The organism is Francisella halioticida (assembly GCF_002211785.1).
Taxonomy (GTDB): domain Bacteria; phylum Pseudomonadota; class Gammaproteobacteria; order Francisellales; family Francisellaceae; genus Francisella; species Francisella halioticida.
This window is the reverse complement of record NZ_CP022132.1, coordinates 689,348-920,033: the sequence shown is the minus strand read 5'-3', so window position 1 is coordinate 920,033 and position 230,686 is coordinate 689,348. Positions and strand designations below refer to the sequence as shown.

Below are 230,686 nucleotides of genomic sequence, written 5' to 3'. Positions count from 1 at the left end.
GAAAAGCATTTAAGCTATAACCACTAGTATTTTTTATAGCAAATTTTTTTGTTATAGACTCAATTAATTCTAAATTACCTTTTATTTGTTGTTGAATATTTAAAATTAAATTTACAAAATACTTTCTATTTTCTTTAAAGTTTATAATACTCGTTTTATCGGCTGTATCAAGAACGACTCCATCTGCAAAAACTACTCGCATAGAACTTAATGTGGCATACGAATTTTTTGCAGTGCCGCAGCACATACCACTTGAATTATTTGCTATAATACCACCAATTTTAGCAGTATTAATTGATCCTGGATCTGGGCCTATTTTTCGATCATATATTTTAAGATACTTATTTGCCTCTGCTCCAATTATACTCGGCTGTAATTTTATTTTTTCACCATTATTTAAAATCTGATAATCTAGCCATGAATCAGGTGCCAAAACCACCAAAACCTCATCAGTTACAGCTTGACCTGAAAGACTAGTACCTGCTGTTCTAAAGGTAAGTTTGATATCGTATTGACTAGCTAAGTTTATAATCTGAATAACTTCATGTTCCTTCTTAACAATTAAAACAAGTTTAGGAACCATTCTATAAAGACTAGCATCTGTTGAATATGCATATCTTAAAAGTTTATTCTCAACTATTTGATTATCACCTAAAAAATCACTAACTTTAGATTTAAATTCTTGCAGCATTAAAAACATATTTAGAAAATATCCTAATTGAGAGTATATACATAAAATACTTGAAAATATAGGATTTACCTTTATGTCTTTATTGATAATTCTAACGGGCTAAATTTTGATAATAGCTAGCTACTATCTATAATTTTTTACAGTAAACTAATTCAAAAATACTTTAAACAAACACTTAATTTTAAAGTATTTTATATATGTACAATACCATAACAAAGATTAATTATTTTGACTAAATAAAAGATATCTCGCTAAATCTCTGATATTATTTTGATTATTAAAGTTAGACCTATGTAACCATACCTTTAACTTTTTATTTGAACCTTGCTGAATAGCATATAAATATATCCAACTGTTTATAACCATATGCTTTTTAACCAACCAAAAATCACTTAACTGACCGTTAATAATAAATTTCAAAGAATTATCATTATATTCTGGTAAAACCATAATATCTATAAATGATTTATTATCCTTAAACTCAAAGAATATTGATACAAAAATTAATAAAAATCCTAAATATTTAATATTACTATCATTAAAATATACTATAACAATACAACTGGTTGAAAATATTAAACAACCATAAAATATAGTACGATATTTACGCGATTTATTGATAACAAGTTCTCGCATATTAATTACATAAGATCATAGCCAAGTGATCTTAAAGCCCTATCATCATCAGACCAACCACTTTTAACTTTCACGTGAGTTTTTAGATTTACTTTCATATCTACTAAGCGTTCAATATCTATACGCGAATCCATACCAATTTTTTTAAGTTTAGATCCTTTTGCTCCAATAACAATACCTTTTTGGCTATCACGTTCAACTAGTATACTTGCATATATATCAACTATGCTTTTCTCATGATCAACTTTATAGCTATCTATCTCAACAGCTATTTGATACGGTACTTCATTACCTATTGTACGCATAATTTTTTCACGAATAACTTCTGAAACTAGAAATTTGATACTTCTATCTGTTACTTGATCATCTTCATAAAAGAAATATTCTGACTCAGGCAATAGTTTTTCTATTCTTGATTCTAATTCATTGACATTGTGACCTTGCTTAGCTGACACATAAATAACATCATAAAAACTTAACTTTTCTTTAATAGACTCAATAAACATTGATGCTTCCAAAGACTTTTTCTTATCAACTTTATTAACTACCAAAAATATAGGTATCTCTGAGTATTTTAACTTTTCAACAATATTATCTTCAAGCTCAGTCCACTTCCCCATTTCCACTACAAATAAAATAACATCAACGTCTTTTACCATAGTTGTTGCGGCTTTATTCATAAATTTATTTATAGCTTTTGGCTCTTTAGTATGAATACCTGGAGTATCTACATATATAAATTGAGTATCTCCAATAGTTCTTACACCTGTAATTTTATGTCTTGTGGTTTGAGGCTTACGAGAAGTAATACTAACCTTATACTTAAGGATATTATTTAATAAAGTAGACTTACCTACATTGGGCCTACCAATTATTGAAATATAACCACATTTTTTCATATAAAAATTTTAGAAAACAAATAATATACGATTTTAACAGCAAATATCTAGCGTGTCGAAAATATTTATATAAAAAATGAATATATTTTAGAAGTATAGTTCAAATATAAAATATCAATTTATAAAATAAATAAAGATAATATTCTACTTAGAAACATATCTATTAATAAACTTAGCTAATCTATACATAGCCTTTTCAAGCTCAGACATCTCATTTGCACAACTAATCCTAGCAAAACCTGCTAAACCAAATGCAGTACCTGGCATCATGGCAACATATTCTTCTTTTAACAAGGCATTACAAAGATCAACATCATCTTTAAAATCTGTATGCTTAATTAACTTACGTAAATCCGGAAACAAATAAAAAGTACCGTTAGCACTTTTAACATCTACATGAGGCATATTTTTTAAACATTTTGTGACAAACTGCTCTTTCTTATTATATGACTGAGCAAAGTAAAGTAGGTCTTCTGCTGGCATATTTAAGGCTGTAATTGCTGCATATTGAGAAATAGAACAAGCACAAGTAGCAGATTGTGACTGAAATTTTTTCATAGCATCGTTTAAAAGCTTTGGGGCAATTGTAAAACCAACTCTCCATCCTGTCATAGCAAAGTTTTTTGACACGCCACTAGCAATCACATATCTATTTGCTAAATCTGGAGCTACCTCTGTAATTAATGTAACTCTCTCTTTAAAAAACAATTGATCATATATATCATCTCCAATAATCCAAATGTTTGGATATTTTCTTAGTAAGTTTGCTAAATCTTCAATACATTTTTTTGAATAAATTAAACCAGTTGGATTATTTGGCGAATTAATGATTACAGCTTTAGTTTTATCTGTAATATGCTTTTCTAAATCCTTAACATTTATTTCAAAGTCATTTTTAAATTCAGTTTCAATAACTATAGATTTAGCTCCTGTTAAGGCAATCATATCAGGATAGGAAACCCAATATGGAGCAAAAAAGATAGCTTCATCATCTTTTTCTAGAATACAGTTAAAAATATTATGCAAACTATGCTTAGCACCAGATGTTACACATACTTGATCTGCAGCAAAATTGACACCATACTCTCTTTTGTAGCGTGCAACTATTGCTTCTCTTAACTCTTTTAAACCATCGACATTAGTATATTTTGTAATATTCTTATTTATAGCTTCAATACCTGCTTGTTTAACAATATCAGGAGTGTTAAAGCCAGGTTCCCCAATAGCGAGTGATACCACATCATTACCATCATCCTTAATCTGTTTTGCTAATGCTGCCATTGCATTAGTTGGTGAAGTTGAAACATTCTGAATTTTATTATTTAGCGATGCCATCTTTGTTCCCTATAATTTTTCTACTTTAAATTTATTTTCTTTAATTTCAATACAAGTGTAATTATCTACATAGGTATATAAATCAGAGTTCACTAAAGGCTCTGATAATACCACAAAACCATTCCTTTTCTTAAGCTTTGTCTTCACAGCAAGAGTTTCTATGATATCATTATAATTTATGTAGTATAGCGATGGTTTATCACCAATGGTAGAGATCTTCAGCGAATAAGAAGTTTCACCATTTGAGTATGCAATGCTCGCTTTAACTTTTTCTTTTAAACCATTTTTAGCTTGTATTTTTAGAACCTGATCAATAGATTTAGATATTGCTGTCTTTGGATTATTCTCTAAACCATTTGATAATGCCAATAAAAATAAGGCTTCTGAATCTGTAGATCCAAATCTAGATTTAAAATATGAAGGTTTGATTAACTGTTCGATTTCTTGGCGAATATCATCAAAATCACCTATTGCCCCATTATGTACAAACATATTTCTTTCAAACCTAAATGAGTGGCAATTTAGGCTAGATGTTGGTGCAATAGTACTAGCTCTAACATGAGCCATAAAATTTTTACTTTTTATATGTTTTGCTAGGGATATTAAATTTTGATTATTCCATGCTGGTAATGGATCTCTATATATACCTGGCTCTTTATATAGGCTTGTATACCAACTAATTCCAAAGCCATCACCATTAACAGGAACAGCGCCTTCAGATGAGTGTATACTCTGATGCATTAAGGAATTTTCTGGATCTACTAAAAGATCACTCATTTTTATTTTATCACCATGATACATAATCCATCTACACATAACTACTCCTTAGTTTTCCAATGTGATGTTCCTCTTAGATATACCGGAAATACTTCTTGTGTCAATTTTACTTGAGATCTTTGTTCAACATATAATCTAAACACGTAATCAACAACATTACCAACATCTAATTTAAAATCATAATTTTCTACATTTAATTCATAAATACAGTCTCCAACAAGGCTGTATCCTAAGTAAAGGCTCTTCGAATAATCTTCTAGTTTATAAACATCTTCAGAAACTATTTCATCTTTATTTACATTATATAATCCTAAATAGAAATCTCCCATTCTAGCATCAAGAATGACTGCTATGTTTTCTGAATTAATCTCTGTACTTTTTGCAATAGCAAACATACTTGAAAAACCAATAATAGGAATATCTAAACCAACTGCAAAACCTTGACAAACAGCTGCTGCAAGCCTAACTCCAACAAAGCTGCCCGGCCCAATACCATAAGCAATAAAATCCAAAGCTTTTTTATCAACATCTGCCTTTTCAAAGACACTTCTTACCATTTTTAAAAGATACTTATTATGTTGGCGAGGTATTTCTCTCGTATCATTATAAACTTTGCCTGCTACTGATAATACAACAGAACAATATCTACTTGATGTATCTAGTACTAAAAAATTCATTTTTTAACCAATAACTTGTTTAACTTGATAGTTCTTATCTAAAACAACGAACTCCGCATCAAAACCAGCTTTAATCTGACCTTTCTTTAGCTCTAAAGATTTTGCTTGATTTGTGCTACTCATCTTAACTGCATCATGCAAACTACATCTTGTAAATTTCATAACATTTTCTAATGCCTTATTTATCGTCAAAACACTGCCTGCAAGCACACCATTTTCTAATCTTGCTTGACCATTTTTAACTATCACTTTTTGTCCACCAAGATCAAAGATACCCTCTCCAGCACTTTGAGCTGACATTGCATCTGTGATTAAAGCGATATTATCACTACCTTTGATCTGATAAGTAAATTTAACCATATCAGGGTGTAGATGTATACCATCAACAATCAGCTCTGCTAAAACCTTCTTTGACATTAATAAAGCTGTAGCTGCTCCCGGGTTACGATGCTCAATTGGACTCATTGCATTAAATAAATGTGTTGCATGACTACATCCATGATCTATTGCATCAAGAGCCTGTGCCATTGTACAGCTAGTATGTCCTATAGAGCTTACTATATTCTTATTATTACAAAACTCTATTACTTTATTAGCATTTTTGATCTCTGGAGCTATGGTTATTTTCTTTATCAAATTATCACAAGCCATATGCCAATTAGCTAACTTATCAACATCAGCTTCTTGAAGATAATCTGGGTTTTGAGCACCTATCTTACCAGACGATATAAAAGGCCCCTCCAGATGAACTCCCACAACTTTTGCTCTTTCCTTATAAGGTTTCGTATTATATAGCTTGATTGCATTCATAGATTTTAAAATTTGCTCATTTGAAGCTGTCATTGTTGTTGCAAGATAGCTTGTGACTCCTTGCTTATATATTGATTTTGAAATCACTTCTAACGCATCTATATCGCCATCCATCACATCTGCACCTTTTGATCCATGAATATGAACATCAATAAATCCAGGTATAACAAAATCATCAGAATTTAAGCTAATAACTGGTAACCTTAACTCTGTGGCTTTTGCTTGGTCAACTATATCACTAATAATATTATTTTTTACTACGATATCCTTATTTTCAAAACCTGTTTCAACATAAATTTTAGCATCTTTTAGAATATAGCTTTGCATATAAAAGTTCTAATAGGTAGAATCTTGTTTTATATTAACTAAATTTATTATTTTTATCTACAATGTTACACTGGTTTCCTGGGCACATGCATAATGCTACTAAAGAGTTTCGCAAAAAGATGCCTACTATTGATATTGCTATTGAAATTATTGATGCTCGTATCCCAGATTCTAGTAGCAATCATGTTTTAGAACAAATTGTTGGTAATAAACCTATTATAAAAATACTTTCAAAGAATGATTTAGCAGATCCAAAAACTACCAAAGAATGGCTTAATTACTATCATAGTAGTGCTATTGCAATAAATACCTTACAAGATAAGAATATAGTCAAAAGAATTATAGACCTTGCTCAAAAAAAATGTCCTAATAGAGGTACAGTATTAAAACCAATTAGAACAATTATTTTTGGTTTACCTAATGTTGGTAAATCTACAATGATAAATAAACTAGCTGGTAGAAAAGTAGCAAAAACTGGTAACGAACCTGCTGTAACTAAATTACAGCAACGCATAGATATCAGTAAAAGCTTCATGATATTTGATACTCCTGGCATTATGTTTCCAAGTCCAAAAAGTGAAACTAGTGCTTTTAGAATTGCAAGTATTGGCTCTATTCGCGATACTGCTATGGATTATGAAGCTACAGCGTGCTACTTATTAGATTTTCTTAAAGAAATAAATACGAAAAACTTCTTAGCTCGTTATACCTCTATAAATGAGAAAGACTTCTTCAAAAAATATCCTCAAGAGATAATTGAAGATATTTCTAGGATAAAAACTAACTTTAATGTCAAACAAGCTGCAAAAAATATAGTTCATGACTTTCGAGCTGGGCATTTTGGTAAAATATCCCTAGAAGATCCACAAACTATAAAAAAAGAAAAAGAACAAATAACTGTAAATGAGGAAAATCAAAATACAGCATCCACTTAATAAATAGCTTGTGCTTATCATAAAAAGCTAAATAAATTATTATTTTTTTAAGTATCACCACTAATAACACATTTATACTAAACTTTAATTTAATTATTACCAAAGTTAAACTTTTATTGTACAGAAAAGATCTAATTGTCTTAAATATAATATAAAGCTGTTATATAATCTAAGATAATATTTTATTAGAAATTATGATTAATGTCTGAACAAGATAATACGCCTGAAACACCTAAGGAAGAAGCTAAACCATTAGCATCAAAAAATAAAAAAATTATTAAAATTCTAATTGGAGTAGCTGTAATAGCTGTTTGTACTATAGGAATTAATAGTTATCTGGACTATAGTCATCAAGCATTTTTACAAGAGCACTCTAATGCTATAACTACCATAAAAAATAAAAATATAAAAGGCTATAAGGCTGCTTTTGAAATATTAAAAGACCTGGCTGATGACGATGAAGCTACAGCTTCAGATTATTATTATCTTGGACACTTATACCAGTACGGTTTTGGAATACAAAAAAACTATTCTAATGCTTATAAATATTATAAGAAAGCTAATACTGCACAATCATTTTATCAAATAGCTATCTTATATAAATATGGCCAAGGTGTAAATAAAGATGATAAAAAAGCCATAGAGTATTTCAAAAAATCATATAAGGCGGGTAATAAAAAAGCTATTGTAGGCTTAGCAAAGCTTCTTGAGTCTAACCCTAATCTAATATCAACAACTGATCCGGAGCTTATATATCAAATCTATTTAGCATATCAGTCTAATAAGTTAACTAAAAAAAAATCAAAAGAAAAAAACAAATATCTTTCAATAGCAGCATCTAGAGGTTATGAGCCTGCAATTATTGAACAAGCGATAATTTTTGAAGAAAATAAAAACTATCATAGAGCTTTAATGCTTTGGCAAACTCTATCGTATAGCTCTAACCCTAACGTGGTAGATCTTGCTGAAAAAGAAATTGCTAAATCTGAAGCTTTTAGTCAAGCAACAACGTGAGAAGGCTTTAGAAAAGCAAACTGCTAAAAAAGAGCCTGTGCAAGCAAAAACTCAAGATAAAGAATCAAAGCAAAAACAAATTAACCTCAATAGAAAAATTGGCCTCACTGTCCCTAAACAAAAACTTTAAAATTTAGATGGGATGATATATATAAACTGTCCCTGTTATTCAATACCACTTTATAAAATATTTTTATTCCTTGCTTTTATGCAGCATCTAAAATACCAGAATATACTTCATCAGGAGTCATATATCCAATACTAGAATGTAGTCTTTCATTGTTGTAAATATCAATATATTCTTTGATACCTACTTTAGCCTCTTTCATAGTTATATATGATGCCGGATAAACATTTTCATATTTCAGTGTTCTCCAAAATCTCTCAATTGCAATATTATCTATAGATCTTCCTTTAGCATCCATAGATTTATTTATTTTATTATCAGATAATATTTTAATATGCTCTTTTGCTGTATATTGAGTTCCTTGATCAGAGTTAAAGATATCAGGTTTACCATATTTAAATAACGCTTCTTTTAACACACTAGTTGTTAGATGTGTATCCATAGTATTAGAAATCTTCCAAGCTAGTATTTTCTTGCTATGCCAATCTATTATGGCTGCTAAATATGCATACCCACATTCTAGTCTAATATACGTGATATCAGCACTCCATACCTTATTAGCTTTATCTATAACAACCTGATTCGTCTCATTTTTAAATACATTAAGTAAGTATGGATATTTCTTGTGTTGCTTATTAATGACAGTTGTCTTTTTTTTAGGATACAATGCCTTAATACCCATGAATTCCATAGCACTTTTGATTAGCTTCCTTCCAGCTAGAAATCCTAATCTATTTAGCAACTTTACTAGCCTTCTCGTACCATAATATGGATGTTTAGTATGTATCAAATCTATTGCATTTAATAGTCTAATATCATCATTACTACTAAATTTTGATATTGGTGTATAATAGTACACACTCTTAGATACAGATAATAGTTTAAGCTGATTATTTAAAGATAATTCTAGCTTAGTATCTACAGAGTTTACTCTATCATTTGATGATACCAAGCTTTTTAGCTTTCCCATTTAAAAATCCCTCTCTACTATTACCTCGCCTAGTTCTTTACTTGTTGCATCTTTATCTTTTCTAAGCTCATCTATTTCCTGCTTATACTCCTTAACAACAGAGCTTTTATCAAATGCTAAGCAAGCATTAGATAAAAATTGCTGCTTCCAATTGTGCACGTTTTTAGGAAGTAAATCATACTTACTTGCTATCTCATTAACTGTCATATCGCCTTCTAGCAATTCTATAATTACTTTAGCTTTAAAATCAGCTGTATACGTTACTCTTTTTTTACTCATTTATCTATTTCCTAATTTATCTAGTTAAGTTTAACATCTAGGAATAAAAATCTTTCTAAAATCAGTAGCTTTTTCTGGGGACATTATAGCTAGGTATAGAATTTTGAAGAAGAACTGTAAAGTAACCTATTCGCCAAAAAAAAGCTGCTACAAAAGTAAGAGAAATACCTAACGTTTTTTTTTGAACGTTCCATTATCTAATATAGATTATTTTAGTACAATTATTGTAGTCTATTAAACTTGTAATTAGAAATTAATATTTAATCTAATATTTATTATGAAATACTTATGTTGTATTACAACTCCTGAGTCTATTTTTTAATCTACAAGTGTTGAATATATTTTTTGATTTCTTATTTCTAGACATCTTCTTACCCTTAAATCTTGCTCTTAAAGCTTTTACTTTAACTCATTTAAATAATTATTTGTTTTCCTTAAATCTTCTTCAGCTTCTTGAGATATTTCTGGATGCATATTTTGTTTAAATAATACTTAGTGAAAAAACTATATATTACTTTATCTAAGATTTATTTTTGTGGTACCTTATTGGTCGCACTTTTACTAAAAATAACACCAAAAATTATCCTATATGTTTCGATAAAAAAACTATAATAAATAAATTTTAAATATCTCTATATTATCTTATATGATGTTTATAAAACTATTGATTTTAAAAACTAATGTAATGTATAATAATCACCAGATTACTCGCATAGCTCAGTTGGTTAGAGTACTACCTTGACATGGTAGAGGTCACTGGTTCGAATCCAGTTGCGAGTACCACTATTTCCCATTCACTCTAACAATATTCGCAGAATACTGCAAAAAAAGCTTTTAGAGAAAGAACATTATAACTTCTTCCAGTCCCGTACAGCGCAATTCTGGAGTAAATGGTATCCCAAATTGTAATTAATAAACTATGGGGTCATGCTGACAGAAACTAAAATAAAAAAGAAGAATTGATAGTTTAGAACTGTACTTAAGAATTGATAAATACGGTAATAAAACATGGCAATTAAGATAAACTATCGATGAAAAACAAAAATGGTTTGACTTAGGTTTAATATCCACTTATTAACTTGAATGAAGCTAAACAGTTATTATCTAGATATCCATAGATTAACAAAGCTAGAAATAGTAATTAATACAAACCATTTTGTCAAAAACTAATAAGAATAAGATCTTCTTGCCTCTTTTCTAGCTCTACCAATAGCTGCTTTTTTAGCAATTCTTCTTTTTTCTGTTGGTTTTACAAAAGTCTTTCTTTCTCTAAGTTCTTGTCTAATACCAGCTTTCTCACAAGCCCTTTTAAAGTTTCTTAGACTAATATCAAAAGGTTTTCTAGGGTCAACTATTATTCTTGGCATATTATCCTCTCTTAGTTTTAGAATATTAAGAACTATTAAGTTCTTTTAGGTTAAAAATTATTATTAGTAAAATAATGAATGAAGTATCTAAAGAAGATTTTAGAGGCTCTATTTTATTTATACTTGGTTAATAGTAATACAAAGTAGTCACTAAAGATATATATTATAATATATATATGAATATAACTAAGATTATACTCTTATTTAGGGGTATAATGTCCTTCTGTTAGTTAATAATATTCATTTAGATGATTGACCCAAAGAATAAATTTATTAATTTTGAAAATAATAAAATGTTAGAAATTATTTTTCGTGATATAACCACTTTAGTTAAAGAAATAAAAAAATCAAAAAAAATAAGTATTGCTCAAGCGGCGGAGATGAGCATATTAAATACCGAAATCATGGAACAGTTTATTAATTTAATTAGTCATATGACAGACAATAATTTTAATGATAATAAAGAATCTTCAATGATAGAAAGTTGCCTAGACTTTCAAGATTTATGCTTATACATAAAAGATATAGATAAATATGAAAAAGATTTTGATTTAACTAAAATTCCTAATTTTCACTAAAAAAGCTTCCAAATAGTGTTTTCTTACTATATCATTTAACAATAGTTATTTATATTGTAACTTGTTTAACTACTACGAAACTAAATATATCAGAAGTTTATTTCCAATATTCTATCCTTTATAAGTGATCGTTAAAGTTTAAAACTAAGACCAATGTGATTTAACTTATATAAAACAACAAACAAAAGGAAATAAAACAATGAGACAAGGTACTGTTAAATTTTTTAATACAACTAAAGGATTTGGATTCATAGAACCTCAAGATGGCGGTAAGGACGTATTTGTTCATATTAGTGCAGTAGAAAATTCTGGTTTAAGCTCTCTACGTGAAGGTGAAAAAGTAGGCTTTGAAACTGAAGAAAATAGAGGCAAACTAGCTGCTGTTAATATTAAATCTATCTAATTTATACTTATAAAGATTTATAATTATAAGGATATTTTTTTTCTCTCTTTTGGAATAAAATTATCTTTTTATTTCTTATTAACCCCTCTTTTATATCTGTAGCATCTGATAATGTTTTGTCTTTAGCTTTATTTTTTTTAGTCAAAGTAATATTAGGTAGATAATTATTTATTACCTGAGATATAGACCGAGTAGCACTGTCCCAAAGATAGTTTGATGCGTGATTAACTCCATAATAATCCATAGTTCCTACTTTAAACATAGGATCATTAAACATTGTTGGTTTTGCAAAAAAGAATCCCATTGCCTTATTACAACCAAGATCTATAATTAGACATTTAGGATTCATTTCAATAATATCGTTTTCTTTTATAAACATTGTTGGTTTTGTTAAATCTTGTGAAATTCCATTTACTACAATCTCTGCTTTAGTAAGTAATTCAATAAATTTCTTACTATCAGATATATTTTCTGGCACTGTAACATATTTACATCCTTTAATTACGTTTGATAAGGTTGCAATACTATGACGTGTACATACAGTTATATCGTTATATCCTCTAGCTTGTAAAGCATTTATAGCTCCATGACTTACAGACCCAAAGCCTATTACTAATATTTTCTTTTGATCTCCATATCTACCGTCTATACCTTTTAACTCAAGGGCATGTAAAACAGCACAATACCCTGCTAATTCGTTGGTTTGATGAAATATATTTTGCTTTACTTTCTCTTCTTTATTACTTAAAAACATTGCTTCAAAAGAAATAAGAGTTAATTTTTTATCAATTGCCAGCTGTGTTATTTCTTTATCTTTAACACAATTTGTCCAGCCCAAGATTGTACTATTTTCTTTAATTTCCTTCAAATCTTTTGGTGTCGGAGTTATTAATATTACATTTCCTATAGTTTTTAATATTTCCTCACGTGAAGATATTCCTGCTGTTAAACTAGCAATTTTCTCATCAGAAATTCCAAAAGATTCTCCATAACCAGCTTCAAATATAAGATTATTCCTAATATCTCTAGGTATTTTTAATAAAAGTTCGGGATTAATTGGTAATCTTTTTTCATAATTATTTTTTGAAGTTGATATAACCCCATATAATTGTTTATTCATAACTTGTTCCTTGTATATTCATCAACACTATAAAGACCTAAAGAAATATTTCGAGCTACATATTCGCTTATATCAGTGTTAAAAGTTTGACAGATCAAAAAAAGCTGATAATTAAAGGTCTAGCTAAGAATGAATTCTATAGAATATATATAACCATTAATTCTACATTTATATAAGTATATACTATAAAACAGCTATATAGTTAAAAATAGAATTTCTCAGAGTTTTACAGTAATGTTTTAAAGAGTCATTTTAGTATGTATAATATCCGCTGAAAATAGTCAAAATTGAAGCAACTTGTAAGTGTTATGATTCTAATTATGTTAATAAAGCAACTCGCTAGAAAAGACATTTTGCTTCTGTTAATAGTGAGAATTTAATTTTAAGGTTAAAATTATGCAAGAAAAAATTTTAAGGTTTGAAAACTTTCTAACACAACTTCAAGTAAATATTGCTGCTGTATTAGAAAAATATGAAACTAGCAATACCAAGTTTATAAGTGATAAGTGGGAAAAACCAAACACTCCTGAGCAAAAACTTAAAGGTTATGGTAACTCAATGATAATTGAAAATGGTGAAGTTTTTGAAAAAGGTGTAGTGGCTTTTTCTAGAGTACATGGTGATGCTTTACCACCATCTGCCACTGCTAAAAGACAAGAGCTCACTGGCAAATCTTTTATTGCAACAGGTGTCTCTCTTGTTATACATCCACGTAGCCCTTTTGTACCAACTTCTCATGCTAACTTTAGACTTCTTATTGTAGGTGCTGATACTGATAACCCTATTTGGTGGTTTGGAGGTGGTTTTGATTTGACTCCTTACTATCCATTTGAAGAAGATGCTATACATTGGCACCAAACAGCTAAAGACATTTGTGATAAACATGATAAAAGCTATTACCTTAGATTTAAAGAATGGTGTGATGACTATTTTTATTTAAAGCATAGAAATGAATGCAGAGGTATTGGAGGATTATTTTTTGATGATTTAAATGATAAATCTTTTGAAGAATGTTTTAACTTTGTAACTGATTGTGCAAACTCATATCTAGATGCTTATTTACCAATAATAGAAAAAAGAAGAAATATTAAGTATTCTCAAAAACATAAAGATTTTCAGCTTTATCGCAGAGGTAGATATGTTGAGTTTAATCTAGTATTTGATAGAGGTACTATATTTGGTTTACAAAGTGGAGGTCGTACTGAATCTATACTCTCATCTATGCCGCCAATGGCAACATGGAAGTATAATTGGCAACCAGATGAGGGTTCTGAAGAAGCAAAAGTTTACGAGTATATTAAACCTAAAAATTGGTTAGATTAATTTTTAAATTAAAACTATTTTTTCAAATTAGCTTCTAGCTGAATATTAAGTTTAATAATTTTCCCCAATTCATTAGAATATTTACTAATACCAAATTCTTCTCTGTCTATAATGTCCCCAGAAAAAGCTACTGATTTTAGAAAGATTTTTATTCCTAGATGTTAAACTTAACTAGATAAATTAGGAAATAGATAAATGAGTAAAAAAAGAGTAACGTATACAGCTGATTTTAAAGCTAAAGTAATTATAGAATTGCTAGAAGGCGATATGACAGTTAATGAGATAGCAAGTAAGTATGATTTACTTCCTAAAAACGTGCATAATTGGAAGCAGCAATTTTTATCTAATGCTTGCTTAGCATTTGATAAAAGCTCTGTTGTTAAGGAGTATAAGCAGGAAATAGATGAGCTTAGAAAAGATAAAGATGCAACAAGTAAAGAACTAGGCGAGGTAATAGTAGAGAGGGATTTTTTAATGGGAAAGCTAAAAAGCTTGGTATCATCAAATGATAGAGTAAACTCTGTAGATACTAAGCTAGAATTATCTTTAAATAATCAGCTTAAACTATTATCTGTATCTAAGAGTGTGTACTATTATACACCAATATAAAAATTTAGTAGTAATGATGATATTAGACTATTAAATACAATATATTTGATACATACTAAACATCCATATTATGGTACGAGAAGGCTAGTAAAGTTGCTAAATAGATTAGGATTTCTAGTTGGAAGGAAGCTAATCAAAAGTGCTATGGAATTCATGGGTATTAAGGCATTGTATCCTAAAAAAAAGACAACTGTCATTAATAAGCAACACAAGAAATATCCATACTTACTTAATGTATTTAAAAATGAGACGAATCAGGTTGTTATAGATAAAGCTAATAAGGTATGGAGTGCTGATATCACGTATATTAGACTAGAATGTGGGTATGCATATTTAGCAGCCATAATAGATTGGCATAGCAAGAAAATACTAGCTTGGAAGATTTCTAATACTATGGATACACATCTAACAACTAGTGTGTTAAAAGAAGCGTTATTTAAATATGGTAAACCTGATATCTTTAACTCTGATCAAGGAACTCAATATACAGCAAAAGAGCATATTAAAATATTATCTGATAATAAAATAAATAAATCTATGGATGCTAAAGGAAGATCTATAGATAATATTGCAATTGAGAGATTTTGGAGAACACTGAAATATGAAAATGTTTATCCGGCATCATATATAACTATGAAAGAGGCTAAAGTAGGTATCAAAGAATATATTGATATTTACAACAATGAAAGACTACATTCTAGTATTGGATATATGACTCCTGATGAAGTATATTCTGGTATTTTAGATGCTGCATAAAAGCAAGGAATAAAAATATTTTATAAAGTGGTATTGAATAACATGGACAGTTTAGTCCAACACAGCAGTAGCACTAAAACCAATTGTTTGTTTTTTCTCATAATTTAATCCTGAACCATTAAATTTAACATGCAAAACAACTGGTTTTTTAATTCCATGTAAGGTTAGATTACCTTTTAAATCAAAAACTTTTTTATTTTTATTAATATTTATAATATCAGTACTAACAAATGTTGCCATAGGATATTTTTTAACATCAAAAAAATTCTTAGATAATAAATTCTGATCTAATTCTGATATTTCTGTACTTAGATGCTTAATAGGTATAGTTAATTTAACTGAATTATTTTTAATATCGTTAGGATCAAATTCAACCTGTCCTGTTATATACGAAAATTTTCCAGATACTGTTGAAAATACAAAGTGTACAATTTGCCATTGAGCTTATGTATGTAGTGGATCGATATTATATATTTTTAACTGAGCATATGCTGGAATTGATATTACTATTATAAGTAAGGTTAGTAATAGTCTCATAAACCCTCCCTCTATAATGTGAACGTTCCCTACTTGATTATAACAATAAAATGAATAATATATTACATTGAAAACAATTATTTTATTTCTAAATAGCTAATAAATAGCTAATTATGTTAAAATTGCAGAAAATAAAAGAAAATACTGTATATGAAAGTAAACTTTTGTGCTGGTCCTGCTGTAGTACCTAGCTCTATTATACAAACTCTTCAGCAAATGATGACTAACTATAAAGATACCGGAGTTTCTTTATTATCAATATCTCATAGAGATAAGGTTTTTGATGAAGTTCATGAAACTATACAAAAAGATTTAAGAACTCTATTAAATATTCCTGATAATTATTCAATTTTATTAATGCAAGCCGGAGCTACTGCTCAATTTGCTGCTATCCCTATGAATTTATCAAATAATTATAATAAAGCTCTATACATATGCAGTGGCCAATGGTCTGAAAAAGCTGCAAAGGAAGCAGAAAAATTTATAAATGTAACTACTGTTACATATGACAATAATATAGCTCAAAATTTTATTTCTAACAAATATGACTATATATATTATACTGATAATGAAACAGTAGATGGTTTCCAAATCAAAAAGCTAGCTAAATCATGCAATACCAAATTAGTATGTGATATGTCATCAAGCTTTTTATCAAAACCTATAAATGTTTCAGATTATGGATTAATTTATGCCGGAGCTCAAAAAAATGCAGGTATACCAGGACTAACTGTAGTCATAGTTAAGGATTCCTTAATTAAACAAAAAACAACAACTCCTATAGTTTTTGACTATTTTATTACTAAAAAATCAAACTCAGTTTATAATACGCCTTCAGTTATCTCATGGGTGGCATTTGAGCTTACACTTAAGTATTTAATTAAAAACTATGGTAATTTAAATAAAGTTGAAGAGTTTAATAATGAAAAAGCTAACCTTCTTTATTCAACTATAGACAACTCAAAAATATATAAAAATGATATCAAGATAGAGTACCGCTCAAATATGAACGTTATCTTTCATCTGCCAACTACAGAATTAACTGAGAAGTTTTTAACCACCGCTGATAAAAAAGAATTTTATGGTCTCAAAGGTCATCGTAATGTTGGTGGCTGTAGAGCAAGTCTTTATAATGCAGTATCTCTTGAAGATGTTAGAAAACTAGTTAAATTCATGCAGGATTTTGAAAATGAACAACTCTAAAATTATAACAATTGATGGACCAAGTGGTGTTGGGAAAGGAACTCTAGCAAAAGCTTTAGCAAAACATTTAAACTATAAATTACTTGATAGTGGAGCTATTTATAGATTAGCAGCTCTTCACTGTTACAATAATAATACTAACCTTGAAAATGAATCAGAAGTATATCAAACTCTAAAAAACTTAGATATCAGCTTTAAGATTGAAGGAAACATGGTCAAAGCATTTCTTAATAATGATGATGTAACTAAAGAAATACGTACAGAGCAAACAGGCATGTTTGCTTCAAAAATAGCTGCTTACCCTTCTGTTAGAGAAATATTATTAGATAAGCAAAGAGATTTTGCTACTGATCAAGGATTAATCGCAGATGGTCGAGACATGGGTACAGTGGTGTTTATTGATGCTAAACACAAATTTTTCCTTGATGCTGATACAAAAGTGACTGCTAAAAGAAGATATGATGAATTAGAATCTAAAGGATTAAATCCAGATTTTAATAGAATCTTAGCAGATATTGAAAAAAGAGATTTTCAAGACCGTAATCGCAAGACTGCTCCATTAAAACCAGCTGATGATGCAACGATAATAAATACTTCAAACTTATCAATAAAAGAAGTATTTGAAATAGTAATATCAAAGATATAACTTATAAATATAAGCAAGCAACTAGAACCCTACTTTTATAACTTGACCATTTGCTATACCAGCAACTGATTTTAAATATGCTTGAGCAACTTCTTCGGCTTTCACAGGCTTATAACCAACAAAGAATGGTCCATATTTATCTAATGCTTCTTCAAGAACTGTAGGACTTACAGTATTAATACGGAAGTTTCTATATTCTAAGATAGCAGCTTTGATAAAACCTTCTAAACCAGCATTAACTGTTGCTGCTATACTTCCCATATCTATTGGTTCAATATTTAAAATTCCAGTAGTTAATGTAAATGAACCACCTTTATTAATATAGTTTGCACCAATTTGAACAAGATTTATCTGACCTAAGAGTTTATTACTCAAGCTTAAGTCCTAGTCTTGTTGCTCAATATCATCAATGTTCTTGAAGGCAACTTTTCCAGTAGTAGCAACTAAAGCATCAAAGTTACCTATTTTCTCAAATAACTTTTTAATAGATTTAGGATCTTGAATATCTACAGAAAACTCAGTTTTCTTACCTTAAAAACTAACTGTAATAACATCATACCCAGCTGATTTAAGACTCTCATGTGTTGCAGAGCCAATAATCCCCGTAGCTCCAATTAAAATATTTTTTTTCACAACTACTTAGACTCTAAATATTTTAGTAAGTTTTCTGGAGAAGATTCACCATAAGGATCATCGTCAGCATTATCACGTTTACCTGGTTCTACAAACATTTTTTCTATTTCACCATTACTTACGATCATAGCATATCTCCATGATCTTTTACCAAAACCAAGGTTAGACTTATCCACAAGCATATCTAATCCTCTAGTAAATTCACCATTTCCGTCTGGAATTGGCTTGATATTTTTAACATCTTGAGCTTGAATCCATTTATTCATAACGAAACTATCATTTACAGATAAAACATAAATCTCTTGGATACCAAGCTCTCTAAATCTAGCAGCATTATTCTCAAATCCTGGTAATTGGTATGTTGAGCAAGTCGGAGTAAATGCTCCTGGTAATGAAAATACTATCACCTTTTTATTAGCAAAAATATCTGCTGAAGTTACATCTTGCCATCTAAATGGATTAGAACCACCAATACTTTCATCTCTTACTCTAGTTTTAAAAGTTATGTTAGGTACTCTTTTAGTCATGTTTAACTCCTTAATTTGTTAAAATTCACTATATATTAATTCACTATATATTGTATAAGTATAAAACATAATTTAAAATATATAATACTTATTATTACCATAAGATTTATTTATATGAACACTCGCACATTAGAATATATTATCTCTGTGTATGAAACTAAAAGCTTTATTACTGCATCTGAAAGATGTTTTGTAAGCCAACCGGCACTAAGTATGCAAATAAAAAAATTTGAGGAATATATTGGTATACAAATATTCGAGCGAAGATCAAAACAAATCTTAATAACCAACGCTGGTATAAGAATAATTAATCAAGCATATAAAATCCTTGATGAAGTAAATAACTTAGAGAGGATTTCAAACCTATTGCTAGATAATGATAAAATAAGAATTTGTGTAGGTGCATTTCCTACATTATGCCCATATTTAATGCCAAAAATATTACCTCTGATAAAGCAAGAAATACCAAACATAAGTATTTCTATAATTGAAGAAAAAACCAGTATACTTGTAGATATGCTTGATCAAGGAAAAATTGACTTTGCTCTTTTAGCAACGCCAACGGATAACTATCAGTTTAAAAGAAAAACTGTCTTAAAAGATAAATTTTATGCTGCAATAGCTAAAAATAATCCAATATCAAAAAACAAAAGTATCTGTGTAAAAGATCTTATCAAAGAGAACTTAATGATACTTGATGAAGGACACTGCCTTCGAGACCAAACATTAAAACTTTGTGAACTAGATGATTTTAATAATAGAGATTTTAAAGGTAGTAGCCTAGAAACTTTAAGACAAATGGTTTCAATTGATGAAGGAGTAACTTTAATACCTAAAATAGCTTGTACTAAAGCAGAAAACATTAAGTATATAACTATTGATAATGCAGATTTTTATAGAGAAATTGATTTAGTAATGAGAAAAAGTTCTATTTATGATGATATTTTTGATAAATTAGTAAAAATAATTTCAAGGAGCTAAAATTATAATTTGGCTCCATTAACAAAAATTTAGCTTATGAACAGCTCTGTTATTACCATAGTTTTGTGAAAATCCTTCTACTGAATACCTCTCTTTAAAAGATAAATACTATTTCTATAAATTTTTAAGCTTAGCTTTTGTATAAGCTTTTTTGCTTGTAAGAAAAATTAGAATAATTGATCAATTTGATTCTAATATATAACCATCCCATATAACTTTATTCAATTTTCTTGTTCATGGAACTTAAATAGCTTGTTTTATTTATAGTTCTAGCATAATTATTAATCTATAACTTACTTTGACTAGTAAGAAAAATACAGTACTAAAATTGATGTTATATTTACTTCTGATTTAATTAACGTTGTATCTTATCTTTGTATATTCTTTCATAATAAAGTTATTTCAGCAATCATTCTTTCAGTTGATTCCCAAAGAAATGTGCATGCTACATCATTTTCTTGTATAAACTTAGAAGGGTTTGGGAATCTTAATATTCCTTTAACCATAGAAGCATATATTTGACCCTCTGGCAGAGTGATACTCCCCAATATAAGTCAGCTAATGTTCGCCCTGCTACTCTAAGATGAGTAGGACAAAAAGCAGGGTTAAATAAACCAACACTCTTAAGAATAATAAAGCCAAAAATTTCCATTAAAAATCTTTGAAACCTAGGCCTATTACGACCTAATTGTGTACCTAAAGTTGCACCCGGGTTATAAGCAATTACTTGGATATGATTTGATCGACAAAGATCATATTTTACAAGATAACGTGCCATAAGCAAATTACAAGCTTTAGTAGTAGCATATACTCTCATTGCATTTTCAGAAGGACCTCCATTAGCTAAAGTATTTAACTCTGTTGAGCTAAGAGATGTTGGACCTTTTGCCATTGGTATAACTTCTGGATCATGAGTGTCACTGGTTGTAATAATAATTCCACCTCCCTCAGACATATATGGTAGAAGCAGTTGAACTATACTACCCCAATAAATTAAACAATATTTTCAATTATTTAGTTCCCATCTAAGCCGCCCGTTTTTCCAATAAGTTATCGTAATAAAATTCCATAGGTTTTTTATAATTGATAGACTCATGAAATCTTCTATTATTATAAAAATCTATATAATCATCCACATCGTTTCTTAGTTCAACAATGCCAGGATATTGATTTAAATAAAATCTCTCACATTTAGCACTTCTCCAAAATCTTTCGATGCAAATGTTATCAGTTGCTCTACCTTTACCATCCATAGATATAGTAATTTTTTTATCCAATAATGTTTGGATATGAATGTTAGATGTGTACTGGCTACCTTGATCAGTGTTAAATATTTCTGGTACTCCATATTTATACAGAGCTTCATTTAAAACTTTCATAACTAAACTACTATCCATAGTGTTGGATATCTCCCAACTTAGTACAGCCTTAGAGTACCAATCAATAATAGCTGCCATATAAACTGTGCCAGCATCAGTCTTAATATATGTAATATCTGTAGACCAAACTTGATTAGGTCTCAATATGCTTAAACCTTTTAGTTTGTAACTATAAATAGCATGCTCTTTGTTAGGTTCAGATAAGTTTAAGTTTGGTTTTTTCACCGCCAATATAGCTTTGATGCCTAACTCTTTACGATACTTTTGTACTGTGTTCTCACAGATGCTAAACTCATCTTCTATTAATTGCTTATGAGCTTTTATATAGCCGTAGCAGGGAATCTCCTCATGTATCTGTATAAGCTTTGCTTTTACTTCTTCTTTATGTTCGTTAACCACAGGCTTGTAATATAAACCAGCTCTAGAAACTTCTAATAAGCAACTTTGTTTTACAACAGATAATTTATGCTTAGGATCAATCATCGCTTTTCTATCAGATAATCCCAAGCTTACGAGCTTTCCCTCAAGAAATTCCTTCTCAATTGTTAGTTGTCCAACCTTCTTAGAATACTGATCTATCTTGGTTTGAAGCTTTGCATTGTCTTTTTTATATTGTGATACTGATTTGGATGGATCCATTGCCAACTCAGCATTTTCTAAAAAGGCTGTTTTTCAATTATTTATGTTTTTGGGCGTAATATTATATTTTACTGATAACTGTGTGATTGTTTGATCTTTCCCCAATACTTCCAAGACAACTTTAGTCTTAAATTTAACGGTATATATTTTTCTCTTATTACTCATTTACATTTATCCTAAATTGCTCATTTATAGTTTAGCTACTTTAGGAACTAAATTCTCAAAATTGTTGTTAAAATTTCATGGGGTATTATATATTTATATGGATCAAATAAGCCTTAAATATAGAAAATTTATTGCTATACTTGTATTATGTAAAATGTAATTAAATAGTAATAAACAATAAACTACAGCTTAAACTTCCACCACAAAAAAAGTTACCCAAAATCAAACTTTCCCATTTATTACTACTACAAGCAACTAAAATTCGTAGAAAATTAAACTTATCTTTAACAGAAAAATGTAATTTAACTCTTTCTGAAAAAGAAGTATTAGCTCAAGTATATAAGCATGAAGGCAAAATACGTATGAGCGATATTTCAAATAAATTATTGTTTACTGATGGTGGTACTACAAAAATAATAAAACGGTTAGCTTCACGTGGACTTATTAAACAAGAACGTTCTAATAAAGACAAACGTGTAATATTTATTGATATAACAAGTATTGGAGTGAATAAATTATCAGATGCTTTAGATACAATGGTTTCTGTTGCTTGTCCTTTAATAGAAGAAACATTCACGTTATATGAGTGTAAAACATTAACCAAACTACTTGAAAAATTTGAAAATACTATACAGTATCTACAAACAAATTAATAGTATGTTAAGCTATTTTAAAGGTGTTAATAATTCTTTTAACATAGAAAATTTAAGTCTAAATATGTAAAACTTTATTATAATTTCTAATTTAGTAAAATAGTGAATCCGCTAGTGTGACAATCGAATAAAGTTATTTTATGTTAGTACTTTCAAATATTTTATCAGCAGATTTAGCAACAAAGCCTTGGTATAGTTTTCCATCACTATCTTTATAACGCTTTGCAAACTCATAATAACAAGATGGAATATCTTTCTTGCCATCATAAAAATCAACTTTTGCTAGTCCTGACATTGTACTTGATTGCTCTAACAAGTTGGCTTGTGAGCCTTTAATTTCGCCACCTGAAGAATTCAGTTTAAAACCATTTTTCTTGAGAAAATAGTTAACTTCAGAAACTTCATTAAAGTTTTTAAGCTGATTGATAAAAACTGTAAAATGATTTGCCCTAAAACCAAAAGCATAAAACCAAGCCGCATATTCAGATTCATCAAGTAGCTTCTTATATACTTCATAGCTAGTTTGCCAACTTACACCTGATAACAAAAGTTTCTCTGGATTGTTAATTAAATCTTCTGGAATTGAATTAATACATTTGTTATGCGTCTGTTGCAATTCATCAGAAAATTCTTTTATAAGAAGCTGACTAATAAAAACTTTAGGCTGATTTTCATCACTATGTTCAAGGTGTATAGCTTTTAACTTTTTCACCTCAAAGTCATAGTCATTACAGACCTTATATCCTTTAGAAATAAATGCTTGCGCTAATTTATAGATATTTATTCTATCATCCGATAAAGTTCTTAAAGCAATATGATCATTTTCAGGATTTTCACCATTATTTACAAAAAGATCATAGATATCTTTTGCATGAGGATTATCTGTCATATATTGACTCCACAATTTTTCTAAAATATCAATGCTCATAAGCAACTACTCCTCTAAGTTAAACTTGATACCTTGGGCTAATGGTAAATCTTTACCATAATTAATAGTATTAGTTTGCCTACGCATATATGCTTTCCAAGCATCAGATCCGGCTTCACGTCCTCCTCCAGTATGCTTCTCACCACCAAAAGCGCCGCCAATTTCAGCCCCAGAAGTACCAATATTTACGTTTGCAATACCACAGTCACTACCTAAACTAGATAAGAATTTTTCTGCATTTTGTAAATTATCTGTAAAAATTGAACTTGATAATCCATAATCTACAGAGTTATTTAACTTTATAGCCTCTTCAAGAGTATCAAATGGCATAATATATAAAATAGGGCAAAAATTTTCTTCTGCTACTACTTGCATATTTTTGTTTGCTTCAATAATAGTTGGCTCAACAAAAAATCCAGCCTTATCGATTTTTTTACCACCCGACAAAAGCTTACCGCCTTGCTCCTGTGCTTTAGATACTGTATTTAAAAAATTATCTACAGAAGCTTGATCAATAACAGGTCCCATAAGATTTGCTTGATCTAAAGGATCACCAACTTTAATTTGTTTATATGCATTGACCATTTTATCTTTAACTAGATCATAAATAGAACTATGTATCATCAAACGACGTAAAGTTGTACACCTTTGTCCAGCAGTTCCTACTGCGCCAAAAACTGCTCCTGGTATTGCAACTTTAAGGTTAGCTGATTCATCAATGATTGTAGCATTATTACCACCAAGCTCTAAAATACACTTCCCAAAACGCTTTGCTACTTGCTGTCCTACTTCTCTACCAACTCTAGTAGATCCTGTAAATGATACTAAATTTACTCTTTCATCATCAACCATAGCTTTTGAGACATCAATATCTCTGGATATTACAGTTTGAAATATTTCAGGATAATTATTTTCTTTAATTACTTTTTGACAAATATTATGTACGGCAATAGCACACAGTGGAGTTTTCTCCGAGGGCTTCCAGATTACAGTATTACCACATATGACAGCAATAAAAGCATTCCATGACCATACAGCTACAGGAAAATTAAATGCTGAAACAACACCAACTACACCTAAAGGATGCCATTGTTCATACATTCTGTGTTCAGGTCGTTCAGAATGCATAGTCAAGCCATATAACATACGTGCTTGACCAATAGCAAAATCTGCCATATCTATCATTTCCTGAACTTCCCCATCACCTTCTTGTTTAGATTTACCCATTTCCAAAGAAACTAAACTACCTAGAGAATCTTTATTTTTACGCAACTCTTCTGCTATTAGCCTAACCAGTTCGCCACGAGCTGGGGCTGTAAATTTACGCCAATCTAATGATACTGCTTTAGCCCTTTTAATAGCATCTTGCATATCGTTAACACCTTGGTTTTTAATTCTAGCTAGAAGCTCTCCATTTGCTGGGCTGAATGTTTCTATAGTATTATTTGTATCATTAGTAATATATTTTTCTAAATTTAAATCTTTTAAAATACTCATCTATTTTTCCTATGTTTAAATTAATCAGCTTGTACCAAAAGTCCTGAGTTTTTATAATACTTTCCAAATAGATTATTATAAAAATTTTCTAAAGAAATTGACTCCTGATTAATAAAACCACTAGATTTATTTTTATCATTAAGTAATAAGTCAATACTCACACATAGACTAGTTGCTGTCGTTAATTGTAAAGCAGAAAAATGTTTAGCAAACATTACCTTTGATGGATATTTCTGTGCAAAATGTCGTTCTGCTTTTACTCCTTTACGAATGCCATCTACAGATACATAAATTAACACTATATCTTGATTGATTCTAGGTATTGCATTTTCCATTATTCTAACCATAGTATCTAAGTCATCACCAAGCTTCATATCCTGCATCAAAAACTTTATTTTCTCACAATGTCCTGGATGGCGCATACTTTTGTAGTTTATATTTCTGACCTTTCCTGCATAAGTCTCTATCATTGATCCAACTCCTCCTGAGGTGTTGAAAGCCTCATAGGTAAGACCATCTATTTTTATCTCTTCAACGTCTGACATGGGAGATAATACTCTTTTTTCACCATCCACAATCCCTTCACAAGGTTTAGCATACTCATTTACTAAGCCCTCTGTTGACCAAGTAAGTCCATATTGAAGAGTATTTGATACATTCAATGGCAATGCTCCAACTCTCATGCGCACTGTGTCAATTAATTCAAACTCTTGCATAAGATCATTTGCAATAATACTAATAAATCCTGGTGCTAAACCACATTGTGGAGCAAAAAAATTATCTTTAGCATTACTTGCTATATCTTTAATATAATTAGTAGCTTCAACATCTTCAGTTAAGTCAAAATAATTTATTTTGAGTTCCCCTGCTAGCTTAGCTATATTTTTATTAAGGAAAAACGGTAAGCAAGATATAACCGTTTTTATATTACTTGTTTTTATATATTTTTCTAAGTCTATTGAATTTGCAGCATCTAACTCAACATATATTAAGTTCTCAACGTTTTTTTCTAAAACTGGTTTATTATTAGGGATAACTCTATCAGCTAAATGAACAATATAATCTCCACTTTCTACTAGTAAACAACTAGTTAGAGAACCAACTCTACCTGCACCTAAAATTACAACTTCTTTCATAAGTATCTCCTTTAAATTTAAACGTTTATAGCCTTAGTTATATCATCTCAAATCCTTCGAGTAAACAACAATTAAATAAGTTTATACACTAGCTAGCTTTAAAATGTATTTTATTGTAAAAAGATGATTAAATAATTTTAATAAACTAATATTTAATAGCTGTGACAAAATGAAAAATATAATTATATACAAAGTATTAAAATTTAATCTAAGTCTGGCTATAATAGCCCTAACCTTAGGCGCCATATATAGAATTATTCAAGACCCTAATTTGTCACTCAAACTAATAAATATTGGTATTTTGCTTATTATTATCTCACCAATATTAAGAATTCTTTTAGAGTTAATATTTTTCGTAAAAGAAAAAAATACATATATGTACTTATTTGTTTAATATTATTATTAATAATATTGATAAGTGTTATTTGTTAGATAGTATATTGCAGTTAAAAATGTTAATATCTCGCTTATTGTAGTAATTTACTCATAAAGAGTTTAGAAAGCTTATAAGCATATGTTTACTAGTTTATCAGATAAGTTACAGTCCTCTTTTAAAAAAATAAAAGGACAAACATCTCTCACAGAAGAAAATATCCAGTCAGCTCTACGTGATATTAGAGTGGCACTATTAGAAGCGGATGTTGCATTAGCCGTTGTTAAAAAATTTATAGCTAATATCAAAGAAAAAGCTATAGGAGAAGAAGTTAGAAAAAGTTTAACTCCAGATCAAACATTTATATCTTTTGTAAAAAAAGAATTAGAAAATGCTCTTGGTGAAGAAGCAGTACCTATAAATTTAAAAACACAGCCTCCTGCCATTATTTTGATGGCTGGTTTACAAGGTGCTGGTAAAACAACATCTACAGCGAAACTCGCTAAATATTTAAAAGAACAATATAAGAAAAAAGTTATGGTTGTCAGTGCCGATGTTTATCGCCCTGCTGCTATTGACCAATTAAGAATATTAGCAAATAGTTTAGATATTGATTTTTTTGAATCAAATATAAGTCAAAAGCCTGATTATATAGTTACAGAAGCAATCAAATCAGCAAAAACAAAGCTCGCTGATGTACTTATTATTGATACTGCTGGTAGGCTACATATTGATGAAAATATGATGGATGAGATTAAGCAAATTCATAAAATTGCTAATCCAATCGAAACTTTCTTTACAGTTGATAGTATGACTGGTCAAGATGCAGCTGTTACGGCTAAAGCATTCAATGATGCTCTAGAGCTAACTGGTGTAATTCTAACTAAAACTGATGGTGATGCTAGAGGTGGTGCTGCTCTATCAATTAGAGAAATTACAGGTAAACCAATTAAATTTTTAGGTGTTGGTGAAAAAACAGATGCTTTAGAACCCTTCTATCCAGATAGAGTCGCTTCTAAAATCTTAGGAATGGGAGATGTTCTTAGTTTAATTGAAAATATTGAACAAAAGACCGAAAAAAAATCTGCTGCAAAACTTACAAAAAAATTAAAGAGTGGTAAAAACTTTGATTTAGAAGATTTTAAAGTACAGATTATTCAAATGAAAAAAATGGGGGGTGTAGGCTCTATCATGTCTAAACTACCCAATATGCCGGCAGCTCTTCCTGGAAATGCTGGTGATGATATGTTTAAGAAAATTGAAGTAATCATTGATTCAATGACTCCTCTTGAGCGTAAGAAGCCTGACCTCATCAAGCATAGTAGAAAGCAGAGAATTATAAAAGGTTCTGGAACAACTATTCAAGATCTTAATAAACTACTACAACAACATACTCAAATGAAAAAGATGATGAAGAGTGTTGTTGGTAAAAAAGGTGGCATGGCAAATATGATGAAACGTATGTCAGCTATGCAAGGCATGGGGAATATTCCTGGTCTTTTGGGTAAAAGAAAATAAAAAATACAATAAAATATTATAAGGATATCTAAGTCAATGATAGGTGATAAAAACTTTGATAAAGTTTCTAACGTAAACATAAAAAAAGAAAAAGTATTAATTCCAGCAGAAGTTCTAATTCAAGATATTCCTCTTCTAAAAACTTCTTTTGAAACAGTTAAAAACTCTCGTAAAGAAATAGCTGATATTATTCATGGAAAAGATGATAGAGTCGCTGTGATTGTGGGTCCTTGCTCTATCCACGATATTGACGCTGCTATTGAATATACAAAGAAATTAAAAGATCAGGTTAAAAAATTTCAAAAGGATATACTAATTATAATGAGAGTATATTTTGAAAAACCTCGTACTACTATTGGTTGGAAAGGTTTCGTGAATGATCCTGATCTTGATAACTCATATAACATAAATAAAGGGCTAAGACTTGCTCGTACATTATTATCAGATATTACAAATATGGGACTACCATGTGCCACTGAATTTCTAGATGTTATAACTCCTCAATATTTTGCAGAATTAATAACTTGGGGAGCTATTGGAGCAAGAACTGTCGAAAGCCAAGTACATAGAGAATTAGCATCTGGTCTTTCAGCGTCTATAGGTTTTAAAAATGCTACAAATGGCGATGTACAAGTAGCTGTAGATGCTATAAAATCTGCTACGTATCCTCATCATTTTTTAAGTACTACAAAATCAGGTTCAACAGCAATATTTGCTACTAAAGGTAACCAAAATGGTCACGTGATTTTACGTGGTGGTGCTTCTGGGCCAAACTTTAGTAAAAAGGATGTTGAGAGTTGTATTGCTAAGCTTAAAAAAGCTGATTTAGATACAAAAATAATGATTGATTGTAGTCATGGAAATAGCCAAAAAGATCATACCAAGCAAATTTCTGTGTTAGCTGATATTTGTGAACAGATTAAAACAGGGGATGACGTCTTTGGTGTAATGATAGAAAGCAACCTTATTGCCGGAAATCAAGATATAAACAAAAAACTATTAACATATGGTCAAAGTGTTACAGATAAATGTGTTGATTTTGATGATACTATCAAAATGCTTGAAATGTTATCACAAGCAGTTCAACAAAAACGTAATGCTCGATGCAAAGACAAACGTAAAGAAGAATCTCAGTTTTCACTTTTATAGGAATATTTTATACTCCTATCTTAAAATAAAATGATCTCCAAGAAGAAAGTTTTATCTTCCTGGTTGGTCCTGACTTCTATAGTCTCTTGCAAAGTTTTCTAGTGACCCTTCCAGATTTTTCTTCATCTCTGGAAGAAGACCTTTGATTCTTCCAGACAATTTCATTATTTCCTTGTTTATAACCATCTACAGACGGAGTATTAGATAGTTGATTATATGAATTAACTATCTCAGGCTTTTGAATATTTACCTGCCTAGCTCCTTTTGTATTGACGTTTGAGAAAGTTGGCACCCCATTATTATTTGACTCATATATATTTGCAAAAGAAGTTGAGTAAAACAATATTGCGATAATTGAAAAATATTTTTTGGTCATTTCATAGAATAAGTTAATCTAATAACGCCTATATTCTATCAATAAAAGAAACATTTAGTAAGGTTTATGAAAACTAGATCAAATAAAGGTCAAACAATCTTTTATTAGTGGATAGCTAAGTTTAAAAGCTGTGTTCCTTGACAAACAGCTCCTTTTATATGAATACTAATTATTGTCCCTCCAAAAGGAAACTTAAGAGATTTAACCTCCATTGTTGAAGTTTGTATATATTGACCAACAATATCACCTGCTTTAAAACAATCACCAGCCTTTACAAACCACTCATATAATCCACCTTCAATTGCTCGAATAGGCTTGTAATTAGAAATGTCATGATGAATTATATCACTATGCAATCTATCTATATTAAAAGGTGAATCAATAATATTTTTAGATTTTAAGTAGTTTAATACTCCTTGAGTCTGCGTAATGGCATCATCAAAGCTAATATATTCTTCAGAACCTAACTCTAATGTAAAGCATTCTTTAATTACATCTTCTTGTCTGCCTTGTATTCTAAACTCTTCTTGAAGCCTCCACCATGGTACAAAAATTGCTTCATCTAATGCTCCACTAAATTCATTAGGAATCACAAGTGTATGCTTATAACCAAAAAGTTCTGCTGTTTTTTTAGCAAATTCAGGAGTATAAATATATGTTGTAGCATCTGTATCAGTATGTAAATCTAAAACATAATCTGCTTTTTGAGCTTCTTTCTGAACAGTATAATTGAGTCGCTTTGCTCTTGATAAAAACCATTCCTGTTTAAGCTCTTTATCAATAGCTTCAGCTAAAAGCCTCTCAAACGCTTTTTTATATTTAGCTACTGAAGAATTTATATGCTCTGTCACGAATGCCTTATAATTTATTTCAGGATTGAAATAATATCTATTCCAGTTATCCCCTGTTGCAGAGTCAAATCTGCCTTGATGTCCTGCCCCTATAAAATTATCAGCACCAATAGGATTACATTGTGGAATTAAAAAAACATCACCTTCGGGTTGATGCTTTTTAAAATATTCTAATAGCTCAATCATTACTATATTTCCTTGTAACTCTGAAGCATGCATACTTGCTTGTACATATACACTTGGAGCTTTAGGATTAGTACCTTTTATTATGATCTTTTCTATAAATATATTCTGTCCATTTGATGCTTGACTAACTTTGATCTTTTCCTTTGAAATATACTGCATTTTTTGACTCTTAAACTTTAAATATTAACTAATTTAACATATTTTTCTAAAATTATCTGATATATAATCGGTGATTAGATTTAAAAAATAAAAACCATATATAGACTCTACTTTTATTAAGGTACAATGACATTTAATTATCTTTATTAAAAATATATAGCATTATAACTAATAGTATTATCCCAATTGTAATTGAATATGTGGCTATTTCTCCAAATAAAATTATAGCTGATATATATCCCACTAATGGCATTAGATTAAGCGTCATTGTGGATTTTTCAACAGTAATATATTTAAACGAATATAATTGGATTAAATAGCTGATCCCAGATATGCCTACACCCAAAAATATTAGCAAGAATAATAACAATGGATTAAATAATATTATTTTAAAATCACTAAGACTATGTTTCAATACTATGATAATTATCATAAACATAAAGGCTTCTCCTATATATTGATAAAACATAGAAATTCCAGAACCAAACTTTTTTGCCAAGTGATTTCTCAAATGAGCTGTAAATGCCAATGAACACATTGATAATATTACAAAAAGATATCCTAAAATATAGTTGTCCTGCTGTTCACTAGTCCCCGCATTTGTACTAATGGTAATCCAAATAACAAGAAGTAAGCTTATAAATAATGTTATCCATTGTCTAAACTTCATTCTAAAATGAAAAAAAATTACTCCAAATAAGACTGTCGCAAAAGGCTGCATTCCTTGAACAACCATATTTTCTGTAGCACCTATATGTTTAAGTGATAAGAAATTAAAATAAGTAAATAATCCTTGACCAACTACTCCACAAAAAAATAATAAAAATAAACTTTTAAAGCTATCTATTTTTAATGAACTACCAAGCTCTTTAGATAGAGATTCTTTTTTAGATGCCAACCAAACAATAACTCCTAACCCTATAATAGATGTAATCGATCTATACAATGTTAAGTTAATAGGATCTATACCTTGAGATAAAGGCTTAGAAACTACTCCAGTTAATCCCCAAATAATAACAACAGTAAGAGCTGCTACCCATCCCCATACTACTTTATGTTTCATAAATAAAAAGCTATAAATATTATGACTTATAGAATTCAGTATATTTTTAAAATATATTTTTTTCAATCAATACTATTCTAGCTATTCATTAAATTTATGAAGAGTATAATATCAATTTTTATTAGATATATTTAGGACACGAAATATCAAATAGTTCGTTTCATTATAATGTCCCCAGAAAAAGCTACTGATTTTAGAAAGATTTTTATTCCTAGATGTTTATCTTAACTAGATAAATTAGGAAATAGATAAATGAGTAAAAAAAGAGTAACGTATACAGCTGATTTTAAAGCTAAAGTAATTATAGAATTGCTAGAAGGCGATATGACAGTTAATGAGATAGCAAGTAAGTATGATTTACTTCCTAAAAACGTGCATAATTGGAAGCAGCAATTTTTATCTAATGCTTGCTTAGCATTTGATAAAAGCTCTGTTGTTAAGGAGTATAAGCAGGAAATAGATGAGCTTAGAAAAGATAAAGATGCAACAAGTAAAGAACTAATCGAGGTAATAGTAGAGAGGGATTTTTTAATGGGAAAGCTAAAAAGCTTGGTATCATCAAATGATAGAGTAAACTCTGTAGATACTAAGCTAGAATTATCTTTAAATAATCAGCTTAAACTATTATCTGTATCTAAGAGTGTGTACTATTATACACCAATATCAAAATTTAGTAGTAATGATGATATTAAACTATTAAATGCAATAGATTTGATACATACTAAACATCCATATTATGGTACGAGAAGTCTAGTAAAGTTGCTAAATAGATTAGGATTTCTAGTTGGAAGGAAGCTAATCAAAAGTGCTATGGAATTCATGGGTATTAAGGCATTGTATCCTAAAAAAAAGACAACTGTCATTAATAAGCAACACAAGAAATATCCATACTTACTTAATGTATTTAAAAATGAGACGAATCAGGTTGTTATAGATAAAGCTAATAAGGTATGGAGTGCTGATATCACGTATATTAGACTAGAATGTGGGTATGCATATTTAGCAGCCATAATAGATTGGCATAGCAAGAAAATACTAGCTTGGAAGATTTCTAATACTATGGATACACATCTAACAACTAGTGTGTTAAAAGAAGCGTTATTTAAATATGGTAAACCTGATATCTTTAACTCTGATCAAGGAACTCAATATACAGCAAAAGAGCATATTAAAATATTATCTGATAATAAAATAAATATATCTATGGATGCTAAAGGAAGATCTATAGATAATATTGCAATTGAGAGATTTTGGAGAACACTGAAATATGAAAATGTTTATCCGGCATCATATATAACTATGAAAGAGGCTAAAGTAGGTATCAAAGAATATATTGATATTTACAACAATGAAAGACTACATTCTAGTATTGGATATATGACTCCTGATGAAGTATATTCTGGTATTTTAGATGCTGCATAAAAGCAAGGAATAAAAATATTTTATAAAGTGGTATTGAATAACAGGGACAGTTTACATTTATAAAATTAGACTCTGAGTTGTTTTTTAGTACGAATATCTAACTAACATTTTAAATATTCTCATTTGCCCATATCCTAAGATAGTGATCTATCCTGCTAATTTGTGACAGTTGTTAACTTCATTCTTCATTATATATTCAAAGTGACTGGGAGTCATGTAATTTATAGTTGAATGCTTCCTTTTAGTATTATAATAAGCCTCAATATATTCAAAGATTGAAGATTTAGCCTCATCTCTAGTTTTATATTTTTCATCATGCACTAACTCTACCTTTAGAGTTCCAAAGAAGCTTTCACAAGCAGCATTATCATAACAGCATCCTTTAGAGCTCATACTAGATAATAACCAATTATCACTTATGAGATTTTGAAATTTCTCTGAGCAATACTGTGTACCTCTATCAGAATGAATAATAACACCGGTAGGAAAATCTCTTCTAAATAAGGCCATATTTAAAGTATTACATACTATCTCTGCTTTCATTCTTTTATCCATTGACCAACCTATAACTACTCTTGAAAATAAATCTATAATTACACACAAATATAGCCATCCTTCTTGGGTAGGGATATAAGTAATATCAGTAACCCATTTCTGATTAATATCTTGAGCATCAAAATCCTGATCAAGTAAATTACCCGCTACTTTCTTGTCATGATCAGAATTTGTTGTAACTTTGTATTTCTTACTTGCTTTAGCCTGTAAACCTAATAATTTAATACGTTTTGATACCCTCGGTTGTATTACTTTCCAGCCTTTATCTTTTAAATTCCCTATAAATCCTAACAGAACCATATCTAGATTTGTGATCATTAAATATTTGCATAATAGCCAGATCCAAATCATAGTCATTTAGTTGCCTTTTACCTATAGGATTATCTATCCACCTATAGTAAGCAGAAGTACTTACTCCCAAAGTCTTGCATAATGTTGTTATAGCCATAACATCTCTATGACTTTGTATAAAGGCATACCTTACGTATTTGGGTTTGCAAAGTATGCCGCTGCCTTTTTTAGAATCTCTCGCTCTGTTTCTGCTTTCTTAAGTTTCTTTTTTTACTCATTTATCTATTTCCTAATTTATCTAGTTAAGTTTAACATCTAGGAATAAAAATCTTTCTAAAATCAGTAGCTTTTTCTGGGGACATTATAGGTTGAGTAACTTTCCAACCCATATCTTTAAGCTCTTTGTATATCCTAACACTTCCATATCTAGATTTATGTTCATTAAAATAGCATCATCTAGTTCAGCATTGCCTTTTACCTATAGGTTTATGAATCCATCTGTAATATGAAGATGTGCTCACATTCAAAGATTTACATAGTGTTGTTACTGGCATAACTTTATAATGCTCCTTAATAAAGGCGTACCTTACAGATTTTGCTTTGCAAAGTACGCTGCTGACTTTTTTAGTATTTCACGCTCTGTTTCTGCCTGTTTGAGTTTTTTCTTCAAATCAGTATTTTCAAAAGATAGTTGCTGGTACTGCGTTTTATAATCTATCTTTATTTCTTTCTGAGGGTTTGACATGGCTTTGGATATCCAACTGCAAATGGTTTTATATTTAACCCCTAAATTATCTGCTATTTATCGTCTATTTGCATCTGGTTGTAAACATAATTTAACAGCTTCATCTTTAAACTCTTTTGTATATCTCATCTTGTCTCCTTTTCTTAACACCTAAGTGTCCCAAATAGGAGGGTATGATCATCTTGCTGCCCTGCAAAGGAGTTCTCTGGAAGATCTTCTGCTGTAGCACTAGATCTAATAGCATAAGTACAATCAACTCCAAATTTTTTAATAGAGGATATAATAGAATCTTCTATAAATTCTGGAATTTCTAAACTCATTAAACTATCACGTATTTTTTTACCTATAACTCTAGTTGCCTCAATATCTTCACCAATGCTACTTAATTTCTTATAGTATTCTTGTATCAAGCCAAAAGATTCTACAAAAATGTCATATGCTTCTGTCGTTATACAAAATCCCTCAGGAACTGAAAATCCAGCTTGTGTCATCTCACCAAGATTTGCCCCTTTTCCTCCTACGATGTCAATATCTTTAGAACATACCTCTGAAAAGTTAATTGTCAAATTTTTGTTATTCATGCTAAATTCCTCTTAAAATGCTTTAAATATAAAATATAATCCAAATAAAACTGTAAAAAATATAACTATTTGAACTGAGTTTTTATCAATCCATATTTTTATTTTGACTAAAATATTTGTTGCTAAATTTCTTAAAATAATTCTTATACAAATCAATATAATCATAGCCAAGCAAAATATACATATATCTATTATTACAATAGATATTTTTAGAAAAACTCTAGCTTCAATATTATTGACCACTGAAACTATCGATATAAATATAGCTAAATTTTTGATATTAATTACAGTTATTAGTGACCCAAATATAAATGCTTTTTTAGCAGTTAACCTTCTTATCAATTTAAATATTTTTGCTTCTTTTTGCTTGTCTTGTTTTTTCTTAAAAAAGTTTTTTATACCGATATAGACTAAAAGCACTCCAATAATTACAAAAAATCTCGATGGTATCAAATTACCGTCTTTAACAAATTTTGAACCTATATAAACATAAATAATTCCAATAAAACTATATCCAAAAATATACCCTAATACAAATGTTAATGCTTGTCTTATACTTTGGTTTGAAATCAACAGTAACAGCACCAAAACTATTGATCCTATTGATAAAAAGCCAGAGAAAGAAAGAATTATTGATTCTAATAAACTATCCATAGCTATATTATATATTGAGGATCTAATATGTTAACTATATATATAAATATAAATTAAATCAAACGATTGATTAAAAAAGTATAAAGTTTTTTATATAGGCGTTGATATTATAGAATCTATGCATATTGAAAGCTGATTAATGATTTGTTTTTTTACATTCAAAATATCTTTTTGAACTGATGCGCGCAAAAAACTCTCTTTAGCAACTACAAAACTAAGCACTTGACCAAACATTATTTGCAGTCTAATAATAAGTATTGGCTCCACTATTGAGCAATTATAAAAAATAGAACTCAGTTTGATCGATATTTCTTGTATTTGTTTCATATACTTATCATACATAATATCAAATGCCTCAGTTGGATTAGCCTGTTCTCTCATAATGATCCTCGCCCAATCTTGAGATTTGCTATTACCTATTAAAATCTCAGCCATACTTAATAAAAGAGTCTTATATAATTTTTTGGAATCTTTTATAGAAATATTTCCATCTTGAAATTTCTGTCTTATAGATTTTATAACTTCAGAATTATTAGCTCTAATATTATCAATAATTTGCTCAACAACAGCAAAATACAAACCTTTTTTACTTTCAAAATAATATTTAATTGCTGATATATTTACATTAGCATGTTCAACAATCATCCTTGTAGATGTTGCATCAAGCCCATACTCTCCAAAAAACTTAAGTCCTGAATTTATTAGAAGTTGTTTAGTTTTAATTTTTATACTCTTATTATCATCTTTTAAATTATTCATAAAAAATACACAAAATATATTAAGTTGACCTAAATAAGCATAATATCAAAAACATTTTAATATTTACAACATAATGTATAATATCAAACTCTACTTATATAAATTTGATTTCTGAGGAATAAATGTCACAGATAGTTGTATGTGCAATGTACAAATTTGTCACTTTAAATGATTTTGAAGCTATGCGCCAACCTCTTCTAAATGTAATGATAAAAAATAATGTTAAAGGAACAATACTTCTAGCTAATGAAGGAATTAATGGTACAGTTGCAGGAGCTCGTCAAAATATAGATAGTTTATTAGAGTACTTAAAGTCTGACCCACGTTTAGAAGATATTGATTATAAAGAATCATATCACCAAGATATGCCATTTTATCGTTCAAAAGTTAAGCTTAAGAAAGAAATTGTTACTTTAGGTATCAATGAAATAGATCCAAATAAAGTATGCGGTAAATACGTAAAGCCAAAGGATTGGAATACTTTAATTTCAGATCCAGAAACACTTCTTATAGATACTCGTAATGATTATGAAATAGAAATAGGAACTTTTGAAAATGCTGTAAATCCTCATACAGAAAACTTCCGCGAATTTCCTAAGTATGTTGATAATAATTTAGATCCTAAAAAACATAAAAAAGTAGCCATGTTTTGTACAGGTGGTATCAGATGTGAAAAATCCACAGCATTAATGAAAGCTAAAGGTTTTGATGAAGTATACCATCTACAAGGTGGAATATTAAAATATCTAGAAGAGGTTCCAAAAGAAGAATCAATGTGGCAAGGTGAATGTTTTGTATTTGATTCAAGAGTAGCTGTAAATCACGACCTAGAGAAAGGAGATTATGATCAATGTTTTGCTTGTCGTATGCCAATTACAGAAAATGATAAAAAACGTCCTGAATATATTAAAGGAATAAGCTGTCATTATTGCTATGATAAAGCCACAGAAAAGCAAAAATCTCGTTTTACAGAACGTGAGAAACAATCGCAACTAGCAGCAGAAAGAGGATTTTCTCATGTTGGCGATGAAGCTAAAAAACTTGCTAAAATAAATAAATTAAAAAAGCAACATGCAAAAGATAAAGCTCGTAAAAAAGTTAACAAATAATTATAACTAAAATCACTTAATAGCAAAACATAACTTTAATACTTGTTAATTTCTAACAACCCTTATTAATCTTTAATAAAACATATCTTAGATAGTTTATATAGACTTAATTAGATAACTAATTTTATAACGTAGATAAATAAGGATAAAAATATGCAAAAATCAATTTTAGCAACATTAATAGCTTTAGGTGGAGTTTCCATGCTAAATGCAGCAGAAATATCTCCATGGTCAACTAGTGACTTATCATCTTATGTTGCAGGAACTACTGTAACTGATAATGGTAAAACCTATGAATGTAAAGGTTGGCCTGCTTCAGGATGGTGTCAAATAGCAGCCTATAAGCAAAGTTGGGACAGTGATGCTTGGAAAGTAACTGGTAGCGACCCTACTCCTACTCCAGGAGACTCTGTCCAAGAGTGGAATTCTAATACTGTCTATAACCCAAGTGATAGTAGTAAACCTTCCCAAGCAATATATGATGGTAATCTTTATACTGCTAAATGGTGGACTCAAGGTGAAAACCCTAGTCAATCTGGTCAATGGGGAGTTTGGAAAAATGAAAGCCCTGTAGTTGAGCAAGGAAAAGGTACAGTATCTATCGTCCTTCCAGCTAAACCTAGTTTTATAGCAGATGGTAAATTAGCTGATGTTCAAATCCTTAAAAATAGCGCCAAAGTAGCTGAAGTTAAAGATGCTCAATGGGGGATCTACTACAAACTTAGAAGTGGTAGTAGGAGATTCCTCTGATCTTACTGTTAGCACTCCTGCTATCGATGGTGCTACTGGCGCTGCTAGTCCTGCTTCATTTACTCTTGCTAAAAATAGCTCACAAACTGTTTCTGTAGAATATACAGCTCCTAAACCTGCTGAAGAAGGTTCTATTAAGATCAATACTAGTGCTGATGTCAGTGGGAATCATACTACCTCATATACATTAACAGATTCAAACGGAAATATTGTTAATAGTGGTAACATCGAAGTAAATAAATCTCTTACTCTAGATCATATCCCATCTTCTGAAAATGATGTTACTTACACTCTAACTCTAGATAGCTTTACTACTAATGGATATAATTATACTCCTAGTAAAACTTATTCTGTAGCTGTTTATAATTTTAATACTTCAAGCATTGATGTTAACTTTGATAAAAAAGCTATTCCTACTGAAAATGTAACTATCTCTGTGGATGGCTTACCCGATGGTAAATCAACTACTTTAACTCTAGCTAATAATAATGGCGATACCAAAACTATTGACCTGAACAATAACTCTTCTGTGTCTACTCAAATACCTAAAGATAATAATATTTGGACTATCACTGTTGCTGCTGTTTCTGGATATAAAATAACTACATCACCTAGCTCTTTCACAGCTGATCAGAATAATCAAAATATTTCAGTATTATTTGAGCAACGTGCTCCTATTGAAGTAAACAGAAAAGTTATAGGTTACTGGGAAAACTGGAAACCAGGTGTGAAAAGTAATAATTATAAAGGTAGCGCAGAAGAAATAGCTCCATATACTCATATTTTATATTCATTCTTAACTCTTGATCCTAGCCCAAACCCAGACAACCCTCGTGATATAAAGTGGAATGGTAAATATATAAATGAAAGTATGGCTGGAGCAGACTGATCTACCCCGTCAATTTGGGACAGTTTACTACTTCATTTTCCATTATATATTCAAATTGATATGGAGTCATATAATTTATTGTAGAATGTCTCCTTTTTGTATTATAGTAAGCTTCAATATATTCAAATATTGATAGTTTAGCTTCTTCTCTAGTTTTATAGCTTTCATCATGTACTAACTCTACTTTTAAAGTTCCAAAGAAACTTTCACAAGCAGCATTATCGTAACAGCATCCTTTAGAGCTCATACTTGATAGTAGCCAGTGTTATTTAATAATGTCTTGATATTGTTTGCTACAGTACTGTGACCCTTTATCAGAGTGTATAATCACACCACTAGGAAAATTTCTTCTAAATAATGCCATATTTAAAGCATTACAAACTAAATCCGCTTTCATCCTAGAATCCATTGCCCAACCAATAACTGATCTTGAAAATAAATCTATAATCACACAAAGATACAGCCACCCCTCTTGTGTAGGTACATAAGTTATATCTGTAACCCACCTATGATTTACAGATAAAGCAGTGAAGTTTTGTTCTAATAAATTATCAGAAACATGTTTGTTGTGGTTAGAATCTGTAGTTTTCTTATGCTTACGAGCCGCTTTAGCATGTAAACCAAGTAATTTCATACGTTTAGATACTCTAGGTTGAGTAACTTTCCAACCCATATCTTTAAGCTCTTTGTATATCCTAACACTTCCATATCTAGATTTATGTTCATTAAAATAGCATCATCTAGTTCAGCATCATTATATTGCCTTTTACCTATAGGTTTATGAATCCATCTGTAATATGAAGATGTGCTCACATTCAAAGATTTACATAGTGTTGTTACTGGCATAACTTTATAATGCTCCTTAATAAAGGCGTACCTTACAGATTTTGCTTTGCAAAGTACGCTGCTGACTTTTTTAGTATTTCACGCTCTGTTTCTGCCTGTTTGTGTTTTTTCTTCAAATCAGTATTTTCAAAAGATAGTTGCTGGTACTGCGTTTTATAATCTATCTTTATTTCTTTCTGAGGGTTTGACATGGCTTTGGATATCCAACTGCAAATGGTTTTATATTTAACCCCTAAATTATCTGCTATTTATCGTCTATTTGCATCTGGTTGTAAACATAATTTAACAGCTTCATCTTTAAACTCTTTTGTATATCTCATCTTGTCTCCTTTTCTTAACACCTAAGTGTCCCAAATAGGAGGGTATGATCAGATACTTTAAAAGTTATGGGGAATTATAAGAATTCTTGGGACAATAGTTATAACTGGCAAAGAGTCCGTATTGATTATTTAATCAAACTAACACATGAGAATAATGGAAAATTTATCTGGGCAATAGGTGGCTGGTCTGACTTACAGCAGACTATCACTGATGATCAAATAGACAGTTTTGTTAATCAGGTTATTGAATTATTAAAACTTGGTGGTGATGGTGTCGATTTTGACTGGGAACATCTAAGTCAACTAGCAAATGGAAACCCTAATCCAAATAAAGATTATAATGTCCCCAGAAAAAGCTACTGATTTTAGAAAGATTTTTATTCCTAGATGTTAAACTTAACTAGATAAATTAGGAAATAGATAAATGAGTAAAAAAAGAGTAACGTATACAGCTGATTTTAAAGCTAAAGTAATTATAGAATTGCTAGAAGGCGATATGACAGTTAATGAGATAGCAAGTAAGTATGATTTACTTCCTAAAAACGTGCATAATTGGAAGCAGCAATTTTTATCTAATGCTTGCTTAGCATTTGATAAAAGCTCTGTTGTTAAGGAGTATAAGCAGGAAATAGATGAGCTTAGAAAAGATAAAGATGCAACAAGTAAAGAACTAATCGAGGTAATAGTAGAGAGGCATTTTTTAATGGGAAAGCTAAAAAGCTTGGTATCATCAAATGATAGAGTAAACTCTGTAGATACTAAGCTAGAATTATCTTTAAATAATCAGCTTAAACTATTATCTGTATCTAAGAGTGTGTACTATTATACACCAATATAAAAATTTAGTAGTAATGATGATATTAGACTATTAAATACAATAGATTTGATACATACTAAACATCCATATTATGGTACGAGAAGGCTAGTAAAGTTGCTAAATAGATTAGGATTTCTAGTTGGAAGGAAGCTAATCAAAAGTGCTATGGAATTCATGGGTATTAAGGCATTGTATCCTAAAAAAAAGACAACTGTCATTAATAAGCAACACAAGAAATATCCATACTTACTTAATGTATTTAAAAATGAGACGAATCAGGTTGTTATAGATAAAGCTAATAAGGTATGGAGTGCTGATATCACGTATATTAGACTAGAATGTGGGTATGCATATTTAGTAGCCATAATAGATTGGCATAGCAAGAAAACACTAGCTTGGAAGATTTCTAATACTATGGATACACATCTAACAACTAGTGTGTTAAAAGAAGCGTTATTTAAATATGGAGTACCAGAAATATTTAACACTAATCAAGGTAGCCAGTACACATCTAACATTCATATCCAAACATTATTGGATAAAAAAATTACTATATCTATGGATGGTAAAGGTAGAGCAACTGATAACATTTGCATCGAAAGATTTTGGAGAAGTGCTAAATGTGAGAGATTTTATTTAAATCAATATCCTGGCATTGTTGAACTAAGAAACGATGTGGATGATTATATCGATTTTTATAATAATAGAAGATTTCATGAGTCTATCAATTATAAAAAACCTATGGAATTTTATTACGATAACTTATTGGAAAAACGGGCGGCTTAGATGGGAACTAAATAATTGAAAATATTGTTTAATTTATTGGGGTAGTATATTTAAATATATACCATTATCTTTTATTAAAATTTTCTTCTGTTTTAAGAGAGTTCCAATAGCTCTTTTGAATGCCGCTTTGCTAATACTAAATTCTCTTTTTATATCATCTGGATTTGACTTATCATTAAATGCTGCTGAACCTTCATGATCAATAAGGTATTTTTCTATAAGTGCCGCATTTTTATCTAAATCTTTATGTATTAATTGTAATGATAAATCTATACGCCCATCATCACGAATATTTTTAATATAGCCTTTTATAGACTGTCCAAAACTTAATCGTTTAAATACTTCGGAACCATAGATTATTCCCCAGTAAAGATTATTTATAATTGCTTTATAGCCAATATGTGTAGAATTCGCAATTATAAGATCTACTTCTTGGTTAAGTTTTAAATCATCACCTGCATAATCTTTTATAAATTTATTAATTTTTGATGATGCAGTTACTCGACCATTAATTTTATTTAAATATAAATAGACAAGGTATGATTTATCTATTTCAAAAGGTCGATGTTGCTCAGCCAGTGGTACAAATAAATCTTTATCTAATCCCCAATCTAAGAAAGCACCAATTTTTGTAAGATTTTTAACTTGTAAGTAAGCAACTTGCCCTATTGTTGGTACATATTTAGTTGTTGCTAAAAGTTCTAATTTTGAATTATGATATAAAAATACTTCTAGATTATCTCCAACCTCAGGGATATCGTTAAGCTCTAATATTGGTAATGTTGCCTTACCCAACTCTAGAGCATCTAAAATTAAAGCGTGTGTATTCTTATCTAAAACTTTTAAATTGTTATATTTTCCTATTGAAATCAAAATAATTTCCTTTTTGACTTAGTACTAAGAAATGTTATCACAGTTATAACTAATCCCGCCAAATTTTATTGATATCTGGTAAAGGTAAAGTTAGCCAGAACACTTTACATATTTTTTTGTATATGATTAAATAATTTAAATTTTAAATTTTAAATTTTATAATTAATGATAAGTTTAAAAATGAAAAAAATCATAACACTAATCTTTGCATTTATCTCATTGGTCTCTACAAACCTTTATGCAAAACCATTAACTCTACCAAGTAATGTAATAGCTTTCTCTAGTGTAGAGGGTCAGAAATTGCTAAAATCTGCTCCAGCGAAATATTCTCAACAATATTGGCAACTTGCAAAATATTTTACTACAGAAAATGGCGTATCTTTTTGTGGACCAGCTTCCGATGTCATGGTACTTAATGCTTTAGGGATACAACCGGCTTTAGCTCCTGCGCATATGCAATATTCAATATTTGACCAAAATAATATTTTTTATAATATAAACCTTATTAAAGAACAAATTGTGCCTGCACTTGTTTATTTTCATGGCCTTACTATGGAGCAAACAGCAGAAATAATTAATCAACAAAATACAATAGGTGCAAAAGCTCATGCTATAGTATTTCATGCAGATAAGTTTAAGAATGAAAAAGCATTTAAAAATAAACTTCTAAGTAGCATGAATGAAGGCAAATATATTATAGTTAATTATAATCGTGCAGATATGGGAGCTAAAGGTGGAGGTCATTTTTCTCCATTAGCAGCATATAATCCGACTAAAGATATGTGGCTACTTATGGATGTTGCTAGATATAAATATCCTCCAGCATGGATCAAAACATCTGACTTATATAAAGCTATACAAGCTAAAGACTATTCATCACATAAGCCTCGTGGAATTATTATTGTGTCAAAATAGATTTAAATACTATATTTAAACTAACCTATAATTTTAAGTATCTCCTGTATTTTTATACTATTAGAAAAAGGTTTTTTAGAGATTAAATATATATCATATTCTTCAGTTGTATATTTACTTAGGATCTCGACTACTAAATCTTCTTTAATATACTTATCAACTGTAAATGATGGCAAGTAAGTAACTCCTAGTGAATTGATTGCCATTTGTGCTAACAAACTTGAAGACGAACACTTTTGTAGTAAATTTATACTATATTCTTTATCTAATATCCAACTTTCTTTAAAATTCTCAGAATGATCTAAACATGGAAAATCTTTCAAATCTTCAGGAGTGTTAGGCTCTCCATATATCTCCAAAAACTCAGGGGATACACATACTCTTTTTTTCCATGTAGAAATTTTTTTAGCATAGAAATCCCAATATGGAAGAGATCCACAAAAAATAATTGCATCAAAAAAAATGATTATTGAGACGTTACTACTTGTTATACCATTTGCAGGTTTTCCAAGAGTAGCAAATACTTTACTAAGTATTGCTTCTGATAATTTTAATTTCCATAATTAACCAAACATATTTTTTAAAGCAGAAAGACTTTGTTTTGAATTTTCTTTACGAGTATCTGCACATTCTTTTTCTGTACCAACCCAATACAAATCTGTTTCTGGCAGCTCATCAATAAATCTACTTGGAGTTGAAATCTGCTTCTCACCAAATTTTTTACGGTATTTTGTCATCGTTATAGTTAGATTTTCTTTAGCTCTTGTAATAGCCACATAAGCAAGGCGCCTTTCATCTTCTATAGCTTCGCTTTCTATACTTTGCTGATGTGGCAATATTCCCTCTTCCATACCCATTATATAAACTTTTTTAAACTCTAGGCCTTTTGATGCATGCATTGTTATAATCTGAACTTGATTATCATTTTCATCTTCATTATCCCTGTCTAAAATATCTATTAAAAGCATCTTATTTAAAACTGCTGATAAGGACTCAAGCCCATTATAAGACTCATCTAATTGATTAACTATCCAGTTTAAAACTTCTACTACATTAGCATATTTAAATTCAGCCTGTTTTTCAGAAGAGCTCGAGTCCACAAGCCATTGTCTATAAGAAATATTATCAATAAATGCGTGTAGTATCTTTTTTAATTCTACTACAGAAATACTTGAAACTATTTCTTGTTGAACATTTAATATTAAATCTTTAAAGTTTAGTAGTTTCTTCTTTGTGAATTCACGTATTTCGAAAGGCTCCAAATTATGTAAAGTACAAAAAAAGCTATAATGGTGCTCACTAGCATATTCTCCTAATTTATGAATGGTTGCGCTACCAACTTCTCTTTTAGGAGTATTAACTACGCGCAAAAATGCTCTATCATCATCCGGATTAACAATTAGTCTTAAATAAGAGATAATATCTTTAATCTCAGTTTTTGAAAAAAATGAGCTTCCTCCACTTATAGTATATGGAATCTTATGCATCTGCATATACCTTTCTAAGAGATATGCTTGGTAGTTACTTCTAATCAAGATTGCATAATCAGAGTTTCTAGAATTAGTTTTTACTCTATCAAAAAAAATATCACTAGCTATAAACTGTGCCTCATCCTCATCATTTACCAAACTTATTACTTTTATCTGTTCACCATATGTTTTTGCAGACCATAGATTTTTCTCAAAAATATGACTATTATTTTCTATTAGTTTATTAGCAATATTCAAAATCCTACCTGTAGAACGATAGTTCTGCTCTAACTTAATAACTTTAAGATTAGGAAAATCTTCTTGTAAATGACGTAAATTTTCTGGGCGAGAACCTCTCCAAGCATATATAGATTGGTCATCATCACCAACTACTGTAAATTTATTTTTATTCTGTGTTAAATATTTTAAAAGTTGGTATTGAGATTCATTAGTATCCTGATATTCATCAATTAATATATATCTAAACTTATCTGCCCATAATTTTTGGATATTTTGATTATTTTTAAATAGCTGAATTGGCTGAAATATCAAATCATCAAAATCAAATGCATTATAAGATCTTAAATACTTTTGATATTCCTTATAAACAATAACTGCTTGTTTCTCTAAGTCATCTATTGGTTGAACCTCATCTGGAGTTAATAATGCAGACTTCCAAAAAGAAATTTTTGATTGGATAAATCCTGTATTTTGCTTCGGTAGCTGATATTGATCATAAGCAATATCATATATTAAAGTTGCTGAATCATGGCTATCAAAGAGAGTGAAGTTTTTCTTATATCTAATATCTAAAAAATGCTTTTTTAAAATAGATAAACCTAGAGAATGAAATGTTGATATAGTAAGACCTTTTGTTTTTTCTTTATCTAAACGAGACTTAACTCGCTCTTGCATCTCTTTAGCAGCTTTATTAGTAAACGTAACAGCCAAAATACTTTTTGCAGGATATAACAGCTTTTCTATTAAGTATGAAATTTTTTCAATAATAACACTTGTTTTACCACTACCAGCACCGGCTAACACCAATAACGGCGCGCTAATATACCTAACAGCTTCCTGTTGCTGTGGATTTAGATAATTTAGCATTTAACTATGATTTGATCATTATTTAGCTGATACTCTTGTTCTTTAGCTTCTTTATGAAAGACTACAAGCATATAGCACTCGTCATCTATAAATACTTTATTTACAATATTTGCTAAAGGTTTATTATTAATAGCTTTCAGATTAAATTCACTAATATTTGTCTGTGATTTTATTACTGCTAATTCTTTTTTAAGTTTAGCTTTGTAGTGCATTCTTGCTATTACCTCTTGCCCCATATAGCAGCCTTTAGTATAGCAAATGACATGCTCAATATTATCTAACTCTAATTCAGCAGGTAAAAACTGTTCAAAATTTTGAGCATTTATAGTAGCTAATTTATTAATAATGTTTTCTTTTTGTATTTGTTCGAAACTACTATTAGATACTAAGCTATCTTTTTCTAAAACATCATGATTTAAAAAACCATCTCTTTTAAAAAATAATGAGTAACCTTCATTTATTGAAAAACTCACTTTTGAAAACATTCCATATTTCTTTAACCACGTAATAAGATCTTCTACAACTCCTTCTTCAACTGAAAGTAATAATTTATCATCAGCAATATACTTAGCAAAACATAGCGAAATAATGCGTCCTTTTAAATTTGTAAAAGTTGTTAATAGGATATTATTATCCTGAGTTAATATATTTAGATCCGCTGTAACTAATCCTTGTAGAAACTTTTTAGTATCTACACCATTAACTTCTAATATTTGAAAATTATCATATTGGAAAATCATAATAAAACCTAACTATAGTAGAGTATTTTAACTAGTAGATTTTAGTATATTTAGAGAAACTATGCAAAAAATGTTTTTAGCTGATACAACTAATAATTAGCGCTAGTTCCACCAATTCCAGGAGGTTGATTATTTTGTATGCCACCTTGTGGACCATTTAACATCATCTGTCTATTTAATGTAGCATCTTGATCACTCATGGCTAAATTATTTCTAACATTTACTTCTGGTGTTGTAAGGTTAGCTAAATTTGGATTATCGTCTTCAGAATTATTTTTTTTAACTTTTGCATGACCAATTTGATGATGAGTAGGTTTTTCAGACCTCAAATAAGAAATATCTTGTGACTGTATATTAGCATTTTGATGCTTTCTATGCATTCCCATTACATTAGTTTGGAGATCTTTATCTTCGTTATCTACTTCTTGAATAACCGCTGTTTTACTATGATGCTCTCCATTTAACTTATTATTGTACATAATTCTTTGTTTTGATGTTTGAGCTAGCTCCTCACCATCATTGTTAGAATCATTTATAGCAAATGCACAAAAGGCTGGTGTAATAAAAGCCAAAGTTAATACTAATGGTAATAAAAATTTTTTCATGCTAAATTCCTTATTATAAGTTTTCTTTGATAATTTTTTCTAACTTAATTGTATCTTTTGCAAACTGTCTAATTCCTTCAGCTAACTTATGAGTTGCCATAGCATTTTCATTAATCAACCAACGAAATTTTGATTCTGTAAGCTCTGGATCTTGAGTTGAAACATCTAAACAATCAGATAATTTAGTTTTAAGGTTTTCTTTTCTTTGTTCTAAATCTTCAAGCAAAGATGGAGAGATTGTCAAAGCATCACAACCAGCCAAAGCTATAACTTGATCAACATTTCTAAAGCTTGCTCCCATAACAATTGTTTTAAAACCATGTGTTTTATAGAAATGATAGATAGATTTAACTGAATTAACACCATTATCATTTTCGATATTAGGGAAAACTTCTATATTATTTTCTTTTATTTGCCAGTCTGTAATTCTGCCAACAAACGGAGATATCAAATAAACACCAGCCTCAGCACATGCTTGAGCTTGAGCTTTATCAAAGATTAATGTCAAATTACAGTTTATACCCTCTTTTTGTAAAATTTTAGATGCTTTTATACCTTCCCATGTAGCAGCTATTTTTATCAACACTCGTTCTTTACCAATATTTCTATCTTGATATCTAGCTATAATTTTCCTAGCATAATCAATAGTTTCTGCTGCATTAAAAGATACTCTAGCATCAACTTCACTTGATACTTTACCATCAATGACATCAAGAATTTTAATACCAAAAGTAACTAGAATTTCTATTAATATTTCTTTAATTAGTTCATTGGTATTTAATTTCGGATTTTTTAATTTTATACTCTGAATAGTTTGTTTAACTAAATCAGAATATTTTTTATCTTTTACGGCTTTTAAAATCAAGCTAGGATTTGTGGTTGCATCAACAGGTTTATATTTTTTTATTAATTCAAAATCACCTGTATCAGCTACTACCATAGTAACTTTTTTTAATTGCTCTAATACTGACTGTTGCATATTTTAATAAAATTTAATTTAGATTATAATTACTAAAGTATACCGTTTGAAATACATTCAAGTAAATAAATAATCGGTATTTTTTTTAAAGATAAACACTAAGAAGTATATAAATTTAAATATTTTAATTAAGTAATCTCATATCTATTTTTAAGTAATTCAAACATAGCCCTAACAGCCATCATTTCACCACCTTTAGGTTTGCCCGGCATACTAGAATGATTCCAAGCCATCATATCAAAATGAATCCAAGTTGGGGCATCTTTTTCACCAATAAAATGCTCCAAAAATAAAGCCGCTTTTATAGCACCTGCAAAGGGAGTTAAATCACAATGAGAGATATCTGCAAATTCCGTTTTCAAGCTCTGTCTGTAACGATCAGCTAATGGAAGTCTCCACACATCATCTTGCATAGATTCACCAGACTTATAAATATCATTAGCGACTTTATCATCATTACAGAAAAATGCTGAAATTTCAGTACCTACAGCAACTCTAGCTGCGCCAGTCAAAGTTGTAAAATCTATCAAATAATCTGGTTTTTTTTGTGCTTCTTCATATAATGGTTCGGCTAATATAAGCCTACCTTCAGCATCTGTATTAGTTACCTGAACTGTAGTGCCATTTTTCATTTTAATTATATCACTAGGTCGATATGACTTAGCATCTATAGCATTCTCAACTGTTGGGATTACTAAACTCAAACTCACAGAAAGCTTATATTTCATAATCATATATGCAAGACCTATTGCATTTGCAGCACCTCCCATATCTTTGTGCATAAGCAACATTCCAGCAGCTGGCTTAACATTTACTCCACCAGTATCAAAAGCTACACCTTTACCAACAATTGAAATTTTAGGATGATTCTCATTACCCCAGTTTAATCTAACTAAACGCGGAGGTCGATGGCTACCTTTACCTACAGTATATACTCCCATATAACCTTGGATAGCAAGATCTTCATCAACCATCTCTTCAAATTTTGCATCAAATTTCCAGGCTATTTGTTTTATAATTTCTGAGATATCTGCGGGCCCCATATCTTCAGCTGGAGTCGTGATCATATCTCTAACTAAATAGTTTGCTTCTGTACTTATTAAAATATGTTGATATTTATTAGGTAAAAATAGTTTTATATCACTAGCATTATCTTTTGATTTATATTTTTCAAATTTATAGCATGCTAATGCAAATGCAATATAGTAAAGATTTAAGTCCTTTATCTCTGAATATTCAATATGATAATTGCCAGATGGTAATACTCCAGGTAAATCAGCAATACTAAACATAGACGTTGATACTAAACAGATAACCTTATCAATCTTTCCATCTAAATTAGGAATTATTAAAACTGTTTTATTATTGTTAAATTGCTTTACAAAATTCTGCAAGAAACCATCCTGATCATTCAACCAACTATTAAAGTTTTCTTTTTCAATCAGATATATAGGTAAAGAATCTATATCTTTTTCTTGTGTAAAACACGTTAACTCTGTCGATATATACATCTTTATAACTCCTCATTTTGATTTAAAATTAACCAGCTATTAAAATTTTGGACTGTACTAGCTGTTAATATACCAGCTGTCTTATAAAGACTTAAAAAGCCCATAACATAGTCAAATTCAGCATTATTTAATTCAATTAATCTTCTATAATAATCATTTAATAGTATAAAGTACTGGGTAATTGTTGTTGTACCTTGCTCATATCTTTGCTTGTATTTCTCGTATGCTATTTTTGCAGCTGCTACAACTTTACGTAAATTCATAACTTCTTTTTTCTTAAGCTGTACAAATCTAAATGCATACATAGCATCATTTTCGGCAACCCTACCCGTTTGAATCATATCAAACTCTGATGACTGATAATCATATGCTGCCTTTTTAAGCTGTGCGTAATTAGTTCCACCAGCGAATATATTCCAAGTTAAATTAATTCCAAAATAAAATGCATTTACAGTACCATTCATAGGTAAATTCTGATCAAAAACGGAGTTCCCTAGTGAACTTACTGCATTAAACCCAGGTGAGTATTTAACTTCAAAATTAACCTTTGGCATAAAAGTTCCTGTTACAGACTGATAATTATAATATTTACTTTCTTTTGTATGCGCAGAACCTAGGTATGATGGATTACTTCTCATTGTTAGCTCTTCCCAGCCTTCTTCAGTATCTGGAGATGGGTCTTTTATTTTAAATTTATTACTATATAAAATTATATCATCATCATTATCTGTAAATTTACGCAACTCTGCACGAGCAACTCTTTGCTGCCTTTTTGCCGCTGCATAGTCAGCTTGAGCTATATAATAGTTAGCTTTAGCTGTTTCATAATCTGCTATATCTGCAACACCTGAATCATAGTTATTTTGTAACTCATTATAACTTTGTTTATTAGCTTTTAAATTATATGAGTTATACTGAACATTTTTTATAGCTTTTGCTAAATTAAAATATGCATAACTAACATCATATAAAAACTGCTGATAATTAGTTCTATAGTCTTGTTGAGCAAACTGAGCAGTTTCTTGTGCTGACTGTAAATCTTTATATGCGCCGTAATCATATAAAGGCTGTGTTAATGTAATTAACCCTTGTATTGAATCAAATCTTCCCGTACGCTTATCACCATCAGCTCTTGGCTGACCTTGTAAAATATCATTTGCATTTATTTGCCCTCCAATATCTATCTTTGGTAGTAATTTACCTAATTGGATAGCAGGATCCATTTGTTGCGAGTCCAGTTGAAAACCTATATATTTATATTGTGGCGAATTTTTTATAGATTGCTTAATAGTAGTAGCATAGTCAGACACAATGCCATTGGCAAAGCCAAGACTGCAAAAAGATATACCTAATAATATTGATAAATATCTATTTATTATTCTCAAAGTATTACTCTTTTATATTTCTGCAAATAAACTTCTCAACTTTAGCTAAAGCACCATCAAGATTTGCAGAATTATTACCACCGCCCTGAGCCATATCAGGACGTCCGCCACCTTTACCATCTATATGAGAACTCAATTCTCTAGCAATATCACCTGCTTTTATTAATGATGTTAGAGATTTACTTACTCCAATTACAAACTGTACTTTACTAGAATTAATAGTACTTAAAACTGCAACTACTTTGTCATTTTTAGATTTATAATCATCGATTTTCTCACGTAACATCTTAACATCTGCACCCTCAATATTAGCAACAACTACAATTGTATCACCATACCTTTGTTCTTTGATATCACTACTTGATCCAGATAACAAATCCTTCTTTAATTTAGCTATCTGCTTTTCTTGGTTTTTGACTTGCTCTAGTAAAGACTCTAATTTATCAAAAATATTACTATCATTTGCTTTTAAAAACTTTTTAATAGTTACAACTTTATTTTCTATCTCAAAGGTATAATCTATAGCCTGTTGAGTAGTTATTGCCTCTATTCTTCTAATTCCAGAAGCAATACCGCCTTCTGAAACTATTTTAAATAAGCCAATATCTCCGGTATAACTCACATGTGTCCCACCACATAGTTCTATCGAAAAATTACCCATTGATATAACTCGAACAATATCTCCATACTTTTCACCAAATAAAGCTTCTGCTCCCATATTTTCAGCTTTTTCTTGTGATGTTTCTATAGTATTCACAGGGTGGTTTATTCTAATTTGCTGATTCACTAGAGTCTCAATTTGTTCAATTTGTTTTCTAGATAGAGCCTTATCATGAATAAAATCAAATCTTAGTTTTCTTTGATCAACCAATGATCCTTTTTGCTCTGCATGATCTCCTAATACAATATTTAAAGCTTTATGCAATAGATGTGTTGCACTATGGTTTGCAGCTATAGCTAATCTTTGCTGGTCATTTACTCTTGCAGTTACTTCATCACTTTTCCGTAAAACTCCTTTAGAAATTTTACCTAAATGTAAAATAGCACTACCTGACTTTTGCACATCTTCAACTATAAACTCTATTCCTGCTCCCTCAAGAAAGCCTTTATCACCAACTTGTCCACCAGACTCTGCATAAAAAGGAGTTTTATCCAATACTACAATAGCTAACGTTTGCTCTACCACTTCATCTACAAGAATACCATCTTGGTATATTTCAAGAACTTTAGCATCTTCTATTAAGGTTGAGTATCCCTTAAACTCAGATTTAACTTGAGAGTTAATCATATTATTATAATCGATATTAAATTTGCCAGCATCTTTTGATCTTTGTTTTTGTTCTTGCATCAACTTTTGGAAGGTAGGTTCATCAACCATTAAGCCCTTTTCTCTTGCCATATCTGCTGTAAGATCTAAAGGAAAACCATAAGTATCATAAAGCTTAAAAGCAACATCTCCGGAAATTCTATTATCTTTTAAATTTCCTATTTCTGCTTCAAATATTTTTATACCTTTTTCAATAGTCTTTAAGAAAAGTTCTTCTTCTTTTATTAAAGCTTTTTCTATAAGTTCTCTTTTTTCAACTAACTGAGGATATGCATCACCCATTTGATTAACCAACTCATCAACGAGTTTATAAAAAAATACTTCATTAGCACCTAACTTATTACCATGACGGATTGCTCGACGAATAATTCTACGTAAAACATAGCCACGGCCTTCATTAGAAGGCAAAACCCCATCAGCAATTAAAAATGTGCATGAACGAATATGATCTGCGATAACTTTCAATGATGCTGAATCAGCATCCTCAGTATTTGTTATTTGTTGGGCTTTTTTAATTAGTGCTTGGAAAAGATCTATATCATAATTATTATGTACATTTTGAAGGATAGCTGCAATTCTCTCTAGCCCCATACCAGTATCCACTGAAGGCTTTGGTAAATCTGAAGTACTACCATCAGCATGACGATTATATTGCATAAACACAATATTCCAAATCTCAATATACCTATCCCCATCTTCTTCAGGTGTCCCTGGTAATCCTCCAGATACATCTTCACCATGATCATAAAAAATCTCGGTACACGGTCCACATGGGCCAGTATCTCCCATTGACCAAAAATTATCAGACGAATCTATGCGAATAATTCTTTCTTTAGGCAAGCATATATGGTTATGCCAGACATCAAAAGCCTCTTCATCTGTAGCATATATAGTAACCCATAGCTTTTCTACAGATAACTTAATTTCTTTAGTTAAAAACTCCCAAGCAAACTCAATTGCTTCTTTCTTAAAATAGTCCCCAAAACTAAAGTTACCTAGCATTTCAAAAAACGTGTGATGTCTAGCTGTATAACCAACATTGTCTAAATCATTATGTTTACCACCAGCTCTTAAACATTTTTGTACAGTTACTGCACGTGAAAAATCTCTTTGTTCAAAACCAAGGAAAACATCTTTAAATTGAACCATTCCTGCATTTGTAAAAAGTAATGTTTCATCCCCAAAAGGTATTAGTGATGAACTTGGCTGGTACGAATGGTTTTTTGACTTAAAATAATTTATAAACTTATTACGTAACTCTTTAGTAGTAGTCATGATTTACCTTTAAGTAGATGTTCCTACAGATTTCTTAATTAAAATAAATAAAACAGACAATATTATAAACTATTTTGCTAAATAAAATAAACTCTACTGATCGCATTTACCTATAATTACATATATAATTTTTGATTATATAATTATTTTAAGATCTTAAAATGAAGAAAAACAAGATTATAGTTATCTCTATGTCATCAATTTTAATAATATTAATAGCTACAATCGGCTATTATTTTTATCATCAATCAGTTATCAAAAAACAAGAAGAAGCTAAAAAAGCAGCTGAGCTAGCAGCAATGCCTAAACCGTCAAGCTATTGTTTTATGACATATAAAATATCTACAGATAATGGTAAGACATGGGATAAAAAAATTATAAATGATGGGCAAAAAGTTACATATCAGGCAGAATGCTGGAAAAAATATCTTGAAATTATGAAAGATTTTAAATCTGAAACAGCTAAAGATGGTAACTGGATAGGTAAAACAAAAGATGGCAAAATGATTTCTAGCCCTTCTTTGCAAATATCAGAGGAACCTTTTGATCCTAACCATAAAAAACCTAAACTTAAACCTAAAGAAGATCCAACTAATGATTATTCAATTAACCTTCAACCATCTCAATAATTACAACTTAGAAATTTTCTGGTGATATTTCTTAATAATTTTATTTTTCATATCAAAGCTTTCTAAAGAACCAAAATTTTCTAAGTAATTTTCACTTTCAACTAAATTACTCTCATAAAGAAATCTTAGACTATTTTTACATTTTAAATCTTTTGGATAAGAATTCTTTTTAATCTGATACCATGCTGATAATCTACTAATATCGTCAGCCGAGACTATAAATAAATGTTTTCTAACTCTTGTAATCGCAACATAGAATAGTCTTCTTTCTTCCTCTATAGTCTCATCCGAGGCTTTGGTGTTCTTATCACCAAAAAAACCACCTTCTGTAACATCATAAACAACTACATAATCCCACTCTAATCCCTTTGCTCTATGCATTGACATTATCTGTATTTGATTTGGGTCATTACTATCTTGTTGATTAGATTTAAGATATATATTGTGTAATAACTCAATAAAATCGACTAAAGAGCTTTTTTTACTTTTAGCAAAACTTACTATGCCATTTATAATCTTAAGCTTTGATTTGCTTGAATGGGTTTCTCCTGAGATCTTAGAGATTTGCTTTTCTAAATCTAAATTTTCTAAAATAAAACTTATTGCTCTATCAGATTTTTTTATCCGAGTATTATTGAAAATAGCTCGCCAACTACTAACAACTGCTAAGATATTTCTTTTTTTAAAAGGCTTATCTGCTGTTTTAGTAAGATCTGCTATTAAAGTCATCGCTTGTGAGATATCTTTAGCTATTTCTTGTGCTAATTTCTGCTTAGTGTCTCTTTTTAAATATAATGAAGGATAATCTAACATTGATTTTATAAATTCAACTCGATGTTCTATAGAATGTTTCTCAAAGCCATAACCTTTATTAAACAACATCAAATATCCATATATAGCCTTAAAAAGGTTTTCACTAAAAATATTTTTATCTGCTACAACTCTATATGCTAAATCGTTATACAGACAACTTAGTTCAAAAACCGTTGTTGAATTATACTTTCTAACTAATATAGCAACCTGCTCTGCTTTTACACCACTATCAATCAATGCTTTTAACTTTAAAACAACCTTATCACTATTATCTAAGATACTAATATCTGTAGTTTTATCTTTTAATTTAGGATATGTTATACATAGGTTATTATGGCGTTTCTTATTATTAGTAATAATATTATTGGCCATAAGAGATACTAAATCACCATAACGAAAAGTATAAGATAGTTGATACTGTCTTACATTTTTAAAATCTTTTTTAAAGCCTTCTAACATATAATATGGTGTTGAACCACGCCACTGATAAATAGTTTGATCAACATCTCCAACAGCCATTACATAAGTATTATCTCCAACGAGACATTTTAAAAAAAACTGCTGTGCTTGATTTATATCTTGATACTCATCGATAATTATATAGGAATATAAACTATTTGCTCGAGCTATACTTGAACTATCTTTTTCAAATAACTTTGCTGGCAAATATATCATATCATCGTATGTAATTACTTTTTGCTTTTCACACTCTCTATTAAATTCAGCAAAAATCTTATCTAAAAGCCTTTTTTCTTTTACATTTAGATCTTTTATCCTTTGGTTATTTAAAGCAAGATCTGATTTAAGTAATGAAATATACTCTTTAAAACTCTCGATTCTTTCATTGTCAATATCTTTAATTATTTTAAATTCTTTTTGATATAACTTTAATAACTTTTGAATAATAATATCAACTTCGTACTCTTTAAGAATTTTTTCAACACTAATATAGCCTGCCTTGGCAAACGCTTGTAAGAAACTGTTGCCTAAAGAATGCATTGTGCGGACATTAATTAATCTAGATATTTCAGGTTTTAAAACTTTATTAAGCCTATTTGCAAAATCAAGCTGAGCAGATTTATTATACATTAAAACTAATATTCTATTAGGAATAATTCCTTTAGCTATTAAATACTCTATTCTAGCAATAAGAGTTTGTGTCTTACCGCTACCAGCAACTGCTGAAACTAAAGCATGTTTTTTAATATCATGATTGATAATTTTCTGTTGTTCAGATGTATACTGCATTTATTCTTGTGATAATTCTTGATCTAATTGCTTAGAAGATTCTTTTTTAGGTTGAGGAAAATTTTTATTAGTAAAAGTTCTGGTTACTATATAACTAAATGTTAAAACAATCTGCTTTAAAATATTTACAACAAATTTAACTAAGACAAATACTGTAACGCCAAGATATTTAATGTAATTAAATATACTTATATTTACTCTTTTATCCTTAATAAACTTAAATGGTGCAAATATGAATAGAGCTAAACTAATCATAACAATATAAGATAAAATAGATCCTAGCAGCTGTCCATACCATTGTGCAAATCTATAAAATAAAACCATACCAATAACTGTTAAAATCACTAATAATATAAATAAAAATAAGCTTTTCTTTTTCATCCTTGCCGCCCTTAAAATTCTAAGTTATACAATGATAGCATTATTTTATTATAACTGAAGTTACGTACTAAATATATTTTGAGTGTTATAAGTTGCGTTGAAGAGCAAGGAAACAAGACGTAGGAGCTACTAGTAGCTTCAAACCTTGGTAACGACGCTATTTAATGCAAATTAAATCATCCAAAAGACAAAAAGCTAAAGTTTCATCTGACTGCGTTAGAACTTTATTACCATAGCTACCGCTATGGTAATAAAAACCTGCCTTGTATATAACACTTTGTCTTTATGCTCAAATTTATGTTTAGTACGTAACTTCAGTTATAACTTGTGTTATAATCTTAGATCAAAATTATAGGAACTTTAAATTAACTTAAATTTATGACTACAGATCAAAGATTACATATTGTAACAGAAGCTCTAGATGATCTAAAAGGGCTAGATATCCAAGCTATAGATGTAGAGCATCTAACAGACATAATGGACAAAATTGTGATTTGCACAGCTTCATCAACCACTCATGCTAAAGCTCTTTCTAAACATTTAGAACAGGAGCTTAAAAGTAACAAAGTGTCTATATTAGGAATTGAGGGCGACAATAAATCTGACTGGATTTTGGTAGATATTGGAGATGTTGTAGCCCATATAATGCTTGAAGAAACTAGAAACCTATATGCATTAGAAAAGCTTTGGGATATCCAACGCACAAATAGCTAATTATAGCTACACTAATAAACTACCTTAATAGATCTATCTCAATAAAATTCGAAGTTAAAAAATTAAAAACCATTAATAATATGGCCAATATTTTAATATATGCACATGGGCGAGACTATATAAAGTAATGAAAAAAGCTATAAAAACTAGGCCAGCATGTTGATAAGCGAACAGATAGTGCATTAGTTTTAGAAAAAACTTTAGCAGAAAAATCTGGTTTATGATGGCAAGGTTAGAAACTCTATGTTAATAAATAAAACTTAAGAGACATTCTTTTTTATTGGGGTTATATGTAATATTTAGATTTATCTAAACTCCTCAATTTAGAAAAACATATTAATCCTTGTGGTAAATGCCAAGCATCTATAAAGCTTTGCCCTACTGGCGTAATAAAACAAGAAAAATTATCGATTTTCAAAAACGTATTTCATATTTAACTATTGAAAAATGAAATGCTATACCTTTAGAGCTTAGAGATAAAATAGGAACAATATATGGCTGTGATGATTGCCAACTAGATTGTCCTTTTAATAATCAAGCAGCTCTAATAATAGAAAAAGCTTTACAACAAAGAGATTCTATAATAAATAAGTCTTTATTAGAGCTTTTTGTATGGACAATAAATGATTTTGATAAGTATCTGCTATTCGAAGAATAGGCTATAATACATGGATAAAAAATATAACTATAGCTATAGGAAAATCACAATATAGTAAAAGCAATACCCAAGCTTTGATAATTAAAAAAAATAAATTCAGTAATGATCTATTACTAGAGCATATTAACTGAGCCATTGATAAACAACAAAGTTTAGCTCAAAAAAGATATAAATGATTGTGATTTATATATTGTTTGTTAGAATTGCTAAGGAATACTTTTATAAAACAAAGGAGAAAATAAATAATGAAATTAACTAAAACTCTACTTATAGCTCCATTAGTTGCTGGGGCTTTGATTAGTACTAGTTTTGCAGCAACAGATACTAAATCTGATATAAGCTACTCTGTTGGATACACTATGGGGGAAACTCTAAAAGCTCAAATGCAACAAAATAATGTTTCTGCAGATAACGGACAAGTTATTGATGGTCTAAAAGATGGAATTGATTCAAAAAAACCTAAATTGACTCCAGAACAAATGCAAACTGCTATGATGGATTTCCAAAAGCAAGCTATAGCTGCACAAAAGAAGGCTCAGTAAGAAATTTAAGGTGTAAAGAATGACTAAGAAAAAACTTTTAAAAGCACTAGCTGTAGCAGCTATCACAACTAGTTTAGTTGCTTGTTCTAATGGTAGTAGTGATGATTCTTCTTCAACTGCTAGTACAAGTTCAGGATCTACAGTAGCAACTACTACAAAAACAATAGATACAAGCAGTGACAACGTTAAAGCCAATGCCAGCTACACTATTGGCTATGGCATGGGATCAAGTATATCTCAAGATCCTAATCTTAAGAGCTATGATTTATTAAAAGATCAAGTAATAGCAGGTTTTAAAGATGCAATGGGTTCTAAGAAACCAGAAATCTCTGAGCAAGATATCAAAAACAATATGGGCTCTCTTCGTCAAACTATGATGAAAAAAATGAGTGAGCAAAGAGTAACAAGCTTCCTTAAAGTTAAAAATAGTATGTATAACTCTGACCTAACTCTTAAATCAGATGTTAAGAACCCTGACGTTGTAATATATGAATTTTTTGACTATCAGTGCATGTACTGTTCAAAATTGGCTCCAGGAATTGAAGAGATTATGAAACATAATAGTAATGTTCAAATTATCTTTGGTGAGTTTCCAATTTTTGGTCAAAGAGCTCCAGCATCAGAATATGCAGCTGAAGTTGGTACTGCAATCTATAAACTATATGGTGCTGATACATATGTTAAATATCATAATGGTGTATTTGCTACAGGTGAGGATGAAGGTAAACTAACTGACGCAACTGTAAATAAAGTAGCGACTCAAGCTGGTGCTAAGATTGATGCTGTTAAGAAAGCTATCACGAATGATAAAATAGCAGCTCATGTAAAATCCACCTTAGAAATGGGCTTTAAGGATCTTGATATCCAAGGAACTCCTTTCTTAGTTGTTGCTCCTCTTAAAGGTGCTAATGCTGATAATACTACTATAATAGATGGTTATACGAGTACAGCGAATATTCAAAAAGCTATAAATAAAGCTAAACCTAGTAACAAAACATCTTCAACTACTACTTCAGACAAATCTAAATAATTTAAAATTTATTTAAATTATCTAATCTTTAATTTTTAAAACATAAATAAAACTTATATAGCAATTTTATTTGTTATACTATGCTTCCTAAGAAACTAATAATAGAAATTCTAAAATGTTTCAAATAAGAAAAGGAAGTAAATATCTTGTTTTCTTTGTGGTAATATTTGTTGCTTTACCCCCTTTTGCTATTGATACTTATATCCCAGCTTTTGGTAAAATTAGTGATTTTTTTCAAGTAGATGTAAGTATTTTATCTATTACTGTCTCAACTTATCTTATTGGTTTTGGAGTCGGTATGTTTTTCTGGGGAGCATTATCAGATCGATTTGGCCGTAAAAATATACTTATAATCGGTATGCTCATATATGTATTAAGTACTATTTTATGTTCATTTGCACATGATTTTAGTACATTAGTATTTATGAGGTTCTTACAAGGCTTAGGTGATTCTCCTGCAGCTGTAGCTGCAGCTGCTATCCTCAAAGATTGCTATAGAGGGCAGAAACTAATAAAAATGATGGCTACCATGGTTATGATATTTATGATAGCTCCTATAGTAGCTCCAATCATTGGCAGTATTATTATTTATACAACTGGAAGCTGGCAAAATATTTTCCATTTTTTAACTATTTATGGAATTATATTGCTCATAATAACGTTAATAATTCCTGAAACACTCCTTTCACACAATAAGTCAAAGAGCTTATCATCTAGCTTTAAAGTCTACTTCAAACATTTAACAAATATACCTTTTATAGCAACATCTTTAGTCGCTGGTCTTTGTTTTGGGGCATTATTTAGTTTTATTAGCTCATCATCTAACTTAATTATAGAATACTATAAGCTTGGATATATCCAATACTGTATACTTTTTGCTTTGAATATTTGTGGCATCTTATTTTCTAGCTACTATATAAAGAAAAAAATAACCTCTTCTAATCAAAGGTATTTTATATTCGTTGGTTATATATCTGCTATTATAATTATAGTAGCGAATATTATAACTTCTATATTTTTTAATAATATTTATTTTTTTATAATTTTAAATGTACTTGCAACAGCTAGTTTTTCTTTAATAAATCTTATCACAACAACAAAAGCAATTGATTTATTAAAAGAAGGCTTTGCTGCTGGAAATGCTATTGTAAGACTTACAAGATTCGTAGCAGCTGGTTTTGCTGGTTTTTTCTTGAGCTTTTTATCTATATCAAATTTAATGGTAGATATTCCAATACAACAATTAGGATTTATAATTTTATCTATACTTATTTTTGTGATGATAAAAAATAGGCTATTTCCAGAAAAAGCATAACTAGAATATTTTTTTATGCGTATGGCAGTATGGTAAAGATCCTTGCCTCATATAATAATCTAGATGATAATCTTCTGCCACATAAAAAGGTTTCACTTCTCTAATTTCAGTAGCTACTTTGTATCCCTTATTGATTAAAGAATCTTTTAAGCTTTCTACGATTTGCTTTTGTTCATCGTCATAATAGAATATAGCAGACTTATATTGCTCACCAATATCAGGACCCTGACCATCAACTTGTTGAAAATCATGAATCTCAAAAAAGTATTTTAATAAATTTTCCAATGAGAGTTTTGTCTTATCAAAGATTATTCTAACAACCTCCAAATAACCTGTATTACCACTACATACTTCTTTATAATTTGGATATGGATGATCTCCACCACAATATCCTGATTCAGCAAATAACACTCCACCAAGTTTTTTCATGTAGTATTCAACACCCCAAAAACACCCTGCTGCAACAATAATCTCTTCAGTTTCACCAAAAATTTCTGATGCAATAAAATCAACTGATGCAGAATTTACACAATAACGAGTATTTAACTTAGTATAACTCTCTCCATGAAATATATGGCCTAAATGACCATCACAATTATTACATAATATTTCTGTTCTTCGTCCATCAGCATCTGGAAGCTCTTTAACATTATTATCTATATGAATATCATAACTAGGCCAACCACAAGTTGAAATAAATTTACTATCTGCTTTAAATAGTGGTGTACCACAATTTCTACAGATATATATACCCTTTTGATCTAAATCATTATATTTTCCTGTAAATGGTTGTTCCGTATCTTTATTGATTATAATTTCATATTCTTTTGGAGTTAAACTTTTTGTTTTAAGCACTCTAACACCCATACCTATCTTAATTAAATATAGTTAATAATTATTATACAAACTTTTGAAAAAGTATATTCTAATCTACAATATTTATATGATATTAAAATAGATTTCGTAGCAAATGTATAACAGTAAAAAATAGGCTACAATATAAAACATAGATATTATGTATTATTAGTCATATTTATTATTTAAAGATCTCTATAAAAAACATAAAATATAGGCAATAACTATATCTAACTAATATTGATGAAAGCCCTTACACAAAAATTACATAAAGAAATAAAAAGACTTCATTCATCTCAGGGAAGAAAAAAATCACCATATTATATTATAGAAGGTGTTAGATGCTGCCAAGAAGCTATTGAAAGACTTTCCAAATTAGAGATATATGCAATAATAACAACCGAAAAACTAGATAATAAGTTATATCATTCAGATAAAAAGCATATCCATATAGTTTCTGAAAAAGATTTTAATGAACTTTCACAAACTCAAAATCCACAAGGAATTTTAATACTAGCTTATAAAAAAGATTTTAAAGAACTCAAATTTAACGATAATTTCATACTAGTATTAGATAGAATCCAAGATCCAGGTAATATTGGTACAATACTTCGTACAGCAATAGCTGTTGGATTAAAAGAAATAATTCTAACAAATGGTACTGTAGACCCATTTAATCCTAAAGCAATCCGGGCAGGCATGGGAGCACAGTTTAGTTTAGATTTTTATTATCTTGATAATCTCAAACAATTAAAAACTATATCTAAGCTTAAAAATTATAAAGTATGGCTAACAACTCCTCATGAAGGAGTGTCTTGTTATGATAGAAAGTTCCAGCTTAAAGACAGTATATTAGTTTTTGGTGAAGAGGCAAATGGAATACAGGATTTCTCTGTAGGTGAAAAAACAATGATTCCAACTCTTAGTAATATTGAATCATTAAATGTGGCTCAAGCAGCAACTATCTATTTATTTGAAGGTTTGAGACAAAAACTGTTAAAATAGTACTAGAAATATAATTTAGTAGAAAAGGAGAAATACTATGAGTAAATGTAAAACACACAAAAATCATGACCATGAACATAAAGATGGATGTGGTCATACTAAAATAAAACATAACGATCATTATGACTACTTACATGATGGACCTCTACATCATAAGCATGAAGATCACTACGATGAACATACTTTATAAATTTCAGAAAAAAACCCCAATAATTGTAAACCTATCAAAGAAGAGTGCTGTGATCATGTCCACGGACTAGACTGTGGGCATGAAGCCATACCTCATGGAGATCATATTGACTATATAGTAGATGGTAGATTGCACCATCCTCATAGAGATCATTGTGATGATCATGGCCCTATTGAAGTAATAAAAAATAACAAAAAATAAAATCTAGAACTTAGCTATTATTTTTAAATTAATCTTGATGAAGATACCTTTGCTATAAGTTTATGTCTAAATGTAACTATATTTAATTATTAAAAATTTCTATTATTATCTTGCTGATAACTAATTATTAACTTAGTTACATCTTCACTAGACACATCATTTTATACTACCCCAATAAATTAAACAATATTTTCAATTATTTAGTTCCCATCTAAGCCGCCCGTTTTTCCAATAAGTTATCGTAATAAAATTCCATAGGTTTTTTATAATTGATAGACTCATGAAATCTTCTATTATTATAAAAATCTATATAATCATCCACATCGTTTCTTAGTTCAACAATGATCTACCCCGTCAATTTGGGACAGTTTACTACTTCATTTTCCATTATATATTCAAATTGATATGGAGTCATATAATTTATTGTAGAATGTCTCCTTTTTGTATTATAGTAAGCTTCAATATATTCAAATATTGATAGTTTAGCTTCTTCTCTAGTTTTATAGCTTTCATCATGTACTAACTCTACTTTTAAAGTTCCAAAGAAACTTTCACAAGCAGCATTATCGTAACAGCATCCTTTAGAGCTCATACTTGATAGTAGCCAGTGTTCTTTAATAATGTCTTGATATTGTTTGCTACAGTACTGTGACCCTTTATCAGAGTGTATAATCACACCACTAGGAAAATTTCTTCTAAATAATGCCATATTTAAAGCATTACAAACTAAATCCGCTTTCATCCTAGAATCCATTGCCCAACCAATAACTGATCTTGAAAATAAATCTATAATCACACAAAGATACAGCCACCCCTCTTGTGTAGGTACATAAGTTATATCTGTAACCCACCTATGATTTACAGATAAAGCAGTGAAGTTTTGTTCTAATAAATTATCATAAACATGTTTGTTGTGGTTAGAATCTGTAGTTTTCTTATGCTTACGAGCCGCTTTAGCATGTAAACCAAGTAATTTCATACGTTTAGATACTCTAGGTTGAGTAACTTTCCAACCCATATCTTTAAGCTCTTTGTATATCCTAACACTTCCATATCTAGATTTATGTTCATTAAAATAGCATCATCTAGTTCAGCATCATTATATTGCCTTTTACCTATAGGTTTATGAATCCATCTGTAATATGAAGATGTGCTCACATTCAAAGATTTACATAGTGTTGTTACTGGCATAACTTTATAATGCTCCTTAATAAAGGCGTACCTTACAGATTTTGCTTTGCAAAGTAAGCTGTGCCTTTTTTAGTATTTCACGCTCTGTTTCTGCCTGTTTGAGTTTTTTCTTCAAATCAGTATTTTCAAAAGATAGTTGCTGGTACTGCGTTTTATAATCTATCTTTATTTCTTTCTGAGGGTTTGACATGGCTTTGGATATCCAACTGCAAATGGTTTTATATTTAACCCCTAAATTATCTGCTATTTATCGTCTATTTGCATCTGGTTGTAAACATAATTTAACAGCTTCATCTTTAAACTCTTTTGTATATCTCATCTTGTCTCCTTTTCTTAACACCTAAGTGTCCCAAATAGGAGGGTATGATCACATTTATATAATTGCGCTTTTAGGTATCTTAATAAGATTAATTATTAGGTTAATTTAAACTAGCATTATTTAATTGTCTATCACTATAGTTTTTTTATTCAATTTATTTAAAACCTCACAAACTTCTTCAATCACCCTACTAGGAAGTATCCCAACATATCCACCTAGTTTTTTAGCTAAATTATCCCCAGCCAAGCCATGTACATATGTAGCTAATCTACTTGCTGATAAAGTATCTAAACCTTGTGATAAAAAAGCACCAATAATTCCAGATAGCACATCACCTTGCCCTGCTACTGCCATACCTTGATTACCTGTAGCATTTATATAGATTTCATTATCTTTACAAATTAGGCTTCCAGCTCCTTTTAGTACGACTGTGGTATTATATTTTTTAGCTAAAGCTCTAACTGCAGTAAATCTATCTTCTTGAATTTCTTGGGTTGTACAGCCAAGTAATCTTGCGGCTTCTGCTGGATGTGGCGTTATAACCTTATTTTCTAAATTAATAAATTTTTCTCTGATTTGCTGATTTATTGCTATTATATTTAGAGCATCTGCATCGAAAATTGCTGGCTGTGTTAAATTATCAATTATCAATTTTAAGATTTGTTGAGAGTCATCAGTTGTATCAAAGCCAACCCCTACTACCAAAGCTGAGAAAGTATCTAGATCTTTAGGGATATTCTGCAAAGATTTTGTCATTAGCTCAGGCATAGACATATCTACACGAAAGTCCATATCTAGAGATATCATTGAAACTTTACCACAACCACTATACAGAGCACTTTTACCAGCTAATTGTAAAGCGCCATTCATGCCAACATTACCACCAACTATTGCTAAATTTCCATAAGTTCCTTTATTAGTATTTTTCTTTTTTCTAAGGATATTTTCTAGATTTATAGCTTGGATATTGTTTTTATAAACTTGATATTCAGACTGGCTAAGTTTAATATTTTTACTATCAATTAGCTCTTTAACTGTTACTTTACCTGCATAATCTAAACCATCTCCAGTATGCAAACCTTGCTTATTTGCTAAAAATGTAATTGTTTCATTAGCCTGTATAGCATCTTCATATACTCTAGCGTTAAAAGCCCCCAAGCCACTAGGTACATCTATAGCTAATATATACTTTGAATTTTGATTTATAGTTTTTACAAGCTCTAAAGCATCTCCCTGTAAAGTTCTATCTAAACCTATGCCAAATACCCCATCTATAACTACGTCATAATCATCAATACTTACTAACTCTTTCAGAGGGTTCTTTAACTTAGAAAACCCATCATAATATCTTTGATTATCTTGATTACCTTTAGGAAAAATTCTACATATATCAACATCATATTGATTCTTATAGAGTTTAATAGCAGCAGCAATACCATCACTACCATTATTACCAGACCCAACAACTACTAGGATTTTATTTTGTTTATTGAATTTGTTACTAATAAATTCAACTATCTCATCAGATGCATTTTCCATAAGGTTTAACTCTTGAGAAATAGCATATTCTTCAATTTCACGACTTTGTTTTTCAGTAATAAAAGCCATATCTAAAGACCTAAAGAACTACTCTATATATAAGTATAATAAGCTAAAGATACAAACTTTTATATGATAAATTACTAGAACCTGTGCTTAGGCTGTTTTTTCATAAATGATCTATTAGGAGTACCTTTAAAACATTTAATAATATAAGGGTATCCTTTAGTAACATAATAGCCATAATAATTATTATGTACCATACCATTACATTCATCTAAATCACCACTACCAACTACATATTGATAATCATCAACAAACTCTCCTGTATACTTACCTCTAGGGCTATCTTGAGTATCTGGACGATTACCTTTTCTTAACTGATAACTTGATTTGACTGCAACTATTTTACCATCTTTATTAATATAACTTCCATAAATAGGAAAGCCATCTGCTGCAAAACCTATCACAGGAGATTCTACTGATGAGTTATTTTTAAATAGTGCATTTGGTGAAGCATGATAGTGATAAGTACCATCAGGTTGAGAATGAGCATGATGACTATCCATTATGAAAGTTGATTTTTCATACACTGGATTATAGCGCCATTTAGCATTTGAATTAAAACAACCAATTCTACCATCACCTACACCATAACAACCTGCTGCAAGCAAATCAACTTTAACTCCATTAAGCATAATTGCATTATCCATTCTCAGAGATAGAGGAGTTGGTCTAGCTGCTTGTTTAGGGCTCTTGGATATTATATATATTTGATATTGTGGTACCACCTTATTTGGAAAAGATCCTACTTCAGCATCATCATAAGCATGATTAGGGATACCATTACTGATAATGACACAATCCTCATCATTAGTTTCTACCGTCATATATGACGAGTTTTCTTGACCTAAATTGAAATCATTTGCTGATGCAAAATAATTACCTACATAATAGCTACAGTAAGGCGATCTTTCTGACAAAATTTTATTATTGGTATATTTACACCATCTTTATCCTTTATGATATAACCATGCCTATTTAATTGATGTAATCTAAAATATTCATATTCATGAGCAATACAATCAAATGGCGTAATTAGTATCATCATGCTAAAAAAATTTAAATCAAAGATAATTTAATATTTTTATAAAATGTAAGAAAGAAATTTCTTTATAATTTATTCCAAGATACTTAGAATAGAAATTACTACTAGCATATATAACTCTGGCTTACTTTGCCAACTAAACAGATGCAACTATAGCCCACTTCCTATTCAAAGATTTTATTAGCTGCGTAATATTATTGTTTTATATTTATTTTGATACAAACAATAATACTTATTTTACTAAAATTTTCCTGTTTTTAAAAAATAATCCACTTTCTTAAGAGTTTCAATATCATGATGAATTTCACCATGATTTTTATTTAAGATAATTCTATCATCACTATTTATAGCAAAAGCAGATTGCACCTCAACTAAACCATCATGATCATTATTAAGACAAAATCTGGCTAAAAGATTAATTTTTGAATGCCTTTTACCAGCAATTAATCCTACTGAAAACTTAGCAGATACAGCATTACAAACATCAAGATATTTATCCGTTACTTTCAGTTCTTTATTTGGTTTTAATATTTTAGAATAAAAAGGAATTTTATCACCAAAATTAGCAATCTTTGAGCCTCTAAACGGTGTAGCTATAAATACACATTTTTCAACGTTCTCAAGCTGTAGTTCATTTATAGATTTACAAACTATTATACCTCCCATACTATGGGCTAAGAAAGTAATAGATTTTGTATTTGGAATATTTTCTATAACTTGACACAATTTTGCAACTGCCACATCTATTCCTACAAATGTAGTAGGTAAATTTATAGATATAATTTCATCATGATGTTGTCTAAAGAAACTTTCTAAACTTCGCATATCCTTACTATTTTCAATAAAGCCATGAACTAGAATCAATATTCTATCTATTTTCATTTATTAATAAACACTTATACGTTTTAGGGATTATATCCAAATCCTATCAAATTATCCTTTAAAATAATATTTGGTTCATTAAAAGTTATATAATCACTGTAAATATCTTTTGTAACCCAGTCTAAAGGATCAAGATCTGATAAAGTAATATTTTCAGCTAATGCAAAGCTTGCTGTAGCCAAGATACCAGCTGGCGACTCCATCATACAACCAACCATACATAGCATACCTGCATTGTCGGCTATTTTTTTAATTTTTTTTGCCTCTAATATACCACCTGTTTTAGCAAGTTTTATATTTATCATATTACAAGCTTGTTCATCTATAACACGTTGAGCATCTTTTGCATCAAATACTGACTCATCTGCAACTATAGGAATATTACTAAATTGAGTTATCTCGTGCATTGCTGATATATCATAATATTTAACTGGCTGTTCAATTATCTCAACACTCAAACTATACTTATTTAGCTCTTCGATAAACTGCTTTGTTTGAGTTACACCCCACCCTTGATTAGCATCAAACCTAAACCTGACATTTTTATCAAATTCTTTGTCCAAAGCTTTAAGCAACTCAATATCTCTTTTAAAATCAGCACCAGTTTTAACTTTTATAGCCGTAAAATTAGCTTCAACACCATTTTGTATATTCTGTATAGTTTCAGCAACTGTACCTCAACTTATAGATACATCTGTTTCAACAGTATTGTTTTTTGCACCAAGGTAATCTGCTACAGAGATATTTTTTTGTTTAGCTAATAAATCATAAAAAGCTAAATCAATAGCCATCTTTGCAGCTGAGTTAAACATAACTCTCTTAAATGCCTGCTCTACAACTTCTTCATAATCACATAAGTTTGATCCTTTAATAATGGGAGCAAAAATCTCACTAACAATATATTGCATACCTTGTAAAGTATCTCCAGTAATTGCAGTTGTTGCAGGAGCTACTCCATAACCTTTAACTCCACTATCGAGATTAGTTCAACAACTAAAGCATCAATATGGTTTGTACTTCGTATAGCTGTTACAAATGTTCTTTTAAGAGCTATTTTTACTATAGATGTTTTTATATCTATTATTTTATTCATACTGCAAATCCCAAAAGTATTTTAGCAACTATTAAACCACCTCGAGTTCCTACTAGAAAACCAAGTAATGCCATAACTACAGCTATAGAACACATAGCTAAATTTAGTTTGAATATCTTAGCTATGATTATCATTATTATAGCATGTATAACTAATATCATTATTCCACAAGCTATATATATGGGAGCTTCAGAAAAACCTTTAAATGAAGATCCTGATACTATTAAAGCTACTAAAAAATATAAAAATATACTAGCAATAATACTATCACTTTTTATTTTGCTATTGGAGTCATAGCTGCTATAAACCCTAAGAAGGTTACTATTAATATAGTCCAAGTTTTTGTTGTTATTAGCGTTGTTTCAGGTAAGTAAGTTGCTACTATACTTGCAATATCTGTAGCTGTAAATGCTATAGCTATTAATAAAAAGATACCTACAAAATTAATATCTCCTTTAAGGTTATATGAATCTTCAATATCATTTTTTTTAATATGCTCTTCTAACGACTCTGCTTTTGTCCACTTATCAAAGACTTTTGCACGAAAAATAAGAGCAAATAAAAGTGCAAACCAAATGGTATAGCTTATTGAATCTGTCAAAAGTATATAGCCCATCTGATTATCTGGAGTATTAAGAGCTTGCTGAACAGCAACCATATTACCAGTACCCACCATCCAACTAGCAGATAAAGCAGAAAACCCTTTCCAAGCATCTGGTGATATATATCTACCAATAGTTAGATACATGATTATGAAACATATCATTATGCTAATACTTGCTCCAAAAAAAGCTATTAACAACTTCCTTCCGAGTTTAATTACAAGCCTAATATCACATCGAACTAGCATTAAAAATAACATTATAGGTAGTATTAAGCCTTCAAGCTGAGATTTAGTTTGCTTAATTTCGATAGAATGAGTATTCCATAAACCAACTATTGATAATACTACTATTAAAAAACATATTATTACGATAGCTGAAAAATATTCAAATAATTTTGACTTTGATCTACTTGAGATAAATACCACCAAACTACATATTAATAGCAATGACGATATATAAGAAAGAGATGTAGATATACTACCCCAATAAATTAAACAATATTTTCAATTATTTAGTTCCCATCTAAGCCGCCCGTTTTTCCAATAAGTTATCGTAATAAAATTCCATAGGTTTTTTATAATTGATAGACTCATGAAATCTTCTATTATTATAAAAATCGATATAATCATCCACATCGTTTCTTAGTTCAACAATGCCAGGATATTGATTTAAATAAAATCTCTCACATTTAGCACTTCTCCAAAATCTTTCGATGCAAATGTTATCAGTTGCTCTACCTTTACCATCCATAGATATAGTAATTTTTTTATCCAATAATGTTTGGATATGAATGTTAGATGTGTACTGGCTACCTTGATCAGTGTTAAATATTTCTGGTACTCCATATTTATACAGAGCTTCATTTAAAACTTTCATAACTAAACTACTATCCATAGTGTTGGATATCTCCCAACTTAGTACAGCCTTAGAGTACCAATCAATAATAGCTGCCATATAAACTGTGCCAGCATCAGTCTTAATATATGTAATATCTGTAGACCAAACTTGATTAGGTCTCAATATGCTTAAACCTTTTAGTTTGTAACTATAAATAGCATGCTCTTTGTTAGGTTCAGATAAATTTAAGTTTGGTTTTTTCACCGCCAATATAGCTTTGATGCCTAACTCTTTACGATACTTTTGTACTGTGTTCTCACAGATGCTAAACCCATCTTCTATTAATTGCTTATGAGCTTTTATATAGCCGTAGCAGGGAATCTCCTCATGTATCTGTATAAGCTTTGCTTTTACTTCTTCTTTATGTTCGTTAACCACAGGCTTGTAATATAAACCAGCTCTAGAAACTTCTAATAAGCAACTTTGTTTTACAACAGATAATTTATGCTTAGGATCAATCATCGCTTTTCTATCAGATAATCCCAAGCTTACGAGCTTTCCCTCAAGAAATTCCTTCTCAATTGTTAGTTGTCCAACCTTCTTAGAATACTGATCTATCTTGGTTTGAAGCTTTGCATTGTCTTTTTTATATTGTGATACTGATTTGGATGGATCCATTGCCAACTCAGCATTTTCTAAAAAGGCTGTTTTTCAATTATTTATGTTTTTGGGCGTAATATTATATTTTACTGATAACTGTGTGATTGTTTGATCTTTCCCCAATACTTCCAAGACAACTTTAGTCTTAAATTCAACGGTATATATTTTTCTCTTATTACTCATTTACATTTATCCTAAATTGCTCATTTATAGTTTAGCTACTTTAGGAACTAAATTCTCAAAATTGTTGTTACAATTTCATGGGGTATTATAAGATATCACTTTTAGCTCCTAAATTTTATTAGATTAATAAATATTATAAGCATACATACTAACTTTAAAAAAGTATTTAAAGTCAGATTTTATATGTATCCAAAAATTTTTAAATAGGCTATTCTAGATTTCTAATGCTTAAAACTAAACTTTAGGTTAGGTGTTAAGAAACTAGTCCTTTAGGAAGTTTTCAATATCAGGAATTAAATCTTCTGGTATTGTTTTAGGCGCATATCTTTGAACAGTTTGACCACTTTTTGCTACTAAAAATTTAGTAAAATTCCATTTTATTCTTTCAGTTCCTAATATTCCTTTTGCATGTTCTTTTAGATAATCAAATAAAAGCTCTGAATCTTTACCATTAACTTTAGTTTTTTTCATAATAGAAAACGTAACATCAAAGTTAGTTTCACAAAACTCTTTAATTTCATCATCACTACCAGGTTCCTGCCCACCAAAAGAATTACAAGGAAATGCTATAATTTCCAAATCAGGATATATCTGGTGTAAATGTTTTAAACCTTTATATTGTTTTGTGAAACCACATTTACTAGCTACATTAACAATTAGCAAAACTTTATTTTTTGGTAAATAAAATTCAGACCCATCGCCAGCGGTAAGCTTAAAATCATAAATAGACATTTTTTATATCACCTCACATATATTTTATTAAAAACTTTGATCAGCAGTTTGTAAACCCTGCGTATTTAACATACTAAAAACCTCATCTACTAATCTAGGAGAAACATCATATTGTATTGCAAAAGATGTACGAGTTCTTTCTAATGATTTATCCTTAAATGAATCATAATTTGGTAAATTTTGCTTTTTCTCAAGTTTTAACATTTTTTTTCGCCATCCTTTACGTTCTGCTATTAGTTGAATAATTTGCTGATCAGCATTTATGATTTTAGCTTTATAGCTTTCTATAGATGGTTTACTAACGTTATTATGAGCCATAGCAAATGATGAACAATAGCAAACAAAGCTTAGAATAATTACCATATACTTCTTCATGTACTATTTTATAAATTAAATATGATCTTAATACTATAATATTTTACGAAAAATTTTTAAAGCCTATAACAAGTAAAAACATAAAGAAATATAATTAATAAGTCATTATTCTAGTAATTATTTATTTTCTTATAAAGTGACTACCTACACTATCCTGCCTAGATATTGCGCTTCTTACGGTTAGTTTAGCTAATTTAAGCATTTTTTTGTATGCTTCTAATTTATAGTCATATTTTTCTGATAATCTGTCCTGATCTATTAATTTTTCTAACTGCTCAATCTGCCTACAAACATCTCTTAATTCAGATTGTTTCCTAACTAAACTAACATTATCCCACATTAGCTGTCTTATTGCGGCCATTTGTTGAGAGTAATCTTTTTTTGAATCAAATAAGTCTAATACTTCTTTATCTTGATAAAACCCTTGCACAAGGTTATTTAATATATGCTTACTAGCTTCCAAAGCATACACTATACACTCTAATAAGGAATTACTTGCTAATCTATTTGCTCCATGTAAACCTGTACAAGAAACCTCACCAACTGCATATAAGTTTTGTACATTTGTTTGTGAGTATCTATTAACACTTATTCCTCCACAGCTATAATGAGTTGCTGGTAATATAGGAATCCTATCTATAGCAGGATCTATATTATTCTCTAGCAATTTTTGATATATGTACGGAAATTTATCCTGCCATTGGCTAGTACTAAGATGTGTAGCATTTAAGTAAACATCTCGACCTGCTTGCATATTTATATAAATCTGTCTAGCAACAATATCTCTAGGAGCAAGATCTTTTTTTTCATGAATTGACTTCATTACTCTTATGCCTTTCTCTGTTTCTAGGATTGCACCACTACCACGAATAGCTTCAGAAATTAAAATAGGCTCACCTGCCTTACCAAAAAAACAAGTAGGATGAAACTGCGTAAATTCTAAGTTTTCTAACTGACAACCAATATCATAAGCCATAATCATTGCGCTACCTGTACCAGCTGTAGCACTAGTCACATATTTATATAGTCCTGATGCTCCTCCTGATGCCAATACTACTTTCTTTGCAACAAATTTAATTACTTGATGACTACTACTATAAGTATATAGACCAGTACATTTGTCATCTTTTCTAATTAATTTAAATGCTTTATGATCTAAATATATTGATATATTTACAAATTCATTAAGCTTCTCATATAATTTTGATATAACTGCTCTTCCAGTATAATCCTTGATGTGGAGAATTCTGGCTAGAGAATGCCCTCCCTCTAAATGTAAACTATAGCTTCCATCACCTTTTTTATCAAACTCAACACCATGCTGTTCAAGCCATTTTATTGAAGAGTTTGAGTTGCTTACAACTTGATCTACACTTTCAAGGTTTGCCATATTACCACTAGCAATATATGTATCTGTCACATGTAAATTTATGCTATCTTCATCTGATATTATCGCAGCAATACCACCTTGAGCATATGAGCTAGCACATTTGTTATAAACTTGATCACAAATAATAGCTATATCTAAGCCATGTTCTGCTAGCTCTATAGCTGCAACTACTCCAGCTAGCCCACCACCTACTATAGCTATATCATGCTTCTTAACAATCATTTTTATATTTGAACTTGCATAGATAGATCTATTGCATGAACATGTTTAGTAATTGCTCCAACAGATATAAAATTAACCCCTGTTTTTGCCACTTCTACTATAGTATCATCGTTTATATTACCCGAAACTTCTAATGCTACTTTATTTTTAGCTAAATCAACTGCTGTGTAAATATCTTCTATTGAAAAATTATCGAGCATAATGATATCTGCTCCAACACTTATTGCTTGGTTTAACTCATCTAAATTTGTAACTTCAACTTCCACAGTTTTATTACTATCTAATTCTTTAGCTTTTGTTACAGCTTGGTATATGCTACCTGTAGATCTAATATGATTTTCTTTAATCAAATAACTATCGAATAAGCCTATACGATGATTAAATCCTCCACCACATCTAACCGCATACTTTTGTGCTAAACGAAATCCTGGAATAGTCTTACGAGTATCAAGTAGCTTGGTTTTATAGTTAGAAATAAGTTTGACTAAATTATTTGTACTTGTAGCTGTAGCTGAAAGCATTTGAATAAAATTTAACATTGCCCTTTCTGCTGTTAAAATACTTCTAGCATTTCCTTTTAGTTCAAAAATTTTTTGACCAGCTAATACTTCTTCAGCATCATTATATAACCATGCTATCTGAATATTTTTATCAACTTGATATACAACTTCATTAGCAAATTTTTGACCACATAAGATCATATTTTCACGTGTAATACAAAAAGCAGTCGTATCAATATTTTGAACTAACCGAGCTGTAATATCACCATTAGCAACATCTTCACTTAAAGACTCGGTTACTAATTTTTGAATAATACTACTTGGAACTTCAACTATCTGATTACTATTTAACATTACTTCAGACATAATATTTCCCTAAAAATTAATCATCCTATTTAAAGGAATAAGAGCTTTTTGTCGCACTTGTTCGTCTACAAAAATTTGATTATTTTGTATTGCTAAGCAATCTCTTAAATTTTTTAACTGATTTAGCTTCATCCATGGGCATTTAGCACAAGATTGACAGGTTGCTCCACGACCAGCAGTTGGAGCTGGGATAAATTCTTTATACGGAGATAGTTGCTTCATCTTATAGAAAACTCCTATATCAGTAGCAACTATAAATTTATCATTTTCCATATTTTGACTAGCAGCTATCAACTGAGAAGTAGAGCCAACAGCATCTGCTCTTTCTATAATATCCGAGGGAGATTCTGGATGCACTAAAACTGCAGCTTCTGGGTACTCTAACATCAAATCATCCAATGCCTGGGCCTTAAATTCTTCGTGGACAATACAACTACCGTCATATAGTAACATATCAGCACCTGTCTGTTTTGCAATCCAGTCGCCTAAGAATCTATCTGGCCCCCAAAGAATTTTTTTACCTTGTTTGTATAGATAAGAGCAAATTTCTAGAGCATTTGAAGAAGTAACTGTCCAATCAGCTAGAGCTTTTATTTTAGCTGAAGTATTTACATAAACAACAACTTCTCTATCTTTATGAGCTTCTATAAACTTTTCAAATCCACCATTATTACAGCTTAAATCTAATGAACACTCTGCCTCCAAAGTTGGCATAAGGATTTTTTTCTCAGGACTAAGGATTTTAGCAGAGTCTCCCATAAACCTCACACCAGCAACAACTAATGTATTACACTCACTTTCTAAACCAAATTTAGCCATTGCAAGTGAATCTCCTACAAATCCCCCAGTTTGCTCTGTTAACTCTTGAATCTGAGCATCAACATAATAATGAGCTACTAGGCAAGCATTATTTTTTTTTAATAGCTCTTTTATTTCGTTGATATATTTTAGTTTTTCAACATCTTTAATTTTTAAGCTTGGTAATTCAGCTCTAGCTTGTAATATCTTATCTTTTATAAGTTTTTGATTTAACATCCAAATGCTCCTTTAATTTTAACCTTGGATATTTTCTTCGAAATATTTACATAATTGCTCTAATGACTGACTAAAATCATCATTCACTAGTTGATAGTCAAATTCATTAGCATGAGAAATCTCAGACTCTGCTTGATTCATACGATAATCAATAGTATCTTTAGAATCTGTATTTCTTGCCTCTAAACGCTTTCTTAACTCTTCCATTGATGGAGGTAATATAAATATACTTTTAGCCTTTTGACCATATATCTCTCGAGTTTGCTGAGCTCCTTGCCAGTCAATCTCAAGTATTATATTTTTACCCTCTGAAAGTAGTTTATTTATTTCAGCCTTTGATGTGCCATAATAATTTTTAAAAACCTTAGCATATTCAATAAAACTTGCTTCTTTTAGCATCTGCTCAAACTTAGCAATAGAAACAAAATGATACTCTTTACCATTAGTTTCACCTGCCCTAGGGTCTCTAGTCGTATGTGAAGTAGCTATTGCAAACTTATCTTTACCTATTTGTGTTTCTAAAAAAGCTTTTAATATAGAACTTTTACCAGCACCTGATGGTGCAGAAACTATAAAAATATAGTTGCTCATTTGTAAAAATCATAATTGAATAGATAGTTTGATTAATTATATAGATTGAATCTAAAAACTTCTATTAAATTTTTTGATACTTAACTATAAATATAATTTACTAATACTTTTTAGTACATTTAAAGCAATATTTAAATCTGATTCACTAAAATTTTTAGAATACTCCTTTGCCCACTATATTTGTTTTTTATCTAAAAAAATATATATCATCAGCTTTCTTAGTTAGCTTTATATATTTTAACTGCATATGATTTGGATTATTTCCAGGACTATTTATTCTTATTACATTTATTATTATAACTAGGATAGCTGGATCTCTAATAACAAAATCAAAAAAAGATATTATACTTAAGAAGAAGAAAAGAATAATCTTTGTTACATTAAATAGAATATTTACATTTGTTTCTTGTACTATAATTTTAAGCTATTTAGCATCAAATATATTTTTTAATAAAACCTTTTACACGATACAAAGATTTTAATTATTAATAGTCATGGCAAAAATAATACTAATGGGCTTAAATATCAAAGATGGAATTAAAATCCATAAATTAAAGAACAATAGAGAAAGATAATTAAGTTTTTTATTGAGCTGTAATATTTAATTTTTTACCAGCAACCCATACTCTTTTAAGATGACTTACAACTTTTGGAGATAAGTCTGATGGTAAATCTACTAAAGTATGATCTTTCTGAATAGAAATATTGCAAATATGTTTACTATCAATATTTCCTTCATTTGCTATTGCTCCTACAATATTTCTAGGCTGAACATCATTATCACGCCCAATCTCTAGCTTATATGTAGTCAAATCAATATTTACACTTCTACGAGGTTTTCTATCAGATCTATCAAAGCGACTATTTCTATCACCACGATCATCTCTACGATCAAATCTATCATTCCTACGACCATCTCTAGAATTTTTATCCCTACGAGGCTTATCATCTCTAGCTTGTATTTCTCTAGGAAAGAAAGTCTTTTTGCCTTGAGCAAGTAATGTCAAAACAGCTAGAAGTTCATCAGAATCAAGCTCTAACTCATCACGAATATCTATAATTATCTCTTTATATTTATCTAAAGATTTATTCTTATCTAATACAGAAGTTACTCTAGATTTAAGGTTTTCTATCCTACTATTTGCTAAATCCTTTGCATTTGGCATAAAAACTTCTTGCATTGGTGAACCTGTAAATCTCTCTAAAATACGTAAAAATCTCATTTCCTTTAGAGGAACTAAAGAAATAGATGTACCCTCACGACCTGCTCTACCTGTACGACCAATTCTGTGTACATAAGTATCTGTATCACCAGGCATATCGTAGTTAATTACATGGCTAATTCTTTCAAGATCAATACCTCTAGCAACTACATCAGTAGCGACTAATACATCAGATTTAGAGCTTTTAAACTGATCAACGATATATTCTCTCTGTGACTGTTGCATATCACCATTTATTGCTGCGACTTTGTAACCGAGAGCTTTTAAATTATCTGCAACTTCTATAGTACTAGTTTTAGTTTTTACAAAGATAATAACACCATCAGTTTCTTCAACTTCAAGTAATCTATCTAAAGCATCTATTTTTCTAAAGCCTTTGACAACTATAAATTTCTGAGTAACAGTATTAGCTGTTTTCGTTTTTGCTTTTACTTGTATCTTACAAGGATTTCTAAGATATTCTTGTATAATATCCGCAATATCAGTAGGGATTGTTGCTGAGAAAAGTAATCTCTGACACTCATCAGAAACATGACTTAAGACAAACTTTACATCATCAATAAAACCCATTCTAAGCATCTCATCAGCTTCATCTAACACTAATGCTCTTAGATTATCAAGTTGTAATGTACCTTTTTCAATATGATCCATTACACGACCTGTAGTACCTACTACAACTTTGACACCTCTTTTAAGTGCTCGAATCTGTGAACCATATTCTTGACCACCATAGATACAAGTAACATCTAGATTTGATATATTCTTTGCAAAAGCCTCAAACTGCTCAGCAACTTGTATAGCTAGCTCTCTAGTTGGAGCTAATACCAAAACTTGTGGTGCTCTATCTCTAGAGTCAAAGTCCATATTATTTATTAAAGGTAATGCAAAAGCTGCTGTTTTACCTGTACCCGTTTGTGCCTGACCAAGCACATCTCTACCCGATAAGATATATGGAATAGCATACTGTTGAATTGGTGTAGGATTTTCATACCCTAATTTATTAACAGTATCTAAGATATCTTGACTTAGTCCAAGCTGACTAAAATCTTTTTTAGTTTCAGAATTCATTTTTATCCGTAAATTTTTATTATGAAAAATCTTAATTAATAATTTGAAAATTATGAGAAATTTAAATTATCCGCGTGATGTAACTTCTAATAGATGATAACCAAATTGAGTTTGTACTGAACCATGAACTTTATTTAGCTCATCATTAAATACTACTTTATCAAATTCAGGAACCATTTGTCCTTGTGAGAAAGTACCTAAATCGCCACCTCTAGCACCAGATGGGCATAAAGAATGCTTTTTAGCAGCTTCTTCAAATGTGATTTTACCTTCAGTTATGTCTTTTTTAATTTGTTGACACTCAGATTCTGACTGCACTAGCAAATGTCTAGCTGAAGCTTTCATAATTATAGTTCCTTATTTTTTGATTTTAACTATTAGTAATTACAACCAAAAGAATACATTATTTAAGAAAAATATACAACTTTATTAAAAGCTTGGCTATTGACCCAAGTTACGAAGTTTTTTACCTGAGATTAAATTATCTTCTATTTTTTCTAAGCTAACACCTTTTATAATGTCCCCAGAAAAAGCTACTGATTTTAGAAAGATTTTTATTCCTAGATGTTAAAGTTAACTAGATAAATTAGGAAATGGATAAATGAGTAAAAAAAGAGTAACGTATACAGCTGATTTTAAAGCTAAAGTAATTATAGAATTGCTAGAAGGCGATATGACAGTTAATGAGATAGCAAGTAAGTATGATTTACTTCCTAAAAACGTGCATAATTGGAAGCAGCAATTTTTATCCAATGCTTGCTTAGCATTTGATAAAAGCTCTGTTGTTAAGGAGTATAAGCAGGAAATAGATGAGCTTAGAAAAGATAAAGATGCAACAAGTAAAGAACTAATCGAGGTAATAGTAGAGAGGGATTTTTTAATGGGAAAGCTAAAAAGCTTGGTATCATCAAATGATAGAGTAAACTCTGTAGATACTAAGCTAGAATTATCTTTAAATAATCAGCTTAAACTATTATCTGTATCTAAGAGTGTGTACTATTATACACCAATATCAAAATTTAGTAGTAATGATGATATTAAACTATTAAATGCAATAGATTTGATACATACTAAACATCCATATTATGGTACGAGAAGGCTAGTAAAGTTGCTAAATAGATTAGGATTTCTAGTTGGAAGGAAGCTAATCAAAAGTGCTATGGAATTCATGGGTATTAAGGCATTGTATCCTAAAAAAAAGACAACTGTCATTAATAAGCAACACAAGAAATATCCATACTTACTTAATGTATTTAAAAATGAGACGAATCAGGTTGTTATAGATAAAGCTAATAAGGTATGGAGTGCTGATATCACGTATATTAGACTAGAATGTGGGTATGCATATTTAGCAGCCATAATAGATTGGCATAGCAAGAAAACACTAGCTTGGAAGATTTCTAATACTATGGATACACATCTAACAACTAGTGTGTTAAAAGAAGCGTTATTTAAATATGGTAAACCTGATATCTTTAACTCTGATCAAGGAACTCAATATACAGCAAAAGAGCATATTAAAATAATATCTGATAATAAAATAAATATATCTATGGATGCTAAAGGAAGATCTATAGATAATATTGCAATTGAGAGATTTTGGAGAACACTGAAATATGAAAATGTTTATCCGGCATCATATATAACTATGAAAGAGGCTAAAGTAGGTATCAAAGAATATATTGATATTTACAACAATGAAAGACTACATTCTAGTATTGGATATATGACTCCTGATGAAGTATATTCTGGTATTTTAGATGCTGCATAAAAGCAAGGAATAAAAATATTTTATAAAGTGGTATTGAATAACAGGGACAGTTTACATTTATAAAATTAGACTCTGAGTTGTTTTTTAGTACGAATATCTAACTAACATTTTAAATATTCTCATTTGCCCATATCCTAAGATAGTGATCTATCTTTAGTATCTGAGATATGCTGCTATATTGTCGAGTAAAAAATGGGGATAAAGATAGCTCAACAGCAGTTTTAGCATTTGATGATGATAAAGCATCTATTAATTCAAATGTGGTATCAGCATAAGTTTCAAAGCTATCATATAACTCTTCTCTAAATGAATTTGTATAGGCAAGATTACCAAAAGGAAAGGACATATAATGATCTATTTCAAAATTATTTACATGGAGATTATTATAATTTATTCAATGCCCAGACATCAAAAGTCCCAATTATAGCAATTAAAAATACAATTCTTTTATATTCTTTTTGTGTTTCCATATATCTCCACCATTACTTTTTTTTAAAATTACTAACATCCAATTTTTGCTAAAGACTTACCTGCTCTTAGATTATTTTCAATTTCTTCTAAAGACACATCCTTAGTTTCTGGCACAAAAAATTTAACAAATAATATACAAACCACACAAGATATAGCAAAACCAAAGAAAGTGTTATCAGGATGGAATGTCAACCAAGTAAGAGCAAAATTACCAATAATAGCATTACATATCCAATTACTCATAGTCGATGCTGTAACACCAAAATCTCTACCTTCTATAGGCTGGATTTCTGAACATAAAATCCAAATCACTGGACCCATTGATATAGCAAAACCAAAGATAAATAATAGACAAAATATTAAAGCAGTCCACTGTAAAGCTTGTGATAAAACCATAGTCTGGCCATAGATAAAATGTGTTTTGAATATAAAACCTACAACGACGCAAGAAGTCATAAGTAAACTTAAACCAAAGTATAAAATTGGTTTACGTCCAAACTTATCAACATATTTGATAGCTAAAAATGTTGTTAACATATTTAGTAAACCAATTACAATAGTAGATGTTGATGGGTTAGTAAAACCAGCTAATTTAAAAATGTCAGTTGAATAATACATAAAAGCATTCATACCCGTAAACTGTTGAAATGCTTGAAGAGCTATACCTAATAGCACTACTTTTATAAAAAACTTCTTTTTAAGTAAAGAAAAAACACTTACACCTTTATGAGTAGTTTGTTTAATTTCTTTATGTTCTTCTAAAGCCTCAATTTCACAGGATCTTATTTTCTTAAGGACTACCGCTGCCTCATCATCATTACCTTTTAAAACAAGCCATCTTGGACTTCTTGGAAGAGTTAGGCAACCAAAAAACATTATTATTGAAGGAACTGCAAGTACTGATAGCATAATTCTCCAAGAACCTGTACTTTCAAGAGCAGAATTTGTTAAAAATACCAAAAATAAGCCTATCGTTATCATTAGTTGGTATAAAGCTATCAAAGCCCCTCTAAATTCTTTTGGAGCTATCTCAGATAGGTATAATGGTGCAATAAACGATGCAATACCTACAGCCATGCCCAAAATAAACCTTGATCCAATAAAGATTTGATAATTAGGAGAAAAAATACCTACAACTGTAAAAATAGAAAATATAGCAGCTGCAATCAATAACACCTTTCTACGGCCATATTGTTTTGATAAAAAACCACTAATCAAAGCTCCACAGGCTGCTCCAAGTAATAAAACGCTAGAAACATGACCACATTCAGCAACACTTAAATTAAATGTTTTTGATATAAAACCCAAAGAGCCATTTACATAACCAATATCCATACCGAATAACAGCCCAGCCAAAGCTGCTATTATAGCCACGCGAATAACTACAAAATTCATTTTACCTGCATCTTGCATACTTATATTTTCCTATACTGTTAGAATATCAAATTTAATTAACACTTGTAATAATGATGATATACTATACACAAAATACAAAACAATATTTTTTATTACAAATGCCTATCAATATTTCACAAGAAGTTTCTCAAATGAAACTCTCTCATCGTCGAAAAAATATATTAACTGATGAATGGGTTTTAGTATCTCCACATAGATTAAATAGGCCATGGCAAGGTCAATCTGAAGAAACTCAGAAAAACTCGCTACCAGAATACGATAAAAAATGTTATTTGTGTCCAACAAATACTAGAGCTAATGGCGAGACAAACCCGAGTTTTGAAGAAACTTTTGTATTTGAAAATGACTTCTCTGCTCTTTCAAAAGAAAAAATATCAACAAATTTAGAGATAAATGATGATTTGTTCCAAATAAGTGGTGCAACTGGTGTTGCAAAAGTATTCTGCTTCTCTGCAAAACATAACCTTACAATGGCATCTATGCAAGAAAAAGATATAGCAAAAGTTGTTAATCTTTGGTCAGATGAAGTATCAGCGTTAAGTAAGAAATATAAATGGGTACAGGTCTTTGAAAATAAAGGCTCTATTATGGGATGTTCAAATCCTCATCCTCATGGGCAAATATGGGCTTGTGATTTCTTACCAACAGAGGCTCAAAAAGAACAACTATCTCAAAAAAAATATTTTGAGAAGAATAAATCAAATATGCTTTTAGATTATGTAAACCGTGAAATTAGCGAGAAAGAAAGAATAGTTTGTCAAAATGATGATTGGATAGTTGTTGTACCATTTTGGGCAACATGGCCTTATGAAACATTACTTTTACCAAAATTCAAATGCTCACACTTAAACTATTTAAATTTAGAGCAAAAGAAATCACTTGCAAATACACTTAAAACATTACTAGTGAAGTACGATAAACTTTTTGATACATCATTTCCATACTCAATGGGTTGGCATGGTTCTATAAATGCTAAAGTATGTGACTATTGGCAGCTTCATGCACATTTTTATCCTCCTTTGTTACGTTCTGCTACTATCAAGAAATTTATGGTAGGTTTTGAGCTTCTTGGTGAATCTCAAAGAGATATAACACCTGAATTAGCTGCCAAAGTTTTAAGAGAGTTATAATTATGAGTTGTATAAAGGATAATCTAGTCAGTCGCTTTAAGACTTTATATAGTACTACCCCTGAGATGTTTTTTTCACCTGGCAGAGTTAATTTGATTGGTGAACATACTGACTATAATAATGGCTTTGTAATGCCATTTGCTATAAATGAAGGAACATTTATTACAATTGCAAAAAGAGATGACAATGTAGTCAATATCTATAGTGAGAACTTAGATGATTCTGCTTCATTTAATATAGATAAAATAAAACAAGAATTATCTAATGTGTGGCAAAACTATGTAAAAGGTACAATAAATATTATCAAAAAAGAATTCTCCTCTAATATTAAAGGAGCTGATATTTATATATTTAGTAATCTACCATTTGGTGCTGGACTTTCATCATCAGCCTCTTTAAATACAGTAATTGCCTTTGCTTATAATAAGATTTATAAATTAAACATTTCTAAGCTTGACCTTGCAAAAATTGCTCAAAAGGTTGAACACAATTATATTGGTACTAAATGTGGCTTAATGGATCAAATGGCATGTATATTTTCACAAGAAAATTCGGCAATTATGATTGATTGTAATAATGATGCTTATAAAAACATTCTATTTGAGCTTGATGAAGTATCTATATTGATTGCCGATACAAATATCAAACATAATTTAGCAGAATCTGCTTATAATAAACGTAGACAAGTTTGTGAAAGTATTGCAAAATTTAACAATATAAAGTCTTTAAGAGAATTAAATACTCAAAAACTTGAGCATACCAAGAATATTTTTTATAAAGAAGATTATAAGCTAGCTTTACATGTTTTTACAGAAAATCAAAGAGTTGTTGATGCCACTAAATCAATGCAATCTAAAGACTGGAAAAGCCTAGGAAAGTTAATGTATCAATCACATAACTCTCTAAAAAATGACTACAAAGTTAGCTGTGATGAACTAGATTATCTAGTCGACTTATCAAAAGAATTTGATAGTGTTTATGGTGCTAGGATGACTGGTGGTGGTTTTGGTGGCTCTACAATACATCTCTTACCAACTAAAATACTAAAAAAATATAGTAATTATTTAGAGAGAAAATATTTTGATAAATTTAACATAAAGCCAACTTTTTACATCTCAAAGGCTTGTCAAGGAACACACCAAATCTAAAATATTCTCCTAATCTTCTCTACTAAACTATTTTTTTCTTTTTCTGTATATGGTTTAGGTTCAATATTCCCCCACACTGGTGTTGGCCAAGCTGGATCATTTTCAAAACGTCCTACTACATGAATGTGCATCTGTTTAACAACATTTCCAATAGTAGCAACATTTAGCTTATCTACTTTATATTCTTTAATAAGAAGTTCTGAAAGTTTATTTATTATCCTATTTACATTATTCTGAACCGAATAATCAAGTTGATACCACTCTGTTCTATCAGTAAAAGGTACTACTATAAACCATGGTACCGTAGAATTATTCATCACTAAAATTTTACAGTCTAAATATTCACAAATTTTAAAAGTATCAGTTTCTAAACGAGAATCTAATTTAAACATTAAAAAGTCCCCTTATTTTTTCTAAATCTTGCTGAGTATCGACGCCGGCAGGAGTTGGTTTGATTGCTTGATCAACAGCTATTTTATAACCATTATACAGAACTCTAAGCTGTTCAAGAGCCTCATATTTTTCAATAGGAGATACAGTCAGTTCTGCATAATGTTTTAAAAAACCTACCCTATATGTATAAATACCAATATGTCTAAAAAATTCTGAGATGTTAACTTGCTGATTTTCAGAGAATCCTCTTTCAAAAGGAATCGAAGCACGGCTAAAATATAAAGCATAATTATTTTTATCAAAAACTACTTTTACATTATTAGGATTATAAATATCTTCAGCATCTAAGATGCTTTCACAAAGAGTCGAAACTACAGCATCTGGCTTATCAATCAATAGCTGCGCTGCTTGCTCAATATTTTCAACAGGTATTAAAGGTTCATCTCCCTGCACATTAACAACTATATCATCATCACTAAATCCCAAATTAGTAACGGCTTCAGCAATTCTATCTGTACCAGACTCATGATTATCTTTTGTTAAAACAACTTTTGCTCCAAAATTCTCTGCAACCACTTTAATTTCGTGGGAGTCTGTAGCAATAACTATACTTTTAAATTTAGATTTTAATACTTGCTCATAAACTCTTTGAACCATAGGTCTACCTGCAATATCAGCAAGCATTTTACCAGGTAGACGTGTTGATTTAAGTCGTGCTGGAATTACAACATGAATATTAGTCATACTTTTTAACCTCTTCAAGAGTTAACTTCTTTGCTTCTTCAACTAACATTACAGGGATATTTTCTCTAATTGGGTAAGCTAGTTTATCTGCCTTACAAATTAAAACCTTATTTTCTTTATCATAATATAAGCTTGATTTACAAACTGGGCAAACCAACACATTTAAAACTGAATGATCCACTATTTCACCTCAATTACAAATTCATATTCATCTTCTACTTGCTCTGCTTTGACAAGTATATAATCATTAACTTTACACCACGCAGGTATATCGTGCATAGTACCAGGATCAGTACAAATTACCTTTAACTGTTCACCAGTTTGCATACTTTTCAAAGCATTTTGTGTTTTAATCACAGGCATTGGGCATAATAGTCTTTCTAAGTTTAATTCTTTCATCTATATATACCATTCCTGTTTAATTTCAGCTGCCGGCATAGGTTTTACAATCATCTCTTTGCTTGTCCCATCTATGTAATTAAACACCATAGTCACTGTATCAGCGTTTTTTCCTTGAGTAAATCTACCTAAAACTTTTGCTGTAAACTCTTCATCAGTTTTATCAAAATCACCATCTATCAAAATTAATGGTCCTGAGTGTGATGAGCAATATACATGAGTGAATTTATTTTTATAGCCATTTAAATAATTATTTTCACCTTCTTCACGCCCTACTATCAATTTATATTCAGGTTTAAAACGAAGATGCCTACCAACTTTTAGAAGCATAATGTCATCAAATTCATATTCTTTTGAATTACGTGCTTGCCATAGATCAACTAGCTTATCAAAATATTGTTTATCTGTAAGAAAGCAGCAACCACCAGCAGGAGACGCATAATCTTCTATGCCCCAATCACGAGCCATTTTCATTTGTTCTTTCCTACCACGACCAGTTATACCCATGAGCCTATATCTATCAACCCAACCTTCTATTTCAGGTTTGGTTTCAGGTAGATTCTTTGCGCTAAGAGGTCTAAGTAAAAGGTCCTCAACACCAGATTGCTTTTGTACCACAGGCATCGTACTTCTTCTTTGTGACATTGGCCGTTGACCAATAACTTCACCTGTAATTATAAAATCAAATCCATTTTCTAAAGCCCATTCTTTAGCTTTACGTACCATAAATATCTTACAGTCAAGGCATGGATTCATATTTGCACCATAGCCATATTTAGGATTTAGAAGTACATCTTTATATTCTTCTATTACATCAATGATATGTAGCTTTATGCCAAGCTGCTCAGCAACCCATAAAGCATTGTTTCTTTTTTGCTTTTCTTTATCATGCTTACGAATTGCATGGGTATGTCCTTCAACACAAAATCCTGTAAAAAAGTTTATACCTTCGACATGTATGCCTTGCTCTAGCATAAGTTTTGTCGCAAGCATCGAATCAAGACCACCAGATATTAGTGATATTGCTTTTCTTTGTTTATTTTCCATATTCTTATAGTTTTTAAATTAAGATATTCAATATTTTTAATAATTTTAACATATCGAAATTTTATAACTATAGTTTTTGTTAGATGTAGTAGCTAAGCTAAGCTCGTTTAAATTTTTTATTATAAAAATTAGCCGTATAATAACCCACTAAAGAACCAAGCATTGATCCAGCAATTAGATCACTTGCAAAATGAAAGTACATAAGTAACTGACTAACTACAACTAAAACCATTAATAAAGCCCATAGCCAATGTAATTTTGGAAATAGCACCCATGCTGCAACTGAAAAAGATACTATAAAAGTAGCATGACCAGAAGGAAATGAACCATATATATTACCTGAATGAAACCAGTTAAAATCATACGCATGGTCTTTAATTAATGATGGATTATTATTAACAAAAGTAGCGGTCCAATATCTTCCAAATATTCCTTTAAGAAAGGCTTTCAAAAATTGTCCTATAACTACAGCATTAGTTATTAATAAAATTTTATATTCAAACTTACTATCTCTTTTAAAAGTAAGCTTAATAAAATAATAAATATAAAAAATGATTATTAATTTTGTAATAGATGAAGTTATATCATTAGCAAAAATTTCTAATATTCTATAATTCCTAGAATGATGATCATACAAAAACCATACTATCTGTCTATCTACAAAAAAATAGCAAAAAACTATCATTGCTATTCCAATTATAAAAAATAATATTATTTTTTTTATGTTAGACATTCAACTTATCTCCTTTACCCAAACTTTTAGATAGTAGTCACTATATTTAAAGAGTAATTCCCAATAAACTATTAGAAAATAAAAAAATAACTAAGCAAAGTGGATTTTTTATTTCCCAGTTGTTTTAAGCTACAATAATAGCCTAATATTAAGCAATTATGCATATTTTAATGAAAGCACTCCCAAATTTCTTGTGCTAGTTTTTTACTAACTCTTTTTACTTTAGCAATCTCATCTACTGATGCCTTACTTAACTCTTGCCAACCGCCAAAATACATTAGTAATGCTTTACGACGCTTAGGTCCGACACCTTCAATCTCTTCGATAACTGATGATTGTCTATTTGAGCTTACCTTTTTGCGCTGACCTTTAATAGCATGATCATGTGCAGAATCTCTAGCTTGGCGCAAAAGTAAAAATCCAGGATCATGTTCATCTAGAGTATATTCAATATCATCAAAACCTTTATAGATCTTCTCTTTACCGCTAATTCTTTCAACTCCCTTACCTAAACTAACAAGTTGAATTTTATCTTGAATACCAAACTCTCTAAATACTGACTCAGCCTGATGGATTTGACCCTTGCCTCCATCTATTATCATAACATCTGGAAGATTATTAGCTTCTAATCCAGAGCTTACTCGACGTGATACAACCTGATGAATAGCTGCATAATCATCTCCTGCTTTTACATCCTTGATATTATATCTACGATGAGATTTACGATCTTCTCCCTCATCTGTATAGACAACACATGAGGCAATAGTTGCCTCACCTTGAAAATGTGAAATATCGAAACACTCTATACGTTTAATATCTTGATCAAACTCAAGAAACTCTTTTAGCGAATCTAAACGCTTTTGATATTGAGATTTGGAACTTGTATATATATTTAATTTTTGTCGAGCATTTACTTCCGCTAGTTTCAACCATTTAAGATTATCTGCAGCTGGTGCTAATATCCAATTCATTGATTGGCCTATCTTTTGTGAAATACTTGTCATCAAATCTTGAATTTCACTAAAATCAACTTTTGATAAAATTATATTTTTAGGCCAAATATTACGAATTTCATCACTTAAATAAAAATGTGATAAAAATGTATGCATAATTGATGTTTTATCTTGATTTTTTGCATCTATATTCCAATGCCTATCTGCAACAACATCTCCATTTTGAATTTGTAATAAAGCAATACTTGCGTAATTATCTTGCATATAAATACCAACTACATCAAAAGTTTTATCAACTTGTATATCAACTATTTGTTGTTGCTGTAATTTACGTAGTACTACTAATTGATCACGATAAATCTGAGCGTTTTCATATTCCATCTTTTCTGAAGCTTGATGCATTTTATCAGATACATCTTCTAAAACACTACTAAACTTACCTACTAGAAATTTCTTTAATATTGCTAATTGTTCATTATATTGCTCTTGAGAAACCAGTCCTACACAAGGAGCTAAACAACGCTTAATCTGGTACTGTAAGCATGGCCTAATTCTAGATTTATAATACGAATTTTCACACTGACGAATAGGAAATATTTTCTGAATAATATTTAGCGTATTTTTCACTGAAGATATAGATACATATGGACCAAAACATTGGCCTTTCTTATATGCTGATTTACCACGATAAAAAAAAACTCTAGGAAACTTATCTCGAGAAATCACTAAATATGGATAACTTTTATCATCTTTAAAAAAGATATTATATTTAGGTCTGTGCTGCTTAATTAAATTACTCTCTAACAAATAAGCCTCATAATCACTTGGCGTAATAGTTATCTCAATCTTGATTACTTGGGCAGTCATCATAAGGGTTTTACTATCTTTAGCACCTTTTGAGAAGTAGCTGTTAACACGATTTCTAAGGTTTTTTGCTTTACCTACGTATATTATCTCACCATATTTATCAATCATACGATAAACACCTGAATGCGTGGTTAGATTCGCTAAAAAACTTTTTAAATCAAAATTTTTAGAATTATCAGAAATCATCTAATTTTTATTAACTAATATATATGTGAAAATGTTAACATATATACAATTTAATTTATCTCCTATATAAACATAAAGTAGAATCCATGTATCAAATAATTCCTTTTATAGAAAATAAAATTTGGATTATTGAATATCCTATAAAATACTCAGGTGTCAAATTTAGTTCGCGCACTGCCCTAATTAAGCTAGATGATAACTCAATTCTTATCCACTCGCCGTGTAAAATTGATAAGAAACTTAAACGAGAGATACTCGAACTTGGTGATGTTAGCTATATATTTGCTCCAGGAAATTTTCATCATTTATATATTAATTCAGCCCAACAAGCTTTTCCTAATGCTAAAACCTATATTTGTGAAGGTATTCAAAAAAAACAACCAAATTTAAAATATAATGGTGTCCTTACAGAAAAAACTTTGTTAGATGAATTTAAACAACAACCTACACTTGGCTCTAAAATAATGAATGAAGTCATATTGCTGCATAAAGAGACAAAGACATTGATTGTTGTTGATATTATAGAAAACATAGGCAGTAAAACTAAAAATACTAGCTTTGGTATTAAAATATGGTGGTTTATTTTTAGAATGTAGAACAAAGCAAAACCTGCACCTGAATATCAGTTTGGTTAGAAAAATAAAAAATTAGCGGCCCAGTCTCTACAAACTGTATTAGAATGGAATTTTGATAAAATCATTCTAGCTCATGGTGACTTAATCACTCAAAATGCTAAACAAATAGCCACTACGGCATGGCAAAAACCTCTTAATAAATTATAAAATATGATAATAAACACAAACAAACAATTAAATAATTTAATTTCTTCTTTAAAAGATACAAAACAAATAGCTGTTGATACTGAGTTTTACTGGATGCGTACATACTATCCAGAACTTTGTCTGATCCAGATAGCCACTGAAAAAGATGTGTTTTTAATAGATACTATTGTAGATTTAGATTTTTCGCCTCTTAAAGATATTTTTGAGGATAATAATATCCAAAAAATTATTCACTCTGCAACTAATGATGTACCTATAATCAAAAGATTCCTTAACTGTGAAGTTAACAATATCTTTGATACCCAGCTAGCAGCAACGTTTATTGGTTTTCAAATACAATTGTCACTTAAATCTCTTATGAAAGAGATATTAGATATTGATATGGAAAAAGAATCTCAATTTTCAGATTGGCGTAAAAGACCGTTATCTGAGAAGCAAATAAACTATGCTATTAAAGATGTTGAACATCTTATAGAAATAAGAAATCATCTTGATCAAAAACTAGAAAATAGTGATTATAACGATTTTTTTGAACAAGAAATGCTAAATATTCAAAAGGTAGAATTTAACTCTATAGAAAATATTCATACAAAAATAGGTAATATTCAAAAAATTGATGAAGAAACTCAGAAAAATACGATAGTAATAGCACAATGGCGTGAGAGGATTGCTCAAGAAAAAAACATCCCCATAAGTTTTATGTTTAATAATAAAATTTTATATCTAATAGCTCATACAAAGCCAAAATCTATCGAAGATTTTAAACATCAAGAACTTAAAAAGCTTAAACTGTGGTTAAAAAAAGCAATATTGTCTATACTTAGCTCTACTAACGATGTAAAAGATAATCTTATTGTAAGAAAACAAGTCGGTAATAAAATTTCATCCGAGATGAATGATAAAATAATTTTATATTTTGATACTCAAACTAAAGGTCTAGATTTTGACTCTAGTTTAATTGCTTCACGAAAAGATATTAAATCATTAGTTTATAACCTAAGTATTGATAGTAATTTTGCCAAAAATAAACTATTAAATGGCTGGCGCCAGAAAGTAGTTGGCAAAAAGTTAAAAGAGTATATACTAAGAAACATTAAATAAAATAATAACTATTCTTCTTTTTTATCTATGAGTTATATAACTAGAAATTCTAAATTTTTTCCAATGGTGTTAGCGCTATTTGCAGCATTACCTCCTTTGGCTGTAAATACATATGCTCCAGCAATACCTTTGATTGCTAGTGATTTTGGAGTTAATAATAGTACAGTTTTAACAACATTTGCTACCTATTTTGTTGGCTTTTCATTTGGCATGCTCTTTTGGGGTGCTATATCTGATAAATACGGACGCAAAAGTGTTATTATTGTAGGTAGTGTTATCTATATAATCAGCACTATTTTATGCTCATATAGCTATAACTTTCAAATGCTTGAAACTATGAGATTAATCCAAGGTTTAGCAGATTCTGTAGGTGGTGTTGTGGCATTTTCGATAGCTAGAGATTGTTATAAAGGGCCCAAACTAACCAGTCTTGTTGCATCGATTATTATGATACTACTTATAGCTCCTCTAGTAGCACCTATTATTGGAACTATACTTACAAATTTAACTCACACTTGGCAAAGCACTTTTCATTTTCTAACTGCTTATGGTGTAGTTATGCTTATATTTGCTTGCATAATTGAAGAAACTCTAGATCCCAAAGATAGAAAAAGTAGCTTACTAAAGCTAATTCCTAGTTATTTCCAACACTTAGCAAACTTTAGATTTATATTAGCAACATTTGCTAGTGGTACTATTTTTACTGCACTATTTATATATATATCATCATCTGCTTTGATATACCTTGATGACTATTCAATAGGGTCTTTCTGGTACTGTTTTTATTACGGTGTATGTTGTATTAGTGCTATTTTTGCAAATATGATTATTAAAAGAAATCCCAAGAACCTGCAACAATTAAAATTTTTATATTATAGTGTTGCTCTAATTACCCTAAGCTGCTTTATCCTAATAATATTTAATAGCCTAAATCTAGATAATTCTTTAATATACACTATATGCATGTTTGTTTTATGTACGGGTGTTTCTTTTGGTTCTACATTAATATACTCATTCGCAATAGACCAAATAGATCATAGTTTTGGCACAGCTAACTCAATAGTGAATTTCACGAAAAATATGATTGCTGCTACTGGTAGTTATATTGTAAGTTTTTATCACGGTAGAAACCTAGTGATTGTATCACCATATGCTCAACTAGGATTTTGCATACTAACAATAGCTCTGTTATTTGGTGTTTATAAGTTAACTCGAAAAAACAATAAAAATTAGACTGGTACCATAAATTTATCTAATTATCTGTTTGATAAAAAATCATAAACCAATTAAGCAATTAAGCAATTAATAATCATTCTATTACTCTACGTAGAAATCCACTTCTGCACAGAATAATTGTATAAACTCTTATAATCAAGTATATTAAATATATTACGTGTTTCTAAACATACACTCGCAACAAGGTATCATATCTACATAATAGAATAAAATATTTAGTTGAATATTTATCATAAATACTACTAAGTATAGTCTTCCTTCAAAGGAAGTATTATTAACAGAACTTGATAGGACTTAGAAATGCTAAGAACTTTTTTATACAAAAAAATTAGCAAGTTTTTATTATACAATATAAATAAACCTAGAATAGCACCATTATCTGATTATAATAAATTAATTCAGCATCTAGAAATATGCGACGTGATTCTTGTTGAAGGCAGAAGTCTAGCATCTCGAGTTATTAGCATTATTACAAGAAGTATTTGGACCCACTAGGCACTATATATTGGTCATTATGAACAACTACCAAGTGAAATCAAAAAGTTAATTTTAAAACAAAATACTAAATTGGTTCCTGGTCCAATTATTATAGAAAGTAATATTGGAGAAGGTGTTATTATTAAAAATTTAAAAATTTACGAATCAGATCATATACGCATTTGCCGGCCAAAAGGCATTTCAAAAATGCAGAAAACCACAATTATTAATTACGTACTTTCTGAATTAGGTTTACCTTATGATAACCAACAAATATTTGATCTAGCAAGATTCTTCTGTCCTTGGTGGATTTTGCCAAGAGAATGGCATTCTAGTCTATTTAATCTAAAATACCCCATGAAATTGTAACAACAATTTTGAGAATTTAGTTCCTAAAGTAGCTAAACTATAAATGAGCAATTTAGGATAAATGTAAATGAGTAATAAGAGAAAAATATATACCGTTGAATTTAAGACTAAAGTTGTCTTGGAAGTATTGGGGAAAGATCAAACAATCACACAGTTATCAGTAAAATATAATATTACGCCCAAAAACATAAATAATTGAAAAACAGCCTTTTTAGAAAATGCTGAGTTGGTAATGGATCCATCCAAATCAGTATCACAATATAAAAAAGACAATGCAAAGCTTCAAACCAAGATAGATCAGTATTCTAAGAAGGTTGGACAACTAACAATTGAGAAGGAATTTCTTGAGGGAAAGCTCGTAAGCTTGGGATTATCTGATAGAAAAGCGATGATTGATCCTAAGCATAAATTATCTGTTGTAAAACAAAGTTGCTTATTAGAAGTTTCTAGAGCTGGTTTATATTACAAGCCTGTGGTTAACGAACATAAAGAAGAAGTAAAAGCAAAGCTTATACAGATACATGAGGAGATTCCCTGCTACGGCTATATAAAAGCTCATAAGCAATTAATAGAAGATGGGTTTAGCATCTGTGAGAACACAGTACAAAAGTATCGTAAAGAGTTAGGCATCAAAGCTATATTGGCGGTGAAAAAACCAAACTTAAACTTATCTGAACCTAACAAAGAGCATGCTATTTATAGTTACAAACTAAAAGGTTTAAGCATATTGAGACCTAATCAAGTTTGGTCTACAGATATTACATATATTAAGACTGATGCTGGCACAGTTTATATGGCAGCTATTATTGATTGGTACTCTAAGGCTGTACTAAGTTGGGAGATATCCAACACTATGGATAGTAGTTTAGTTATGAAAGTTTTAAATGAAGCTCTGTATAAATATGGAGTACCAGAAATATTTAACACTGATCAAGGTAGCCAGTACACATCTAACATTCATATCCAAACATTATTGGATAAAAAAATTACTATATCTATGGATGGTAAAGGTAGAGCAACTGATAACATTTGCATCGAAAGATTTTGGAGAAGTGCTAAATGTGAGAGATTTTATTTAAATCAATATCCTGGCATTGTTGAACTAAGAAACGATGTGGATGATTATATCGATTTTTATAATAATAGAAGATTTCATGAGTCTATCAATTATAAAAAACCTATGAAATTTTATTACGATAACTTATTGGAAAAACGGGCGGCTTAGATGGGAACTAAATAATTGAAAATATTGTTTAATTTATTGGGGTAGTATAATCATAATGCACAAGAACCAACAAAATTAACTTGTTCTTTATTAATTGCAACAGCATTTGTAAAGGCAAACTTTCCTATTTTACCTATATTGGAAGGTCAAACAGCTGATGTAAAGCTTAAAGTAAACCTAGATTATTTGTTCCATCTGATTTTGATTATTCACCTTTTTTTGATATTGTAAAGTACCCTATTATTGAATTAAATGGTTTTAATAATCAATACATAGTTTGCTAAAAAAACATGTAAAGTAATAATAGAGCAAAAAAACTATGGAATAATTTTTTACATAAAAATTAGATCTTAGATATATCAGCAACATCTATAAAAAGTTTATGAAGATTTGCAAGTAAAACAATTCTATTTTGTCTAATGTTAATGTTTTCATCTATTACCATAACATTATCAAAAAATTCACTAACCACCTTAGCTAAACTACCCAGTAATTCTAAAGCATAATTATAATCTCTATTATTTATATATTTCTCAAAATCAGGAGTAACTTCCTCTATACTATAAGCTAACGCTAACTCATACTCATTACCAACATATTTTGCTAATTCTATATCATAAGCATCAGCTTTCTCTTTATCGTTTTTAGCTAAAATATTAGCCACACGTTTATTAGATGCTATTAGACTTTGCGCTTTATCTAAATTATTAAAATTACTCACAGCTTTTACTCTAGCTGCAAAATCTTTTATTGAATTATAATTTGTATTATTAATAGCTTCAAAAAAATTTACTGCAAGCCCTTCTTCTTTGTATAGGTTTTTCAACCTATCTATACAAAAAGTTATTACCTCACCTTTTACATCTGCTTTAAATTCAAGATTATTGATCTTTTTATAACTAGATATAGCGATATCAATAACTTCTTCTAAAGAAACATCAATATTTGTATCTCTTAATATGCGCAATATACCAATAGCTGACCTTCTTAGTGCAAATGGATCTTTATTACCTGTTGGTTTTTGGTTAATACCAAATATACCGATTAGAGTATCTAGCTTTTCAGCCAAAGCTACACATGCAGCAACATTAGTTTTAGGAAGCTCTGCGCCTGAATATTTTGGCCAGTATTGTTGTTCAATAGCATTTGCAACAACTTCAGATTCGCCATCTGCTTTTGCGTAATATTTACCAATAATTCCTTGAAGATCAGTAAACTCAAAAACCATATCAGATATTAAATCAGCTTTAGACAATAGTCCTGCTCTATAAGCCTGTTGTACATCAACATCATTACTTAGTTCTGCCAAGTTCAATGATATATAAGCTATTCTTTGAGCTTTTTGATACATATTACCAAGCTTATTTTGGAAGGTTACGCTCTTTAATTTAGGTAATAAGCTCTCTAATGAATGTTTCAAGTCAGTATCATAGAAAAAAGCAGCATCTGCTAATCTAGCATTCATCACTTTTTGGTTACCTAGTGTAACAGGATCAGGCTTTTTACTTTCAATGTTTGAAATCGTGATGAAGTGTGCAACCAAGCTACCTTTACTATCTAGAAGCGCAAAACACTTTTGATGCTCTTCCATCGAAGATATCAAAGCTTCCTGAGGAACTCTCAAAAAATCCTGATTAAAACTACATAACATCGCATTTGGATATTCAATAATGGCACAAACTTCTTCAACCAAATCATTATCTAAAACGACTTGATAATCATTTTGTTTGGCAATGGTTTTTGCTTGGACAACAAGCTTTTGCTTTCGTTGCTCCCAGTCTACTAATACCATCGCACTAGCCAATAAATCAACATATTCTGCTATATTCTCAACAGTTATAGCTGCCGGATGGTGAAACCTATGTCCATAAGTTATATTAGATGCCTTATGACCTAATATTTGCATATCAACTACAGCTTTACCATACATAGCTAAAACCCAATGTACAGGTCTTACAAACTCAACCTGTGAGTCACCCCAACGCATCATTTTTGGAATTGGCAATTGTTTTAAAGCTTTTGTAATAATATCTTGCAGCAACTTTACTATAGCTTGACCAGTTTGAGTCGTTTTATAAAATAGTTTGTCGCCCTTTGGGGTCTCTACCTTATCTAACTGATTTAAATCTACTCCACAAGATTTGGCAAATCCCAAACCAACTTTAGTTGCTTCACCATCTTTATAAGCAATATCTACCAAAGGTCCTTGTCTTTCAACTACAATGTCATCCTGAGATTCTGCTAAATTTTTAATAATAAAAGATAACCTTCTTGGCGAAGCAAACCATTTAGTCTCAGCAAAATCCACTTTTGCTTCTTTTAGTTGGCTCTCAACACTTGATAATAATGATTGTGATAGATTCTTAAGTGCTTTTGGCGGTAGCTCCTCCGTACCTAGTTCAAATAAAAAATCTTTTGTAACTTTACTCATTTACAGACCTTTATAAATAGTTATTTTCTAAAAAACTAATCAATTATATCATATAGAGTAATCCTATAATTTAATAATTATTATTTTTTGTAGAGCTATAACACTCATAATACTATGAGTATTAATATTTAAAAGAGCTACTTGTTTTTAGGACAAAAAGCCCAAGAGATAAATAAAGTCAAAGCAAATAATATTACCAATAAATATGCTGTTAAGATTTTTATATTAAAGAGTGTAATACTAGTACTTAGAGCACCATAATAGTAAGTACATCCCCCTACAAAAATCATTAATGGTAATGATAGTAAATAAAAGCTAAAGATATAGTACCTTTGGTCAGCTTTATAACACTAACCCATACTAAAGCATAAACAATGATAGCACATGAAACACTTAGTATTACAAACCCTTGAGATAGATTATTTGATAAACTACATATAAGAGCTATAAGCAAAGGTATATACATAGTAAAAGTTTTTGACGTCTTTAGGTTGTAACTATTAGCTAACATCTTGTGTTGCTGAATATAACCTATAGTCAAACCATTTAAACTTGCCATTATACCAACTAACCCTGTGAATAATAAAACACTATAAATATATGTATGGCCAAAGTAAACTGTCCCTGTTATTCAATACCACTTTATAAAATATTTTTATTCCTTGCTTTTATGCAGCATCTAAAATACCAGAATATACTTCATCAGGAGTCATATATCCAATACTAGAATGTAGTCTTTCATTGTTGTAAATATCAATATATTCTTTGATACCTACTTTAGCCTCTTTCATAGTTATATAATCATCATTACTACTAAATTTTGATATTGGTGTATAATAGTACACACTCTTAGATACAGATAATAGTTTAAGCTGATTATTTAAAGATAATTCTAGCTTAGTATCTACAGAGTTTACTCTATCATTTGATGATACCAAGCTTTTTAGCTTTCCCATTAAAAAATCCCTCTCTACTATTACCTCGACTAGTTTTTTACTTGTTGCATCTTTATCTTTTCTAAGCTCATCTATTTCCTGCTTATACTCCTTAACAACAGAGCTTTTATCAAATGCTAAGCAAGCATTAGATAAAAATTGCTGCTTCCAATTATGCACGTTTTTAGGAAGTAAATCATACTTACTTGCTATCTCATTAACTGTCATATCGCCTTCTAGCAATTCTATAATTACTTTAGCTTTAAAATCAGCTGTATACGTTACTCTTTTTTTACTCATTTATCTATTTCCTAATTTATCTAGTTAAGTTTAACATCTAGGAATAAAAATCTTTCTAAAATCAGTAGCTTTTTCTGGGGACATTATACTTGCTCATTAATATTTTTCTCGGACATATCACTACACTAAAACAACTGGATAATATCTAGATGCTAACATAAATCATATCTAAACAATAAACCATTACATGGTAAAAATAGTTAATTAATAATCTGATATAATCTAAATTAACCTGTTTAAAATAAAGATAACAACTTTAGTGTATATAGATACTCATTGCCATTTAGATTTCGAAATTTTTGATAAAAACCGTAAAGATTTAATAAATAAATGTAGTAGCCTAGTTATCAAATACTTTATAAATCCAGCAACTCAAAAAGCCTCATGGAATAATTTGATAACTCTAAATAAAGAGTTTAATAATGTCCATATATGTTTTGGATTACATCCTGTATTTATAAATAAACATACTAATTCTGATTTAAAAGATTTAGAGATTTATACTCAAAAACTATCAACAAAATTAATTGGTGAGATCGGTCTTGATAAAAGATTTAGTAATTTTGATAAACAACTAAAGTTTTTTTCTACTCAAGTTAATATTGCAAAGAATCTCAATAAAAAGATAATTATCCATTCAGTAAAATCTCATAATGAAACTCTTAGAATTCTCAAGGATTTAAAGTTTAAACATGGTGGAATCATTCACGCATTTAATAGTAATTGTAATATCGCTCAGAAATATATAGAACTTGGTTTTAAACTTGGAATTGGTGAAATACTTTCTCACCCTCAAACAAAACTTAAAGGTACTTTATATAAAGTTAACCCTAAAAATCTTGTTTTAGAAACAGACTCACCGGATATGAAACTCTACAACAGCAATGATAATATTAATACTCCTCAAAATATACCTAAAATTTTTGAACTCTTAAGCAATATTTATGATATAAATCCTGATATACTAAAACAACAAATTTATAATACCAGCTTAGAATTTATCTAAAATGTATATATCTAACTTACGCCTACAAAACTTTAGAAATATACCTTTTAAAAGTTTTGATTTTAAAGAGAATATAAATATAATAGTTGGTAAAAATGGTTCAGGCAAAACATCAATTCTTGAATCAATTTATTTTTTATCTCATAGTAGATCATTTCGTAGTTCTCAGTTAAGTAGAATAGTAAACCACGGCACTGATGAATTTATAATTTATACGAAATCTCATAACCCGGATGAAGTAACTATCTCTATATCACGTAAAAAAAATAGCAACAACATTTCAAAGCTAAATACAGAAATCCAAAAAAATCATACGGAAATAACTCGAACTCTACCAATACAATTAATTAATCCTGAAAGCTTTAATATTATAAATTCTGGAGCGCAACAAAGGTGCAAAGTTCTTGATTGGGGCGCTTTTTATCTTGATAAAACTTTCTTAAAAATATGGCAACAAACTAAGTTCCTTGTAAAGCAAAGAAATTCTGCTCTTAAACAAAACTATCCTTATACTTATATAATTAGTATAGATAAAAAACTTTGCGAGTTTGCTAATCTGTTAGATACTAAAAGACATCTTTATTTTACAAAATTAAAACCTAAAATTCATGAAACTCTTGGTCAATTTAATTCTAATTTAGATCTAGATATTGAATATTCCCGCGGTTGGAGTTCAAATAAAGAATTATCGCAAGTGCTTGAAGAAGCTTTTAATCATGATAATAAATATAAAGTTACTAACCATGGACCTCATAAGGCTGATATAGCCCTAACAGTTAACAATAAGCCAATACAAGATATTTTCTCAAGAGGACAGCAAAAACTTCTTATTTGTGCTATCAAGTTAGCTCAAGGTGAAATACATAATCTTGAGAATGAAAATAAATGTATTTATCTAATAGATGACATAACCTCTGAATTAGATAATATTCATACTCAAACATTATTTGATTATTTTAAAAAGTTAAAATCACAAGTTTTTATTACAACAACAGAAAAAAATAAAATAGATAGGTTTGTTGATTTAGATAGTCATATTTTAGAAATATAAATATTGTAGGATTTTAAAATAATGAAAAAACTATTACTTATCATTTTTGCAATCTTTCCTATAATAATATTTGCAGATACTATATGTGATGGTAATACCTATGAAATAAATAAATGTCTAAAATCACAAATGCAAAAACTTGATAGTAAACTAGATAACATACAAAATCACAATATTAAAAACTTCAAGAAATATCGTAATAAAATATGTTCGGATATTAGTGCTACCTATAATGGAGGAAGCTATGAATCAGTTAAATATGGTAACTGTATAATATCTATGGATAGGTGGTTTCTAAGGCAATTACAAAAATAAAATTAATATAGAATATAATATTGCTAAACTAATGATCTTGTTTGACAATATTTATTACTACCATTTTCTGAACAATAATCATCTATTTGAACTCGTACAGTTTCTTTTGAGCAGTACCAATTATCTCTAGAATCACAAGGTTTATTTGCTATTTCATTATCGCTAGAATCTTGAGTTTCTATAAATGCAGCTACCACCAATAATAATCAATATTTTTTTATATTCATTTAATCTAGCTATTATTTATTCCACTATGGATAAGTCATACTGATAGTAAGGGTCTATAACACCTGTAACTAATAAACCCTAGCAATCGCATTTAACGAATTAGTTCTTTCTTTACATATTTAAATTAAATAATCTTGATTAACATTAACACCCCCAAAGGTCTGAATTTTCTTCTGGAAAGTACCCTTTTTCATGAGAATAAAGAGCAATTTCATTAATATAGATTCGTGCTTGAATATCTGCATTAGAAATTTTTGCCCTAGTTTGATAATTTGAATACATCGGCATCGCTATTGCAACTATAATTGCTATTATAGCTATGATTACAATTAACTCAACTATTAAAAAACCTTTACTCTTCATACTGATCCATGCAGTATATTAATTTAACTATTAAATAACCTTATAGATTCATCAACAAACTGCTGTAACAATTCTGAATTAGGTATAGATGGATCTATCGTTAAATCATCTGTATATAAGTTTATTGAATAATTAGAATCTTCTTTATTATAACCAAATAATATTAAGTTGATCTATATACTGCGCTAGCCACCTCTTGCCATTAATTTCTGTAGTCGTACATTTATATATACTAGTACAGTTAACTGTTAATTTTTTTTGCCCAAGCTGAATGAAAGTAAAAATGTTAGGATCCGTTGTAGGATTATATAATGACTTAACAAGTTTATTTTTAAATGATGGATCTCCTTTACAAGATTCAGGTACTTGAGACTGAGCTAATCCCACTCCAACACAATTCCAAATAATGCTCCCAGATGTTAGTTGGTACTAAAGATATTGATGAATTAATAACGATATCATTTGTGTTCAAAACCATAGTTCCGTTATCTTCAATATGAAAACTACTTGGTATATCTTTAATTTTTTCTAAAGAATAATTAATGATTCCTGATTCATTTGACACATATTGTGAAATAGACTTTAATTTCTCTAATTCTGAAAAAAGCCTATTCCTTACTCTATAATTTGCATATACTGGCATTGCAATAAAAATTAAAACTGTAGCTAATGCTATTATTGTTATTAACTCAATTAAAGAAGTTTCTTCTTTTATATACATAATTAACTCTATATCCCTGCTCTAAATCAAAGAAGTTATTAGAATAGCGTATATTTTTTTAAATCACATAGAAAAAATTGATAACACTAATTAAAAACCAATAAGCAAAATAAAATATATATACAACAAAAATCAAAATATAAGATTTATATTGTTAGAATAACTAGCATTAATGCTAATTATTACCTATATAAGCTGATAGAATAAAGCCAGTAGTATAATGTCAATTATTACTATATATAACTATGTTAAATAAAGCTCTAATTTTATTATTTTTAATCATCACCCTATCAAGCTGTGCTGATTCTAAAGATAAATTTTACAATAAAAATTTATGGGATAAATATCATAAAAAGAATTCCAGCACTACATATAACAAATCGTTATCCAAGCTTGAGAGGGCTCAGAAAAATCACAAATCTTATTTTAATTATACTCCTTATGGTGCTTATTCTAAATAATAATTCTTTTATAAAAAGCTTCTTTATCATAGCAATATATTACTATAAAATTTAACTATTATTTTAAACTATAAAAATTATGATGCGCCTACTAATAATATCTATATATCTACTACCAACTATACTATTTGCAAATATTCAAATTAATAATTCTTTTATCTAGAAAATAAATATCAAGGCAAACTTGGTATCTATAGTATAAACAGTCCAAATAAGACTTCATTTAAATATAACGAAAACTACCATTTCCCAATTTGTAGTGTTTTTAAATTTTTATTAGTTGGTGCTGTTTTAGAACATGATATGCATAATAAAGACTTTTTAGATAAAAAAGTATTAATTACAAAACAAGATGTCAAAGAGCTTGGTTATACTCCAATTACTGGAAAAATATCAATAAATCACTTACAATTTCACAACTTTGCTTTGCTGCAATTCTCAGTGATAATGCAGCGGCAAATATTCTTATCAAACAAATTGGTGGAATTAAAAACGTTGACAAATTCGTCAAAAAAATAGGTGATAATGATACTCTAATAAAAAATTCTGAACCTAAAATAAACTATACTGCACCAAATAGCAATGTAAACAAAACTACTCCTAAGGCTATTACAACAGATATTTATAAATTAGCTTTTGGGAATATTTTAGATAAAAAGCATAAAGATATATTTATTAAATATCTTCAAGATAATACTACTGGTAAAAATAGAATAGCCATAGGTATGCCTAAAAACTGGATAATTGGTGATAAAACAGGAACTTGTAGTAAATATGGTGCAACTAATGATGTTGCTATTATATGGCCTAAAAATGGACAACCTTTTGCTTTAGGTGTTTTATATACAAACCCTAATGACAAAAAAGCTCCAAGTAATGAGAAAATAATACAACAAGTATCTGAGATAGTAGGAAATAATATATCAATCAAAAACTAAAAATAAGAAGTACGCCACATTGATGAAACATTATTAACAACTATATTTCTATCTGGAATATTAGTTAAAAAATACAATCCCGTACGCTGCTCAATATTTTTTATAGAAACCCTGTAGTTTGCAATCTTTCTTTTATCAACTCTTGCATTTGGCATTACAAAAGCTATGGCTTTATTCTTAGAAGGCACATAAATTATTTTAAAAAAATAATCAGGAACTGCTATTTTATTATCGCCTATAGTTTTATGAATTTTCTGCTTTTTATAGATTGGTCCTGTATAAATATATACACTATCATACATATTTGCCCAGATACGCTCATCTATTTCTAATCTCTCCCAACCTTGTCTATTAAGACCTGCTTTCTGTGGCGACATATTTGATAACAAGAATGATTCTTCTGCGGACTTTTTACTAAAATCCATAGATGCGTAAGATGCCAAATGTCCTCTATCATAACCAGAATGCGAATAATCACCTAACGTAGTTCTATAAACAAAAGGAACATTTTCATCCTCTTTAAACTTATCATTCCTTTTAAGTTTATTTGCCACTTTTGCTTTTGTTAATTTAAAGGCAACCCAGCTTGCTTCTTTAGTTTTATAGTTATAACCGACTACATAGCCATCTCTACACAAATATAAATTTGTCTGACCTAAACCATTTGTTACATTAAAGCTAGGATTACCATAAATTAAAAAATCATGACAATAATTAGCAACAGCTGGTAAAGACCTCTTAGGTGAATATTGCTTTAGATCATTAAATTGATTTGCTTGTTGTTTTTTAACATCATCACTTTGAGAAAAAAACTTAGCTACAATATTTTCATTATCTTTAGCAGTATAGTTATCCTTTACAGGCTCACTTGAGAAATAATTATAGATATTGTGCCTAAAGATAATAAACTTCTGTTTTAGATCATATTTATCAAAAAAAGTTCCTGAAAATCCACCTGTAATAGCTAACCCTAAAAATATAAATATTTTTATAAACTTAAAAGTATAACTTTTACGATTTTTAGAATTATCTTTTTTATCTGTTGTTTTCTTTATCATTGTTAATACTTATATAGATACCGTGATTTTGATCACAGTATTTATAATTTAGTTATGTTATTTAATATGTCTTGTTTTGAATAGTAAGAAATCTCTAACTTCTTGCTCTTCAATCAAAGGTAAAACTTCTTTTCTGATTCGGCTATAGTAATTATTGATCGTTTTCTTCTCAGTGTATGTTAACATCCAAGTTTCGATCATACTATATTCATAAGGAATTAAAGTTAACTCTTCAAAACAATAAAACTGGCCATGGCCAGTAGGTGATTCTTGATTACGTTGTTTTACATAGCATAAGTTCTCTATTCTAATGCCAAACTCTCCAGGAAAATATACTCCAGGCTCATTACTTAGAATCATACCGGGCATCAGCTCTACTTTTGAAGCTGAATTTATTCTTTGAGGACCTTCATGCACTCCCAGAAAACTACCTACCCCATGACCAGTTCCATGGCTATAGTCTGCACAAAAATGCCATAGATGCTCACGAGCTAGAACATCAAGGTGAGAACCTGTTGTTCCTCTAGGGAAAACTGCACTACCAAGACTTAAATGTCCTTTTAGTATTAAAGTATAATACCTTCTGTGCTCTTTTGATGGTCTACCAAAATGTAGTACTCTTGTAATATCCGTTGTTCCCTCTTTATACTGGCCTCCTGAATCACATAAGAAAGGTGCATCATCTTTGATTTCTTTATTTGACTCTTCTGTCACACTATAGTGTGGTAAAGCCCCATGCTCAGCATATCCAGCTATATAATCAAAGCTATCTTCTAAATAGTTCTTTTGTTCCAAACGATATTCTGCTAATTTTGTCTTAGCGCTTAGCTCAGTAGCGCCTTGGTAGTTGTTTTCCATCCAATGCCACCATTTAATAAATGCTGCAGCATCTTTTTTATGTGCATCTTTAGCACCATTTATCTCTATCGAATTTTTCAACGCTTTACTTATAACTATGGGATTGTCACCCTGTATTAGCTCACTATGTTCATTTTCATTTACAGCTGATTTAACAGCATAACTTGCGACATTTTTATCAATCACAAATTTTGCAGCAAACCTCTTTAAATCATTAAAAAAATCTTCATAATTCAATATTACAACATTATTTTGATTAAGTTGATCTAACACTTCATCAGTAATTTTATTACTATTAATATATAAAAACGTACTCTCAACTGTTACAGCCATGTAACAAATAGCTAGAGGTGTATTTTTTATATCTCTGCCTCTTATATTTAATGCCCACATAATTGAATCTAAACTTGTTTCAATTAAGCATTCTGCATTTATAGACTTGAGATAGCTTCTAATACTTTTTAATTTTGAATCAACAGATTGACCGGCATATTGAATCTCATGAATAAAAACTTTCTCAGTTGGGACAGATGTTTCTTGATTAAGCTTTTCTTGAGCCTTTGCCACTAAGTTTTCACTATCAAAAACAACTTTTCCGCCATTTTTATTAGCCATAGAGAGTAGGTTTTCAGCTCTATTAATACCAATTTTTTTAGGATCTATAGCCAAAGTTTTATTCATAAAATTTTCTTTTAACCATTCCTCAATTTTTGATTCAGAACTAATTTGTTTTAGTAAAGTGAAATCTTGCTTATCTAATTGAGCTTCGGCCTGGGAAAAATATCTGCCATCAGTTGATAGAAAAGATTTATCCATTGTCACCAACACATCACCAGCAGAACCATCAAACTCACTAATCCAGGCACGATACTGCCAACATTTTGGTAAATATTCGTTATTATGATCATCTGTAGAAGGTACTAAATAAAAATCATAGCCCTTCTGCTTCATTATTTCTTTTAATACTTGCAACTTCTCAGACATTTACATCCCCTTAATACTTTCTTTTAACTTACTCAAACCATACAAATGTAGCTTGTCTGCCCGTTATACCTTCTTTACGATATGAATAAAACCTTTTATTACTATATGTACACAAACTAGAATCGACTATATCAAAACAATGGTTATCATTTAATATTTGTTTAGCAATAAATTTCATATCAAACAAATATTTATCATCACTTTTTTGTCTAAAAGCTTGACCAAAATTTTCATGCTGTTGCAAAAACTTATTGTGAATATCTCCGCCAACCTCATAATATGGTTCACTAATACAAGGCCCAAGCCATGCAACTATATCAAGACCAACGAACTCTTTTAAAGTTTCTTCTAATATACCTTTAGATAAGCCTTTCCATCCTGCATGAATAGCAGCTACTTTTGTCATTCTTTTATCAAATAAGATTATCGGCAAACAATCTGCAGTTAAAACAACACAAGCCTGTTTTGGCCGACTTGTAAATATAGCATCACAAAACTCACCATCATATTCATCAAAGTTTTTAACAATATTAGTATGATTTTGTCTTAGCCACTTAACATCCGCGTTCACATATGATTTAAATAGATTTCTATTTTTTTCTACTACTAAATGTTTATCTCCAACATTATCTGATAAATTTAATTTAGCATATTTTTCTTTACTAAAACCTTGTGTGTTATTGGTATACCCCAGTTTAAGCCTAGTAAAAGGAGTATTAATAAAAACTACTGACATGTTTCAAATACCTATTTTAGATTATTTACAACCATAACGATTTTTTACATAATTTTCGACGATTTCAATAAATTCTCTGGAAAGATTATTTCCTCTTAATGTATGAGCTTTTTTACCATCAATGAAAACTGGTGCAACTGGAGACTCACCACTACCTGGCAAACTTATACCTATATCAGCATTTTTAGATTCTCCAGGGCCATTTACAACACATCCCATCACAGCTACTTTCATACTTTCTACACCTTTATAATGCTCTTTCCATTGATGCATTTTTTCATCCAAATGTTCTTTTACCTGGCTAGTTAATTCTCTAAAAAATGAACTAGTAGTTCTACCACAACCAGGACATGATATTACACTCGGAGTAAAGGTTCTCATACCTAAGTTTTGTAAAATCTCACGACAAACTCTGACTTCTTCTGTACGTGGGGCATTTGGTGCAGGTGTCAAAGACACACGTATGGTATTACCTATGCTTTGTTGTAGTAATATACCTAAACTAACAGCACTAGCCACAATACCTTTGGTACCCATACCAGCTTCTGTAAGCCCTAAATGTAAAGCATAATCACACTCTTTTGATAATTTTTGATACACTGCTACTAAATCTTGGACTTCACTTACTTTACAAGAGATTATAATTTTATCTCTAGCTAAGCCAAGTTCTTCAGCATATTTAGCACTTTCTAACGCTGATGTTATCAAAGCTTTATGCATAACTTGTTGTAAACTTAAAGGATTCTCTTGAGCATTATTTTCATCAATTAACCTAGCTAAAAGCGCTTGATCTAAACTTCCCCAATTTACACCTATACGTACAGGTTTATTATTATCTATCGCAATTTTGACTATCTCAGCAAATTGTGTATCTTTTTTCTTACCAAAACCGACGTTCCCAGGATTTATACGATATTTTGCTAAAGCTTTAGCACACTCTGGATACTTACTAAGAAGTGTATGTCCGTTATAATGAAAATCACCAACTATTGGTACATAGCAATTATGCTTGGATAATTCTTTAATAATCTTAGATACAGCTGCTGCTGCTGGTTCATCATTTACTGTAATTCTAACTATTTCACTTCCTGCTTTATGCAGTGCTAAAATCTGTTTAACCGTTTTTTCAATATCTGCGGTATATGTGTCAGTCATCGACTGAACTACAACTGGATTATCTCCTCCAATTAAAACACTACCTACTTTTACAACATTTGTTTTATTCATATAAAAGATTCCAAAAAAAATATATTTATACTTCAAATAATCATACGAAAATATACAATGTAAGATTATACCATTATAAAGTTGATTTTTCAGACCTATGTACTTTAAATATTTAGAAAATTACTTAAATAATTACTTTGAAATAAATGACTACAAAGACTATGCGCCTAATGGCATTCAGATCCAAGGTAATAGAGACATTAAAAAAATTATAACAGGTGTAACAGCTTGCCAAGCTCTTATAGATCAAGCTATAGATGAAAAAGCTGATGCAATTATTGTCCACCATGGTTATTTTTGGAAAGGTGAAAGCTACCCTATAGTTGGTATAAAGTATGAACGTATCGCAAAACTTATAAAAAATGGCATACATCTTTTTGGTTATCATTTACCTCTAGATGGACATAAAGATATTGGTAACAATATTCTCTTGGCTAAGAAACTAAACTTAAGTGATATCGATTTTTTTGAAACAAGATCTAAACCTGATATTTCGGTAATTGGAAACTGCGATTTAGACTTAAATAAATTTAGTAAACTTATCGAAGAAAAGTTAAATCGAAAGCCTACTGTTATAAATGCAAAAATCCAAAATAAAAAAGTGGCTATATGTACAGGTGGAGCCCAAGACTTCATAGAATATGCTTATAATGCTGATGCTGATACTTTCATCTCAGGTGAAATATCAGAAAGAACTACTCATATAGCTCGTGAGTTAGGTATAAATTATATAGCGGCAGGACATCACGCTACAGAAAAAGAAGGAGCAAAAGCTATAGCTAAATTACTTGAAGAAAACTTTAACTTAGAAATTAAATTTATTGATATAAATAATCCTGCTTAATTTAAAAAATTAGACTTTATTTTACGAAATCTTGCTCAATCTCTTCAAGCGTACGGCCGTTAGTTTTTGGTACAAATTTAAAGGCTATAAAGCTATATACTAAAGTACATAATCCACAAAAACCTAAAATAAAACAATAATTACCTCCAAAATATTCAGTAATAGGCATTACAGACGAGGCTAGTATTGCTGAAGCCATACTATTTAAAAATAATGCAATCGCTAATCCTTTACTTCTAATATTTGTTGGCAGAAGTTCTGACATAATTACCCATACATATGCCCCAGGACCAATAGCATAAAAGAATATATATAGTATAAATCCTATAAGTAATACTACACCTTTAGTTGAAGTATCTGGCATTACATAAAGAAGTATGCTTAAAGTTATCAAAACTATTGAAAGCATTAATGTTCCAAATGTGACAATAAATTTTCTTTCAAGTTTATCTGCTATTATGACAGCTAGAGCTGTTGTTAAAAAATTTATCCCAGTGATATACAACACCTCCAATAACCGCTGTATATACAGAACCTAAACCTGTTTGCTTAAGCATAGTTGAGGCATACTGAAGAATACTATTAATTCCTGTCATCTGAGTTAAAATTGCAACGGCAAAAACAATTAATATTGGTATTAAATAATGTCTTTTTGCTAAACTTGACAAAAGAGAGCCTTCATTTTTTGTTTTAGCAATTAGTTGCTTAACTTCATTCATTTGCTCTTTTGCAGCCTTAATACCAATTGTTTCTACAAGAATTTTTTCTGCCTCTTGTTCTTTATTCTTCATAATTAGCCATCGAGGAGACTTTATTAAGAATAAACCTCCTATGAACACAATCAAACCCGGTATTAAAGCAGTAAGAAACATTGCTCTCCAATCACCATGTTCTATACCTGTATTAGGATTTTTTGTAATAAATAACAAGCTTATAGCTGTAGAAATCAATATCCCTGCGGTTAAAAATAATTGAAAACAAGTTACTGCCAAACCTCTAATCAAGCTAGGAACTGACTCTGTTAAATATAAAGGCAATGTTATTGAAATAAAACCGACTGCTATACCTTGAACCAATCTTGAAACTAATAGAAAATCATGGCTTTTGGCATAATAAATCATAAAAACAGATGCTATAAATATAAGCCCTGATAATATTATTACATTTTTTCTGCCAAAAATGTCAGCAAGCACACCCCCAATCAAAATAGCAAATGCGCCTCCAAAAAGAACCGATCCTCCAAGCCAAGATTCTTGGGTAGCTGTAATACCTAATTCTAATTTAATAAAAGGAAGAGCTCCCCCTATTATGCTTATATCATAGCCGTATAACATTCCTCCCATTGCAGAAAAGAATATAATTATAAAGACTTTAAATATATTAGCTTCTTTCATTTTAGCCCTCGCTAAGCTTGTAACTGTTTTATAAAAAATAAATATCTAAATATACAAATAATTAAACAGTCTCAGTGACTTTTTTTAGATTAACAGGACTATCTGGATTAAGGCCTAAAGATACCGCTAATTGATTAACCATGAGATAGAATTCTTGTAGTAAAACAATTGTCTGAAGTATAGAATGAATCTCAACATTAACATGTAAGTGTAGTTTTGCTGCTGACTCTGAATCTGTGGTTGCACAAACTGTTTTCACATTAAGATCTGTCATTTTTTTTACTATCTCATGAGTACCTCTAGCACTTTCATCACTTTGTAAAATAGTAAAGGTAGTAAATGTTTGTGTCATTAAAGCAAAAGGACCATGTAGAACTTCTGCTGAACTAAATGCTTCTGCATGTATACCACACGTTTCTTTAAGTTTTAAAGCCATTTCTTGAGCAATAGGAAATCCAAAACCTCTACCTATGACAAACATATTCTTACTTTCTTTTAATTCTTGGATAGCAGTTGACCAATCTGATTTTAAGCTCTCTTTGAGAGCCTCAGGTAATTTTTTTAGACTTCTTATTAAAGACTCATCTTGATTATATTCTGCAACAATACTAACTAAAGCCACTAGAGAAGTTATAACACTTTTAGTAGCTGCCACAGCATTTTCATCATCTGCTCTGACTGGTAAAACTAAGTCTGCACAATCAGCTAAAGGAGAGTTTTGTTTATTTACAACTGCTAAAGTGGTACATCCTGCTTTTTTACAACCTTCTAAAGCTAGTTTTAGGTCTGGAGATCCTCCTGACTGAGAAATACCTATTGCTAATGTTTTTTCATCGCCAATATTTTTACCATATATAGTTGTTATTGAAGGAGGTAAAGAAGAAACACTAAAACCTAACTGTGTTTCAAATAAATACTTCGCAAAGTTAGCAACACAATCAGAACTACCTCTAGCTATCGTTATAACTCTCTTGATATTTTTTTCTTTTAAATGTAAAACTATATTATCAATAATTTCTCTATTTAAATTAAGCTGATTAGCAACTTTTTCAAAACTACTACTAGTTTCTTGATGCATAAGTGTTTTTCGCATATTTTTCTTAGTCATAAAAAATTCAATATTCCCATTATAATATTGATTTTTCATTTTTACAGCAAAAAGACAAATTAAATTTGAAACATTTATAAAGAAGTATAGTATACCAAATTAGTATAGTATGATAAAATTTTATGCTAAATAACAAGTCTAGAACCAGTGAGATTATCAAACCATGTCAATAATACTTATTTTTTTTATAATTATACTAATATTTCTACAGGTAAAAAAACTTAGTTTTAATATTAGAACAATATTAGCTTTAATAGCTGGGATCTTAATTGGTATTATATATAATTTAATTGATTATCATAGTACAGTATTTATACAAATTAGTGATGTTTTAGGTAATGGATATATCTCATTGCTTAAGATGCTGATCATACCAATAGTACTGACATCAATTACTCACTCAATAATTAACCTTAAAAATTATGATGGCTCTTATGTCATAAAATTTGCTTATAAAACAATAGCTATACTTTTGATTTTAACAGGTATAAGCGCAGCAATTGGTGCTTTGGTAGCAATCATAATGAATTTAGGCCATGGTCTAGATTTAGCTTCAATCACTGGAGATGCTACAAAACAACATACATCTACTATATCTCAAACTATTTTAGGTTTTCTACCTAATAATTTAGTTTATAGTATGAATAAAAATAATGTTATGGCTGTTGTTATTTTTGCAATTTTATTAGGATTTTCAATGTTAATAGCACATCGTGAAAATAGTAAATTAGCAGCTCCATTTATTGATTTTATAGATTCTGTATTTTTTGTTATAAAAAAACTAGCAAGAATAATTATTTCCATCACGCCTTATGGTGTATTAGGTTTAATGATTCAAATGAGTGTTGAACTTGATAAAAACAGTATTTCTACTGTCCTATATTTCATACTAACCTGTTATATAGCTTTAATGTTTGTTCTAATAATGCATATTCTATTATTGCTAATATTTAGAACAAACCTCATTAATTTTTATAAAAACATATGGAGAGCTATGCTAGTTGCTATAACTTCAAGATCAAGCATGGGAACACTTCCATTATCTATAGATGGTTTAAGCAATTATGGTACAACTCGTAGTATTGCAACTTTTGCTCCAACAATGGGGACTACTCTTGGAATGAACGGTTGTGCTGGTGTTTTCCCTGCTGTTCTAGTTATTATGGCTATGAATGCCGCAGGTACACCTATTACATTTTCAACTATACTTTTGATAAGCTTTATTTGTATGATCGCTTCATTAGGTGTATCAGGGATTCCAGGGACAGCTTTTATAGCAGCTGGCGTAGTATTTTCTTACTTTGGTTTACCTTGGCACATGATTGCTTTGATTATTGGTGTTGATGCAATTATTGATAGCTTTAGAACTCCTATAAATATTCACGGCACAATGGTTACTGCAATTATCGTTGACAAAACCACAAAGAAATCCCAACAGTTTTAAGTACCACAAAAAGTAAATTTAACTATTTCTTCTTTATTTGGCTCAGCTATGTATTTTTCATTAGACTTAGTAAACTTATAGGGTTTCCTCAGCACATCTAATAAATTATAAGTATTTCCGAGGCTTCCTTCTTCTGCTGATTTTATAGCTTTTTCTACTTGGTGATTCCTAGGGATAATAACAGGGTTCGACTGGAACATTTTTGAATAGTCTAAGTCTATGTTATTTAATGACTCTAACCAATCACCTAAGCCTTTTGCTTTTAAATCTTTGAATTTTTTATAAGTTAGATCATAGAACGTATTTGTGTAATCTAGCTTATTTTCAAACATAGCAACAAGCAAATTTGAAATAATTTCATCGTAATTATCTACATTATTATCTAACCCTATTTTACTAAGAAACATTTTTTTCCATTTATTTTTATATATTTGTGAATATGTTTGTAGCTTTTGTTGAGCTAATTCAATAGTTTCTCCCTCATTTGCTGAAATCAATTTTAATAGACTTTCTGCAAGTCTAGCTATATTCCATCCAGCTATAGATCCTTGGTTTGCAAATGCATAACGTCCATTTCTATCAATAGAGCTAAATACAGTATCTGGATCATAAGTATCCATAAAAGCACAAGGGCCATAATCAATAGTTTCACCTGAAATAGTCATATTATCAGTATTCATAACTCCATGGATAAAGCCAACTCTCTCCCACTCCGAGATCAAGCTAGTTTGTTTATCTATGACGTAGTCAAGCAAACTCAGAGCTTTATTACCATTATGAGAAATTTTATATCTATCAATAGTATAATCAAGTAAATTTTGGGTATATTGCTTACCTAACATAGCTGCGTATTGAAAAGTGCCTACTCTTATATGGCTACTTGCGACTCTTACAGCAATTGCTCCCTGCTCTAGATTATTTCTTTGAATATTTTCACCTGTAGTTATAACCGCTAAAATACGACTAGTCGGTATACCTAAGTTATGCATAGCTTCACTAACGATATATTCTCTAAGCATAGGTCCCAAAGCAGCTTTTCCATCACCACCTCTTGAGAACTTAGTTAAACCAGCTCCTTTAAGATGGAAATCTAATAATTCTCCCTTTGGATTTTGGTACTCTCCTACTAATATGGCTCTACCATCACCAAGCATTGTAAAATTACCAAATTGATGCCCCGCATAAGCTTGCGAAATAGGATTTTTACTGTTATATCCTAATAGTAAACTCAATAGATCTTCTTGCTTATAATCAGAAAATTTTAACCCTAAATCAACTACTAGATCATTATTTAAAAGCAACAATTTTGCATTTGGATATTTATATACAAATTGTTCTGAGAAAAATTTCTCAGATAACTGAGAATAAGTATGTTTAAAATTTATCATATCAGTAGATATACTTTACTATTTTAGTATCATTCTAACAAAATATCAGAATTTACATAACTTTTAGGATAAAATTAATGTAGAGATACATAAATGGTAAAGTCATGGAATATCTTAAATTGGCAATAATCGATTCGGAAAATTATAATAACTTTTCTCGTATTTCTGAAAATAGTTTTGATAGAGTTTAAACTGTCCCTGTTATTCAATACCACTTTATAAAATATTTTTATTCCTTGCTTTTATGCAGCATCTAAAATACCAGAATATACTTCATCATGAGTCATATATCCAATACTAGAATGTAGTCTTTCATTGTTGTAAATATCAATATATTCTTTGATACCTACTTTAGCCTCTTTCATAGTTATATATGATGCCGGATAAACATTTTCATATTTCAGTGTTCTCCAAAATCTCTCAATTGCAATATTATCTATAGATCTTCCTTTAGCATCCATAGATTTATTTATTTTATTATCAGATAATATTTTAATATGCTCTTTTGCTGTATATTGAGTTCCTTGATCAGAGTTAAAGATATCAGGTTTACCATATTTAAATAACGCTTCTTTTAACACACTAGTTGTTAGATGTGTATCCATAGTATTAGAAATCTTCCAAGCTAGTGTTTTCTTGCTATGCCAATCTATTATGGCTACTAAATATGCACATACCCACATTCTAGTCTAATATACGTGATATCAGCACTCCATACCTTATTAGCTTTATCTATAACAACCTGATTCGTCTCATTTTTAAATACATTAAGTAAGTATGGATATTTCTTGTGTTGCTTATTAATGACAGTTGTCTTTTTTTTAGGATACAATGCCTTAATACCCATGAATTCCATAGCACTTTTGATTAGCTTCCTTCCAACTAGAAATCCTAATCTATTTAGCAACTTTACTAGACTTCTCGTACCATAATATGGATGTTTAGTATGTATCAAATCTATTGCATTTAATAGTTTAATATCATCATTACTACTAAATTTTGATATTGGTGTATAATAGTACACACTCTTAGATACAGATAATAGTTTAAGCTGATTATTTAAAGATAATTCTAGCTTAGTATCTACAGAGTTTACTCTATCATTTGATGATACCAAGCTTTTTAGCTTTCCCATTAAAAAATCCCTCTCTACTATTACCTCGACTAGTTTTTTACTTGTTGCATCTTTATCTTTTCTAAGCTCATCTATTTCCTGCTTATACTCCTTAACAATAGAGCTTTTATCAAATGCTAAGCAAGCATTAGATAAAAATTGCTGCTTCCAATTGTGCACGTTTTTAGGAAGTAAATCATACTTACTTGCTATCTCATTAACTGTCATATCGCCTTCTAGCAATTCTATAATTACTTTAGCTTTAAAATCAGCTGTATACGTTACTCTTTTTTTACTCATTTATCTATTTCCTAATTTATCTAGTTAAGATAAACATCTAGGAATAAAAATCTTTCTAAAATCAGTAGCTTTTTCTGGGGACATTATACGTAGAAAGATATCGAGATTTTCGCACTTACCTTAGTATTACTATATTTAGTAATGATCGAATATTCAAAAGGATTACTTCTTACTATACTCGCAAGGGATTTAATATAGCCACTACTGCTCCAACACGATGTGATACAGGTACAAGTAATACAGATCCTAAAATACGTATTAAAAAATTTATAACTTGCCATGACAGTGTGGTTAATAGATCCTTTAAAAAACATTTTAATGAGACAAACAACGAAGCTTTTTATCGATTAATTCAAAGATATTTAGATAAAGATATTCCTAGAAGAATAGTTGATCTATTTATTGATCAAAATATTGTTTATTTTTCAAATAAATCTCGTAAAATTGGTGTTAATGATTCAAAAATATAGTATTAAAAAAACTCCTTATCTCTAGGCTAGATATCACACTTTTATAATGATAAAATAGCTCAACTTTTATATTTAACTCTCTTGGTAAAATTATGGAATATAGAAAATATATTTGTATCGTTTGTGGATTAATTTATGATGAAGCTGAAGGATGGCCAGAAGATGATATTGAACCAGGTACTAAATGGGAAGATGTTACTGATGATTGGGAATGTCCTGACTGCGGTGTTGGTAAAGATGAGTTTGAGCTTCTAGAAGAATAATTGAGATGTCATCATCTTTGTTTCAAAAGATTTCTTTTGAAAATAAAAACTTTATAGTAATGAGGGATGACCTAAATCATCATATTTTTTCAGGTAATAAAGCTAGAAAACTTGCTTACATTTTAAGCAATCCAGGTAACTACGAACAAATTAAGACTATTATTTCTTTTGGTGGCAATCAATCTAATTTTATGCTGGCACTATCACAACTAGCTAAAATTAAAAATTGGGCTTTTCATTACTGGGTAAAACCTTTACCAAAATTTCTTAAACAAAATAAAAATGGTAACTTAAAATTTGCATTAGAAAATGGCATGCAGCTCTTTGAAAGCAATGAAGAGTTAAAGCTTAAAAATATAAAAAGCAAATATCAAAATGCTAAAGATTTTTACTTCTTTGATCAAGGAGGTAAAAATCCTTCTGCTGAAGAAGGTATAGCTAGTTGTGCTTTAGAAATTAAAAAATATTGTGAAGAAAACAAAATCGAAGATTATAGTGTGGTAGTTGCATCAGGAACTGGAACAACAGCTATCTATTTAGAAAAATATTTAAAGCAAAAAATTTTTACAATACCTTGTGTTGGTAGCTCACAATATTTAAAACAGCAATTTAATTATATTGACAAAACTCTAAATCATCCTCAAGTTTTAGAATCCCAATTTCAAAAAAACTTTGGTCAACTAGATATAGAAAACTATAATATTTATAAGAAGCTTCTACAACAAACTGCTATAGAGTTTGATTTACTTTATGATCCAATAGCTTGGCGTGTACTTCTAGCAAACTATAATAATCTGCCAAAACCAATCATATATATTCACTGTGGTGGTACTTCAGGAAATATCACTATGATTAATAGATATAAAAAATTTCTAAATATTAAGCGCTAGTTGCTTTAATTAGTTGGATTCTACCGAGTTGTTTAGATTTGCTGATTTATTCATCACTTGAGTTAGATATTTTTTATTATCCAACATATAAATGTTAACTTTATAGTATTTCAGCAAGTAAAATTTGCTGTCTTCGATAAATAAAACCTTAATAAAATCAAAATGTATTTTTAAAACAACTATAATCAAGTAAGCTTTTTTAGGTACTTTTGCTCATTATTAGTCTATAATTATTGTGATTTTATAAAAATAGGCAAAATTTAATGATTGAAAATTTAAGAAATATTGCGATTATCGCACACGTTGACCATGGTAAAACTACTTTAGTCGATAAATTATTACAACAGTCTGGCACTCTAAATACTCGTGGCCCAGAAGTTGAAAGAGTCATGGATTCAAATGATATTGAGAAAGAAAGAGGTATTACAATCCTTGCAAAAAATACTGCTCTTAAATGGAATAACTATAGAATTAATATCGTAGATACTCCAGGACATGCTGATTTTGGTGGTGAGGTTGAGCGTGTGTTATCTATGGTTGACTCTGTATTATTATTAGTTGATGCAGTTGATGGCCCTATGCCGCAAACAAGATTTGTAACAGAAAAAGCTTTTGCCCAAGGTCTAAAACCTATCGTAGTTATTAATAAAATTGATAGAGATGGTGCTCGTCCTGATTGGGTTGTTGATCAAGTTTTTGATCTTTTTGATAGATTAGGCGCAACAGATGAGCAGTTAGATTTTCCTATTATTTATGCTTCTGCTATTAATGGCTGGGCTACAAATGAGCTTAGTGAAAAAAAAGAAGATATGACTGATCTTTTCCAAGCTATCGTAGACAGTGTTGAACATCCTGATGTAGATGAAGACGGCCCTTTTCAGATGCAAATATCTTCTTTGGATTATTCTAGCTTTACAGGCACTATTGGAATTGGCCGTATCCAAAGAGGTAAAGTTAAAACGAATACTCCTATTACTTTGATTGGGAAAGATGGTAAAACCCGTAATGGCAGGATTTTACAAATATTAGGTTATATGGGTCTAGAAAGAGTTGAAGTACCAGAAGCACAAGCTGGTGATATAGTTTGTATTACTGGTATGGAAGGTTTGAATATATCAGACACTCTATGTAGCCCTAATAAAGTAGAAGCATTACCTGAGCTTTCTGTAGATGAACCAACTATTAGTATGACCTTTCAGGTTAATAACTCTCCATTTGCAGGTAAGGAAGGTAAATATGTAACTTCACGCCAAATCAAAGATCGTTTAGATAAAGAATTACTTACAAATGTAGCTCTAAAAGTTGAACAACTTGAAGATGCTGATAAGTTTAAGGTCTCTGGTCGTGGCGAACTTCATCTTTCAATTTTACTTGAAAATATGCGTAGAGAAAATTTTGAGATTGCTGTATCTAGACCTCATGTAATATTTAAAGATGTTAATGGTGAAAGACATGAACCATATGAGCAAGCTATCATCGATATTGAAGAAGAGCACCAAGGCACTGTAATGGAACGCATGGGACTACGCCAAGGTGAACTTAAAAATATGGAACCAGATGGAAAAGGTCGTGTAAAACTTGAGTTTATAATACCATCACGTGGCTTAATTGGCTTTTATACGGAGTTTTTAACAATTACCTCAGGTTCAGGTATTTTAAACAAAGTCTTTGACCACTATGGTCCTATGAAAAAACAGACTTTAGAAACTCGTCAGAACGGTACACTAGTTTCTATGCTATCTGGTAAAGCAGTAGCTTTTGCTCTTTGGAATCTTCAAGAAAGAGGTAAAATGTTTATTAATCATGGTACAGATGTCTATGAAGGTATGATTATTGGTATTCATAATAGAGATAATGATCTAGCTGTAAATCCATGTAAAGGTAAGCAGCTAACTAATGTTCGTGCTTCTGGTAAAGATGAAGCTCTTACACTAGTAACACCAATCAAGCTTACTCTTGAATATGCTCTGGAATTTATCGAAGATGATGAATTAGTTGAAATTACACCAGTATCTATTAGATTAAGAAAAAAACATCTAACCGAATCTGATCGTAAAAAAGCAGCTCGTGGGGCTCTTTAATTTCATATTCCCTTCTATACTACATATAAATATTTTTGAGAGTGTAAACTAAAAGATAGTTTTGATTTTCTTATGAAAATCCTCTTGAATATTCTTAAGTAAATTTAGCTATTCTTGATGCTTATAGCCAGATCTTTAATACTTTTAGGCGACTTGGTAGCCTTATCTCCTATAATCTTTTTCTTATAAAGATTACTTATTTGATCATTATATATTTCTGAAATAATTCTTTGTTTTAGAGACATCTAATAATTTATAAACTTTAGAATGATAACAGCATGTTTGTGTATATAATCACAGTATTATAAGCATGCTTTTCACTATGAAAGTATTAGCTTAGTTATTCTTGACAGTTGTAATTGCCAAAATTATCTTTAACGCAATGACGGCCACAAATTATTTTATTGTAGTTATCAACGTGGCAAGAATCCTTTCTATAAGAAGCGCATTTAACTTGGAAATTATTAGATACGCAACCATAACCACATGTGGCACCAGCACCAAATTTTGCTATACATTGCATATCTCTTTTAGGTGCACATGCTCCTATTAAACCACCATCTGAGGCACAGTGATAACCACATTTTTTTTCAGTTCCGACGTTAATACACTCCCATTCACCTTCATGATGATGATGATGATAATCGCCTTCACCATCATTACCGCCATCAATATAGGCAGTATTATCTGAGTAACCTCATGACTCTGCTAATTGATAAGCCATTCCATCACAGGAACACAACATAATTGCTATAGCAATAATAAGTATCTTCTGAAGTAATTTTTTCATAATATAGATGAGATAAATTATTTAATTTTCGTATCATAACATAAAGAGATTACTTAATTAAATTTTTCTACCAAATCAATAAATATCTAATTTTGGACATTAACTAGCTAAGGTCAGTTAATAATTAAGCTTTGGAAAATAAACATGTGTCGTGCCTACATCCTCATTCTCTAATTTCAATATAATAATAGAATCATCTTCTCCGACTATTATTCCTTTTACAGGAGAATTTATCCAACTTTGAAAACCACCATTAACAAATGAAGTCTCTTGACCAATTCTTGATAACTCTAAATATTTTTCATCAATTTTTGTAGGGTCTGAGCTTCTTGCTGCTTTCAAAGTAAACTGTCCCTGTTATTCAATACCACTTTATAAAATATTTTTATTCCTTGCTTTTATGCAGCATCTAAAATACCAGAATATACTTCATCATGAGTCATATATCCAATACTAGAATGTAGTCTTTCATTGTTGTAAATATCAATATATTCTTTGATACCTACTTTAGCCTCTTTCATAGTTATATATGATGCCGGATAAACATTTTCATATTTCAGTGTTCTCCAAAATCTCTCAATTGCAATATTATCTATAGATCTTCCTTTAGCATCCATAGATATATTTATTTTATTATCAGATAATATTTTAATATGCTCTTTTGCTGTATATTGAGTTCCTTGATCAGAGTTCAAGATATCAGGTTTACCATATTTAAATAACGCTTCTTTTAACACACTAGTTGTTAGATGTGTATCCATAGTATTAGAAATCTTCCAAGCTAGTGTTTTCTTGCTATGCCAATCTATTATGGCTACTAAATATGCATACCCACATTCTAGTCTAATATACGTGATATCAGCACTCCATACCTTATTAGCTTTATCTATAACAACCTGATTCGTCTCATTTTTAAATACATTAAGTAAGTATGGATATTTCTTGTGTTGCTTATTAATGACAGTTGTCTTTTTTTTAGGATACAATGCCTTAATACCCATTAATTCCATAGCACTTTTGATTAGCTTCCTTCCAACTAGAAATCCTAATCTATTTAGCAACTTTACTAGACTTCTCGTACCATAATATGGATGTTTAGTATGTATCAAATCTATTGCATTTAATAGTTTAATATCATCATTACTACTAAATTTTGATATTGGTGTATAATAGTAACACTCTTAGATACAGATAATAGTTTAAGCTGATTATTTAAAGATAATTCTAGCTTAGTATCTACAGAGTTTACTCTATTATTTGATGATACCAAGCTTTTTAGCTTTCCCATTAAAAAATCCCTCTCTACTATTACCTCGACTAGTTTTTTACTTGTTGCATCTTTATCTTTTCTAAGCTCATCTATTTCCTGCTTATACTCCTTAACAACAGAGCTTTTATCAAATGCTAAGCAAGCATTAGATAAAAATTGCTGCTTCCAATTATGCACGTTTTTAGGAAGTAAATCATACTTACTTGCTATCTCATTAACTGTCATATCGCCTTCTAGCAATTCTATAATTACTTTAGCTTTAAAATCAGCTGTATACGTTACTCTTTTTTTACTCATTTATCTATTTCCTAATTTATCTAGTTAACTTTAACATCTAGGAATAAAAATCTTTCTAAAATCAGTAGCTTTTTCTGGGGACATTATACAATATAGCCCCTATAAAATTTTTACTTTTACCATAAAAGCCATATACTAAACTAAAAGATAATGCTGCTATAGATATATTAAAAAGTAGCATCTTATCAAGAATGTGATCAATAAAAAATGTTGCTATTAGATAGCTTAAAATAGCAATACAGAAAACTAAAACTTTATTTGAGCTAGCAGTTTTGGTATAACTACTATGAGCAAAAATTACTGATGCCATAGTATTCCATAGAGCTGCTATAGTTGTTGTGGCAATCAAGAATATTACAATATAAAAGTAGATTTATATAACTAATGGTAATTTTCTCGCTACAATACTAGCTAAAGCCAAATCTGGATTATTCAAAGCTAATTGTTTAGAAAAAGAAGCTGTAATAAAAATAGCTATCACATAAAATAAACTAACTAATATTGCTGTCACAAGCATTGAATAAAAAGCTACCTTCGGTGATTTTGCAGAAAAAATATTTTGTCCATACCATGGAGAGAGAATATAAGTAAAACAAGTCAATATAACTAATGATAAAGTAAATAAAATTGGCAAACTAGTATGACTTTTAATATTAATCTGAATACCTTGTTGATGATACTTATAAAAATAAATCCCAAAGAATATAAATAATAGCGAAGATAAAATAAAGCTTACTTTATCAATCTGGATAATTGACTTAAGTCCAGAATTAACAGTAGCAATAAACATAACTAAACAAGAGATAAAAGTAATTAATGCTTTGGAATAATCTGGAAATATAACTTCTAAGCAAACAGTTATTAATGTATAAAGTTTGATCCAAACCCTAACATTGCAACCCATAAACATATCGCCGCAAAAGTTCCAAAAGCTTTATTATAGCGATAGCTAAAATATTGTGTAATACTTATAGCATCAAACTTTTCCATTTCTTTGCTACTGTAATTGCATAAAAAAATAAACCAAATAAAAATACTAGCCCAAGTGAAATTGCCGAAAAACCATAATTATAGCCTAGACTAGAAAACCCAATAAGAGTTGAAGTATTTAATTCAGTCATCACTAAAGTTGCTGTTAGAGCAAAAAAACCAACCTTTTTACCCGCCGTATAATAATTTGATATTGGTAGGTTATTATTTTCCATAAGATTTTCTTATATGCTAGCTAGGTAACTGATTTAAATTCCAGTTATAGTTTTGATAATTAATTACTTTATTTTTATCTAATATTGCCTCTTTTTTAACTTTGCTAGCTAAATATTTAGCTATAAACTGACGCATTTGTATTTGATCACCAAAATCACTACCATACCAATCAAATATTTTTGATATATAAATATTATTATCTTTTAATTTAAAACCTTTAGAACTATTTATCCAGGTAGTAAATGACTTATTTAATTGCTTGTTTATCTGATCTCCTTGATAAGCAGTTTTAGATAAATTAGGACAACTTATAGAAGCGCAATTAACAGCAGAATGAACTCTTGGGTCATGCCATATCGGACGAATAATTCGATGCTCTATGTCATTTAAAGTTAGTTCTTTATTATTAATATTGACAATTTTTTGATCCCAAACTTTAGAAAAACCAAACCAACCTTTATCAATATTGGTAATTGATTTTACTGGATAATATTGCAAAATAGTCTTTATAGTCAACATATTGTACATATTTATCCAATATGCTAGCTGCTGATTTTTATTATAATTTAAAATATCTATTTTAGAATAATTGCTTATTATCTCATTTAACTTCTGCTTATCGTTTTTAGATGCCTCAGCATAGTTAACAAATGTTTGATTTCCCTTTTGCACAACATATTTATCTAAAAAATCTTGCCAAGGTTTAAAATCTATTTTTGCTGTTGATGATGGATTTGATTTATTCCAATAACTCCAAAGCTGTGCACTTGGTGCTCCATACAAAGATGCAGTCATAAAAAATAACAGAATATATTTGGATATATTTAATTTTTTCATCTTAAACCTTTATTTGATTATAAAACTCATAAACTCTATAAAAAGTTGTCCATAACACTAAAATAGTAAATAAGATACCTAACCATAGTACTGTTGATGGTAACAAAATCATAACAATAAAAAATATAAAAGTTTCTGCTCTTTCCATTAATCCTGGTGAATAATAAAAACTCTTTGATGATTGCTGTTGACTAAATATTCCTACAAGTAGAAAACTACTTACACAAACAATTATAGACATCATCATAACTAATCCAACCCAAGCAATTTCTGGCTGGAAAACAAAAACAGCAATAATGATTAATGATTCAACAAAACGATCAGATAAAATATCAAGCATCGTACCAAATGATGAGTTGGATTTTTGTAACCTTGCAACACTACCATCTAAGACATCTAAATAACCAGATATTAAAAGAAATACCACTGCTAACCATGGTGTCAACAGCACTAGTATAGCGCTTATAAAACCTGTTATAAGAGACAATATTGTTAAAATATTTGGTTTTATATTTAAAGCAGATAATGCAGCTGCCACTGCATTTATAAAATACTTTTGAAACCAAGGCCTGACGCTTTGCTCTAACATAATACTCCCAACTAGAACTTTAGTAAAAAACTAACTATTCTTTTAACCTTTTCACTATATAGAGATGGCGTAAAATACGAACCAGCAACACGCTTATTTAATTCACTAAGAGTTGGGTATGGCACAATATGTGAAGCCATTTGTTTAATTTTTAGTTTATTTTTAATAGCTAATGTCCATTGAGTAATAAGCTCACCAGCTTGCTCTCCTACTATGCTAGCTCCTAAAATATAACCTTTTTTATTAACAGCTATTTTAACTACGCCATTTGTAGAAAGATTTGCCTGTGCTCTATCATTACTATCATATGGCAATGTTAATATAGTAGCGCCCTCTTGCTCTGCTTGCTTAATAGGCATTCCAGCATGAGCCACTTCTGGGGTTGTATATATAGCCCACGGAAAACTTGAATAGTTAACTTTAGCTGGTAATTTAAATAGAATATTCTGAATAACAATTCCAGCATGATAACCAGCTGTATGAGTAAACTGATACTGACTAGCCAAATCACCAATTGCATATATATTCTTATAGTTAGTACGCAATCTAGTATCAACATTTACTCCTCTTGCAGAGTGTTTAATGCCTACTTTTTCTAAATTAAGCTTTTCTATATTTGGTTGTCTTCCAGTAGCTACTAATAGATGAGAACCACTATAAACACCACCACTAGTTTCTAATTGTATTTGAGTATCTTGTTTTGAGACTTTTGTTACTTTAGTATTTGTTACTACATTTATACCAAGTTTTTCAAACTCATCTAGTAGTATTTGCCTACAATCACTATCAACAGGACCTAATATAGTAGGCTCTGCCTCAAGAATTGTTACCTTAGAACCTAACAAAGCGTGTGCCTGAGCTAATTCAACTCCAATTGGCCCGCCACCCATGACAAGTAAATGCTCAGGCTGTTTATCTAAACTAAAAATTGTCTCATTTGTCAGATAATCAACATCTGCTAAACCCTCTATTGGAAATATTTTTGCTCGTGAGCCAGTTGCTAAAACTATATATTTAGCTTTGATTTGTATATCACCAGCCTGGACAGTTTTTTTATCTACAATATGTGCATAATCTTGGATAACATCAACACCCAAAGACTCAAATCTCTCAACTGAGTCATGAGGCTCTATCTTGGCTATTACATTGGCAACATGTTCTTGTACTTTTTTATAGTCAGTTGCAAAGTTTTTAATATCAATCCCAAATTCTTTAGCTTTGTGACAATTATGTATAATTCGTGAAGCTTCGATCATAGCTTTAGATGGAACACAGCCATAGTTTAAACAATCACCACCCATCTTTCCACCCTCACAGAGAACGACTCTTGCTCCCATTTGCACTGCACCAGCAGCAACAGATAGACCACCAGAACCACCACCAATTACACAAATGTCTGTTTTTATTTGCTTCATACTCTAGCTCCTTTAATCTTTTTGTATATAACGGGAACAAGTGACAATATAGCCAGGGCAATTATAGGTAAGATAAACTGCGGTGCAAAAATAATACCCATATCTAAATCTTTACCTTGACTTAACACAAAACCTAGTCCCGTACCAACCCAAGTATAGATTAATGAGCCAGGTATAATACCTAATAAAGTTGCCCAAAAAAACGTCGATAAGCTTATGCCAATGGCTCCACAAGCTATATTTATAGCAAAAAACGGAAATAATGGTATTAGACGAAGTGTTAACAAATAGCTAAAAGCATTATCTTTAAAGCCTTTACGTAATTTCTCAATATTACCTTTTGCTTTAGCTTTTAATGTTTCACCAAAAGCTGTTTTTACAGCTAAGAATAATAAACATGCACCAATAGTAGCACCTAAAATTACCCAGATAAAACCAGGTAACAAACCAAATAAGAAACCTCCTAGCAAAGTCATAATAGTTGCTCCAGGTATCGAGAAGGCTACTACTATAATATAAATAATAATAAATACTAATGAACTAAGCCAAAAATATGAATGTGTCCAATTGACCAAATCTTGATAATGTTGCTTTACTGCTGCTAAAGATAAATATTTCTGCCCACCTAAAGAAACAAATATAACTAAACCTAGTATTAAAAGTAAGATAGGGATATAACGTTTGAATTTACCCATTTTATATGACCTCAACTATCTAAATTATAAAGAACCGTATATTTGTAATAGTATACTAAATTAGTCTAGAATATAATTAAAAATTAAATAAGTTTGTTTAGATGAAATTGTTAAGTAAAAAATTTTAGTATGGTTAATCAAATAAACTATCTTAAGGATAGTAAATCTTTAGACTTCAAAATAGTATTAAAGTACAGAGGTTTATCTAAAAAAACCTAAGTTTGGCATAATTATTATGTTAATTTTTCTGAATTATGCATCTCATTCTCAAGCAGATCCAAAGAAAGTATTTTAGGCTAAGCTATAGGCCCACAAAGAATATTAACGAAAGAAGCATATTCTGATCTGTGCCGAGCGTACTCTGTTTGAGATATGTTTTTAAATTAATTATTCACAGTTTTAATAGTATTTTTTCCTCAGCAAAAGTTTATCTTGTAATATCATAAGCTTAGCTTTCATATTTTTTCTAATTCTTATAATAAGCTTTAAATCTCTTACGAATAACAATGCTGAAAGGATTTTTCTGATATAACTTTTATCCCCTACAAGTTTGCCTGTTAGACCTTGGATTAGGTGTTCCACACATACTCTACCTTCTATTTAAAAGCCGTTATTTCACATTTATCATTAATCACCGAATATAACTTAAAATAAGGTTCTATAGTTGCTTTGATGAAATATTATCAAAATAGTTAAAGCTCTTAGGGATGACAATATTGCTATTTCATCTGCTCACTTTGGTGCTTTTATTACCGCTAAAGATTATCATAAAATGTTAAATAAACTAGAGAAAATGGATACAAAATAATACTAGGTCCAAATATCTATAATCAAAAAGATAGAGTGAAGGAATACAGAACATTTTTTGAGGATTGTAATAGTATAACTCTAATATTTTAGATTCAAAAAGTTGAAATATATTTATTACAGAATAATTAAGCTAGTCTCTAGCTGCCTGATAAGCACTTATATATTTTAATATAAAAAAATCTTTTGTTTGTGACTTAATTACTTTAACAGCTCTAAAAACATCTTCACCATTATCAACAAGATTATGAAATTGCTTAATAAAATCATTCTTTTTTGAGTTACTCATATTTATATACTTTAATTTTAAATAAATGTGTGCTTATTATAATTACATATTTGCTATAAAAAAATACTATTAAAGCTTATGTAATATAATACCCCATAAAATTCAACAAAAATTTTGAGAATTTAGTTAACAATACGCTAGTGTAAATTACCATAAATTAATCTTGAAGACATTCTACTGACCAATTAAAGTTCTTTCTCCTCCAAAATTCATATAATAATGGCCATTGCTCTGTATGTAAGACGATCTTTCTACCCAAACGAAACAAAATATCCAGAATTAGGAATTATGTTTAATTGATATGCAATTGTTTTAGTATTCTTGACAGTAGCACCGGATTCTAAGCCAATTTAACCATTATCCAAATGATACCTACTATTGCAATCAAAACCAGCATTCTGATCATTCTGAGTCACTACCGCATGTACACAATAATTTGAGCTACTGAAGGGAAGCGTGGTAGGCTATTCCAAATCTCTATAATGTCCCCAGAAAAAGATACTGATTTTAGAAAGATTTTTATTCCTAGATGTTAAAGTTAACTAGATAAATTAGGAAATAGATAAATGAGTAAAAAAAGAGTAACGTATACAGCTGATTTTAAAGCTAAAGTAATTATAGAATTGCTAGAAGGCGATATGACAGTTAATGAGATAGCAAGTAAGTATGATTTACTTCCTAAAAACGTGCATAATTGGAAGCAGCAATTTTTATCTAATGCTTGCTTAGCATTTGATAAAAGCTCTGTTGTTAAGGAGTATAAGCAGGAAATAGATGAGCTTAGAAAAGATAAAGATGCAACAAGTAAAAAACTAGTCGAGGTAATAGTAGAGAGGGATTTTTTAATGGGAAAGCTAAAAAGCTTGGTATCATCAAATGATAGAGTAAACTCTGTAGATACTAAGCTAGAATTATCTTTAAATAATCAGCTTAAACTATTATCTGTATTTAAGAGTGTGTACTATTATACACCAATATCAAAATTTAGTAGTAATGATGATATTAAACTATTAAATGCAATAGATTTGATACATACTAAACATCCATATTATGGTACGAGAAGTCTAGTAAAGTTGCTAAATAGATTAGGATTTCTAGTTGGAAGGAAGCTAATCAAAAGTGCTATGGAATTAATGGGTATTAAGGCATTGTATCCTAAAAAAAAGACAACTGTCATTAATAAGCAACACAAGAAATATCCATACTTACTTAATGTATTTAAAAATGAGACGAATCAGGTTGTTATAGATAAAGCTAATAAGGTATGGAGTGCTGATATCACGTATATTAGACTAGAATGTGGGTATGCATATTTAGCAGCCATAATAGATTGGCATAGCAAGAAAATACTAGCTTGGAAGATTTCTAATACTATGGATACACATCTAACAACTAGTGTGTTAAAAGAAGCGTTATTTAAATATGGTAAACCTGATATCTTTAACTCTGATCAAGGAACTCAATATACAGCAAAAGAGCATATTAAAATATTATCTGATAATAAAATAAATATATCTATGGATGCTAAAGGAAGATCTATAGATAATATTGCAATTGAGAGATTTTGGAGAACACTGAAATATGAAAATGTTTATCCGGCATCATATATAACTATGAAAGAGGCTAAAGTAGGTATCAAAGAATATATTGATATTTACAACAATGAAAGACTACATTCTAGTATTGGATATATGACTCATGATGAAGTATATTCTGGTATTTTAGATGCTGCATAAAAGCAAGGAATAAAAATATTTTATAAAGTGGTATTGAATAACAGAGACAGTTTAATCCTAAATACCAACTTTTGCCTATATAAGCTAATGCTGTTCCAAAAATAGCTACCCAAATAGAATAGTAAATAATAGCCCAAATTGCTAGTATCATACCAATAGAGGAAATTATATTAAGAATACTATATAAGGGAGTTTTATGAATAGCTAGTATCCCGATGCGATCTCTATTTAAATAAGCTCTTTCTCCTAGTACAGACTTAGAGGCCCAATTTTTTGTTGAACGAGGCTTACTAAAAAATACTGGATTTAAAAACATCCATACTAAAGAAATAATACCTGGGATAACGCACCACCAATCTATCCAAATACGACTCCAAAATGCTAATACAATTAAAGGAAGTACAGAATATCTCGTCCAAACACTCCAAGGATTAGCATGTTTCATCCAGTTATCATCTGTTAGATTAAATATCTTTGCTATTTTTCTTTCTAAAGTCACTTCATTTTACCTTCATATAATAATTATAGCTAAAATACCGTTATAAACCTTCTAACGTCCCCTTAAAAAGAAACTATCCAACTGTGCAAAACTCAATTTCACCCAGGTTGGTCGCCCATGGTTACACTGTCCCGAATTTTCCACAGTTTCCATTTGTCTTAATAGATGATTCATCTCAGGGATACTTAACTTATCATTTGCTCGCACAGCTGCATGACAAGATACTGTGGCTAAGATATGATTTAGATAAAACTCTACGCTTTTTGTCTTGCTTGAAGACACTAGCTCTGTAGCTACATTTGATATTAACTCTTGAATATCTTTATTTTTTACATAGATTGGTACTACTCTGACAAGTACAGCATCATCAGCTACAACAGATATTTCAAACCCTAACTTTTCGAAGACATCGATATTTTCATCAATAGTTGCAACTATACTACTTGATAGCTGACAAGTCAGAGGAACTAATAAATTCTGCTTAAACTTGTCAGTATCTGCATGCCAAGTTTTTTTCATTTCTTCATAAAGTATCCTCTCGTGAGCTGCATGCATATCTACAAGTACCACACCATCATCTACTTGCGCGAGAATATATATACCATGGATCTGACAAATAGCCTGACCCAAACCATTATATTTTGGCTTTTGTGATATATGTATTTCATTTTCTTGAGTATTTTGATTATTTAGATATTTATCAAGTAAACTAGTATTTGATTCAGATTCCTCTTGCTCATCTTCAACACTAATATCCAAGCTCATATTACCAATATTAAGAGGATTATTTACACTACCATTTTCATTCTCGTAAATATCTTCTCGAGGACTATCTACCTCAACATCAGCACTTGTAGTTATAGCTTTGTTTACAGTACCAAAAAGAAAATCATAAATAAACTTTTGGTTTCTAAAACGTACTTCACTCTTAGCCGGATGAACATTAACATCAACCTCTTTATAATCCATGTCAAGATAAAGTAAAAATGCTGGATATCTATTACCATACATTACATCTTTGTAAGCATTTTTGATCGCATGAGAGACAATTTTATCCTTGATAATACGCCCATTAATATAAAAGCTTTGCATATCTGCTCTAGCTCTATTAAACCTTGGGCTAGCAACCCACCCCCATAGATGAGCATCACCAACTTCTTTATCTATATAAATAGCATTTTCAATAAAATCACGACTATATAAATCTAAGACACGATTATATTTAAGTTGAGCATCTTCTGCTAAAAGTAAATCTTTAATTTCTTTGCCGTTATGGATGATCCTAAAAGCTATGCCAAAATAGCAAAGCATATATTTCTTAAGTAAATCAGAAATATGTAAAAACTCAGTATTATCTTTCTTTAAGAATTTACGTCGAGCCGGCGTATTATAAAATAATTCACTGACTTCGATAGTCGTTCCTGTAACATGAGCTGCCGGGGTAACTTCTCTAATTTGATTATTAATTTGCCAAGCATCATCTAAATCTTGGTGTTTTGATATGATTTTCAGCTTTGAAACAGAGGCAATACTTGCTAGAGCTTCACCACGAAATCCCATACTTGCTACAGATTCTAACTCCTCAAGAGTATAAACTTTACTTGTTGCATGTGGCGCTAAAGCTAACTTTAAATCTTCTTGAGTAATTCCTTTACCATTATCTCTAATTCTAATTAGAGACTTACCGCCTTCTTGGATTTCAATAGTTATTTCAGTAGCTCCAGCATCTATAGAATTCTCAACTAGTTCTTTAATTACTGAAGATGGTCTCTCAATAACTTCTCCAGCCGCTATTTGGTTTGCTAAACTCTCTGGCAATATTTTTATTTGGCGATAATTACTCATTTTCACACCTTATTTCATAAGGGATTTTTTATAAAATCTCTAGTTGAGCACACTTCAAAAAGCTTTTGGTTTACTACTTTTCCACTCTTATCCTCATAAGGATAAACATTATTTTTAGTTAAACCACATAGCTCTCTTATTTTTTTAGCTTCTATTTTTGAGATTCTCTCCCAATACTCAGTCTTCCCAAAAGGTCCCCAAAATGCTCTAACGTATATTTTTTTACCATATCTTATAGTTCGAGCTTTCACATGATAGTATTTACCATCATGAGGGTTTAATACTGCCCCATTCATGTATAAAGGTCCTTTACTATTATTTTTATTAGAACCTTTCTTCTTCATATTCCAAACAAACTCCAACCCCTGATATTTATCTTTTCCACTAGAGTAATCATATTTGTTACCATATGCATTGCCTTTACCACACTCTTTACAATAAATGATTGGGGTATGAATCTTACCATAATCAACATTTGATAACGGAACATAAATTTCAGCGTTTAAGTTTCCTTGATTATTATTATATGCATGAATAACTGAAACATTAGTCTTTGTTGATCTATTTTTTTGTAGCCAATAGCCATCAGCTAAAAGCTTTTTCTCATCAGCATAGCAGCTAGCAAAGCAGATAAATGAAAATATTAGTATGGTTCTTTTTAGCACTATAAATATTTAATTTAGAAAATAACATTAAGAGAAAGTATAAAGAAAAAATGTAATTATACAATTAATTAGACAGGACTTTTAACTCTAAATTGAGACACTGGATAATCAATACACTCGCCAATTACTTTATTATCTTGATTAATATATGCTCCATTAGCATCCACACCACAGTCTGCTTTAACTTTTTCATAATCTGCTTTTAAAATTCTCTTCCAGTGAGCAGCTTTACTTCCTAACTCTTTACCCCATACAATATACGCAGCTTTAGAATACATGGTTTTACCATTGTCTTGAACTTGTGCTGATGCAGCATAGATCTTACCATCATTAGGGTTTATAACGCCACCATTCTTATACATAGGCCCTTTAACAGGTGGTTGAGCTCTACCTTTTTGCTCTTGCATATTGCCTGCAAACACAAAATCTTGTAAAGGAGCATTCTTACCTTTGTAATTAAAACCATTATAAGAACCATTTGAACAATCATTACAAGTAGCTTTTGGTTTAGCTGGTTTACCTGCAGAATTAAGAGACATTAACGGAACAACTATCTCCATTTGTAGAGTTCCTTTCTTACCATATTTGCTATTTTTAGCAAAATAAGTATGAATAATACCCTCTGGCATACCGCGTCCTGCATCAGGATCTTCATCAAATTGTACCCAGTACCCTTCTGGCGAAAGATTGTCTTTTGTATTTACTTTTGTATTCTCCGCTGCATACGATACTGATGTACCTAGAGCAACTAAAGCCATTAAAATCAAGATTTTTGTTTTTTTCATTTTATCTCCTTAGATATCAATTACAAAGTCCAAAAGACTTTTTTGATAGTAGCAAAGAACTTAATCTTATTCAAATAACTTGAGAATTATTGTTAACAATTTAATTAATAAAGCTTATAATAAATTTTAATAATAAATAATTTTACCTATATTCTTTGCAAGGAAAAATCATAACGAATTTTGGTGGCAACATTTTAGTTAAGCTAACTAATAACGAGAAAATCTCAGCTTTATATCGCGGTAGTTTCAAAGGCGAATTAACAGTTGGTGATAATGTTGAACTTGAGTACATGAATTCAACCTACGTAATTACAAATTTATTAGAAAGAAAAAATCTAATATCTCGCCCTAACCAATACCAACGTAAAAATAAAAATGTTGCTGCCAATATTGATTACGCCGTGATTATTATTACTCATTCTCCTGCTCCTGTTGAGCATTATATAGATAGATATTTAGTAGCCTTGCATAATAGTGATATTGAGCCAATAATAGTAGTAAATAAGATAGATAGTCAAACGCCTAAAGATAAAGAGTTTATAGAGAATTTAGTTAATGTATATAAAAATATTGGTTATAAAGTTTTTTATATCTCAGCAAAAAACAATATTGGAATTAACAAGCTTTTAGAAACTCTTGAAGGCAACACTTCAATATTTTTAGGGCAATCTGGTGTTGGCAAATCTGAAACATTAAATACCATACTTGGAAAGAAAATCACAGAAACCACAGCTGTTTCTAATTCAACCAAAAAAGGCCGTCATACAACTACTTGTTCTACTTTATACGATATTAAAGATAATACTAATATTATTGATTCTCCAGGGATCAGAGAGTTTGGATTATGGCATATATCTAGAGAAGAACTCTTTGATGGCTTTTTAGATTTCAAAAAATATAAAGGCATGTGCCAATTTAGAAACTGTTCTCATGAAGAAAGTCCAAAAGGGTGTGAAATAGTTAGACAACTAAATCAAGGCAATATAGATCCAACTCGTTTTAAAAATTATCATAGAATATTAGCTAAAATTAAGTAAAATCGACAAAATCTCTAGAGTTCGAAATCTGAACTACCAAAATCAATAGCTGACTCTTTTTTTTCTGATGTTTTGAAAACCTCCTGTACAACACCTACCTGTCTAGGATGTATACAAAGCTTACCATCAAAGCCCAATGATTTAACCTTTCTCACTTCTTCTCTAAATAACTTATTACTTTGACACTCTTATATCGTTAAAGGGGACATCTAAGGCTATAAGATTAGCATTCTTAGCTACCCCTAACTCCGAAACAAGATCTCCCCCTCCTAGAGCTAATCCTACAAGATTATTACTTGAATCAGCTATCTGATGTATATTTCTAAAACTTTCTGTAGACTCTATATAATAAAGGTGCCTTGTCTTCAAATAAACTATCAAGTTGGTGCAATGTATTTGCTGACTCAATCATTGGTAAAACTAAAATATCAGGAACAACGCCTGCTTCTAAAAGCGAAAGTATATCTCTTCAACCATGTACAGTATTTAAACTATTAATTCGAAGACAATATTTAAAATCTCCTTTCGCTTTAGAAGCTTTTTTTAGATATTCGATGGAGCTAGTCTTAGCTTTATTCTTTTGATCAATGTCTGCAATAGTATGCTCTAAGTCAATAACTATACCACTAGCATTTGTTGTATCTTTAACTTTGTCAAAACGCTCAGTTCTATTACCAGGGATAAACAACAAAGACGCTAATGAATTATTTTCATTCATAATGAAAATCCTTATGATGTAAAAACTATCTTATTAAACTTAAGCTAATTTTTTATTATTTGCCAGAGCTAACAAGAGAGTTTATAATCTCTAGATCAAGCTCATTACTTGCATAAGATATATGCCAGCCAGGTCTAATTAAAATATAAGTACTTGAGTAACTATCTTCAGGAAGCTCTAGTACATTAACACTGCTTAAATCTATATCATACTTATCTCCTGAAACAATTAATGTCTAGTCAGTCGCAGAAAGAGTCCTATATATAGACTTTCCATTTAACGTTAAATTAGGTAAGAAATATCCAGGTAAATCTTTAGGATCATATTTTGACTGCTCCATAGGCTCTGTAGACTGACCATTATGCAACTTACTAACGATGAATCAAAATAAGCATAACCCATACCTATACCTGCTGAAAGAGCATGTTTTCTTGATAACTTAGCATATGCTTGAGGATATTCCTCAGATGATAGCTCTAAGCTAAGATCTATCAAAGCTTTAGCATTCTCTTCAGCTTTAGTTAAGTTTATATAGGCTATAGGTCGTCTTTCCTGCTCATAGGTACTAAGTACAGATTCCGGTAGTTTGATCATACCCTCCTATTTGGGACACTTAGGTGTTAAGAAAAGGAGACAAGATGAGATATACAAAAGAGTTTAAAGATGAAGCTGTTAAATTATGTTTACAACCAGATGCAAATAGACGATAAATAGCAGATAATTTAGGGGTTAAATATAAAACCATTTGCAGTTGGATATCCAAAGCCATGTCAAACCCTCAGAAAGAAATAAAGATAGATTATAAAACGCAGTACCAGCAACTATCTTTTGAAAATACTGATTTGAAGAAAAAACTCAAACAGGCAGAAACAGAGCGTGAAATACTAAAAAAGTCAGCAGCGTACTTTGCAAAGCAAAATCTGTAAGGTACGCCTTTATTAAGGAGCATTATAAAGTTATGCCAGTAACAACACTATGTAAATCTTTGAATGTGAGCACATCTTCATATTACAGATGGATTCATAAACCTATAGGTAAAAGGCAATATAATGATGCTGAACTAGATGATGCTATTTTAATGAACATAAATCTAGATATGGAAGTGTTAGGATATACAAAGAGCTTAAAGATATGGGTTGGAAAGTTACTCAACCTAGAGTATCTAAACGTATGAAATTACTTGGCTTACATGCTAAAGCGGCTCGTAAGCATAAGAAAACTACAGATTCTAACCACAACAAATATGTTTCTGATAATTTATTAGAACAAAACTTCACTGCTTTATCTGTAAATCATAGGTGGGTTACAGATATAACTTATGTACCTACACAAGAGGGGTGGCTGTATCTTTGTGTGATTATAGATTTATTCTCAAGATCAGTTATTGGTTGGGCAATGGATTCTAGGATGAAAGCGGATTTAGTTTGTAATGCTTTAAATATGGCATTATTTAGAAGAAATTTTCCTAGTGGTGTGATTATACACTCTGATAAATGGTCACAGTACTGTAGCAAACAATATCAAGACATTATTAAAGAACACTGGCTACTATCAAGTATGAGCTCTAAAGGATGCTGTTACGATAATACTGCTTGTGAAAGTTTCTTTGGAACTTTAAAAGTAGAGTTAGTACATGATGAAAGCTATAAAACTAGAGAAGAAGCTAAACTATCAATATTTGAATATATTGAAGCTTACTATAATACAAAAAGGAGACATTCTACAATAAATTATATGACTCCATATCAATTTGAATATATAATGGAAAATGAAGTAGTAAACTGTTCCAAATTGACGGTGTAGATCAGTTTGCCTTTGATTACATGAGCTAGCTTCCAAGCTAAGTTTGACGCATCTCCAAAGGCAGTATTTAGACCTAATTCTCCTGTTGGAGCAAAAGAATGTGCACTCTCTCCTACAAGGAATATCTTATTATTTTTTGAATACTCGTCTGCTAGCTTAACTTGCATATCCCAGTAAGTAGCACTAACTATTTTCTTATTAAACTCAAACCCTACCATTTTATTGATTATTGAATCAATATCTAAATCCTCGATATTTTTAGTATCACTTTCATCATAAAAAAGTGTATACCAAAGGTTATTATTTGGATCAACCGTACCTACAACTCCAGAGTGCTGGTTATTTATAGTAAAACATACCATAGCTTTATCAATTTTAGTTTTGCTAAATAAATCAGGAGCTTCAAAGAGTATATTAGTCATACGTCTTCCAGAAGCTAGTTTACTAAAATTTATACCTAAGGCATTACGCACAACACTATTTGCACCATCACAACCAACCACATACTTAGCATAAAACTTTTCTGTTTGATTAGTTTTGCGGTTTTTAGCTTTTATTTGTATAAGATCATTACTTTGATTATTAACTTCAGCAACCATCGTGTTTTTCAATATTTCAACCAAGCTTAATTTACTTAATCTTGATCTTAAAACTCTTTCAGTCACCCATAATGGAATATGAATAATCTCCTCAGGAGAGTTATTCTTATGATAATCATGCATTTCTACTGAAGAATAAACATCTCCATTTAAACCTGAGCACCATATAAGGTTAGAGATATTTTTCTAAGAGCATCACATGTATCCCAGCGTAACATTAGCTCCATTGTTCTTGAGTTAAGCAGCTGAGCTCGAGCGGAGTACATAGGCTCATCATATTTTTCTAGAACTAGAGTCTTAACACCTAAGTGACCCAAATAGGAGGGTATGATCAGCTTTTTGCAGTAGCTGTATTAGTAATTGCCGTACTATCACAAACCTCTGCTTATTTTTTCACTAATTAAATTTATTATCTTACTTAATTTATAAGCTTTTTCTTAACGAGGAATAATTTAAACTATATTAAGTAATTACAAAATATATAAAGTAATAAAATTATATAACTACGATTACATCCTTTCAGGAATTGAAATACCTAATAGGCCAAGAGCTATAGCCATTGCTTTTACAGCTGCTAAACATAAAGCTACTCGAGTTTCTTTAACAGTCCCATCACCAAGGCTTGTAATAGGACAATTCACATAGAACTTATTAAAACTATTTGCTAAGGAATAAGCATATTCACAAATATGATGCGGTTGAGAATTTTCATAAGCTCTAGCAACAGCTATTGGAAACTGTAAGAGTTGAAGTTGTAATTTTTCTTCATGCTCGTTTTGTGTAGAAGCTATTTTATAGTCTTTAATTAAATATTCTAAACAATAATCATCTCCGAATATTTTTCTAAGAATTGACTTAGCTCTCACAGTCGTATACAAAAGATAAGGACCTGTTTTACCTTCATATTGAGCAATTTTTTCTAGATCAAAGATATAGTCATTTGAGTAATTATTAACCAAATCACCAAACTTAATTGTAGCTATAGCTATCTGATTTATTACATGCACATTTTTTTCCTCAAGCATTTTATCTCTAGCACATTGTTGTGCTTGAGAAATTAAATCTGATAAGTGCATAACCCCACCTTCTCGTGTTTTAAACGGCCTACCATCCTTACCATTCATTGTGCCAAAAGCTATATGTTTAAGCCCACACCTATCACTCACTACCCCTGTTCTCTCAGCAACACTAAATACTTGCTTAAAATGTAAAGATTGTCTTTTATCTACAACATAGATAACCTCATCCGGATCAAGATCTTTATTACGTTGCCATAAAGTCGCTAAGTCTGTCGTACCATACATAACTGCTCCGTCACTTTTAACAACTATAAGAGGCGAAATACCTTCTTTATTTGTATCTATAACCCAGGCACCTTCATCCTCATAAATAAAATTCTCTGCTTTAAAGTGAGTAATCATTTCATCAACGAACCTATTAGCATCACTCTCACCTAGCCATAAGTCAAAGCTCACACCCAAACTATCATAATCCTTCTTGATAGCCTCTACAGAGATTCTAACAAAATGCTGCCATAGCGCTATATAGCCTCGACGCCCTTGCTGTAATTCAAAAGTAGCTTGTCTAGCTTTTTCCATATCAGTGATATCTGATTTACATCTTTTTGAAGCTCTCGGATAAATTTCCGCCAATTCTTTAACTGTAACAGGCGATTTTTGAGGATATTCTCCGGTAAAGCTCTCATCAAAATAAACTAAATCAGGAAGTTCTAACTTAATTTCCTCAATTAGCATACCCATCTGAGTACCCCAATCTCCTAAATGTACGTCTGAAACTACATTATCATCATAAAAACGATGTATCCTTTGTAGGGCATCTCCTAATAATGCAGATCGTATATGTCCAACATGCATTGGCTTAGCAACATTTGGACCTCCAAAGTCTAAGACTACTTTTTTCGGATTGTTATTATTTTTAACACCAAATTTCTCTGCGTTTAAAAACTCATTAGTAACCTTTGCTAAAAAATCGCTTGATAAAGTTATATTGATAAATCCCGGCTTAGCAACTTCTAGTTTTGCAAAAATATCCTTATCATCAATACTATCAATAATATTTTGAGCAATAATAAATGGAGGTTTTTTTGCAAATTTTGCTAACGGCATCGCCCCGTTACATTGAAAATGCCCTACACCCTCTCGAGTTGAAACGACAACTTTAGCAAAACTCTCAGCGTATCCCAGGTTTTGAAAAGCTTTTGCAAGTATTTTTGATAAGTAAGCTTCTATATTCATTTAGCAATCCAGTATGTTAGTTTTATTTTGTATTTAAAATTAAAATGGAAAATTTTAGTAAATGTGGATATAATACCATGATTATTTTTAGAAACTCAATAAAATTAGGACTATCAAAGATCAAATATGCTAAAGGGGATTCGTAAGTATTTATTGATATGCTTTGGTACTGTTTTATGTGCAGTGCAAGCTAATGCTGCACGTATTCTTGATAACAACCCTATTAAAGAGGACTGGAAATGTGACGTTGTTGATGGCCAATGGTCATGCCAACGCTCTAAAAAACCAAAGAATCTCTTTAATAAAGAATTAAAACCTGCTCAAAAAGAAAAGGCTCTAGCTGATGACTTAAGCTGGGTAAACAAGCCCGAATATTTGATCGGTGGATATTACAGTAATGATAGCCAGTTTACTAAAGCATTATGTGAATCAAAAAGAACTGATGTTTCTTACGAAAATGCCGAATATGATACCGATGGAACATTAATTGCCTCTGGAAATGTAGAGGTATTACAATGCGACCAGGAGCTTTATGGAAACAATGCCATAGTTAATTTTAATGCTGACAGAAGCTCAATAAAATCACTAGTAATGACTGGTGATGTAATTGCAAGACAGCCATCAACAGGCATTGTTTTACGTACAAAAGAATTAGATACTAATGTTAATGATGGTACTTTTAGTGCTGGAGAAACTTATTTCAGAATGGCTCGAGAGGCTCCTGACACACGTATTTATAATAAAGAGAATTTTAGTGGATATTTAAGAGGTTATGCAAAAAGTTTTAAAAAAGAAGATGCTAATAACCTAATTTTAACAGATGGTTATATCACATCTGGCGGACCTTATGACAACGCATGGAAAATAACTGGTAAGAACATTGACATAGATACTAAAGAAGGAATGGCGTACGTTAAAGGTGGTTTTTTTAAGATTGAAAATGTTCCTGTAATGTATTTACCATACTTTTCTCACCCAATAAATGATAAAAGACGATCAGGCTTTTTAATGCCTAGTTTTGCTCAAAATGGTAACTCAGGTCTTGCTTTATCAGTTCCTTATTACTTTAACCTAGCGCCAAACTACGATCTGCTTTTAAACACTATATTTTGGACAGATAGAGGTTTAATGGAAGATGGGACATTCCGTTACAAGTCAGAATACACTCAAAACCAATTTGAAGGATCTATTGTACCTTATGATTTCAAAGCGCAGAAAATGCGAGGAGCATTCTCACTATCAAGTAAAGGCGATTTTGAAAACGGTATAACGACAAACTTACAATATGACTATATAAGTGATTCTCAGTACTATAATGACTTCTCTGCAGGTAACGTCAACTTAGTTACAAAAACACTATTAGACAGAGAGTTTGACATAAGCTATACAAATGACAATATTGATTCAAGTGTTACAGTTCTAGACTATGGCGTAGTAAACTCGAATATTGACTTAGCTAATATACCTTATGGAAAGCTTCCTGAAGTTAAATTTAATATAACATCAGATGGTTATACTCCAGATTACCTAAAAGTAAGCCTGGACACACTTAATACATTCTTCTATAAAGCACAAGGGGTTGTACAACCATTAGTAAGCTCTGCTCAAGGTACAAATGTTAATGGCTTTAGGTCTGTTGAGGTTCCCAAAATAGATGGTATTTTTTCTAATAGTTGGAGCTCGGTAGATACCTCAATAGCCCTTCCTATTCGTTATTATCAGTTGAACAATAAAGATACAGATATAGTTAAGTTTAACCAAAACTCTGTGACTAGCGTCCTACCTATATTTAATATAGATGCCAGTGCTTATTTTGATCATGATTATACAACTAGTGATGGTGCTTATACAGGAACATTAAGACCTCGTCTATTCTATACCTATATACCATATCAAGACCAGTCAAACATCCCATTATTTGATACATCACAACAAAATGAGCAGTATATGCAAATGTTCCAGGTTAACCGTTTCACAGGCTGGGATAGAATTAATAACGCAAACCAGCTTACATATGCTTTAGAAGCATCAACAACTAATCAAGCAGACGGTAGTACAGTTGCATCGGCAAAAATAGGTCAAATGATGTTTTTTGATGATAGGCGAGTTAGTTTATGTCAAGGACAACCTGGTTGTGATCCATTAAAATTAGATCCATATGCAAACGATACTTTCTCACCAATAATGTCTTCATTTGAATTCCAAATAATGAAACATGTTTATTTATCCGCACAGATAAACTATCGCCTACAAAGTGAAAAATTTGACTATCAGGTTTATCAGCTTTCATACAAAGATGATAATGAGAACATATTTAATATTTCTTTTAACAATATTGATAGAGACTGGAATGCTATAACTCAACAACAGATAAACCAGGGCATCCCCCCTCCATCTCAAGAAACTATTACTCTATCAACAATACTAAACATTACTGATCATTGGGGACTTACTGCCTTGTGGAACTATAACTTCAAACAAGCTAAAACCTCAAACGTATTTGCAGGATTACAATATAACGCCAAATCTTGGGCTATTAGAGCACTATGGCAAGCCACAGCTTACACTAATGAAGATCCCAATAATACCCAAGCTCTAGGTAGCTTAACAAATACTTACCTACTAGAATTTGAACTTAAGGGTATTGGGGGTGCTGGAGCAACTAATCTAGCCTCTAGATTAAACCAAATTAATGGTTACCAATCCGGAGAATGGGGGGTAGGCACATAATGAAAAAAGTACTTATTCTTATATTATCTATAACAATATTTACTAGCAGTTATTGCGATATTTCATCAAGCTTATTTCAAAATGCCTTTGGTCCTGGAGCAAATAATAGTACTCTTAATCAACCAACACAATCACCAAATAGTAAGCAACTAATAAACAAAACTGTAGCTATAGTAAATAACAAACCAATAACCTCTTTCGAGCTAAATGAAGAAGTTGCTAAACTTCAGGCTGCACAAGGTATCAACCCTAACTTAACCCCTGCATCTCTTAAATTAAAAAGAAAAGCTCTACAAAGCCTAATAGCTCAAGCTGTACTAATACAACTTGCTCAACAGAACAATATCAGTGTATCTGATGCCCAAATTGACAACACGATTAGAGATATTGCTGCTAAAAATGGAATTTCTGAAGAGTCATTAAAACTAAATATAGAGGCAGCTGGAATGTCTTTTGATAGCTATAAAGATAGAATTAGAAAACAACTTATGGTAAATCAACTGCAGAAACAAGCCATCTCTCAGCAAGTATATGTTTCACCAGAAGAAGTACAAAAATATATAAAGAAACACCAAGAAGAATTTGATAGAGAAATGCAACCTATCAAAATTTATACCTTAAACAATTTTATAATAGCTTTACCAGATTCACAAAGAGCTCGTAAAAGAAAGATTGAACAATTTAAAAAACTTGCTACTGCTGTAAATAAAGGGCTTATTGATTTCTCTGAAATGACAAAACAATTTTCTCAAGCTCCTAATGCTAGTTCTGGTGGTCAACTAAGCCAACAAATAAAATTTGAATCAATACCAGAGATGTATAAAAATCATGTAAAAAATCTAAAAGATCATCAGGTTTCACAACCCTTTGTTGTTAATCACACTCTACAAATGATTTATATTGATAATCTAGATGAATATGCCCCAATACTAAGTAAAAACATAAAAAAATATTATGTATATGCAATTGAAATTAAACTAAGTAATGGAATGACTGCAAAAGGTGCTAAAGATGCTCTTGATAGAGCTAGACTTGCTATTCAAAGTGGTCAAGCTTTTTCAAAAGTTGCCGAAAAATATAATCAAAACTATAGTCATGCAAACGGAAATTTTAAATGGGTTTCAGGATTAGATACACCTCCTTCTTTACCTCCAGCTGCTTTTGCCCAATTAGGACAACTAAAAAAAGGAGAGCTTTCAGAAGCATTTCAGGCAGATGCAAAAACATGGATAATCATCAAATATACGAAAGTTAAAGAATATGATGCCGTTAAAGAGCTTGAAGAGCAAAAAGCTTTAGAGGCTATTTTTGCTAATAAAGCTCAAGAAATTTATAAAACATGGTTAACATCAATAAAAGATGATGCTTACATAGAAATCTTACAAAAAAATTTAAAAACACCTGAGCTCTATTAAAATGCAATATAAGACAAAAGCTAAAAAATTCTTGGGACAGAACTTTCTTCAAGATGAAAATATTATTCAAAAAATTGTCAAATTAGCAAATATAAAAAAACATAATATTGTCTTAGAAATAGGCCCTGGACTGGGAGCTCTAACAAGACATTTGTTAAGCGCATGTTCTAATGTAAATGTAGTTGAATTTGACTCTAGCGTTATTAACACTTTGATTGAAAATTGTGAGATATATGGTAAACCTAATGTATATAATGAAGATTTTCTAAAATTTAATATAAATAAAATTCCTTCAGAGAAAGTTAAACTAATAGGCAACCTTCCTTATAATATTTCATCTCCTATTTTATTTAAAACTATTGAAATTAGCAACATGATTATAGATGCTCATTTCATGTTACAGAAAGAGGTAGTTGAGCGAATAGTATCTTCTCCAAATAACAAGTCTTATGGTAGATTATCTGTAATTTTACAATATCATTTTGACTGCAATATGGTACTTAAAGTACCTCCAGAAGTTTTTTACCCACAACCTAAAGTTGACTCTGCTATTCTTAGACTAAAACCCAAAAATAATAAAAGCTTTTTAAAAGATTATGCTTTTTTTGAAAAAATGGTCAAACAAAGTTTTGCGCAACGCAGAAAAACCTTGCATAATAACTTAAATGATATATTAAAAAATAAAAACATTGACTCAGACACCTTGCCGATTAACACTAAATTAAGGGCAGAAAATTTAAGCGTTGATGAGTTTGTTTGTTTAGCAAACTTTTTAAGTTAAGGTATTAAAAAATGGCTACATATGTTATTGGCGACGTACAAGGCTGTTACGATGAGCTGCAACAGCTTTTACATAAAATAAATTTCTATAAACAAAAAGATAAATTAATTTTTGCCGGCGATATAATAAACAAGGGTCCTAAATCTCTAGAAACTATAAACTTTATAATGTCCTTAGGAGATAATGCTCAAACTATTTTAGGTAATCATGAAATACTATTTCTAGCAGTTAGCTACAACTATTTACCATTAAATAATAAAGATACTTTTGATGACCTTATTAAGGCTAATAACTTAAAACAAATACAAGAATGGCTTTGTAATCAAAAACTTTTAATAAAATTTGATAATGTTTTTATAACTCATGCTGGCATTCCTCACATATGGTCTCCTAAAAAAGCCATTAAACGGGCTAATGAAGTAGAATTTGTTTTAAAAAATGAAACTACTAGAAGACTTCTATTAGCTAATTTATTTAATGATGAAAACAAGCAATGGAACAAAAAATTTGAAGGCATTGAAAGATGGTTATGTATTCTTAATTATTTCACAAGAATGAGAACTATTGATAAAGAAGGTAGGTTGAACCTAAAATTTAGCTCCACCCTAGATAAAATTCCGGATGACTTTAAGCCATGGTTCAAAATTAAGCACAAGAAACTCAAACCTTTTTATAAAATTGTTTTTGGTCACTGGGCAGCTATCAAAGGAGAAACAAAATGTGACAATATGATAGCCTTAGATACAGGCTGCGTTTTTGGTGGCAAGCTAACATGCTATTGTATAGAAACAGATCAAAAATATTCAGTTAAAGCAAAAAAAAGTTACAAGGACATCTAATATGAGCATTTTAGTAATTAATGGTCCAAATCTTAATCTACTTGGTTCTAGAGAACCAGAAACTTATGGTCACAAAACTCTAAAAGATATAAATAAAGATCTAAGTAGTCTTGCTAATAAAAACAACTATTCTATAGATTTTTTTCAAAGTAATCATGAAGGTGAAATTATTGATAAAATACATGGAACTACTGCAAAAATAATAATTATAAACCCTGCTGCATACACACATACTAGTGTTGCAATAAGAGATGCTTTCTTGGCTACAAGAAAGCCTTTTATTGAAATACATTTATCTAATATATATAATAGAGAAGAATTTAGAGCTAAGTCGCTTCTATCGGACATAGCTTATGGGTGTATATTTGGATTTGGTGCAAATGGTTATACACTAGCTTTAATAGAAGCAATAAACTACATTAATATGAAAGGAGATTAAAAAACTATGGATTTATTAAAAGCAATTGACAAAGTAGCTGAAATTCTTAAATCAAATGACATTAGAGAAATTAAAGTTAAAGATGGCGGTTCAAGCATCTTTATGACAAAGAATGACACAGCTATAACAAGCGTTGTTTCAGCACCAACTGTCGCAGCACCAACTGCTAGTGGTACACCTGTTTCAGTGACTACTGCAGCGCCACAGACAGAGGAAAAACAAGAAGTTAATGGCGAAGAAATAAAATCTCCTATGGTTGGTACTTTCTATGGCGCTCCTTCACCAGATGCTGCTGTATATGTTAAAGAAGGACAGGAAGTTAAGCAAGGTGATGTATTATGTATTATCGAAGCAATGAAGATCATGAACAAAATTGAAGCAGAAAAATCTGGAAAAATAGTTAAAGTTCTTGCTAAAGACGGTGATGCTATCCAGTTTGATCAACCTCTGTTTATAATCGAGTAATATTACTTAGAGAATAAAATTTCGTAAATAAATTATAAATTTTGAAGGTAATCGAGAATGATTAAAAAAGTACTAATTGCCAATAGAGGTGAAATAGCTCTTAGGATTTTAAGAGCTTGTAGAGAGTTAGGAATTAAAACTGTAGCTGTATATTCTGTTGCTGATGCTGATCTTATGCATGTTAAATTAGCCGATGAAGCAGTATGTATTGGTCCGGCTGCACCTAACCTTAGCTATTTAAATATTCAAGCAATTATTACGGCCGCTGAAATTACAAATGCTGATGCAATACATCCTGGTTATGGTTTCTTGTCAGAAAATGCTCAATTTGCTAAAGCTGTTGAAGAAAGTGGCTTTATATTTATTGGTCCTCGTGCAGAAAGCATTGAAGTTATGGGTGATAAAGTAGAAGCTATCAAATACATGAAAAAAGCTGGTGTACCTTGTGTTCCAGGTTCTGGAGGTTCTTTAGGTAATGATGACAAGAAAAACCTAGAAATTGCCGAACAAATTGGTTATCCAGTTATTATCAAAGCTGCTGGTGGTGGTGGTGGCCGTGGTATGAGTATTGTTAGGAAGAAAGAGGATTTAGTAAGCTCTATCTCATTAACTAAGAGTGAAGCAAGAATAGCTTTCAATAATGATATGGTATATATGGAGAAATTCCTAGAAAACCCTCGTCATATTGAGATTCAAGTATTTGGTGATGGTCAAGGAAATGCTGTATATCTATTTGAGAGAGACTGCTCAACCCAAAGAAGACACCAAAAAGTCATCGAAGAGGCTCCAGCAATAGGACTTACAGATGAACAAAGAAAACGCATTGGTGAGCAATGTGTTAGTGCTTGTAAGATTTTAAAATATCGTGGTGCAGGTACATTTGAATTTTTATATGAAAATGGCGAATTCTACTTCATTGAGATGAACACAAGAATTCAGGTTGAACATCCTGTTACAGAAGATATTACATCAACTGATCTTATCAAAGAACAAATTAAAGTTGCTAGTGGTCAAGGTTTAAGCTGGAAACAAGAAGACCTATCTATTATTGGTCATGCGATTGAGTGTAGAATTAATGCTGAAGATCCAGAGAAAATGATTCCTTCACCTGGAAAAATTGAGATGTATCATCCACCTGCTGGTCCTAGAGTACGTGTTGATTCACATATCTATTCTGGATATACAGTACCACCAAACTATGATTCAATGATTGCAAAGGTAATTGTTCGTGGACATGATAGAGAAACAGCTCTACAAAAAATGCGTGCAGCTATTGAAGAAATGGTTATTAATGGTATTAAAACAAATATACCATTACACCAAGAGATCCTTAATAATGAACACTTTATTAAAGGTGGAACTAACATTCATTTCTTAGAGAAAATGTTAGAACAAAAAAATAAATCTAAATAGTTAAACCCTACTTTAAACATCTACATTTAATTTTCTATCATTTTCTTATATAATGCATACAAGTAACTAATTTTAAACTTCTAATTGATATGCATAATTTTCAATCTTTTATTAAAAGTACTCGCGAGTCTGAAGAACTCAAACGTAATACTATTGCTGATGCTATTAACTTATCTGAAGATACTATTCAAATTATAGAAGAAGCAGATAATGATACCTTATTACAAAGCTCTAGTAGCTTACTTAAAAATCAAATTAGGAGGTATTGTGAATATCTTAAAATTTCTGAGAAGAAGATAGTATCAATCCTAAATAAAGTTGATATCTTATACTATAAAAAGTCTCGTTATGGGAAACTCAAAGCTTTTGATTATATAAATAGGCTAGCAATAATAATAATTATAATTGCTATAGTTGTATTAGTTGTTAAACAAGTTAGAGAAAAGATTGATACTGCTAGTTCAAATCCTCAAGTTTCAAAATCATCTATCATTTATACTCCAATTGAATATAATAAAAATAATTTTGGAGAGCAACAAAAACCTATAACTATAGATAATAATAATGCTATCACCTCTAATAAAATAGATTCAACTGGTGTAGTTTCTTCTAATGCTACTAAAACAATTAACTCAGGCAGTACTATAAGCTCCAAAACTTCAAACAATGGCTCCACCACTACTACTCAGGAAAACTCAACTAATGACGTGACTTCTAATACCACCAAAATAGCTGATTCAAGTAGCCATACTATAGGTTCTGAAACTTCTAAATCTAATGCTAATGTACATACATCATCGCTAGCTGCGCCCCCCCCTGCTACAGCTAATATAAACAATATGGTTATTGGTGGCACCTCTGACTCAAGCGCGTCTAGTATTAAAATACCTACTAAACAATAAAAATCTATATAAATATTTATTTTTTCTAAATATATAACTCTACTCTAAAATAGATTAATATTATTCATAATAGTTAAAAATTAGTAGAATTATGAATGTTTTAAATAATATACTTCTAAGAGTAGAAAATTACTCTCCTACTTATATCTTATTTATAGATTTTTTAATATGTTTGGTTGCTAGTCTAGCAATATTTCTCCTAAGTAGCTTAGTTATAATGAGACATAATAATACTTTAAAGTTCTCACTTATAAAATTTTTAAGTCTTATATTATATCTCGTAATATGGGCATACTTTATAAAAACATGTATAGATTTACCTGTAATTGCATATTTACCTAATTACAAAAGCTTAATAATTCCTTATTCTGATAAGATTTTTAACTTTTGTATTTATTTAGCAATTATAATTAGCCTGTTTAAGTTTCTATATAAAACTAAACAAATTTTTATTGAAAAGAAAAAACAAGAAAATAAAATGGCTATGATGACTTTAGGGATATAAATGCTATATTTAAGGCTATGGAGTTAGGTGCTATAGTTATCTCTATTATCTTAATATTCGAGTTCCTCCTACAGCATTAGGAGCTTTTAGTGGTGTCGCTATCGCAGGGCTAACGTTATCACAAAGTACTCTTCTTACAAATCTGTTTGGTGGACTATTTGTTATATTTAACCGTAAATACTCAGAAGGTGATATTATATCCTCTGATATAAATTCATCGACAAAATTTAGTGGTACAATCAAGAAAATTGGTATTCTAACCACTCAAATAGATAGCTATGAAACAACTCCTATGCATATACCAAACTCTATATTTCTCAATACTTGTATAACCACAACATCACGGCGTACTCATAGACGTATAATCCAATATATTACTATTGATTATAAATATATTGAAAAAGTCAAGTTAATTAAGCAAGAAATACTATCTATACTTAAATCTCACCCAGATATAGATCAAGCTAAAACAATTGCTGTATATCTAGCATCTGGTAACAGCATGATTGGTAATAGATCAGAAGGTAGTTTTGGTTCAAATGGTATTAATATACAAATTTACGCTATGGTAAATAAAGTATTTTTTACTAATTTTATTAATACTCAAGATGATATATTATTAGCAATAGCTAAAAAACTTAACTCTTTAAATGTGGAATTTGCAATAAATCCTATAACAATTTTAAATCACTCTAATTAAAATACTTAAACTATATGGCTTTATTAAACTTATAAAATAACATTTACAACAACTGAAAAAATTTTTAAGCTTACTAATTCAGTAATCTTTAATTCGATAAATAAATAAAAATATATCTCCACATATTACTCCAAAGACTAAAGACATATTCCATAATATTCTTGGAGAATATTCATAAACAAGAGTGCCCAAGAGAGGTGCCATTAAAGAACCAATAGAATAAAAAACTTGATAAATCCCCATAGTTTTTCCTTTAGAATATTTACTTGAGCTAAGTATATAAAGTAACAAAGGAGGATATAATACCATCTCCCCAATAGTCCATAAAACACATGAAAGAATAGCTAAAGAAAAATTATTTATAATTGTTGTCATTCCTATACCCACAGTTAAAAATAACACTCCATAGAGACAAGCCATTGCATAGGATAATTTATTAAAAATATAACTCAATGGAATCTGAAAAAAGATAATAATTAAACCATTTAAAGCAAATAAAAGGTAAATATTTTTAACAGAAATCGATGCGTAACTCTCTAAAAAAATAGTATAAGTTGTCTTATTTTGATTTAGTACAAACTATCCCTGTTATTCAATACCACTTTACAAAATATTTTTATTCCTTGCTTTTATGCAGCATCTAAAATACCAGAATATACTTCATCAGGAGTCATATATCCAATACTAGAATGTAGTCTTTCATTGTTGTAAATATCAATATATTCTTTGATACCTACTTTAGCCTCTTTCATAGTTATATATGATGCCGGATAAACATTTTCATATTTCAGTGTTCTCCAAAATCTCTCAATTGCAATATTATCTATAGATCTTCCTTTAGCATCCATAGATATATTTATTTTATTATCAGATAATATTTTAATATGCTCTTTTGCTGTATATTGAGTTCCTTGATCAGAGTTAAAGATATCAGGTTTACCATATTTAAATAACGCTTCTTTTAACACACTAGTTGTTAGATGTGTATCCATAGTATTAGAAATCTTCCAAGCTAGTGTTTTCTTGCTATGCCAATCTATTATGGCTACTAAATATGCATACCCACATTCTAGTCTAATATACGTGATATCAGCACTCCATACCTTATTAGCTTTATCTATAACAACCTGATTCGTCTCATTTTTAAATACATTAAGTAAGTATGGATATTTCTTGTGTTGCTTATTAATGACAGTTGTCTTTTTTTTAGGATACAATGCCTTAATACCCATGAATTCCATAGCACTTTTGATTAGCTTCCTTCCAACTAGAAATCCTAATCTATTTAGCAACTTTACTAGACTTCTCGTACCATAATATGGATGTTTAGTATGTATCAAATCTATTGCATTTAATAGTTTAATATCATCATTACTACTAAATTTTGATATTGGTGTATAATAGTACACACTCTTAGATACAGATAATAGTTTAAGCTGATTATTTAAAGATAATTCTAGCTTAGTATCTACAGAGTTTACTCTATCATTTGATGATACCAAGCTTTTTAGCTTTCCCATTAAAAAATCCCTCTCTACTATTACCTCGACTAGTTTTTTACTTGTTGCATCTTTATCTTTTCTAAGCTCATCTATTTCCTGCTTATACTCCTTAACAATAGAGCTTTTATCAAATGCTAAGCAAGCATTAGATAAAAATTGCTGCTTCCAATTATGCACGTTTTTAGGAAGTAAATCATACTTACTTGCTATCTCATTAACTGTCATATCGCCTTCTAGCAATTCTATAATTACTTTAGCTTTAAAATCAGCTGTATACGTTACTCTTTTTTTACTCATTTATCTATTTCCTAATTTATCTAGTTAAGTTTAACATCTAGGAATAAAAATCTTTCTAAAATCAGTAGCTTTTTCTGGGGACATTATAAAAACCTAAATTATGTAAAAATAAAGTTCCCAAAACTGTAATCATTTGAACTACCGAATTTAAAAATATTAAGAACAGACAAATAAAAACTAGTTTTGAAGAGTTAGAATATAGTTTATGCACCATATTTTTTTAAGAAAAATTAAATAAAAGTCTAGTGATATTAATACATAAACACAATTAAATTAAATAGCAGAAATAAATTCCAGTATCAAAATCTATATTTAATATAGAATCAATAATACTTTATGTTTCATTTGGATAATTACTACAAGAAAATAGAAAGCTCTTCTATATTCTTAATATTTTCTAAACTCATCAACAACCTATCAAACCCTAAAGCAATCCCTGAGCATTCAGGAATATTTTCTAAACACTCTAAAAGTTCTGTATCAATATTTAAAGTCGCTTTTCTCTGCTCTTTTCGAATAGCTAAATCACTTTCAAAGCGCTTTAGCTGCTCTTTTTTATCTATAAGTTCATAATACCCATTAGCAAGCTCAATACCATCATAAAAAACTTCAAACCTTGCAGCAACTTGTTGATTATTTTTATTAGACACTTTTCTAGCTAATGATGACTGATAAATCGTATAATCATATATAAAATATATGGTATTTTGGTTATTAAGTTTTTTCTCAATCTTGTAGCTAAAAAGTATATCCAAACAGTCAGCTATACTTGGATTTTTTAAACCTTGAATCTTGTATAGATTTTTCTCAACAATACCGTTTAACTCATCTAAAGAAATAGTATGAGGGTTAAAATTATAATACTTCTCAAAAACCTCTTGGTAACTTAAATAAGTAAATTGTAAGTTTGGTTTAACTGCTAAAAAAAGAAGTTCAATTTCTTTCATTAAATCAAAATAGTTTATACCTACTCTATACCATTCTATCATTGTAAACTCATGATTATGATATTGCCCACATGGCTCATCTCGAAACGCTTTACATATTTGATAAATACTCCCACTACCTGCAGCAAGCAATCTTTTCATGGCGTACTCAGGTGAACTTTGTAAATATCGTTTACCAGCAGCAGTATCTATAGCAAAAACATCAATAAATGGATCTGTCACACCATAATTATAGGCTAATGGAGTATCTACTTCTAGCACATCTAGCTTTTTAAAATAGTCACGAATTTTAGCAAGGTATTCTGCTCGCTTTTGAATATTTTCTAAACTCATTTTACTACTCTAATTTTACTCACACTTGCTAACTCAAATTCAAATATTTGACTGCTACTTAAAATATTTAATTTAAAATATCTTGAAACACCCTTAGCGACCCCTTCAATTAGTTGATTATCATAATTAAAGGTTATTTTCTTATCTAAAGTGTAATCATATTTAGATAGCTCTATCAAGGCTTCATCATCACTGATCTTAAATAAAGATATTATTTGCTTTACTAAGCTAATAATAAGTTGTGATGAATCTATTTTCTTATTATTTATAATTGCTAATGATGTCCATTCTCGATCAATATTTTCATCTAAATTAAACATATTAACATTTATACCCACACCTATAACAATATCAAAACTATCTTTTCTAAGATTCTTTGTCTCTATTAAAATACCTGCGAGTTTTTGATCTTTAAAATAAATATCATTAGGCAGTTTTATTTTTAGATATTTTTTCTGTTCTGGAACTATATACTTCTTAATAGCCAACAAAACACCTAGAGCTATCTTAATACTTTTAAGAGAATTTTTTGAAATATTAAAACCATAATGAAAACCAAGAGTAGCATAAATGTTATCTTTATTCTCAGACACCCATATATCACCCCTTCTACCTCTAGCTTTTGTTTGAATATCTGCATAACAAAAATGGTATTTCGAAGTAAACTTTTTCTCTAAAAGATAATCATTAGTTGAACCTATTGTCTCAAAATATTCTATACTTATATCATTTATTTTATGAATAAGTTTTTCTTGTATATGTTTATGATTTTTCATCTTTACTTTTTCTATTGATTCTTCATAATTTAAAATACAAGTTAAAAAATGATTTATTAACTGTGCTTAACACCTATTTAATTATTACTATATGCGCAATATTTATTGGACTTATAATACACGTTATATTCAAAATATTATATTGGTTTTTAGAAAAATTACGTAATTTTTCTAAAGATCACCAAAGATCTGAATATAATCCTATAGTAGAGAATAAATATAATATTAATGATTTATGGGGGTTATTTTTATAAAAAAATCAAGCTCCCTTGCCATATCTATTTTTATATCTATATTCGCGGTACTTCTTCTTTTATCAGGATATCAATATTGGCTTAAATCTTTTGATATTTTTGGAATAAATAGTTTCACTATAAATTTATACTCTAATGCACATTTACTTTATAGAGGCCTAATTACAGTACTAAATATTACTGTAACAAATGCTTTCAAATCGTCACTAGCATTGATTTGTGTAATTTTTATTGAGATAGTAGGCTATATACTCATATTTAATGGAACAATAAAAGCAATAAACATTGATAAAAGTCAAAATATTTTTAGCATTAAATACTGTTTGTTAATTCTCTTACAACTTTTTAGTTTAATTTGTCTATTTATATTCATATTTATGCCTATTATTTTTGTTATAACGCCTATTAGCTCTGCCTATGAACAAGCACAAAATGACTCTAAAGCTCATATTTTAAACTAATCAAAGAAAAAAACAAAAAGGCAAATTATTATATACTCCTAAAGGGACATATTATGTATACCCTAAACTTAAAAAAACTTGCTTTATATCTGATAATAATCACAAAATAAACAAAGATGAATGCTATGACTTTGATAGAGAGCTAATAAAAAGTACCTGTAGCAATATTAAAAAAGTAAAGGATAATAGTTTTCTAAAATAGAATAAATATTTTTATGAAATGAAAATATTTACTGTAATAACGCCAAAATTTAAATGAACTTGTCTAAATAATCTTCTCAACTATTTTTATATTTAGAGATAAATTAACTTGCCCAAGAAACTCTTCTTTCTGCAACTGATAACAAGCTTTGACAGTATCTCCTATAGATATCTCTTCCACTACGGCATTATCAATAGCATTAAACCATATTGATTTTATAGATACTGTATCTTTATAGCATAAAACCAATTGTGCATGATTTTTATCTTTACCAACTAAACGAAAATTCTCTACAGTAAAATCATTACAAAAAACTGGCTTCTCAAATTCTCTACCATATGGCTCCAAAGATTCTATTTTTATCAAAGTATCTAAATTAAAATCATCAATTTCAAGCTCAAAATCATACTCTATGCAAGGCTCTAACGTTATACTATTCTTATTTACAAGATTACTAACTTGCATTTCAAAAAGATCATAGAATTTAGCAAAATCTTTATACTTAATAGTTAATCCTGCTGCACCTTTATGCCCACCATACTTAATCATCAAATTAGGATCTAGACTTGCTATATTATCCAATACTTCTTTAATATGAATATCATCAATACTTCGTGCTGATCCTGATATTAAATTAGGATTATTTTGTGTTTGAGAAAATATTATTATAGGCTTACCAAACATCTCTTTTAGCCTACTTGCAGAGATACCATGAATACCTGAATGACCATTTTCAAGCAGTATACATAAAGATTTTTTGCTATTGTCTAAATCACTTGCTTGAGCGATAGCTTCTTGCGTAATTTGTTTTTGAATTTCTTTACGCTGGTTATTTTGATTTTTAAGGTTGTTAAAAGTATTTTCAATTCTCTCATCATCTTCTTCTAGCAAAAAGCTTACTGAGCCAAGTGCATCAGAAACTCTACCATCACTATTTAAAATAGGAGCTATGCTAAAACCGATGTATTCACTACATATTCTATCTCTATCAATAAAGTCCCAACATAAACGATCATTTTCTTTTAGTTGTTCGATACCTAACTTTGTGACTATACGATTATTATAGCTATTTGCCATACTTACACAGTCTGCAACTGTACCAATAGCGACAAAATCTAATAAGTTACTCAAACCATACGACTTAGATACTGGTTTATAGTTTTGAATATATTTTCTTCGTAAAGCAGCCATAAAAAGCCAAGCAACCATACACCCAGCAATTGCCTTATCAGGATAATCACAGCCTTCTTGAGTAGGGTTAAGTACAGCTACAGCACTTTTAGGAGCTCCTTCTGGTGGTATGCCATGATGATCTGTCACAATTGTATCTATACTATTTTGTTTAAGCACAGCTATTCTAGGTTCATCTGTTGAACCATTATCGGCTGTTATTATCAAACTAGGTCGAATGTCATCAGTTAAAATCCTATTCATTAAAGATTCTGATAAACCGTAACCCTCTTTCATCCTATGACCAATATAAGAACGAATATTATCTTTAGGATATCCAAAAACTTTTGTTAATGAGTCATGAAAGATAGCATGAGAGGTCTGACCATCACAATCATGGTCTGTCTCTAAACCTATAACTTCATTATTTTGTAAAGCAACATAAAGCCTATCTACTGCTTTATCAATATCTTTGAATAAAAATGGTGATGATAAATCTTTTATAGCCCCATTTAAGACCAAGTTTATATTATTTAGATCACTTACTCTACCAGCAATAAGTTTAGCTAAAAAACCATCATATTGACTATCTAATAAGTAATCTAAAACTTCTTGGCTAAATGCTCGTTGTTTAATTAGCATAAGTTTATCTTGGCAGGATCTTTTTTGCATTTTTGGTGATTTCTAAACATATTTACTCCTGAAATGAAAAGTAAACCTAGAGGTATCGCAAAAAACACTCCCCATAATCCCCACATTCCACCAAATATTAATATTGCAGAAACAACGCCTACTGGGTGCATATTTAGAATTTCTGAAAATAATAATGGTACCAGCAAATTACCATCTAAAGCTTGGATAATAAAAAATACTATAAGCATCCAAACTAAAGTTATACTGATTCCATATTGTAGTATCCCAACCATAATTACAGGTATAGTAATCATCACCATACCAACATATGGAATAATTACAGATAATCCAACACCAAAGGCTAAAAGAATTGAGTAGTTAAGATTAAAATATGCAAAACCAAGATATGTAGCAATTGAAACAATAATAAATTCTATTGCTTTACCTCTTACATAATCAGCAAGTTTAGGCTTTAAATCATTCCACACAAAAAATAAAGCATGATTATCTTCAGGTAAAAATGAATTAAACCAACTTATAATTTTATCTTTATCTTTAAGGAAGTAAAACACCATCAAAGGCACTAAAAACAAATATATAAGAGCAGAAAATATTATAGGTAATGTTGTGGCTGTATTTTGTAGAATAAAAGATCCAATACTTGAGCTTATCTTTTTCCAGTCAATAGTATCAAACCAGCTAACTATTGAATTAATTATATCAACAGTTAATAATTTAGGATATTGTTGAGATAAATGCTCCAGACTTATTTTTAAACTCGAAAGGGTATGTGAAGCTTGTTTTATAAAGTCAATCATCTGATTAACTATAATAGGTAATAGCACAAAAATTACAGAAAATAAGACAATTAAGAAAATTATATAAGCAAAATAGACAAGTACAAGTCGATTTATCTTAGTTACTTTATATAGGATATTGACAAATGTATCAAGCAAATAAGCAATAACAAGTGCTGCCAAGATAGGTGCAATATAATTACCTAGGAAAGTTAATACTAGATAAAAAAACAGCATCAAACCAATAAATACTATTGGTTCATTATTTTGGTATCTATCTCTGTACCAGTTTTTTATAGTTTTTAAAACCATTTAATATAAAAGCTAATTTAAAACTGTTAGTATTTTAACAGTTTTAAGAAATTTTTGAATATATTTAAATTTTTAAAGAATACTTTATTAAACTATATATCCTTTTTTATTGTAATAATTGCTGGAATAATTAATGCTATTACTATCCCTATTATCAATAACATATCAAACTTAAATACTGACATATCTACCCTATCTATAGGAATAAAACCAACAATTATAGCTGTAACACACCCTAAACATCCTAGTAATGACATAATTACTGTACCTAAAGCCCCTCTAAAAATCTCATATTGACCAGCTTGTAAAGGTTGGCTAAGCTTAAGTTTAACAGCAGTTATAAACATTAAGATATAAGCCATTACAGCCAGCTGTGCGGTTAAATCACTAAGGTACCAATACGCCTCATTTACTGATGGCATAAAAATATATGAAAAACAAAATACTGTAAATACTAATGCTTGAGTAATCAGCATTGTATCTGGAGCATCATTTTTATTAGTCCTACCAAAAATCTGCGGCAAAATATTATCATTACTAACAACCATAAATGCTCGTGATAATCCCATAATCCAAGCTGATGTTGTTGTAAAAGCACCAAATATTAATGTAATAGCTATAATATAAGTCATCCATGGCATATTGATTTGACTAAAGAAATAGTGAAAAGAGACCATTAACCCAGTCACAATATCAACATCACCCATTTGTAACTGATTACTCACTAATATCACAGCGATATTTGATAAAATAAGTGACCCTAGAATAACAGAACCCGAGATTAATAATGCTCTTGGAAAATTCTTCTTAGCATTTCTTACATTAGCAGCGTGTATAGCACTCATCTCAAGACCAAACAGACTAAACATCACAGTTATAAACAAACCCCAACTACTTATATTATTTCCTGAAGGAATAAAGCTATAAATACTTGGTGGCATAATCTCTGAACTATGTGATAGCGACCATATTATAGCTATTATAATAATCAAAAACATCGGTAATAGCGTACCAATAGCTGCCCCTAATGTACTTATTGTACTTGATGTTTTAACTCCAAATAAGTTAATAGCTGTAGCGCTCCAAAACATTACCAGGCTCATTGATATCATATACCATGGATTAGCAACTAACTCATTTGCTTGCTGGCCTGTGAAAGGGGCTATTATATATGCTATAACCCCCGCAAAAAAACCACAGATGGAAGGAAACCATACTAAGTTATAAACCCACTGGAGCCAAATAACAAGAAAACCTAGTCTTTTACCAAATGCTTTTTTGACCCATATATAAACACCACCGGTCTCTTGTGATGAGCCAGTAGACATTTCAGCGGTCAATAATGCACAAGGGATTAAAAAGAAAATCCCAGCTAATATATAAAAAGTGACAACTATCCACCCTGCTTGAGCTGTTATAGAAATATTTCTTAAGCTATCTACCGCAACGATATTTATCATTACTAGTCTTATTAGGCCAAATTTTTTACTACTTACGATCTGTTCCATTGCTTATTTTTTCTTTAGAAAATAACGCGCTTTAGTATATACTTAAAATAATTTTATAACAACCACAGTTACCTTTACTTTTATGAAACTAAAGCTTTTTGCTATTGGTGCTTTCTTAAGTATTACAAGCTTATGCTATGCTGATGATAGTTCTTATATTTGTAGTAATAAAATACTTAAGAATCCCATCACTCCAACAAAAAATACAACCTTTCTTAATTTTACAAACTGGGCAGACTATATATCACCAGATATAATTCCATGCTTCTCAAAACTTTCTAATACTAGAGTAAAGTATATTTATACATCTGATGATAATATGACTAGAGCAAAAGTCATGACTGGATCGTCTGGTTTTGATCTTATTGAGCAAGGTGCACTTTATTTAAATAGTGAGATCGCATCAAAAGCCCTTATAAAATTGGATAAATCAAAATTACCAAATTTAAAATATCGTAATAAAGCTATCTATGACAAAATTTCTGAAATAAATGATCCTGGTAACAAATATGCTGTTGTCTATAGCTATGGAACTACTGGCCTAGCTTACAATAAGCAAAAAATTGAAGAGCGCTTAGGTAAGGGAGTTGTTCCTAATAGTTGGAAATACATTTTTAACAAAAAATATCTAAAACAAATTTCTAAATGTGGAGTTTCTCTTCTTGATGAACCTGAGCAAATATTTGGTAACTATTTTTACTATCATGGGATTAATCCAAATACAAATAGCAAAGCTGAATATGAAAAAGCCGCTTTAGATATTATCAAAAACATTCGCCCTTATATTAAATATTTTGATAGTAACAAATATCAAAATGACTTCACTGCAGGTAACCTATGTCTAGTTATGGGATATTCTGGCGATGTCGTTCGCTCAGTTCAAAGAGCTAAGAAGATCAACACTAATGTAACTCTTGCTTATGTGATTCCGAAAGAAGGTACAAATATTTGGTTTGATATGCTAATGATTCCTAAAGGAGCTAAAGATCTAAATAAATCTTACACTTTAATGAACTACATTTTAGATCCTTATGTATCTGCACAAAATAGTAATTACATATATCAACCAAATGGTGTAACACAGAATGAAAAATACATGAGCAAAATGTTTGATGATACAAATATCAGACCTACTGATGCAATGATTAAAAAAATGTATGTATTAAATATTCATGATGCCAAAATGCAAAGCTTCATAAGTAGAATGTGGATGAATGTAAAATACGGTATAAAGTTTAAACCTAAATATTATAAACCAAAACAGAAATAATAATCTCTAACTTCTATCACTCACAAAATATGCCTTCTCTACTTAATCACTTGCTAACAAAATATCTCCTTGCTTAAATAAACTTACCTCTCTACTGCTAACTTCTATCTCAATATTACCTGAAAGATAAATAATATACTGTCTAGATAGTACATTGTGCCAGTTAAATACTTTAACTTTGCTTAAACTCTCTAAAGAGCAATTGATCAATAGAATATAGTTTTGAATAAATTCTTAACTTATCTACTTCTACTACATAAACTCTTTTTCTTCAAAATATGGTAACTATATAAAACTTATATGAGTTTTAATGACTATTTAGCATGAGTTTGAAATATATTATTTCTATTATTTATAATTTTTGTAAATATTACAGGCAAAAAACCAACTATAAAAATAACTGGAATACATATAAAAGCCCAATAAAAAACAAATCTTGCTTGATCAAAAATTAGATATAAAACTATTGCTACAACTATACCAACCATGGTACTCAATAAACTGTCCCTGTTATTCAATACCACTTTATAAAATATTTTCATTCCTTGCTTTTATCCAGCATTATACTTAACTTCTGATGAATCAAAATATGTTACAGGTATTGAATTAAATGTTGATGGAGGAATTCTTGCTGGAAGCTCAGCACCTCCAAAAAAAGAAGAGTAAATAAAAATTAATCCTTAATATCCCACTGCTAAAGCACTCGCTCTACGAGGGTCTGCAGCACCATATACATATTTACCATCTGAGCCTACAGATTCAGCAGCACCCATAGCTGCATATGGTACGACATTATTTCCCATCTTCTTAAGTAAGTTGATTGTATCCACAGATATACCTTGTTCTACACCTAACTCTTCTGGCCATAGTTGACTATGCACACGAGGGTTATTAACTGCTGATTGTAAATTCATATTATAATCAATTAGATTTAAGATCACTTGTAGAGTTGTTGTAATAATACGACTTCCTCCAGGAGAACCTGTAGCTAAGAATGGATTACCATCTTTATCCAACACTATTGTTGGCGTCATAGAGCTTAAAGGTCGCTTATTTGGTGCGACAGTATTAGCTTCTCCTTGAATTAATCCAAAAACATTTGCCACGCCGACTTTAGCTGCAAAATCATCCATTTCATTATTCAAAAATATCCCGGTGCCTGGCACAATAATACCACTACCATAAGAATAGTTTAGTGTATACGTATTTGATACCATATTGCCGTCTTTATCTACAACACTAAACTGTGTAGTTTGTAATTTTTCACGATTATCTGGATCAACAGTACTAATATCTTTACTAGGGATATGCTTATTAGTATTTATTTTTTTAGCTATTCCCTTAGCATATCTTTTAGATAAAAATTTGGCTAAATCCATTTTTACAAAATCTGGATCACCCAAATCTGAATTACGATCATTATAAGCATAGCTCATAGCATTACTCATAAGATTAATAGTTTTAGCACTATTATTACCATAGTCAGATAATGAGAATTTTTCTAAAATATTTAGAAGTTCGATTAAAATAACTCCACCTGAACTTGGAGGAGGCATAGAGTATATTGTATAACCTCTATATGTACCTTTGACTGGAGCCATTTCTTCAACATTATAATTTCTAAGATCCTCTAAAGTAATTAACCCACCATTTTTTGCCATACTTTTAGCGATCTTATGAGCTATTTTGCCTTGATAAAAAGCTTTTTTGCCTTGTTCTGCGATTAGCGTTAAACTATGAGCAAGCTCTGGTTGTTTTAATGTTTCTCCTACCTTATATACAGAACCATTTTTTTTGTAAAAAATTCTCATTGCATCTGGAGATTTTTTTAACCAAGGCTTAGCAGATATTAATGATTGATGTAAATCATAACTCACTGGAATACCATACTTTGCTAATTTAATAGCTGGGGCTATTACTTGAGCAAGTTTTAGCTTACCATATTTTTGTTGTGCATCAATTAACCCAGCGACAGTTCCCGGAACTCCCGATGCACTATAAGAACCAGAAACTTTACTATAATCAACATCTCCTTTTTTATTAAGAAACATATCTTTAGAAGCCTTAGAAGGAGCTTTCTCGCGATAGTTTATAGCTATAGTTTTATGTTTGTCTTTTAGATGTATTAACATAAAACCTCCTCCTGCAAGATTCCCTGCCCTAGGCAAAGTAACTGCTAAAGCAAAGCCTACAGCTACAGCAGCATCTACGGTATTACCACCTTGTTTGAGTATTTGTAACCCTACTATACTTGCTAATGCCTCTTGTGAGGAAACCATTCCATGCCTTTGTACAACTGGTTGAGCAACCTGCATTTCCTCTTGTATAGGTACAAAATCATACCCACTAGGTACAGGACCTGCAATTACCAATAAGCTAGGCAATAGCATTACCAAGGACATAAAAGCTACAAATATTTTTTTCATTGAAACTATATAATTCTATTACAAGTATATTTAAATATAGCAAAAATTTATTGATTAAAGAAACTCTTATGAATATTTTTTACTTTCAATTATACTCTAAAATTTTGCAGCATCATTTACATTTGATAGGCTACTCTTAAGTACGGGTACATTTTGTGAGTTTGTTACGAAGCTTTCGCCGCTTGAAGCAACCTCTGAATTAGCCTTTTTATTACTAACTCCTAATATATTTAATACAACTTGGTCATTTTGCTGTGCTGATTCAGCTTGGGGAAGTTTCTGTTTTAATATTTTTGCCATACTATAATCATAATTTTGCAAATATGCATTTCTTAATGCTACATATGGATCTAATGATGACTGCTGAAGATTCGAATATGCTGGTAAATATGAGACACCCTGGTTAGTATAATATAGTCCATACATACTCCAGTTTATAAGATAGGATGTAAAAGTATCAATACCAGGAACAAGGAATACGTATGTCACAGGATTAAATGCTGCATCAACACTATCAGCTAAATTTTCTACAGTTCCTGGGCCGAAAATTGGCCATACAATATATGGTGAAGCATAACCTTTTTTATACACTCCCCATTTATGTAGTGTTGTTGAAAAATCTTGATGATAACGCATTTGCAAGCCAAACCAACTATTTGCAACATCAAATATCCCTGCTATTCCAAGAGTTGTATTTGCCACAAATCGCATACTATCATCTCCAGCATAACCCCATTGATCTTGAAATATATCATTTGCTACCCTACTAGGCTCATAAAGATTTTGAAAAACATTAAAAATTCCATTTTGAACAATACTTGGCATTACAAAAGCATAAACTTTAGCTGCTGGCGTCAGGAATTCATAAACTTTATTATTAAAGTTATATATTTTTCTATTATATTTTTCATATGGATCTCTTTTATTTATAGGAACTTCCCATTTAAAAGAGCATCCTGCAAGAGTCATAACTAAAACAACCCAAAGTAATATTAGCTTTATTTTAATTTTCATATCAGAATAAATTTATTATAAGATTTTGAAGTAAGCAATTATAGATGATTATTACTAAATATAAAGACTAAACTAGACTTTTAAACTTTTCTTAAAATTTCTAACCCAAAACCTTTGTGGTGATAGAGCTTCTAATAACTTATCTGATACTATACTTTGTTGATTTAATATCTTCGAAGATATTATTTTTGCTGAGATCAAAGATGAGCACATTCCTTTAGAGCCAAAACCAGATGATAAGTATAACCCTCCTTCATATTTGACTCTTGGCACCTTAGATTTAGGATAACCTTTTGATAACGGTTTATAAAAATCTTGCTTAAACCTAGTATATTTAGCTAATTCACCAATAACAGGTAGATGATCAGAAGTTACACACCTCATAGTAACTCTTGAATTAATTATTTTTAAATCTGCATCATAATTATTTAGAGATATCTGCTTTATTTGAGAAATATTAAATTTGTCATCATCATCTCTAATTTCTCCAGTAATATCAGTATTATCTCTAAATGTAGCACCAATAACTTGCAAACTTTGTTTATAGCCAGGGATAATATAACCTTTATCAACTACAGTTTTGTCTATATCGAAATAGTTCTCAATAACAGTTAATTGGCCATATGATGGGTATACTGGAATCTTTTGTAGGTAAGATATATTTTTAAATAGCTGATATCCACCAGCAAAAATTACAATATCAAAATTCATACTTTCAAATGACAGAGATTCTAGATCGATGTCTAAAGTATTTTTAACCTCAAGTTTCCAAAGCCCGTCATAAGTTTTTTTAACATCTAACAACTCAGTATCTAATTTTAATTTTGAACCTGATAATTTTAACCATAGCTGGCAAATGCTTTTAGGTACTACAGATAAAGCATTAGGATAATAAACTGCATTTGTTGAGATATCTTTATTTATAAACCTTGATAACTCTTGATCAGAAAGTAGCTGAGCTAAATTAGCATTAATATCTCTTTTAGTGAATATTTTTTGATATCTTTTTAAACCTTTCTCATCACTTAGTATTTGTAATACACCTTGATTACAGATTTCCACTTCATCCCTATATTTATTTATAAAATCTAATAGTAATTTGTATCCTAAAGTATGAAATTGATCTGAGAAGTTATTATCTGAGGTTAAACAAGGTTCTAATATCCCCGCAAAATTACCTGATGCTTCATTTGCTATTTCGAAATTCTTATCAAATATAGTTATATCAAAACTATCTGACTTACCTAACTCATAAGCTAATGAACATCCTGCTAATCCAGCGCCAATAATAGCTATTTTTTTACTACTCACATTGATTCTCACAATTATACTTATCTAAACGCCATTTAGCTGGATTATCTTTTATATATTCTCTAGTTTGTTTTGTACAAATATTTTTATAAGATTTAATAATCTGAAATAAATTAATACGATTTGTAGTGGTAGCACAATGTGCTACTATAAGATCTTTATCTGAATTGAATAGGACAGAATAATGTTCTGTCCCTACATTAATGCCATCTTTTTGTATTATAACTATTACATGAATATGATTAAACATAACTATAAACTCATCTAGTGATACATACTCATAGAATTTAGGAACATTTCTTAACGCGTCAAAAACTATCTTTCCACAATCATTCAAAACCATCTGATCATTTGATGATATTTCACAAAAACTAATCCTATCTTTGGTACAAATCGTCACATAATAATAACCATATTGTAAATAATCAAAACCTTCTAGACAATTATTTTTGCGTTGAAAAGCTTTTTTATGCTCCAAAGCCTCTTATGCCTTCTCTTTTACGTTTTTGTTCGGCTCTTAACATACGAGCTTGTTTAGGGTCGATAATTAAATCTCTATATATTTCAATTCTATCTTTATCTTTTACAGGATGATCTAAATCAACTATTTCACTATAAATACCAACTTTCAGCTCTTCTAAATTTTCTAGCTCTGAATACTTATGTGATACTTTTGACAGCTGAATTGCTTGTCTTACTGTAATAGACTTCTCAAACTCTACAAAAAAAGATTTTTGCTCATTAGGTAAAGCATAGATAACTTCTACTTTCACTATTTATAAACCTCTTCCGCACGCTTACAAAAAGCTCCTAACATTTTATCTGCTAAACCACGAAATACTGGGCCAAGAGACATTTCGACAAATTTATTCTCAAAAACAAACTCCATATTTAACGAAACTTTAGATGACTTCTCATCTTGAAGTTCAAATTTCCAATCACCTGTCAAACTTTTAAAAGGTCCATTCATCATATTTAAATGAATATGCTCGTTTCTTACCATAGTATTGTGTGTAGCAAAATCTAACTTAACAAATCCAGACTTAATCTTTAGAGATGCTTTTGCCTCTGTTTCAGAATGTTCAAAAACCTCTACGTCATAGCACATTGGCAAAAATTCTGGATAATTTTTAATATCATTTACAAGATCATACATTTGTGCAGCACTATAATTTACAACTGCAGATTTATTAACTTTATTCATTTATTTAATATTTTGCGTTTTGCTGATAATATATAGCGTTACATTGTATATCTTTTACAAAAAATAATAAAGTTATGAGTAAACATAAAGCTTCTCCTGCAACAATAGCTAGAAATAAAAGAGCTTTCCACGATTATACTATTTTAGAGAAGTTTGAGGCTGGGATAGTACTACAAGGATGGGAAGTAAAAAGTATCAGAGCTGGCAAAGTACAGATGATAGATAGCCATGTGCATATTAAGCATGGCGAAGCTTGGCTATTTAATTGTCTAATCACACCTCTACTATCAGCATCTACTTATGTGACACCAGATGCTTCTACCACACGTAAACTACTACTTAACCGTCGTGAAATAGATAAAATTATGGGCAGAGTTGAGCAGAAAGGTCTAACATGCGTACCACTTGCTATGTATTGGAAAGGTCCTCAAGTAAAAATAGAGATAGCTCTAGCTCAAGGTAAAAAAACACATGATAAGCGTCAAGCTCAAAAAGATAAAGATTGGTCACTTGAGAAAGGTAGATTATTTAAAAAGGCTCAACGATAAATGACAAAAACTGAGAAAAAACTACGTCACTATATTACTAAAGCTATTGCTGACTATAAACTTATCAAAAAAAGTGAGAAAGTAATGCTTTGCCTATCTGGTGGTAAGGATTCTTTTGGGCTTTTGAAAGTTTTACATGGGCTGATCAAAGATAAAACTTATGATATTGATCTTCATGTGTATACGTTAGATCAATCACAACCTGGCTGGGATGATAGCCAACTTAGGAAATACCTTGATAATCTTAGGGTATCTTATGAGATTGAGACAAAAAATACATACGGTGTAGTAATGGCTAAAGTACCAGAAGGTAAAACTTATTGCTCACTTTGTTCAAGACTTCGCCGTGGTAATATTTATAGATATGCAAAAGAGCATAAAATGGATAAAATCATCCTGGGCCATCACCGTGATGATTTAATTGAATCTCTACTAATGTCTATTTTATATCAAGGTCAAATTAAATCCATGCCTCCTAAGTTTATCACTCAAGATGGTGAAAATACTGTAATTCGTCCTATGGTATTAGTTCAAGAACGTGATCTAATAGAATTTGCTAAAGAAGAAGAGTTTCCAATAATTCCATGTAATCTATGTGGTTCACAAGAAAATCTTAAAAGAAAAAAAGTTAAAAAGCTTATTCAAGATTTAGCACATGAAAACCCAAAAGTGCCAAGTAATATTCTCAACTCGCTTTCAAATGTATTACCGAGTCATTTGATGGATAAAAATCTATACAACATATAACTACTATTATTTGTCTTACCTACAACCATAACAAACCATAAGGTTTTTAAAATTATATTTTTTATTCTATCCTGTAAAATAAGTTAATACGATGTTATTGAGTGGATGTATTATCTAAATAGAGTTTATTACTCTTAAAGAAATAAAGAGTTTTTCATTATTAATATCTAGTTACTAGGTTTAAACTGTCCCTGTTATTCAATACCACTTTATAAAATATTTTTATTCCTTGCTTTTATGCAGCATCTAAAATACCAGAATATACTTCATCAGGAGTCATATATCCAATACTAGAATGTAGTCTTTCATTGTTGTAAATATCAATATATTCTTTGATACCTACTTTAGCCTCTTTCATAGTTATATATGATGCCGGATAAACATTTTCATATTTCAGTGTTCTCCAAAATCTCTCAATTGCAATATTATCTATAGATCTTCCTTTAGCATCCATAGATTTATTTATTTTATTATCAGATAATATTTTAATATGCTCTTTTGCTGTATATTGAGTTCCTTGATCATACCCTCCTATTTGGGACACTTAGGTGTTAAGAAAAGGAGACAAGATGAGATATACAAAAGAGTTTAAAGATGAAGCTGTTAAATTATGTTTACAACCAGATGCAAATAGACGAGAAATAGCAGATAATTTAGGGGTTAAATATAAAACCATTTGCAGTTGGATATCCAAAGCCATGTCAAACCCTCAGAAAGAAATAAAGATAGATTATAAAACGCAGTACCAGCAACTATCTTTTGAAAATACTGATTTGAAGAAAAAACTCAAACAGGCAGAAACAGAGCGTAAAATACTAAAAAAGGCACAGCGTACTTTGCAAAGCAAAATCTGTAAGGTACGCCTTTATTAAGGAGCATTATAAAGTTATGCCAGTAACAACACTATGTAAATCTTTGAATGTGAGCACATCTTCATATTACAGATGGATTCATAAACCTATAGGTAAAAGGCAATGCTGAACTAGATGATGCTATTTTAATGAACATAAATCTAGATATGGAAGTGTTAGGATATACAAAGAGCTTAAAGATATGGGTTGGAAAGTTACTCAAAAACGTATGAAATTACTTGGTTTACATGCTAAAGCGGCTCGTAAGCATAAGAAAACTACAGATTCTAACCACAACAAACATGTTTATGATAATTTATTAGAACAAAACTTCACTGCTTTATCTGTAAATCATAGGTGGGTTACAGATATAACTTATGTACCTACACAAGAGGGGTGGCTGTATCTTTGTGTGATTATAGATTTATTCTCAAGATCAGTTATTGGTTGGGCAATGGATTCTAGGATGAAAGCGGATTTAGTTTGTAATGCTTTAAATATGGCATTATTTAGAAGAAATTTTCCTAGTGGTGTGATTATACACTCTGATAAAGGGTCACAGTACTGTAGCAAACAATATCAAGACATTATTAAAGAACACTGGCTACTATCAAGTATGAGCTCTAAAGGATGCTGTTACGATAATGCTGCTTGTGAAAGTTTCTTTGGAACTTTAAAAGTAGAGTTAGTACATGATGAAAGCTATAAAACTAGAGAAGAAGCTAAACTATCAATATTTGAATATATTGAAGCTTACTATAATACAAAAAGGAGACATTCTACAATAAATTATATGACTCCATATCAATTTGAATATATAATGGAAAATGAAGTAGTAAACTGTCCAAAATTGACGGGGTAGATCATATTTCTTGTGTTTCTTATTAATGACAGTTGTCTTTTTTTTAGGATACAATGCCTTAATACCCATGAATTCCATAGCACTTTTGATTAGCTTCCTTCCAACTAGAAATCCTAATCTATTTAGCAACTTTACTAGCCTTATCGTACCATAATATGGATGTTTAGTATGTATCAAATCTATTGCATTTAATAGTTTAATATCATCATTACTACTAAATTTTGATATTGGTGTATAATAGTACACACTCTTAGATACAGATAATAGTTTAAGCTGATTATTTAAAGATAATTCTAGCTTAGTATCTACAGAGTTTACTCTATCATTTGATGATACCAAGCTTTTTAGCTTTCCCATTAAAAAATCCCTCTCTACTATTACCTCGCCTAGTTCTTTACTTGTTGCATCTTTATCTTTTCTAAGCTCATCTATTTCCTGCTTATACTCCTTAACAACAGAGCTTTTATCAAATGCTAAGCAAGCATTAGATAAAAATTTCTGCTTCTAATTATGCACGTTTTTAGGAAGTAAATCATACTTACTTGCTATCTCATTAACTGTCATATCGCCTTCTAGCAATTCTATAATTACTTTAGCTTTAAAATCAGCTGTATACGTTACTCTTTTTTTACTCATTTATCTATTTCCTAATTTATCTAGTTAAGTTTAACATCTATGAATAAAAATCTTTCTAAAATCAGTAGCTTTTTCTGGGGACATTATAATCTTTAGGTTCAGCTACTTCATTATCACCTTTTCTTATATAGACTATTTTCTCATAAGTTTCATACTTTTGATTTATATAGTGATAAATGTCTTCCCACTCATTTTTGAATAAATGCAGGGCTCTTATTCCTATTAAATCTGTAATTATTTTTAGATAGTTTTTGACAGATATATCAGCATACTTTTTATTTGCTTCTTTTTTCTTTCTTACTATCTTTCTTAAAAGGTGGGCTGGATCTTTTACACGCCATCTAACAGAGTGAACATTATCATACTGTTGCAAGGTATTGGCTAAATAACTTGCGGTACTTTTAAAATCATCAATCCTACTTAAATAATCACTTATAATTTCTGATAATTATTTTTAACTGATGTTAGCTTGCTCTAAACAAGCACTAGAAATATTACTATCTTCTAAAATTTTCTTTATATCCATAACTTAATATAAATCCCTTATTATTTAGTATATATTTAATCCGAATGTCTTTTAAAACTATTTTCATCATACTATAGGACCTACTTATTATAAGTCTTAAAATTAGACTCTATGATCAAATCTTAGAATGACACATTTTTTTCGGATTAATCATATCTAATGTTAATTATTCTAAATTCTTAAAGACTAGTTCTACATTATATATAGACTAATTCAACTGCTATAGCTGAATGAAAATGATTAGCTTTGATAAAGATATTATTATTTTGAAATATTCCTAGAAACTAACTTCTGGCAAACTTGCTCTAATGAAACTTCTTTCTCTCTAAGTAAAACTAATAAATGAAATAATAAGTCCGCTGTCTCAGAAATTAACTCTTCATCTGAATCTTGCTCCATTGCAGCAATTACAACTTCTACACCTTCTTCGCCAACTTTTTGAGCGATTCTTGGCAAACCATCTTTAAATAAACTAGTCAAGTAGCTATTCTCAGGCAAATAACCTTTTCTTTCGGCTATTAACTTTTCTAATTTATCTATTATATACAAAGAGCTATCTTCTTCACTTTTAGTAAAACATGATTTACTACCAGTATGGCAAGTTGGGCCATATGGTATAGTTTTCATAAGTATAGAATCATTATCACAGTCAACTGATATATCTCTTAGCTCCAGAAAATTACCACTTTCTTCACCTTTGGTCCATAGGCGTTTTTTACTACGACTATAAAATGTTACTTTACCTATTTCTAAAGTCTTTGCTAAAGATTCTTTATTCATATAGCCTAGCATTAAGACACTATTATCAATCGCTGATTGAATAATAGCTGGAACTAAATCATCCATTTTCTGCCAAGCTATAGACTCTATAATTTTATTATCCATTTTATATCCTATTTTACTATTCTTGTCGGTATATTTTTTTTAAAAAGCTCTTGTTTTAACTCAGGTATAGCAATAATGTCATCGTGAAATACACTTGCTGCCAAAGCGCCATCAATATCGGTATGCTTAAATACATAAATAAAATGCTGAATCTGACCAGCTCCACCAGAAGCAATAACAGGTATTGAAACGTTTGATTGAACTTCTCTCAGATGCTCTAGATCATAACCACCCTTGACACCATCATGATTCATACAATTAAGAACTATTTCACCAGCACCACGAGACTCAACTTCTTTTGCCCAACTAACAGGATCTAATAATGTCTGCACAGTCTTATCAGCACTGCCTGTATATTGGCAAACTTTAAATTCACCATCGATAAATTTACTATCTACTCCAACTACTACACATTGAGTACCAAACTCATAAACTAGCTCATCTATCAAATCAGGTCTAGCTAATGCTGTAGAATTGACAGATATTTTATCTGCTCCTTCATTTAATATAGCTCGAGCATTCTCTACGGACTTAATTCCACCAGCTACACAAAATGGGATATTTATCTTTTTGGCTATCTCTCGTATCCATTTGATAGAAAGTAACTTATTATCTGGACTGGCTCCAATATCATAAAATACCAGCTCATCTGCTCCTGCATCTGAGTATTTCTGAGCCAGCTCAATAATATCGCCAATAATTCTATGATTTCTAAATTTCACACCTTTAACAACTACGCCATCTTTGACATCAAGACATGCAATTATTCTTTTTGTTAACATCCTAAAGCCTCTTGTAGTGTAAATTTATTTTCATAAAGAGCCTTACCAATAATGACACCATAAGTATTTTGCGCTTTTAATATTTCTAAATCCTTTAAAGTTCCAACCCCGCCAGAAGCCATAAACTGAATATCTGGATAAATAGATGAATAGATTCTATATAACTCAAAATTTGGACCTTGCAGCATACCATCACGAGAAATATCAGTACATAAGACATACTCAAGACCAGCACCAAGATAAGTCTGTAATATTTCATCTAAAGTTGTTGTGCTAGATTCTTGCCAGCCATGAGTTGCTATATAAGGAACTCCTTCTTTGATAAATACATCCAAAGCTAAAACTATCTTCTCAGCTCCATATTTCTCAAAAAACTTCTTTGTTAAAGCTATATCTTTAACAGCTAAACTACCAACAACCACCCTATCAACACCAATTTCTAAAAGCTTTTCGATAGTCTCAAAATCTTTGACACCACCACCAACTTGTAGAATCATATTACAGTTTTTTCTAATCTGTTGGATAGTTACAAACTGACAAGTTTGGCCTTTTTTAGTACCATCTAAATCTACAACATGGATAAACTCAGTGCCTGCTTGTTGATATGCTTTTGCGACATCTTTTGGCTCAAGCTCATAAGTAGTGGTTTTATTAAAATCACCGTTTTCTAAACGAACACATTTGCCATTTATAAGATCTATCGCTGGAAATATATTCATCTACAAAACTCCTTGTATAAAATTCTCTAAAATCTTCATCCCAACATTACCTGACTTCTCAGGATGAAACTGAATACCATAAAAATTATCTTTATTTACCATCGCAGTGAAATCATTTATATAGTCATTAGTAGCGATGCTAAATCTATTAAGTTCAGCATAAAAACTATGTACAAAATATACATAATCATCTTCTGCAATATCTTTAAATAAAAAATGATTTTTGTTTATATTTTGTAAGCTATTCCAACCCATATGTGGAATACTAAAACCTTGAGTTTTCTTAAAAGCTTTTACTTTCTCAGGAATAATACCCAGACAAGCTGTATTTCCTTCTTCAGAAAAACTATACATAATTTGCATTCCTAAACAAATACCTAACACCGGCTGTTTTAGTTGTTGAATAAGCTTATCTAAGTCATACTTTTTTAAATTTGCCACTGCTGATTTAGCATGTCCTACACCTGGAAAAATTACACAAGCTGCTTTTTTAATAACTTCAGCATCATGCGTTAAGACTATTTCTTGCCCTAGCTTTTCAAAGGCATATTTTATTGAAGCAAAGTTACTACCACAACAATCTATTATCGCTATCATAATACTCCCTTTGAGCTTGGAATCTCATCTATACCATCTTTAGCAACTGCCTGTTTAAGAACCTTACCTAAGCCCTTAAAACAAGCCTCTATCATATGATGAGTATTTTCACCTGTTACTTTGATATGTAGCGTTGCCTTTAGACCTTCAGCAAAAGATACAAAGAAATGTTTTACTAACTCTACAGATAAATCCCCAACCATTTCACGATCAAAGTTTGCTTCAAATGAGCAATAGTTTCTACCACTTAAATCTAGAGCAATTTCAACTAAAGCCTCATCCATTGGTAATAAAAAACCATAGCGATTAATACCATACTTATCACCTAGAGCTTGAGCTATTGCTTGAGAAAGTGTAATTGCAACGTCCTCAACACAGTGATGATCATCGATATGAAGATCGCCTTTAGCCTTAATTACAGCACTTATACCAGCATGTTTTATAATCTGATCAAGCATATGATCAAAGAAGCCTAGATCTGTCTCTATTTCTCTAGTTCCAGGTGCATCCAAATTAACTTTTACAATAATATTAGTCTCATTAGTTACACGCTTAATTTCAGCTACTCTAGGCTTATTTAGTATAGCTGTAGTGATATCATCCCAAGTTTGATATTCATCCCGACCTATTTGAATAGGGTTAACCTTTATATTTTGAGCTAACTGAACATCTGTTTCTCTATCGCCAATCACATAGCTATCTTTTAGAGAAATTTTTTGCTCTACTAAATAATCCATCAACAAACTAACTTTAGGCTTACGACAATTACAGTTTTCATGAGAAAAGTGTGGACATATTAAAGTATCTTCAAATTCGATACCTTGCGATTTAAATATCTTCATCATCAGATCATGAGGAGCATCAAAATCTTTTTGAGGAAAAGAATCTGTCCCAAGGCCATCTTGATTTGATACCATCACAAGTTTAAAACCTGCTTTTTGTAGTTTCTTAAGAGCTTCAAATACACCCTCAAAAAACTCTAGTTTCTCAATACTATCAATCTGCTTATCTATAGCTGGCTCAACAATTAAAGTACCATCTCTATCAATAAATAAATACTTATTTTTCTTCATAATCACTGCTTAATTTTTGTAATATTTCGATTAGTTTTTTATTTTCAACTGATGTTCCAATACTTATTCTTAATATCTTTTCATGATTAAAAAAATGCGCCATAGAACGGACAACTATGTTATTTACGATTAAATCATCAAAAACTTCTTTATTAAAACGAACTAGTAAAAAATTTGCATCTGATGAGTATACTTTGTTTACTATTGCTAATTGCTCTAACTTCTCTAATATTATCTGTCTCTGCTGTTTTATTTCTTCAACTTGACTGTCTAACTTAGCTAAGCTTTTATTATCAAGTAAACTTAATATCGTAGTTTCAGTAGTCTTTGGAATTGGATATGGTGCTAATATTTTTCTTAACCATTCAATCATATTAGCATTAGAAATTATAGTACCTAATCTAAGCCCTGCCATACCAAAAGATTTTGATAATGTTCTTAGGACAACTAGATTTTGATATTTATCTATAAGAGTAGTCGCTGATTGTTCACTACTAAACTCTATATATGCCTCATCGACAACAACTATACATTTACCTGCCAAATTTGCTAATACCTTTTCAATATCAGCTAAAGATAATGATTTACCTGTCGGATTATTGGGAGTACATAAGAAAACTAACTTACAATTATTAGGAATATTTTCTAAAAGCTTAGTAATATTAAGTTTTAAATTATCTTCTTGCTCAAGCTTTATAGTATTATATTTTACTCCTTGTAATTGCGCAGCTATTTTATACATCCCAAATGTAGGCTCTACAGCAAATACACTATCTTTTTGATATTCACAATATAATCTAAATAACAGATCAATCCCTTCATCACTGCCTCTAGTAATCAACAAATTATCAGTTTTTACTTTATATATCCCTGCTAGACGCTGAACTAACTCTTGAGGTTGTTGTAAAGGATAACGGTTAAACAAATTCTCATCATTATAAGGAGATTCATTAGCATTTAACCATATATCTCCATCTACTTTCAAAGAGCGTGCGGATGAATATGCACTAAATCTTTGTAAATCTTTACGAATAAGGTTTTCTGTGGTTTGATTTTGCATAGTATTATAAGCTCTCCAAACGAATTTTTACCGCATTTTCATGAGCTTTAAGACCTTCTATATATGCTAGTCTCATAGCCATTTCACCTATATTTTTTATCCCTTGCTTTGATACATTTTGAATGCTTATTGCTTTCATAAAATCTATAGTTGCTAAACCACTATAAGCTTTGGCATAACCATAAGTAGGTAAAACATGATTTGAGCCTGTAATATAGTCTCCTAATGCTTCAACAGCCCAAGGTCCTACAAATACAGCTCCTGCATTTTCAATACTATCAATATAATCATCAGCATTTTTAATATTCAAAATAAGATGCTCCGAAGCATATTCATTGGCTATATTGATTGCTTGGCTAAGTGTATCTACAACAATAATTGCACTATTTTCTAAAGACTTCTCAATTATAGCTTTTCTTTCAGCTGAACTAGTTTGTTTAAAAACTTCTTGCTTAACTTTATCAGCTAAGTTTTTATCAGTTATAATCAATAAAGCTTGTGAATCAATTCCATGCTCGGCTTGCGCTAATAAGTCTGCAGCAACAAATCTTGGATCTGAACTCTCATCAGCTATTACTAAAATCTCAGAAGGTCCGGCTGGCAAATCTATTGCAGCTCCTTGACTATCGTTAGATACCTGTTGCTTTGCTTCTGTAACCCACGAATTTCCTGGCCCATAGATTTTATTAACTTTTGCTACTGTTTCTGTGCCATAAGCTGACGCAGCTATTGCCTGAGCCCCACCTAACTTATAAATCTTTGATACTTTACAAATATCTGCAGCTATTAAAATTAACGGATGGACATTACCACTTTTATCACAAGGAGTAGTTACATAAACTTCTTTACATCCTGCAATTTGTGCTGGAACTGCTAACATTATTAAAGTTGATACTAAAGGGGCTGAACCTCCAGGCACATATAGACCAACCTTTTCGATAGGTTTATAAACTTTTTTACAAATCACACCATCACTAGTATCACAAATAGTAGTCTTTGGTTTCATAATTTCATGATAGTTAGATATACGAGCTATAGAACTTTTGATCAAATCAATATCATTTTGTGAAACTAACGAATAAGCATTCTTGATTTCATCTTGTGAAATTTCAATACTATCTAAGTCAACACCATCAAATTTAGCAGTAAAACTCAAAAGAGCACTGTCACCTTTTTGTTTTACTTCACTTAAGATATTTTTCACACCTTCAATTAGGCTAGATTTATTAGCATTAATTGGACGATTTAGAAGCTCTTTCTGCTTTACTAAGCTAATGTTTTGCCAATTATATATTCCAATCATCTTAATTATTTACTCCAACATTTTCTCTATTGGTAAAACTAATATTGAACTAGCACCAGCTTCTTTTAACTTTTCTAGAGTTCCCCAAAAAACACCCTCTTTAGTGACTAAATGTACTGCTACTTTAGTATCACCATATATGGGCATAATAGTTTGTCCTTCATGACCTGGTAAAATATGTGTGATTGTGTCTACAGCATTTTTATCAATATGAAACATAATATATTTACGCTCTTGAGCATGTTTAACACCCTCAATTCTTCTAAGCAATAATTGATAATATTCTTCCAATTCATCACCAAAGCTCTTGTTTGAACGAATCAAGATAGCTTGGCTTTTCATTATGGTATGAATTTCTTTAAGATTATTCTCTTCTAATGTTCTTCCTGTAGAAACTAAATCACATATTGAGCTTGCCATTTGTAGATTTGGAGCTATTTCAACAGACCCTGAAATAGATAGTAGATCAAGATCCAAATTTTGGCTCTCTGAAAACTGCTGAACTAAATAAGGATATGAAGTTGCTATTCTAGTATTTTTTAAATCATTTAAATTATCTCCAGCATTATTAGGTACAGCTATAGATAATCTACATTTACCAAACCTTAGCTTCTTGGTTTTGATAATATCGTTATTTTTATTAGTAGCTTTTATGCTTAATAGATACTCTTCTAAAACATTTTCACCAACTACACCAAAATCACATACATTGCCGTTTACTAACGTCGGGATATCATCATCTCTTACAAAAAGAAAATCAATGGGAGCATTTATTGAGTGACATAACAGATTACTTTTACTCGAAAACTCAACTTTAATACCTATTTTATTAAATAATTCCATAGAACTATCGTATAGTCTGCCTTTCTTTTGTATAGCAACTCTTAATCTCTTTCTCATTTTAATTCTCTTTTTTAATTTTGTTATAGACAATATTATAACCATTTGTTCCATAGCTTAGACACCTTGCAACTCTAGTAATGGTCGTTAGGCTAACCCCTGTCTCGGCATAAATCTGCCGATATGGTTTATCTTTTTTTAACTCTTTGACTACTCTCCAACGAGCTGCCATAGCCATTAAATCAACTGGCGTACATAAATCCTCTAAAAAAAGCTTTGCTTCACCTATAGATTCAAAGTTTGTGAAAACTTCATAAAGATCTTGTAAATTTTCTTCGTTATTTTCTATTTCAGACATTTATAGTCAATTAATGTATTGATGTACTAATATAGTATTATACAATAACAAAAATTACAAACAACTATCAAAATAAATCTAAATTTTGAAAAAAAATACTAAACTAACTCAGAATATATTAAGAATGATTATTGATTTTATTAAAGATAATAGAACTATTTTGAAATAATTATTTCAAATTTTAAAAAACGCTTATTCTTCTAGTTTTATACCCTTAGTTTCAGGCATTTTAGCAATAACTACAACAATTATAATTGAGGCTATAACCGCATAGATCCCTGGAGCCATCTGACCAAAATAAACTATTAATATGCTAGAAACCAATGGTACCGTGCCACCTAATAAAGCATTACTGATATTATAGCCTGTACCTACTCCACTAAATCTAAGATGTGTCGGGAATAGCTCATTAATAGTAACTACAAACGTAGCTGTAGCCGCCGATATAAGTAACATTAAAATAGACATCACAATACATGATAATAAAGTAGAGTTCATACTATTTATCACAAATAAACTAGGATAAATCAACAATCCAATACCAATACAAGATATTAATAATACTTTTTTACGCCCTATTTTATCGGAAACTGCGCCCCATAGCGGTGCTGTTGCGAAATAACATATCGAAGCAATCATTGTCACAAACATTGCTGTATTTGTAGAATAATTTAAAGTTCCTTCCAAAATAGATGGAATAAAAGCTGCGACCATATAATAAACGATACCTAAGTACCCTGCTAATGCAAATACTATCAATATTTGGTAAGGATATTCTTTGATTGCTGAAACAACTGGAGTGTCATCTAATACGCCATCTTCTTTCGCTTTAAGATATTCAGGTGACTCACTTTGCAAAAACTGCATAACTAATACAATAATAGCCAGAATCGTACCTATAACAAAACATAACCTCCAACCATAAGCATGCATTTGTTGTTTTGTTAATATCTCAGAAAATATAAAAACTATAACTGTACCAAAGAAGACACCAAAACCTGAAAAAAATGTCCCAAACGCTGTGATCAATCCTCTTTTATTATCAGGGGCTTGTTCACTTAATATTGCTAATACGCCATTATACTCCCCTCCAATAGAAAATCCTTGAATCATGCGTGCAAAAATTATCAATACTACAGATGCAATACCAATGCTACTATAACCTGGGGTAAATGCTATCATGGCAGAAGAGATTGCCATTAAGGTTACAGTTATTATAAGTATTTTCTTACGTCCTACCTTATCACCTAGGTTTCCAAAAAAAACTCCACCTATAGGCCTCATTAGATATCCTGCTGCAAACATACCAAATGTTTTAATTGTTGCAACGGTTGCATTATTATCAGGAAAAAAAATTGCTGATATATATATTGTGACATAAGCAAATAGTGCGAAGTCAAAATACTCAACACTTGTTGCAAGCCCTGCAAATAATATATTTTTTATAGATATTTCTTTTTTCATTTTCAATAATTTATAGCTAAGTTTATGTTATATTATTAAATACGAGTATGATATGCAAAGAAACTAGACATAATTTAGTACTTTGTATAAATTTTTATAGAATATGGCGAAACTATTGAAAAAAATAATAATACTAAACTTACTTCTTGCTATATCAAATTTAGCTTTTGCTAATAAAAATAGTATTATCTCCTATATTGAATCAAATATTCCTTTTTATAATAGTAGCAATAATAGCAAACTGATAGCTTTAACAACTAGCTCAAAAGAAATTCAACTAAAGCAAGAAGCTATAACAAATGTTCAATATGTCACAAAAAATGGTGACGATAGTAATAGTGCTGCTAATAAACAGAATTTAAAAAATGCTATAAATTACTTAAATCAGGCTCTTAAAAATACTCCAGAAGAATCTACAGAATCACTTCAATTACGACTATCTCTATTCTCTCTTAAGCTAGATATTCATGACTATAAAAAAGCAGATGAAACAATTATACAACTTTCACAAGACTTTCCAAAAGAACCTGTCGTCCAAATATATACGATAGCATATTTAGATTTACTCAATCTAAAAAACTATAACTTATCGCTACGGAACTTGCAGAAATTAAAATGGTCAAAAACAGATGATTTCATAAAAACATTTAAGATAATAAAAAATAGCTTCTACCTACAAATCAATACTAATGCAAACCAAATACAAATAGAAGCTAACTCCCCTACAGTTATTATCATTAACGGCTATAATCTTAATGAAGATAGCTCAATGAACAATATACTAGTAAAAAGATTACAAAAAGGATTAGAAGCTCATCAAAGATATCCACGTGCTAAAATTATAGTTGCTGGTGGTAAACCTAAATTAGGGGTCACAGAATCCTATAGAATGAAACAATGGCTCGTTAAAAGTGGCGTACCTAGCAATAGCATAATTCAAGAAGATCAGTCAAGCAGTACTGTCTGGGGAGCTATTGACACATTCAAAATACTAGATGATTTTAAACCAAAAATCAAAAATATAATTCTAGTCACATCATCATCAGATATTAGAAGAACTAATGCAATATTTCAGCAAGAAAATCTAAATACTAAATCAAATATTAAATTCCATAATATTGTCTCAGGAGTGAGAGGATATAACATTATGATGCCTATATCTGAAAATGAAAGGGCTATAATCATAAAAGACACCCTAAGAATAGCTGGTATATGGCAAATGCCAGGTATGGTATTTTAAGAATTTGATATATTAAGAACTTCTTCGGCCTTTATTTTGCTCTCAAAGATAATGCTTATTCTGGCTATAAGTGTTTAGTGAATGGATAAACACTATCTATTATATTGTAATTCTAAAATTAATACTTCTTTTTAATCAACCAAAAATGGATAAATAACATATCATTTTTTGATAAACATAGTTAATTTTTAACTGATGAATATAGTAATTAATCTGATATAATTTTTCCTAAAATCTTTCATAAATGGTAATAAAGTTTAATAAGGTCTGTAGTATTATCAAATAATTTTTATTTTGGAGAAAACCTTATTGAGAATATTGGAGAAATTTCATCACAATTTAAATTAATAAGGGTTAGAAATACTCTCTAACTACTATACCAACTATGGCTAATACGAGTTCAGAAGATACAATTTTTATGCAATCTCTGAAATATAAAATAAAATAAAAATGCTAATAACGGACATCAATTTCATGCCAAATATAGCTATGTTTCTTATTTAGCTTATGAGAATAAAATTTAATAATAGTGGACTTTCGATAGTCGAACTACTAATCATTATTCCAATAATATCAATCGTTGCTGCAATAGCTGTTCCAATTTACTCTACATACGTAGTAAAAACAAAAATTTCTAACACCATATATGAAGCTGATCAATATGTTAAAAAATTAAGAGTTTATACAAACACAATATAATGTCCCCAGAAAAAGCTACTGATTTTAGAAAGATTTTTATTCCTAGATGTTAAACTTAACTAGATAAATTAGGAAATAGATAAATGAGTAAAAAAAGAGTAACGTATACAGCTGATTTTAAAGCTAAAGTAATTATAGAATTGCTAGAAGGCAATATGACAGTTAATGAGATAGCAAGTAAGTATGATTTACTTCCTAAAAACGTGCACAATTGGAAGCAGCAATTTTTATCTAATGCTTGCTTAGCATTTGATAAAAGCTCTATTGTTAAGGAGTATAAGCAGGAAATAGATGAGCTTAGAAAAGATAAAGATGCAACAAGTAAAAAACTAGTCGAGGTAATAGTAGAGAGGGATTTTTTAATGGGAAAGCTAAAAAGCTTGGTATCATCAAATGATAGAGTAAACTCTGTAGATACTAAGCTAGAATTATCTTTAAATAATCAGCTTAAACTATTATCTGTATCTAAGAGTGTGTACTATTATACACCAATATCAAAATTTAGTAGTAATGATGATATTAAACTATTAAATGCAATAGATTTGATACATACTAAACATCCATATTATGGTACGAGAAGTCTAGTAAAGTTGCTAAATAGATTAGGATTTCTAGTTGGAAGGAAGCTAATCAAAAGTGCTATGGAATTCATGGGTATTAAGGCATTGTATCCTAAAAAAAAGACAACTGTCATTAATAAGCAACACAAGAAATATCCATACTTACTTAATGTATTTAAAAATGAGACGAATCAGGTTGTTATAGATAAAGCTAATAAGGTATGGAGTGCTGATATCACGTATATTAGACTAGAATGTGGGTATGCATATTTAGTAGCCATAATAGATTGGCATAGCAAGAAAACACTAGCTTGGAAGATTTCTAATACTATGGATACACATCTAACAACTAGTGTGTTAAAAGAAGCGTTATTTAAATATGGTAAACCTGATATCTTTAACTCTGATCAAGGAACTCAATATACAGCAAAAGAGCATATTAAAATATTATCTGATAATAAAATAAATATATCTATGGATGCTAAAGGAAGATCTATAGATAATATTGCAATTGAGAGATTTTGGAGAACACTGAAATATGAAAATGTTTATCCGGCATCATATATAACTATGAAAGAGGCTAAAGTAGGTATCAAAGAATATATTGATATTTACAACAATGAAAGACTACATTCTAGTATTGGATATATGACTCCTGATGAAGTATATTCTGGTATTTTAGATGCTGCATAAAAGCAAGGAATAAAAATATTTTATAAAGTGGTATTGAATAATAGGGACAGTTTACAAATAACTCTTTCCCACCCGAAGATGACAGTATATGGAAATGCGATAATTTAAATAGTGAATACGTATCTAAAGTTTGTTTGGTTAGAGAGTCTGAAACCAAAGCAGACATTGAAATTTATTTAACACCCAAAGTACTTGAAAGTGGGTCTTACTACAAGTATATCTTAAGTATATAGTGATTGGAGATACTAAAATATGATTAAAAAAAATATATTATTACTAAGTATTTTATTCTTTACTTCTTATTCTTATTCAACAAATATCCAGATAGATAGAGGTAATATTCCTATAGAATATTTTCCCTACTCTATCCAACAACAAATATTAGCATCTGAAAACGACACTCCAACCTATTCTGGCCCTATAGCTAATTCTATAGACAATATTCAAGATAGTATGTCTATAGATGAATTATTTGAAGACAGATTAACAAATAAGGTAAGAAGAAAAATAGCACTTAAAGATAGAGACAGTTGTAATCAAAATGCCTCTGATTGTGATGATTTTGGAAGGTATCTAGCAACATCTATATTTGAAATAGCTGAAGACAGAGGTTTTGTAGCCTTAATTAACATTTCTATAACTGAACAAATAGTACAAGGTAGGGTTGAATACACATACACAAGCCCTTCTACTGATAGGCTATATACTTCATATTATGATCCATCAATAGATGATCCAGCTCAACAAATATATGAAAATTTTGCTCCTACCAAAAATGGATGATTTTAACTATCAAACTCATCTATAAATTTCTGAGCAGCATCAATTCTTTCTTTACACAGTTTATAGCTTTTAGAAGCTTGCTCTAACATAGGGGCTAATTCATCCAATAATGCTGGATTATCTTGATTATCCTGAAGCTTCTCATTTATTTGTTCTAACGTTTCATAATTTTTTGCAAACTTTTTACTTTGTGTTGCCATTATTTTTTTATCTCCACTTGAATTTGTCCATCTGCATAAACTATATCTAAAATCGAATAGTTTTCTACTTGCTTATAACTAGTAATATATTCACCATCTTGAGATACTGTCACACTAAAACCTCTTTTTAGAGTTGGTTCAATAGATACAGATAGTATTTGTTTATATAAATATTCACTTGTCTGATTGTAATATCTTGTAATACTCTTTGATATATTTATTGATTGTTTATAATACTCGTCAATAGAGTGGCTATAATATTTTACTAAATTTTGAGAGTTCAAATTTATATTAGCATATTGAGATTCTACAGCTTGACTATATAATCGTACTAATCCCTTTGATATGGATAAAGTACCTTTATAACTATATTCTAAACCTTGATCTACTTGATACAGATAATGTTCCACTCTAGTTTTAAAATCATTGTATATTCTTTCTAACTTTGTTTGATTATATTTAGTCAAATTTTTAACTATCTTAATTACTGATTCATAGTTATATTTAGCTTTCCTAGCATTCTCAATTACTGTATTGATTATGAAGCCTATTACTTTTGAGGGTGTATCAAAATGCTTTGTACATATTTCATCCAAAACAGTACTATCACGCTCATGACCTATACCTATCATTACAGGTAACATACTATTACAAATACTTTCAGCAGGTAAGATATTATTAAACCAGTCTAAGTCTGCCTGTGCCCCCCCTCCACGGATAAGCACAATAGCATCGTATTGACTAGATTTTTGCATAACGTTATTAAAAGCATCTGAAACACTTATAGCACAGTCTTTTCCTTGCATTTTTGCTTCAAAAACCTCAAAGCTACATAACCCTAATAATTGAAGCTTATCGGCTTCTTCAAAAAAATCCCCCTTACCTGCTGCTGTTATACTTGTAATCACAGCTATATTTGTAAATTCTACAGATAAATTAAGTTTTTTATTTTTTTCTAAAATACCTTTTTTAGCTAAGGCATTAAGTATCTCTAACTTACGAGCCTGTCTATCTCCTAATGTAAAAGCCGGATCAATATCTATTATATTTAAACTAAGTCCAAAACTAATGTGATAATTAACAGATACTCTAAGTAAGACTTTCATATCTGAATTTAACTCTTCATTTGTCGATGAATTAAATTTTTTTAGTATATAATTAGCTTTATTTGCCCAACAGTTACATCTAATCTTAGCTACAGGATATTTACTAACACCATCATGTTCTATTAACTCACCGTAATAATGCTTGCCTGACCTTCTCCACTCAGAAAGCTCTGCAACAATCCAAAAACCTTCATAACTAAAGCTCATTTCTATAGTGCTTTTTATAAGTTCTAGGAACTCACTAAGTTTTAGAGATTCTTGCATAAGAGATAATTATAAATACTTGCTATTTCTAGATTTTACATTCTAGCAATTAATATACAAGAATAATTAAAAGTTTACGGCTACATTAAGCAAAGATTCTTCTCTACAAATCAAATAAGATTTTAAGATTTATCTAAATTCACTTAATTTCTTCGATAAACCTTATGTTTTATAATTTATATTGAATATTTTAGACTAATTGGAAAATAATTGCCTAAATTCCATGACATACATGTGGTACTATAGGTTTTGAATTATTATTTAATTGTTTATTAGCTGCATATACTGAAAAACTTATAGTTATTGATAAAAGAATTAATACTATTTTTTCATAATAACTACCCAAACATATTGTTTAACTTAAAGATCTTAGTCAAGTCAATCTTCAAATATATCATTTTTTAAAATAATATAGTTTAGTTATCTTTAATAAAACTTATTAAAAAAACTATTTAGCTCTAAGAGAAAATAGCTTTTAGTAAAATACTATCTGATATAAAAGTTTAAAGAGCCGCTCTTAAAGATCCTATAAGTTTAAAATTACATTCTTTAATACTATATTTTAACTTATTATAACTTTCTTCTGAGCAACTTTCTGGCTTTTTAGATGGTAGACAAATATTGTTGTATTGCTCACTAAATTGCTTTTCTACTCTTAAACAATTTAAATCATTAACATTCAATGTAGCATCTGCTGCATATATTGAGCTAAAAGTTATAGTTCCTAGAAATAGTGTTCCTAATATTTTTTTTCATGATAACCACCTTTTTATTTATTTATTTCATATAATATACTGATAATAAATATTATCACCAACGAAATTTGAAGCTTAGATAAAAGCTATCTAATGCTTTATAAAATAAATATAACATTAATTATTAATAAATATGTATATCTATTTTTAACAAGAAATATTAAAAATAAACAACCTACCTATATACCAACTATGATTTAGATTTTTAAAAAAAATTAAACTTACGTTTTATAAATTAGAACTATAATGTCCCCAGAAAAAGCTACTGATTTTAGAAAGATTTTTATTCCTAGATGTTAAACTTAACTAGATAAATTAGGAAATAGATAAATGAGTAAAAAAAGAGTAACGTATACAGCTGATTTTAAAGCTAAAGTAATTATAGAATTGCTAGAAGGCGATATGACAGTTAATGAGATAGCAAGTAAGTATGATTTACTTCCTAAAAACGTGCACAATTGGAAGCAGTAATTTTTATCTAATGCTTGCTTAGCATTTGATAAAAGCTCTGTTGTTAAGGAGTATAAGCAGGAAATAGATGAGCTTAGAAAAGATAAAGATGCAACAAGTAAAGAACTAGGCGAGGTAATAGTAGAGAGGAATTTTTTAATGGGAAAGCTAAAAAGCTTGGTATCATCAAATGATAGAGTAAACTCTGTAGATACTAAGCTAGAATTATCTTTAAATAATCAGCTTAAACTATTATCTGTATCTAAGAGTGTGTACTATTATACACCAATATCAAAATTTAGTAGTAATGATGATATTAAACTATTAAATGCAATAGATTTGATACATACTAAACATCCATATTATGGTACGAGAAGTCTAGTAAAGTTGCTAAATAGATTAGGATTTATAGTTGGAAGGAAGCTAATCAAAAGTGCTATGGAATTCATGGGTATTAAGGCATTGTATCCTAAAAAAAAGACAACTGTCATTAATAAGCAACACAAGAAATATCCATACTTACTTAATGTATTTAAAAATGAGACGAATCAGGTTGTTATAGATAAAGCTAATAAGGTATGGAGTGCTGATATCACGTATATTAGACTAGAATGTGGGTATGCATATTTAGCAGCCATAATAGATTGGCATAGCAAGAAAATACTAGCTTGGAAGATTTCTAATACTATGGATACACATCTAACAACTAGTGTGTTAAAAGAAGCGTTATTTAAATATGGTAAACCTGATATCTTTAACTCTGATCAAGGAACTCAATATACAGCAAAAGAGCATATTAAAATAATATCTGATAATAAAATAAATAAATCTATGGATGCTAAAGGAAGATCTATAGATAATATTGCAATTGAGAGATTTTGGAGAACACTGAAATATGAAAATGTTTATCCGGCATCATATATAACTATGAAAGAGGCTAAAGTAGGTATCAAAGAATATATTGATATTTACAACAATGAAAGACTACATTCTAGTATTGGATATATGACTCATGATGAAGTATATTCTGGTATTTTAGATGCTGCATAAAAGCAAGGAATAAAAATATTTTATAAAGTGGTATTGAATAACAGGGACAGTTTATACAAAGCACTTGTCATATGGATAAATTTAAAACTAGTTTTGCTAAGATTGATAAATTAACTATCAAGGATATTAAAAATATTCAAAAAATAATTAACAGTGCCTATAAAATTGCTGAAAATGATTTATGGATTGAATCTGCACAAAGAGTATCCCCTGATGAGTTAAAAGATCTAATTAAACAGAATAAAATAATTATTGTAAAAAGTGATGATCTAATTCTTGGATCTATAAAAGTTATAAAGTTTTCACAGAATATTGCTGAATTTGGAATGTTAGCTACAGACTTAAACTATAGAGGATTTGGACTTGGTAATAAGCTTGTTACTGCTGCTGAAAACTGGGCTAGAGATAACAACTTTAAAATAATGCGACTTGAGCTACTCACTCCAAAGCACCACACAAGTCAAAGTAAAGAAAAACTAAAAAAATGGTATACGAAATGTGGATATAAACATTACTGTATAGAGCTATTTGCAGACTTATTTCCAGATAGCTACCATCTTTTAGCTGTAGAATGTGATTTTAATGTTTATCACAAAACACTATAAATAGACTATAGTTTAACTATCATCTCTTTATTACTCTTATAATATCCGCCTTTTTTAAAATAAATAAAGACTCCTATTAAGCCTACTAAACCACAAACTATACCAACTAATGCAGGACCTAAGAAGTGATATTGAGTCACTGCAATAATAGTTGTACTTATTAATGGCGCCCCCTCCAACTACTGCAAAAGCTAAATTATAACTTAGCCCAACTCCTGATAATCTTACATCTGTAGGGAAAAAATCGCATAGTAGAAATATGAAACTAGCTGCTATCAATGCATAAAATAGCATAATAATAATTGAAGCCACAACAATATAAAAAACTGTACCAAAACAGCTCATCAAATAAAATATTGGCAAAGAGCTGATAACAATAAGTTCAGCTTCTATTACAAACATTTTAGCGATGCCAATCTTATCTGACAAATAGCCAAAGATAAAAGTAAAACAAGTAAGAATTAAAACACTAGGTGTCAGAATTAGAGAAATCTGTCCAGAATTATAATTAACTAGAATACTTTCAACAAATCTATGCATATATAAAGTTAACATTACCCCACCAAAAGCTACTATAATAACTATACATATCCCAGCGAATAGATTCGCCCCATAGATAGATACTAAAGAACTAAAAGAATGTCTCTTTTTATTATCAATGTTTTCAAACTCTGGAGTCTCATGGAGGTTTCTACGCACATAATACCCTACAAAACCTAATAAACCACCTATTATAAAACCCACTCTCCAAGCATAAGTACCAAAAACATACTCTAATGCAAATCCAACAAAATCAGAAAATAAGAATCCTCCTGTTACAAATGTAAATAATATTGCAGTAGCAAAGCCTATCTTTCCTTTTACAGATTCATACACTATCACATATGCACCAGGTAGTTCGCCACCCAAAGCTATTCCTTGTAATATTCGTAATAACACAAAAGCAAAGCTTGCAAATAAGCCCCACTGAGCATATCCTGGCATTAAGACCATACATAGTGAGCAGCTACCCATGAGTAATATTGTAAATAATAGTAATCTTCTTCGCCCTATCAAATCTCCAACAATACCAAGAATAGTTCCTGCAAAAGGCCTCACTAAATATGCTATTGAAAATATTAGTATTGTCAAAAAAGATTTTATTGTTGGGCTAGTAATTTCTGCAAAGAAAGTTGCTGATATTTCTTTAGAAAAAATCATATACAAAACAAAATCATAAAACTCTAAAATAGCTCCTATACCATCTAACAAAATTACATTCCTACTATCTTTATTGTAATTTTTTTGTAATTTATTAATTTAGTATTCAAAATATCATACAAGGTTTTTATTTAATTTAGAAGCTCTTACGAAAGACATGAATCACAATCTTCATTTTTAAATAAGTTATACTTTTTTAATTCTATATTTGCTAAATCATAGGTATATAGGATAGAATCTGAATATTTTGTTTTATCTAATAGAAAATTAACTCCAATATTCACTAATATCATTCCCTCTAATCCTGCTATTATGCCTATCACCCCTAATTTGTTATTATTTCTAAGTTTATACATATTTGGGTATAAGCATTTTAGACATGCCGAACTATTGTTTATATTAAAGATTCCTGCTTGAAAAGCAAAACCTGAAACACCTCCAGATAAAAGAGTAACTCCATGCTCAATAGAGAGCTTATTTGTTAAAACTTTAGTTTCAAAATTATCACTTGTATCTATAATTAGATCAAATTTATTAATATCGAAATTAGATACATTTTCTAATGTTAATCTATCTGTAACAATGTCTATTTGTATATAAGGATTCAATTTCTTAAGCTTATTTTTAGCTACAATAGCTTTAGGCTTACCTATACTATCAATATCAAATAGTACTTGCCTATGTAGATTAGAAAAACTGACAATATCATCATCAACTATTGTTAGTGAACCTAGACCTAAACCAGTAAAATAAGTAGCCACAGGAGATCCCACACCTCCTACACCTATAAGTAAAACAGATGACTTTTTTAACATAACTTGACTCCTAACACCAAAATCTTTTAGCATTAGTTGTCTCGTGTAGTAATCATATTCTTGTTGCGATAATTCTTGATCTAAATTCATATTTTTATCCTAAAAACTTAACTATAGCTTCTAGTTCGCTATCTAAAATTTCGTCAACTAAGCTGACAACAGCAATTCCATCAGCGCCTATATTTTTTATGGCTTTTATATGTTTTTTCTTTATACCTCCGATTACAACTAATGGTAAATCTAGTATTTCTAACCATTGGTGGATTTTATTTAATCCTTGAGGTTCAAATTTCATCTCTTTTGTTGTCGTAGCATATATAGGTCCTAAAGCAATATAACTAGGTTTAATAGCTAATGCTATAGCTAATTCATAGTAGTCATGTGTACTTAACCCTAAGGCAATATTTGAATCACTAATTTTAAATAAAGTTTTTTTACTAAATTTAAATAGCTTGAGTAAATCTTCATGACCTAAATGTATACCAAAAGCATTATGCTTAATTGCAAGCTCATAATAGTCATTTATAAAAAGCTGTAGTCTATATTTATTTTGATATTTAATAGCTCTTATAATATGTCTTTCAACATAAGAAATATCTTTTGATTTAATTCTTAACTGAATAGTTTTTACTCCAAGATTTACTAAATGAGGAATCTTATTAGCATCATCAATTATTGGATAAAAACCAATTTTAGAGATAGATCTAAACTCTAAATTAGAAAAGATTTTATCAAAAAATACTCTAGGAAAATCCTTATCAAAACTTAAGAGATTTATTGTTGCTAAATAACTGGCACCTGTAGTAAGTTTCTGGGAGTTTTTGATTGCATTAGTAATATATGATTTTGCCATAACAATAGAATTGTTAATATCAAATTCTAATACTAAAAAACTTGCAATTGCACTTGATAATGTACAACCCGTACCTCTGATTTTAATGTCTCTTTTATATTTTACTGAAACTAAACTATAACCATTTTTTTTATTACTATAATAAAAATCTGTACAAATACTTTTCTCTAAATTATGACCTCCCTTAAGAAGTATACTTTCACAAAGATATTTTTCTTGTATAGCTTGAGCAGCATTACTTAAGCTAAAATTATTAATATTATGATCAAGTAATAGTTTTGCTTCATCTAAGTTTGGAGTTAAAATATCCGCTAGAGGATATAGTTTCACTCTAGCATACTCTATAACTTCTTTTGATACTAAAGATTTCCCCGTTGTTGAAATCATTACTGGATCACAAATATAGATGACACCTTGTAAAGTTGACAATAAATCAACTATCACATCAATTTGCTCAATAGATACTAATAATGATGTTTTAATAACTTTAATATTAAAATCGCTAACTACTGCCTGTAGTTGTTTTTTGAAAATATTTATACTTACATTTTCAATATCTAGCACTGTTTCTGAGTTCTGTGCTGTAACACAACTAATAACTGTGCTTGCATGAACCCCAATATTTTTAGCAGTCTTAATATCCGCCTGTATACCAGCCCCAGATGAACTATCTGATCCACCTATAGTCAATAGAGTATTTTTCATAAAACCTTCTCAATTTTGATGCCAAAATGGTGTTTCGAATAAGTTTGTTGATGGAGATGCTAAGTCTCTTTCTATCATTCTTTTTGATTTGAAAGCCTTTCTTCCAGACTCAATTGCAAGCTTAAATGCACTAGCCATAAGCATAGGATCTCCTGCCAAAGCAACTGCACTATTTAATAAAACTCCATCATAGCCCATTTCCATAACTTCACATGCCTGAGACGGAACACCTATACCAGCATCAACTATTAGCTTAATATCATGAAAACGCTCTCTTAACACTTTTAATGCATATGGATTAACAAGCCCTTTACCACTACCAATTGGTGCAGCCCAAGGCATCAACACCTTACATCCGACATCTATCAAATATTTAGCAACTACTAAATCATCCGTAGTATAAGGAAAAACATAAAAACCTCTTTTTATGAGCTCCCTACAGGCCTTAACTAATTCAATAGTATCTGGCTGAAGATTATAGTCATCACCAATTACTTCAACTTTTATAAAATTTGTTTCAAATATCTCTCTAGATACTTCCGCTATTTCAATTGCCTCATTAGCATTCCTGCAACCAGCCGTATTTGGTAAAAACTTACACCCTGTCTCGCTTAGCTTATCCCAGAACTGATTCCGAAGCTTATTATTCGTGACTGATTTTTTTAAAGATATTGTTAGTAATTGAGCCTCTGACGCACAAATTGATTTAAGCATTACATCAAAATTTGGATACAGTGCTGTACCAATAATAAATCTTGAATGAAACTTTTCACCGTACAAATCAAGCATTTAATTATCCTCCTTGCATTGGTTGTATAGTTACAACAGTATCTTCATTATTTAAAAAAGTATTTTTATAATTATTCTTAGCAACAAACTTATTATTAACCATTACAGCAAAACATGCCTGTTCAAATTTCTGACCTTTTAGTAACTCATGAATATTTAGACTATCCTCAAGTTCTAATTTTTTTTGATTGAAAATAATATGCATAACTTAACCCCTAAATATTATTAAACTGCTGTATTGCTTCATTAGCTAATGCTGGTGCAAATAAATATCCATGGCGTGATAATCCATTTAAATATGTAATATTTCCAACATTCTCTAATATAGGTTTATCATTAATACTAACAGGGCGAACATTAGTTAAAGTCTTTATAATCCTAGCTTCAGCAAAGCGTTTATCAATTACCATTAAAGAACTAAGTAGCTCTAAAGCACCTTGAACTGAAATTCTTGAATAATCTTCAGCTTCGACAGACGTAGCCCCTATATAAAAAATACCATTCCCTCTCGGAATCAAATAAATAGAGTGACGAGGATGTAATAATCTAATTACACTATTTAATTTAATACTTGTATTTCTTACAATTAATGCTTCTCCTCTAACACCGTATAATGTACTTAGCTGAGGATTTGGAAAACCTGTACAATCAAATACTTGCTGGTAATTTTTACCTAAATTATTAGTACAAAAATCTTCTTTTGATAACCTAAACGTTTTTATATTTTTATATTTCTCAAAAAATTGATCAGATAGTTTTAAAAAAGTCGCAACATTAACTAGAGCTTCATTAAGTTTTATTACACTATCATTAATAGTACTAGATAAGTTTAACTCCTGCTCATTACAAAAAACATCTTGTTTATCACAAACATCAAAATCTAGCTGAGCCTTTTGATATAAAGATTTAGATAGTTTATCAACTCTTAGATTAATATTTCTAATAGCAAGATCTAACTCTTGCTTATCATGATTATAAGCTATTACATAAGTATGTGATTTTTTAACAAAGTTAATTGTTGTAGATAAATAATTATTAATAAAATCATTTAACTTACTCCATAGATCAAAACTATTATAACCTATCTCATAAGTATGCTTTTCACAGCTAATAAGCTCTGATAGCGGCGACAACATCCCACCGGCACAGTAACTACAACTTCGCTTATAACTGCTATTTTTATCATATATATCAATCCCAAGGCTTGGATAATTCTCAGCTAAGGTTATTGCTAAGGCTCGACCCATAACACCAGAACCTAGAACTGCTACATTACTCATCTGTGTACTTTAGGTTTTTTAGGTCTTGAGAAAGTTTCATAGAACAGAAACTAGGACCACACATTGAACAAAAATGTGCAAACTTGTGCCCTTCTTTAGGTAATGTTTGATCATGGAAATATCTAGCTTTTTCAGGGTCAAGTCCTAAATTAAACTGATCATCCCATCTAAATTCAAATCTGGCTTTGGATAATGCATTATCTCTAATTTGTACACCAGGGAAGCCTTTAGCAAGATCTGCAGCATGAGCAGCTAGTTTGTAGGTAACAATACCTTCTCTAACGTCATCTTTATTCGGCAAACCAAGATGCTCTTTTGGTGTTACATAACATAACATTGCAGTACCATACCAAGCTATTTGTGCTGCACCTATTGCAGATGTAATATGATCATACCCAGGAGCTATATCTGTAACTAATGGTCCTAAAGTATAAAATGGTGCTTCAAAGCAATCTTTTAGTTCATACTCTATATTTTCCTTAATAAGCTGCATCGGAACATGTCCTGGACCTTCTATCATAACTTGAACATCATGCTTCCAAGCTATTTTTGTTAATTCGCCAAGAGTTCTTAATTCAGACAATTGAGCACTATCATTTGCATCATTTATAGATCCAGGTCTTAAGCCATCACCAAGTGAAAAACTAATATCGTATGCTTTCATAATTTCACAAATTTCTTCAAAATTAGTATATAAAAAATTCTCTTGATTATGATGTAAGCACCATTTGGCCATAATTGACCCACCACGTGAAACAATACCTGTAATTCTATTACTAGCTAATGTTATAAATGCTTTTCTAACTCCAGCATGGATTGTAAAATAACTAACTCCTTGTTCTGCTTGCTCAATCAACGTATCTCTATAGATTTCCCAAGTCAGAGCTTCAACTTTACCATTAACTTTTTCCAATGCTTGATAAATTGGAACGGTACCTATAGGTACCGGACTATTTCTAATAATCCACTCTCGTGTTTGATGAATGTTTTTTCCTGTTGAGAGATCCATTACAGTATCAGCACCCCATTTTATAGCTATGACCATTTTCTCAACCTCTTCTAACATTGATGATGTCACGGCCGATGTTCCAATATTTGCATTAACTTTGACTAAAAAATTTCTACCTATAATCATAGGTTCCAGCTCTGGATGATTAATATTAGCTGGGATAATAGCTCTTCCAGCAGCTATCTCATCACGGACAAATTCTGGAGTAATTTCTTTTTGGATATTTGCACCAAAAGATACTCCTTGATGTTGATTTTTATACTCACTATCAAGATGTAAATTTGCTCTTAAGATATTCTCTCTAATTGCAACATAGTGCATCTCCGGAGTTATAACTCCCTTTTTAGCATAATGCATCTGTGAGACATTATTGCCAATTTTAGCTTTAAAAGGAATATGCCTATTTTTAAAATTCAACTTTTCTTCTTTAGATTGAGAATTTGTATATTCTGAAGAAAAACTATCTAACTGATTTATATCTTTGCTTTGCTTAAGCCAATCAAGCCTATGCCTAAGCAAGCCTTTTTCTATATCAACAGGATTTGTTGAAGAGTATTCTCCAGAAGTATCATAAATATAGATTTCTGGATTACTGTTAATATTACCATTTATATTAGTATCAGATTGTATGATTTTCCTAAAAGGAACTTTTATTGGTTTATTTGGATATTCAATGTAACATTTCTCAGAACTTGCATATTCTATAGATAATGTCGATTTTTCCGTATTAGTTTGAATATCTTGATTTTTAGAGTTAGTCATTTTCATCTCCTATTATTTCAATTCAAACTAGTATAGGTAGATGAGTATTAAGAATATAACTGGATATAGCTATCGATAAAAATAGTTACAACCCAAAAATCAAATTACACTTCCTACACTAGTACTAACTAGATCAGGTTCAAAGGGTTGGAAAATCCTCTCAGCACAGCTTAATAAGCTACGCGCCCCCGTGTTGTCACGGATAAAGTAAATATGATATTTAAGTCTATGTCAAGAAAGAAGATAGTAAAAATTATAAAAGTTCTATCAAGAATCCAAACTAACTATTTCAAGATATTGCATTTGTGTTTGTAAAAACCTTTCTCCAACTGATTTAAATTTTACTGGAATATCTGTAACGTAAAATCTATATTCTGGCTCAACTTTAAATGTATTTAAGATTTTTTTATCTACGAGTAAATCGTATAATATTTGGCTAGCTTGTAATGAAGGATCTATTAAATCAACATTCAGTATTTTTGATATACTTTGCTTAATGATTGGATAATGCGTACAACCTAAAATTAACGCTTCTATATTTTTATCAGTAAAATAATCAAGGTATTGCTTTGCAACTAATTCAACTATTTGACCCTTTACAAAGCCCTCTTCTATCATTGAAACAAATAAACCACAAGATGTACTATAAACTTCCGCTAAAGGGTTATTTTTATGTATTTGTAAAGCATATGCATTACTATTTATAGTTGCTGGTGTTGCGATAACACCTATATTATTCAAATTTTTGACTAAACTCACGCCTGCGCTTATTACGTCTATAACAGGAATATCTTTAGCAATATCTTGAACAATATCTTTAGCAAGAGCTGATATTGTATTACAAGCGATTATTATTGCTTTAACTTCCTGCTCAATTAGAAACTTTGCTGTTTGAGCAGCAAATTTTTGTATAGTAGCTCGTGATTTAGTGCCATATGGAATTCTAGCAATATCACCAAAATAAATAATATTCTCATTCGGTAATATTTGCATTAAATTTTTAACGACTGTTAACCCACCTATACCAGAATCAAAGACGCCTATAGGTCTGCTATTTTGCATTATTTTTTCTCAAGCTTTCTAATAATTTTCTTACGTGAGCGCGATGGAATTTTCTCGAGATATTCTTCTTTAGCTTTAATAAAAGGCAATAAGCTCTTCAAAGGCAATACCGCCTGGTTTGCATCATCAGCAATAAAATTCTCACTTAATTGGGCATCGTCATTTGCAAATATAACAATAGTTATAACAGGTATACCTTTTATATAAATTCTTTGCTTATACAGATAAGTTTGCAATACCTTTTTCTGGGCAAAAGTTTGTCTAATTGGATTTTTTATAGTTTTTGCATAGATTTTATTATTTTGTGAAGTTTTTGAAACTTGCCATCTCTCAGCCATATTTTCAACTTGGATATAACCTCGGTTATTTTTTACTTCAACAATATATATACCTTTACGTGATATTACTATAAAGTCTAGCTCTCGATTCCCTACTGTAGATTTTTGATCTGGCAAAATAACCCTGTTAAATAATACAAAACTATTGTCCAAATTTTTCAACTCATCTAAAACAGCTGTTTCACCTTCTGCACCAGAGATAATAATATCAACAGGATTATCATCCTTTGTTATCAAAAAGAAAAATACAAATAATATAACAGCCAAAGTAATTCCTATTTGTAGTGATTGAGTTACAAATTCAACATTCCCTAAATATAAATCAACACCAACAATTAAACCACACAGAATAATTGATGAATATAAACTTTTTTTTGCCCTGATCAAATAGTTTCTTAACCTTGCCCAAGTAAAACGCAAAAAAAGCCGATTCTTTTTTAATTTACTTTCTACTGCCATAATATAATAATTACTTCTTGTCTTTAAAAATTATAAATTAATAATTTTTTGCTTTATTTCAGATATCTTGTCTCTAATTAAGGTTGCTTGTTCAAACTCTAGATCTCTTGCATGAACACGCATGCGTTTTTCCAAAGCTTTTATAACCTTATTTGCCTCTGTCATACCTAGTATAGCCGAAACATCCACATCATCAACCTTTAAACGCAAATTATTTTTATATGCTCTTTTTTGCATCTCTGGTGAACTATCAAGCATATTATCAATATTTTTAATAATAGTTTTAGGTGTAATATTATGTTTTTTATTATATTCATCCTGAAGCTGGCGGCGGCGAAGAGTCTCATCCATAGCTTTTTTCATTGATTTGGTAACTACATCGGCATATAAAATCGCACGACCATTTTGGTTTCTTGCAACCCTACCTATAGTTTGTATGAGTGATTTCTCAGAGCGTAAAAAGCCTTCCTTATCTGCGTCAAATATAAGTAGCACACCAACTTCTGGCATATCTAAACCTTCTCTTAAAAGATTTATCCCTACAAGTACATCAAAAACTCCATGGCGCAAATCATGAATGATTTGAACGCGCTCAACTGTATCTATATCTGAGTGTAGATACCTAACATTCGCACCGTGTTCAGATAAATATTCAGTAAGATTTTCAGCCATTTTCTTGGTTAAAGTTGTAATTAATATCCTTTCTCCTTTCGCAATTGCTTTATTTATCTCTGACAAAGCATCTTCGACTTGTATGGCAACCGGACGTACAAAAAGCTCTGGATCAAGTAATCCTGTTGGGCGAATGATTTGTTCTACAATATTTTCAGACTTATCTAGCTCATAATTTGCTGGTGTCGCTGATACATAAACTGTCTGAGGTAAAAGATTCTCAAATTCATCAAACTTTAAAGGCCTATTATCTAAAGCAGATAGTAATCTAAAACCATAGTTTACAAGGTTTGATTTACGCGATAAATCACCTTTATACATGCCCCCAAATTGAGGTAATGTCGCATGAGATTCATCAACTATAACTAAAGCATTTTTTGGCAAATAATCTATTAATGTGGGTGGGGGATCACCTGGATTTCGACCAGACAATAGTCTTGAATAATTCTCAATACCAGTACAATAGCCAAGTTCTTGAATCATTTCGATATCATATTTTGTTCTTTGCTCTATTCTCTGAGCTTCAAGAAGCTTGCCCTCTTCTTCAAAATATTTAACTCTTTCTTTTAACTCTTCTTTTATTTGCTCTATTACTATTCCTTTACGTTCTTTAGATGCAACATAGTGAGTACTCGGAAATATAGTTGCTCTATGTATCAACTTAATTTTTTTAGATGTTAGTGAATCAATTAGACTAATTGTCTCTATTTCATCATCAAAAAATTCTACTCTAATTGCATCTTTCTCAGAATCTGCTGGAAAAATATCTAATATCTCACCTCTGACACGAAAACTGCCCCGGCTAAAATCCATATCATTACGTGAGTATTGCATTTCAATCAATTTTGTCTGAGCTTTTTTAAGTCCTGGCTCTTCACCTACCTTTAGGTGCAAAAGCATTTGCATATATTGCTCAGGGTCACCCAAGCCATAAATAGCAGAAACTGTCGCTATAATAATTACATCATTACGCTCCAAAATAGCTTTAGTAGCAGATAACCTCATTTGCTCAATATGCTCATTTACAGATGAATCTTTTTCTATATATGTATCTGATGCTGCCATATATGCCTCTGGCTGATAATAATCATAATAAGAAACAAAATACTCAACTGCATTATCAGGAAAATACTGCTTAAACTCAGAATATAGTTGCGCTGCTAGAGTTTTATTATGAGCAACAATCAAACATGGTTTTTGAGTTTGTTGAATAACATTTGCCATTGTATACGTTTTACCAGAGCCAGTAACTCCTAATAGAACTTGATGTTGTAAGCCATTATTAACTCCAGCAACCAAAGATTCTATTGCTTTAGGCTGATCTCCATTAGGACTATACTTTGTCACCAAATTAAACTTATTCATCTAAAAAAGATACTCCTCCAACTCATAAAGTAGTCCTTGTTGTTCTTCAGTTAGATCTTGATTTATACGCAAATCTTGCATTTTTTGGTAAATTTCAGGTAAAGATTTACGAACTTTACCACGATGATCTACTAATAACTCATCATTATCTAAACTAACAATCTTATTTAAATATTCCTGAAACTCCATTTGTGCTTTTTCTGGAAGCTTTGAAAAATCTAACCTCCCAATTATACGCACAGCTCTATCATAAAATTTGCTTGGTAATTGATTAAGCATTTGAGTTTTTTGATAAATAGGAGAAATATGAAATTTATCACAACCTCTTTCGTCAGCACTGGTCATGAAATTACTCTGATAAATAGCAGCATCCACATCAATATTTTTAATTTCTGGATATTTATACTCTAATACATAATCAACAAAATTAACAAAAATTTCAGGATTGCTTTTTATAAATTTTTTATTTTCTTTTATAAGCTCTAATCTCTCTTGTGGCAGTTTACCAACAAAACGAGTTTTAGCTGGTAAAATTAATGGAGTATCACCCCATTTTTTGTTTATTGTTAAGCGCCAATGCTCAGCCTCTAAACTGCCATACTCTTCTATAAACTCGCTAAAAAGATGGCCATCTAATCGCAAAAATATTTCTTGATTCTTATAGTGCCTATGCTGACCTAGGTCTAATATAGCAGAGATGAAATTATTTTTAGACCCAAAGATACCGCTTACCGCTATAGCTTGCTTATATTTTAGGCTCTCCATTTCTATACCAACATCTAACTGTACTAAGGTATTTTCATCATTTTGTTTGCTAAATTTATCCAACAAAAATTGCCACATTTGAGGGTTTGATAATTTTAATTTTTTAGCTAGTTCTACAGTTACAATTACATCTGTAATAGCATCATGAGCTCTACCACCGCTATAAAAACTATTTTCTTGATTTAAATTTTCTAATTTTAAGGATATTTTTTCTTGGCCTTCATCATCCTGAACTTTAGGCCATTTTAATCCCTGCTTAAAAAAGGCACTATAACAAGCAACTATAGGAAACAAATCAGCTCTATGGCAGTTATTTTTAAACTGATGACTATACGGAGGCAACATATTTTTATAAAAAGCAAATCTTAAAAACTCATCATCAAAACTAAGAGTATTATAGCCGATACTTATAGTACCTGGAGTATTTATTATTTTATGAATCTTTCGAATAGCATCATATTCAGGTATCCCGGTATTTGCTTGAGCAATAGAAATATGATGAATAATTGTTGCCATCGGTGAAGGAGTTGTATCAGGGTTTAATTTAACAAAAAAATTAAACCTTTGAACTTCATTAAAATCCAAATCTGTTCTGATTGCAGCAAATTGTAAAACTTGATCAAAAGAATTATTTATACCACTTGTCTCTAAGTCATAGAACAAGAAAGTCTGATTATCAAACATAATATTATTTAGAGTTTCTTTAACTTATTTTAATTCTAGAATTTTAACATATTTTTATAGATATCAGTTAATTCAAATAACTAGCTAATCAAAGTAATTCTATTATAAATCATATTTTTTCGAACAGTCTAATTAACAAATTAAACTAAAATAAAAAAATCTTAAAAATGATACAATACTAGCAAAACTATACCAATGTTATTTATTTTAGAAAATAAAAGGAGCTACTTTATGAAACTTAAACCTTGTACTGTTAATCTATTTAATTTTTCAGATATTGATATAGAAAAATATATAAGCAACTTATTTATAGTCATATTTATTTTAATAACAGCATTTTTAGTATTACATTTGTATGTATTAAGTAGCATGTACAAGCTTGAAGTAGTAGCAGCAGATACGTTTGTTGTAACAGGCATAGTTTATCTACTAAAATATTCCATTACCTTAGGACTAATTAGAGCATTTTTAGAAATACCTGTAGTTTTAAATAAAATATACAAGTCTATACAGAAACTTGGCTGTAATTAAGCAGGCTACCTAGTTGCAGCAATTACTACTTTACAAAAGTTAATATTTTGAAATTAACTCTATATAAAAATAATTATTCTTGCAATATGATGTACCCTACTTCCAGTTGTTCTTTTGATTTAACTTTCTAGCTTTAAAGATATTTTTTTGACCCTCCTCAGCTAAACCAAAATCATTACAGCCAATATTTATAGCTGCTGGAGTATTACTTTATTAATTTTGCTAATAGCACCATATCAGATATTCCAGTATTTGCTTAAGCAATAAAAAGATGATGAGCAATTATTACCATTAACGAAGGAGTTATCAACATCACTAATTTCTATAACTTATAAAATAAGAAAGTCTGATTATCAAATAGTTATGTCTAAACTTTTAATTAATTCGGAAATTTTCTTAAAATTTTTAACACAATATTTATAATGAATTATCAAAAATTAAAAGCTGACATAAAGTTGTTATATGAATCTTGCTCTTGGTTCCCTGCAGACTCTGGAGGCTTATTAGCCATTTCTAAGCTAAGATTCCTAATCATATTTTTATACGGATAAGAATTAAAATTAGACTTAGTATAAAAAGCTATATCATAGCCCATGGCTATAGCCCAGGGATCTATTATTACGTACTCACCTCCCCAATAACTGATGTCATCTAAATAATTTCTATTTCGTAGATTCCCATTATAGCTATGGTTTCTACCCACTATAATAAAAATATGATTAGAATAAGCAACTATCTCTATTAAAGGAGCTTCTGCCAAACGTCCACTACTTATAATATGAGCCGCAGCATAAGCAAAAGTAGTACATACTCCAGATTTTCTATTTCTAACACTATCGTATGCTTTATTAAGGAGATTACTATCCCAAGAAACATTTCTCTGTTTTAACAAAACAAATTGAAAATCATATTTAGCATTTGTCGAGATATCTGCTTTTTCTAATATAACTGTTTTCTTACTTGGGTTTATACAACCTATGAATGTTCGAGCATCATTACTAGTATAATCTGAAAATTCAAGTAAGTCTTTTTCGAAAGATCTAACAAAATCAATAGGTTTCATTTCTGTTTTATTTCTGTTTTATTTCTGTTTTATTTCTGTTTCTATTATAAAAAAATATTGTAAAAAAAATATGACTTAAATGTATACCATTTGTAATTACTCATTATAAAAATCAAAATTATTAAGCGGGCTGCCTTGTTGCAGCAATTACTACTTCACGAATGTTAATATTTTGAGGCTGACTGTACATAAATATAGCTGTTCTTGCAATATCATCTGCAACTAATACACCACCCATAGACTCTTTCCAACTCTCATAATCTTCTTTAATTTTATCAGAAGTTGTATGGCTTAGAAGTTCAGTTTCAACAGCTCCAGGACAGATTGTCATAACTCGTACATTATCATCAGCTACTTCTTCACGTACATTTTCGCTCATTGAAGAAACTGCAAACTTTGTACCAACATATGCTGCATGATTTGGGAATGATTTTTTACCAGCGATAGAACTTACATTTATAATTGTTCCACTTTTCCTAGTTTTCATATCACCTAATACTGCTTGCATACCATTAAGTAAAGCTAAAACATTTACATCATACATTTTTTGCCACTCAATTGAGTCTTGAGTATCAATCTGACCAAGAAGCATTAATCCTGCATTATTTACTAAACAATCAACTGGTCCATACTCAGCTTCAGCTTCTTTTATTGCATTTTTTAAAGCTTGTGAATCTGTTACATCAACTTTACGAATAATTGTATTTGGTAAGTTTAACTCTTGTATTTTCTCTATCCTTCTACCAATAAGTAAAAGCGAGTATCCATCATCTGAAAAACGCTTAGCAATTGCTGCACCTATTCCTGAACTTGCTCCTGTTATTACTACTAATGATTTAGTCATTTTATTTCTCCTTTTTAATTAATATAATTTGTATCGTTTCGTTGATTGTAAATTCTATAGAAAATCATTAGACTAATAAACACCTATAATCATAAAACATTGTTATAGTATAATGAACAATATAGGATGGAGAGGTCTACACTCTTTTATTCATGTAGCGGAACAACAAAGCTTCACTAAGGCCGCTGATATACTTGGTATAGCCAAATCAAACCTTAGCCAAAGCATTAAAGATTTAGAAAATCAGTTAAAAGTTCAACTTTTATATAGAAGTACTCGACATGTCCGACTTACAGAAATAGGACAAGAATATTATAAAAGATGTAAAAAAGCTATTAATGATTTAGACATAGCTACACAAATTGCTACTCAAGAAAATAATGAATTAAATGGAACTATAAAAATAAATTGTGTTGGAGGAATTCTTGGCGAAGATGTTATAGCGCCAATACTACTTGAGTTCCAGCAGCAGCATCCAAATATAAATATACATTTAGATTTTTCAAGTAATCGAATCAATCTTTTAGATAGTGATTATGATTTGGTCATTCGTATGGGTAGCCTGCCTGACTCTAACTTAATAATTTCAGCATTGCGAAAAGTTTCAACCAAGTATGTTGCGAGCAGTGATTTTATAAAACAATATGGTCAAATAATAGACCCAAGGCAACTAGAAAACATTCCATTAATTTATGGAAGTGTTAAGCAATGGTCTTTAATCTCAGGTAAAGATAATTATACTTTACACATTCATAACAATAGCATTCATGTAGCTAATGGTAGAGTAATGAAACAAGCCACTTTACTAGGTTTAGGAGTTACTCGATTAGTAGATATTTATGTAGATTCTGACATTAAAAATAAAAATCTCGTTGAAATACTACCAGAGTATGCTGAAACTACTCAGTTATCTATAGTATCCTTACCAGTAAAATATCAGCTCAAAAGAATAAACCTTCTAATAAAATATATAAAACAGCATTTTAATGAGAGGTATAATAAATTTTGAATGAGATAAGCTATATTGGATATTAGCTGTATCTATATCAGAAATGACAATACTTAAACTTATACAACAACTCTTATATGTTACTTGATATTTTTTAATGAAAAATATATTATTAAATTGTAAAATGTAAAAAGTTACCAATAACAAATGAGGTAAATTAAAATGAAAAAAGTAATCGTTGCAACATTTATAACACTTTTATTATCATCATGTTATACAAAATATCAACCTGATCCTGGTTCAACAGATACTCAAGGTTCAACAGGTGTTCAAAGTTATGATACAGCAGGTAAGTAATATGAAAAAAGTACTTATAACTTTAATAGCTGTGTTACTTTTGAGCTCTTGTGCTTCTGAAAAACAATGTCCTAAAGCAAAAGATTCAAATGGGAAGGATACCCTAGATTTACTCCACTGTAGCACCAAAACAAAATTACTAGGCTTCATACCTCTAAACTAAACTTTATTCAAATGAGTTTAAGAGGCAATGCTAATCTTTATGGGTTAATCTTTGATATCTAACTGTTATTTGCTTAAAATTTCTTTTAATTTTCTCTCTAGTATATTCATTCATGTCATTGTATAAATCAGGCACATAATTTTCTTTTTTGAGATCTAAAACACGATAACTTCTTAAACTTAGTAACAACTCATCCATAAGTAACAGAACTCTTTTACATTCACGATAATTTTCCTTGCTCAGAAACTCATACTTTGCATCATATAACAAATCATTTAGTTTAATGCTTCTTTCTATCAGTGGCATAATTTCACGGTTTGATATGGTTTTATCTATATTACTAACTATATTTTTTAATCGTAAATAAGACTCTTCCATCTCTTTAACAACAATATGTAAAAACTTACTCCCTCGAGTAATATATGTAACTAATACAATACTCGATGTTCCAATCAAAATACATAATATCCTAGCTAGAAAAGTATATTTATTCCAACTTTCTAACAAACCAAAAAACATCACAATATAGATATGAATAAAAAACACACTAGTAGCATAATTTAAAAATGCCGTATACATGTTCAGACAAAGCCCTACAATACATAAAATAGCTACTATAAGAAAATAAAAATCTCCATGAATATCTTTCTGTATCAAAAAAAGTATTGCTGATCCAAATGATGTCCCTAAAATACAAAACATAATTATATACTTTGCTCTTGTATATATCACATTTGTACTGCTGCTTACTGATACACTTACTATAGCAATTACTACCCAGTATATTCTTACTAAAAACTCATCTTGACCTATTAAAGTAAAAAGCATATAAGAAAATGATAAGCCTAGAGCTGTAGCTATCAAAACTCTTATAGATAATAAGGTTGTATCAGATAAATTAAATCTGATTTTCAATAATTTCAAAGTAAGCCTCTTTTATATTTTGCAAGCCAATTAGCATATTTTCTAACAGTAAAATACTATCAAATAGTAGTTTAGTTTTATTTCTATTATTAAGATACTTACTTGTATAAAAAATTTTAAAATCAGACTGTAATTCTATCACTTTTGTTATTTTTCTATCTAATATTTTTTCATCATAAGCTGTATAGTTAGTTAATATAATAGTCTCTTTAAATATCTTTTCTAACTTATTTATAAGGGCTTGTTCTTCTTTTGTTTCATTAAATGCTAAATTCAAGTATTTCAAACTAATTTTTTTATAGCTAAGTATAAACTTCTCAAACAATCTATTTAAAAGTATTATATTGTGACAAAAATACCTCCAATATTCATGATCTGCTCTTTTTAAAGACATAAGCCCGTGATTCTGTAAAGAAATAACTGTTTTCATTTTTTCTTGGCTAAATTTTATTATTTTATCTTTTGTAAAATTCCGGTATTTCACATTCTCAAACTCTTCAATATAACTCTTATTGAAAGTTTTAAAAAAACTGTTAATTATTACTCGTATTTCACTATAATTCATAACTTTATATCGATTTATAATCAATATATAAAAAGCAATAACAATCAATAATGCTAGAAAAGTAAACTCAATATGCTTATCAGCCTCCAAGGGAAACCTAAAAAAACAAATACTCATCATAATAACTAGCATAACTGGAAAAATTAAAAAAGCTTCTCCAAACCTACGAATCCAAAATGCTATAAATATAATAGGTAGAAATAATAAAATCTTTTTCTCTAAAATTACATATACATATGGTGAGATATTTATTGCTACCATAGAAGAGAATACATATAAAAAAAATGCCTTCTTCTTTGATTCAATACTTCCTGTTAATATAGCAGCCGTCATATTAGCTATAAACAAAATCTCTAAGATTATAACATTTTTGTTTACTTCTAAAAAAATTGTTATCGTTAAGAAAGCAAATAGTATTAATGCTGATTTTAATGCTGCATTACGAAAAACTCTAGTAGGATCCTGATCTGCATATTTATGATAAATTTCACCAAGCTTAAATATCATAGATCTACTTTTAAAAACTAAAAACGTATTTCAAATTATATTGCAAAACTTAGGCAATTAATATCACCAAGGTAGTTATTTTTAGAATAAAATGTAGTAAAATCTTAATTGATGAAAATAATATTAAGAAGTGTTTATACTTAGATATGATTTATGGTAATACTTATGATGTTATTGTTGTTGGTGGTGGTCATGCCGGTGTTGAGGCCGCTGATGCTTCAGCAAGAATAGGCGCAAAAACTCTTTTACTGACACATAATGTTGATACTATTGGCCAGATGTCATGCAACCCTGCTATTGGAGGCATCGGCAAGGGTCATCTAGTCAAAGAAATAGATGCTATGGGTGGTATCATGGCAAAAGCTATTGATATGTCTGGTATCCAATTTAGAACTCTTAACTCCCGCAAAGGCCCTGCAGTTAGAGCAACTAGAGCACAAGCAGATAGAGTATTATATAAAAAGGCCATAAATTCTTTAATTAATAACCAGAAAAACTTAGAAATTTTCCAAGACTCTGTTGATGATCTTGTTGTTAAAAACAATATTATAACAGGTGTTATAACAAAAATAGGGATTACATTTAAAGCTAAAAAAGTAATTCTAACTGTTGGTACCTTCCTTGGTGGCAGAATCCATATTGGTAAAGTCTCTAAATCAGGAGGTCGTGCAGGGGATCAACCATCTAATGCTTTAGCAGAACGTTTAAGAGCATTACCTTTTAGAGTTGATAGACTTAAAACTGGGACTCCTCCACGCATAGATAGAAGGTCTGTTGATTTTAGTGTGATGGATGCCCAACATGGTGATAACCCAGCGCCCTATTTTTCATTTTTTTCAAAAGGTAAAATAAGTCACCCTGAACAGATACCTTGTCACATAACTTATACAAACCCAAAAATGCATGAAATTATAACAAGTAATCTTGATAAATCTGCCATGTATAGTGGCTTAATAGAAGGAATTGGTCCTCGTTATTGTCCGTCTATAGAAGATAAGGTTGTGAGATTTGCAGATAAAGATAGACATCAAATTTTTGTTGAACCAGAGGGATTAAATAGCATAGAACTATATCCAAATGGCCTATCAACAAGTCTTCCTTTTGAAGTTCAATGTGAATATATTCGCTCAATTAAAGGTTTTGAAAAAGCTTTAATTATGCGTCCAGGGTATGCAATTGAGTATGATTATTTTGATCCAAGAGACTTAAAACCAACTTTAGAAACTAAATATATCCAAAATTTATACTTTGCTGGACAAATTAATGGTACTACAGGTTATGAGGAAGCAGGAGCACAAGGTCTTGTTGCAGGAATTAATGCTGCCATAAGTCTTGATAGTGATAAATTTTGGTACCCTACTCGTGCTGATAGTTATATTGGTGTACTAATTGATGATCTTATTACCAAAGGAACAAAAGAACCATATAGAATGTTCACATCTCGTGCAGAATATAGACTTATTCTACGTGAAGATAATGCTGATTTACGCTTATCAAATATTGCCTGCGAACTAGACCTTTTAAATAATGAAGATCAAAAATATTTTCTTAATAAGAGAAATTCTATTAACGAAAATATAAAGATGATGAAAAACACTTGGATAGGACCTCAAACACAGAAAGCTCGCGACTTAGAAAAATTTTTAGATAAAAAAATGACTAGAGAGAGCACTCTTTTTGACTTATTAAAACGTCCTGAACTAAACTATAAAAAATTACAACAAATACCTGAAATAAACTTAGATTTAAATAATTCTGCTGTAATCGAACAAATAGAAATTTCAGCTAAATATTCAGGATATATAGAACGTCAAAGCAAAGATATAGCAAAGCTGGCATCCTTAGAACAAAGATCAATACCTATTGATTTTAACTATTCTCAGGTAAATGGGTTATCAAATGAGGTTTTGCAAAAATTAACTGAACAAAAACCTTCAACCTTAGGTGAAGCATCGCGAATACCAGGTATTACGCCTGCTGCTATATCTCTGTTAACTATTTACATGAAGAAAACTGGATTTATATAAATCGTAGGAGCAGCTATGACAAAAAGACTTTTTAAAATATTTTTTTTTACCTGCTTACTAGCCTCTTTATTTTCTTGTGCTACTAGACAGAAATATATAGATCAGCAAAAAGCGTGTATTGGTAAAAGTATCCAAGGATATATAAAAGAGTTTGGTTACCCTCAAAATGTAATTAAAGTTGCACCAAACCCTGATGTTGAAACATATGTTTATATTAGAAAAGCTATAAATGCCGGCTCAATACAACAGGCTGGTAACCCTATGAATAGTTTAATTATGGCAAATAGAGATCCTCAATTTGTACAATTTGGAGCCTTAATGTGTACAACATGGGTATCTATAAATAAAAATACAAAAATCATCAAAAACATTACTTTTCGTGGAAACTACTGCGCAATAAACTAAAAATTAGGAAAATTAATGAACATTAAGCAAACATCAACCCCTTTAGTTATCGGTCTTGTTTCAACAGCTATTTGTTTTAGCTTTAGTTTTTTTACAAATGTTTTTAAGTATAATGGACTTGAGTTCTTTTATGCTTATATAGCTTTTTTAATATTGCTTTGCTATCCAATGAATTTAGTTGCAATACATTTACAAAAGACGTTACCTAACTTGGGTTCACATAGTAAATTAATCGCAAAAATCACTGGAACATCAAAACTTAAGCCTATTAGTATTCTACTTACTGGCACAGTGATAATTTTAGTCTCACTAGTAATGTTTAATATATCAACGTATGTTTTAGACTTTTTTGATAATATTCCAGCTATTGATAAACTTAGTGATGCAAGCTTAGAATTTAACTCAAATTTACCAATTTATTCGTCATTAACAGCTGTATTTATCATTATATTTATACTATTTATTTTGACTAGTTTTGAGAAGATAAATCTTAATAACCTACTTAAGACCACAGCTCACATATCTTTATATTTAGTTATAATTTTAATGTTAATGGTGATATATTTACCACAAAGTATAAATGGTATTCATGATTTTTTATTTCAATTAAATTATCAAAGTACTGAACAATTACGCAGCATGTTTGAACTAGCACTAATATATGCAATATTAAGTAACTTTATATCTATAGCATTTTATAAAAATTTAATAAATATTAATGATAATAACTATAAAAAACTTAAAGTAGCATCTTTCAAAAGTATTTTTTACAATATTGTTTTCTCATTTATTATATGTATAACTATATATTCAATTTTAGGTAACTATAGAACCTATTTACAACCTCATGAATCAATGCCTATAGAGTTAGTATTTCAAATCGTTAAAGCAAACTCTCCAACATATTATTTATTGCTTGAAGTTGTATTTATAACTCTAAATCTTGTAGTGTTTATATCTGCTTTAAAATACATTTATAGATTAGGAAACAATATCTATACAAAACTTATTTTCCTAATAATTCCTTTAATAATGACTATTAGCCTTATTGAAACAGGAATAGCATATATAGATTTTTCTGATATGTTCGGTCTACATCTTTTAATAATATTTTTATTTTTATTTGATGTTTTCATCATTGGTTGGATTTATGATGCGCAAAAATTGAGCTATGAAATCCTTAAACATACTAACATAAAGCTTTCTCCTCTATTTAATATAATTCTACGCATAGTGATTCCTTTCATTTGTATATTTGTAACTATTGGCTATATATTTTTACCAATGTCAATAATGTGGCAATTCATTGCTACTATTACATGTATAATTATATATATTATAAAAGGAAGCATTTTTAGTAACATACTTAACCAGAGAAAATTTTAGAATGTTCTTTAATAAAAAAATTAATCAAAATGACCTAAAAAAAGCTGCTGCTATTGAGGCTGCAAAATATATAAAATCAGAAATCACTTTAGGAGTGGGTACTGGTAGTACGGTTGGTTTTCTTATAGAAGAACTAGTAAACTACAAAGATAAAATAAAAATTGTAGTGTCAAGTTCTGAAGACTCAACAAAGAAACTTAAAGAACTAGGCTTTGAAGTTGTTGATCTTAACTATGCTGGAAAAATTGATTTATATATTGATGGTGCAGATGAGTGCAATAATCATAAAGAACTTATCAAAGGTGGTGGAGCTGCTCTTACTCGTGAGAAAATATGTGTTGCAGCCTCAAAAGAATTTATTTGCATAATTGATGAATCTAAAAAAGTTAGTACTCTTGGAGAATTTCCGCTCCCTGTTGAAGTTATCCCAATGGCTAGAAGCTATGTTGCTAGAGAAATTGTTAAGCTAGGCGGCCAACCCGTTTATAGAGAACAAACAATCACAGATAATGGCAATGTCATCTTAGATGTATTTAATCTAAAAATAGATAACCCTCTAAAAATTGAAACTAAATTAAATCAAATCACAGGTGTTGTAACTAATGGTATTTTTGCATTAAAACCAGCAGATACTGTAATTATGGCTAAGAAAAATGGAGAGATTGAAACTCTCTAAATTTAAATACATTGATCATACCCTCCTATTTGGGACACTTAGGTGTTAAGAAAAGGAGACAAGATGAGATATACAAAAGAGTTTAAAGATGAAGCTGTTAAATTATGTTTACAACCAGATGCAAATAGACGATAAATAGCAGATAATTTAGGGGTTAAATATAAAACCATTTGCAGTTGGATATCCAAAGCCATGTCAAACCCTCAGAAAGAAATAAAGATAGATTATAAAACGCAGTACCAGCAACTATCTTTTGAAAATACTGATTTGAAGAAAAAACTCAAACAGGCAGAAACAGAGCGTGAAATACTAAAAAAGTCAGCAGCGTACTTTGCAAAGCAAAATCTGTAAGGTACGCCTTTATTAAGGAGCATTATAAAGTTATGCCAGTAACAACACTATGTAAATCTTTGAATGTGAGCACATCTTCATATTACAGATGGATTCATAAACCTATAGGTAAAAGGCAATGCTGAACTAGATGATGCTATTTTAATGAACATAAATCTAGATATGGAAGTGTTAGGATATACAAAGAGCTTAAAGATATGGGTTGGAAAGTTACTCAACCTAGAGTATCTAAACGTATGAAATTACTTGGTTTACATGCTAAAGCGGCTCGTAAGCATAAGAAAACTACAGATTCTAACCACAACAAACATGTTTATGATAATTTATTAGAACAAAACTTCACTGCTTTATCTGTAAATCATAGGTGGGTTACAGATATAACTTATGTACCTACACAAGAGGGGTGGCTGTATCTTTGTGTGATTATAGATTTATTCTCAAGATCAGTTATTGGTTGGGCAATGGATTCTAGGATGAAAGCGGATTTAGTTTGTAATGCTTTAAATATGGCATTCTTTAGAAGAAATTTTCCTAGTGGTGTGATTATACACTCTGATAAAGGGTCACAGTACTGTAGCAAACAATATCAAGACATTATTAAAGAACACTGGCTACTATCAAGTATGAGCTCTAAAGGATGCTGTTACGATAATGCTGCTTGTGAAAGTTTCTTTGGAACTTTAAAAGTAGAGTTAGTACATGATGAAAGATATAAAACTAGAGAAGAAGCTAAACTATCAATATTTGAATATATTGAAGCTTACTATAATACAAAAAGGAGACATTCTACAATAAATTATATGACTCCATATCAATTTGAATATATAATGGAAAATGAAGTAGTAAACTGTCCCAAATTGACGGGGTAGATCACTAAAATCAGTAGCTTTTTCTGGGGACATTATAAGTATAAAATTTAAGCATAACTGGTATTAGAGACATTACTCCTAATATACCCAAAGCTAGCACAAATCTATAGTCAACAAAGTTATTAGCGCTATTTTCTAGTATTACATTTTTTAGGTGTACACCAAACCAAACATATATAAATGTGAAAGGTATTATCCCAATCAGAGTTGTAAAAAAGAAAATACTATTTTTAACTTTTAATATAGCTGCTAAAACATTAGGTATAAAGAAAGGAATTGGTATTAATCTAACAACAAATAAAACTAAAATAGGATGATTAAGTACAAGGGATTTAAACTTAGAAACAACCTTGATTTTTGAGTTACTAGAATTCTCACCCCAACTATATTTTATAATCAAAAAAGTAAACATTGCTCCAATAGTAGCTGATATTAGAGATACTACAAAACCTAATAATAAACCGAATAAAAGCCCTCCTAATAATTTTAGAAAAGGCTTAATCGGGATGGAGAAAAAAACAGCTATTACATATATCACAGCATATATAAAAATAGACATTAGCAGATGTTCACTAACATATAAATCTGCTTTATCATATGCTATTTGTAGTTCTTTAAAATCGAAGTATTTATAGCCATTTAAAATAAAAAACAAAAAAATTCCAGAACTAAAAAAAATTATAAGGGATAATCTTTTGATGAGTAAGGGATTTAAGTGTTTCACTTAAGTTTTGAAATTTAGAATTAATATTATATAGATTATTATTAAGCTAAAGCAGCTTTTGCTTTTTCTACAACTGTAGCAAATGCATCTTTGTTATATACAGCTAATTCAGCTAATACTTTTCTATCTAGCTCAACACCAGCTTTGTTTAAGCCATTGATTAATTGACTATAGCTAATATCGTGTTGCCTAGCAGCAGCATTAATACGAACAATCCAAAGTGATCTGAATGTTCTTTTCTTAACTTTACGGTCTCTATAAGCATATTGACCTGCTTTAATCACAGCTTGCTTCGCTACTCTATATACTCTTGAACGAGCACCGTAATAACCTTTAGCTTGCTTTAAAACCTTCTTATGACGTGCACGTGCTGTTACGCCTCTTTTTACTCTTGACATAATTTAATTTCCACTTTAAAAATTGATAAATAAATCTACACTCAACATTATGCGTATGGCATTTGCTGAACTAAGCTAGGTGTGTCAACCTTAGCTACTTGATTCATACCTCTTAAATGACGCTTTCTTTTAGTTGTCATTTTAGTATTAATATGAGCACGATTTGCACAACGATGTTTGAAACCGCCCTTACCAGTCTTTTTAAAGCGCTTAGCAGCACCACTTTTAGTTTTTAACTTTGGCATTTTTTAATACTCCGCATTGTATTATTGTTATTTTATTTGCTACTTTTTCTTTGGTCCTAAGACCATAATCATCTGACGACCTTCCATTTTAGGTTGGTGTTCCACCACACCGTATTCAGTAGCATCCTTTGCCATACGCTTAAGCATTTCCATACCTAGCTCTTTATGTGACATTTCTCTACCTCTGAACCTAAGCGTGACTTTTACTTTATCGCCTTTTTCTAAGAACTTTATCAGGTTGCGTAGTTTTACCTGGTAGTCCCCTACATCAGTCACAGGTCTAAGCTTTACTTCTTTTACCTGTGTCTGTTTTTGGTTTTTTTTAGCTTGTGCTTTTTTCTTACCTTGTTCAAATAAGTATTTACCATAGTCCATCAAACGACAAACGGGTGGTTTAGCATTTGCTACCATTTCAACCAAATCAACATTAGCCTCTTCAGCTAATGCTAAAGCCTCATTGATCGATACAATTCCTATTTGTTCTCCATCAATACCAACTAGACGCACCTCTTTAGCTTTAATCTGCTCATTAATAGGTGCTTTTTTATCCGTCTTAATAACTTTTTTCCTCCACAGAAATTATTATTTCTTAGCTTCAATTTGTTTCTTTAAAAAAACACAAAAATCTTCCACAGACATCTGCCCTAGAGTTTCACCATTGTGTTTCCTTATATTTACAACCTTTTGCTCTTGCTCATTTTTACCAAGGATAACAAGGTAAGGAACACGTAAAAGAGTATGCTCACGTATTTTAAACCCTATTTTCTCATTTCTCAAGTCTATTTTTGTGCGAATACCATTTTTTTCTAACGTTTCAAAAACTTCTTTACAATACTCATCTTGATAATTACTAATACCAGTTACAACTACCTGAGTTGGAGTTAGCCATAATGGTAGATTTCCAGCATAATGCTCTATAAGCATACCAATAAACCTTTCTAAAGATCCAACTATTGCTCTGTGTAACATTACAGGGACTTGTTTCTCGCTATTTTTATCAATATAAGTAGCTCCTAATCTTTGAGGCATAGAAAAATCTAATTGTATTGTTCCACATTGCCAGCTTCTACCTATAGCATCTTTTAAATGAAATTCTACCTTAGGACCATAAAATGCACCTTCACCTGGCAACAACTCATAATGAACATTATTAGCTTCTAAAGCATTTTTAAGCATTTGTTCAGATTTATCCCAAATCTCATCATCACCTATTCTATTATCTGGTCTTAGGGCAATTTTGACATCAAAATCATTAAAGCCAAAATCTTTATAAACTTCAAAACACTGTCTAACCATCAAAATAACTTCTTCTTCAACCTGCTCTGGTGTACAAAAAGCATGTCCATCATCTTGAGTAAAACTTCTTACTCTTAGTAAGCCATGCAAAGATCCAGATGGCTCATTTCTATGAACTATACCAAACTCAGCCATTCTTATAGGTAGGTCTCTATAACTATGAAGTTTAGTATTATAAACCTGCACACAAGTCGGACAATTCATCGGTCTAATTGCAAAATCTCTATTTTCAGATTTTGTTGCAAACATATTTTCAGCATATTTAGATGCATGGCCAGATTTTTCCCAAAGACTAAAATCTGCAATTAAAGGTGTTCTTATTTCACTACAGCCATATTTATTATTTGAAGCACGCATATAATCTTCTACTTGACGCCAAATCCTCACACCGTTATCATGCCAAAATGGTATTCCCGGTGAATCCTCTTGAAAATGAAATAAATCCAGAGCTTTACCAATTTTTCTATGATCACGTTTCTCTGCTTCTTCTAACATATGTAGATACTGTTCTAAGTCTTCTTTCGTTGCCCAGCAAGTTCCATAAATTCTAGTTAACATTTCATTATTAGAATCACCTCGCCAATATGCTCCAGCTAACTTTGTCAATTTAAATGCTTTTATTACTGATATGCTTGGAACATGCGGGCCTCGGCACAAATCACTAAATTCATCTTGAGTATAGATCTTAATTTGTTGATCATTAGGAATACTATCAATAATATCAACTTTATAATTCTCATCTTGATTTTTAAAAAACTCAACTGCTTTAGCTTTAGAGACAACTTTATAGCTAACTGGGGTAGCTTTTTTAGCAAGATCTCTCATTTTTTTCTCTATTTTTGGAAGATCTGACTCACCAATATTTTCTTTAAAAGAAAAATCATAATAAAAACCATTATCAACAACAGGACCTATAGTAACTTCTGTCTCAGGATATAGCTCTTTAACTGCATGGGCCAAAAGATGGGCACATGAGTGACGTAAGATTTCTAAACCTTCAGAATCTTTCGTTGTAATTAACTTTAGTTTACAGTCATTTTCAATTATATCTTTAGCATCTTTTAACTGATCATTTATATATACACCGACAGTTGCTTTAGCTAGACCAGGAGATATAGACTTTGCAATCTGTAATGAGTTAACCCCCTTTTCAAACTCTTTTATAGAACCATCTGGAAATGTAATATTTATCATATTTTTCTTCTTTTCTATTTAATATAAAATTACGCACAAGCTATATTATATGGTATATAGCAAACTATGTAAATTATTTATCAAGCCGGTAAATACTCTATTAAAACTCCTAATAGAAAAAAATATTGATTAAAATAAAAATCCAAAAACTTGTGCCTTGTTATTTTTTCATAGCCATTGTTAAAAATAACCAAACTATAAACCATTCAATTAATGGTAGATTTATATTGATAAGTAAAATTAATATTTATTTACAAATACCAACTTTTTTAAAAACTTATACGTATTAGGAGCTTATATGAAATTAAATAAAATCACATTATTAACAGGACTAGCATTATTAGCTAGTTCACAAGCTTATTCTCATGGATATGTTGAAAACCCTTCTTCGCGTGGCTATTTTTGTAATACTGGGCAAAATACAAATTGCGGTAATATTCAGTACGAGCCACAATCAATTGAAGCTGCTGATGGATTATTTAATAATGGTGGGCTTGATAATCAAATGGGATCAGCTGGAATTACTATAGCTTCTGCACTAAATGAACAAGAACAAAGCAGATGGGCAAAAACTATAGTATCATCTGGACAGCCGCTAAATATCAAATAGTATTTTATAGCAAACCATAGTTCAAAACATTTTAAATTTTATATAACTAAACCAGATTGGAATCCTGATGAATTACTAACTCGTGATAGTTTTGAAGATCAACCATTAAACTGTTATGATCCTCAACCTTTCTGGCAAGCTCCAGCACAACCAGGCAAAACTAAGGGGTTAACTCTTACTTGTACAATGCCAGAAAGATCAGGTTATCAAGTTATTATGGCAGAATGGGATGTACAAGACACAGATGCGAGCTTTTATAACCTAATAGATGTATATTTTACAAATGATGAGACAGCTGGCACAGTCATTCTTCCAGGCGAATCTAGTGGAGAAACTCCGACAGGCACACCAACATATAATCCCGGCAAAACATACCCAGATCCAGGCACAGAAGTAATATATGAAGGCAAAATTTATAAGAATAAATGATATGCTAATACAAACGAAATTCCTGGATAAAGTAGTGTATGGGAGTATGTAAGAGATCACGAAGAAGATTCTCCTACTAATCCAAATGATAGATACCCTATTGAAGCTGCTAAATTTAACATTAACCCTTTACATGTTAAAGATGGTGATATAATAAGCTTAGAATTATTTAAAACAGGTGGTGATGCTTTAGAGACAATAAAACTCTTAGATGTTCCTAAGAATATGACTCCTGAAACTCTTTTGACTACATTAACAGAAAAAATCAATGAAGTAAGTTCTGATCAGTTAAATGATGCTCTTATTGCTGGAGAAAAAATTCTGAAGGTGAGGTTGTTCCAAGCATAAATAATTTATTTATTTATCAAACTGCAGATAAGCCCTATAGCCAAGTTAACTTCCATCAATACATTGCTGACCATAATTTGGTAAATAAATTGCATTTGATGAATTTTAATAATGCGTACACTCTAGACTCTTCTGGAAATTTAAACATTAGTGCAAAGATAATGTCTCACAGTTCTGAAATTGTAAAAGTATCCGTGACATTGCAAGATAAAGACGGCAATAAAGTTTACAGACAAGATAATATTGAAATTGCACCTATGGATACTTACAACTTAAAAATGCAAGTTGAAGATTTATCAGCTGGAGATTATAACCTTATCATATCTAGCCAGCTACCTAGAGCACAAGCATGGCAAGAAAATCTAGATGTAACAATAAATGAATATAATGGTGAAACTGGAGAAGATATTTCTAAATATCCTGAATATAAAGAGAAGTCTGTATACAATAGTGGTGATGTTGTCAAAAACAATGGTCAGCTATATGAATGTAAAACAGGTGTTGCAGCATGGTGTTCTGGTGCATCTTGGGCATATGCTCCAGGCGTTGGTAGTGCTTGGGAGCAAGCATGGAGTACCTATGAAACAATTCATGAAGAGCATAATCATGGTGACAATAATAATTCTACTAATTTAGCAAATGTTGATATTGAAGCAAAAACCCCCTATTATCAAGTAAATTCTGATAATACTGTTACCGCACGTACTTGGTATAGTAATATTGGAACTATTGATTTAAACAAAAATCAGATAACTATAGTTCCATGGGACAAAGTTTCAAATAACAATAGTTCAGAATATGTTAAATGTCCTAAACCAAATGGTGACCAAACAAATATTCTGTACTTAGTTGAAGGTGATTTAAATAATGTTACATGTAAAATAAAATAATTTAAAAATTAAATTCTGATCTTAAGCTATAATATCTTTGTCAATCTACTTAAAATTTATAAAATAATTTTAATCGAAAAATCATAGATAGTTTTCGAGGAGTTAATTTATATACTTTAGTTATCCAACCTATCAAAGTCATCCTTATAAAGTACATGCATTGTAGCAACAACTTTGTTTGTATTATATAAACCTTGATAGCCATTCATTATAGCTTTACATTTATTATTATATTTGTCATTGCACAATCTTAAGTAATACTTACAAAAATCTAAAGATATCTTTGTATGCGTCTCGTATTCAATACCTTTTTTAGGATTATAGATTTTACAATAATCAAGATATTTTTCTGATGCATAAATATTAAATGAGAAAAAAAATAAAAAAATAGATATAAAATAATTTTTATTCAACATGACTTTTATAATCTTTTGGTTTCAAAAGATCATTCAATTCTTCACTGCTATTAATTTCTATTTCAAACATCCAACCATTTTTATAACAAGATTCATTTATAAGCTTAGGGTTGTTAACTAATTCTTCATTAACTCTCACAATCTGTCCAGACAATGGTGAATAAATATCTGACGCCGTTTTAACAGATTCTACAACACATACTTCATCATTCTTAGAATATTCTTGACCAACTTCTGGAAGATCAACATAAACAATTTCACCAAATTCATTTTGAGAGTAATCATCAATACCAACTCTTGCAATATTATCCTTAACTTCAATCCACTCATTAGATTCTGTATATAAATAACTGTTATTAATTTCTGACATATTTCCTCTTTAACAAAACAATATTTTTATTTTAGCTAATTGATGATAATAGCATAAAAATCCTTTAAAATTAATTTGTAAAAAACAAATTTCTAATCATTAAGCTCTATGAATCTTGAAAATAAAAATATTATCATTACTGCGGGTGGAACAGGTGGGCATATATATCCAGCTCTAGCTGTAGCTGAACTACTAAAACAAAATAAAGCAAATGTAACTTGGGTAGGAACACCTAATAGTATGGAAGCAAATATAGTTCCTGAGTACTTTAATATCCAATATATAAAATCATCTGGAGTTAGAAGAAAAGGAATAATAAAAAAAATTACATTTCCTATAAAGTTAATAATTAGCACAATTAAAGCTCGATCAATATTAAAAAAATTTAAAACAGACCTTGTTGTAGGATTTGGCGGATATGTGTCTGGGCCAATATGTCTCGCAGCTGTACAAAAAAAAATTCCTATCATAATACATGAGCAAAATGCGAGAATTGGCCTAACTAATCGGATCTTAGCTAAATTAGCCAATAAAATATGCTTAGCTTTTGATATAGATAATATCAAAGACTATTTATCTGAAAAACAATTAGCTAGAACAAAAGTTGTTGGTAACCCTGTAAGAAAAAATATCGTTGCTTTAAATGATAAAATTAAAAACTATTCTAGCCCACAACTAAAACTATTAATCCTTGGAGGTAGTCAAGGAGCCAAAGCAATAAATGAAATTATTCCGACTTTAATCACAAAAGCTCTTAATCAAAATATAGATATTAAAGTCTGGCACCAAACTGGTAAACTAACACTTGAACAAACTAAAGATAACTACAAAAATATCCCTGCAGAAAATATCAAAGATATTTCAGCATTTATTTTTGATGTGGCAGAAGCTTATGACTGGGCTGATTTAATAATATGTAGAGCTGGTGCGCTAACAGTATCAGAGTGTGCTGTTGCAGGCTTACCTACTATATTTATACCTTTACCATCAGCAGTAGATGATCACCAGTTTTTTAATGCTCAGAATATTGTTAAAAACAATGCAGGTTTTTGCTTAAGACAGCAAGAGATGACTTTAGAAAATTTAATCGATATAATAAGACCTCTAGCACAAAATAAAGCTCAACTTGAAAAAATATCACAAATTGCAAAAAAAACATTAGTAAAGAACTCAAGTGAACAAATATTAGAGTGTGTAAAAGAAATTTTAAATAAGAATAATTAAGGATCTAAAATGAATTTTGATATGTCAAAGCTAATGCAACAAGCTCAAAAAATGCAAGAACAAATGAAAAAATCTCAAGAACAGCGTGATAGTATAGAAGTTACCGGTGAGTCTGGTGCTGGTCTTGTAAAAATAGCAATGACTGGAAAATATGATGTTAAATCTGTAAATATAGATAGCTCATTAATGACTGAAGACAAAGAAATGTTAGAAGATCTAATTGCAGCTGCTATAAATAGTGCAGTTAAAAAAGTTGAAGAAAACTCTTCTTCTACAGATATTCAACAAATGGCAAAAGATGCTGGTATTGATTTGCCAAATGGTATGAACTTTCCTTTCAAATAATGAATAATAAAATATTCTCACCAAAAATTACAGCAGTAATAGAATCTTTGCGGAAATTGCCTACCATTGGTAAAAAATCATCACAAAGACTAGCTCTACACTTACTAGATAAATCTCCTGAGATAGCTATTGCTATTGCTAACTCACTTTTAGAAGCAACTCAAATAATTACAAAATGCCAGCAATGCCAAGCTTTAACAGAAAATACTATTTGTGATATCTGTAATAGCACAAACCGTAATGACACAAAACTATGTATAGTTGAAAGTATGTTGGATATGATAGCTATTGAAGAAGCTGGTTTTTTTAAAGGTAAATACTTCATATTAAATGGAAGAATCTCTCCTTTAGATGGAGTTGGTCCAAATGAGCTTAAATTAGATGTTTTGTCCCAAATTATTGCTTCTCGTGAAATTGATGAAATAATACTTGCAATAAGCCCTACAGTTGAAGGAGAAACTACTGCTCACTTTATTTCTCAAATGATTAATAGTGATATAAAAATTTCCCGAATTGGATTTGGTGTTCCTTTTGGAGGAGAATTAGAGTATCTAGATCAACAAACATTACTGCATGCATTTAATGCAAGAACTAATATTTAATCTTTATTCATATTAAGGATTCTTTCTACATTTTCACAAGTATCTATTTTCCTTATTAAACGAATTAACAAATAAAGTTCTCTTCTATTTCTAACAATCACAATAGATGCTAGTTTAGCATACCTATTATCTACAGATATCATATCAAAAGTTCTAATATCAACTCCTTCTCTAGCAAGGGTTGCTGTTATTTTTGCAATCGATCCTGGTATATTCTTAAGTGTAATAACAATCCGAGTTTTGAAGCTTGGGTCATCATCATTACTTACAAACCAGTCTGCTTCAATCTGCTTAGCATCTTCTCTTGTTAGCTTTGCATATAGTTCATTGCAACTTTTTCTATGCACTTCAACATTACCATCACCATTAACAATTCCTGTAATCTCATCATTTGGTATAGGCAGACAGCAATCCGCAATACGAGGATCATCTCCATACCTAATCTGTATTTTTGATACTGAAAATTTATTATAAGAATTACGCATATCATCAAAATATTTAGCAACAAACTCAATAAAATTATTTGGGTCTATTAACCCTAAACCTGTATCTAAATAAAAACGATTTATAGTATCAATACCCTCATAGTTAAACAAAGCTCCATCTATAATCTCATTTGGCACTTCTTTTAAATCCACATCTAATGATTTAAGTCTATCTTCAATGATCTCTTTACCTTTAATGTAGTCAGTGTTCTTATACTGTTGTTTCAAAAACTCTTTAATAGCTGACTTTGCACGGCCAGTTTCAACAAAATTCAACCAGCTAGGATTTGGATCAGCAACAGCTGAAGTAACTACTTCAACATGATCACCTTGTTTAAGCCTATAATTAAGAGGTACTACTTTTCTATTAACCCTTGCAGAAACACATTTATTTCCTATATCAGTATGAATAAAATAAGCAAAATCAACACACGTTGAGTTTATTGGTAATTCAACAATCTCTCCTTGAGGTGTAAAGACAAAAACATCGTTATTAAAGACATCAGCTTTAACATTCTCTAAAAACTCAACTGAGCTTGCGGTGTAAACATTAATATCAGATATTTTCTTAAGCCATCTTTGTAAGGCTTTATCCGTTTTTTCTTCTATCTTATAACTCCAGTGAGCCGCAATACCGTATTCGGCTTGACGATCCATTTGCTCAGTTTTGATTTGTATTTCTAAAGGAATATTATATGGCCCTGAAACAACTGTATGTATTGACCTATAAGCATTAGCTTTTGGTGTAGCTATATAATCCTTAAACCTCTGAGGAATTGGCTTATATAGTTCATGAACTTTCCCTAGAGCAACATAACAGTCAATTCTGCTAGGAACTATAACTTTATAAGCATACATATCCATAATTTCATCAAAAGAAATTCCTTTTTTACGCATCTTATTATAGATACTATACAAAGTTTTTTTTCTAGCTTTTATATCCTCTGGAGCAACTAATCCTCCTAGCTTTTCAACTAACATTTCTTTTACTTGATAAAAAACTTTTTCCTTATTTTTTTCTACTTTCTTTACCTTTTCTTCTAAAATATGATATCTATAAGGATGCATTCCTTCAAATGCAAGTGTTTCTAGTTGCTCTTTCAATGTATTAATACCTAATCTATGAGCTAGAGGAGCAAACACATCTAAAGTTTCTTTAGAGACCCTTCTTTTCTTCTCAGGCGTCAAGGGTGCTAAAGTTCGCATATTATGTAATCTATCAGCTAATTTTATGAAGATAACACTAACATCTTTCGTTACTGATAAAAGTAGTTTACGAAAATTCTCTGCCTGTTGCTCGACTTTATTTTTATGTCTAATCTGAGTAAGCTTTGTCACACCCTCTACAAGTTGAGCAACTTTTTCACCAAAGCGCTCTGATACATCTGCAGCTGTATACTCAGTATCTTCAACAATATCATGTAAAAGTGCTGCTATAATTGTGTCAACATCCATCCTAAGCTCAGCTAATATGCAGGCTACAGCGGCTGGATGGGTAAAGTAAGGCTCGCCTGAGCTTCGTACTTGGGTCTCATGAGCATCAGCACCAAATATAAAAGCTTGAGCTATTTTAAACCTTTCTTTATCTGGAAGATAATTAGAGATAAGTTTATTAAGTTCATAATAACAAAACATGCTAACTAAATAATTTATATATATTAGTTAAATAATAGATTGAAATAAAAATCAAAGCAATTTATAACTACTTTGTTTTAAAAGAAATTAGGTACTTTCTTGAGATAAAAGCCATAAATACTATCAAAGCAATATCAATTATTAATAATACTGCGGCTAAAGTCGTATTATATTTTTTCTGAGAAAAAACAGCTCCTTGCCCAGGTGGCACAACAGTAGTCGGGTTATATGCTAAATCATAATCTTTAATTATTGATGTATTTATATCCCTAACATTTATAATAGGAATATTCTCTTTCAAAAAATTAACCGCAACTGAGTTCACAGTTTTATACTCAGATGGTAGATGTTTTGTAACGCCCGCAGGGAAGCTACGCAACTTAATACTAGAATTAGAAGAATTATCTACTTTTTCTGTTTTTTTGTCTTTAGCTGTCTTGCTATCGGTATTTTTTTTATCTACTTTTTTTGTTTCAAGTTGTTTAAGACCTATAGATGCCATATTTCCACCAACATTTATATAAGCCTTAATTTTGTTATCACCTGCGGCTTTTTTATAAATTTCCATACGTCTCTTGATAGAAGTATTAGTAGCATCTTTATAAGGTATATTGATTACCTTATAATTATTTCTCTTTATTGCATTACTTAATTTTAAAATAGCCCTAGGAGTCATACCATAACCATTATCATGAGACCCACCTAAAGTTATACCTAAAACATTAAAATCTAATAATTTTTCCTCAACCAAATTATGATAAATATCAGGCCAAGTAAAATTTGGTCTATTTGCACCAAACTGAGATGCTCCAGCAGAAAAAATAATCAAAGGTTTTAATTTTAATGTTTTTATTGCTACTAGCATTGCTATATCTAAAGCCGGATAAGAACCTGTCTCTTGTATAGCAACAGTATCCCCCTCTTTTAGATTAAGCTGACTTAGCCAATCAACAAAAAGTGCAGACATATTAGGGTTTACTGAAGATCTTTTTGCATATAAGTCACCAGAGTCAGTAGTTATCTCTGTCATCGACAGGCCTATTAAACCAGTACAAGAAATGACACCCATTCTTTCACATAGGTATCCTTTTGACATAAAAAACCTTTCGGTTAGTTCAAATGCTTTATCTGTCACTTTTGCAGCTTGTAATTTCTGTGTATATCCTTTTGTTTCAACCACCAAGTTGCCCTCAACTATGTATAATGAAATAATCATAAATACTGTTAAAAACAAAATTATATAACGCGATAAAAATTTACGGTGCCAATACATCGTTCTCATACTATATTCCTACTATTTGAGGTCCAATTAAAACTATTAATAACAAACGTATAACAATAGAGGCTATCAATAAAGATCCTACTGTCTCAATAAGTCCCTGTCTATCTATAGATAAAGTAATAAGCCCTGGAATAATATACCCTATTACCTCAAGGTTATTAGAATAAAAACTAGTAGTTAAATATTGTGAGAATAACGTATTACATAAAGTTCCTAATATAAAAGATAACAACACTGTAATAGTAATTCTTCTTCTACCATATATAATCATAAACTTTGACATTAACCTAACTATACCAAATATTATTATTGATATTAAAATAGTGACTATAACCCTATCAGGAGCCCCCATTTCTAAAGCAAAATATCCAGGTACCACCATACCACCAGTAGATAAACCTAAAAGTGATACAAAAACAAGTCCTACTATAAGACCAATTCCTATCGAGAGCGTTAATGGATCCATATTTTCTCCTATTCATATCCTAAAAAAATTACAAATCATGTTTGTTTTTATGACTTTGATTACAATAATCTACTAAATCCATGCCTATATCTTTAATATTACCGACTCCCACAAGCATATAAGACTGAGCCTTTTGCACAGAGTAAATTTCCTCAATGATTGCTAGAGGTTTCATATCTTCACAAATGATAACTTCTGCAGTTTTTGTACCCAAAGATTTAGCATATTTTTTATAAAAAGATACAAACACCTCGGTTCCAGTACCAATAAGAGTAACTAAATCAGGCTTTTCCCAGCCCAGTATAGCTCCTGCTATTTGCTTAGATCTGTCTTCTCTATCTGCTCTACAATTTACAATAAGAACTTTTTTTTCACATTCTTGATATTTATCATAAAGCTTATCCCATAGTATTTTAGTAGAAACTGGATCATTAGCAGCAAAAGCATTAGCAAAATTCATTTCAGAATTTTTAATATCAAAATTATATTCAGTCATTGCTCCTGGATCTGGTGTTGCTTCCCACATTCCTTTAAGCGCAGTTTCTCGAGAAATTCCAAGATCATCTGTAACTTTTAGGGCTAAAGCAACGTTAATGTTAAATTCTGAGTATACAAATTTGTTAATTTCATCATCAGACACCCTCTCAGCATCATCAGCTGTAGCGGCTATTAATTGAGTATTTCTATCTTTACATGCATAATCAAAAAAGCCTAAATGAATATCTTCTGCTGTAAAATATTTAGAGTTTACAGGGACTGTTCCTGCTAATGCTTTGGCAACATCCCGCTCTGTTGGACCCATAACATCTAAATGATCGGGTCGAGCATTTGTCAATACACCATGTGTGGCTTTTATTAGCTTAAGTTCACATAAAGATTGCAGTAAAGGCTGTAATGCCATACATTCTATAATAATGGCGTCCGCGCCTGCTTTTTTTGCCTTAAACATAATTTTGACTTGTTCTGCAATATTACTAAAACCTATTCTAAAAACTGGAGTTTCTAAGCCATCAGCATCGATATACCTTGCTAAGGTTCCTGTAGTTTTTGCTACAGTCGTATACCCTCCAGCTCGAACCCCAGCAGCAATAAGTCTAGCAACACTAGATTTTCCCCTAGTTCCATTTACATGAATTCTAACTGGAATACTTTTAATACTAATATTATGAACTATATTCTCTATTATTAGATATATACATAAAACTACAAAAACACCTATAATCAACCAAAAATCCAAAGTAGCCACCCCATTACCTAAGACATCAATTGTAGTATAACATTAATTTTTTTATATAAAAAGTCTATAAATTATTTGTGTTTAAGCTCTAGTTAATTTCTAGTTTCAGGCATAAAATACACTATTGGAAGCATTATAATTGAAGCAGCGACTAATAACCATGCTGGTGCTTGCGAACTTCCCGTTAAAGCTACTAATGAGGTCGCAATAAAAGGCATCGTACCTCCAAAAAAAGAATTACCTATATTATAACTTAAAGCGTTACCACTATAACGGTATTTTGTTTTAAATAACTCGGGGGCAAAAGCTCCATAAGATCCCCAAATTGCCATTAAAGGAATGGTTAAGATGATCATTGAAATAATAAGATAAACTAATCCTTTATCCATTATCATAAAACTTAAATATGATAAGAAGATATAAGTAAATATAGAAAATTTTATTAAAGATTTTCGACCTATACAATCACTTAGAAAACCCCACAAAGGAGCTGAGAATGAAAAAAGTAAACTAAAAACTGTAACAATCGCTAAAGAATAAAACTCAGAATAATACAACTCAATAAAGTGCGACTGTAAATATGAAAGAATTAAATAATAAGTAATATTAGCATATGCTGATAACGCAATAGCAAAAAATAATGGCTTTATTTGTTTTCTAAACATTTCTCTAACAGGTGTAGCACATATTTGACCTTGAGCCTGTAACTCTTCAAAGGAGTAGCTCTCAGGTATAGACAATCTCATAAATAATGATACTATTGCTAAAACTAACCCTATGCCGTACCCTATTCTCCACCCCCATAAATTTAGAGTTTCTTGACTAAATATACCGAATATTAACATAGCAACTAAAGATGCTAAAAAAACCCCTGTGCCTGATGACATGGTTGCAAAGCTGGCAATAAATGCTCTTCGATTTGGCTTAGCGGATTCAATCATAAAAACCATCACACCACCATATGATCCGCCAATAGAGAATCCTTGAAGAAGCCTCATTAAGACCAATACTAACGGAGCTAGAATACCTATGTTGTTATATACAGGTAAGCAAGTTATAACAAACATTGGCACTATCATCATTACTATAGATAAAATTAAGGCTTTTTTTCTACCAAACCTATCACCAAAGCTTCCCATCACAACACTTCCCACAGGACCCATAAAAAATCCAGCTGCAAAAACTCCAAAAGTCATTAATATAGCAGTATACCTACCGACATCTGGAAAGAAAATCTCGGCGATAATAGGTGTCAAATATGCAAAAAGCATAAAATCATACCATTCTACTATAGTGCTAGCTGAAGCAAAGAAGACATGTTTCTTTGAGAGTTTACTCATTAAATCAAAATTATAAAGTATGTAAAGAATGTACTTTATACCGTGACAACTTTCTTTGCAAGAGATTTCAAATCGAAATAAATAATAAAGTATGCTTATATGGGATTCAAACAATACATATCAAACCATTTATCAATAAAGAACTATATTCTTAAAAACCATTTTAGGATACGAAAGAAGATATACTAGAAACAAAGTACTATCATGTTTTAATATTCTTATTAGTTAAGATGCTAACTGTAATATTGGTGGTGGAAAAGAACCACTAGAAACTTGAATAAGCCCATAACTAAAACTTGTTGAAACTAAACTTAAAATTACTGCCGCTGTTAATATTATTTTTTTCATTTTGATAATCTTTTATATAAACTTAAATTTTATGTTTCTATTATGAATCTTTAGATTAAAAAAGTTAAATATATAGTTTTTATAGATTCAATAATATTAACTTATGCAAGATAGAATTTTATAACTTATAAATAATATAAAGCTTTCTTTTTTGTAGATTTAAGTATATAAATAAGTAATGTGAATAAGCATGCAAAAATGACCCCTTTTAGGGGCAAATAAGCACCGAA

Annotated in this window: 242 protein-coding genes, 1 tRNA gene, 15 pseudogenes and 1 riboswitch (1 of these 259 only partly in view); of the genes and pseudogenes, 88 read left to right on the top strand and 170 right to left on the bottom strand. The window is 30.2% G+C overall.

Annotation, left to right across the window (positions count from 1 at the left end):
* The 7 genes from CDV26_RS05000 to nagA all read right to left on the bottom strand — a co-directional run.
* Window positions 1-691 carry the start of an FAD-binding and (Fe-S)-binding domain-containing protein gene (locus CDV26_RS05000; protein WP_088773453.1) on the bottom strand. Its footprint begins 2,030 nt before the window's first position, so the window shows 691 of its 2,721 coding nt (coding positions 1-691); it begins with the start codon at window positions 689-691; its stop codon lies off the left edge, out of view.
* Between the two features lie 219 nt (window positions 692-910).
* The gene (locus tag CDV26_RS04995; protein WP_088772350.1) at window positions 911-1,327 is read right to left on the bottom strand and encodes a hypothetical protein; all 417 of its coding nucleotides are present in this window, start codon (window positions 1,325-1,327) and stop codon (window positions 911-913) included.
* Between the two features lie 5 nt (window positions 1,328-1,332).
* Window positions 1,333-2,226, bottom strand: coding sequence for a GTPase Era (era, locus tag CDV26_RS04990; protein ID WP_088772349.1), 894 nt, complete (start codon window positions 2,224-2,226; stop codon window positions 1,333-1,335).
* 144 nt (window positions 2,227-2,370) lie between these two features.
* Complete coding sequence (locus CDV26_RS04985) at window positions 2,371-3,561, bottom strand: pyridoxal phosphate-dependent aminotransferase (protein WP_088772348.1); 1,191 nt, start codon at window positions 3,559-3,561, stop codon at window positions 2,371-2,373.
* Window positions 3,562-3,570: 9 nt separating this feature from the next.
* Window positions 3,571-4,377 (bottom strand): class II glutamine amidotransferase, encoded by an 807-nt coding sequence (locus CDV26_RS04980; protein WP_088772347.1) that lies wholly within the window; start codon window positions 4,375-4,377, stop codon window positions 3,571-3,573.
* Window positions 4,378-4,379: 2 nt separating this feature from the next.
* Entirely contained in the window at window positions 4,380-5,015 is a 636-nt protein-coding gene (tsaB, locus tag CDV26_RS04975; protein ID WP_088772346.1) for a tRNA (adenosine(37)-N6)-threonylcarbamoyltransferase complex dimerization subunit type 1 TsaB, read from the bottom strand.
* A gap of 3 nt (window positions 5,016-5,018) precedes the next feature.
* Window positions 5,019-6,152, bottom strand: a complete 1,134-nt coding sequence (nagA, locus tag CDV26_RS04970; RefSeq protein ID WP_088772345.1) for an N-acetylglucosamine-6-phosphate deacetylase — start codon at window positions 6,150-6,152, stop codon at window positions 5,019-5,021.
* 62 nt (window positions 6,153-6,214) lie between these two features.
* On the opposite strand from nagA, the gene ylqF reads away from it, so the two are divergent.
* Entirely contained in the window at window positions 6,215-7,087 is an 873-nt protein-coding gene (ylqF, locus tag CDV26_RS04965) for a ribosome biogenesis GTPase YlqF (RefSeq protein WP_088772344.1), read from the top strand.
* Between the two features lie 201 nt (window positions 7,088-7,288).
* On the top strand, window positions 7,289-8,101 hold the full coding sequence (locus tag CDV26_RS04960) for a tetratricopeptide repeat protein (RefSeq protein WP_088772343.1): 813 nt from the start codon (window positions 7,289-7,291) through the stop codon (window positions 8,099-8,101).
* Window positions 8,102-8,307: 206 nt separating this feature from the next.
* On the opposite strand, the gene CDV26_RS04955 is transcribed toward CDV26_RS04960, so the two are convergent.
* Both CDV26_RS04955 and CDV26_RS12990 read right to left on the bottom strand, forming a co-directional pair.
* Window positions 8,308-9,198 (bottom strand): IS3 family transposase, encoded by an 891-nt coding sequence (locus CDV26_RS04955; RefSeq protein ID WP_088771565.1) that lies wholly within the window; start codon window positions 9,196-9,198, stop codon window positions 8,308-8,310.
* Window positions 9,199-9,477, bottom strand: coding sequence for a transposase (locus CDV26_RS12990; protein ID WP_245806465.1), 279 nt, complete (start codon window positions 9,475-9,477; stop codon window positions 9,199-9,201).
* 706 nt (window positions 9,478-10,183) lie between these two features.
* Here CDV26_RS12990 and CDV26_RS04945 point away from each other — a divergent pair.
* Window positions 10,184-10,260 (top strand) — tRNA-Val (locus CDV26_RS04945).
* Between the two features lie 383 nt (window positions 10,261-10,643).
* On the opposite strand, the gene rpsU is transcribed toward CDV26_RS04945, so the two are convergent.
* On the bottom strand, window positions 10,644-10,844 hold the full coding sequence (rpsU, locus tag CDV26_RS04940; RefSeq protein ID WP_088772342.1) for a 30S ribosomal protein S21: 201 nt from the start codon (window positions 10,842-10,844) through the stop codon (window positions 10,644-10,646).
* A gap of 248 nt (window positions 10,845-11,092) precedes the next feature.
* On the opposite strand from rpsU, the gene CDV26_RS04935 reads away from it, so the two are divergent.
* Both CDV26_RS04935 and CDV26_RS04930 read left to right on the top strand, forming a co-directional pair.
* A complete protein-coding gene (locus CDV26_RS04935) occupies window positions 11,093-11,422 on the top strand; it encodes a hypothetical protein (protein WP_088772341.1) in 330 nt (109 codons plus the stop codon).
* A gap of 199 nt (window positions 11,423-11,621) precedes the next feature.
* Window positions 11,622-11,825: a cold-shock protein gene (locus CDV26_RS04930; protein ID WP_088772340.1), complete on the top strand. Its 204-nt coding sequence runs from the start codon at window positions 11,622-11,624 to the stop codon at window positions 11,823-11,825.
* A 7-nt stretch (window positions 11,826-11,832) separates the two neighbouring features.
* Here the strand turns inward: CDV26_RS04930 and CDV26_RS04925 are convergent, their stop codons facing one another.
* Window positions 11,833-12,945, bottom strand: coding sequence for a Rossmann-fold NAD(P)-binding domain-containing protein (locus CDV26_RS04925; RefSeq protein WP_088772339.1), 1,113 nt, complete (start codon window positions 12,943-12,945; stop codon window positions 11,833-11,835).
* A 396-nt stretch (window positions 12,946-13,341) separates the two neighbouring features.
* Here CDV26_RS04925 and hemF point away from each other — a divergent pair, with 396 nt between their 5' ends.
* From hemF to CDV26_RS12050, 3 genes are all read left to right on the top strand, one after another.
* Window positions 13,342-14,268, top strand: a complete 927-nt coding sequence (hemF, locus tag CDV26_RS04920; protein ID WP_088772338.1) for an oxygen-dependent coproporphyrinogen oxidase — start codon at window positions 13,342-13,344, stop codon at window positions 14,266-14,268.
* A gap of 195 nt (window positions 14,269-14,463) precedes the next feature.
* The gene (locus CDV26_RS12055) at window positions 14,464-14,877 is read left to right on the top strand and encodes a transposase (RefSeq protein ID WP_157671472.1); all 414 of its coding nucleotides are present in this window, start codon (window positions 14,464-14,466) and stop codon (window positions 14,875-14,877) included.
* Window positions 14,878-14,922: 45 nt separating this feature from the next.
* Window positions 14,923-15,633, top strand: coding sequence for an IS3 family transposase (locus CDV26_RS12050; RefSeq protein ID WP_157671470.1), 711 nt, complete (start codon window positions 14,923-14,925; stop codon window positions 15,631-15,633).
* Window positions 15,634-15,684: 51 nt separating this feature from the next.
* Here the strand turns inward: CDV26_RS12050 and CDV26_RS04910 are convergent, their stop codons facing one another.
* A complete protein-coding gene (locus tag CDV26_RS04910; RefSeq protein ID WP_245806553.1) occupies window positions 15,685-16,020 on the bottom strand; it encodes a YceI family protein in 336 nt (111 codons plus the stop codon).
* Window positions 16,021-16,320: 300 nt separating this feature from the next.
* Between CDV26_RS04910 and serC the strand changes: the two genes are divergently transcribed.
* Both serC and cmk read left to right on the top strand, forming a co-directional pair.
* Window positions 16,321-17,373: a 3-phosphoserine/phosphohydroxythreonine transaminase gene (gene serC / locus CDV26_RS04905; protein WP_088772336.1), complete on the top strand. Its 1,053-nt coding sequence runs from the start codon at window positions 16,321-16,323 to the stop codon at window positions 17,371-17,373.
* Complete coding sequence (gene cmk, locus CDV26_RS04900) at window positions 17,360-18,019, top strand: (d)CMP kinase (RefSeq protein WP_088772335.1); 660 nt, start codon at window positions 17,360-17,362, stop codon at window positions 18,017-18,019. The genes serC and cmk overlap by 14 nt, the downstream gene beginning before the upstream one ends.
* 21 nt (window positions 18,020-18,040) lie before the next feature.
* Here cmk and CDV26_RS04895 read toward each other — a convergent pair.
* Window positions 18,041-18,652 (bottom strand): annotated as a pseudogene (locus tag CDV26_RS04895) (short chain dehydrogenase).
* Window positions 18,653-18,654: 2 nt separating this feature from the next.
* Window positions 18,655-19,179 carry a peroxiredoxin gene (locus CDV26_RS04890; protein ID WP_088772334.1) on the bottom strand — a complete coding sequence of 175 codons (525 nt, stop codon included), beginning with the start codon at window positions 19,177-19,179 and terminating at the stop codon, window positions 18,655-18,657.
* Between the two features lie 114 nt (window positions 19,180-19,293).
* Between CDV26_RS04890 and oxyR the strand changes: the two genes are divergently transcribed.
* On the top strand, window positions 19,294-20,160 hold the full coding sequence (gene oxyR / locus CDV26_RS04885; protein ID WP_088772333.1) for an oxidative stress transcriptional regulator OxyR: 867 nt from the start codon (window positions 19,294-19,296) through the stop codon (window positions 20,158-20,160).
* 487 nt (window positions 20,161-20,647) lie between these two features.
* On the opposite strand, the gene CDV26_RS04880 is transcribed toward oxyR, so the two are convergent.
* From CDV26_RS04880 to CDV26_RS13540, 3 genes are all read right to left on the bottom strand, one after another.
* Window positions 20,648-21,115, bottom strand: coding sequence for a Rossmann-fold NAD(P)-binding domain-containing protein (locus CDV26_RS04880; protein WP_088772332.1), 468 nt, complete (start codon window positions 21,113-21,115; stop codon window positions 20,648-20,650).
* 70 nt (window positions 21,116-21,185) lie between these two features.
* Complete coding sequence (locus tag CDV26_RS04875) at window positions 21,186-22,178, bottom strand: IS3 family transposase (RefSeq protein WP_088771983.1); 993 nt, start codon at window positions 22,176-22,178, stop codon at window positions 21,186-21,188.
* Window positions 22,179-22,211: 33 nt separating this feature from the next.
* Window positions 22,212-22,343, bottom strand: coding sequence for a transposase (locus tag CDV26_RS13540; RefSeq protein WP_169709716.1), 132 nt, complete (start codon window positions 22,341-22,343; stop codon window positions 22,212-22,214).
* Window positions 22,344-22,507: 164 nt separating this feature from the next.
* Between CDV26_RS13540 and CDV26_RS13960 the strand changes: the two genes are divergently transcribed.
* Complete coding sequence (locus tag CDV26_RS13960; RefSeq protein WP_088772331.1) at window positions 22,508-22,996, top strand: MarR family winged helix-turn-helix transcriptional regulator; 489 nt, start codon at window positions 22,508-22,510, stop codon at window positions 22,994-22,996.
* Window positions 22,997-23,129: 133 nt separating this feature from the next.
* Here CDV26_RS13960 and CDV26_RS04865 read toward each other — a convergent pair whose 3' ends face one another.
* From CDV26_RS04865 to CDV26_RS04855, 3 genes are read right to left on the bottom strand one after another with little or no spacing between them, the layout of a single operon-like run.
* Entirely contained in the window at window positions 23,130-23,924 is a 795-nt protein-coding gene (locus CDV26_RS04865) for a DUF1338 domain-containing protein (RefSeq protein WP_088772330.1), read from the bottom strand.
* A 6-nt stretch (window positions 23,925-23,930) separates the two neighbouring features.
* On the bottom strand, window positions 23,931-25,421 hold the full coding sequence (amaB, locus tag CDV26_RS04860) for an L-piperidine-6-carboxylate dehydrogenase (RefSeq protein ID WP_088772329.1): 1,491 nt from the start codon (window positions 25,419-25,421) through the stop codon (window positions 23,931-23,933).
* Window positions 25,422-25,441: 20 nt separating this feature from the next.
* The gene (locus CDV26_RS04855; RefSeq protein ID WP_088772328.1) at window positions 25,442-26,557 is read right to left on the bottom strand and encodes a saccharopine dehydrogenase family protein; all 1,116 of its coding nucleotides are present in this window, start codon (window positions 26,555-26,557) and stop codon (window positions 25,442-25,444) included.
* Window positions 26,558-26,726: 169 nt separating this feature from the next.
* Here CDV26_RS04855 and CDV26_RS13955 point away from each other — a divergent pair.
* The 3 genes and pseudogenes from CDV26_RS13955 (at window position 26,727) to CDV26_RS04840 (ending at window position 29,597) form a co-directional block, all read left to right on the top strand.
* A pseudogene (locus tag CDV26_RS13955) lies at window positions 26,727-26,989 on the top strand (DUF1634 domain-containing protein).
* An 82-nt stretch (window positions 26,990-27,071) separates the two neighbouring features.
* Window positions 27,072-28,448 carry a signal recognition particle protein gene (gene ffh, locus CDV26_RS04845; protein WP_088772327.1) on the top strand — a complete coding sequence of 459 codons (1,377 nt, stop codon included), beginning with the start codon at window positions 27,072-27,074 and terminating at the stop codon, window positions 28,446-28,448.
* 36 nt (window positions 28,449-28,484) lie between these two features.
* The gene (locus CDV26_RS04840; RefSeq protein WP_088772326.1) at window positions 28,485-29,597 is read left to right on the top strand and encodes a 3-deoxy-7-phosphoheptulonate synthase; all 1,113 of its coding nucleotides are present in this window, start codon (window positions 28,485-28,487) and stop codon (window positions 29,595-29,597) included.
* Window positions 29,598-30,077: 480 nt separating this feature from the next.
* Here the strand turns inward: CDV26_RS04840 and CDV26_RS04830 are convergent, their stop codons facing one another.
* The gene (locus CDV26_RS04830) at window positions 30,078-31,043 is read right to left on the bottom strand and encodes a succinylglutamate desuccinylase/aspartoacylase domain-containing protein (protein WP_338029168.1); all 966 of its coding nucleotides are present in this window, start codon (window positions 31,041-31,043) and stop codon (window positions 30,078-30,080) included.
* 259 nt (window positions 31,044-31,302) lie between these two features.
* Entirely contained in the window at window positions 31,303-32,298 is a 996-nt protein-coding gene (locus CDV26_RS04825; RefSeq protein WP_211276383.1) for a DMT family transporter, read from the bottom strand.
* 186 nt (window positions 32,299-32,484) lie between these two features.
* On the opposite strand from CDV26_RS04825, the gene CDV26_RS04820 reads away from it, so the two are divergent.
* Window positions 32,485-33,654: an IS3 family transposase gene (locus tag CDV26_RS04820; RefSeq protein WP_088772322.1), complete on the top strand. Its 1,170-nt coding sequence runs from the start codon at window positions 32,485-32,487 to the stop codon at window positions 33,652-33,654.
* A gap of 147 nt (window positions 33,655-33,801) precedes the next feature.
* On the opposite strand, the gene CDV26_RS04815 is transcribed toward CDV26_RS04820, so the two are convergent.
* The 5 genes from CDV26_RS04815 to CDV26_RS04800 all read right to left on the bottom strand — a co-directional run bounded on the left by CDV26_RS04815 (window position 33,802) and on the right by CDV26_RS04800 (window position 37,239).
* Complete coding sequence (locus CDV26_RS04815) at window positions 33,802-34,527, bottom strand: IS3 family transposase (RefSeq protein WP_157671468.1); 726 nt, start codon at window positions 34,525-34,527, stop codon at window positions 33,802-33,804.
* Between the two features lie 559 nt (window positions 34,528-35,086).
* Window positions 35,087-35,245, bottom strand: coding sequence for a hypothetical protein (locus tag CDV26_RS12045; protein ID WP_157671347.1), 159 nt, complete (start codon window positions 35,243-35,245; stop codon window positions 35,087-35,089).
* Between the two features lie 143 nt (window positions 35,246-35,388).
* Window positions 35,389-35,826, bottom strand: coding sequence for a PEP/pyruvate-binding domain-containing protein (locus CDV26_RS04810; protein WP_088772320.1), 438 nt, complete (start codon window positions 35,824-35,826; stop codon window positions 35,389-35,391).
* A 12-nt stretch (window positions 35,827-35,838) separates the two neighbouring features.
* The gene (locus tag CDV26_RS04805) at window positions 35,839-36,480 is read right to left on the bottom strand and encodes a GAP family protein (protein WP_088772319.1); all 642 of its coding nucleotides are present in this window, start codon (window positions 36,478-36,480) and stop codon (window positions 35,839-35,841) included.
* Between the two features lie 90 nt (window positions 36,481-36,570).
* Complete coding sequence (locus CDV26_RS04800; protein ID WP_088772318.1) at window positions 36,571-37,239, bottom strand: CerR family C-terminal domain-containing protein; 669 nt, start codon at window positions 37,237-37,239, stop codon at window positions 36,571-36,573.
* Between the two features lie 122 nt (window positions 37,240-37,361).
* On the opposite strand from CDV26_RS04800, the gene trhO reads away from it, so the two are divergent.
* The 3 genes from trhO (at window position 37,362) to CDV26_RS12975 (ending at window position 39,987) form a co-directional block, all read left to right on the top strand.
* On the top strand, window positions 37,362-38,348 hold the full coding sequence (gene trhO, locus CDV26_RS04795; RefSeq protein ID WP_088772317.1) for an oxygen-dependent tRNA uridine(34) hydroxylase TrhO: 987 nt from the start codon (window positions 37,362-37,364) through the stop codon (window positions 38,346-38,348).
* A 153-nt stretch (window positions 38,349-38,501) separates the two neighbouring features.
* On the top strand, window positions 38,502-39,098 hold the full coding sequence (locus tag CDV26_RS12980) for a carbohydrate-binding protein (protein WP_245806512.1): 597 nt from the start codon (window positions 38,502-38,504) through the stop codon (window positions 39,096-39,098).
* Window positions 39,043-39,987: a hypothetical protein gene (locus tag CDV26_RS12975; protein WP_245806511.1), complete on the top strand. Its 945-nt coding sequence runs from the start codon at window positions 39,043-39,045 to the stop codon at window positions 39,985-39,987. The genes CDV26_RS12980 and CDV26_RS12975 overlap by 56 nt, the downstream gene beginning before the upstream one ends.
* Before the next feature lies 1 nt (window position 39,988).
* Here CDV26_RS12975 and CDV26_RS04785 read toward each other — a convergent pair whose 3' ends face one another.
* From CDV26_RS04785 to CDV26_RS12035, 4 genes are read right to left on the bottom strand one after another with little or no spacing between them, the layout of a single operon-like run.
* The gene (locus CDV26_RS04785; protein WP_088771625.1) at window positions 39,989-40,234 is read right to left on the bottom strand and encodes an IS3 family transposase; all 246 of its coding nucleotides are present in this window, start codon (window positions 40,232-40,234) and stop codon (window positions 39,989-39,991) included.
* An 18-nt stretch (window positions 40,235-40,252) separates the two neighbouring features.
* Entirely contained in the window at window positions 40,253-40,660 is a 408-nt protein-coding gene (locus tag CDV26_RS04780) for an IS3 family transposase (protein ID WP_088773452.1), read from the bottom strand.
* Entirely contained in the window at window positions 40,618-40,833 is a 216-nt protein-coding gene (locus CDV26_RS12040) for a hypothetical protein (protein ID WP_088771820.1), read from the bottom strand. The genes CDV26_RS04780 and CDV26_RS12040 overlap by 43 nt, the downstream gene beginning before the upstream one ends.
* Before the next feature lie 32 nt (window positions 40,834-40,865).
* On the bottom strand, window positions 40,866-41,024 hold the full coding sequence (locus tag CDV26_RS12035; RefSeq protein WP_157671466.1) for a hypothetical protein: 159 nt from the start codon (window positions 41,022-41,024) through the stop codon (window positions 40,866-40,868).
* 177 nt (window positions 41,025-41,201) lie between these two features.
* Between CDV26_RS12035 and CDV26_RS04775 the strand changes: the two are divergent.
* The 3 genes and pseudogenes from CDV26_RS04775 to CDV26_RS12965 form a co-directional block, all read left to right on the top strand.
* Window positions 41,202-41,489 (top strand): annotated as a pseudogene (locus CDV26_RS04775) (hypothetical protein); the annotation flags it as partial.
* Window positions 41,490-41,577: 88 nt separating this feature from the next.
* The gene (locus CDV26_RS12970) at window positions 41,578-41,991 is read left to right on the top strand and encodes a transposase (RefSeq protein WP_245806510.1); all 414 of its coding nucleotides are present in this window, start codon (window positions 41,578-41,580) and stop codon (window positions 41,989-41,991) included.
* A 45-nt stretch (window positions 41,992-42,036) separates the two neighbouring features.
* Window positions 42,037-42,756, top strand: coding sequence for an IS3 family transposase (locus tag CDV26_RS12965; protein ID WP_245806509.1), 720 nt, complete (start codon window positions 42,037-42,039; stop codon window positions 42,754-42,756).
* Window positions 42,757-42,789: 33 nt separating this feature from the next.
* Here CDV26_RS12965 and CDV26_RS04765 read toward each other — a convergent pair whose 3' ends face one another.
* A complete protein-coding gene (locus CDV26_RS04765; protein WP_088772315.1) occupies window positions 42,790-43,629 on the bottom strand; it encodes a CvfB family protein in 840 nt (279 codons plus the stop codon).
* Window positions 43,630-43,809: 180 nt separating this feature from the next.
* On the opposite strand from CDV26_RS04765, the gene CDV26_RS04760 reads away from it, so the two are divergent.
* The gene (locus CDV26_RS04760) at window positions 43,810-44,544 is read left to right on the top strand and encodes a phytochelatin synthase family protein (protein WP_169709715.1); all 735 of its coding nucleotides are present in this window, start codon (window positions 43,810-43,812) and stop codon (window positions 44,542-44,544) included.
* 20 nt (window positions 44,545-44,564) lie between these two features.
* On the opposite strand, the gene CDV26_RS04755 is transcribed toward CDV26_RS04760, so the two are convergent.
* The 8 genes from CDV26_RS04755 to alaS all read right to left on the bottom strand — a co-directional run bounded on the left by CDV26_RS04755 (window position 44,565) and on the right by alaS (window position 54,942).
* Window positions 44,565-44,945, bottom strand: coding sequence for a LysR substrate-binding domain-containing protein (locus tag CDV26_RS04755; RefSeq protein ID WP_245806552.1), 381 nt, complete (start codon window positions 44,943-44,945; stop codon window positions 44,565-44,567).
* A gap of 162 nt (window positions 44,946-45,107) precedes the next feature.
* A complete protein-coding gene (locus CDV26_RS04750) occupies window positions 45,108-47,120 on the bottom strand; it encodes a UvrD-helicase domain-containing protein (protein WP_088772312.1) in 2,013 nt (670 codons plus the stop codon).
* The gene (gene ygfZ / locus CDV26_RS04745; RefSeq protein ID WP_088772311.1) at window positions 47,114-47,860 is read right to left on the bottom strand and encodes a CAF17-like 4Fe-4S cluster assembly/insertion protein YgfZ; all 747 of its coding nucleotides are present in this window, start codon (window positions 47,858-47,860) and stop codon (window positions 47,114-47,116) included. The genes CDV26_RS04750 and ygfZ overlap by 7 nt, the downstream gene beginning before the upstream one ends.
* 89 nt (window positions 47,861-47,949) lie before the next feature.
* A complete protein-coding gene (locus tag CDV26_RS04740; RefSeq protein ID WP_088772310.1) occupies window positions 47,950-48,465 on the bottom strand; it encodes a hypothetical protein in 516 nt (171 codons plus the stop codon).
* Window positions 48,466-48,478: 13 nt separating this feature from the next.
* Window positions 48,479-49,444 carry a transaldolase gene (gene tal / locus CDV26_RS04735; protein WP_088772309.1) on the bottom strand — a complete coding sequence of 322 codons (966 nt, stop codon included), beginning with the start codon at window positions 49,442-49,444 and terminating at the stop codon, window positions 48,479-48,481.
* 128 nt (window positions 49,445-49,572) lie between these two features.
* Window positions 49,573-50,955, bottom strand: a complete 1,383-nt coding sequence (locus CDV26_RS04730; protein ID WP_088772308.1) for a M17 family metallopeptidase — start codon at window positions 50,953-50,955, stop codon at window positions 49,573-49,575.
* A gap of 2 nt (window positions 50,956-50,957) precedes the next feature.
* Window positions 50,958-52,331 carry a TolC family protein gene (locus CDV26_RS04725; RefSeq protein ID WP_420809896.1) on the bottom strand — a complete coding sequence of 458 codons (1,374 nt, stop codon included), beginning with the start codon at window positions 52,329-52,331 and terminating at the stop codon, window positions 50,958-50,960.
* A gap of 13 nt (window positions 52,332-52,344) precedes the next feature.
* Complete coding sequence (alaS, locus tag CDV26_RS04720) at window positions 52,345-54,942, bottom strand: alanine--tRNA ligase (protein WP_088772306.1); 2,598 nt, start codon at window positions 54,940-54,942, stop codon at window positions 52,345-52,347.
* 161 nt (window positions 54,943-55,103) lie between these two features.
* Here alaS and CDV26_RS04715 point away from each other — a divergent pair, with 161 nt between their 5' ends.
* Entirely contained in the window at window positions 55,104-55,571 is a 468-nt protein-coding gene (locus tag CDV26_RS04715) for a hypothetical protein (protein WP_088772305.1), read from the top strand.
* Here CDV26_RS04715 and CDV26_RS04710 read toward each other — a convergent pair whose 3' ends face one another.
* On the bottom strand, window positions 55,572-57,632 hold the full coding sequence (locus CDV26_RS04710) for an ATP-dependent helicase (RefSeq protein ID WP_088772304.1): 2,061 nt from the start codon (window positions 57,630-57,632) through the stop codon (window positions 55,572-55,574).
* Window positions 57,633-58,013, bottom strand: coding sequence for a hypothetical protein (locus CDV26_RS04705; RefSeq protein ID WP_245806508.1), 381 nt, complete (start codon window positions 58,011-58,013; stop codon window positions 57,633-57,635).
* Between the two features lie 378 nt (window positions 58,014-58,391).
* Between CDV26_RS04705 and rsfS the strand changes: the two genes are divergently transcribed.
* The 4 genes from rsfS to CDV26_RS04680 all read left to right on the top strand — a co-directional run bounded on the left by rsfS (window position 58,392) and on the right by CDV26_RS04680 (window position 62,272).
* Window positions 58,392-58,727: a ribosome silencing factor gene (gene rsfS / locus CDV26_RS04700; protein ID WP_088772303.1), complete on the top strand. Its 336-nt coding sequence runs from the start codon at window positions 58,392-58,394 to the stop codon at window positions 58,725-58,727.
* A 903-nt stretch (window positions 58,728-59,630) separates the two neighbouring features.
* A complete protein-coding gene (locus CDV26_RS04690) occupies window positions 59,631-59,927 on the top strand; it encodes an FKBP-type peptidyl-prolyl cis-trans isomerase N-terminal domain-containing protein (RefSeq protein WP_088772302.1) in 297 nt (98 codons plus the stop codon).
* A 19-nt stretch (window positions 59,928-59,946) separates the two neighbouring features.
* Window positions 59,947-60,957 (top strand): DsbA-like infectivity potentiator lipoprotein FipB, encoded by a 1,011-nt coding sequence (gene fipB / locus CDV26_RS04685; RefSeq protein ID WP_088772301.1) that lies wholly within the window; start codon window positions 59,947-59,949, stop codon window positions 60,955-60,957.
* Window positions 60,958-61,072: 115 nt separating this feature from the next.
* The gene (locus CDV26_RS04680) at window positions 61,073-62,272 is read left to right on the top strand and encodes a Bcr/CflA family efflux MFS transporter (protein WP_088772300.1); all 1,200 of its coding nucleotides are present in this window, start codon (window positions 61,073-61,075) and stop codon (window positions 62,270-62,272) included.
* On the opposite strand, the gene CDV26_RS04675 is transcribed toward CDV26_RS04680, so the two are convergent.
* Window positions 62,273-63,127 (bottom strand): bifunctional methionine sulfoxide reductase B/A protein, encoded by an 855-nt coding sequence (locus CDV26_RS04675; RefSeq protein ID WP_088773451.1) that lies wholly within the window; start codon window positions 63,125-63,127, stop codon window positions 62,273-62,275.
* A 243-nt stretch (window positions 63,128-63,370) separates the two neighbouring features.
* On the opposite strand from CDV26_RS04675, the gene CDV26_RS04670 reads away from it, so the two are divergent.
* The gene (locus CDV26_RS04670) at window positions 63,371-64,132 is read left to right on the top strand and encodes a TrmH family RNA methyltransferase (protein WP_088772299.1); all 762 of its coding nucleotides are present in this window, start codon (window positions 63,371-63,373) and stop codon (window positions 64,130-64,132) included.
* A gap of 37 nt (window positions 64,133-64,169) precedes the next feature.
* Window positions 64,170-64,523, top strand: a pseudogene (locus tag CDV26_RS04665) (hypothetical protein).
* A gap of 211 nt (window positions 64,524-64,734) precedes the next feature.
* Here the strand turns inward: CDV26_RS04665 and CDV26_RS12030 are convergent.
* The 19 genes and pseudogenes from CDV26_RS12030 to CDV26_RS04585 all read right to left on the bottom strand — a co-directional run bounded on the left by CDV26_RS12030 (window position 64,735) and on the right by CDV26_RS04585 (window position 80,787).
* On the bottom strand, window positions 64,735-64,845 hold the full coding sequence (locus CDV26_RS12030; protein ID WP_157671464.1) for an IS3 family transposase: 111 nt from the start codon (window positions 64,843-64,845) through the stop codon (window positions 64,735-64,737).
* Between the two features lie 24 nt (window positions 64,846-64,869).
* Window positions 64,870-65,541 (bottom strand): IS3 family transposase, encoded by a 672-nt coding sequence (locus CDV26_RS04660; RefSeq protein ID WP_088772110.1) that lies wholly within the window; start codon window positions 65,539-65,541, stop codon window positions 64,870-64,872.
* Window positions 65,499-65,714, bottom strand: a complete 216-nt coding sequence (locus CDV26_RS04655; protein WP_088771820.1) for a hypothetical protein — start codon at window positions 65,712-65,714, stop codon at window positions 65,499-65,501. Before CDV26_RS04655 ends, CDV26_RS04660 begins: the two co-directional genes overlap by 43 nt.
* 16 nt (window positions 65,715-65,730) lie before the next feature.
* On the bottom strand, window positions 65,731-65,904 hold the full coding sequence (locus tag CDV26_RS12025; RefSeq protein ID WP_157671462.1) for a hypothetical protein: 174 nt from the start codon (window positions 65,902-65,904) through the stop codon (window positions 65,731-65,733).
* Window positions 65,905-66,153: 249 nt separating this feature from the next.
* Window positions 66,154-67,641 (bottom strand): NAD(P)H-hydrate dehydratase, encoded by a 1,488-nt coding sequence (locus CDV26_RS04650; protein WP_088772298.1) that lies wholly within the window; start codon window positions 67,639-67,641, stop codon window positions 66,154-66,156.
* Window positions 67,642-67,715: 74 nt separating this feature from the next.
* Window positions 67,716-68,555, bottom strand: a complete 840-nt coding sequence (locus tag CDV26_RS04645; RefSeq protein ID WP_245806507.1) for a YHYH protein — start codon at window positions 68,553-68,555, stop codon at window positions 67,716-67,718.
* Window positions 68,556-68,920: 365 nt separating this feature from the next.
* Window positions 68,921-69,562 carry an alpha/beta hydrolase gene (locus CDV26_RS04640; protein ID WP_088772296.1) on the bottom strand — a complete coding sequence of 214 codons (642 nt, stop codon included), beginning with the start codon at window positions 69,560-69,562 and terminating at the stop codon, window positions 68,921-68,923.
* Window positions 69,563-69,585: 23 nt separating this feature from the next.
* Window positions 69,586-70,655 (bottom strand): annotated as a pseudogene (locus CDV26_RS13825) (dipeptide epimerase).
* Window positions 70,652-71,685: pseudogene (locus CDV26_RS04630) on the bottom strand (DUF819 family protein). Before CDV26_RS04630 ends, CDV26_RS13825 begins: the two co-directional pseudogenes overlap by 4 nt.
* 97 nt (window positions 71,686-71,782) lie before the next feature.
* Window positions 71,783-72,775 (bottom strand): IS3 family transposase, encoded by a 993-nt coding sequence (locus CDV26_RS04625; RefSeq protein WP_088772295.1) that lies wholly within the window; start codon window positions 72,773-72,775, stop codon window positions 71,783-71,785.
* A gap of 33 nt (window positions 72,776-72,808) precedes the next feature.
* Complete coding sequence (locus CDV26_RS13535) at window positions 72,809-72,940, bottom strand: transposase (RefSeq protein WP_169709695.1); 132 nt, start codon at window positions 72,938-72,940, stop codon at window positions 72,809-72,811.
* A 261-nt stretch (window positions 72,941-73,201) separates the two neighbouring features.
* Complete coding sequence (locus CDV26_RS04620) at window positions 73,202-73,672, bottom strand: glutathione peroxidase (RefSeq protein ID WP_088772294.1); 471 nt, start codon at window positions 73,670-73,672, stop codon at window positions 73,202-73,204.
* Between the two features lie 27 nt (window positions 73,673-73,699).
* A complete protein-coding gene (locus CDV26_RS04615) occupies window positions 73,700-74,047 on the bottom strand; it encodes a chorismate mutase (protein WP_169709714.1) in 348 nt (115 codons plus the stop codon).
* A gap of 121 nt (window positions 74,048-74,168) precedes the next feature.
* Window positions 74,169-75,659: an L-aspartate oxidase gene (gene nadB / locus CDV26_RS04610; RefSeq protein ID WP_088772292.1), complete on the bottom strand. Its 1,491-nt coding sequence runs from the start codon at window positions 75,657-75,659 to the stop codon at window positions 74,169-74,171.
* A 2-nt stretch (window positions 75,660-75,661) separates the two neighbouring features.
* The gene (gene nadC / locus CDV26_RS04605) at window positions 75,662-76,525 is read right to left on the bottom strand and encodes a carboxylating nicotinate-nucleotide diphosphorylase (RefSeq protein ID WP_088772291.1); all 864 of its coding nucleotides are present in this window, start codon (window positions 76,523-76,525) and stop codon (window positions 75,662-75,664) included.
* Between the two features lie 9 nt (window positions 76,526-76,534).
* Window positions 76,535-77,560 carry a quinolinate synthase NadA gene (nadA, locus tag CDV26_RS04600; protein ID WP_088772290.1) on the bottom strand — a complete coding sequence of 342 codons (1,026 nt, stop codon included), beginning with the start codon at window positions 77,558-77,560 and terminating at the stop codon, window positions 76,535-76,537.
* Between the two features lie 18 nt (window positions 77,561-77,578).
* On the bottom strand, window positions 77,579-78,151 hold the full coding sequence (gene gmk / locus CDV26_RS04595) for a guanylate kinase (RefSeq protein WP_088772289.1): 573 nt from the start codon (window positions 78,149-78,151) through the stop codon (window positions 77,579-77,581).
* 584 nt (window positions 78,152-78,735) lie between these two features.
* Window positions 78,736-80,442, bottom strand: coding sequence for a DEAD/DEAH box helicase (locus tag CDV26_RS04590; RefSeq protein WP_088772288.1), 1,707 nt, complete (start codon window positions 80,440-80,442; stop codon window positions 78,736-78,738).
* A gap of 66 nt (window positions 80,443-80,508) precedes the next feature.
* The gene (locus tag CDV26_RS04585; RefSeq protein ID WP_088772287.1) at window positions 80,509-80,787 is read right to left on the bottom strand and encodes a peptidylprolyl isomerase; all 279 of its coding nucleotides are present in this window, start codon (window positions 80,785-80,787) and stop codon (window positions 80,509-80,511) included.
* A 256-nt stretch (window positions 80,788-81,043) separates the two neighbouring features.
* Between CDV26_RS04585 and CDV26_RS04580 the strand changes: the two genes are divergently transcribed.
* On the top strand, window positions 81,044-82,213 hold the full coding sequence (locus CDV26_RS04580; protein WP_088772286.1) for an IS3 family transposase: 1,170 nt from the start codon (window positions 81,044-81,046) through the stop codon (window positions 82,211-82,213).
* Between the two features lie 109 nt (window positions 82,214-82,322).
* Here CDV26_RS04580 and CDV26_RS04575 read toward each other — a convergent pair whose 3' ends face one another.
* Together CDV26_RS04575 and CDV26_RS04570 are read right to left on the bottom strand one after the other, a co-directional pair.
* Window positions 82,323-82,559, bottom strand: a complete 237-nt coding sequence (locus CDV26_RS04575) for a hypothetical protein (RefSeq protein ID WP_088772285.1) — start codon at window positions 82,557-82,559, stop codon at window positions 82,323-82,325.
* A 155-nt stretch (window positions 82,560-82,714) separates the two neighbouring features.
* Complete coding sequence (locus tag CDV26_RS04570; protein ID WP_088772284.1) at window positions 82,715-84,097, bottom strand: sugar porter family MFS transporter; 1,383 nt, start codon at window positions 84,095-84,097, stop codon at window positions 82,715-82,717.
* Window positions 84,098-84,204: 107 nt separating this feature from the next.
* Here CDV26_RS04570 and CDV26_RS04565 point away from each other — a divergent pair, with 107 nt between their 5' ends.
* Window positions 84,205-85,230 (top strand): UDP-glucose--hexose-1-phosphate uridylyltransferase, encoded by a 1,026-nt coding sequence (locus CDV26_RS04565; protein ID WP_088773450.1) that lies wholly within the window; start codon window positions 84,205-84,207, stop codon window positions 85,228-85,230.
* On the top strand, window positions 85,230-86,378 hold the full coding sequence (locus tag CDV26_RS04560; protein ID WP_088772283.1) for a galactokinase: 1,149 nt from the start codon (window positions 85,230-85,232) through the stop codon (window positions 86,376-86,378). The genes CDV26_RS04565 and CDV26_RS04560 overlap by 1 nt, the downstream gene beginning before the upstream one ends.
* Here CDV26_RS04560 and CDV26_RS04555 read toward each other — a convergent pair.
* From CDV26_RS04555 to uvrC, 7 genes are all read right to left on the bottom strand, one after another.
* On the bottom strand, window positions 86,375-86,770 hold the full coding sequence (locus CDV26_RS04555; RefSeq protein WP_088772282.1) for an HIT domain-containing protein: 396 nt from the start codon (window positions 86,768-86,770) through the stop codon (window positions 86,375-86,377). The genes CDV26_RS04560 and CDV26_RS04555 overlap by 4 nt on opposite strands.
* Window positions 86,763-87,515, bottom strand: coding sequence for a 3-deoxy-manno-octulosonate cytidylyltransferase (gene kdsB / locus CDV26_RS04550; protein WP_088772281.1), 753 nt, complete (start codon window positions 87,513-87,515; stop codon window positions 86,763-86,765). The genes CDV26_RS04555 and kdsB overlap by 8 nt, the downstream gene beginning before the upstream one ends.
* Window positions 87,508-87,696, bottom strand: coding sequence for a Trm112 family protein (locus tag CDV26_RS04545; protein WP_088772280.1), 189 nt, complete (start codon window positions 87,694-87,696; stop codon window positions 87,508-87,510). The genes kdsB and CDV26_RS04545 overlap by 8 nt, the downstream gene beginning before the upstream one ends.
* Window positions 87,696-87,914, bottom strand: a complete 219-nt coding sequence (locus CDV26_RS04540) for a sulfurtransferase TusA family protein (RefSeq protein ID WP_088772279.1) — start codon at window positions 87,912-87,914, stop codon at window positions 87,696-87,698. Before CDV26_RS04540 ends, CDV26_RS04545 begins: the two co-directional genes overlap by 1 nt.
* Complete coding sequence (locus tag CDV26_RS04535; RefSeq protein WP_088772278.1) at window positions 87,915-88,961, bottom strand: tRNA (5-methylaminomethyl-2-thiouridylate)-methyltransferase; 1,047 nt, start codon at window positions 88,959-88,961, stop codon at window positions 87,915-87,917.
* A gap of 97 nt (window positions 88,962-89,058) precedes the next feature.
* A complete protein-coding gene (locus tag CDV26_RS04530) occupies window positions 89,059-89,694 on the bottom strand; it encodes a phosphatase PAP2 family protein (protein WP_088772277.1) in 636 nt (211 codons plus the stop codon).
* Between the two features lie 167 nt (window positions 89,695-89,861).
* A complete protein-coding gene (gene uvrC, locus CDV26_RS04525; RefSeq protein WP_088772276.1) occupies window positions 89,862-91,700 on the bottom strand; it encodes an excinuclease ABC subunit UvrC in 1,839 nt (612 codons plus the stop codon).
* An 86-nt stretch (window positions 91,701-91,786) separates the two neighbouring features.
* On the opposite strand from uvrC, the gene CDV26_RS04520 reads away from it, so the two are divergent.
* From CDV26_RS04520 to CDV26_RS04500, 6 genes are all read left to right on the top strand, one after another.
* The gene (locus CDV26_RS04520; RefSeq protein WP_088772275.1) at window positions 91,787-92,296 is read left to right on the top strand and encodes a DUF4336 domain-containing protein; all 510 of its coding nucleotides are present in this window, start codon (window positions 91,787-91,789) and stop codon (window positions 92,294-92,296) included.
* A gap of 189 nt (window positions 92,297-92,485) precedes the next feature.
* On the top strand, window positions 92,486-93,583 hold the full coding sequence (locus CDV26_RS04515; RefSeq protein ID WP_088772274.1) for a ribonuclease D: 1,098 nt from the start codon (window positions 92,486-92,488) through the stop codon (window positions 93,581-93,583).
* A gap of 27 nt (window positions 93,584-93,610) precedes the next feature.
* Window positions 93,611-94,816, top strand: a complete 1,206-nt coding sequence (locus CDV26_RS04510; RefSeq protein WP_088772273.1) for a multidrug effflux MFS transporter — start codon at window positions 93,611-93,613, stop codon at window positions 94,814-94,816.
* 687 nt (window positions 94,817-95,503) lie between these two features.
* Complete coding sequence (locus CDV26_RS12020) at window positions 95,504-95,665, top strand: hypothetical protein (RefSeq protein WP_157671460.1); 162 nt, start codon at window positions 95,504-95,506, stop codon at window positions 95,663-95,665.
* 67 nt (window positions 95,666-95,732) lie between these two features.
* Window positions 95,733-95,864, top strand: a complete 132-nt coding sequence (locus CDV26_RS13530) for a transposase (protein ID WP_169709695.1) — start codon at window positions 95,733-95,735, stop codon at window positions 95,862-95,864.
* A 33-nt stretch (window positions 95,865-95,897) separates the two neighbouring features.
* Window positions 95,898-96,890, top strand: coding sequence for an IS3 family transposase (locus CDV26_RS04500; protein ID WP_088772271.1), 993 nt, complete (start codon window positions 95,898-95,900; stop codon window positions 96,888-96,890).
* Between the two features lie 343 nt (window positions 96,891-97,233).
* On the opposite strand, the gene glyS is transcribed toward CDV26_RS04500, so the two are convergent.
* From glyS to CDV26_RS04485, 3 genes are all read right to left on the bottom strand, one after another.
* Complete coding sequence (gene glyS, locus CDV26_RS04495) at window positions 97,234-99,321, bottom strand: glycine--tRNA ligase subunit beta (RefSeq protein WP_088772270.1); 2,088 nt, start codon at window positions 99,319-99,321, stop codon at window positions 97,234-97,236.
* A gap of 289 nt (window positions 99,322-99,610) precedes the next feature.
* A complete protein-coding gene (locus tag CDV26_RS04490; protein ID WP_088772269.1) occupies window positions 99,611-99,880 on the bottom strand; it encodes a hypothetical protein in 270 nt (89 codons plus the stop codon).
* Window positions 99,881-99,989: 109 nt separating this feature from the next.
* Window positions 99,990-100,556 carry a transposase gene (locus tag CDV26_RS04485; protein WP_088772268.1) on the bottom strand — a complete coding sequence of 189 codons (567 nt, stop codon included), beginning with the start codon at window positions 100,554-100,556 and terminating at the stop codon, window positions 99,990-99,992.
* Window positions 100,557-100,815: 259 nt separating this feature from the next.
* Between CDV26_RS04485 and CDV26_RS04480 the strand changes: the two genes are divergently transcribed.
* The 3 genes from CDV26_RS04480 to CDV26_RS04470 are packed head-to-tail and all read left to right on the top strand — an operon-like array spanning window position 100,816 to window position 102,928.
* Window positions 100,816-101,562, top strand: coding sequence for a TatD family hydrolase (locus CDV26_RS04480; RefSeq protein WP_088772267.1), 747 nt, complete (start codon window positions 100,816-100,818; stop codon window positions 101,560-101,562).
* Between the two features lies 1 nt (window position 101,563).
* Window positions 101,564-102,613 (top strand): DNA replication/repair protein RecF, encoded by a 1,050-nt coding sequence (gene recF / locus CDV26_RS04475; RefSeq protein ID WP_088772266.1) that lies wholly within the window; start codon window positions 101,564-101,566, stop codon window positions 102,611-102,613.
* 21 nt (window positions 102,614-102,634) lie between these two features.
* Window positions 102,635-102,928, top strand: coding sequence for a lysozyme inhibitor LprI family protein (locus CDV26_RS04470; RefSeq protein WP_088772265.1), 294 nt, complete (start codon window positions 102,635-102,637; stop codon window positions 102,926-102,928).
* Between the two features lie 23 nt (window positions 102,929-102,951).
* On the opposite strand, the gene CDV26_RS12015 is transcribed toward CDV26_RS04470, so the two are convergent.
* The 4 genes and pseudogenes from CDV26_RS12015 to CDV26_RS04455 all read right to left on the bottom strand — a co-directional run bounded on the left by CDV26_RS12015 (window position 102,952) and on the right by CDV26_RS04455 (window position 104,240).
* Window positions 102,952-103,125 carry a hypothetical protein gene (locus tag CDV26_RS12015; RefSeq protein ID WP_157671458.1) on the bottom strand — a complete coding sequence of 58 codons (174 nt, stop codon included), beginning with the start codon at window positions 103,123-103,125 and terminating at the stop codon, window positions 102,952-102,954.
* Window positions 103,126-103,413: 288 nt separating this feature from the next.
* Window positions 103,414-103,519, bottom strand: a pseudogene (locus tag CDV26_RS13950) (prepilin-type cleavage/methylation domain-containing protein); the annotation flags it as partial.
* 147 nt (window positions 103,520-103,666) lie between these two features.
* Window positions 103,667-103,906 (bottom strand): hypothetical protein, encoded by a 240-nt coding sequence (locus CDV26_RS04460; RefSeq protein WP_088772264.1) that lies wholly within the window; start codon window positions 103,904-103,906, stop codon window positions 103,667-103,669.
* On the bottom strand, window positions 103,878-104,240 hold the full coding sequence (locus CDV26_RS04455) for a pilus assembly FimT family protein (RefSeq protein ID WP_088772263.1): 363 nt from the start codon (window positions 104,238-104,240) through the stop codon (window positions 103,878-103,880). The genes CDV26_RS04460 and CDV26_RS04455 overlap by 29 nt, the downstream gene beginning before the upstream one ends.
* A gap of 543 nt (window positions 104,241-104,783) precedes the next feature.
* Here CDV26_RS04455 and bla point away from each other — a divergent pair.
* Window positions 104,784-105,639 (top strand): annotated as a pseudogene (bla, locus tag CDV26_RS04450) (class A beta-lactamase).
* Here bla and CDV26_RS04445 read toward each other — a convergent pair.
* The 4 genes from CDV26_RS04445 to ispG are packed head-to-tail and all read right to left on the bottom strand — an operon-like array spanning window position 105,636 to window position 110,502.
* A complete protein-coding gene (locus tag CDV26_RS04445; RefSeq protein WP_088772262.1) occupies window positions 105,636-106,697 on the bottom strand; it encodes a DNA/RNA non-specific endonuclease in 1,062 nt (353 codons plus the stop codon). The pseudogene bla and the gene CDV26_RS04445 sit on opposite strands and share 4 nt — an antisense overlap.
* Window positions 106,698-106,754: 57 nt before the next feature.
* Entirely contained in the window at window positions 106,755-108,539 is a 1,785-nt protein-coding gene (locus CDV26_RS04440) for an aminopeptidase P family protein (protein ID WP_088772261.1), read from the bottom strand.
* A 28-nt stretch (window positions 108,540-108,567) separates the two neighbouring features.
* The gene (pgeF, locus tag CDV26_RS04435; protein ID WP_088772260.1) at window positions 108,568-109,275 is read right to left on the bottom strand and encodes a peptidoglycan editing factor PgeF; all 708 of its coding nucleotides are present in this window, start codon (window positions 109,273-109,275) and stop codon (window positions 108,568-108,570) included.
* Between the two features lie 21 nt (window positions 109,276-109,296).
* Complete coding sequence (gene ispG, locus CDV26_RS04430) at window positions 109,297-110,502, bottom strand: flavodoxin-dependent (E)-4-hydroxy-3-methylbut-2-enyl-diphosphate synthase (RefSeq protein ID WP_088772259.1); 1,206 nt, start codon at window positions 110,500-110,502, stop codon at window positions 109,297-109,299.
* Window positions 110,503-110,599: 97 nt separating this feature from the next.
* On the opposite strand from ispG, the gene CDV26_RS04425 reads away from it, so the two are divergent.
* Window positions 110,600-111,346, top strand: a complete 747-nt coding sequence (locus CDV26_RS04425; protein ID WP_088772258.1) for a Nif3-like dinuclear metal center hexameric protein — start codon at window positions 110,600-110,602, stop codon at window positions 111,344-111,346.
* A gap of 16 nt (window positions 111,347-111,362) precedes the next feature.
* Here the strand turns inward: CDV26_RS04425 and CDV26_RS04420 are convergent.
* Together CDV26_RS04420 and CDV26_RS04415 are read right to left on the bottom strand one after the other, a co-directional pair.
* Window positions 111,363-112,740: pseudogene (locus CDV26_RS04420) on the bottom strand (sugar porter family MFS transporter).
* A gap of 61 nt (window positions 112,741-112,801) precedes the next feature.
* Window positions 112,802-113,833 (bottom strand): SIS domain-containing protein, encoded by a 1,032-nt coding sequence (locus CDV26_RS04415; RefSeq protein WP_088773449.1) that lies wholly within the window; start codon window positions 113,831-113,833, stop codon window positions 112,802-112,804.
* A 178-nt stretch (window positions 113,834-114,011) separates the two neighbouring features.
* On the opposite strand from CDV26_RS04415, the gene CDV26_RS04410 reads away from it, so the two are divergent.
* Window positions 114,012-115,292, top strand: coding sequence for a dicarboxylate/amino acid:cation symporter (locus tag CDV26_RS04410; protein WP_088772257.1), 1,281 nt, complete (start codon window positions 114,012-114,014; stop codon window positions 115,290-115,292).
* Here the strand turns inward: CDV26_RS04410 and CDV26_RS04405 are convergent.
* The 3 genes from CDV26_RS04405 to CDV26_RS12940 all read right to left on the bottom strand — a co-directional run bounded on the left by CDV26_RS04405 (window position 115,289) and on the right by CDV26_RS12940 (window position 118,094).
* A complete protein-coding gene (locus CDV26_RS04405; protein ID WP_088772256.1) occupies window positions 115,289-116,680 on the bottom strand; it encodes a protein adenylyltransferase SelO in 1,392 nt (463 codons plus the stop codon). The genes CDV26_RS04410 and CDV26_RS04405 overlap by 4 nt on opposite strands.
* Before the next feature lie 242 nt (window positions 116,681-116,922).
* Window positions 116,923-117,363 (bottom strand): DDE-type integrase/transposase/recombinase, encoded by a 441-nt coding sequence (locus CDV26_RS12945; RefSeq protein WP_245806505.1) that lies wholly within the window; start codon window positions 117,361-117,363, stop codon window positions 116,923-116,925.
* On the bottom strand, window positions 117,342-118,094 hold the full coding sequence (locus tag CDV26_RS12940) for a transposase (protein ID WP_245806504.1): 753 nt from the start codon (window positions 118,092-118,094) through the stop codon (window positions 117,342-117,344). The genes CDV26_RS12945 and CDV26_RS12940 overlap by 22 nt, the downstream gene beginning before the upstream one ends.
* Before the next feature lie 86 nt (window positions 118,095-118,180).
* Here CDV26_RS12940 and CDV26_RS04390 point away from each other — a divergent pair.
* The 4 genes and pseudogenes from CDV26_RS04390 to typA all read left to right on the top strand — a co-directional run.
* Window positions 118,181-118,564 (top strand): annotated as a pseudogene (locus tag CDV26_RS04390) (hypothetical protein); the annotation flags it as partial.
* A 92-nt stretch (window positions 118,565-118,656) separates the two neighbouring features.
* Window positions 118,657-118,827, top strand: a complete 171-nt coding sequence (locus CDV26_RS04385) for a rubredoxin (protein ID WP_088772255.1) — start codon at window positions 118,657-118,659, stop codon at window positions 118,825-118,827.
* 5 nt (window positions 118,828-118,832) lie between these two features.
* A complete protein-coding gene (locus CDV26_RS04380) occupies window positions 118,833-119,717 on the top strand; it encodes a 1-aminocyclopropane-1-carboxylate deaminase (RefSeq protein WP_169709713.1) in 885 nt (294 codons plus the stop codon).
* Between the two features lie 263 nt (window positions 119,718-119,980).
* A complete protein-coding gene (gene typA / locus CDV26_RS04375; RefSeq protein ID WP_088772254.1) occupies window positions 119,981-121,798 on the top strand; it encodes a translational GTPase TypA in 1,818 nt (605 codons plus the stop codon).
* A 340-nt stretch (window positions 121,799-122,138) separates the two neighbouring features.
* On the opposite strand, the gene CDV26_RS12010 is transcribed toward typA, so the two are convergent.
* The 13 genes from CDV26_RS12010 to CDV26_RS12005 form a co-directional block, all read right to left on the bottom strand.
* Window positions 122,139-122,321: a hypothetical protein gene (locus CDV26_RS12010; protein ID WP_157671456.1), complete on the bottom strand. Its 183-nt coding sequence runs from the start codon at window positions 122,319-122,321 to the stop codon at window positions 122,139-122,141.
* A gap of 384 nt (window positions 122,322-122,705) precedes the next feature.
* Window positions 122,706-122,930: a hypothetical protein gene (locus tag CDV26_RS04370; RefSeq protein ID WP_088772253.1), complete on the bottom strand. Its 225-nt coding sequence runs from the start codon at window positions 122,928-122,930 to the stop codon at window positions 122,706-122,708.
* Window positions 122,931-122,986: 56 nt separating this feature from the next.
* Window positions 122,987-123,721 carry an IS3 family transposase gene (locus CDV26_RS12935; protein WP_338029167.1) on the bottom strand — a complete coding sequence of 245 codons (735 nt, stop codon included), beginning with the start codon at window positions 123,719-123,721 and terminating at the stop codon, window positions 122,987-122,989.
* Window positions 123,709-124,155, bottom strand: coding sequence for a transposase (locus CDV26_RS12930; RefSeq protein ID WP_245806503.1), 447 nt, complete (start codon window positions 124,153-124,155; stop codon window positions 123,709-123,711). Before CDV26_RS12930 ends, CDV26_RS12935 begins: the two co-directional genes overlap by 13 nt.
* A gap of 61 nt (window positions 124,156-124,216) precedes the next feature.
* Entirely contained in the window at window positions 124,217-124,465 is a 249-nt protein-coding gene (locus CDV26_RS12925) for a hypothetical protein (protein ID WP_245806502.1), read from the bottom strand.
* 63 nt (window positions 124,466-124,528) lie between these two features.
* Window positions 124,529-125,059: an SLC5/6 family protein gene (locus CDV26_RS12920; RefSeq protein ID WP_245806501.1), complete on the bottom strand. Its 531-nt coding sequence runs from the start codon at window positions 125,057-125,059 to the stop codon at window positions 124,529-124,531.
* A gap of 64 nt (window positions 125,060-125,123) precedes the next feature.
* Complete coding sequence (locus tag CDV26_RS12915; RefSeq protein ID WP_245806500.1) at window positions 125,124-125,360, bottom strand: sodium:solute symporter family transporter; 237 nt, start codon at window positions 125,358-125,360, stop codon at window positions 125,124-125,126.
* 16 nt (window positions 125,361-125,376) lie between these two features.
* Entirely contained in the window at window positions 125,377-126,198 is an 822-nt protein-coding gene (locus CDV26_RS04355) for a DUF547 domain-containing protein (RefSeq protein ID WP_088772252.1), read from the bottom strand.
* Window position 126,199: 1 nt separating this feature from the next.
* Window positions 126,200-126,787 (bottom strand): CDP-alcohol phosphatidyltransferase family protein, encoded by a 588-nt coding sequence (locus CDV26_RS04350; protein ID WP_088772251.1) that lies wholly within the window; start codon window positions 126,785-126,787, stop codon window positions 126,200-126,202.
* Window positions 126,788-126,798: 11 nt separating this feature from the next.
* The gene (locus CDV26_RS04345; protein WP_088772250.1) at window positions 126,799-128,202 is read right to left on the bottom strand and encodes a dihydrolipoyl dehydrogenase family protein; all 1,404 of its coding nucleotides are present in this window, start codon (window positions 128,200-128,202) and stop codon (window positions 126,799-126,801) included.
* Window positions 128,199-128,897 carry a TVP38/TMEM64 family protein gene (locus CDV26_RS04340; RefSeq protein ID WP_088772249.1) on the bottom strand — a complete coding sequence of 233 codons (699 nt, stop codon included), beginning with the start codon at window positions 128,895-128,897 and terminating at the stop codon, window positions 128,199-128,201. The genes CDV26_RS04345 and CDV26_RS04340 overlap by 4 nt, the downstream gene beginning before the upstream one ends.
* Before the next feature lie 399 nt (window positions 128,898-129,296).
* Window positions 129,297-129,479, bottom strand: a complete 183-nt coding sequence (locus CDV26_RS13945; protein WP_157671454.1) for a transposase — start codon at window positions 129,477-129,479, stop codon at window positions 129,297-129,299.
* Between the two features lie 358 nt (window positions 129,480-129,837).
* Complete coding sequence (locus CDV26_RS12005) at window positions 129,838-129,993, bottom strand: hypothetical protein (protein ID WP_157671452.1); 156 nt, start codon at window positions 129,991-129,993, stop codon at window positions 129,838-129,840.
* A gap of 566 nt (window positions 129,994-130,559) precedes the next feature.
* Here CDV26_RS12005 and CDV26_RS04330 point away from each other — a divergent pair.
* Complete coding sequence (locus tag CDV26_RS04330; protein WP_088772247.1) at window positions 130,560-131,729, top strand: IS3 family transposase; 1,170 nt, start codon at window positions 130,560-130,562, stop codon at window positions 131,727-131,729.
* On the opposite strand, the gene CDV26_RS04325 is transcribed toward CDV26_RS04330, so the two are convergent.
* The 4 genes from CDV26_RS04325 to CDV26_RS04310 form a co-directional block, all read right to left on the bottom strand.
* Window positions 131,671-132,228 carry a DUF6653 family protein gene (locus tag CDV26_RS04325; protein ID WP_211276382.1) on the bottom strand — a complete coding sequence of 186 codons (558 nt, stop codon included), beginning with the start codon at window positions 132,226-132,228 and terminating at the stop codon, window positions 131,671-131,673. The two genes, CDV26_RS04330 and CDV26_RS04325, sit on opposite strands and share 59 nt — an antisense overlap.
* 51 nt (window positions 132,229-132,279) lie before the next feature.
* Window positions 132,280-134,073, bottom strand: coding sequence for a DNA mismatch repair endonuclease MutL (gene mutL, locus CDV26_RS04320; protein ID WP_088772246.1), 1,794 nt, complete (start codon window positions 134,071-134,073; stop codon window positions 132,280-132,282).
* Between the two features lie 14 nt (window positions 134,074-134,087).
* The gene (locus CDV26_RS04315; protein ID WP_420809895.1) at window positions 134,088-134,723 is read right to left on the bottom strand and encodes a DUF2147 domain-containing protein; all 636 of its coding nucleotides are present in this window, start codon (window positions 134,721-134,723) and stop codon (window positions 134,088-134,090) included.
* 83 nt (window positions 134,724-134,806) lie between these two features.
* Window positions 134,807-135,523, bottom strand: a complete 717-nt coding sequence (locus CDV26_RS04310; RefSeq protein WP_088772244.1) for a DUF2147 domain-containing protein — start codon at window positions 135,521-135,523, stop codon at window positions 134,807-134,809.
* A gap of 155 nt (window positions 135,524-135,678) precedes the next feature.
* Here CDV26_RS04310 and rsgA point away from each other — a divergent pair, with 155 nt between their 5' ends.
* Window positions 135,679-136,560 carry a ribosome small subunit-dependent GTPase A gene (rsgA, locus tag CDV26_RS04305; RefSeq protein WP_088772243.1) on the top strand — a complete coding sequence of 294 codons (882 nt, stop codon included), beginning with the start codon at window positions 135,679-135,681 and terminating at the stop codon, window positions 136,558-136,560.
* A gap of 174 nt (window positions 136,561-136,734) precedes the next feature.
* Here the strand turns inward: rsgA and CDV26_RS04300 are convergent, their stop codons facing one another.
* The 3 genes from CDV26_RS04300 to CDV26_RS04290 form a co-directional block, all read right to left on the bottom strand.
* The gene (locus CDV26_RS04300; protein ID WP_088772242.1) at window positions 136,735-136,929 is read right to left on the bottom strand and encodes an aldolase/citrate lyase family protein; all 195 of its coding nucleotides are present in this window, start codon (window positions 136,927-136,929) and stop codon (window positions 136,735-136,737) included.
* Window positions 136,930-137,029: 100 nt separating this feature from the next.
* On the bottom strand, window positions 137,030-137,278 hold the full coding sequence (locus tag CDV26_RS04295; RefSeq protein WP_088772241.1) for an aldolase/citrate lyase family protein: 249 nt from the start codon (window positions 137,276-137,278) through the stop codon (window positions 137,030-137,032).
* Window positions 137,279-137,560: 282 nt separating this feature from the next.
* Window positions 137,561-137,872: a hypothetical protein gene (locus tag CDV26_RS04290; protein WP_088772240.1), complete on the bottom strand. Its 312-nt coding sequence runs from the start codon at window positions 137,870-137,872 to the stop codon at window positions 137,561-137,563.
* A 173-nt stretch (window positions 137,873-138,045) separates the two neighbouring features.
* Here CDV26_RS04290 and CDV26_RS12000 point away from each other — a divergent pair, with 173 nt between their 5' ends.
* From CDV26_RS12000 to CDV26_RS04285, 3 genes are read left to right on the top strand one after another with little or no spacing between them, the layout of a single operon-like run.
* Window positions 138,046-138,204: a hypothetical protein gene (locus CDV26_RS12000; RefSeq protein ID WP_157671347.1), complete on the top strand. Its 159-nt coding sequence runs from the start codon at window positions 138,046-138,048 to the stop codon at window positions 138,202-138,204.
* Window positions 138,205-138,236: 32 nt separating this feature from the next.
* Window positions 138,237-138,452, top strand: coding sequence for a hypothetical protein (locus CDV26_RS11995; protein WP_088771820.1), 216 nt, complete (start codon window positions 138,237-138,239; stop codon window positions 138,450-138,452).
* Window positions 138,410-139,081, top strand: a complete 672-nt coding sequence (locus tag CDV26_RS04285) for an IS3 family transposase (protein WP_088772239.1) — start codon at window positions 138,410-138,412, stop codon at window positions 139,079-139,081. Before CDV26_RS11995 ends, CDV26_RS04285 begins: the two co-directional genes overlap by 43 nt.
* On the opposite strand, the gene CDV26_RS04280 is transcribed toward CDV26_RS04285, so the two are convergent.
* The 3 genes from CDV26_RS04280 to argS form a co-directional block, all read right to left on the bottom strand.
* Window positions 139,024-139,803 (bottom strand): FAD-dependent monooxygenase, encoded by a 780-nt coding sequence (locus tag CDV26_RS04280; protein ID WP_088772238.1) that lies wholly within the window; start codon window positions 139,801-139,803, stop codon window positions 139,024-139,026. The two genes, CDV26_RS04285 and CDV26_RS04280, sit on opposite strands and share 58 nt — an antisense overlap.
* 26 nt (window positions 139,804-139,829) lie before the next feature.
* The gene (locus tag CDV26_RS13525; protein WP_157671450.1) at window positions 139,830-139,997 is read right to left on the bottom strand and encodes an FAD-dependent monooxygenase; all 168 of its coding nucleotides are present in this window, start codon (window positions 139,995-139,997) and stop codon (window positions 139,830-139,832) included.
* 192 nt (window positions 139,998-140,189) lie between these two features.
* Complete coding sequence (gene argS, locus CDV26_RS04275; protein ID WP_088772237.1) at window positions 140,190-141,935, bottom strand: arginine--tRNA ligase; 1,746 nt, start codon at window positions 141,933-141,935, stop codon at window positions 140,190-140,192.
* A gap of 126 nt (window positions 141,936-142,061) precedes the next feature.
* Here argS and CDV26_RS04270 point away from each other — a divergent pair, with 126 nt between their 5' ends.
* The 9 genes and pseudogenes from CDV26_RS04270 (at window position 142,062) to CDV26_RS13815 (ending at window position 152,124) form a co-directional block, all read left to right on the top strand.
* Window positions 142,062-144,665, top strand: coding sequence for an LPS-assembly protein LptD (locus tag CDV26_RS04270; protein ID WP_088772236.1), 2,604 nt, complete (start codon window positions 142,062-142,064; stop codon window positions 144,663-144,665).
* On the top strand, window positions 144,665-146,080 hold the full coding sequence (locus tag CDV26_RS04265; protein ID WP_088772235.1) for a SurA N-terminal domain-containing protein: 1,416 nt from the start codon (window positions 144,665-144,667) through the stop codon (window positions 146,078-146,080). Before CDV26_RS04270 ends, CDV26_RS04265 begins: the two co-directional genes overlap by 1 nt.
* 1 nt (window position 146,081) lies before the next feature.
* Window positions 146,082-146,861: a 16S rRNA (adenine(1518)-N(6)/adenine(1519)-N(6))-dimethyltransferase RsmA gene (gene rsmA / locus CDV26_RS04260; RefSeq protein WP_088772234.1), complete on the top strand. Its 780-nt coding sequence runs from the start codon at window positions 146,082-146,084 to the stop codon at window positions 146,859-146,861.
* Window positions 146,862-146,872: 11 nt separating this feature from the next.
* On the top strand, window positions 146,873-147,700 hold the full coding sequence (locus CDV26_RS04255) for a symmetrical bis(5'-nucleosyl)-tetraphosphatase (RefSeq protein ID WP_088772233.1): 828 nt from the start codon (window positions 146,873-146,875) through the stop codon (window positions 147,698-147,700).
* A gap of 1 nt (window position 147,701) precedes the next feature.
* A complete protein-coding gene (aroQ, locus tag CDV26_RS04250; RefSeq protein ID WP_088772232.1) occupies window positions 147,702-148,139 on the top strand; it encodes a type II 3-dehydroquinate dehydratase in 438 nt (145 codons plus the stop codon).
* Window positions 148,140-148,145: 6 nt separating this feature from the next.
* Window positions 148,146-148,604 carry an acetyl-CoA carboxylase biotin carboxyl carrier protein gene (gene accB / locus CDV26_RS04245; RefSeq protein ID WP_088772231.1) on the top strand — a complete coding sequence of 153 codons (459 nt, stop codon included), beginning with the start codon at window positions 148,146-148,148 and terminating at the stop codon, window positions 148,602-148,604.
* A gap of 57 nt (window positions 148,605-148,661) precedes the next feature.
* Entirely contained in the window at window positions 148,662-150,017 is a 1,356-nt protein-coding gene (accC, locus tag CDV26_RS04240; protein WP_088772230.1) for an acetyl-CoA carboxylase biotin carboxylase subunit, read from the top strand.
* 89 nt (window positions 150,018-150,106) lie between these two features.
* The gene (locus tag CDV26_RS04235; protein ID WP_088772229.1) at window positions 150,107-150,919 is read left to right on the top strand and encodes a helix-turn-helix domain-containing protein; all 813 of its coding nucleotides are present in this window, start codon (window positions 150,107-150,109) and stop codon (window positions 150,917-150,919) included.
* Between the two features lie 91 nt (window positions 150,920-151,010).
* Window positions 151,011-152,124, top strand: a pseudogene (locus CDV26_RS13815) (mechanosensitive ion channel family protein).
* 78 nt (window positions 152,125-152,202) lie between these two features.
* On the opposite strand, the gene CDV26_RS04225 reads toward CDV26_RS13815, so the two are convergent.
* From CDV26_RS04225 to CDV26_RS04190, 7 genes are all read right to left on the bottom strand, one after another.
* Complete coding sequence (locus CDV26_RS04225; protein WP_338029160.1) at window positions 152,203-152,577, bottom strand: MFS transporter; 375 nt, start codon at window positions 152,575-152,577, stop codon at window positions 152,203-152,205.
* A gap of 176 nt (window positions 152,578-152,753) precedes the next feature.
* Window positions 152,754-153,923 carry an IS3 family transposase gene (locus CDV26_RS04220; protein ID WP_088772227.1) on the bottom strand — a complete coding sequence of 390 codons (1,170 nt, stop codon included), beginning with the start codon at window positions 153,921-153,923 and terminating at the stop codon, window positions 152,754-152,756.
* A gap of 356 nt (window positions 153,924-154,279) precedes the next feature.
* Window positions 154,280-155,203, bottom strand: a complete 924-nt coding sequence (gene epmA / locus CDV26_RS04215; RefSeq protein ID WP_088772226.1) for an EF-P lysine aminoacylase EpmA — start codon at window positions 155,201-155,203, stop codon at window positions 154,280-154,282.
* The gene (locus CDV26_RS04210; protein ID WP_088772225.1) at window positions 155,200-155,979 is read right to left on the bottom strand and encodes a biotin--[acetyl-CoA-carboxylase] ligase; all 780 of its coding nucleotides are present in this window, start codon (window positions 155,977-155,979) and stop codon (window positions 155,200-155,202) included. The genes epmA and CDV26_RS04210 overlap by 4 nt, the downstream gene beginning before the upstream one ends.
* Before the next feature lie 980 nt (window positions 155,980-156,959).
* Window positions 156,960-158,708: a single-stranded-DNA-specific exonuclease RecJ gene (recJ, locus tag CDV26_RS04200; protein ID WP_088773447.1), complete on the bottom strand. Its 1,749-nt coding sequence runs from the start codon at window positions 158,706-158,708 to the stop codon at window positions 156,960-156,962.
* Window positions 158,702-159,808 (bottom strand): AI-2E family transporter, encoded by a 1,107-nt coding sequence (locus CDV26_RS04195; RefSeq protein ID WP_088772223.1) that lies wholly within the window; start codon window positions 159,806-159,808, stop codon window positions 158,702-158,704. The genes recJ and CDV26_RS04195 overlap by 7 nt, the downstream gene beginning before the upstream one ends.
* 92 nt (window positions 159,809-159,900) lie before the next feature.
* Window positions 159,901-161,316, bottom strand: a complete 1,416-nt coding sequence (locus tag CDV26_RS04190; protein ID WP_088772222.1) for an APC family permease — start codon at window positions 161,314-161,316, stop codon at window positions 159,901-159,903.
* Between the two features lie 82 nt (window positions 161,317-161,398).
* Between CDV26_RS04190 and CDV26_RS04185 the strand changes: the two genes are divergently transcribed.
* Complete coding sequence (locus tag CDV26_RS04185) at window positions 161,399-162,586, top strand: polyamine ABC transporter substrate-binding protein (RefSeq protein WP_088772221.1); 1,188 nt, start codon at window positions 161,399-161,401, stop codon at window positions 162,584-162,586.
* 314 nt (window positions 162,587-162,900) lie between these two features.
* Here CDV26_RS04185 and CDV26_RS11985 read toward each other — a convergent pair whose 3' ends face one another.
* The 7 genes from CDV26_RS11985 to CDV26_RS04155 all read right to left on the bottom strand — a co-directional run bounded on the left by CDV26_RS11985 (window position 162,901) and on the right by CDV26_RS04155 (window position 168,541).
* Window positions 162,901-163,083: a hypothetical protein gene (locus CDV26_RS11985; RefSeq protein WP_157671448.1), complete on the bottom strand. Its 183-nt coding sequence runs from the start codon at window positions 163,081-163,083 to the stop codon at window positions 162,901-162,903.
* A gap of 183 nt (window positions 163,084-163,266) precedes the next feature.
* Window positions 163,267-165,012, bottom strand: coding sequence for a gamma-glutamyltransferase (gene ggt / locus CDV26_RS04180; RefSeq protein ID WP_157671446.1), 1,746 nt, complete (start codon window positions 165,010-165,012; stop codon window positions 163,267-163,269).
* 96 nt (window positions 165,013-165,108) lie between these two features.
* Window positions 165,109-166,026 (bottom strand): MlaA family lipoprotein, encoded by a 918-nt coding sequence (locus CDV26_RS04175; RefSeq protein ID WP_088772220.1) that lies wholly within the window; start codon window positions 166,024-166,026, stop codon window positions 165,109-165,111.
* Between the two features lie 72 nt (window positions 166,027-166,098).
* Entirely contained in the window at window positions 166,099-167,337 is a 1,239-nt protein-coding gene (gene mnmC1, locus CDV26_RS04170; protein ID WP_169709712.1) for an FAD-dependent 5-carboxymethylaminomethyl-2-thiouridine(34) oxidoreductase MnmC1, read from the bottom strand.
* Window positions 167,330-167,815, bottom strand: coding sequence for a hypothetical protein (locus tag CDV26_RS04165; RefSeq protein ID WP_088772219.1), 486 nt, complete (start codon window positions 167,813-167,815; stop codon window positions 167,330-167,332). Before CDV26_RS04165 ends, mnmC1 begins: the two co-directional genes overlap by 8 nt.
* The gene (locus CDV26_RS04160) at window positions 167,805-168,110 is read right to left on the bottom strand and encodes an RnfH family protein (protein WP_088772218.1); all 306 of its coding nucleotides are present in this window, start codon (window positions 168,108-168,110) and stop codon (window positions 167,805-167,807) included. The genes CDV26_RS04165 and CDV26_RS04160 overlap by 11 nt, the downstream gene beginning before the upstream one ends.
* A complete protein-coding gene (locus CDV26_RS04155) occupies window positions 168,110-168,541 on the bottom strand; it encodes a type II toxin-antitoxin system RatA family toxin (protein ID WP_088772217.1) in 432 nt (143 codons plus the stop codon). The genes CDV26_RS04160 and CDV26_RS04155 overlap by 1 nt, the downstream gene beginning before the upstream one ends.
* 74 nt (window positions 168,542-168,615) lie before the next feature.
* On the opposite strand from CDV26_RS04155, the gene smpB reads away from it, so the two are divergent.
* Together smpB and ttcA are read left to right on the top strand one after the other, a co-directional pair.
* Window positions 168,616-169,089: an SsrA-binding protein SmpB gene (gene smpB / locus CDV26_RS04150; protein WP_088772216.1), complete on the top strand. Its 474-nt coding sequence runs from the start codon at window positions 168,616-168,618 to the stop codon at window positions 169,087-169,089.
* Entirely contained in the window at window positions 169,090-169,836 is a 747-nt protein-coding gene (gene ttcA / locus CDV26_RS04145; protein ID WP_088772215.1) for a tRNA 2-thiocytidine(32) synthetase TtcA, read from the top strand. It begins immediately after the preceding gene.
* A gap of 235 nt (window positions 169,837-170,071) precedes the next feature.
* Here the strand turns inward: ttcA and CDV26_RS04140 are convergent, their stop codons facing one another.
* On the bottom strand, window positions 170,072-170,380 hold the full coding sequence (locus tag CDV26_RS04140; protein WP_088772214.1) for an integrase core domain-containing protein: 309 nt from the start codon (window positions 170,378-170,380) through the stop codon (window positions 170,072-170,074).
* Window positions 170,381-170,384: 4 nt separating this feature from the next.
* Here CDV26_RS04140 and CDV26_RS04135 point away from each other — a divergent pair, with 4 nt between their 5' ends.
* Together CDV26_RS04135 and CDV26_RS04130 are read left to right on the top strand one after the other, a co-directional pair.
* The gene (locus tag CDV26_RS04135) at window positions 170,385-170,708 is read left to right on the top strand and encodes a transposase (RefSeq protein ID WP_157671333.1); all 324 of its coding nucleotides are present in this window, start codon (window positions 170,385-170,387) and stop codon (window positions 170,706-170,708) included.
* Between the two features lie 181 nt (window positions 170,709-170,889).
* Window positions 170,890-171,549, top strand: a complete 660-nt coding sequence (locus CDV26_RS04130) for an IS3 family transposase (protein WP_088772213.1) — start codon at window positions 170,890-170,892, stop codon at window positions 171,547-171,549.
* A gap of 96 nt (window positions 171,550-171,645) precedes the next feature.
* Here CDV26_RS04130 and CDV26_RS12905 read toward each other — a convergent pair.
* The 13 genes and pseudogenes from CDV26_RS12905 to CDV26_RS04075 form a co-directional block, all read right to left on the bottom strand.
* Window positions 171,646-171,906: pseudogene (locus tag CDV26_RS12905) on the bottom strand (hypothetical protein); the annotation flags it as partial.
* Window positions 171,907-172,053: 147 nt separating this feature from the next.
* The gene (locus CDV26_RS12430) at window positions 172,054-172,185 is read right to left on the bottom strand and encodes a transposase (RefSeq protein WP_169709706.1); all 132 of its coding nucleotides are present in this window, start codon (window positions 172,183-172,185) and stop codon (window positions 172,054-172,056) included.
* A gap of 61 nt (window positions 172,186-172,246) precedes the next feature.
* Window positions 172,247-172,558, bottom strand: coding sequence for a nucleotidyltransferase family protein (locus CDV26_RS04125; protein ID WP_157671442.1), 312 nt, complete (start codon window positions 172,556-172,558; stop codon window positions 172,247-172,249).
* A 414-nt stretch (window positions 172,559-172,972) separates the two neighbouring features.
* Window positions 172,973-173,596, bottom strand: a complete 624-nt coding sequence (gene hisIE, locus CDV26_RS04120) for a bifunctional phosphoribosyl-AMP cyclohydrolase/phosphoribosyl-ATP diphosphatase HisIE (RefSeq protein ID WP_088772211.1) — start codon at window positions 173,594-173,596, stop codon at window positions 172,973-172,975.
* An 8-nt stretch (window positions 173,597-173,604) separates the two neighbouring features.
* Window positions 173,605-174,378: an imidazole glycerol phosphate synthase subunit HisF gene (gene hisF, locus CDV26_RS04115; protein ID WP_088772210.1), complete on the bottom strand. Its 774-nt coding sequence runs from the start codon at window positions 174,376-174,378 to the stop codon at window positions 173,605-173,607.
* Complete coding sequence (hisA, locus tag CDV26_RS04110; protein ID WP_088772209.1) at window positions 174,372-175,097, bottom strand: 1-(5-phosphoribosyl)-5-[(5-phosphoribosylamino)methylideneamino]imidazole-4-carboxamide isomerase; 726 nt, start codon at window positions 175,095-175,097, stop codon at window positions 174,372-174,374. The genes hisF and hisA overlap by 7 nt, the downstream gene beginning before the upstream one ends.
* The gene (gene hisH / locus CDV26_RS04105) at window positions 175,098-175,694 is read right to left on the bottom strand and encodes an imidazole glycerol phosphate synthase subunit HisH (protein WP_088772208.1); all 597 of its coding nucleotides are present in this window, start codon (window positions 175,692-175,694) and stop codon (window positions 175,098-175,100) included.
* Window positions 175,691-176,767: a bifunctional histidinol-phosphatase/imidazoleglycerol-phosphate dehydratase HisB gene (hisB, locus tag CDV26_RS04100; protein ID WP_088772207.1), complete on the bottom strand. Its 1,077-nt coding sequence runs from the start codon at window positions 176,765-176,767 to the stop codon at window positions 175,691-175,693. The genes hisH and hisB overlap by 4 nt, the downstream gene beginning before the upstream one ends.
* Entirely contained in the window at window positions 176,754-177,827 is a 1,074-nt protein-coding gene (gene hisC / locus CDV26_RS04095; protein WP_088772206.1) for a histidinol-phosphate transaminase, read from the bottom strand. The genes hisB and hisC overlap by 14 nt, the downstream gene beginning before the upstream one ends.
* 4 nt (window positions 177,828-177,831) lie before the next feature.
* The gene (hisD, locus tag CDV26_RS04090) at window positions 177,832-179,130 is read right to left on the bottom strand and encodes a histidinol dehydrogenase (protein WP_088772205.1); all 1,299 of its coding nucleotides are present in this window, start codon (window positions 179,128-179,130) and stop codon (window positions 177,832-177,834) included.
* 9 nt (window positions 179,131-179,139) lie between these two features.
* Complete coding sequence (hisG, locus tag CDV26_RS04085; RefSeq protein ID WP_088773444.1) at window positions 179,140-180,030, bottom strand: ATP phosphoribosyltransferase; 891 nt, start codon at window positions 180,028-180,030, stop codon at window positions 179,140-179,142.
* A gap of 1 nt (window position 180,031) precedes the next feature.
* Window positions 180,032-180,328 (bottom strand): YerC/YecD family TrpR-related protein, encoded by a 297-nt coding sequence (locus CDV26_RS04080; RefSeq protein ID WP_088772204.1) that lies wholly within the window; start codon window positions 180,326-180,328, stop codon window positions 180,032-180,034.
* Window positions 180,329-180,520: 192 nt separating this feature from the next.
* Window positions 180,521-181,792, bottom strand: a complete 1,272-nt coding sequence (locus CDV26_RS04075) for an MFS transporter (RefSeq protein WP_088772203.1) — start codon at window positions 181,790-181,792, stop codon at window positions 180,521-180,523.
* Between the two features lie 115 nt (window positions 181,793-181,907).
* Here CDV26_RS04075 and CDV26_RS04070 point away from each other — a divergent pair, with 115 nt between their 5' ends.
* From CDV26_RS04070 to CDV26_RS04060, 3 genes are all read left to right on the top strand, one after another.
* Window positions 181,908-183,032 carry a YdcF family protein gene (locus CDV26_RS04070; protein WP_157671440.1) on the top strand — a complete coding sequence of 375 codons (1,125 nt, stop codon included), beginning with the start codon at window positions 181,908-181,910 and terminating at the stop codon, window positions 183,030-183,032.
* Window positions 183,033-183,814: 782 nt separating this feature from the next.
* Window positions 183,815-184,984 carry an IS3 family transposase gene (locus CDV26_RS04065; protein WP_088772201.1) on the top strand — a complete coding sequence of 390 codons (1,170 nt, stop codon included), beginning with the start codon at window positions 183,815-183,817 and terminating at the stop codon, window positions 184,982-184,984.
* A 252-nt stretch (window positions 184,985-185,236) separates the two neighbouring features.
* Window positions 185,237-185,767, top strand: coding sequence for a hypothetical protein (locus tag CDV26_RS04060; RefSeq protein ID WP_088772200.1), 531 nt, complete (start codon window positions 185,237-185,239; stop codon window positions 185,765-185,767).
* Window positions 185,768-185,769: 2 nt separating this feature from the next.
* Here the strand turns inward: CDV26_RS04060 and xseB are convergent, their stop codons facing one another.
* From xseB to CDV26_RS04045, 3 genes and pseudogenes are all read right to left on the bottom strand, one after another.
* Window positions 185,770-185,967 carry an exodeoxyribonuclease VII small subunit gene (gene xseB / locus CDV26_RS04055; protein WP_088772199.1) on the bottom strand — a complete coding sequence of 66 codons (198 nt, stop codon included), beginning with the start codon at window positions 185,965-185,967 and terminating at the stop codon, window positions 185,770-185,772.
* A pseudogene (xseA, locus tag CDV26_RS04050) lies at window positions 185,951-187,337 on the bottom strand (exodeoxyribonuclease VII large subunit). The gene xseB and the pseudogene xseA overlap by 17 nt, the downstream one beginning before the upstream one ends.
* Before the next feature lie 503 nt (window positions 187,338-187,840).
* Window positions 187,841-188,020, bottom strand: a complete 180-nt coding sequence (locus CDV26_RS04045; protein WP_212788963.1) for a hypothetical protein — start codon at window positions 188,018-188,020, stop codon at window positions 187,841-187,843.
* A 402-nt stretch (window positions 188,021-188,422) separates the two neighbouring features.
* Here CDV26_RS04045 and CDV26_RS04040 point away from each other — a divergent pair, with 402 nt between their 5' ends.
* The 3 genes from CDV26_RS04040 to CDV26_RS04030 all read left to right on the top strand — a co-directional run bounded on the left by CDV26_RS04040 (window position 188,423) and on the right by CDV26_RS04030 (window position 190,197).
* Complete coding sequence (locus CDV26_RS04040) at window positions 188,423-188,563, top strand: transposase (protein WP_088772134.1); 141 nt, start codon at window positions 188,423-188,425, stop codon at window positions 188,561-188,563.
* Between the two features lie 63 nt (window positions 188,564-188,626).
* Entirely contained in the window at window positions 188,627-189,592 is a 966-nt protein-coding gene (locus CDV26_RS04035; protein WP_157671646.1) for an IS3 family transposase, read from the top strand.
* A 71-nt stretch (window positions 189,593-189,663) separates the two neighbouring features.
* On the top strand, window positions 189,664-190,197 hold the full coding sequence (locus CDV26_RS04030; RefSeq protein ID WP_088772195.1) for a GNAT family N-acetyltransferase: 534 nt from the start codon (window positions 189,664-189,666) through the stop codon (window positions 190,195-190,197).
* Window positions 190,198-190,202: 5 nt separating this feature from the next.
* Here the strand turns inward: CDV26_RS04030 and CDV26_RS04025 are convergent.
* The 11 genes and pseudogenes from CDV26_RS04025 to CDV26_RS03975 all read right to left on the bottom strand — a co-directional run bounded on the left by CDV26_RS04025 (window position 190,203) and on the right by CDV26_RS03975 (window position 202,955).
* A pseudogene (locus tag CDV26_RS04025) lies at window positions 190,203-191,496 on the bottom strand (MFS transporter).
* A gap of 47 nt (window positions 191,497-191,543) precedes the next feature.
* Window positions 191,544-192,302, bottom strand: a complete 759-nt coding sequence (locus CDV26_RS04020; protein WP_088772194.1) for a HesA/MoeB/ThiF family protein — start codon at window positions 192,300-192,302, stop codon at window positions 191,544-191,546.
* Between the two features lie 4 nt (window positions 192,303-192,306).
* Entirely contained in the window at window positions 192,307-193,770 is a 1,464-nt protein-coding gene (thiD, locus tag CDV26_RS04015) for a bifunctional hydroxymethylpyrimidine kinase/phosphomethylpyrimidine kinase (RefSeq protein WP_088772193.1), read from the bottom strand.
* 9 nt (window positions 193,771-193,779) lie between these two features.
* Window positions 193,780-194,559, bottom strand: a complete 780-nt coding sequence (locus CDV26_RS04010; protein WP_088772192.1) for a thiazole synthase — start codon at window positions 194,557-194,559, stop codon at window positions 193,780-193,782.
* Window positions 194,560-194,563: 4 nt separating this feature from the next.
* Window positions 194,564-194,764: a sulfur carrier protein ThiS gene (thiS, locus tag CDV26_RS04005; protein WP_088772191.1), complete on the bottom strand. Its 201-nt coding sequence runs from the start codon at window positions 194,762-194,764 to the stop codon at window positions 194,564-194,566.
* Between the two features lie 10 nt (window positions 194,765-194,774).
* Window positions 194,775-195,839 carry an FAD-dependent oxidoreductase gene (locus CDV26_RS04000; RefSeq protein WP_088772190.1) on the bottom strand — a complete coding sequence of 355 codons (1,065 nt, stop codon included), beginning with the start codon at window positions 195,837-195,839 and terminating at the stop codon, window positions 194,775-194,777.
* Window positions 195,832-197,610, bottom strand: a complete 1,779-nt coding sequence (gene thiC / locus CDV26_RS03995; protein ID WP_088772189.1) for a phosphomethylpyrimidine synthase ThiC — start codon at window positions 197,608-197,610, stop codon at window positions 195,832-195,834. Before thiC ends, CDV26_RS04000 begins: the two co-directional genes overlap by 8 nt.
* A 93-nt stretch (window positions 197,611-197,703) precedes the next feature.
* Window positions 197,704-197,810, bottom strand: a riboswitch (TPP riboswitch).
* A 67-nt stretch (window positions 197,811-197,877) separates the two neighbouring features.
* Window positions 197,878-198,672: a glutamate racemase gene (gene murI, locus CDV26_RS03990; RefSeq protein WP_088772188.1), complete on the bottom strand. Its 795-nt coding sequence runs from the start codon at window positions 198,670-198,672 to the stop codon at window positions 197,878-197,880.
* Window positions 198,672-199,469, bottom strand: a complete 798-nt coding sequence (locus CDV26_RS03985; RefSeq protein ID WP_088772187.1) for a nuclease-related domain-containing protein — start codon at window positions 199,467-199,469, stop codon at window positions 198,672-198,674. Before CDV26_RS03985 ends, murI begins: the two co-directional genes overlap by 1 nt.
* Window positions 199,470-199,499: 30 nt before the next feature.
* Entirely contained in the window at window positions 199,500-201,506 is a 2,007-nt protein-coding gene (uvrB, locus tag CDV26_RS03980; protein WP_088772186.1) for an excinuclease ABC subunit UvrB, read from the bottom strand.
* Entirely contained in the window at window positions 201,507-202,955 is a 1,449-nt protein-coding gene (locus CDV26_RS03975; protein ID WP_088772185.1) for an exodeoxyribonuclease I, read from the bottom strand.
* A gap of 231 nt (window positions 202,956-203,186) precedes the next feature.
* Between CDV26_RS03975 and CDV26_RS03970 the strand changes: the two genes are divergently transcribed.
* On the top strand, window positions 203,187-203,486 hold the full coding sequence (locus CDV26_RS03970) for a hypothetical protein (protein ID WP_088772184.1): 300 nt from the start codon (window positions 203,187-203,189) through the stop codon (window positions 203,484-203,486).
* 430 nt (window positions 203,487-203,916) lie between these two features.
* On the opposite strand, the gene CDV26_RS03965 is transcribed toward CDV26_RS03970, so the two are convergent.
* Together CDV26_RS03965 and CDV26_RS03960 are read right to left on the bottom strand one after the other, a co-directional pair.
* Entirely contained in the window at window positions 203,917-204,549 is a 633-nt protein-coding gene (locus CDV26_RS03965) for a hypothetical protein (RefSeq protein WP_088772183.1), read from the bottom strand.
* Between the two features lie 121 nt (window positions 204,550-204,670).
* Window positions 204,671-205,393 carry an SDR family oxidoreductase gene (locus CDV26_RS03960; protein WP_088772182.1) on the bottom strand — a complete coding sequence of 241 codons (723 nt, stop codon included), beginning with the start codon at window positions 205,391-205,393 and terminating at the stop codon, window positions 204,671-204,673.
* Between the two features lie 112 nt (window positions 205,394-205,505).
* Between CDV26_RS03960 and CDV26_RS03955 the strand changes: the two genes are divergently transcribed.
* Window positions 205,506-206,402 (top strand): LysR family transcriptional regulator, encoded by an 897-nt coding sequence (locus CDV26_RS03955; protein WP_088772181.1) that lies wholly within the window; start codon window positions 205,506-205,508, stop codon window positions 206,400-206,402.
* Between the two features lie 162 nt (window positions 206,403-206,564).
* Window positions 206,565-206,699 carry a lipoprotein gene (locus tag CDV26_RS11975; RefSeq protein WP_157671438.1) on the top strand — a complete coding sequence of 45 codons (135 nt, stop codon included), beginning with the start codon at window positions 206,565-206,567 and terminating at the stop codon, window positions 206,697-206,699.
* A gap of 193 nt (window positions 206,700-206,892) precedes the next feature.
* Here CDV26_RS11975 and CDV26_RS03950 read toward each other — a convergent pair whose 3' ends face one another.
* Together CDV26_RS03950 and CDV26_RS03945 are read right to left on the bottom strand one after the other, a co-directional pair.
* Complete coding sequence (locus tag CDV26_RS03950) at window positions 206,893-207,786, bottom strand: FUSC family protein (protein WP_169709711.1); 894 nt, start codon at window positions 207,784-207,786, stop codon at window positions 206,893-206,895.
* Window positions 207,761-208,858: a hypothetical protein gene (locus tag CDV26_RS03945; protein ID WP_088772180.1), complete on the bottom strand. Its 1,098-nt coding sequence runs from the start codon at window positions 208,856-208,858 to the stop codon at window positions 207,761-207,763. The genes CDV26_RS03950 and CDV26_RS03945 overlap by 26 nt, the downstream gene beginning before the upstream one ends.
* 146 nt (window positions 208,859-209,004) lie before the next feature.
* Between CDV26_RS03945 and mnmG the strand changes: the two genes are divergently transcribed.
* The 6 genes from mnmG (at window position 209,005) to CDV26_RS03920 (ending at window position 214,572) form a co-directional block, all read left to right on the top strand.
* On the top strand, window positions 209,005-210,885 hold the full coding sequence (gene mnmG / locus CDV26_RS03940) for a tRNA uridine-5-carboxymethylaminomethyl(34) synthesis enzyme MnmG (protein WP_088772179.1): 1,881 nt from the start codon (window positions 209,005-209,007) through the stop codon (window positions 210,883-210,885).
* 15 nt (window positions 210,886-210,900) lie between these two features.
* The gene (locus CDV26_RS03935) at window positions 210,901-211,290 is read left to right on the top strand and encodes a hypothetical protein (protein ID WP_088772178.1); all 390 of its coding nucleotides are present in this window, start codon (window positions 210,901-210,903) and stop codon (window positions 211,288-211,290) included.
* A gap of 15 nt (window positions 211,291-211,305) precedes the next feature.
* A complete protein-coding gene (locus CDV26_RS03930) occupies window positions 211,306-212,676 on the top strand; it encodes a hypothetical protein (RefSeq protein ID WP_088772177.1) in 1,371 nt (456 codons plus the stop codon).
* 1 nt (window position 212,677) lies between these two features.
* Entirely contained in the window at window positions 212,678-213,352 is a 675-nt protein-coding gene (gene rpiA / locus CDV26_RS03925; RefSeq protein ID WP_088772176.1) for a ribose-5-phosphate isomerase RpiA, read from the top strand.
* Between the two features lie 192 nt (window positions 213,353-213,544).
* Window positions 213,545-213,703, top strand: a complete 159-nt coding sequence (locus CDV26_RS11970) for a hypothetical protein (RefSeq protein WP_157671347.1) — start codon at window positions 213,545-213,547, stop codon at window positions 213,701-213,703.
* A 197-nt stretch (window positions 213,704-213,900) separates the two neighbouring features.
* Window positions 213,901-214,572 carry an IS3 family transposase gene (locus tag CDV26_RS03920; protein WP_088772175.1) on the top strand — a complete coding sequence of 224 codons (672 nt, stop codon included), beginning with the start codon at window positions 213,901-213,903 and terminating at the stop codon, window positions 214,570-214,572.
* Between the two features lie 10 nt (window positions 214,573-214,582).
* Here CDV26_RS03920 and CDV26_RS03915 read toward each other — a convergent pair whose 3' ends face one another.
* The 5 genes from CDV26_RS03915 to thrS are packed head-to-tail and all read right to left on the bottom strand — an operon-like array spanning window position 214,583 to window position 218,429.
* Window positions 214,583-215,296, bottom strand: coding sequence for a TVP38/TMEM64 family protein (locus CDV26_RS03915; RefSeq protein WP_088772174.1), 714 nt, complete (start codon window positions 215,294-215,296; stop codon window positions 214,583-214,585).
* 41 nt (window positions 215,297-215,337) lie between these two features.
* Entirely contained in the window at window positions 215,338-215,694 is a 357-nt protein-coding gene (gene rplT / locus CDV26_RS03910) for a 50S ribosomal protein L20 (RefSeq protein ID WP_088772173.1), read from the bottom strand.
* Between the two features lie 47 nt (window positions 215,695-215,741).
* Window positions 215,742-215,939, bottom strand: coding sequence for a 50S ribosomal protein L35 (gene rpmI, locus CDV26_RS03905; RefSeq protein ID WP_088772172.1), 198 nt, complete (start codon window positions 215,937-215,939; stop codon window positions 215,742-215,744).
* A gap of 39 nt (window positions 215,940-215,978) precedes the next feature.
* On the bottom strand, window positions 215,979-216,515 hold the full coding sequence (infC, locus tag CDV26_RS03900) for a translation initiation factor IF-3 (protein WP_088772171.1): 537 nt from the start codon (window positions 216,513-216,515) through the stop codon (window positions 215,979-215,981).
* Between the two features lie 6 nt (window positions 216,516-216,521).
* The gene (gene thrS, locus CDV26_RS03895; protein WP_088772170.1) at window positions 216,522-218,429 is read right to left on the bottom strand and encodes a threonine--tRNA ligase; all 1,908 of its coding nucleotides are present in this window, start codon (window positions 218,427-218,429) and stop codon (window positions 216,522-216,524) included.
* 298 nt (window positions 218,430-218,727) lie between these two features.
* Between thrS and CDV26_RS12900 the strand changes: the two are divergent.
* Window positions 218,728-219,468: pseudogene (locus CDV26_RS12900) on the top strand (lytic polysaccharide monooxygenase).
* Between the two features lie 56 nt (window positions 219,469-219,524).
* On the opposite strand, the gene CDV26_RS11955 reads toward CDV26_RS12900, so the two are convergent.
* The gene (locus CDV26_RS11955; RefSeq protein ID WP_157671434.1) at window positions 219,525-219,737 is read right to left on the bottom strand and encodes a hypothetical protein; all 213 of its coding nucleotides are present in this window, start codon (window positions 219,735-219,737) and stop codon (window positions 219,525-219,527) included.
* A gap of 177 nt (window positions 219,738-219,914) precedes the next feature.
* On the opposite strand from CDV26_RS11955, the gene CDV26_RS13940 reads away from it, so the two are divergent.
* Window positions 219,915-220,706: a hypothetical protein gene (locus CDV26_RS13940; RefSeq protein WP_088772169.1), complete on the top strand. Its 792-nt coding sequence runs from the start codon at window positions 219,915-219,917 to the stop codon at window positions 220,704-220,706.
* Window positions 220,707-220,822: 116 nt separating this feature from the next.
* Here CDV26_RS13940 and CDV26_RS13805 read toward each other — a convergent pair whose 3' ends face one another.
* Both CDV26_RS13805 and gcvH read right to left on the bottom strand, forming a co-directional pair.
* Window positions 220,823-221,122, bottom strand: coding sequence for a hypothetical protein (locus tag CDV26_RS13805; RefSeq protein ID WP_088772168.1), 300 nt, complete (start codon window positions 221,120-221,122; stop codon window positions 220,823-220,825).
* Window positions 221,112-221,492: a glycine cleavage system protein GcvH gene (gene gcvH, locus CDV26_RS03875; RefSeq protein WP_088772167.1), complete on the bottom strand. Its 381-nt coding sequence runs from the start codon at window positions 221,490-221,492 to the stop codon at window positions 221,112-221,114. Before gcvH ends, CDV26_RS13805 begins: the two co-directional genes overlap by 11 nt.
* Before the next feature lie 108 nt (window positions 221,493-221,600).
* Between gcvH and murG the strand changes: the two genes are divergently transcribed.
* The 3 genes from murG to recR are packed head-to-tail and all read left to right on the top strand — an operon-like array spanning window position 221,601 to window position 223,663.
* Window positions 221,601-222,716 (top strand): undecaprenyldiphospho-muramoylpentapeptide beta-N-acetylglucosaminyltransferase, encoded by a 1,116-nt coding sequence (murG, locus tag CDV26_RS03870; protein WP_088772166.1) that lies wholly within the window; start codon window positions 221,601-221,603, stop codon window positions 222,714-222,716.
* A 9-nt stretch (window positions 222,717-222,725) separates the two neighbouring features.
* Window positions 222,726-223,061, top strand: coding sequence for a YbaB/EbfC family nucleoid-associated protein (locus CDV26_RS03865; RefSeq protein WP_088772165.1), 336 nt, complete (start codon window positions 222,726-222,728; stop codon window positions 223,059-223,061).
* Window positions 223,061-223,663, top strand: a complete 603-nt coding sequence (gene recR, locus CDV26_RS03860; RefSeq protein ID WP_088772164.1) for a recombination mediator RecR — start codon at window positions 223,061-223,063, stop codon at window positions 223,661-223,663. The genes CDV26_RS03865 and recR overlap by 1 nt, the downstream gene beginning before the upstream one ends.
* Here the strand turns inward: recR and CDV26_RS03855 are convergent.
* The 6 genes from CDV26_RS03855 to CDV26_RS13520 form a co-directional block, all read right to left on the bottom strand.
* Window positions 223,660-225,783 (bottom strand): RelA/SpoT family protein, encoded by a 2,124-nt coding sequence (locus CDV26_RS03855; RefSeq protein ID WP_088772163.1) that lies wholly within the window; start codon window positions 225,781-225,783, stop codon window positions 223,660-223,662. The genes recR and CDV26_RS03855 overlap by 4 nt on opposite strands.
* A gap of 67 nt (window positions 225,784-225,850) precedes the next feature.
* Entirely contained in the window at window positions 225,851-227,065 is a 1,215-nt protein-coding gene (gene pgsW, locus CDV26_RS03850) for a poly-gamma-glutamate system protein (protein WP_088772162.1), read from the bottom strand.
* 1 nt (window position 227,066) lies between these two features.
* Entirely contained in the window at window positions 227,067-227,531 is a 465-nt protein-coding gene (gene pgsC, locus CDV26_RS03845; RefSeq protein WP_088772161.1) for a poly-gamma-glutamate biosynthesis protein PgsC, read from the bottom strand.
* Window positions 227,532-227,559: 28 nt separating this feature from the next.
* Entirely contained in the window at window positions 227,560-228,777 is a 1,218-nt protein-coding gene (gene pgsB, locus CDV26_RS03840; RefSeq protein ID WP_088772160.1) for a poly-gamma-glutamate synthase PgsB, read from the bottom strand.
* Window positions 228,778-228,860: 83 nt separating this feature from the next.
* Window positions 228,861-230,108, bottom strand: coding sequence for an MFS transporter (locus tag CDV26_RS03835; protein ID WP_088772159.1), 1,248 nt, complete (start codon window positions 230,106-230,108; stop codon window positions 228,861-228,863).
* A 225-nt stretch (window positions 230,109-230,333) separates the two neighbouring features.
* Complete coding sequence (locus CDV26_RS13520) at window positions 230,334-230,456, bottom strand: hypothetical protein (protein WP_088772158.1); 123 nt, start codon at window positions 230,454-230,456, stop codon at window positions 230,334-230,336.
* Between the last annotated feature and the right edge of the window lie 230 nt (window positions 230,457-230,686).

Coding starts and splice junctions, on each gene's coding strand:
- CDV26_RS04995 (WP_088772350.1), bottom strand. CDS start 1,327: ATGCGAGAACTTGTTATCAATAAATCGCGTAAATATCGTACTATATTT.
- era (WP_088772349.1), bottom strand. CDS start 2,226: ATGAAAAAATGTGGTTATATTTCAATAATTGGTAGGCCCAATGTAGGT.
- CDV26_RS04985 (WP_088772348.1), bottom strand. CDS start 3,561: ATGGCATCGCTAAATAATAAAATTCAGAATGTTTCAACTTCACCAACT.
- CDV26_RS04980 (WP_088772347.1), bottom strand. CDS start 4,377: ATGTGTAGATGGATTATGTATCATGGTGATAAAATAAAAATGAGTGAT.
- tsaB (WP_088772346.1), bottom strand. CDS start 5,015: ATGAATTTTTTAGTACTAGATACATCAAGTAGATATTGTTCTGTTGTA.
- nagA (WP_088772345.1), bottom strand. CDS start 6,152: ATGCAAAGCTATATTCTAAAAGATGCTAAAATTTATGTTGAAACAGGT.
- ylqF (WP_088772344.1), top strand. CDS start 6,215: ATGTTACACTGGTTTCCTGGGCACATGCATAATGCTACTAAAGAGTTT.
- CDV26_RS04960 (WP_088772343.1), top strand. CDS start 7,289: ATGTCTGAACAAGATAATACGCCTGAAACACCTAAGGAAGAAGCTAAA.
- CDV26_RS04955 (WP_088771565.1), bottom strand. CDS start 9,198: ATGGGAAAGCTAAAAAGCTTGGTATCATCAAATGATAGAGTAAACTCT.
- CDV26_RS12990 (WP_245806465.1), bottom strand. CDS start 9,477: ATGAGTAAAAAAAGAGTAACGTATACAGCTGATTTTAAAGCTAAAGTA.
- rpsU (WP_088772342.1), bottom strand. CDS start 10,844: ATGCCAAGAATAATAGTTGACCCTAGAAAACCTTTTGATATTAGTCTA.
- CDV26_RS04935 (WP_088772341.1), top strand. CDS start 11,093: ATGATTGACCCAAAGAATAAATTTATTAATTTTGAAAATAATAAAATG.
- CDV26_RS04930 (WP_088772340.1), top strand. CDS start 11,622: ATGAGACAAGGTACTGTTAAATTTTTTAATACAACTAAAGGATTTGGA.
- CDV26_RS04925 (WP_088772339.1), bottom strand. CDS start 12,945: ATGAATAAACAATTATATGGGGTTATATCAACTTCAAAAAATAATTAT.
- hemF (WP_088772338.1), top strand. CDS start 13,342: ATGCAAGAAAAAATTTTAAGGTTTGAAAACTTTCTAACACAACTTCAA.
- CDV26_RS12055 (WP_157671472.1), top strand. CDS start 14,464: ATGAGTAAAAAAAGAGTAACGTATACAGCTGATTTTAAAGCTAAAGTA.
- serC (WP_088772336.1), top strand. CDS start 16,321: ATGAAAGTAAACTTTTGTGCTGGTCCTGCTGTAGTACCTAGCTCTATT.
- cmk (WP_088772335.1), top strand. CDS start 17,360: ATGAACAACTCTAAAATTATAACAATTGATGGACCAAGTGGTGTTGGG.
- CDV26_RS04890 (WP_088772334.1), bottom strand. CDS start 19,179: ATGACTAAAAGAGTACCTAACATAACTTTTAAAACTAGAGTAAGAGAT.
- oxyR (WP_088772333.1), top strand. CDS start 19,294: ATGAACACTCGCACATTAGAATATATTATCTCTGTGTATGAAACTAAA.
- CDV26_RS04880 (WP_088772332.1), bottom strand. CDS start 21,115: ATGTCTGAGGGAGGTGGAATTATTATTACAACCAGTGACACTCATGAT.
- CDV26_RS04875 (WP_088771983.1), bottom strand. CDS start 22,178: ATGGATCCATCCAAATCAGTATCACAATATAAAAAAGACAATGCAAAG.
- CDV26_RS13540 (WP_169709716.1), bottom strand. CDS start 22,343: ATGAGTAATAAGAGAAAAATATATACCGTTAAATTTAAGACTAAAGTT.
- CDV26_RS04865 (WP_088772330.1), bottom strand. CDS start 23,924: ATGAGCATTGATATTTTAGAAAAATTGTGGAGTCAATATATGACAGAT.
- amaB (WP_088772329.1), bottom strand. CDS start 25,421: ATGAGTATTTTAAAAGATTTAAATTTAGAAAAATATATTACTAATGAT.
- CDV26_RS04855 (WP_088772328.1), bottom strand. CDS start 26,557: ATGAAAGAAGTTGTAATTTTAGGTGCAGGTAGAGTTGGTTCTCTAACT.
- ffh (WP_088772327.1), top strand. CDS start 27,072: ATGTTTACTAGTTTATCAGATAAGTTACAGTCCTCTTTTAAAAAAATA.
- CDV26_RS04840 (WP_088772326.1), top strand. CDS start 28,485: ATGATAGGTGATAAAAACTTTGATAAAGTTTCTAACGTAAACATAAAA.
- CDV26_RS04830 (WP_338029168.1), bottom strand. CDS start 31,043: ATGCATGCTTCAGAGTTACAAGGAAATATAGTAATGATTGAGCTATTA.
- CDV26_RS04820 (WP_088772322.1), top strand. CDS start 32,485: ATGAGTAAAAAAAGAGTAACGTATACAGCTGATTTTAAAGCTAAAGTA.
- CDV26_RS04815 (WP_157671468.1), bottom strand. CDS start 34,527: ATGATCACAAATCTAGATATGGTTCTGTTAGGATTTATAGGGAATTTA.
- CDV26_RS12045 (WP_157671347.1), bottom strand. CDS start 35,245: ATGTCAAACCCTCAGAAAGAAATAAAGATAGATTATAAAACGCAGTAC.
- CDV26_RS04810 (WP_088772320.1), bottom strand. CDS start 35,826: ATGAATAACAAAAATTTGACAATTAACTTTTCAGAGGTATGTTCTAAA.
- CDV26_RS04805 (WP_088772319.1), bottom strand. CDS start 36,480: ATGGATAGTTTATTAGAATCAATAATTCTTTCTTTCTCTGGCTTTTTA.
- CDV26_RS04800 (WP_088772318.1), bottom strand. CDS start 37,239: ATGAATAATTTAAAAGATGATAATAAGAGTATAAAAATTAAAACTAAA.
- trhO (WP_088772317.1), top strand. CDS start 37,362: ATGTCACAGATAGTTGTATGTGCAATGTACAAATTTGTCACTTTAAAT.
- CDV26_RS12980 (WP_245806512.1), top strand. CDS start 38,502: ATGCAAAAATCAATTTTAGCAACATTAATAGCTTTAGGTGGAGTTTCC.
- CDV26_RS12975 (WP_245806511.1), top strand. CDS start 39,043: ATGCTCAATGGGGGATCTACTACAAACTTAGAAGTGGTAGTAGGAGAT.
- CDV26_RS04785 (WP_088771625.1), bottom strand. CDS start 40,234: ATGAGCTCTAAAGGATGCTGTTACGATAATGCTGCTTGTGAAAGTTTC.
- CDV26_RS04780 (WP_088773452.1), bottom strand. CDS start 40,660: ATGGGTTGGAAAGTTACTCAACCTAGAGTATCTAAACGTATGAAATTA.
- CDV26_RS12040 (WP_088771820.1), bottom strand. CDS start 40,833: ATGCCAGTAACAACACTATGTAAATCTTTGAATGTGAGCACATCTTCA.
- CDV26_RS12035 (WP_157671466.1), bottom strand. CDS start 41,024: ATGTCAAACCCTCAGAAAGAAATAAAGATAGATTATAAAACGCAGTAC.
- CDV26_RS12970 (WP_245806510.1), top strand. CDS start 41,578: ATGAGTAAAAAAAGAGTAACGTATACAGCTGATTTTAAAGCTAAAGTA.
- CDV26_RS04760 (WP_169709715.1), top strand. CDS start 43,810: ATGAAAAAAATCATAACACTAATCTTTGCATTTATCTCATTGGTCTCT.
- CDV26_RS04750 (WP_088772312.1), bottom strand. CDS start 47,120: ATGCTAAATTATCTAAATCCACAGCAACAGGAAGCTGTTAGGTATATT.
- ygfZ (WP_088772311.1), bottom strand. CDS start 47,860: ATGATTTTCCAATATGATAATTTTCAAATATTAGAAGTTAATGGTGTA.
- CDV26_RS04740 (WP_088772310.1), bottom strand. CDS start 48,465: ATGAAAAAATTTTTATTACCATTAGTATTAACTTTGGCTTTTATTACA.
- tal (WP_088772309.1), bottom strand. CDS start 49,444: ATGCAACAGTCAGTATTAGAGCAATTAAAAAAAGTTACTATGGTAGTA.
- CDV26_RS04730 (WP_088772308.1), bottom strand. CDS start 50,955: ATGTATATATCGACAGAGTTAACGTGTTTTACACAAGAAAAAGATATA.
- alaS (WP_088772306.1), bottom strand. CDS start 54,942: ATGACTACTACTAAAGAGTTACGTAATAAGTTTATAAATTATTTTAAG.
- CDV26_RS04715 (WP_088772305.1), top strand. CDS start 55,104: ATGAAGAAAAACAAGATTATAGTTATCTCTATGTCATCAATTTTAATA.
- CDV26_RS04710 (WP_088772304.1), bottom strand. CDS start 57,632: ATGCAGTATACATCTGAACAACAGAAAATTATCAATCATGATATTAAA.
- CDV26_RS04705 (WP_245806508.1), bottom strand. CDS start 58,013: ATGAAAAAGAAAAGCTTATTTTTATTTATATTATTAGTGATTTTAACA.
- rsfS (WP_088772303.1), top strand. CDS start 58,392: ATGACTACAGATCAAAGATTACATATTGTAACAGAAGCTCTAGATGAT.
- CDV26_RS04690 (WP_088772302.1), top strand. CDS start 59,631: ATGAAATTAACTAAAACTCTACTTATAGCTCCATTAGTTGCTGGGGCT.
- fipB (WP_088772301.1), top strand. CDS start 59,947: ATGACTAAGAAAAAACTTTTAAAAGCACTAGCTGTAGCAGCTATCACA.
- CDV26_RS04680 (WP_088772300.1), top strand. CDS start 61,073: ATGTTTCAAATAAGAAAAGGAAGTAAATATCTTGTTTTCTTTGTGGTA.
- CDV26_RS04670 (WP_088772299.1), top strand. CDS start 63,371: ATGAAAGCCCTTACACAAAAATTACATAAAGAAATAAAAAGACTTCAT.
- CDV26_RS04660 (WP_088772110.1), bottom strand. CDS start 65,541: ATGGGTTGGAAAGTTACTCAACCTAGAGTATCTAAACGTATGAAATTA.
- CDV26_RS04655 (WP_088771820.1), bottom strand. CDS start 65,714: ATGCCAGTAACAACACTATGTAAATCTTTGAATGTGAGCACATCTTCA.
- CDV26_RS12025 (WP_157671462.1), bottom strand. CDS start 65,904: ATGTCAAACCCTCAGAAAGAAATAAAGATAGATTATAAAACGCAGTAC.
- CDV26_RS04650 (WP_088772298.1), bottom strand. CDS start 67,641: ATGGCTTTTATTACTGAAAAACAAAGTCGTGAAATTGAAGAATATGCT.
- CDV26_RS04640 (WP_088772296.1), bottom strand. CDS start 69,562: ATGAAAATAGATAGAATATTGATTCTAGTTCATGGCTTTATTGAAAAT.
- CDV26_RS04625 (WP_088772295.1), bottom strand. CDS start 72,775: ATGGATCCATCCAAATCAGTATCACAATATAAAAAAGACAATGCAAAG.
- CDV26_RS13535 (WP_169709695.1), bottom strand. CDS start 72,940: ATGAGTAATAAGAGAAAAATATATACCGTTGAATTTAAGACTAAAGTT.
- CDV26_RS04620 (WP_088772294.1), bottom strand. CDS start 73,672: ATGTCTATTTATGATTTTAAGCTTACCGCTGGCGATGGGTCTGAATTT.
- CDV26_RS04615 (WP_169709714.1), bottom strand. CDS start 74,047: ATGAAGAAGTATATGGTAATTATTCTAAGCTTTGTTTGCTATTGTTCA.
- nadB (WP_088772292.1), bottom strand. CDS start 75,659: ATGATTGTTAAGAAGCATGATATAGCTATAGTAGGTGGTGGGCTAGCT.
- nadC (WP_088772291.1), bottom strand. CDS start 76,525: ATGTCTGAAGTAATGTTAAATAGTAATCAGATAGTTGAAGTTCCAAGT.
- nadA (WP_088772290.1), bottom strand. CDS start 77,560: ATGTTAAATCAAAAACTTATAAAAGATAAGATATTACAAGCTAGAGCT.
- gmk (WP_088772289.1), bottom strand. CDS start 78,151: ATGAGCAACTATATTTTTATAGTTTCTGCACCATCAGGTGCTGGTAAA.
- CDV26_RS04590 (WP_088772288.1), bottom strand. CDS start 80,442: ATGAATTCTGAAACTAAAAAAGATTTTAGTCAGCTTGGACTAAGTCAA.
- CDV26_RS04585 (WP_088772287.1), bottom strand. CDS start 80,787: ATGAAAGCTTCAGCTAGACATTTGCTAGTGCAGTCAGAATCTGAGTGT.
- CDV26_RS04580 (WP_088772286.1), top strand. CDS start 81,044: ATGAGTAAAAAAAGAGTAACGTATACAGCTGATTTTAAAGCTAAAGTA.
- CDV26_RS04575 (WP_088772285.1), bottom strand. CDS start 82,559: ATGTCCTTTCCTTTTGGTAATCTTGCCTATACAAATTCATTTAGAGAA.
- CDV26_RS04570 (WP_088772284.1), bottom strand. CDS start 84,097: ATGCAAGATGCAGGTAAAATGAATTTTGTAGTTATTCGCGTGGCTATA.
- CDV26_RS04555 (WP_088772282.1), bottom strand. CDS start 86,770: ATGTTTAAATTAGATTCTCGTTTAGAAACTGATACTTTTAAAATTTGT.
- kdsB (WP_088772281.1), bottom strand. CDS start 87,515: ATGACTAATATTCATGTTGTAATTCCAGCACGACTTAAATCAACACGT.
- CDV26_RS04540 (WP_088772279.1), bottom strand. CDS start 87,914: ATGAAAGAATTAAACTTAGAAAGACTATTATGCCCAATGCCTGTGATT.
- CDV26_RS04535 (WP_088772278.1), bottom strand. CDS start 88,961: ATGGAAAATAAACAAAGAAAAGCAATATCACTAATATCTGGTGGTCTT.
- CDV26_RS04530 (WP_088772277.1), bottom strand. CDS start 89,694: ATGTCTAACATAAAAAAAATAATATTATTTTTTATAATTGGAATAGCA.
- uvrC (WP_088772276.1), bottom strand. CDS start 91,700: ATGATTTCTGATAATTCTAAAAATTTTGATTTAAAAAGTTTTTTAGCG.
- CDV26_RS04520 (WP_088772275.1), top strand. CDS start 91,787: ATGTATCAAATAATTCCTTTTATAGAAAATAAAATTTGGATTATTGAA.
- CDV26_RS04515 (WP_088772274.1), top strand. CDS start 92,486: ATGATAATAAACACAAACAAACAATTAAATAATTTAATTTCTTCTTTA.
- CDV26_RS04510 (WP_088772273.1), top strand. CDS start 93,611: ATGAGTTATATAACTAGAAATTCTAAATTTTTTCCAATGGTGTTAGCG.
- CDV26_RS12020 (WP_157671460.1), top strand. CDS start 95,504: ATGCAGAAAACCACAATTATTAATTACGTACTTTCTGAATTAGGTTTA.
- CDV26_RS13530 (WP_169709695.1), top strand. CDS start 95,733: ATGAGTAATAAGAGAAAAATATATACCGTTGAATTTAAGACTAAAGTT.
- CDV26_RS04500 (WP_088772271.1), top strand. CDS start 95,898: ATGGATCCATCCAAATCAGTATCACAATATAAAAAAGACAATGCAAAG.
- glyS (WP_088772270.1), bottom strand. CDS start 99,321: ATGAGTAAAGTTACAAAAGATTTTTTATTTGAACTAGGTACGGAGGAG.
- CDV26_RS04490 (WP_088772269.1), bottom strand. CDS start 99,880: ATGGCAAGTTTAAATGGTTTGACTATAGGTTATATTCAGCAACACAAG.
- CDV26_RS04485 (WP_088772268.1), bottom strand. CDS start 100,556: ATGAGTAAAAAAAGAGTAACGTATACAGCTGATTTTAAAGCTAAAGTA.
- recF (WP_088772266.1), top strand. CDS start 101,564: ATGTATATATCTAACTTACGCCTACAAAACTTTAGAAATATACCTTTT.
- CDV26_RS04470 (WP_088772265.1), top strand. CDS start 102,635: ATGAAAAAACTATTACTTATCATTTTTGCAATCTTTCCTATAATAATA.
- CDV26_RS04455 (WP_088772263.1), bottom strand. CDS start 104,240: ATGTATATAAAAGAAGAAACTTCTTTAATTGAGTTAATAACAATAATA.
- CDV26_RS04445 (WP_088772262.1), bottom strand. CDS start 106,697: ATGATAAAGAAAACAACAGATAAAAAAGATAATTCTAAAAATCGTAAA.
- CDV26_RS04440 (WP_088772261.1), bottom strand. CDS start 108,539: ATGTCTGAGAAGTTGCAAGTATTAAAAGAAATAATGAAGCAGAAGGGC.
- pgeF (WP_088772260.1), bottom strand. CDS start 109,275: ATGTCAGTAGTTTTTATTAATACTCCTTTTACTAGGCTTAAACTGGGG.
- ispG (WP_088772259.1), bottom strand. CDS start 110,502: ATGAATAAAACAAATGTTGTAAAAGTAGGTAGTGTTTTAATTGGAGGA.
- CDV26_RS04425 (WP_088772258.1), top strand. CDS start 110,600: ATGTACTTTAAATATTTAGAAAATTACTTAAATAATTACTTTGAAATA.
- CDV26_RS04415 (WP_088773449.1), bottom strand. CDS start 113,833: ATGCGAAAAACACTTATGCATCAAGAAACTAGTAGTAGTTTTGAAAAA.
- CDV26_RS04410 (WP_088772257.1), top strand. CDS start 114,012: ATGTCAATAATACTTATTTTTTTTATAATTATACTAATATTTCTACAG.
- CDV26_RS04405 (WP_088772256.1), bottom strand. CDS start 116,680: ATGATAAATTTTAAACATACTTATTCTCAGTTATCTGAGAAATTTTTC.
- CDV26_RS12945 (WP_245806505.1), bottom strand. CDS start 117,363: ATGTGGGTATGTGCATATTTAGTAGCCATAATAGATTGGCATAGCAAG.
- CDV26_RS12940 (WP_245806504.1), bottom strand. CDS start 118,094: ATGAGTAAAAAAAGAGTAACGTATACAGCTGATTTTAAAGCTAAAGTA.
- CDV26_RS04385 (WP_088772255.1), top strand. CDS start 118,657: ATGGAATATAGAAAATATATTTGTATCGTTTGTGGATTAATTTATGAT.
- CDV26_RS04380 (WP_169709713.1), top strand. CDS start 118,833: ATGTCATCATCTTTGTTTCAAAAGATTTCTTTTGAAAATAAAAACTTT.
- typA (WP_088772254.1), top strand. CDS start 119,981: ATGATTGAAAATTTAAGAAATATTGCGATTATCGCACACGTTGACCAT.
- CDV26_RS12010 (WP_157671456.1), bottom strand. CDS start 122,321: ATGCAATGTATAGCAAAATTTGGTGCTGGTGCCACATGTGGTTATGGT.
- CDV26_RS12930 (WP_245806503.1), bottom strand. CDS start 124,155: ATGAGTAAAAAAAGAGTAACGTATACAGCTGATTTTAAAGCTAAAGTA.
- CDV26_RS12925 (WP_245806502.1), bottom strand. CDS start 124,465: ATGGCATCAGTAATTTTTGCTCATAGTAGTTATACCAAAACTGCTAGC.
- CDV26_RS12920 (WP_245806501.1), bottom strand. CDS start 125,059: ATGGGTTGCAATGTTAGGGTTTGGATCAAACTTTATACATTAATAACT.
- CDV26_RS12915 (WP_245806500.1), bottom strand. CDS start 125,360: ATGGAAAATAATAACCTACCAATATCAAATTATTATACGGCGGGTAAA.
- CDV26_RS04355 (WP_088772252.1), bottom strand. CDS start 126,198: ATGAAAAAATTAAATATATCCAAATATATTCTGTTATTTTTTATGACT.
- CDV26_RS04350 (WP_088772251.1), bottom strand. CDS start 126,787: ATGTTAGAGCAAAGCGTCAGGCCTTGGTTTCAAAAGTATTTTATAAAT.
- CDV26_RS04345 (WP_088772250.1), bottom strand. CDS start 128,202: ATGAAGCAAATAAAAACAGACATTTGTGTAATTGGTGGTGGTTCTGGT.
- CDV26_RS04340 (WP_088772249.1), bottom strand. CDS start 128,897: ATGGGTAAATTCAAACGTTATATCCCTATCTTACTTTTAATACTAGGT.
- CDV26_RS12005 (WP_157671452.1), bottom strand. CDS start 129,993: ATGAGTAACTCAAAAAAGAATGATTTTATTAAGCAATTTCATAATCTT.
- CDV26_RS04330 (WP_088772247.1), top strand. CDS start 130,560: ATGAGTAAAAAAAGAGTAACGTATACAGCTGATTTTAAAGCTAAAGTA.
- mutL (WP_088772246.1), bottom strand. CDS start 134,073: ATGAGTAATTATCGCCAAATAAAAATATTGCCAGAGAGTTTAGCAAAC.
- CDV26_RS04310 (WP_088772244.1), bottom strand. CDS start 135,523: ATGAAAAAAACAAAAATCTTGATTTTAATGGCTTTAGTTGCTCTAGGT.
- CDV26_RS04295 (WP_088772241.1), bottom strand. CDS start 137,278: ATGAATGAAAATAATTCATTAGCGTCTTTGTTGTTTATCCCTGGTAAT.
- CDV26_RS04290 (WP_088772240.1), bottom strand. CDS start 137,872: ATGATCAAACTACCGGAATCTGTACTTAGTACCTATGAGCAGGAAAGA.
- CDV26_RS12000 (WP_157671347.1), top strand. CDS start 138,046: ATGTCAAACCCTCAGAAAGAAATAAAGATAGATTATAAAACGCAGTAC.
- CDV26_RS11995 (WP_088771820.1), top strand. CDS start 138,237: ATGCCAGTAACAACACTATGTAAATCTTTGAATGTGAGCACATCTTCA.
- CDV26_RS04285 (WP_088772239.1), top strand. CDS start 138,410: ATGGGTTGGAAAGTTACTCAACCTAGAGTATCTAAACGTATGAAATTA.
- CDV26_RS04280 (WP_088772238.1), bottom strand. CDS start 139,803: ATGCATGATTATCATAAGAATAACTCTCCTGAGGAGATTATTCATATT.
- argS (WP_088772237.1), bottom strand. CDS start 141,935: ATGAATATAGAAGCTTACTTATCAAAAATACTTGCAAAAGCTTTTCAA.
- CDV26_RS04270 (WP_088772236.1), top strand. CDS start 142,062: ATGCTAAAGGGGATTCGTAAGTATTTATTGATATGCTTTGGTACTGTT.
- CDV26_RS04265 (WP_088772235.1), top strand. CDS start 144,665: ATGAAAAAAGTACTTATTCTTATATTATCTATAACAATATTTACTAGC.
- rsmA (WP_088772234.1), top strand. CDS start 146,082: ATGCAATATAAGACAAAAGCTAAAAAATTCTTGGGACAGAACTTTCTT.
- CDV26_RS04255 (WP_088772233.1), top strand. CDS start 146,873: ATGGCTACATATGTTATTGGCGACGTACAAGGCTGTTACGATGAGCTG.
- aroQ (WP_088772232.1), top strand. CDS start 147,702: ATGAGCATTTTAGTAATTAATGGTCCAAATCTTAATCTACTTGGTTCT.
- accB (WP_088772231.1), top strand. CDS start 148,146: ATGGATTTATTAAAAGCAATTGACAAAGTAGCTGAAATTCTTAAATCA.
- accC (WP_088772230.1), top strand. CDS start 148,662: ATGATTAAAAAAGTACTAATTGCCAATAGAGGTGAAATAGCTCTTAGG.
- CDV26_RS04235 (WP_088772229.1), top strand. CDS start 150,107: ATGCATAATTTTCAATCTTTTATTAAAAGTACTCGCGAGTCTGAAGAA.
- CDV26_RS04220 (WP_088772227.1), bottom strand. CDS start 153,923: ATGAGTAAAAAAAGAGTAACGTATACAGCTGATTTTAAAGCTAAAGTA.
- epmA (WP_088772226.1), bottom strand. CDS start 155,203: ATGAGTTTAGAAAATATTCAAAAGCGAGCAGAATACCTTGCTAAAATT.
- CDV26_RS04210 (WP_088772225.1), bottom strand. CDS start 155,979: ATGAAAAATCATAAACATATACAAGAAAAACTTATTCATAAAATAAAT.
- recJ (WP_088773447.1), bottom strand. CDS start 158,708: ATGCTAATTAAACAACGAGCATTTAGCCAAGAAGTTTTAGATTACTTA.
- CDV26_RS04195 (WP_088772223.1), bottom strand. CDS start 159,808: ATGGTTTTAAAAACTATAAAAAACTGGTACAGAGATAGATACCAAAAT.
- CDV26_RS04190 (WP_088772222.1), bottom strand. CDS start 161,316: ATGGAACAGATCGTAAGTAGTAAAAAATTTGGCCTAATAAGACTAGTA.
- CDV26_RS04185 (WP_088772221.1), top strand. CDS start 161,399: ATGAAACTAAAGCTTTTTGCTATTGGTGCTTTCTTAAGTATTACAAGC.
- ggt (WP_157671446.1), bottom strand. CDS start 165,012: ATGAAAAAAATATTTGTAGCTTTTATGTCCTTGGTAATGCTATTGCCT.
- CDV26_RS04175 (WP_088772220.1), bottom strand. CDS start 166,026: ATGAAAATTAAAATAAAGCTAATATTACTTTGGGTTGTTTTAGTTATG.
- CDV26_RS04155 (WP_088772217.1), bottom strand. CDS start 168,541: ATGAATAAAGTTAATAAATCTGCAGTTGTAAATTATAGTGCTGCACAA.
- smpB (WP_088772216.1), top strand. CDS start 168,616: ATGAGTAAACATAAAGCTTCTCCTGCAACAATAGCTAGAAATAAAAGA.
- ttcA (WP_088772215.1), top strand. CDS start 169,090: ATGACAAAAACTGAGAAAAAACTACGTCACTATATTACTAAAGCTATT.
- CDV26_RS04130 (WP_088772213.1), top strand. CDS start 170,890: ATGGGTTGGAAAGTTACTCAAAAACGTATGAAATTACTTGGTTTACAT.
- CDV26_RS12430 (WP_169709706.1), bottom strand. CDS start 172,185: ATGAGTAAAAAAAGAGTAACGTATACAGCTGATTTTAAAGCTAAAGTA.
- hisIE (WP_088772211.1), bottom strand. CDS start 173,596: ATGGATAATAAAATTATAGAGTCTATAGCTTGGCAGAAAATGGATGAT.
- hisF (WP_088772210.1), bottom strand. CDS start 174,378: ATGTTAACAAAAAGAATAATTGCATGTCTTGATGTCAAAGATGGCGTA.
- hisA (WP_088772209.1), bottom strand. CDS start 175,097: ATGAATATATTTCCAGCGATAGATCTTATAAATGGCAAATGTGTTCGT.
- hisH (WP_088772208.1), bottom strand. CDS start 175,694: ATGATAGCGATAATAGATTGTTGTGGTAGTAACTTTGCTTCAATAAAA.
- hisB (WP_088772207.1), bottom strand. CDS start 176,767: ATGAAGAAAAATAAGTATTTATTTATTGATAGAGATGGTACTTTAATT.
- hisC (WP_088772206.1), bottom strand. CDS start 177,827: ATGCAAAATCAAACCACAGAAAACCTTATTCGTAAAGATTTACAAAGA.
- hisD (WP_088772205.1), bottom strand. CDS start 179,130: ATGATTGGAATATATAATTGGCAAAACATTAGCTTAGTAAAGCAGAAA.
- hisG (WP_088773444.1), bottom strand. CDS start 180,030: ATGAGAAAGAGATTAAGAGTTGCTATACAAAAGAAAGGCAGACTATAC.
- CDV26_RS04080 (WP_088772204.1), bottom strand. CDS start 180,328: ATGTCTGAAATAGAAAATAACGAAGAAAATTTACAAGATCTTTATGAA.
- CDV26_RS04075 (WP_088772203.1), bottom strand. CDS start 181,792: ATGAAAAAAGAAATATCTATAAAAAATATATTATTTGCAGGGCTTGCA.
- CDV26_RS04065 (WP_088772201.1), top strand. CDS start 183,815: ATGAGTAAAAAAAGAGTAACGTATACAGCTGATTTTAAAGCTAAAGTA.
- CDV26_RS04060 (WP_088772200.1), top strand. CDS start 185,237: ATGATTAAAAAAAATATATTATTACTAAGTATTTTATTCTTTACTTCT.
- xseB (WP_088772199.1), bottom strand. CDS start 185,967: ATGGCAACACAAAGTAAAAAGTTTGCAAAAAATTATGAAACGTTAGAA.
- CDV26_RS04040 (WP_088772134.1), top strand. CDS start 188,423: ATGAGTAAAAAAAGAGTAACGTATACAGCTGATTTTAAAGCTAAAGTA.
- CDV26_RS04030 (WP_088772195.1), top strand. CDS start 189,664: ATGGATAAATTTAAAACTAGTTTTGCTAAGATTGATAAATTAACTATC.
- CDV26_RS04020 (WP_088772194.1), bottom strand. CDS start 192,302: ATGAATTTAGATCAAGAATTATCGCAACAAGAATATGATTACTACACG.
- thiD (WP_088772193.1), bottom strand. CDS start 193,770: ATGAAAAATACTCTATTGACTATAGGTGGATCAGATAGTTCATCTGGG.
- CDV26_RS04010 (WP_088772192.1), bottom strand. CDS start 194,559: ATGCTTGATTTGTACGGTGAAAAGTTTCATTCAAGATTTATTATTGGT.
- thiS (WP_088772191.1), bottom strand. CDS start 194,764: ATGCATATTATTTTCAATCAAAAAAAATTAGAACTTGAGGATAGTCTA.
- CDV26_RS04000 (WP_088772190.1), bottom strand. CDS start 195,839: ATGAGTAATGTAGCAGTTCTAGGTTCTGGTGTTATGGGTCGAGCCTTA.
- thiC (WP_088772189.1), bottom strand. CDS start 197,610: ATGACTAACTCTAAAAATCAAGATATTCAAACTAATACGGAAAAATCG.
- murI (WP_088772188.1), bottom strand. CDS start 198,672: ATGCAAAATAGCAGACCTATAGGCGTCTTTGATTCTGGTATAGGTGGG.
- CDV26_RS03985 (WP_088772187.1), bottom strand. CDS start 199,469: ATGGCAGTAGAAAGTAAATTAAAAAAGAATCGGCTTTTTTTGCGTTTT.
- uvrB (WP_088772186.1), bottom strand. CDS start 201,506: ATGAATAAGTTTAATTTGGTGACAAAGTATAGTCCTAATGGAGATCAG.
- CDV26_RS03975 (WP_088772185.1), bottom strand. CDS start 202,955: ATGTTTGATAATCAGACTTTCTTGTTCTATGACTTAGAGACAAGTGGT.
- CDV26_RS03970 (WP_088772184.1), top strand. CDS start 203,187: ATGAAACTTAAACCTTGTACTGTTAATCTATTTAATTTTTCAGATATT.
- CDV26_RS03965 (WP_088772183.1), bottom strand. CDS start 204,549: ATGAAACCTATTGATTTTGTTAGATCTTTCGAAAAAGACTTACTTGAA.
- CDV26_RS03960 (WP_088772182.1), bottom strand. CDS start 205,393: ATGACTAAATCATTAGTAGTAATAACAGGAGCAAGTTCAGGAATAGGT.
- CDV26_RS03955 (WP_088772181.1), top strand. CDS start 205,506: ATGAACAATATAGGATGGAGAGGTCTACACTCTTTTATTCATGTAGCG.
- CDV26_RS11975 (WP_157671438.1), top strand. CDS start 206,565: ATGAAAAAAGTAATCGTTGCAACATTTATAACACTTTTATTATCATCA.
- CDV26_RS03945 (WP_088772180.1), bottom strand. CDS start 208,858: ATGATATTTAAGCTTGGTGAAATTTATCATAAATATGCAGATCAGGAT.
- mnmG (WP_088772179.1), top strand. CDS start 209,005: ATGATTTATGGTAATACTTATGATGTTATTGTTGTTGGTGGTGGTCAT.
- CDV26_RS03935 (WP_088772178.1), top strand. CDS start 210,901: ATGACAAAAAGACTTTTTAAAATATTTTTTTTTACCTGCTTACTAGCC.
- CDV26_RS03930 (WP_088772177.1), top strand. CDS start 211,306: ATGAACATTAAGCAAACATCAACCCCTTTAGTTATCGGTCTTGTTTCA.
- rpiA (WP_088772176.1), top strand. CDS start 212,678: ATGTTCTTTAATAAAAAAATTAATCAAAATGACCTAAAAAAAGCTGCT.
- CDV26_RS11970 (WP_157671347.1), top strand. CDS start 213,545: ATGTCAAACCCTCAGAAAGAAATAAAGATAGATTATAAAACGCAGTAC.
- CDV26_RS03920 (WP_088772175.1), top strand. CDS start 213,901: ATGGGTTGGAAAGTTACTCAACCTAGAGTATCTAAACGTATGAAATTA.
- rplT (WP_088772173.1), bottom strand. CDS start 215,694: ATGTCAAGAGTAAAAAGAGGCGTAACAGCACGTGCACGTCATAAGAAG.
- rpmI (WP_088772172.1), bottom strand. CDS start 215,939: ATGCCAAAGTTAAAAACTAAAAGTGGTGCTGCTAAGCGCTTTAAAAAG.
- thrS (WP_088772170.1), bottom strand. CDS start 218,429: ATGATAAATATTACATTTCCAGATGGTTCTATAAAAGAGTTTGAAAAG.
- CDV26_RS13940 (WP_088772169.1), top strand. CDS start 219,915: ATGAATTTTAATAATGCGTACACTCTAGACTCTTCTGGAAATTTAAAC.
- CDV26_RS13805 (WP_088772168.1), bottom strand. CDS start 221,122: ATGTTGAATAAAAATTATTTTATATCTATTTTTTTATTTTTTTTCTCA.
- gcvH (WP_088772167.1), bottom strand. CDS start 221,492: ATGTCAGAAATTAATAACAGTTATTTATATACAGAATCTAATGAGTGG.
- murG (WP_088772166.1), top strand. CDS start 221,601: ATGAATCTTGAAAATAAAAATATTATCATTACTGCGGGTGGAACAGGT.
- CDV26_RS03865 (WP_088772165.1), top strand. CDS start 222,726: ATGAATTTTGATATGTCAAAGCTAATGCAACAAGCTCAAAAAATGCAA.
- recR (WP_088772164.1), top strand. CDS start 223,061: ATGAATAATAAAATATTCTCACCAAAAATTACAGCAGTAATAGAATCT.
- CDV26_RS03855 (WP_088772163.1), bottom strand. CDS start 225,783: ATGTTTTGTTATTATGAACTTAATAAACTTATCTCTAATTATCTTCCA.
- pgsW (WP_088772162.1), bottom strand. CDS start 227,065: ATGAGAACGATGTATTGGCACCGTAAATTTTTATCGCGTTATATAATT.
- pgsC (WP_088772161.1), bottom strand. CDS start 227,531: ATGGATCCATTAACGCTCTCGATAGGAATTGGTCTTATAGTAGGACTT.
- CDV26_RS03835 (WP_088772159.1), bottom strand. CDS start 230,108: ATGAGTAAACTCTCAAAGAAACATGTCTTCTTTGCTTCAGCTAGCACT.
- CDV26_RS13520 (WP_088772158.1), bottom strand. CDS start 230,456: ATGAAAAAAATAATATTAACAGCGGCAGTAATTTTAAGTTTAGTTTCA.